231 protein-coding genes and 3 tRNA genes (2 of these 234 running past the window's edge) are annotated in these 226,540 nt (G+C 61.1%); 116 read left to right on the top strand and 118 right to left on the bottom strand.

Annotated features, from left to right (window positions below; all coding sequences use genetic code 11):
- Window positions 1–706, bottom strand: partial view of an ion transporter gene (locus tag SIC17_RS03185; RefSeq protein ID WP_291893655.1) — the 5' portion only. The gene continues 170 nt to the left of window position 1, outside the view; only the first 706 of its 876 coding nucleotides appear in the window; the start codon lies at window positions 704–706; its stop codon lies beyond the left edge, outside the window.
- A gap of 100 nt (window positions 707–806) precedes the next feature.
- On the opposite strand from SIC17_RS03185, the gene SIC17_RS03190 reads away from it, so the two are divergent.
- Window positions 807–1,187, top strand: a complete 381-nt coding sequence (locus SIC17_RS03190; protein ID WP_412546376.1) for a PAN domain-containing protein — start codon at window positions 807–809, stop codon at window positions 1,185–1,187.
- A 91-nt stretch (window positions 1,188–1,278) separates the two neighbouring features.
- Entirely contained in the window at window positions 1,279–2,361 is a 1,083-nt protein-coding gene (locus SIC17_RS03195) for a DUF2336 domain-containing protein (RefSeq protein WP_412546377.1), read from the top strand.
- 279 nt (window positions 2,362–2,640) lie between these two features.
- On the opposite strand, the gene SIC17_RS03200 is transcribed toward SIC17_RS03195, so the two are convergent.
- The 5 genes from SIC17_RS03200 to SIC17_RS03220 form a co-directional block, all read right to left on the bottom strand.
- Window positions 2,641–4,683: a S9 family peptidase gene (locus tag SIC17_RS03200; RefSeq protein WP_412546378.1), complete on the bottom strand. Its 2,043-nt coding sequence runs from the start codon at window positions 4,681–4,683 to the stop codon at window positions 2,641–2,643.
- Window positions 4,684–4,989: 306 nt separating this feature from the next.
- Window positions 4,990–6,156: a mechanosensitive ion channel family protein gene (locus SIC17_RS03205; RefSeq protein ID WP_412546379.1), complete on the bottom strand. Its 1,167-nt coding sequence runs from the start codon at window positions 6,154–6,156 to the stop codon at window positions 4,990–4,992.
- Entirely contained in the window at window positions 6,156–7,760 is a 1,605-nt protein-coding gene (locus SIC17_RS03210; RefSeq protein ID WP_291893668.1) for a peptide chain release factor 3, read from the bottom strand. The genes SIC17_RS03205 and SIC17_RS03210 overlap by 1 nt, the downstream gene beginning before the upstream one ends.
- Window positions 7,761–7,801: 41 nt before the next feature.
- Window positions 7,802–8,218 carry a hypothetical protein gene (locus SIC17_RS03215; RefSeq protein ID WP_412546380.1) on the bottom strand — a complete coding sequence of 139 codons (417 nt, stop codon included), beginning with the start codon at window positions 8,216–8,218 and terminating at the stop codon, window positions 7,802–7,804.
- 49 nt (window positions 8,219–8,267) lie between these two features.
- Window positions 8,268–8,576 carry a DUF1491 family protein gene (locus SIC17_RS03220; RefSeq protein ID WP_412546381.1) on the bottom strand — a complete coding sequence of 103 codons (309 nt, stop codon included), beginning with the start codon at window positions 8,574–8,576 and terminating at the stop codon, window positions 8,268–8,270.
- Between the two features lie 84 nt (window positions 8,577–8,660).
- On the opposite strand from SIC17_RS03220, the gene SIC17_RS03225 reads away from it, so the two are divergent.
- Together SIC17_RS03225 and SIC17_RS03230 are read left to right on the top strand one after the other, a co-directional pair.
- Window positions 8,661–10,343 carry a cellulose biosynthesis cyclic di-GMP-binding regulatory protein BcsB gene (locus SIC17_RS03225; protein WP_291893674.1) on the top strand — a complete coding sequence of 561 codons (1,683 nt, stop codon included), beginning with the start codon at window positions 8,661–8,663 and terminating at the stop codon, window positions 10,341–10,343.
- A gap of 43 nt (window positions 10,344–10,386) precedes the next feature.
- The gene (locus tag SIC17_RS03230; protein ID WP_291893677.1) at window positions 10,387–11,289 is read left to right on the top strand and encodes a hypothetical protein; all 903 of its coding nucleotides are present in this window, start codon (window positions 10,387–10,389) and stop codon (window positions 11,287–11,289) included.
- Between the two features lie 149 nt (window positions 11,290–11,438).
- On the opposite strand, the gene SIC17_RS03235 is transcribed toward SIC17_RS03230, so the two are convergent.
- The 5 genes from SIC17_RS03235 to SIC17_RS03255 form a co-directional block, all read right to left on the bottom strand.
- The gene (locus SIC17_RS03235) at window positions 11,439–11,723 is read right to left on the bottom strand and encodes a hypothetical protein (RefSeq protein ID WP_412546382.1); all 285 of its coding nucleotides are present in this window, start codon (window positions 11,721–11,723) and stop codon (window positions 11,439–11,441) included.
- Complete coding sequence (locus tag SIC17_RS03240) at window positions 11,687–12,415, bottom strand: TolB family protein (protein ID WP_412546383.1); 729 nt, start codon at window positions 12,413–12,415, stop codon at window positions 11,687–11,689. Before SIC17_RS03240 ends, SIC17_RS03235 begins: the two co-directional genes overlap by 37 nt.
- 227 nt (window positions 12,416–12,642) lie before the next feature.
- Window positions 12,643–13,332: a DUF6445 family protein gene (locus SIC17_RS03245; protein ID WP_291893683.1), complete on the bottom strand. Its 690-nt coding sequence runs from the start codon at window positions 13,330–13,332 to the stop codon at window positions 12,643–12,645.
- A gap of 215 nt (window positions 13,333–13,547) precedes the next feature.
- Window positions 13,548–13,925: an SgcJ/EcaC family oxidoreductase gene (locus SIC17_RS03250; protein WP_291893686.1), complete on the bottom strand. Its 378-nt coding sequence runs from the start codon at window positions 13,923–13,925 to the stop codon at window positions 13,548–13,550.
- A 126-nt stretch (window positions 13,926–14,051) separates the two neighbouring features.
- Window positions 14,052–15,782: a sensor histidine kinase gene (locus tag SIC17_RS03255; RefSeq protein ID WP_412546384.1), complete on the bottom strand. Its 1,731-nt coding sequence runs from the start codon at window positions 15,780–15,782 to the stop codon at window positions 14,052–14,054.
- A 197-nt stretch (window positions 15,783–15,979) separates the two neighbouring features.
- Between SIC17_RS03255 and SIC17_RS03260 the strand changes: the two genes are divergently transcribed.
- The 3 genes from SIC17_RS03260 to SIC17_RS03270 all read left to right on the top strand — a co-directional run bounded on the left by SIC17_RS03260 (window position 15,980) and on the right by SIC17_RS03270 (window position 17,940).
- Window positions 15,980–16,969, top strand: coding sequence for a hypothetical protein (locus SIC17_RS03260; protein ID WP_412546385.1), 990 nt, complete (start codon window positions 15,980–15,982; stop codon window positions 16,967–16,969).
- A gap of 235 nt (window positions 16,970–17,204) precedes the next feature.
- On the top strand, window positions 17,205–17,468 hold the full coding sequence (locus SIC17_RS03265; RefSeq protein WP_412546386.1) for a hypothetical protein: 264 nt from the start codon (window positions 17,205–17,207) through the stop codon (window positions 17,466–17,468).
- A 55-nt stretch (window positions 17,469–17,523) separates the two neighbouring features.
- Window positions 17,524–17,940, top strand: a complete 417-nt coding sequence (locus SIC17_RS03270) for a SufE family protein (RefSeq protein ID WP_291893701.1) — start codon at window positions 17,524–17,526, stop codon at window positions 17,938–17,940.
- Here the strand turns inward: SIC17_RS03270 and SIC17_RS03275 are convergent.
- The 14 genes from SIC17_RS03275 to SIC17_RS03340 form a co-directional block, all read right to left on the bottom strand.
- Window positions 17,937–18,629, bottom strand: coding sequence for a DUF6456 domain-containing protein (locus SIC17_RS03275; RefSeq protein ID WP_412546387.1), 693 nt, complete (start codon window positions 18,627–18,629; stop codon window positions 17,937–17,939). The genes SIC17_RS03270 and SIC17_RS03275 overlap by 4 nt on opposite strands.
- Entirely contained in the window at window positions 18,629–19,006 is a 378-nt protein-coding gene (locus SIC17_RS03280) for a helix-turn-helix domain-containing protein (protein ID WP_291893707.1), read from the bottom strand. Before SIC17_RS03280 ends, SIC17_RS03275 begins: the two co-directional genes overlap by 1 nt.
- A gap of 157 nt (window positions 19,007–19,163) precedes the next feature.
- Window positions 19,164–20,903: a Na(+)/H(+) antiporter subunit D gene (locus SIC17_RS03285; protein ID WP_291893709.1), complete on the bottom strand. Its 1,740-nt coding sequence runs from the start codon at window positions 20,901–20,903 to the stop codon at window positions 19,164–19,166.
- On the bottom strand, window positions 20,896–21,201 hold the full coding sequence (locus SIC17_RS03290) for a hypothetical protein (RefSeq protein ID WP_291893711.1): 306 nt from the start codon (window positions 21,199–21,201) through the stop codon (window positions 20,896–20,898). Before SIC17_RS03290 ends, SIC17_RS03285 begins: the two co-directional genes overlap by 8 nt.
- The gene (locus SIC17_RS03295) at window positions 21,201–22,676 is read right to left on the bottom strand and encodes a proton-conducting transporter membrane subunit (protein WP_412546388.1); all 1,476 of its coding nucleotides are present in this window, start codon (window positions 22,674–22,676) and stop codon (window positions 21,201–21,203) included. The genes SIC17_RS03290 and SIC17_RS03295 overlap by 1 nt, the downstream gene beginning before the upstream one ends.
- A 3-nt stretch (window positions 22,677–22,679) precedes the next feature.
- Window positions 22,680–24,203 (bottom strand): monovalent cation/H+ antiporter subunit D family protein, encoded by a 1,524-nt coding sequence (locus SIC17_RS03300; protein ID WP_412546389.1) that lies wholly within the window; start codon window positions 24,201–24,203, stop codon window positions 22,680–22,682.
- Window positions 24,203–24,775, bottom strand: coding sequence for a cation:proton antiporter subunit C (locus SIC17_RS03305; RefSeq protein ID WP_412546390.1), 573 nt, complete (start codon window positions 24,773–24,775; stop codon window positions 24,203–24,205). Before SIC17_RS03305 ends, SIC17_RS03300 begins: the two co-directional genes overlap by 1 nt.
- A 1-nt stretch (window position 24,776) precedes the next feature.
- Window positions 24,777–25,235 carry a Na(+)/H(+) antiporter subunit B gene (locus SIC17_RS03310; protein ID WP_291893721.1) on the bottom strand — a complete coding sequence of 153 codons (459 nt, stop codon included), beginning with the start codon at window positions 25,233–25,235 and terminating at the stop codon, window positions 24,777–24,779.
- Entirely contained in the window at window positions 25,232–25,798 is a 567-nt protein-coding gene (locus tag SIC17_RS03315) for a DUF4040 domain-containing protein (protein ID WP_412546391.1), read from the bottom strand. The genes SIC17_RS03310 and SIC17_RS03315 overlap by 4 nt, the downstream gene beginning before the upstream one ends.
- Window positions 25,795–26,166, bottom strand: a complete 372-nt coding sequence (gene mnhG, locus SIC17_RS03320) for a monovalent cation/H(+) antiporter subunit G (RefSeq protein ID WP_291893726.1) — start codon at window positions 26,164–26,166, stop codon at window positions 25,795–25,797. Before mnhG ends, SIC17_RS03315 begins: the two co-directional genes overlap by 4 nt.
- Complete coding sequence (locus SIC17_RS03325) at window positions 26,163–26,480, bottom strand: monovalent cation/H+ antiporter complex subunit F (RefSeq protein WP_291893730.1); 318 nt, start codon at window positions 26,478–26,480, stop codon at window positions 26,163–26,165. The genes mnhG and SIC17_RS03325 overlap by 4 nt, the downstream gene beginning before the upstream one ends.
- Window positions 26,480–26,983, bottom strand: coding sequence for a Na+/H+ antiporter subunit E (locus SIC17_RS03330; RefSeq protein ID WP_291893733.1), 504 nt, complete (start codon window positions 26,981–26,983; stop codon window positions 26,480–26,482). Before SIC17_RS03330 ends, SIC17_RS03325 begins: the two co-directional genes overlap by 1 nt.
- A gap of 181 nt (window positions 26,984–27,164) precedes the next feature.
- On the bottom strand, window positions 27,165–28,253 hold the full coding sequence (locus SIC17_RS03335) for a DUF2336 domain-containing protein (RefSeq protein WP_412546392.1): 1,089 nt from the start codon (window positions 28,251–28,253) through the stop codon (window positions 27,165–27,167).
- Window positions 28,254–28,553: 300 nt separating this feature from the next.
- Window positions 28,554–28,985 (bottom strand): DoxX family protein, encoded by a 432-nt coding sequence (locus SIC17_RS03340; RefSeq protein ID WP_291893739.1) that lies wholly within the window; start codon window positions 28,983–28,985, stop codon window positions 28,554–28,556.
- Window positions 28,986–29,114: 129 nt separating this feature from the next.
- Between SIC17_RS03340 and SIC17_RS03345 the strand changes: the two genes are divergently transcribed.
- From SIC17_RS03345 to SIC17_RS03355, 3 genes are read left to right on the top strand one after another with little or no spacing between them, the layout of a single operon-like run.
- The gene (locus tag SIC17_RS03345; protein WP_291893744.1) at window positions 29,115–30,425 is read left to right on the top strand and encodes an MFS transporter; all 1,311 of its coding nucleotides are present in this window, start codon (window positions 29,115–29,117) and stop codon (window positions 30,423–30,425) included.
- A complete protein-coding gene (gene msrB / locus SIC17_RS03350; RefSeq protein ID WP_291893747.1) occupies window positions 30,409–30,810 on the top strand; it encodes a peptide-methionine (R)-S-oxide reductase MsrB in 402 nt (133 codons plus the stop codon). Before SIC17_RS03345 ends, msrB begins: the two co-directional genes overlap by 17 nt.
- 50 nt (window positions 30,811–30,860) lie before the next feature.
- Entirely contained in the window at window positions 30,861–33,098 is a 2,238-nt protein-coding gene (locus tag SIC17_RS03355; RefSeq protein WP_412546948.1) for a S9 family peptidase, read from the top strand.
- Window positions 33,099–33,406: 308 nt separating this feature from the next.
- On the opposite strand, the gene SIC17_RS03360 is transcribed toward SIC17_RS03355, so the two are convergent.
- The 11 genes from SIC17_RS03360 to SIC17_RS03410 all read right to left on the bottom strand — a co-directional run bounded on the left by SIC17_RS03360 (window position 33,407) and on the right by SIC17_RS03410 (window position 42,939).
- Window positions 33,407–34,015, bottom strand: coding sequence for an energy transducer TonB (locus SIC17_RS03360; protein WP_291893753.1), 609 nt, complete (start codon window positions 34,013–34,015; stop codon window positions 33,407–33,409).
- Between the two features lie 186 nt (window positions 34,016–34,201).
- Window positions 34,202–34,831 carry a hypothetical protein gene (locus SIC17_RS03365; protein WP_412546393.1) on the bottom strand — a complete coding sequence of 210 codons (630 nt, stop codon included), beginning with the start codon at window positions 34,829–34,831 and terminating at the stop codon, window positions 34,202–34,204.
- A gap of 11 nt (window positions 34,832–34,842) precedes the next feature.
- Complete coding sequence (locus SIC17_RS03370) at window positions 34,843–36,282, bottom strand: hypothetical protein (RefSeq protein WP_412546394.1); 1,440 nt, start codon at window positions 36,280–36,282, stop codon at window positions 34,843–34,845.
- 194 nt (window positions 36,283–36,476) lie between these two features.
- Window positions 36,477–37,994: a tetratricopeptide repeat protein gene (locus tag SIC17_RS03375; RefSeq protein ID WP_291893762.1), complete on the bottom strand. Its 1,518-nt coding sequence runs from the start codon at window positions 37,992–37,994 to the stop codon at window positions 36,477–36,479.
- A gap of 134 nt (window positions 37,995–38,128) precedes the next feature.
- Entirely contained in the window at window positions 38,129–38,746 is a 618-nt protein-coding gene (locus tag SIC17_RS03380) for an energy transducer TonB (protein WP_291893765.1), read from the bottom strand.
- Between the two features lie 11 nt (window positions 38,747–38,757).
- The gene (locus tag SIC17_RS03385; RefSeq protein ID WP_291893768.1) at window positions 38,758–39,162 is read right to left on the bottom strand and encodes an ExbD/TolR family protein; all 405 of its coding nucleotides are present in this window, start codon (window positions 39,160–39,162) and stop codon (window positions 38,758–38,760) included.
- 16 nt (window positions 39,163–39,178) lie between these two features.
- On the bottom strand, window positions 39,179–39,592 hold the full coding sequence (locus tag SIC17_RS03390) for an ExbD/TolR family protein (protein WP_291893771.1): 414 nt from the start codon (window positions 39,590–39,592) through the stop codon (window positions 39,179–39,181).
- 2 nt (window positions 39,593–39,594) lie between these two features.
- Window positions 39,595–40,122, bottom strand: a complete 528-nt coding sequence (locus SIC17_RS03395) for a MotA/TolQ/ExbB proton channel family protein (RefSeq protein WP_291893774.1) — start codon at window positions 40,120–40,122, stop codon at window positions 39,595–39,597.
- A gap of 14 nt (window positions 40,123–40,136) precedes the next feature.
- Complete coding sequence (locus SIC17_RS03400; protein ID WP_291893777.1) at window positions 40,137–41,522, bottom strand: MotA/TolQ/ExbB proton channel family protein; 1,386 nt, start codon at window positions 41,520–41,522, stop codon at window positions 40,137–40,139.
- A gap of 24 nt (window positions 41,523–41,546) precedes the next feature.
- Window positions 41,547–42,305 carry a DUF3450 domain-containing protein gene (locus SIC17_RS03405; RefSeq protein ID WP_412546395.1) on the bottom strand — a complete coding sequence of 253 codons (759 nt, stop codon included), beginning with the start codon at window positions 42,303–42,305 and terminating at the stop codon, window positions 41,547–41,549.
- 559 nt (window positions 42,306–42,864) lie between these two features.
- Window positions 42,865–42,939, bottom strand: a tRNA-Gln gene (locus SIC17_RS03410).
- Between the two features lie 203 nt (window positions 42,940–43,142).
- Between SIC17_RS03410 and SIC17_RS03415 the strand changes: the two genes are divergently transcribed.
- Window positions 43,143–43,219 (top strand) — tRNA-Pro (locus tag SIC17_RS03415).
- A gap of 205 nt (window positions 43,220–43,424) precedes the next feature.
- Window positions 43,425–45,209 carry a signal peptide peptidase SppA gene (gene sppA, locus SIC17_RS03420; RefSeq protein ID WP_412546396.1) on the top strand — a complete coding sequence of 595 codons (1,785 nt, stop codon included), beginning with the start codon at window positions 43,425–43,427 and terminating at the stop codon, window positions 45,207–45,209.
- A gap of 82 nt (window positions 45,210–45,291) precedes the next feature.
- On the opposite strand, the gene SIC17_RS03425 is transcribed toward sppA, so the two are convergent.
- The gene (locus SIC17_RS03425) at window positions 45,292–46,536 is read right to left on the bottom strand and encodes a DUF3667 domain-containing protein (RefSeq protein ID WP_291893786.1); all 1,245 of its coding nucleotides are present in this window, start codon (window positions 46,534–46,536) and stop codon (window positions 45,292–45,294) included.
- A gap of 68 nt (window positions 46,537–46,604) precedes the next feature.
- Window positions 46,605–48,227, bottom strand: coding sequence for a peptide ABC transporter substrate-binding protein (locus SIC17_RS03430; RefSeq protein ID WP_291893789.1), 1,623 nt, complete (start codon window positions 48,225–48,227; stop codon window positions 46,605–46,607).
- A gap of 128 nt (window positions 48,228–48,355) precedes the next feature.
- On the opposite strand from SIC17_RS03430, the gene SIC17_RS03435 reads away from it, so the two are divergent.
- Complete coding sequence (locus tag SIC17_RS03435) at window positions 48,356–49,021, top strand: hypothetical protein (protein WP_291893792.1); 666 nt, start codon at window positions 48,356–48,358, stop codon at window positions 49,019–49,021.
- Window positions 49,022–49,091: 70 nt separating this feature from the next.
- Here SIC17_RS03435 and SIC17_RS03440 read toward each other — a convergent pair whose 3' ends face one another.
- On the bottom strand, window positions 49,092–50,000 hold the full coding sequence (locus SIC17_RS03440; protein WP_291893794.1) for an ABC transporter permease subunit: 909 nt from the start codon (window positions 49,998–50,000) through the stop codon (window positions 49,092–49,094).
- Window positions 49,997–50,929, bottom strand: a complete 933-nt coding sequence (locus SIC17_RS03445; protein ID WP_291893796.1) for an ABC transporter permease — start codon at window positions 50,927–50,929, stop codon at window positions 49,997–49,999. Before SIC17_RS03445 ends, SIC17_RS03440 begins: the two co-directional genes overlap by 4 nt.
- 363 nt (window positions 50,930–51,292) lie before the next feature.
- On the opposite strand from SIC17_RS03445, the gene SIC17_RS03450 reads away from it, so the two are divergent.
- Together SIC17_RS03450 and SIC17_RS03455 are read left to right on the top strand one after the other, a co-directional pair.
- Window positions 51,293–52,234: a hypothetical protein gene (locus tag SIC17_RS03450; protein ID WP_291893800.1), complete on the top strand. Its 942-nt coding sequence runs from the start codon at window positions 51,293–51,295 to the stop codon at window positions 52,232–52,234.
- Entirely contained in the window at window positions 52,235–53,143 is a 909-nt protein-coding gene (locus SIC17_RS03455; RefSeq protein WP_412546397.1) for an MBL fold metallo-hydrolase, read from the top strand. It abuts the gene before it with no gap.
- On the opposite strand, the gene SIC17_RS03460 is transcribed toward SIC17_RS03455, so the two are convergent.
- On the bottom strand, window positions 53,119–53,946 hold the full coding sequence (locus SIC17_RS03460) for a DUF1499 domain-containing protein (protein WP_412546398.1): 828 nt from the start codon (window positions 53,944–53,946) through the stop codon (window positions 53,119–53,121). The genes SIC17_RS03455 and SIC17_RS03460 overlap by 25 nt on opposite strands.
- A gap of 62 nt (window positions 53,947–54,008) precedes the next feature.
- Entirely contained in the window at window positions 54,009–54,677 is a 669-nt protein-coding gene (gene pdxH / locus SIC17_RS03465; protein WP_291893810.1) for a pyridoxamine 5'-phosphate oxidase, read from the bottom strand.
- Between the two features lie 91 nt (window positions 54,678–54,768).
- Here pdxH and SIC17_RS03470 point away from each other — a divergent pair, with 91 nt between their 5' ends.
- From SIC17_RS03470 to SIC17_RS03485, 4 genes are all read left to right on the top strand, one after another.
- Complete coding sequence (locus SIC17_RS03470; RefSeq protein ID WP_291893812.1) at window positions 54,769–55,275, top strand: J domain-containing protein; 507 nt, start codon at window positions 54,769–54,771, stop codon at window positions 55,273–55,275.
- Window positions 55,276–55,381: 106 nt separating this feature from the next.
- On the top strand, window positions 55,382–56,473 hold the full coding sequence (gene aroC / locus SIC17_RS03475) for a chorismate synthase (RefSeq protein ID WP_291893815.1): 1,092 nt from the start codon (window positions 55,382–55,384) through the stop codon (window positions 56,471–56,473).
- A gap of 100 nt (window positions 56,474–56,573) precedes the next feature.
- Window positions 56,574–58,085 (top strand): hypothetical protein, encoded by a 1,512-nt coding sequence (locus SIC17_RS03480; RefSeq protein ID WP_412546399.1) that lies wholly within the window; start codon window positions 56,574–56,576, stop codon window positions 58,083–58,085.
- Window positions 58,086–58,491: 406 nt separating this feature from the next.
- A complete protein-coding gene (locus SIC17_RS03485) occupies window positions 58,492–59,253 on the top strand; it encodes a hypothetical protein (protein ID WP_412546400.1) in 762 nt (253 codons plus the stop codon).
- 63 nt (window positions 59,254–59,316) lie between these two features.
- Here SIC17_RS03485 and SIC17_RS03490 read toward each other — a convergent pair whose 3' ends face one another.
- The 12 genes from SIC17_RS03490 to SIC17_RS03545 form a co-directional block, all read right to left on the bottom strand.
- Entirely contained in the window at window positions 59,317–59,730 is a 414-nt protein-coding gene (locus tag SIC17_RS03490; RefSeq protein ID WP_412546401.1) for a hypothetical protein, read from the bottom strand.
- A gap of 54 nt (window positions 59,731–59,784) precedes the next feature.
- Window positions 59,785–60,510 (bottom strand): TlyA family RNA methyltransferase, encoded by a 726-nt coding sequence (locus SIC17_RS03495; protein ID WP_412546402.1) that lies wholly within the window; start codon window positions 60,508–60,510, stop codon window positions 59,785–59,787.
- Window positions 60,511–60,516: 6 nt separating this feature from the next.
- On the bottom strand, window positions 60,517–62,442 hold the full coding sequence (dxs, locus tag SIC17_RS03500; protein WP_412546403.1) for a 1-deoxy-D-xylulose-5-phosphate synthase: 1,926 nt from the start codon (window positions 62,440–62,442) through the stop codon (window positions 60,517–60,519).
- Window positions 62,443–62,458: 16 nt separating this feature from the next.
- On the bottom strand, window positions 62,459–63,352 hold the full coding sequence (locus SIC17_RS03505) for a polyprenyl synthetase family protein (protein ID WP_291893833.1): 894 nt from the start codon (window positions 63,350–63,352) through the stop codon (window positions 62,459–62,461).
- A gap of 76 nt (window positions 63,353–63,428) precedes the next feature.
- A complete protein-coding gene (locus tag SIC17_RS03510; RefSeq protein ID WP_412546404.1) occupies window positions 63,429–63,680 on the bottom strand; it encodes an exodeoxyribonuclease VII small subunit in 252 nt (83 codons plus the stop codon).
- A 57-nt stretch (window positions 63,681–63,737) separates the two neighbouring features.
- The gene (locus tag SIC17_RS03515; RefSeq protein WP_412546405.1) at window positions 63,738–64,250 is read right to left on the bottom strand and encodes a histidine phosphatase family protein; all 513 of its coding nucleotides are present in this window, start codon (window positions 64,248–64,250) and stop codon (window positions 63,738–63,740) included.
- Window positions 64,251–64,389: 139 nt separating this feature from the next.
- On the bottom strand, window positions 64,390–65,325 hold the full coding sequence (locus SIC17_RS03520) for a histone deacetylase family protein (RefSeq protein ID WP_412546406.1): 936 nt from the start codon (window positions 65,323–65,325) through the stop codon (window positions 64,390–64,392).
- Between the two features lie 4 nt (window positions 65,326–65,329).
- Complete coding sequence (locus SIC17_RS03525; protein ID WP_412546407.1) at window positions 65,330–66,211, bottom strand: SDR family oxidoreductase; 882 nt, start codon at window positions 66,209–66,211, stop codon at window positions 65,330–65,332.
- Between the two features lie 44 nt (window positions 66,212–66,255).
- Window positions 66,256–67,035, bottom strand: a complete 780-nt coding sequence (lepB, locus tag SIC17_RS03530; protein ID WP_291893848.1) for a signal peptidase I — start codon at window positions 67,033–67,035, stop codon at window positions 66,256–66,258.
- A gap of 3 nt (window positions 67,036–67,038) precedes the next feature.
- Window positions 67,039–67,809, bottom strand: a complete 771-nt coding sequence (lepB, locus tag SIC17_RS03535; RefSeq protein WP_291893852.1) for a signal peptidase I — start codon at window positions 67,807–67,809, stop codon at window positions 67,039–67,041.
- Window positions 67,806–68,120, bottom strand: coding sequence for a YbjQ family protein (locus SIC17_RS03540; RefSeq protein ID WP_291893855.1), 315 nt, complete (start codon window positions 68,118–68,120; stop codon window positions 67,806–67,808). Before SIC17_RS03540 ends, lepB (SIC17_RS03535) begins: the two co-directional genes overlap by 4 nt.
- Window positions 68,117–68,347 carry a hypothetical protein gene (locus tag SIC17_RS03545; protein ID WP_291893857.1) on the bottom strand — a complete coding sequence of 77 codons (231 nt, stop codon included), beginning with the start codon at window positions 68,345–68,347 and terminating at the stop codon, window positions 68,117–68,119. Before SIC17_RS03545 ends, SIC17_RS03540 begins: the two co-directional genes overlap by 4 nt.
- Window positions 68,348–68,545: 198 nt before the next feature.
- On the opposite strand from SIC17_RS03545, the gene SIC17_RS03550 reads away from it, so the two are divergent.
- Window positions 68,546–68,929 carry a DUF4870 family protein gene (locus SIC17_RS03550; RefSeq protein WP_291893860.1) on the top strand — a complete coding sequence of 128 codons (384 nt, stop codon included), beginning with the start codon at window positions 68,546–68,548 and terminating at the stop codon, window positions 68,927–68,929.
- On the opposite strand, the gene SIC17_RS03555 is transcribed toward SIC17_RS03550, so the two are convergent.
- Entirely contained in the window at window positions 68,930–70,690 is a 1,761-nt protein-coding gene (locus tag SIC17_RS03555) for an acyl-CoA dehydrogenase (protein WP_412546408.1), read from the bottom strand. It lies immediately after the preceding gene.
- Window positions 70,691–70,817: 127 nt separating this feature from the next.
- Between SIC17_RS03555 and SIC17_RS03560 the strand changes: the two genes are divergently transcribed.
- From SIC17_RS03560 to SIC17_RS03635, 16 genes are all read left to right on the top strand, one after another.
- Complete coding sequence (locus tag SIC17_RS03560; RefSeq protein WP_291893866.1) at window positions 70,818–71,426, top strand: YceI family protein; 609 nt, start codon at window positions 70,818–70,820, stop codon at window positions 71,424–71,426.
- Window positions 71,419–71,994 carry a cytochrome b gene (locus SIC17_RS03565; protein WP_291893869.1) on the top strand — a complete coding sequence of 192 codons (576 nt, stop codon included), beginning with the start codon at window positions 71,419–71,421 and terminating at the stop codon, window positions 71,992–71,994. The genes SIC17_RS03560 and SIC17_RS03565 overlap by 8 nt, the downstream gene beginning before the upstream one ends.
- A gap of 7 nt (window positions 71,995–72,001) precedes the next feature.
- On the top strand, window positions 72,002–72,544 hold the full coding sequence (locus tag SIC17_RS03570; RefSeq protein ID WP_412546409.1) for a YceI family protein: 543 nt from the start codon (window positions 72,002–72,004) through the stop codon (window positions 72,542–72,544).
- Between the two features lie 38 nt (window positions 72,545–72,582).
- A complete protein-coding gene (locus tag SIC17_RS03575; protein WP_412546410.1) occupies window positions 72,583–73,530 on the top strand; it encodes an L-threonylcarbamoyladenylate synthase in 948 nt (315 codons plus the stop codon).
- Complete coding sequence (locus SIC17_RS03580) at window positions 73,530–74,933, top strand: FAD-binding oxidoreductase (protein ID WP_412546411.1); 1,404 nt, start codon at window positions 73,530–73,532, stop codon at window positions 74,931–74,933. The genes SIC17_RS03575 and SIC17_RS03580 overlap by 1 nt, the downstream gene beginning before the upstream one ends.
- Before the next feature lie 102 nt (window positions 74,934–75,035).
- A complete protein-coding gene (locus tag SIC17_RS03585) occupies window positions 75,036–75,524 on the top strand; it encodes a hypothetical protein (RefSeq protein ID WP_412546412.1) in 489 nt (162 codons plus the stop codon).
- 116 nt (window positions 75,525–75,640) lie between these two features.
- Window positions 75,641–76,432 carry a peroxide stress protein YaaA gene (gene yaaA / locus SIC17_RS03590; protein ID WP_412546413.1) on the top strand — a complete coding sequence of 264 codons (792 nt, stop codon included), beginning with the start codon at window positions 75,641–75,643 and terminating at the stop codon, window positions 76,430–76,432.
- Between the two features lie 202 nt (window positions 76,433–76,634).
- Window positions 76,635–76,805: a hypothetical protein gene (locus SIC17_RS03595; RefSeq protein ID WP_412546414.1), complete on the top strand. Its 171-nt coding sequence runs from the start codon at window positions 76,635–76,637 to the stop codon at window positions 76,803–76,805.
- Between the two features lie 370 nt (window positions 76,806–77,175).
- Window positions 77,176–77,976 (top strand): 3-hydroxybutyrate dehydrogenase, encoded by an 801-nt coding sequence (locus tag SIC17_RS03600; RefSeq protein WP_291893886.1) that lies wholly within the window; start codon window positions 77,176–77,178, stop codon window positions 77,974–77,976.
- A gap of 6 nt (window positions 77,977–77,982) precedes the next feature.
- The gene (locus tag SIC17_RS03605) at window positions 77,983–78,345 is read left to right on the top strand and encodes a VOC family protein (protein WP_291893889.1); all 363 of its coding nucleotides are present in this window, start codon (window positions 77,983–77,985) and stop codon (window positions 78,343–78,345) included.
- Complete coding sequence (locus SIC17_RS03610; protein ID WP_291893892.1) at window positions 78,338–78,793, top strand: NUDIX hydrolase; 456 nt, start codon at window positions 78,338–78,340, stop codon at window positions 78,791–78,793. Before SIC17_RS03605 ends, SIC17_RS03610 begins: the two co-directional genes overlap by 8 nt.
- Before the next feature lie 5 nt (window positions 78,794–78,798).
- Window positions 78,799–79,314 (top strand): TIGR02301 family protein, encoded by a 516-nt coding sequence (locus SIC17_RS03615; protein WP_291893895.1) that lies wholly within the window; start codon window positions 78,799–78,801, stop codon window positions 79,312–79,314.
- Window positions 79,315–79,406: 92 nt separating this feature from the next.
- Window positions 79,407–80,432: an efflux RND transporter periplasmic adaptor subunit gene (locus SIC17_RS03620; RefSeq protein WP_291893898.1), complete on the top strand. Its 1,026-nt coding sequence runs from the start codon at window positions 79,407–79,409 to the stop codon at window positions 80,430–80,432.
- A 50-nt stretch (window positions 80,433–80,482) separates the two neighbouring features.
- Window positions 80,483–81,169, top strand: a complete 687-nt coding sequence (locus SIC17_RS03625) for an ABC transporter ATP-binding protein (protein ID WP_291893902.1) — start codon at window positions 80,483–80,485, stop codon at window positions 81,167–81,169.
- Window positions 81,169–82,326, top strand: a complete 1,158-nt coding sequence (locus SIC17_RS03630; RefSeq protein WP_291893905.1) for an ABC transporter permease — start codon at window positions 81,169–81,171, stop codon at window positions 82,324–82,326. Before SIC17_RS03625 ends, SIC17_RS03630 begins: the two co-directional genes overlap by 1 nt.
- Before the next feature lie 10 nt (window positions 82,327–82,336).
- Complete coding sequence (locus SIC17_RS03635; RefSeq protein ID WP_291893908.1) at window positions 82,337–83,518, top strand: ABC transporter permease; 1,182 nt, start codon at window positions 82,337–82,339, stop codon at window positions 83,516–83,518.
- On the opposite strand, the gene SIC17_RS03640 is transcribed toward SIC17_RS03635, so the two are convergent.
- From SIC17_RS03640 to SIC17_RS03650, 3 genes are read right to left on the bottom strand one after another with little or no spacing between them, the layout of a single operon-like run.
- Window positions 83,515–84,291, bottom strand: coding sequence for a hypothetical protein (locus SIC17_RS03640; protein ID WP_291893911.1), 777 nt, complete (start codon window positions 84,289–84,291; stop codon window positions 83,515–83,517). The genes SIC17_RS03635 and SIC17_RS03640 overlap by 4 nt on opposite strands.
- Before the next feature lie 23 nt (window positions 84,292–84,314).
- Window positions 84,315–85,652: a dihydroorotase gene (locus SIC17_RS03645; RefSeq protein ID WP_412546415.1), complete on the bottom strand. Its 1,338-nt coding sequence runs from the start codon at window positions 85,650–85,652 to the stop codon at window positions 84,315–84,317.
- Entirely contained in the window at window positions 85,649–86,611 is a 963-nt protein-coding gene (locus SIC17_RS03650) for a glycosyltransferase family 9 protein (RefSeq protein ID WP_412546416.1), read from the bottom strand. The genes SIC17_RS03645 and SIC17_RS03650 overlap by 4 nt, the downstream gene beginning before the upstream one ends.
- 66 nt (window positions 86,612–86,677) lie before the next feature.
- On the opposite strand from SIC17_RS03650, the gene SIC17_RS03655 reads away from it, so the two are divergent.
- Genes SIC17_RS03655 through SIC17_RS03665 form a run of 3 tightly spaced genes read left to right on the top strand, consistent with a single transcriptional unit; the run spans window position 86,678 to window position 88,337 of the window.
- Window positions 86,678–87,490, top strand: coding sequence for a YgfZ/GcvT domain-containing protein (locus SIC17_RS03655; protein WP_412546417.1), 813 nt, complete (start codon window positions 86,678–86,680; stop codon window positions 87,488–87,490).
- Window positions 87,490–88,071, top strand: coding sequence for a DNA-3-methyladenine glycosylase I (locus tag SIC17_RS03660; RefSeq protein WP_412546418.1), 582 nt, complete (start codon window positions 87,490–87,492; stop codon window positions 88,069–88,071). Before SIC17_RS03655 ends, SIC17_RS03660 begins: the two co-directional genes overlap by 1 nt.
- 29 nt (window positions 88,072–88,100) lie before the next feature.
- Window positions 88,101–88,337 carry a hypothetical protein gene (locus SIC17_RS03665; protein ID WP_291893928.1) on the top strand — a complete coding sequence of 79 codons (237 nt, stop codon included), beginning with the start codon at window positions 88,101–88,103 and terminating at the stop codon, window positions 88,335–88,337.
- A 130-nt stretch (window positions 88,338–88,467) separates the two neighbouring features.
- Here SIC17_RS03665 and SIC17_RS03670 read toward each other — a convergent pair whose 3' ends face one another.
- Entirely contained in the window at window positions 88,468–88,767 is a 300-nt protein-coding gene (locus SIC17_RS03670; protein WP_291893931.1) for a hypothetical protein, read from the bottom strand.
- Between the two features lie 434 nt (window positions 88,768–89,201).
- Between SIC17_RS03670 and SIC17_RS03675 the strand changes: the two genes are divergently transcribed.
- Entirely contained in the window at window positions 89,202–90,317 is a 1,116-nt protein-coding gene (locus SIC17_RS03675; protein ID WP_412546419.1) for a beta-ketoacyl-ACP synthase III, read from the top strand.
- 276 nt (window positions 90,318–90,593) lie between these two features.
- Here SIC17_RS03675 and SIC17_RS03680 read toward each other — a convergent pair whose 3' ends face one another.
- Window positions 90,594–91,817, bottom strand: a complete 1,224-nt coding sequence (locus tag SIC17_RS03680; protein WP_412546420.1) for an ammonium transporter — start codon at window positions 91,815–91,817, stop codon at window positions 90,594–90,596.
- A gap of 229 nt (window positions 91,818–92,046) precedes the next feature.
- On the opposite strand from SIC17_RS03680, the gene SIC17_RS03685 reads away from it, so the two are divergent.
- Together SIC17_RS03685 and SIC17_RS03690 are read left to right on the top strand one after the other, a co-directional pair.
- Entirely contained in the window at window positions 92,047–93,162 is a 1,116-nt protein-coding gene (locus SIC17_RS03685) for a beta-ketoacyl-ACP synthase III (protein WP_412546421.1), read from the top strand.
- Window positions 93,162–94,148, top strand: a complete 987-nt coding sequence (locus SIC17_RS03690) for a TolB family protein (RefSeq protein WP_412546422.1) — start codon at window positions 93,162–93,164, stop codon at window positions 94,146–94,148. The genes SIC17_RS03685 and SIC17_RS03690 overlap by 1 nt, the downstream gene beginning before the upstream one ends.
- A gap of 81 nt (window positions 94,149–94,229) precedes the next feature.
- Here SIC17_RS03690 and SIC17_RS03695 read toward each other — a convergent pair whose 3' ends face one another.
- Window positions 94,230–94,604 (bottom strand): hypothetical protein, encoded by a 375-nt coding sequence (locus SIC17_RS03695; protein WP_291893945.1) that lies wholly within the window; start codon window positions 94,602–94,604, stop codon window positions 94,230–94,232.
- Window positions 94,605–94,774: 170 nt separating this feature from the next.
- On the opposite strand from SIC17_RS03695, the gene SIC17_RS03700 reads away from it, so the two are divergent.
- The 9 genes from SIC17_RS03700 to nadC all read left to right on the top strand — a co-directional run bounded on the left by SIC17_RS03700 (window position 94,775) and on the right by nadC (window position 102,349).
- Window positions 94,775–95,398: an HD domain-containing protein gene (locus tag SIC17_RS03700; protein WP_291893948.1), complete on the top strand. Its 624-nt coding sequence runs from the start codon at window positions 94,775–94,777 to the stop codon at window positions 95,396–95,398.
- A complete protein-coding gene (locus tag SIC17_RS03705; RefSeq protein WP_412546423.1) occupies window positions 95,398–96,366 on the top strand; it encodes an NUDIX hydrolase in 969 nt (322 codons plus the stop codon). The genes SIC17_RS03700 and SIC17_RS03705 overlap by 1 nt, the downstream gene beginning before the upstream one ends.
- Before the next feature lie 7 nt (window positions 96,367–96,373).
- Complete coding sequence (locus SIC17_RS03710) at window positions 96,374–96,802, top strand: ester cyclase (protein ID WP_412546424.1); 429 nt, start codon at window positions 96,374–96,376, stop codon at window positions 96,800–96,802.
- Window positions 96,803–96,879: 77 nt separating this feature from the next.
- A complete protein-coding gene (locus SIC17_RS03715) occupies window positions 96,880–97,110 on the top strand; it encodes a hypothetical protein (protein ID WP_291893957.1) in 231 nt (76 codons plus the stop codon).
- A 110-nt stretch (window positions 97,111–97,220) separates the two neighbouring features.
- Window positions 97,221–98,369, top strand: a complete 1,149-nt coding sequence (gene nadA, locus SIC17_RS03720) for a quinolinate synthase NadA (RefSeq protein ID WP_412546425.1) — start codon at window positions 97,221–97,223, stop codon at window positions 98,367–98,369.
- A 14-nt stretch (window positions 98,370–98,383) separates the two neighbouring features.
- The gene (locus SIC17_RS03725) at window positions 98,384–98,902 is read left to right on the top strand and encodes an O-acetyl-ADP-ribose deacetylase (protein ID WP_412546426.1); all 519 of its coding nucleotides are present in this window, start codon (window positions 98,384–98,386) and stop codon (window positions 98,900–98,902) included.
- Window positions 98,899–99,951, top strand: a complete 1,053-nt coding sequence (locus tag SIC17_RS03730; RefSeq protein ID WP_412546427.1) for a hypothetical protein — start codon at window positions 98,899–98,901, stop codon at window positions 99,949–99,951. The genes SIC17_RS03725 and SIC17_RS03730 overlap by 4 nt, the downstream gene beginning before the upstream one ends.
- Entirely contained in the window at window positions 99,948–101,492 is a 1,545-nt protein-coding gene (locus tag SIC17_RS03735; RefSeq protein ID WP_412546428.1) for an L-aspartate oxidase, read from the top strand. The genes SIC17_RS03730 and SIC17_RS03735 overlap by 4 nt, the downstream gene beginning before the upstream one ends.
- A gap of 8 nt (window positions 101,493–101,500) precedes the next feature.
- Window positions 101,501–102,349, top strand: a complete 849-nt coding sequence (nadC, locus tag SIC17_RS03740; protein WP_412546429.1) for a carboxylating nicotinate-nucleotide diphosphorylase — start codon at window positions 101,501–101,503, stop codon at window positions 102,347–102,349.
- A gap of 3 nt (window positions 102,350–102,352) precedes the next feature.
- On the opposite strand, the gene SIC17_RS03745 is transcribed toward nadC, so the two are convergent.
- On the bottom strand, window positions 102,353–102,652 hold the full coding sequence (locus SIC17_RS03745) for a hypothetical protein (RefSeq protein WP_291893974.1): 300 nt from the start codon (window positions 102,650–102,652) through the stop codon (window positions 102,353–102,355).
- Window positions 102,649–103,206: a phosphoribosyltransferase gene (locus SIC17_RS03750; RefSeq protein ID WP_412546430.1), complete on the bottom strand. Its 558-nt coding sequence runs from the start codon at window positions 103,204–103,206 to the stop codon at window positions 102,649–102,651. The genes SIC17_RS03745 and SIC17_RS03750 overlap by 4 nt, the downstream gene beginning before the upstream one ends.
- A 98-nt stretch (window positions 103,207–103,304) precedes the next feature.
- Between SIC17_RS03750 and SIC17_RS03755 the strand changes: the two genes are divergently transcribed.
- The 3 genes from SIC17_RS03755 (at window position 103,305) to SIC17_RS03765 (ending at window position 105,257) form a co-directional block, all read left to right on the top strand.
- Window positions 103,305–103,721 (top strand): hypothetical protein, encoded by a 417-nt coding sequence (locus SIC17_RS03755; RefSeq protein WP_412546431.1) that lies wholly within the window; start codon window positions 103,305–103,307, stop codon window positions 103,719–103,721.
- Between the two features lie 100 nt (window positions 103,722–103,821).
- Window positions 103,822–104,292 carry a hypothetical protein gene (locus SIC17_RS03760; protein WP_412546432.1) on the top strand — a complete coding sequence of 157 codons (471 nt, stop codon included), beginning with the start codon at window positions 103,822–103,824 and terminating at the stop codon, window positions 104,290–104,292.
- Window positions 104,250–105,257, top strand: coding sequence for an alpha/beta hydrolase (locus tag SIC17_RS03765; RefSeq protein WP_412546433.1), 1,008 nt, complete (start codon window positions 104,250–104,252; stop codon window positions 105,255–105,257). Before SIC17_RS03760 ends, SIC17_RS03765 begins: the two co-directional genes overlap by 43 nt.
- Here the strand turns inward: SIC17_RS03765 and SIC17_RS03770 are convergent.
- The 5 genes from SIC17_RS03770 to SIC17_RS03790 all read right to left on the bottom strand — a co-directional run bounded on the left by SIC17_RS03770 (window position 105,254) and on the right by SIC17_RS03790 (window position 110,524).
- Window positions 105,254–105,871, bottom strand: a complete 618-nt coding sequence (locus tag SIC17_RS03770; RefSeq protein ID WP_291893983.1) for a hypothetical protein — start codon at window positions 105,869–105,871, stop codon at window positions 105,254–105,256. The genes SIC17_RS03765 and SIC17_RS03770 overlap by 4 nt on opposite strands.
- A gap of 156 nt (window positions 105,872–106,027) precedes the next feature.
- On the bottom strand, window positions 106,028–106,504 hold the full coding sequence (locus SIC17_RS03775; RefSeq protein ID WP_412546434.1) for a response regulator: 477 nt from the start codon (window positions 106,502–106,504) through the stop codon (window positions 106,028–106,030).
- A gap of 55 nt (window positions 106,505–106,559) precedes the next feature.
- Window positions 106,560–107,483 carry a sensor histidine kinase gene (locus SIC17_RS03780; protein ID WP_412546435.1) on the bottom strand — a complete coding sequence of 308 codons (924 nt, stop codon included), beginning with the start codon at window positions 107,481–107,483 and terminating at the stop codon, window positions 106,560–106,562.
- Between the two features lie 31 nt (window positions 107,484–107,514).
- Window positions 107,515–109,827 (bottom strand): ATP-binding protein, encoded by a 2,313-nt coding sequence (locus SIC17_RS03785; RefSeq protein WP_291893991.1) that lies wholly within the window; start codon window positions 109,825–109,827, stop codon window positions 107,515–107,517.
- Between the two features lie 226 nt (window positions 109,828–110,053).
- Complete coding sequence (locus SIC17_RS03790) at window positions 110,054–110,524, bottom strand: NUDIX domain-containing protein (protein ID WP_291893995.1); 471 nt, start codon at window positions 110,522–110,524, stop codon at window positions 110,054–110,056.
- 183 nt (window positions 110,525–110,707) lie between these two features.
- On the opposite strand from SIC17_RS03790, the gene SIC17_RS03795 reads away from it, so the two are divergent.
- From SIC17_RS03795 to SIC17_RS03810, 4 genes are all read left to right on the top strand, one after another.
- Window positions 110,708–111,691, top strand: a complete 984-nt coding sequence (locus tag SIC17_RS03795; RefSeq protein WP_291893998.1) for a calcium/sodium antiporter — start codon at window positions 110,708–110,710, stop codon at window positions 111,689–111,691.
- A 90-nt stretch (window positions 111,692–111,781) separates the two neighbouring features.
- The gene (locus SIC17_RS03800; RefSeq protein ID WP_412546436.1) at window positions 111,782–112,966 is read left to right on the top strand and encodes a DUF418 domain-containing protein; all 1,185 of its coding nucleotides are present in this window, start codon (window positions 111,782–111,784) and stop codon (window positions 112,964–112,966) included.
- Between the two features lie 75 nt (window positions 112,967–113,041).
- Window positions 113,042–114,358, top strand: a complete 1,317-nt coding sequence (locus SIC17_RS03805) for an ATP-binding protein (protein WP_412546437.1) — start codon at window positions 113,042–113,044, stop codon at window positions 114,356–114,358.
- A gap of 532 nt (window positions 114,359–114,890) precedes the next feature.
- Entirely contained in the window at window positions 114,891–115,319 is a 429-nt protein-coding gene (locus SIC17_RS03810; RefSeq protein ID WP_291894005.1) for a hypothetical protein, read from the top strand.
- A 271-nt stretch (window positions 115,320–115,590) separates the two neighbouring features.
- Here SIC17_RS03810 and SIC17_RS03815 read toward each other — a convergent pair whose 3' ends face one another.
- Entirely contained in the window at window positions 115,591–115,992 is a 402-nt protein-coding gene (locus SIC17_RS03815) for a dihydroneopterin aldolase (protein ID WP_412546438.1), read from the bottom strand.
- The gene (locus tag SIC17_RS03820) at window positions 115,992–116,753 is read right to left on the bottom strand and encodes an SDR family oxidoreductase (RefSeq protein WP_412546439.1); all 762 of its coding nucleotides are present in this window, start codon (window positions 116,751–116,753) and stop codon (window positions 115,992–115,994) included. Before SIC17_RS03820 ends, SIC17_RS03815 begins: the two co-directional genes overlap by 1 nt.
- Here SIC17_RS03820 and uvrC point away from each other — a divergent pair.
- Together uvrC and SIC17_RS03830 are read left to right on the top strand one after the other, a co-directional pair.
- Window positions 116,752–118,644: an excinuclease ABC subunit UvrC gene (uvrC, locus tag SIC17_RS03825; protein ID WP_412546440.1), complete on the top strand. Its 1,893-nt coding sequence runs from the start codon at window positions 116,752–116,754 to the stop codon at window positions 118,642–118,644. The genes SIC17_RS03820 and uvrC overlap by 2 nt on opposite strands.
- A 3-nt stretch (window positions 118,645–118,647) precedes the next feature.
- Window positions 118,648–119,259 carry a CDP-alcohol phosphatidyltransferase family protein gene (locus SIC17_RS03830; protein WP_412546441.1) on the top strand — a complete coding sequence of 204 codons (612 nt, stop codon included), beginning with the start codon at window positions 118,648–118,650 and terminating at the stop codon, window positions 119,257–119,259.
- Window positions 119,260–119,638: 379 nt separating this feature from the next.
- Here the strand turns inward: SIC17_RS03830 and SIC17_RS03835 are convergent, their stop codons facing one another.
- The gene (locus tag SIC17_RS03835; protein ID WP_412546442.1) at window positions 119,639–120,934 is read right to left on the bottom strand and encodes a hypothetical protein; all 1,296 of its coding nucleotides are present in this window, start codon (window positions 120,932–120,934) and stop codon (window positions 119,639–119,641) included.
- A gap of 458 nt (window positions 120,935–121,392) precedes the next feature.
- Here SIC17_RS03835 and SIC17_RS03840 point away from each other — a divergent pair, with 458 nt between their 5' ends.
- Window positions 121,393–122,094: a response regulator gene (locus tag SIC17_RS03840; protein ID WP_291894021.1), complete on the top strand. Its 702-nt coding sequence runs from the start codon at window positions 121,393–121,395 to the stop codon at window positions 122,092–122,094.
- Window positions 122,095–122,103: 9 nt separating this feature from the next.
- Window positions 122,104–123,420 carry an ATP-binding protein gene (locus SIC17_RS03845; RefSeq protein WP_412546443.1) on the top strand — a complete coding sequence of 439 codons (1,317 nt, stop codon included), beginning with the start codon at window positions 122,104–122,106 and terminating at the stop codon, window positions 123,418–123,420.
- Here the strand turns inward: SIC17_RS03845 and proC are convergent.
- From proC to SIC17_RS03860, 3 genes are all read right to left on the bottom strand, one after another.
- A complete protein-coding gene (gene proC / locus SIC17_RS03850) occupies window positions 123,417–124,259 on the bottom strand; it encodes a pyrroline-5-carboxylate reductase (RefSeq protein ID WP_412546444.1) in 843 nt (280 codons plus the stop codon). The genes SIC17_RS03845 and proC overlap by 4 nt on opposite strands.
- An 8-nt stretch (window positions 124,260–124,267) precedes the next feature.
- Window positions 124,268–124,771: a YbjN domain-containing protein gene (locus SIC17_RS03855; RefSeq protein WP_412546445.1), complete on the bottom strand. Its 504-nt coding sequence runs from the start codon at window positions 124,769–124,771 to the stop codon at window positions 124,268–124,270.
- A 95-nt stretch (window positions 124,772–124,866) separates the two neighbouring features.
- Complete coding sequence (locus SIC17_RS03860; protein ID WP_412546446.1) at window positions 124,867–125,175, bottom strand: accessory factor UbiK family protein; 309 nt, start codon at window positions 125,173–125,175, stop codon at window positions 124,867–124,869.
- Window positions 125,176–125,280: 105 nt separating this feature from the next.
- On the opposite strand from SIC17_RS03860, the gene lgt reads away from it, so the two are divergent.
- The 6 genes from lgt (at window position 125,281) to ychF (ending at window position 131,288) form a co-directional block, all read left to right on the top strand.
- Window positions 125,281–126,180 (top strand): prolipoprotein diacylglyceryl transferase, encoded by a 900-nt coding sequence (gene lgt, locus SIC17_RS03865; protein ID WP_412546447.1) that lies wholly within the window; start codon window positions 125,281–125,283, stop codon window positions 126,178–126,180.
- Window positions 126,177–127,256 carry a class I SAM-dependent methyltransferase gene (locus tag SIC17_RS03870; RefSeq protein WP_412546448.1) on the top strand — a complete coding sequence of 360 codons (1,080 nt, stop codon included), beginning with the start codon at window positions 126,177–126,179 and terminating at the stop codon, window positions 127,254–127,256. Before lgt ends, SIC17_RS03870 begins: the two co-directional genes overlap by 4 nt.
- Window positions 127,257–127,326: 70 nt before the next feature.
- The gene (locus SIC17_RS03875; RefSeq protein ID WP_291894036.1) at window positions 127,327–128,259 is read left to right on the top strand and encodes a ribose-phosphate pyrophosphokinase; all 933 of its coding nucleotides are present in this window, start codon (window positions 127,327–127,329) and stop codon (window positions 128,257–128,259) included.
- A 565-nt stretch (window positions 128,260–128,824) separates the two neighbouring features.
- On the top strand, window positions 128,825–129,475 hold the full coding sequence (locus SIC17_RS03880) for a 50S ribosomal protein L25/general stress protein Ctc (RefSeq protein WP_291894040.1): 651 nt from the start codon (window positions 128,825–128,827) through the stop codon (window positions 129,473–129,475).
- Window positions 129,476–129,573: 98 nt separating this feature from the next.
- Complete coding sequence (gene pth, locus SIC17_RS03885) at window positions 129,574–130,182, top strand: aminoacyl-tRNA hydrolase (RefSeq protein ID WP_291894042.1); 609 nt, start codon at window positions 129,574–129,576, stop codon at window positions 130,180–130,182.
- A 5-nt stretch (window positions 130,183–130,187) separates the two neighbouring features.
- Window positions 130,188–131,288: a redox-regulated ATPase YchF gene (gene ychF, locus SIC17_RS03890; RefSeq protein ID WP_291894044.1), complete on the top strand. Its 1,101-nt coding sequence runs from the start codon at window positions 130,188–130,190 to the stop codon at window positions 131,286–131,288.
- Between the two features lie 53 nt (window positions 131,289–131,341).
- Here ychF and SIC17_RS03895 read toward each other — a convergent pair whose 3' ends face one another.
- From SIC17_RS03895 to SIC17_RS03905, 3 genes are all read right to left on the bottom strand, one after another.
- Entirely contained in the window at window positions 131,342–132,913 is a 1,572-nt protein-coding gene (locus SIC17_RS03895; RefSeq protein WP_412546449.1) for a polysaccharide lyase, read from the bottom strand.
- Window positions 132,914–133,614: 701 nt separating this feature from the next.
- Window positions 133,615–135,372 (bottom strand): alpha/beta hydrolase, encoded by a 1,758-nt coding sequence (locus tag SIC17_RS03900; RefSeq protein WP_412546450.1) that lies wholly within the window; start codon window positions 135,370–135,372, stop codon window positions 133,615–133,617.
- A 144-nt stretch (window positions 135,373–135,516) separates the two neighbouring features.
- Window positions 135,517–136,062 (bottom strand): TetR/AcrR family transcriptional regulator, encoded by a 546-nt coding sequence (locus SIC17_RS03905; protein ID WP_412546451.1) that lies wholly within the window; start codon window positions 136,060–136,062, stop codon window positions 135,517–135,519.
- A 141-nt stretch (window positions 136,063–136,203) separates the two neighbouring features.
- Here SIC17_RS03905 and SIC17_RS03910 point away from each other — a divergent pair, with 141 nt between their 5' ends.
- The 4 genes from SIC17_RS03910 (at window position 136,204) to SIC17_RS03925 (ending at window position 139,494) form a co-directional block, all read left to right on the top strand.
- Window positions 136,204–136,638 carry a group III truncated hemoglobin gene (locus SIC17_RS03910; protein ID WP_412546452.1) on the top strand — a complete coding sequence of 145 codons (435 nt, stop codon included), beginning with the start codon at window positions 136,204–136,206 and terminating at the stop codon, window positions 136,636–136,638.
- A gap of 81 nt (window positions 136,639–136,719) precedes the next feature.
- Window positions 136,720–137,970, top strand: a complete 1,251-nt coding sequence (locus SIC17_RS03915) for a multidrug effflux MFS transporter (protein ID WP_412546453.1) — start codon at window positions 136,720–136,722, stop codon at window positions 137,968–137,970.
- A gap of 23 nt (window positions 137,971–137,993) precedes the next feature.
- A complete protein-coding gene (locus SIC17_RS03920) occupies window positions 137,994–138,881 on the top strand; it encodes a crotonase/enoyl-CoA hydratase family protein (protein ID WP_412546454.1) in 888 nt (295 codons plus the stop codon).
- A gap of 43 nt (window positions 138,882–138,924) precedes the next feature.
- Window positions 138,925–139,494: a hypothetical protein gene (locus tag SIC17_RS03925; protein WP_412546455.1), complete on the top strand. Its 570-nt coding sequence runs from the start codon at window positions 138,925–138,927 to the stop codon at window positions 139,492–139,494.
- On the opposite strand, the gene SIC17_RS03930 is transcribed toward SIC17_RS03925, so the two are convergent.
- Together SIC17_RS03930 and SIC17_RS03935 are read right to left on the bottom strand one after the other, a co-directional pair.
- The gene (locus SIC17_RS03930; RefSeq protein ID WP_412546456.1) at window positions 139,491–140,396 is read right to left on the bottom strand and encodes a PhzF family phenazine biosynthesis protein; all 906 of its coding nucleotides are present in this window, start codon (window positions 140,394–140,396) and stop codon (window positions 139,491–139,493) included. The genes SIC17_RS03925 and SIC17_RS03930 overlap by 4 nt on opposite strands.
- A 45-nt stretch (window positions 140,397–140,441) precedes the next feature.
- Window positions 140,442–141,335 (bottom strand): 23S rRNA (adenine(2030)-N(6))-methyltransferase RlmJ, encoded by an 894-nt coding sequence (locus SIC17_RS03935; protein WP_412546457.1) that lies wholly within the window; start codon window positions 141,333–141,335, stop codon window positions 140,442–140,444.
- A gap of 118 nt (window positions 141,336–141,453) precedes the next feature.
- Between SIC17_RS03935 and SIC17_RS03940 the strand changes: the two genes are divergently transcribed.
- Window positions 141,454–142,929, top strand: a complete 1,476-nt coding sequence (locus tag SIC17_RS03940) for a S10 family peptidase (protein WP_412546458.1) — start codon at window positions 141,454–141,456, stop codon at window positions 142,927–142,929.
- Window positions 142,930–143,174: 245 nt separating this feature from the next.
- Here the strand turns inward: SIC17_RS03940 and SIC17_RS03945 are convergent, their stop codons facing one another.
- From SIC17_RS03945 to petA, 7 genes are all read right to left on the bottom strand, one after another.
- A complete protein-coding gene (locus tag SIC17_RS03945; RefSeq protein ID WP_291894066.1) occupies window positions 143,175–143,702 on the bottom strand; it encodes an adenine phosphoribosyltransferase in 528 nt (175 codons plus the stop codon).
- 8 nt (window positions 143,703–143,710) lie between these two features.
- Window positions 143,711–144,352 carry a glutathione S-transferase family protein gene (locus SIC17_RS03950; RefSeq protein ID WP_412546459.1) on the bottom strand — a complete coding sequence of 214 codons (642 nt, stop codon included), beginning with the start codon at window positions 144,350–144,352 and terminating at the stop codon, window positions 143,711–143,713.
- Window positions 144,353–144,751 carry a lysozyme inhibitor LprI family protein gene (locus SIC17_RS03955; RefSeq protein ID WP_291894070.1) on the bottom strand — a complete coding sequence of 133 codons (399 nt, stop codon included), beginning with the start codon at window positions 144,749–144,751 and terminating at the stop codon, window positions 144,353–144,355. It lies immediately after the preceding gene.
- A 72-nt stretch (window positions 144,752–144,823) separates the two neighbouring features.
- Entirely contained in the window at window positions 144,824–145,696 is an 873-nt protein-coding gene (mtnP, locus tag SIC17_RS03960; RefSeq protein WP_291894071.1) for an S-methyl-5'-thioadenosine phosphorylase, read from the bottom strand.
- A gap of 74 nt (window positions 145,697–145,770) precedes the next feature.
- Window positions 145,771–146,592 (bottom strand): cytochrome c1, encoded by an 822-nt coding sequence (locus SIC17_RS03965; protein WP_412546460.1) that lies wholly within the window; start codon window positions 146,590–146,592, stop codon window positions 145,771–145,773.
- A 13-nt stretch (window positions 146,593–146,605) separates the two neighbouring features.
- Complete coding sequence (locus SIC17_RS03970; RefSeq protein WP_291894074.1) at window positions 146,606–147,916, bottom strand: cytochrome b; 1,311 nt, start codon at window positions 147,914–147,916, stop codon at window positions 146,606–146,608.
- The gene (gene petA / locus SIC17_RS03975; RefSeq protein ID WP_291894077.1) at window positions 147,913–148,542 is read right to left on the bottom strand and encodes a ubiquinol-cytochrome c reductase iron-sulfur subunit; all 630 of its coding nucleotides are present in this window, start codon (window positions 148,540–148,542) and stop codon (window positions 147,913–147,915) included. The genes SIC17_RS03970 and petA overlap by 4 nt, the downstream gene beginning before the upstream one ends.
- Window positions 148,543–148,719: 177 nt before the next feature.
- Between petA and SIC17_RS03980 the strand changes: the two genes are divergently transcribed.
- A complete protein-coding gene (locus SIC17_RS03980; protein ID WP_291894079.1) occupies window positions 148,720–149,166 on the top strand; it encodes a TrmH family RNA methyltransferase in 447 nt (148 codons plus the stop codon).
- On the opposite strand, the gene SIC17_RS03985 is transcribed toward SIC17_RS03980, so the two are convergent.
- A complete protein-coding gene (locus tag SIC17_RS03985) occupies window positions 149,163–150,017 on the bottom strand; it encodes a hypothetical protein (protein ID WP_291894081.1) in 855 nt (284 codons plus the stop codon). The two genes, SIC17_RS03980 and SIC17_RS03985, sit on opposite strands and share 4 nt — an antisense overlap.
- Window positions 150,018–150,320: 303 nt before the next feature.
- Here SIC17_RS03985 and SIC17_RS03990 point away from each other — a divergent pair, with 303 nt between their 5' ends.
- The 5 genes from SIC17_RS03990 (at window position 150,321) to SIC17_RS04010 (ending at window position 154,945) form a co-directional block, all read left to right on the top strand.
- Window positions 150,321–151,724 carry a DEAD/DEAH box helicase gene (locus SIC17_RS03990; RefSeq protein ID WP_291894083.1) on the top strand — a complete coding sequence of 468 codons (1,404 nt, stop codon included), beginning with the start codon at window positions 150,321–150,323 and terminating at the stop codon, window positions 151,722–151,724.
- 48 nt (window positions 151,725–151,772) lie between these two features.
- A complete protein-coding gene (gene hemF, locus SIC17_RS03995; RefSeq protein WP_412546461.1) occupies window positions 151,773–152,660 on the top strand; it encodes an oxygen-dependent coproporphyrinogen oxidase in 888 nt (295 codons plus the stop codon).
- 109 nt (window positions 152,661–152,769) lie between these two features.
- Window positions 152,770–153,582: an AraC family transcriptional regulator gene (locus tag SIC17_RS04000; RefSeq protein WP_291894087.1), complete on the top strand. Its 813-nt coding sequence runs from the start codon at window positions 152,770–152,772 to the stop codon at window positions 153,580–153,582.
- A 69-nt stretch (window positions 153,583–153,651) separates the two neighbouring features.
- Window positions 153,652–154,359 (top strand): CPBP family intramembrane glutamic endopeptidase, encoded by a 708-nt coding sequence (locus SIC17_RS04005; RefSeq protein WP_291894089.1) that lies wholly within the window; start codon window positions 153,652–153,654, stop codon window positions 154,357–154,359.
- 160 nt (window positions 154,360–154,519) lie between these two features.
- Window positions 154,520–154,945 (top strand): hypothetical protein, encoded by a 426-nt coding sequence (locus SIC17_RS04010; protein ID WP_291894090.1) that lies wholly within the window; start codon window positions 154,520–154,522, stop codon window positions 154,943–154,945.
- Window positions 154,946–155,020: 75 nt separating this feature from the next.
- Here SIC17_RS04010 and SIC17_RS04015 read toward each other — a convergent pair whose 3' ends face one another.
- Genes SIC17_RS04015 through SIC17_RS04030 form a run of 4 tightly spaced genes read right to left on the bottom strand, consistent with a single transcriptional unit; the run spans window position 155,021 to window position 157,777 of the window.
- Window positions 155,021–156,220: a CCA tRNA nucleotidyltransferase gene (locus tag SIC17_RS04015; RefSeq protein WP_412546462.1), complete on the bottom strand. Its 1,200-nt coding sequence runs from the start codon at window positions 156,218–156,220 to the stop codon at window positions 155,021–155,023.
- A 35-nt stretch (window positions 156,221–156,255) separates the two neighbouring features.
- Window positions 156,256–156,594 carry a DUF6111 family protein gene (locus tag SIC17_RS04020; protein ID WP_291894095.1) on the bottom strand — a complete coding sequence of 113 codons (339 nt, stop codon included), beginning with the start codon at window positions 156,592–156,594 and terminating at the stop codon, window positions 156,256–156,258.
- Window positions 156,595–156,597: 3 nt separating this feature from the next.
- Window positions 156,598–157,218, bottom strand: coding sequence for an NUDIX hydrolase (locus SIC17_RS04025; protein WP_412546463.1), 621 nt, complete (start codon window positions 157,216–157,218; stop codon window positions 156,598–156,600).
- A complete protein-coding gene (locus SIC17_RS04030) occupies window positions 157,202–157,777 on the bottom strand; it encodes a DUF1285 domain-containing protein (protein WP_291894097.1) in 576 nt (191 codons plus the stop codon). The genes SIC17_RS04025 and SIC17_RS04030 overlap by 17 nt, the downstream gene beginning before the upstream one ends.
- 82 nt (window positions 157,778–157,859) lie before the next feature.
- On the opposite strand from SIC17_RS04030, the gene SIC17_RS04035 reads away from it, so the two are divergent.
- The 8 genes from SIC17_RS04035 to SIC17_RS04070 all read left to right on the top strand — a co-directional run bounded on the left by SIC17_RS04035 (window position 157,860) and on the right by SIC17_RS04070 (window position 167,628).
- Window positions 157,860–158,858, top strand: a complete 999-nt coding sequence (locus SIC17_RS04035; protein WP_412546464.1) for an AAA family ATPase — start codon at window positions 157,860–157,862, stop codon at window positions 158,856–158,858.
- A 3-nt stretch (window positions 158,859–158,861) separates the two neighbouring features.
- Entirely contained in the window at window positions 158,862–159,758 is an 897-nt protein-coding gene (locus SIC17_RS04040; RefSeq protein WP_412546465.1) for a DUF58 domain-containing protein, read from the top strand.
- A gap of 3 nt (window positions 159,759–159,761) precedes the next feature.
- Window positions 159,762–162,473 carry a DUF4159 domain-containing protein gene (locus SIC17_RS04045; protein ID WP_412546466.1) on the top strand — a complete coding sequence of 904 codons (2,712 nt, stop codon included), beginning with the start codon at window positions 159,762–159,764 and terminating at the stop codon, window positions 162,471–162,473.
- Window positions 162,470–164,521, top strand: coding sequence for a hypothetical protein (locus tag SIC17_RS04050; protein ID WP_412546467.1), 2,052 nt, complete (start codon window positions 162,470–162,472; stop codon window positions 164,519–164,521). The genes SIC17_RS04045 and SIC17_RS04050 overlap by 4 nt, the downstream gene beginning before the upstream one ends.
- Window positions 164,522–164,580: 59 nt before the next feature.
- Entirely contained in the window at window positions 164,581–165,939 is a 1,359-nt protein-coding gene (locus tag SIC17_RS04055) for a mechanosensitive ion channel family protein (RefSeq protein ID WP_412546468.1), read from the top strand.
- Window positions 165,940–166,037: 98 nt separating this feature from the next.
- Window positions 166,038–166,736, top strand: a complete 699-nt coding sequence (locus tag SIC17_RS04060; protein WP_412546469.1) for a pirin family protein — start codon at window positions 166,038–166,040, stop codon at window positions 166,734–166,736.
- A 68-nt stretch (window positions 166,737–166,804) separates the two neighbouring features.
- Window positions 166,805–167,005 carry a hypothetical protein gene (locus SIC17_RS04065; RefSeq protein ID WP_291894106.1) on the top strand — a complete coding sequence of 67 codons (201 nt, stop codon included), beginning with the start codon at window positions 166,805–166,807 and terminating at the stop codon, window positions 167,003–167,005.
- A gap of 116 nt (window positions 167,006–167,121) precedes the next feature.
- Window positions 167,122–167,628: a hypothetical protein gene (locus SIC17_RS04070; protein ID WP_291894108.1), complete on the top strand. Its 507-nt coding sequence runs from the start codon at window positions 167,122–167,124 to the stop codon at window positions 167,626–167,628.
- Window positions 167,629–167,704: 76 nt separating this feature from the next.
- Here the strand turns inward: SIC17_RS04070 and queE are convergent, their stop codons facing one another.
- Together queE and queC are read right to left on the bottom strand one after the other, a co-directional pair.
- The gene (gene queE, locus SIC17_RS04075; RefSeq protein ID WP_412546470.1) at window positions 167,705–168,337 is read right to left on the bottom strand and encodes a 7-carboxy-7-deazaguanine synthase; all 633 of its coding nucleotides are present in this window, start codon (window positions 168,335–168,337) and stop codon (window positions 167,705–167,707) included.
- Complete coding sequence (gene queC, locus SIC17_RS04080; RefSeq protein WP_412546471.1) at window positions 168,334–169,053, bottom strand: 7-cyano-7-deazaguanine synthase QueC; 720 nt, start codon at window positions 169,051–169,053, stop codon at window positions 168,334–168,336. Before queC ends, queE begins: the two co-directional genes overlap by 4 nt.
- 35 nt (window positions 169,054–169,088) lie before the next feature.
- Between queC and cutA the strand changes: the two genes are divergently transcribed.
- Complete coding sequence (gene cutA, locus SIC17_RS04085; RefSeq protein ID WP_291894114.1) at window positions 169,089–169,427, top strand: divalent-cation tolerance protein CutA; 339 nt, start codon at window positions 169,089–169,091, stop codon at window positions 169,425–169,427.
- 52 nt (window positions 169,428–169,479) lie between these two features.
- Entirely contained in the window at window positions 169,480–169,791 is a 312-nt protein-coding gene (locus SIC17_RS04090; protein ID WP_412546472.1) for a hypothetical protein, read from the top strand.
- A 37-nt stretch (window positions 169,792–169,828) separates the two neighbouring features.
- Here the strand turns inward: SIC17_RS04090 and SIC17_RS04095 are convergent, their stop codons facing one another.
- A complete protein-coding gene (locus SIC17_RS04095) occupies window positions 169,829–170,089 on the bottom strand; it encodes a hypothetical protein (protein ID WP_412546473.1) in 261 nt (86 codons plus the stop codon).
- Window positions 170,090–170,212: 123 nt separating this feature from the next.
- Window positions 170,213–170,446 (bottom strand): hypothetical protein, encoded by a 234-nt coding sequence (locus tag SIC17_RS04100; RefSeq protein WP_412546474.1) that lies wholly within the window; start codon window positions 170,444–170,446, stop codon window positions 170,213–170,215.
- An 87-nt stretch (window positions 170,447–170,533) separates the two neighbouring features.
- Between SIC17_RS04100 and SIC17_RS04105 the strand changes: the two genes are divergently transcribed.
- The 3 genes from SIC17_RS04105 (at window position 170,534) to SIC17_RS04115 (ending at window position 174,413) form a co-directional block, all read left to right on the top strand.
- The gene (locus tag SIC17_RS04105) at window positions 170,534–170,974 is read left to right on the top strand and encodes an RrF2 family transcriptional regulator (protein ID WP_291894120.1); all 441 of its coding nucleotides are present in this window, start codon (window positions 170,534–170,536) and stop codon (window positions 170,972–170,974) included.
- Between the two features lie 131 nt (window positions 170,975–171,105).
- Window positions 171,106–173,886, top strand: coding sequence for a phosphoenolpyruvate carboxylase (locus SIC17_RS04110; protein WP_412546475.1), 2,781 nt, complete (start codon window positions 171,106–171,108; stop codon window positions 173,884–173,886).
- 80 nt (window positions 173,887–173,966) lie between these two features.
- The gene (locus SIC17_RS04115; protein WP_291894123.1) at window positions 173,967–174,413 is read left to right on the top strand and encodes a hypothetical protein; all 447 of its coding nucleotides are present in this window, start codon (window positions 173,967–173,969) and stop codon (window positions 174,411–174,413) included.
- Window positions 174,414–174,452: 39 nt separating this feature from the next.
- Here SIC17_RS04115 and SIC17_RS04120 read toward each other — a convergent pair whose 3' ends face one another.
- Window positions 174,453–174,926, bottom strand: coding sequence for an Lrp/AsnC family transcriptional regulator (locus SIC17_RS04120; RefSeq protein ID WP_291894125.1), 474 nt, complete (start codon window positions 174,924–174,926; stop codon window positions 174,453–174,455).
- A gap of 126 nt (window positions 174,927–175,052) precedes the next feature.
- Here SIC17_RS04120 and SIC17_RS04125 point away from each other — a divergent pair, with 126 nt between their 5' ends.
- The 3 genes from SIC17_RS04125 to SIC17_RS04135 all read left to right on the top strand — a co-directional run bounded on the left by SIC17_RS04125 (window position 175,053) and on the right by SIC17_RS04135 (window position 180,145).
- On the top strand, window positions 175,053–175,676 hold the full coding sequence (locus tag SIC17_RS04125) for an OsmC family protein (protein WP_291894127.1): 624 nt from the start codon (window positions 175,053–175,055) through the stop codon (window positions 175,674–175,676).
- Window positions 175,677–175,836: 160 nt separating this feature from the next.
- Window positions 175,837–177,360, top strand: coding sequence for an ATP-binding protein (locus SIC17_RS04130; RefSeq protein WP_412546476.1), 1,524 nt, complete (start codon window positions 175,837–175,839; stop codon window positions 177,358–177,360).
- Between the two features lie 382 nt (window positions 177,361–177,742).
- Entirely contained in the window at window positions 177,743–180,145 is a 2,403-nt protein-coding gene (locus SIC17_RS04135; RefSeq protein WP_291894131.1) for a TonB-dependent receptor plug domain-containing protein, read from the top strand.
- A gap of 276 nt (window positions 180,146–180,421) precedes the next feature.
- Here the strand turns inward: SIC17_RS04135 and SIC17_RS04140 are convergent.
- The 3 genes from SIC17_RS04140 to SIC17_RS04150 form a co-directional block, all read right to left on the bottom strand.
- Window positions 180,422–180,498 (bottom strand) — tRNA-Met (locus SIC17_RS04140).
- A gap of 91 nt (window positions 180,499–180,589) precedes the next feature.
- Entirely contained in the window at window positions 180,590–182,599 is a 2,010-nt protein-coding gene (locus SIC17_RS04145) for a methyl-accepting chemotaxis protein (RefSeq protein WP_412546477.1), read from the bottom strand.
- A gap of 215 nt (window positions 182,600–182,814) precedes the next feature.
- On the bottom strand, window positions 182,815–183,153 hold the full coding sequence (locus tag SIC17_RS04150; RefSeq protein WP_291894136.1) for an energy transducer TonB: 339 nt from the start codon (window positions 183,151–183,153) through the stop codon (window positions 182,815–182,817).
- A gap of 307 nt (window positions 183,154–183,460) precedes the next feature.
- Between SIC17_RS04150 and SIC17_RS04155 the strand changes: the two genes are divergently transcribed.
- Window positions 183,461–184,537: a malate/lactate/ureidoglycolate dehydrogenase gene (locus tag SIC17_RS04155; RefSeq protein ID WP_412546478.1), complete on the top strand. Its 1,077-nt coding sequence runs from the start codon at window positions 183,461–183,463 to the stop codon at window positions 184,535–184,537.
- A gap of 61 nt (window positions 184,538–184,598) precedes the next feature.
- Here SIC17_RS04155 and SIC17_RS04160 read toward each other — a convergent pair whose 3' ends face one another.
- From SIC17_RS04160 to SIC17_RS04175, 4 genes are all read right to left on the bottom strand, one after another.
- Window positions 184,599–185,624, bottom strand: a complete 1,026-nt coding sequence (locus SIC17_RS04160; RefSeq protein WP_412546479.1) for a hypothetical protein — start codon at window positions 185,622–185,624, stop codon at window positions 184,599–184,601.
- A gap of 37 nt (window positions 185,625–185,661) precedes the next feature.
- A complete protein-coding gene (locus tag SIC17_RS04165; protein WP_412546480.1) occupies window positions 185,662–186,150 on the bottom strand; it encodes an acyl-CoA thioesterase in 489 nt (162 codons plus the stop codon).
- Window positions 186,151–186,405: 255 nt separating this feature from the next.
- Window positions 186,406–187,833: a dihydrolipoyl dehydrogenase gene (lpdA, locus tag SIC17_RS04170; RefSeq protein ID WP_291894147.1), complete on the bottom strand. Its 1,428-nt coding sequence runs from the start codon at window positions 187,831–187,833 to the stop codon at window positions 186,406–186,408.
- Window positions 187,834–187,921: 88 nt separating this feature from the next.
- Window positions 187,922–188,128 carry a hypothetical protein gene (locus SIC17_RS04175; protein ID WP_291894150.1) on the bottom strand — a complete coding sequence of 69 codons (207 nt, stop codon included), beginning with the start codon at window positions 188,126–188,128 and terminating at the stop codon, window positions 187,922–187,924.
- A 134-nt stretch (window positions 188,129–188,262) separates the two neighbouring features.
- Between SIC17_RS04175 and SIC17_RS04180 the strand changes: the two genes are divergently transcribed.
- On the top strand, window positions 188,263–189,825 hold the full coding sequence (locus tag SIC17_RS04180; RefSeq protein ID WP_412546481.1) for an aldehyde dehydrogenase (NADP(+)): 1,563 nt from the start codon (window positions 188,263–188,265) through the stop codon (window positions 189,823–189,825).
- On the opposite strand, the gene SIC17_RS04185 is transcribed toward SIC17_RS04180, so the two are convergent.
- The 3 genes from SIC17_RS04185 to SIC17_RS04195 all read right to left on the bottom strand — a co-directional run bounded on the left by SIC17_RS04185 (window position 189,822) and on the right by SIC17_RS04195 (window position 191,533).
- Window positions 189,822–190,418, bottom strand: coding sequence for a TetR/AcrR family transcriptional regulator (locus SIC17_RS04185; RefSeq protein ID WP_412546482.1), 597 nt, complete (start codon window positions 190,416–190,418; stop codon window positions 189,822–189,824). The genes SIC17_RS04180 and SIC17_RS04185 overlap by 4 nt on opposite strands.
- Before the next feature lies 1 nt (window position 190,419).
- Entirely contained in the window at window positions 190,420–190,869 is a 450-nt protein-coding gene (locus SIC17_RS04190) for a PaaI family thioesterase (RefSeq protein WP_412546483.1), read from the bottom strand.
- 73 nt (window positions 190,870–190,942) lie between these two features.
- A complete protein-coding gene (locus SIC17_RS04195; RefSeq protein ID WP_412546484.1) occupies window positions 190,943–191,533 on the bottom strand; it encodes a TetR/AcrR family transcriptional regulator in 591 nt (196 codons plus the stop codon).
- Window positions 191,534–191,613: 80 nt separating this feature from the next.
- On the opposite strand from SIC17_RS04195, the gene SIC17_RS04200 reads away from it, so the two are divergent.
- Entirely contained in the window at window positions 191,614–191,982 is a 369-nt protein-coding gene (locus SIC17_RS04200) for a hypothetical protein (RefSeq protein ID WP_291894161.1), read from the top strand.
- A gap of 69 nt (window positions 191,983–192,051) precedes the next feature.
- On the opposite strand, the gene SIC17_RS04205 is transcribed toward SIC17_RS04200, so the two are convergent.
- Genes SIC17_RS04205 through SIC17_RS04220 form a run of 4 tightly spaced genes read right to left on the bottom strand, consistent with a single transcriptional unit; the run spans window position 192,052 to window position 195,827 of the window.
- Complete coding sequence (locus tag SIC17_RS04205; RefSeq protein WP_412546485.1) at window positions 192,052–192,306, bottom strand: hypothetical protein; 255 nt, start codon at window positions 192,304–192,306, stop codon at window positions 192,052–192,054.
- Window positions 192,306–193,577 (bottom strand): dihydrolipoamide acetyltransferase family protein, encoded by a 1,272-nt coding sequence (locus tag SIC17_RS04210; protein WP_412546486.1) that lies wholly within the window; start codon window positions 193,575–193,577, stop codon window positions 192,306–192,308. The genes SIC17_RS04205 and SIC17_RS04210 overlap by 1 nt, the downstream gene beginning before the upstream one ends.
- Before the next feature lie 3 nt (window positions 193,578–193,580).
- Complete coding sequence (locus tag SIC17_RS04215) at window positions 193,581–194,594, bottom strand: alpha-ketoacid dehydrogenase subunit beta (protein WP_412546487.1); 1,014 nt, start codon at window positions 194,592–194,594, stop codon at window positions 193,581–193,583.
- Between the two features lie 3 nt (window positions 194,595–194,597).
- Entirely contained in the window at window positions 194,598–195,827 is a 1,230-nt protein-coding gene (locus SIC17_RS04220; protein WP_291894169.1) for a 3-methyl-2-oxobutanoate dehydrogenase (2-methylpropanoyl-transferring) subunit alpha, read from the bottom strand.
- A 181-nt stretch (window positions 195,828–196,008) separates the two neighbouring features.
- Between SIC17_RS04220 and SIC17_RS04225 the strand changes: the two genes are divergently transcribed.
- Window positions 196,009–196,488: an Lrp/AsnC family transcriptional regulator gene (locus tag SIC17_RS04225; RefSeq protein WP_291894171.1), complete on the top strand. Its 480-nt coding sequence runs from the start codon at window positions 196,009–196,011 to the stop codon at window positions 196,486–196,488.
- Window positions 196,489–196,556: 68 nt separating this feature from the next.
- Here the strand turns inward: SIC17_RS04225 and SIC17_RS04230 are convergent, their stop codons facing one another.
- Window positions 196,557–197,747, bottom strand: coding sequence for a thiolase family protein (locus SIC17_RS04230; protein ID WP_412546488.1), 1,191 nt, complete (start codon window positions 197,745–197,747; stop codon window positions 196,557–196,559).
- Window positions 197,748–197,923: 176 nt separating this feature from the next.
- On the opposite strand from SIC17_RS04230, the gene SIC17_RS04235 reads away from it, so the two are divergent.
- Window positions 197,924–198,307 (top strand): type II CAAX prenyl endopeptidase Rce1 family protein, encoded by a 384-nt coding sequence (locus tag SIC17_RS04235; protein ID WP_412546489.1) that lies wholly within the window; start codon window positions 197,924–197,926, stop codon window positions 198,305–198,307.
- Here SIC17_RS04235 and SIC17_RS04240 read toward each other — a convergent pair.
- From SIC17_RS04240 to flgK, 4 genes are read right to left on the bottom strand one after another with little or no spacing between them, the layout of a single operon-like run.
- Window positions 198,281–199,018 (bottom strand): hypothetical protein, encoded by a 738-nt coding sequence (locus tag SIC17_RS04240; RefSeq protein WP_412546490.1) that lies wholly within the window; start codon window positions 199,016–199,018, stop codon window positions 198,281–198,283. The genes SIC17_RS04235 and SIC17_RS04240 overlap by 27 nt on opposite strands.
- A gap of 23 nt (window positions 199,019–199,041) precedes the next feature.
- Entirely contained in the window at window positions 199,042–200,259 is a 1,218-nt protein-coding gene (mnmA, locus tag SIC17_RS04245; protein ID WP_412546491.1) for a tRNA 2-thiouridine(34) synthase MnmA, read from the bottom strand.
- A gap of 54 nt (window positions 200,260–200,313) precedes the next feature.
- A complete protein-coding gene (locus SIC17_RS04250; RefSeq protein WP_412546492.1) occupies window positions 200,314–201,228 on the bottom strand; it encodes a flagellin in 915 nt (304 codons plus the stop codon).
- Window positions 201,229–201,240: 12 nt separating this feature from the next.
- The gene (gene flgK, locus SIC17_RS04255) at window positions 201,241–203,379 is read right to left on the bottom strand and encodes a flagellar hook-associated protein FlgK (RefSeq protein ID WP_291894185.1); all 2,139 of its coding nucleotides are present in this window, start codon (window positions 203,377–203,379) and stop codon (window positions 201,241–201,243) included.
- Between the two features lie 496 nt (window positions 203,380–203,875).
- Between flgK and SIC17_RS04260 the strand changes: the two genes are divergently transcribed.
- The 13 genes from SIC17_RS04260 (at window position 203,876) to SIC17_RS04320 (ending at window position 218,466) form a co-directional block, all read left to right on the top strand.
- Entirely contained in the window at window positions 203,876–206,110 is a 2,235-nt protein-coding gene (locus SIC17_RS04260) for a flagellar hook-length control protein FliK (RefSeq protein ID WP_412546493.1), read from the top strand.
- A gap of 10 nt (window positions 206,111–206,120) precedes the next feature.
- Window positions 206,121–206,792 carry a flagellar hook assembly protein FlgD gene (locus tag SIC17_RS04265; protein ID WP_291894190.1) on the top strand — a complete coding sequence of 224 codons (672 nt, stop codon included), beginning with the start codon at window positions 206,121–206,123 and terminating at the stop codon, window positions 206,790–206,792.
- 99 nt (window positions 206,793–206,891) lie between these two features.
- The gene (locus SIC17_RS04270) at window positions 206,892–208,277 is read left to right on the top strand and encodes a flagellar hook protein FlgE (RefSeq protein WP_291894193.1); all 1,386 of its coding nucleotides are present in this window, start codon (window positions 206,892–206,894) and stop codon (window positions 208,275–208,277) included.
- Between the two features lie 215 nt (window positions 208,278–208,492).
- Window positions 208,493–208,762 carry a DUF1153 domain-containing protein gene (locus SIC17_RS04275; RefSeq protein WP_291894196.1) on the top strand — a complete coding sequence of 90 codons (270 nt, stop codon included), beginning with the start codon at window positions 208,493–208,495 and terminating at the stop codon, window positions 208,760–208,762.
- Window positions 208,763–208,981: 219 nt separating this feature from the next.
- Complete coding sequence (gene fliF / locus SIC17_RS04280; protein WP_291894199.1) at window positions 208,982–210,637, top strand: flagellar basal-body MS-ring/collar protein FliF; 1,656 nt, start codon at window positions 208,982–208,984, stop codon at window positions 210,635–210,637.
- Window positions 210,638–210,645: 8 nt separating this feature from the next.
- Window positions 210,646–211,671: a flagellar motor switch protein FliG gene (gene fliG / locus SIC17_RS04285; RefSeq protein WP_291894202.1), complete on the top strand. Its 1,026-nt coding sequence runs from the start codon at window positions 210,646–210,648 to the stop codon at window positions 211,669–211,671.
- Between the two features lie 10 nt (window positions 211,672–211,681).
- On the top strand, window positions 211,682–212,338 hold the full coding sequence (locus SIC17_RS04290) for a FliH/SctL family protein (RefSeq protein ID WP_291894205.1): 657 nt from the start codon (window positions 211,682–211,684) through the stop codon (window positions 212,336–212,338).
- A gap of 11 nt (window positions 212,339–212,349) precedes the next feature.
- Entirely contained in the window at window positions 212,350–212,715 is a 366-nt protein-coding gene (gene fliN, locus SIC17_RS04295) for a flagellar motor switch protein FliN (protein WP_291894208.1), read from the top strand.
- A 40-nt stretch (window positions 212,716–212,755) separates the two neighbouring features.
- Window positions 212,756–214,126 carry a sigma-54 interaction domain-containing protein gene (locus SIC17_RS04300; protein WP_291894211.1) on the top strand — a complete coding sequence of 457 codons (1,371 nt, stop codon included), beginning with the start codon at window positions 212,756–212,758 and terminating at the stop codon, window positions 214,124–214,126.
- Between the two features lie 12 nt (window positions 214,127–214,138).
- Window positions 214,139–216,274, top strand: a complete 2,136-nt coding sequence (gene flhA, locus SIC17_RS04305) for a flagellar biosynthesis protein FlhA (RefSeq protein ID WP_291894214.1) — start codon at window positions 214,139–214,141, stop codon at window positions 216,272–216,274.
- Window positions 216,275–216,303: 29 nt separating this feature from the next.
- Window positions 216,304–217,299 carry a flagellar biosynthesis-like protein (FlhF) gene (locus SIC17_RS04310; protein ID WP_412546494.1) on the top strand — a complete coding sequence of 332 codons (996 nt, stop codon included), beginning with the start codon at window positions 216,304–216,306 and terminating at the stop codon, window positions 217,297–217,299.
- A complete protein-coding gene (locus tag SIC17_RS04315) occupies window positions 217,299–218,099 on the top strand; it encodes an AAA family ATPase (protein ID WP_291894220.1) in 801 nt (266 codons plus the stop codon). Before SIC17_RS04310 ends, SIC17_RS04315 begins: the two co-directional genes overlap by 1 nt.
- A 43-nt stretch (window positions 218,100–218,142) precedes the next feature.
- Window positions 218,143–218,466 (top strand): hypothetical protein, encoded by a 324-nt coding sequence (locus SIC17_RS04320; RefSeq protein ID WP_291894224.1) that lies wholly within the window; start codon window positions 218,143–218,145, stop codon window positions 218,464–218,466.
- 176 nt (window positions 218,467–218,642) lie between these two features.
- Here SIC17_RS04320 and SIC17_RS04325 read toward each other — a convergent pair whose 3' ends face one another.
- A complete protein-coding gene (locus SIC17_RS04325) occupies window positions 218,643–219,620 on the bottom strand; it encodes a DUF6607 family protein (protein WP_412546495.1) in 978 nt (325 codons plus the stop codon).
- A 126-nt stretch (window positions 219,621–219,746) separates the two neighbouring features.
- Here SIC17_RS04325 and SIC17_RS04330 point away from each other — a divergent pair, with 126 nt between their 5' ends.
- Window positions 219,747–221,837: a TonB-dependent receptor domain-containing protein gene (locus SIC17_RS04330; protein ID WP_412546496.1), complete on the top strand. Its 2,091-nt coding sequence runs from the start codon at window positions 219,747–219,749 to the stop codon at window positions 221,835–221,837.
- A 164-nt stretch (window positions 221,838–222,001) separates the two neighbouring features.
- On the opposite strand, the gene fliJ is transcribed toward SIC17_RS04330, so the two are convergent.
- Complete coding sequence (fliJ, locus tag SIC17_RS04335) at window positions 222,002–222,418, bottom strand: flagellar export protein FliJ (RefSeq protein ID WP_291894237.1); 417 nt, start codon at window positions 222,416–222,418, stop codon at window positions 222,002–222,004.
- On the bottom strand, window positions 222,418–223,758 hold the full coding sequence (gene fliI / locus SIC17_RS04340) for a flagellar protein export ATPase FliI (RefSeq protein ID WP_412546949.1): 1,341 nt from the start codon (window positions 223,756–223,758) through the stop codon (window positions 222,418–222,420). The genes fliJ and fliI overlap by 1 nt, the downstream gene beginning before the upstream one ends.
- 297 nt (window positions 223,759–224,055) lie before the next feature.
- Between fliI and SIC17_RS04345 the strand changes: the two genes are divergently transcribed.
- Both SIC17_RS04345 and ctrA read left to right on the top strand, forming a co-directional pair.
- Complete coding sequence (locus tag SIC17_RS04345) at window positions 224,056–225,492, top strand: hypothetical protein (protein WP_291894243.1); 1,437 nt, start codon at window positions 224,056–224,058, stop codon at window positions 225,490–225,492.
- A gap of 359 nt (window positions 225,493–225,851) precedes the next feature.
- Window positions 225,852–226,540, top strand: the 5' portion of a protein-coding gene (gene ctrA, locus SIC17_RS04350) for a response regulator transcription factor CtrA (RefSeq protein ID WP_291894246.1). Its footprint extends 7 nt past the window's final position; the window shows 689 of its 696 coding nt (coding positions 1–689); its start codon is at window positions 225,852–225,854; its stop codon lies off the right edge, out of view.

A 226,540-nucleotide genomic window follows, 5' to 3' on the forward strand; every position in this document is an offset into this window, starting at 1 on the left:
CATCGTCGAAATGCTTGGCCTGCAGGCTGTCCACGATAATGGCGATGAACAGGTTGAGGACGGCGAAACTGGTCAGGACGATGAAAATCAGGAAAAACGACCAGGCCCAGGGATGGTGTTCACGCACCGGGTTCTGAACCTCGGTCGCCCAGCCTTCCAGCGTCATCACCTGGAACAGGGTGATCGCGCTTTCGCCCAGCGTTCCGAACAATTCCGGATTGCTTTCGGCAAAGAGCTTCGCCGCCATGACCGAGGAGACATAGAAGATCAGCGCCAGCACGGCGATGACCGAGCTCATGCCCGGGATCGCCCGCAACAGGGCTTCCACGACCTTGCGCATTTCCGGCATCACCGAGAACAGGCGGAAGGCCCGCAGGATGCGCAGCGACCGCAGGACCGCAAAACCGCCGGCATCCGGCATGATGGAAACACCGATCACGATCAGGTCGAACCAGTTCCAGCCCGACATGAAGAAGCGATGGCGATAGGCAATCAGCTTGAGAAAGATCTCGAACACAAACACCGAGACCACGATGCGATCAACGATCGGCAGAACCGTGGTGAACCAGAGCCCCTCATAGGGGTAAGTCTCCAGCCCCAGCGTGATCGCATTCAGGACGATCAGTCCGAGAATGAAATTCCTGAAGCCCGCGCTTTCGATAAACGCGATCAGCCGATTGGTAAAACTGTCCTGAGTGCGCTGCATGTCTGCCCCCCGCTTGCGCGCCATCCCCTATCGCCGGAATTGTACAAATTCAACGGTGATTTGAAGGAATTATTAGCGCACTGGGACAAGAATGCGGCAAATGAGGATTTTCCTGACGCTTTTTCTTGTTTTCACACAGATTTCCGCGCCGCTTGCAGCGCAGGATGTGATGGAGGGCTATGAGCGTACAGGATCGATCTACGAACGACTGGATATTGCCACCCAGCCCGCCGACCGCTGCGCCGCCCTGTGTGATGGCGACATGGCCTGCCAGTCCTGGGTCTGGGCCCGTCCGGGCCTGTATGGCGACAACGCCCAGTGCGCCCTTCTGTCCTCCCCTCCGACACCGCGCCTGGCGCCGGGCCGTGTCACCGGTCTCAGCCAGGTTCTGCGTGAACGTATCGAGGCGGCCTATGAACGCCCGCTAACAGAGCGCGAGATCGAGGCCCTGCGTGCGGTTGATGACGGCCCGCAGCGCTGAACAGCGATTGTGCGCAATTTGAACGATCGCCCGTACGGTTTTTTTACGGGTCTGTTGGAGAGTGCCAAGGACTGGTGTCGAGGAGTGACCAATGGCGGTCGTCAGCAAGTTGAACAATCTGGTCGATCTTGCCCGGGAGAAATCGTCCGAACGACGACGCACCCTGCTGCGCGAAGTGACTGACCTGTTCTTCGACGAACCACCCGGCCGCGACACCGAAGTTTCCAAACAGTTTGACGACGTCCTCTCCGCCCTGGCTGAACAGACGGCCCAGGAAGCGCGGGCGGAATTGTCCGAGCGTTTCTCCGATTCCCCGCTGGCGCCGAGAGGCCTGGTGTTGAAACTGGCCCAGGATGCCATCGAGGTCGCCGCCCCCATCCTGGCCAAGTCGACCGTGCTGGAGGAAAAGGACCTGCTGTCCATCGCGGAGACCGGGGAACAGACCCACCTGAAAGCCATCTCCCAGCGGGAGACGGTTTCCGAGCGGATTTCCGACACGATTGTCCGCCGCGGTGATGATCACACGGTCGCAAGCCTGGTCCGCAATGAAGGCGCCAAGATTTCGCACCAGACCTTCGAGGCCGTCTCGGAACGTGCTGAAAATTCGGCGGTTCTGCAGGAACCCCTGGTCGAGCGCTCCGATACACCAAACGATATCCTTGCCGATCTGATGCTGACGGTGGAAAATCGCCTGCGCGATCGCATTGTTGAACGCTTTGACGAGGTTGACCCGTCAGTGCTGGAACAGGCCATGGAAGCGTCTCGCCAGCGCCTCGCTGCGCGTCTTGAAGAAGATCGGGAGATCGAGGAAGCGCGCAAATACATCCGCTCGCAACAGGTCCGCCGCCAGCTGAACGGAAGCCTGCTCGCCCGGCTTTTGCGCGAGCGCGAATTCATGCGTTTCCATGTCGGGTTTTCCGAGATGACCGGCGTCGACCTGGTGGCGGCCCGCCGGGCCATAGAACAGGATTGCATCGATCCGCTGGCCCTGATCTGCAAGGCTGCCGGTTTCGACAAGGCGCTGTTTGTCACCCTGGCTGTCCTGCGAAGCGCCGCCAATGCCGAAGCCTTCAACGACGCCAAGGAACTCGGCCGCCTCTACGACAAGATCACGCTGGAAGACAGCGAACGCGCCATGCGCTTCTGGCGCATGCGCCGCGACGTGGCGGCCTAGGGCCAAGGCACTTCGACAAACAAGTTTCCCATGTCCTCGCCCTCGATGGGCGAGGTGGATCCGCCGGAGCGTTAGCGCAGGTGGAGACGGAGTGGGTGCGCGCCGCAGGCGCAAGCAAAGACTCTTCCCGGCCCTCCGGGCCGCACCCTATCCCCCTCCTTCGCTAAAGCTTCGGAGGGACCTTTCCCATCAAGGGAAAGGAGGGACAAAACGGCGCCCAGATCAATGTCATCCCGACGCAATGATGGGCCGGGATGACAAAAACTCAGAGGAAAACGACTACTCTTCCGCCTCCTCATCGCCCGGATAGCGATCGAACCATTCCTGCAGGTAAAGCTGGGTCCGCAGCATGTTGGAGGGCACGCTGGACGTGCCGTGATATTCCCGGTTCATCGAAATCAGCATGGACGGAACACCGCGGCGGACGAGGTTGGCATAGACTTCCTCGGCCTGGGCCAGCGGGGTACGCAAATCCTCGGCGCCGGTCATGTAGAGCGTCGGGGTCGTGATGCGATGCGCGTGCATGACGGGTGAGTGTTCCAGCCACTCGGTCGGATCTTCCCAATAGTTCGGGCGGAAACGATCAAAACTCCATGCCCCGATATCGGCCTGTCCGGTAAAGCTGATCCAGTTGGACACCGTGCACAGGGACGCCGCAGCCGCGAAACGGTCGGTATGGGCCACCAGCCAGGTGGTCAGGACACCGCCGCCGGAACAGCCGGTGACATAGAGGCGTTCCTCGTCGACCAGTCCGCGCTCGACCAGGTGATCAACACCACCCAGGAGGTCTTCCAGATCAGCCCTTCCGGGATAGGCATTGTCGATGGCATTGGCGAACGCCGGCGTATAGCCGGTCGACCCCCGAGGGTTGGTGAACAGGACGATATAGCCCCGCGCCGCCCACTCCTGGAAACGGAAGTTGAAATTCACCCCGTACATGGCGTGCGGTCCGCCATGGATATGCATTACCATCGGATAGGTCTGTGAAGGATCATAATCCGGCGGATAGATCACCCAGCCCTGGACCGGCGTCCCGTCGGCCGAGCTGTAATTGATCTCCTCGATCTCTCCCAGCGTGACCCCGTCGAGAATATCGCCATTGAGATCCGTCAGGATATCGATCTCGCCATTGCGGCCGACCAGGCCGACATTGCGGGTCACATCGGGGGAACTGATCGTTCCTGCAGCACGTCCATTGCGGCTCATGGATGACAGGCCGAACCGGTGCATGCCCTCGGTCAACACCCGAGTACCACCACCCGTGTCCGTAAAGTTGAGCTCAGTGGAACCACGGTAATTCATCGAGTAGTAGACGCCGCGACTATTGCCGGCCCAGATCGGTTGGCCAGCTCCGTCAGGCAGGTCCTCGCGGATCGCCGTGCCGCCGGAACCATCGATATTCATCATCATCAGATGGGTTGCGGGATAGTTCACATTGTCTTCCGGAAAGCCGGAATAGACGATACGTCGCCCGTCGGGGGAAACCGACGGATTGCCCCAGAAACCGGTGCCAGAGGTCAGCGTGGTGATCTCGCGGCTGGCCACATCAATGATGTGAACATCAGACCGGCGACTGTCACCGGTTGGCGAGGGCTCTCGATTGCCGTCAAAGACGATGCTGCGGCTGTCAGGCGTCCAGGCGAAACTGCCCGAGCCGACACCGGACATGCGCATGGTCGCATCCCATTCCCCCTCGGTCAGCTGGCGCTCGGAGCCGCCGTCAGAGGGAATGACAAAGAGATGGTCGTAACCGGTCTTCAGCCCCTGCCGGTCGATGCGGTAATTCAGGTCATCGGTGACCATCGGGTCAGCGGTCCAGTTGGCGCCGCTCGGGCGTCCCGGCAGCGAGATCGACATGGCCGGCCCCATCGGAACCTCGCCGAGGAAAGCGATACGCTGGCCGTCCGGCGACCATTCAATGGCCTTGATGCGGTACTCGGAATGACTGACCTGGCTTTCCGCGCCTTCGGCATCCATCCAGCGGGTAAAGATCTGCGGCTTGCCATCAACCCCGCGCATGAAGGCGATCCGCCGCCCGTCCGGTGACCAGGTCACACCACCGCCATTGGTCAGGAAACGATGCCGGTCGCCATCCGCCTCCATGATCCACAGCTCGCTGGTAAAACCGTCATTAACCGGATCCACCCGGCGGCGCGTATAGATGATGGTATTGCCGTCCGGAGAAATCTGCGGCGACCCGGCCTGTTCCCACTCCAGATACTGTTCGAGCTGGAGCGTTTCGACTCCGCCCTCCTCCTGCGCCGCCACAGGATGAGATGTCAGACACACAGCGGCCAGACCGGCCATCAGAAACTTACGCATATTGCCCTCCCCAAGGTGTTGCCCGCACGGTTTCACGCTATGCGGATTCAAAGGGAGACTAGTTCGCGTGTGAGGGGGTGTCCAATCGGGTGCGTGGTTGTGTTGAATGGCACCTTCGGTGCGCACCCACTCCACCATTGCTGCGCAATGGTCCCCCTCGCCCATCAAGGGCGAGGATGGCTGTGTCGCCGCCTTTGCTTCATCCTTTCCCTTGACGGGAAAGGTCCCTCCGTAGCTTTAGCGAAGGAGGGGGATAGGGTGCGACCCGAAGGGCCAGCAGAAAGTCCGTCCTCAAAGCGCGATAAACTACTCCGGCTTTGCCCCGGGCGGATTGAATACCTCTGCGCCCTGTTCCAGGTAGACACTGGTCGACGGGAAGGCGAAATCGGTGCCGGCGGCTTCGACGATTTCCTTGATCTTGAAAGCGAGATCTTCCTTGAGACGCAGCCATTCACCCCAGTTCGTCGTCTTGGTGAAGCAATACAGCATGAAGTCGATCGAGCTGTCGGAGAATTTGTCCACGCGCATGAAGGTCGAGACTTCCGGCGGGTGGGCGTATTCGGGATGGGTGAGGACATAGTCCAGCACCTGGTCGCGGATCTGCTGCAGCTGTTCGACGGTGGCATCGTAACGCACACCGATGATCCAGTAGGTCCGGCGGTGCGTCATGCGGGAGAAGTTGATGACGGCATTGTCGGCCAATTTCGCATTGGGCACATAGACCGGCCCCTTGTCGAAGCGGCGCACCAGGGTGGAGCGGAAATTAACTTCCTCCACAGTGCCCTCGACCACACCATCCACCTTGATCCAGTCCCCCGGCAGGAAACGCTTCTCGGTCAGGATCAGGAGGCCGGCGATCAGGTTCTTGAACAGGTCCTGGGCGCCCAGGCCCACGGCTACGCCGAATAGGCCGAGGCCGGCGATGATCGGGCCGACAGAGATACCCCACAGCTCCAGGATGGCGGCGACACCAACGATGATGAAGATGATCTTCAGCGCCTTGTTCAGCCAGTCCAGCATCAGCGGCGTCAGCGTATTCTGCAGGCCCTTGAACAGGTGCATGACCGGATCGACCGCATTGTGCAGCGCCCAGAAGATGGCGATCGTGATCAGCGTGCGAATGATGTTTTCGCCGTCACCGATGAAGAGGGAATTGTCAGCCGCGCCCGCCTGCAGCGTGTTGAGCGCAAAGAAGAGCGCGATGATCACCGGCACCAGTTTCAGCGGTCCGGCCAGGGCATCCACAACGGCATCATCCAGCAAGGTCTCGGTTTTCTTTGCTAGGCGGCGCAAGGAGGCAATGATCCAGCTGGCAATCGCCGAGCGCAGGCTCAGTCCCAGCAGCAGGATCAGCACAGCGGAAATGCCATGCCCGACACTCACGCCCAGGAAAGAAGTGTTCCAGACCTCAACCGTAATGACCCAGAGCTGTTCCAGATCGCTCATGACTTCCGACTGCGAGGACGTTCGCATCAGCTGCGCTCCTTGGCCCGGTGGAAGGTGAGATCGGGGAATTTCTCCTCCGAATAGGAAACTTCCCAGGCGCTCTTGGCCAGGAAGACCGGATCGCCATTGATATCCTCGGCCATCGCAGATTTATGGCGGTCCGCAAACGCCTCGATCTTGGCATCATCGCCGGTCAGCCAGCGCGCCGTCTCATAAGGTGCCGGTTCGAAGGTCACTTCCAGCCCGTATTCGGCGGCCACGCGTTCGCGCATCACATCGATCTGCAGCGCACCGACGGCGCCCACCACGAAATCGCCCCCGATGATCGGGCGGAAGAGCTGGGTCACCCCCTCCTCGGCCAGGCTTTCCAGCGCCTTTTTCAGGTGTTTCGCCTTCAACGGATCGGCTAGGCGGGCACGGCGCAGGATTTCCGGGGCGAAATTGGGAATGCCGGAAAAACGGATCTTGCCGCTCTCGGACAGGCTGTCACCGACCCGCAGGGTGCCGTGATTGGGCACGCCCATCACATCGCCGGCAAAGGCCTCGTCGGCGATTTCGCGGTCCTGGGCGAAAAATAGCGTCGGCGAGGACACCGTCAGCTGTTTGCCCGTCTCGGTCTTGAGTTTCATGCCGCGTTTGAACTTGCCCGAACACAGGCGCACAAAGGCGACGCGGTCGCGGTGGTTCGGATCCATGTTCGCCTGGACCTTGAAGACAAAGCCCGCGACTTCCTTGCCGCCCGGTTCCATCTCACCCGGCTTGCCATTGATATCGGCCGCGACGGCTGCGGGGCCTGGAATATTGTCCGCCAGCCCGTCCAGCAATTCGTGCACACCAAAGCCGCGCAAGGCCGAGCCAAAGAAGACCGGCGTCAGATGGCCTTCCAGGAAGCTCTGCATCTTGAAGGGCGGGCACAGCTCGCGTGCGACTTCGGCGCCTTCCTTGACCTCGTCCAGCTCCTCTTCGGAGAGAACTTCCGCGATCATGTTGGAATTGATGTCGACCACTTCGCTGGGCTCACCGGGAGAGCGCTCCTCGCCCGGGCGCTGATAGATGTGGAAGCCTTCAGTCTTGAGGTCCATCACGCCCTTGAAACGATTGCCCGAGCCGACCGGCCATTGCATCGGCGCCGTGTCCAGCGCCAGCTTCTCCTGGATGTCTTCCAGCAGCTCGACGGGGTCCAGCGCCTCGCGGTCCATCTTGTTGATGAAGGTGACGATCGGGATATCGCGCAGGCGGCAGACCTCGACCAGTTTCAGTGTCCGCGGCTCCACGCCCTTGGCCGCATCGAGCACCATGATGGCGCTGTCGGCAGCGGTGAGCGTGCGATAGGTGTCCTCGGAGAAATCCTCGTGACCGGGCGTATCGAGCAGGTTGAACAGCAAGGTGCGGTGTTCATAGGTCATCACAGAGGCAGAGACCGAGATCCCGCGCTCCTGCTCGATCTTCATCCAGTCGGACTGGGTCCGGCGGTTCTCGCCCCTCGCCCTCACCTGGCCGGCCAGGCGGATGGCGCCTGCGGACAACAGCAGGTTCTCGGTCAGCGTCGTCTTGCCGGCGTCCGGGTGAGAGACAATGGCGTAGGAACGGCGACGCGCCCATTCGGGCTGGTCAGGGGTCGGAGTTGTCATGGATCGGCTCACACAAGATGTCAGCCGCCCGGTTAGCCTGATCAGTGGGCGCTATGCAAGGTCCCGGTGACGTTGGCCCAGACTTCCGAATTGATCTCGTGCGCTGTGAGATGCTCCTCATTCTGGCGTCGCCACAGATAGGCGATCGTCGTCATGGGAACGTTGGCAAAGCGCAAACCGACATCTTCCGGACCATTGGCGCCCGCATGGCGTACGGCCAGCAGGGCATTCGCCCCCGGCGCCCGATAGGCGATCAGGGCGCACAAATGCTGGCACTGGTCCGGTTTGGTTTGGGCAATATTCGGATCAACAAAGACCGCCTCCCTGACCAATTGGGTCAGGTGGGCCGGTGTGAGGGTCTCGAATTGCGAGACCGTAAGAGGAATCGTGCCGTCTCTGAGAAGAGTGCTCAGATCACCCAGATCGAAGACGACATCGTTGAATAAAAACAACATCACCAAGACACCAATAGGAGCAATTTGATGAAAGCAGTCTGGCAGCGATTCGTTAAATATCTTCGACCGGCTCAGTCAGGAAGTGCCTGCCCTGGCGGTCCTCGATCTCCACGATCCATAAATCCGGGTCCGAATTGACGCGCCTCTGGCAGTATTCGTCGATCACGCGCTCTTCACAGTCGTCGCGCGAATGACGCACCCAGATTCGTTCGCCGTTTTCGTCCCGTTGCGGGACATAGAGCTGGCACACGTCCCGGGATTTCACCACCTTTACGAGCACCGCGCCAGCATCTTCGTCTCCACGGCGAATCACATAAACCGACGCGAGCGCCGATTCAGCCCTTCTAATCAAGGCATCCACCCAAAAATTTGCTCTTAGATGCATCATTTTCGTTGATGGCAGCTCAATTGCTTAATAATCTGTAAATGGGTGAGGGAGCGTTCCATGTCGGTACGAGTAGCGTGCGCCGCTATTGCTTTGATGGCAGTTATGGCTGGGGGAAGCCTGGCTGTCGAGACGGAAGCCGAAACCGAGGTTTTGGCGACTGAACTGGCTTTACAAGAGTCTGTGTATACAGAAGAGCGTAGTCTGGCTGACCTCCGGTCCGGCATGGACGCCTTCGTCCTCTCACCCTCCCAGAATCGTCAGAGCATTGCCTTCGAGCTGCCACCGAACGCCCAGGCCACCGAAGCCTGGCTGCGCCTCGCCGCTCGCCCGGCAAGCGAAACCACCACCGGTCTGATCCACGTCTCCGTCAATGGCGGCGACCCGATCACCATCCGCCCGCAAGCGCGTGCCATGGAAGCGCGTTTTGCGCTGTATTCCGGCGATGTCCGTCCGGGCGGGAATACGCTGGAAATCGAGTTCAGCACCGAAACGGCTACGGCGGGCTGGATCGTTGACGCGTCCCGGTCGCAACTGCGCCTGTCGCTGGAGCGTCAGGAGCGAATCGGCTCCCTGCACGAGCTGGAAGAGACCCTGGCGTCCGATTACGCGGCCCTGCGCCGGGTTGCCCTGATCTCCGAAGACAATAGCGAACGCGCCACGGCGGAAAGCCTCATTGCCCAAGGTATTGCCCTGCGTGCCGGCACGGTTCCGATCTTCACCAATGATATCGAGAATTCCGACCTGATCGTGCATATCGCGGAATTCTCCGAACTTCCGGACGAGGATCTTGCCGTCCTGCGTAATCCGCAAGGCGCCGCCGGCCCGGAGATCGCCTTTCGTAATGACGGCACCCCGGAACTGATCATCACCGGTCGCAACGCCGAGGAAACCACTGCAGCAGCCCGCCTGCTCGCAGCACGCTCCTTTGAAGGCTATCAGACGCACTTCCTCGCCGCTGACGCGATTTCCGCCAGCCGCCTGGGCATGCGCCAGGCTCGCGATGCCCGCAACATGGCGCGCGAGGCGGACCTGCGTACCTTTGCTACCTCCGGCCTGCCCTTCGCGGCGGATCAGGGATCACGCACCGCTGTCCAGATCGTGGGCAATGGCGCGGAAGACCGTTTTGGCGCCCTCTCCGTCCTCGCCCGCGCGGCGCTGACCAGCGGCGAAGCCTGGCTCTATGCCTGGTATGGTGACGGCCAACAGGTCGTTCCCAGCGATCACAACCTGCTCGTCATCGGACCGAACAGCACGGATTTCGCCGCTATCGACCAGAATGCTCCGGCCGAGCTGCGCGCCGCCCTTCGTGCTGCGGCACGTTCCCAGGGTGATCGCGGCATGATGCGCCTGGCGGCTGCGGCCTATGCCGACGACAATTCTGCTGCCGACAGCAATGAGAACGCGCCCAATATCGGTGTCGCCTCGCTGTTCGAGGATCGGGCCCAGGCCGGTCGCTGGATCGGCACGCTGACAGCCCCCTCCGAAGCCTCTTTCGAGGCCGCCGGTCGCAGCCTGGCCCGCTCCACCCTGTGGGCATCGCTGGAAGGCCGTGCCGCTGTCTGGAGCACCCGCGGTGTCACGCCGCTGGACTATTCCATCTCTGCACCAACGCTGCAGGAACGCGTTCAGGAGTTCGCGCTGGATCACACCCGTGACGCCGCCTTCATCCTGTTTGGCCTGGCGTTCTTCATGCTGCTGCGCGGCATGTGGCATCGTCGTCGCAGCGTAAACGCGTCGTAAAACCTCCTTTGATATAACCTCGCTTGGATGAGTGGGGTTATGTATGCGTAAATCGCTCCTGGCGATAACAGCCGGGCTGACTGTGACGACAACACAAGCAGCAGCCCAGAATGCCGAAGAGGTCTTTGCCGAGCGCGGATATGCGCTGGCGATGGACGAGCTTTGCGAACTGTTCACGCCTGACCAGCGCGACGCGCTGTCCGTCTTTTACCTGCAGGCTCGCGGCGCCCTGATCAGGGCCGGCGAAAACGCTGTCGAGCTGGATGATTACCGTGCCAGCCTGGACGATGCCGCGTCCCAGCAAGGCTGCCAGTCCGAACACGCGCAGCTGATCTATCAGCGTGTGAATGAAGGATATGCCGGCTTTGAACGCCTGATGCGGATGAGTTTCCCGGCCGACCAGTTCAGCTGGGAGGCCAATGCCCCCATCGGACTGTCCCAGACCGAATGGCTGGCGCGCCAGGACGCAGCGCCCGTCGTTGCAGGCCTCGCCCTGGTCAATGGTGAGCTGGAATTTGTCGTCGACCTGCCGGAGGTCTCCGGCGTCGCCTCTGCTGTCCTGGTCCTGCGCGACATGCGGCGCGAACCCGATCTTTACGACCCGACAGTGGGTGGGCTTTTCCCCACCCCGGCAGAAGCCCCCTGGCTACGCTGGAGCGCGCCGGACTATGCCCGCCAGCTGGTCTTTTCGCGCGGGCGGATCAATGCCGAAACCGCTGTGGAGCTCAATCCCGCCGGGGCCCGCCAGATCTTCCGCTTCTCCGTCGCCGACGCCGAACGCATCGCCGAGCGCGACCCCAGAGAAGCCGCCCGCATCGACCTGATGAACCGCCGCGGCGAACGCATCACATCCTACTATTTCGAAGTCGGAGACCTGGGCGCCGCGATCGCGTTTGTCAGATCGCGTGCACATCTCAATCAGGACGAATCCGGACGCACGGGCTAGCGGACGCTCCTCGTCCTCGCTGGGCGTGAGCGCAGGAGAAGTCGATGCAGGTGCGTGCCGAAGGCGCCTCTAAAGCTGGCCCTCCTGGGCCGCACCCTATCCCCCTCCTTCGCCAAGGCTACTGAGGGACCTTTCCCATCGAGGGAAAATCAGTGACCACCTTCGTGACCGCCGCCATAGGCGGCCATGGCACGGCGCATCAGTTCTTCTTCCCAACCGCCGGGGATGCCGAGATTGTAGACCTCGTTTTCCGCGATGTCGTAGCGCGCGATGCGGGCTCCGCCCTGGACGATTTCCTGGTAGTAAAGCGAGTTGCTGTCCGCGCTCCAGGCGGGGCGGGCATGGCATTCCGAGGAGCTCTCGATCTGGCGTGCCCCGCCCTCTTCGAGATCGAAGATCACAACCCGGTAGAAATCATAATTCTGGAAACCCACTGACGCCGCAATGTAACGGCCATCCGGGAATAGGTGACACCCATTTCCTTGTAGGTCTCGATCTCCATGAACTGGCTGTCCTCACGGCTCTCCACATCAACCAGGAAAATATCCGCCGTATCCGCATCGAAATCACCGCCGGTAAAGGCAATCGTCGCCCCATCCGCCGACCAGGACGACAGGATGGTATAGCCGAGCGCATCGGACCCGCCCGTCAGATTGGTCAAGTCGGACCCGTCCGGGCGCATCATGAAGAGATCATTGCGTGTGGCGTCCTCGGACACCTGACCGGCAAAGGTGATCCATTCACCATTCGGGGAGACATCCGGATTAATGGCCAGATTGCCCGGCGTGACGATTTCCGCGTTGTGGGACCCATCCAGCGCCACCCGGCGCAGCGACCAGACCGAACCGTCATCATTTCCGACCTGGTAGACAATCCACTGACCGTCCGGGCTGAAACGCGGGAATTTCTCGTGCTGGTCCGGCGTCTGCGTCAGCTGGGTCAGCGTGCGCGTTTCCATGTCCCACAGATAAAGGTCATCATCCGTGCGCGAGCGTTCGCTGTGAAAGACCACATAACGCCCGTCCGGCGATATATCCGGATTCCAGTCCCAGGGCTCATCCCCGATCTGGCCAAACGCCGGCGCTGCCAGCACACCCGCCAGAACGGCGGCAAAAAACATCTTCATCCTTACAACTCCCAATCGGCGCCCAGAGCATCAAGCAGCAACAGGCCTAGCCGCACCGCGGTCGGTGACGAGAATGCAAGTGATGAGTGGTGCGATAGCACGGATGAGAGGTGAGTAATCCTTCCATCATGCTGCAGTTTATCCCCATGACGCACCGCGCCCGTAAAGCGGCGGCCGTCCATACGCGTTGGGACAGGCGGGAAGCTGAGCCCTGCCCGGAGCCCGACCTAGCCCTGCAGGAAAAATGAGTTCACGGTCAACCGGCCCGCATTCACGTCTGTTGCGTAGGAGAAATCCTCGGGAATATCACCCGAATGCAGCAGCACACCACGATACATCACGACGCGATTAAAGCGCGCTTCTGTCCGGGCAATCCGCTGGAAGCGAGAATTGGTGCCATCGAAATAGGCTGGGGACGGTGCACCGTCTTTCTGTTCTTCATCCGCCAGCGTTTCGAGATATGTATCCAAACGCTCCTGGCGAATAGTCTCATAGCCGGTCGCAGCATGGCGATAGTGGCTCGTGCCGCCCTTCTCCGGGCCTGACAGATAATGGAGCATCGCGATCAGGTTGGGATCGGTGGAGTCATGGTGGGGAATTCGTTGCGCGGAGTAGAGCTGTTCTGGTGGAGTGGTGACGAGCGAAAAACTACACTCGATCAACTTGGCATCGCGGGTATAGCCAAACACATCGGCCAAAATTTCACGTAGCAATGCGGCCCGGGTCATCAGATACTCCGAGGGCGCTCTCGCCCTGACACCGGGATAACCAGGCGGCGGAGTTGTGAAGGCGCTGCGCGCCGCCTCGGCAACCAGTGCATCGGGATGCGCGAAAAAATCGTCGATCACAACTAGGGGCTCGGCTTCCTGCCCCAACAATTGAACAGTATAGCCAGCTCGATACTCTGTTTTGGACATGGAAGCCGTCGATCTCTCACTCTGAGCTCTAGCTAGTTCGAACAGAGAGCTCAGCAATAGCAAACGCATGATGTTTCGGCGCTTCTCACGCCGACCATCATCAAGGCGCATCCCACACCCATCGATGAGCGGAGTGGCACCCACGCTTGTGGCGTTCTAACGCCTGACTGTCACAGTATGGTTTCGTTGCCAGCGTCACCTGCGAGGCGACACTGTCACCCCTCCGGCATGCCGGAAGAATGGTGGGAGATGATCAGCCAGTTGGTGCCATCCCATTTGTAGACAAAGGTGTAGCGCGCTTTCACAACGGCGCCGGAAGCGCCCATGGTGAAGGTGTAGAGACCGCTGTCTACGGCGATGTCACCGCTGATCTCGATCTGGCGCATGTCGATGACGCCGGACGGCTTGTTCTGGAGGAAGTGGACAAAATAATCCTCCTTCTCCGCCGGTGTCAGGCGCGGCGTGTTGGAGACGGTCGGCAGCAGGATGGACTGTTCTGCATAATTGGCCACGACCTGTTTGGGATCACCTGTCTGAAGGCTGTTATTCCAGCGGTCAAACAACGCCGCAATGGTTTCGCTCGTCGCGTTCATCGATACTTCCCCGATATTTCCGACCGCCCGGCTTGATACCGCCCGATCCTGTTCCTGGCGGCAGAATTACAGGAGAGCAGAGCAGGTGAACACCGGCGCGACAGGACTTTTGGCAGCGTCGTGCGCTTAGCCGGCCGAGGCCAGGGTCTTGGAGGCGGCTTGGGCACGTTCGATCTGAGCACGCACACCCATATCATCGGAACCCGCGACGACCTCGCCCTTTGTTTCCACCAGGATGGGCAGCGTAACCGTGACCGTGGTGCCAACGCCCTTTCGGCTGGCAATGCTCATCGTGCCGCCATGCAGTTCGGACAGGGCACGCACCAGGGACAGGCCGAGGCCGGTGCCACGGTTTTCGATATCGCGGGCATTGGTGGCCTGGCGATAGGGTTGGCCCAGGCGTTCGGCTTCTTCCGGGTCGAGACCGACACCGCTGTCGCCAACAGCCAGAACGAGATTGCTGCCCAGGGAACGCGCCATGACGACCACGGCACCGCCCGCCGGCGTGAATTTCACGGCATTGGACAGGAGATTGAGCAGGATCTGACGCAGGGCCTTGCGATCGGCCGTCACCTCGATCGGCTCGTCCAGCGGATCCACGGACAGGGTGAGCCCAGCCTCTTCCGCCTGCAGGCGCATCATCTTGGCGGTGACCGAGAGAACCTCGGCAATGTCGAACGCTTCCGGCGCCAGTTCGTAACGGTCAGCTTCGATCTTGGACATGTCCAGCACGTCACCGATCAGCTCCATCAGGTGCTGGCCGCTTTCATGGATCAGGTCGGCATATTCCGCATAACGCGCCGGCATCGGGCCGAACAGGCGCGTTTTCATCACATCGGAGAAACCGATGATGGCGTTCAGCGGCGTGCGCAGTTCATGGCTGACAGACGCCAGGTATTGCGATTTGGACAAGGCCTCCTCGATCGCTTCGCGGCGGGCCTCCTCGGCTTCGCGCAGTGCGGTTTCCACAACGACACTGTCATCACTGGCCAGCGAGGCGACCGAACCACCGGAGATCGGCGTGGCACTCAGCTTGACGGTTTCCGGACGACCGCGATCACCGCGGATGGACAGAAGTTCCTCGACATCACGGCCAGCGCTCTTGCGCGCTGCGGTGGTGAGCAGGACACGGTCCTCTTCCTCAAAACCCAGATCGCTGACCGGCAGGTCGACGATCGAGCGCGGCAGTCCCGGAGAGAGTTCACGCAATCCCTGGGAGGCCGCCAGCACGCGGCCCTTCTGGTCACAGGCCACCAGAGGCGCCGGTGCAGCGTCAAAGGCACGTGCGCGGATGCGGCCGGCCTCGGCCTCTTCCCGGATACGATCCGCCAGCTTGATCGCGCGAATGGACGCGCAGGTGAAGCCATAGGCCAGCATGCTCAGCGCGCCGAGCACGAAGGGCATGTGAAAGTTTACCATTTGCGGGGCGGGCTGGATGAAACCGGTCATGTCCAGCGCCAGCGTGACGGCAAACGCCATCAGTGCCACGGCGCTTGCCTTGATCACCGCTTCACGATCGCCATTGGCGGCCGCCACTGCTGGTGCGAGCGGAAATAGAATGACGCCCAGACCGCTGATGCCGCCGCCAGCCGCCGTCACGGCGACCGCCAGCGAAGTCCACAACATGGCGATCAGGAAACGGTCGAAATCCTTGGTAAGACGGGCAGATAGCACAAGCCCGGCGACCGCGGGCAGAGCCAGGACACCAATGCCGGCGACCTTCATCCACACCGCAATATCCAGCATCGGCCAGATACGACTGGCCGCCCAGCCGACAGTTGCCAGCCAGATCAGGTTGACCACGGGGCCACCATGTTCTGCGATCCAGAGCGTTATGTCTCGGCGGGCTTGTTTCATGTCCTCACAGTGCGCGACTCAGTCACAAATCCACCTCGTTAATCTTCGCCGCAACGGTTAACAAAGCCTGAATCTTAAAGCTTGAGCGTTTACGCTTGTGAATAAGAAATCCTGTGCTGAACAATTCATGATTCCAGTCTTGGAGACGGGCCTGCCGCGGGGCATAGTGATTGTCCAAGGGCTATGGAGGCATCGAGATGTTGAAACTGTTTGTTGCAGGTCTTCTCGCAAGCACGTTACTACAGGATCAAACCACCCAGCCCGAAACCGCGCAAGCTGACACCGCGCCGGTCCTCCAGCTGGAAGCCCCGGCCGAAGATCCCTCGGCCCTGCGCGAGGAAGCCTCCTCCTATGCCGCCTATCACAGTGTCATCGCGGACCTGCGCGATGCCCCGATCGGTTCGGCCGAGGATCTCGACAATGCCATGGACACCCTTTCCTCCTTCTATAGCGAGGATCGTCTGGTGCGCGCCTGGATCGCCTATACGGCCATGATCGCCGCCCGGCACCCGGAATATCTCGATGATGTGCGTGAGCTGGCGGATTATTATGGTCCGGAGGCCGCCATGTCGGGGCTGATGTATGATCCGGCCTATGCCACCAGTTTTGAAAATTCCGGCGACGCCCAGCAATCCGTGGTGGATGCGCTCGAGCGTGACACGGCCCAGATCCGCGAAGTCTCCGAACGTTACCGCGCCGCCGCCTATGACCTGCAGACCGCTCGCTGGGCCAATGTCCGCGCTCGCGATCGTGAAAGCCGTCTCGCCGCAATCGAAGATGCTGCCCAGCGCAATATTGCCCTGGACAGCGATGTCCAGAACCGGATCGGTTCCGGCGCAGCGTCTGAATTGTTTGAAACCGGCGCTGCCGCCGACGATACAGCCATGGCACCGCAGCTTTCCCTCACCGTGGGCGAAACGGCCATTGATCCGGACCGCCAGCGTATTGGCCGCATACTCTCTGTGGCCGCCCTGGAAGATCTCTCCGCCGACCCGCAACGTTCCCGCGAGGTGATCGATGCGCTGTTGTCTGATCCGGTCGTGGAACGCTGCATGGCCTGGGTGCGGCTGGACCTTCAGCAATGCATCGCCGCCGGCCATTTCAAGTATGAGGACAGTTTCTGTATCGCAGAACACGCCCTGCTCGATGTCAGCCGCTGTATCGGTGCCTCCACCGCGACCAATTAGGGCCTCGCCAGGGCGTTAACGGATCCGGCGTAATTTTAACATTCCTTACCAAAAAGTGTCTCGCTCCGGGACAAGATAAAATTGCGCACAAATTTTAGACAAAACCTGTGCTCCAAATTCGCACGTTATTGTCGGTAAACCCTACAAACGCTCGCTATTTCGGGCTCTCTCACCTAGCCTCTATCCTGCAAAGAAGAAGAACAGCCGCAAAGGCTGTCGATGAGGTGGTTAGAGCATGTTCCTTATTCGTGCTGCATTTTGGCTCGCTGTAGTCAGCCTGTTTGTTCCCAAGGAATTCGCAGGCAGCGAAATTGTCCTGCCGCAGGCCGTGGCAGAAACGCGCATCGATGCAGAAGGCGCTGTTGGAGACTGGTGTACTGAACGCCAGGAGATTTGCGATGCCGGCGAGGAAGCGGCGCGTCTCGGCGCATTCCTGGCGGATATAGCCGTTGACCGGATCGAAGCAGCGATCGAAGACCAAGACGAAAGCGCCCGCTAGGTCGCGACTTCACAACACACTTGCGCCCCGCGACCTCTCGCACTAGGTCGCGGGTATGAACACATCCAGCATCCAGGACGAGGTCGAGGAACTGGTCGAGGAATTCGACCTGCTCGACGATTGGGAACAGCGCTACAAATATCTCATCGATATGGGCAAGGCGCTGCAGCCGCTCGACGCCGCCGAGAAAAACGACATCACCAAGGTGAAGGGCTGTGTCAGCCAGGTCTGGCTGGTGCACGAGATCGACGACGACACCCACATCTTCCGCGCCGAAAGCGATGCCCACATCGTCAAGGGCCTCGCCGCCCTGCTCGTCCGCCTTTATTCCGGCCGCACCGGCGAGGAGATCCTTTCCATCGATGCCCGCGAGGTCCTGCAGACTATCGGCCTGGCCGAACACCTCTCTCCCCAGCGCTCCAACGGCCTCGCCTCAATGATCAAGCGCATCCAGACGGTCGCGGCAGGCTAGGCGTTCACCAGACCTTCCAGCGCTTCCGTCACAATGCTGCGGCCCTGCCGGGGATTGCCCGCGAAACGACGTCCCAGAGCGGCCAGGCTTTCCTCGCGCACCAGTGCACCGAGCAATACCTCGCCGTCGCGTCGTCCCAGCCGGTCAAACACGGACATCACCCGCTTCGTCGCGGCGAGCCGGGACAGGGTCGCGGTCTCCTGGCCGTTACCACCACGGCCGCTCCGTGCCTGGGCGTCCAGGTTCCAGTTGCGAGTGACCGGCTGGGTCAGGGTCGAGCTGTGATAATCGCGCAGGAAGTTCTCAGCCGCATTGATCTGGGCTGCGGTGAGGAAATGCGCCCAGCGCGCCACAGGGCTTTCATTACAATTGGCAAGAACGCGGGTCACACGGCCCTTGCGGTCGAAAATTTCCCGCAGGGCAAGGACGCGGTGCTGGCTGTGAAATCCGCCACGCTCCCGCTTGACCGCCAGCCGGCCCGCTTCGGTCTGACGGTATTCATCATCGCAACATTCCAGGCGCCCCTCCGAGATGGCCTCGCGCGCCTCGGCCCTGTCCAGCCTGGCCAGGGCACGCCTGCGCCGGTCTCCGTCGGGAAACACACCAAGCCGGTCTGATCCGCCCGGCAATGGCAAGAGCCGGGCCCCTGCCCGTGCCAGACAGCGCTCCCATCGCGCTGGTCGGCCCATCAGTTCACAATGGCCGGACGCGGCGCGGTGCGCAGGCAGGCCTCCAGCTGTTCCAGGCAGGTGTCGAAATCGTGGTTATCCCGCTCGTCCTCGATGCGGTGACAGGCATGGGCTGCGGTCGAGCGATCACGGTCAAAGGCCGAGGCCACGCGCGCCAGCGGCAGGCCGAATGAGACATGCATCAGATACATGGCGATCTGGCGGGCAAAGGCGGCTTCGCGGGAACGTCGGGTTGGCGCCACGACATCCTGGGTGGCGATGCCGAAACTGTAGGCGACCGCGCTGGCGGCCAGTTGCGCACAGGCCAGGTCCTGGAGCCTGGTCCGGTTTCTCATCGGCGTCCCGGCTGGGTGGGGACGTGCTGTACTTTCAATCATCCTGCTCTCCCGTTCTGGTCGAGAAGCCGTTTTCGACTTCCCGTTCATGCTAGGAGGCTACGCCCGGGTGTGGATTATATTCCTACTGCTCACGCAAAGCCAGAGATTACACGCAGGACGTGCAACTCTGAGCTTTCCGCTGTAAGGCGAGGAAATATCAGGGCGCCAGGTAAGCGATGAGCAGGACCACCGCCAAGAGCGCACTGGTCCAGATCGCAAGGACACCACTCGGGATATCCCGGCTGAGCTGTCCGCCCGGGCTGAAGATTTCGAAGGCCTTGCCGCCCATGCGGGCCTGGGTCGCAGTGACGATATTGCCGACAGCCGCATTGAGGCGATCAATCATCTGCCAGCCCCAACGCGCCGTACCGTCCAGGAAACGACGATAGACCCAGTCAAAATCGATATTCACCGACCGCTTCTCCTCCGGATAGAGGTTGAACCTCACCAGGAGTGTGAAGGCGAACATGGCCGCCAATAACAACTGCATCTGCCCGACAATGTGATCGAAGGTGTAAGGCTCGTAGTGCAGCGCCGCTTCCGGATACGGAACCAGCTCGTAGAGCACGCCGTAATTGATACCCAGATAGACACACAGAAGCGCCGCCAGGCCCATCGCCATCAGCATGTTCACCGGCGCCTCGCGGACACGCAGTCCTCGATCATGGGCGAAGAAGGCGAAATACGGGATCTTGATACCGGAGTGTTCCAGGACACCTGCAGAGGCAAAGACCAGGACCAGCCAGACCAGGGTGTGGTGTTCCTGCGCGACCGCTGCCAGGGTCAGCGCCTTGGCGACAAAACCGGAGAACAGCGGGAATGCCGAGATCGAGGCCGCGCCGATGAGACAGAACACAGTCGTCGCCGGCATGGACTTGAACAACCCGCCCAGTTCCGAGCCCTTGACCGTGCCGACACGGTGCAGCACCGCGCCCATGCTCATGAACAGGAGCGCCTTGTAGATGATGTGCACAAAGGCGTGCGCCGCAGCACCATTGAGCGCCAGTTCGGTGCCGACACCAATACCAACGACCATGAAGCCGAGCTGGTTGTTGAGCGAATAGGACAGCACCTTGCGCAGATCATTCTCGACCACGGCAAAGAAGACCGGGAAGGCCGTCATCACGGCGCCGATATAGATCAGGATCTCGGTGCCTGCATATCCCCGCGCCAGGGCATAGACCGCCAGCTTGGTGGTGAAGGCAGAGAGCACGACAGCGCCGGTGATCGTCGCCTTGGGATAGGCGTCCTGCAGCCAGTTGTGCAGGAAGGGGAAGGCGCATTTGATGCCAAAGGCGATGAAGATCAGGAAGCCGCCAACCGTGTCGATCGACAGACTGCCATCAAAGGCCCAGCTGCCGGTCTCGCTGGCACGGATCACAGCGCCAGCCAGCAGCAGTACGCCGGACAGGATGTGGATGCCCAGATACCGCAGGCCAGCCTTGTAGGAGGCATTGTTGCGCGAACCCCAGATCAGGAAGACAGACGAGATCGCCGTCAGCTCCCAGAAGAAGAAGAGCGTCAGCAAGTCACCGGCAAACACAGCGCCCAGACCGGCACCGGAATAGATCAGCCCCATGACATCGGCCAGGCGATCCTTCTCGTGCAGGCCGTAAAGCCCGTTGATAAAGGCGGCGATGATGAAGACCAGCGACCAGATGCGCGAAAGATTGTCGTAGCGGAAGGTCTCGAGCGTGAACCCGCCGAACTCGATCAGGCCATAGGTGCCCGTCGTGACCGGATTGAACCACAGCACCAGTGCGACGATGGGGGCCAGCAGCGCCAGCGCCTTGCGCACATGATTGTTCGAGATCAGCGCGGCAACGAGGCCCGCAATGATGACCGGCCAGGCCGGAGAGACATGCGCCAGGCTTTCAATGTGGAAGGTCTCAATCATTGTCACCCTCCTCGTCCCAGTAGTTTTCCTCGCGACCAAGCACGCCGCGGATGACGATCCAGCCGATCATCACGGCCAGGACAAAGGCACCGAAACCCCACATGGCGTAAAAACCGGTGATCTCGGCGAGGTGCACATATTCATGACGCGGATGGAAAACATCCGCTGCAACAAAGGCCACAGTCAGGATTCCGAAGATCCAAAACATGGAGGACTTCAGCCATTTGGCGTCCAGCCACAGGAAGGGACGCGCCAACGGGTGTATCAGCTCGTCGTTTTTCTTGTTGTCGTCACTCATCACAGAGCTCCTGCGCTGGCCAGCGGCATGAAGACGGGTTCCAGATAATCCCGGATCGGCCCGATCAGGAAGAAGAGGACAATCACGCCCGCAGCGGTGATGACCGGCGGGATGATGACCAGGGCCGGCGGCTGTTTCTTCAGCTTGGCCTCGTCAGCCGGAGCAAAGAAGCCCCGCGCCGAGAGCGGCAGAAGATAGGCCACATTGAGAATGGAAGATGCCACCAGGGCCACGATCATGATCGCCTGCCCGGCATCCCAGGCGCCCTGCATCAGGAAAAGCTTGGGCCAGGACCCACCCAGCGGTGGCAGACCGATGATCGACAGCGCACCGACCGTATAGGCGCCAAACAGCCAGGGCATGTACTTGCCCAGACCGCGCATTTGCGAGATCTCGGTTTTCTTGGTCGCGGTATAGATCGCACCGGCGCTCATGAAGAGCGTGATCTTGCCCCAGGCGTGCATTATGATCTGCAGCGCAGCGCCCAGCATCGCCAGCGGCGAGGCCAGCATCACACCCAGCGTCACATAGGAGAGCTGGGAGACAGTGGAAAAGGCCAGGCGCGCCTTGAGATTATCCTTGGTGATGGCGACCACGGAGGCCAGCACGATTGAAATCGCGGCGATCCAGGCCAGCGGCTCCGAGCTCGGCGCGGCCGCGATCAGCGTCGGTCCGAAGATATAAGTGCCCACCTTGAGGATGGAGAAAACGCCGGCCTTCACAACCGCCACAGCGTGCAGGAGTGCGGAGACCGGGGTCGGCGCGACCATGGCATTGGGCAGCCAGGGGTGCATCGGCATCAGCGCCGCCTTGCCGATACCAAAGGCAAACATGATCAGGAGGATGCCGGCGATCATCGGCTGGACGTCATTGAGCGCCAGCAGGCCACCGGCGACGAAGTCGGTAGAGCCTGCCAGGAAATGCGTCGCGATGACGGCCGGAAGGAAAAGACCGATCGAGGTGCCCATCAGAATGGTCAGGTAGATCTTGCCGCCACGCTTGGCGTTTTCATCGCCCTTGTGCGTGACCAGCGGATAGGTCGACAGCGACAGCACCTCATAGAAGAGGAACATGGTCAAGAGGTTGCCAGACAGGGCAACCCCCATGGCCGAGGCGATGGCGATACAGAAACAGACATAGAAACGCGTCTGGTTCTTCTCGTTATTGCCGCGCATATAGCCGATGGAATAAAGCGAGTTGACGATCCACAGACCGGAGGCCACAGCCGCGAAGATCGCGCCCAGCGGTTCCAGCTTGAAGGTCAGCTGCAGGCCCGGCGCGATATTGGCCAGGACCAGGGTCGGTTCGCTCGGAGCAATCTCGACCAGGTAGGCGACATTGATCGCCAGCAGCACGGCCGAGACCAGGGTCGCACCCTCGCGCAGATTGGGTTTATTGCCCAGCAGCGCCACGAAGACACCGCCAACGGCCGGAATGGTCAGGGCCAGGGCGAGAGAGAGTTCAGCAGACCACATGGCTTAATGCCCTCCCGTCACGGCGTTCGCCGCAGCCTCGGCCAGACCGACCAGAACATCGGCGTGGAAGAAGAAATACAGATTGGCAAAGGCCAGGATGCCCATCGGCACCAGCACCATGTAAGGCGCATGACGCGCGGCGGGCTTGGCACCGTGATGTTCTGGCGGGCTTTCCATCCAGATCGCCGAGAGCATGCGAGCCACATAGGCCAGCGCCATCAGCGAGGAGATGATCAGGGCGGCCACCGCCCACCACCAGCCGCGCTCCAGCGCTGCGGTGATGAGATACCATTTCGAGGTAAAGCCGATCGTCAGCGGCACACCGACCAGCGACAGGCCGGCAATGGTGAACGCCCCTGCCGAGGCCGGCATGGTGCGGCCAAGACCGTTGAGGTCACGGATCTGACGGACGCCGAAATGCAGCGCAAACGCGCCGAGCGCCATGAACAGCGCGCCCTTCATGATGGCGTGATTGATCAGGTGCAGGATACCGGCCGACAGGCCTGCCGCCGTACCCATGCCCAGACCCAGCATCATGTAGCCCACCTGGGCAACAGAGGAATAGGCGAGCAGACGCCGCGCATCGGTCTGGAAGATCGCCTGGCTGGACGCCACCATCATGGCGATGATGCCAACGGCTGCGAAGACCCAGGTGAAGGAGAGTTCGACAAAGGCCACATCGGGATGGAAGACGGAAAAGAGGAAACGGATCAGGGCGTAGAAGGCGACCTTGGTCGCTGTCGACGCCAGGAAGGCCGTCACGAAATTCGGTGCGAACGCATAGGCATTGGGCAGCCAGACATGCAGCGGGAACATCGCGGCCTTCAGGCCCAGCCCGACCACGATGAAGGCAAAGGCCGCCTGGGTGACCCGGTTATGCCCCTGTTCCTGCAGGATCTGGCCGATATCGGCCATGTTGAGCGAACCGGTCGCCATGTAGAGGAAACCGACACCGATCACGAAGAAGGTCGCGCCGATCGTGCCGAGGATCAGATAGTTGTAGGACGCAGTCAGGGCCCGGCGATCCTTGCCGGCGCCCATGGCGATAATCGTGTAGGTCGAGATCGAGGAGATCTCGAGAAAGACGAAGACGTTGAACGCATCGCCTGTAATCGTCACACCGAGCAGACCCGCCAGCGCCACCAGGAAGGCGGAGTAGAAGAGCGCCTGCTTGCCCTCTTCGATCTCGTCACCCACGCTGGGCAGGGCAAAGATCACACAGAGCAGTCCGACAACACCGACAAGGGCAAGGACGACGGCGTTGAGCGCATCAACACGCAGCTCGATGCCATAGGGCGGCTCCCAGCCCCCCATGTGATAGCTGATCAGCCCGTCGCTCAGCACCAGGCCAAGGACGACAAGCGAGAAGAAAGCCACCAGCGAGGCTGTGACCATGGCAACGATCCAGCCGAGACGGCCGTTTGGCATCAGCGCTGCGACAGCCGCGGCGACGAGCGGGATGACAATCACCAGCGCCGGAGCGTGGTGGGCCAGTCCGGAAGGAAGAAGATTGACCAGAAAATCCATTATTCACTGCCCCCCGTCTCGCGGTTGTAGTCCGCGGCGTTGAGCCCATCATCTTCAATGGTTCCATAGGCTTCGCGGATCCGGACCACCAGGGCCAGGCCAACAGCCAGGGTCGCGACGCCGACGACGATCGCAGTCAGGATCAATACGTGCGGCAGCGGGTTGGAATAGAGCACTTCGCTGGCGTGATGCGCGGCATCAGCACCGGCGGCATAATCGGACGCGTGCTCGACAGCCTCAGCTGCGTGATCGCCGGCATGGGCGTCCGCAGCCGGTTCGGCGTGACTGTCCGCGGCAGCGTGGCCACCGCCTGCCTCGCCGTGCCCCGCAGCAGCGTAACCGGCACCGTGGGAGCCCTCTTCATCGCCGTGATGGGCTCCATCGAGAATGGGCGGCTGGCCGCCAAACACCTTGCCGATGGTTATGTAGAGCAGGAAGACCGAGGTCTGGAACAGCGACAGGCCAACCAGTCGCTTGACCAGATTGCCGGTCGCGATGACCACATACAGGCCCGTCATCATCAGGATGATGATCGGGATATAGTTGAAACGTTCGAGGATGATATCGAGCATTCTACCACTCCTCGTCCGGGATATCCGGCACACGACCGGCGAAGGCGTAGAAAATCGCCAGCATGACCGAGGCGACCGTGGTCAGAACGCCCAGCTCGATCAGCAGGATGCCGTAGTGCTGGCCGCTGTGGTGACCCTGGTCGGGATGCAGCGCGTCATAATCAAGGAAGTTCACCGCCTCGCCCGCGAACGGCAGAAAGAGCGTCGCCACGCCCACACCGGCATAGATCAGAACGCCTGTTGCCGCGCCGATGCGCGCAACATTTGGCGGAACCGCCTTCTGGGCTTCTTCAATGCCGAAGATCAGGGCGTAGAGAATGACGGAAACAGCGATGATCACACCGGCCTGGAAACCGCCACCGGGACCATAATCACCGTGGAACTGAACATAAAAGCCGAACACGACGATCATCGGGATCAGCAGTTTGGAAACAACGCGAAGGATCAGGTGCGGGTTCATGACTTGCCCTCCCCCTTCTTGCGGCCATTGCCGAAGCCCAGCAGAAGGATAACGCCCAGCGCGGCGGTGAAGATCACCACCACCTCGCCGAAGGTGTCATAACCCCGATAGCTGGCCAGGACGGCCGTGACCACGTTGGGCACCGAGATCTCGCTCGGCGTACGGGTCATGTATTCCATGCCCACGCCCGCATTGGCCGGAGAGTGCGCATCGCCATAAACCGGCATGTCCGGAATGGCGAAGAAGAGCGCCAGTCCTGCCACGGCAACAACCGCAAAGGCGGCCCAGTGGCGACCAGCGCCGGCCGGCTCGGCCTCGCGCGCGGTCAACAGCATCGCGCCCAGCATCAGAACGGTTGAGATACCTGCGCCGACGGCAGCCTCGGTAAAGGCGACATCGACCGCGTCCAGGGACACGAACCAGGCCGCGGACAGAAGTGAATACACCCCGGTCAGCATGACGACCGCGAACAGGTTGCGCAGGCGGACAATGGCAAAACCGACGGCCAGCAACATGGCAATCAGCGTGTAGTCCAGGAATTGAGTGAGATCAGCACCGGTCACGACGCGCTCTCCTCTTTCACGGCATCACGGGGATGCTCCGGCTTGAACTTGGACAGGTCCGGCTTCTGGCCGGCCCGGTGGGCGGCATTTGCAACCGCATGCGTCGCTGTCGGACTGGTCAGGAAGAGCAGCAGGCCGACAAGCGCCAGCTTGGCCATGGTCTGCCAGTCACCGGCCTGCAGGATCAGGCCGAGAATGATCAGCTCGGCGCCCAGCGTGTCGGTGACACCGGCCGCGTGCATGCGCGTGTAGAAATCCGGCAGGCGGATGACACCAATGGCGCCGGCCAGAACGAGCATAAGACCGAGGGTCATGGAACCCACAGCGATGGCGAACAGGGCGTGTTGTCCGAATTCAACCAGGGTCATTCGTCGAAATCCCCGTCCACGGCCTTGCGCAGCGACATGCGCGCCAGGGCGATCTCGAGCGAGCGATAGCGGAAGAATTTCAGGATCGCGATCGTCGCCACAAAATTGATCAACGCATAGAGCAGCGCGATATCGATGGCGTCCTGGCGTCCGGCAATCGCAGAGAAGACCAGCAGGAAAAGCACCGTCTTGGTACCAAAGGAATTGGCGGCCAGGACGCGGTCATACAATGTCGGCCCGGCAAACAGGCGAGCGAGCATGATCGCCATCGCACCGGCCATACCCAACGCGATAACAAAGTTCACAAGATCCATTATTCAGCCTCCCGGCGTCCGTCCGACGCTTCATCCGTACGGGCTGCCATTTCGGCAAAGCCTTCCGGAGCGGTGAAGGAATTGTCCAGCGCGTGCACGAGGAAGCCATCCTCCTCCACATCCACCGTCACCGTTCCCGGTGTCAGCGTGATGGAATTGGCGAACACACATCGCGCCAGGCCCGTGCGCAGATCGACCGGCACGCGAATCAGGCGCGGCTCAACTTCGATCTCGGGTTTCATGATCAGCTTCACAACAGCCAGATTGGCCGCCACGATTTCCCGGCCAAGCCAACCCCAATACCCGAATAGGGCAAAGGCGGGCTTCAGGGGCACCGTCTCGCGATCAAGAATACGCATGCGAACAGTCAGATAGACTGCACCCGCAATGCTCAATACGGACATGACCAGCAGGACCTTGTGGTCGCCGGACAGGGTGTAGGAACCGGATAAAACTAGCCAAAGCACCACCAGGACGGCGGTGAGGCCGACACCATAAGCCATGGAATCTCCCCGCGCGTTAACGCTCAGTAACGGTTATTAGCGATCAGGAATTGGCTTGGCCAGACAAACCGTCAGGATTTCGCACACCTACCCACAGTGTATCAGGCAAATGTGATCGGCAGGGTTGGCAAACTGCGCGCTTTCAGGGATTCCCAGCGCCAAAACCCCAACTTTTCGCGGGTTAATGTGCGCCGGTCTCGGTGGACAGGTTCCAGTAACGCAGCACGGTCTGGGCCTTTTCAACCGAAAGCATGGCATAGACATGGCGGGCCTGTTCGGCCTGGACGCTGTCGGTCTGGCGCCCCACGCCAACCCAGAAGGCCTCGAAAGACGGCCATTTCAGTCCCGTCGCCTTGCACAGGACGGCAAAGGGTTCCCCGGACATGTCGTCGACCAGCTTGCGCATCAGGCCGATATCAATACCCGACAGGGTCGCGACCTCGGAGATGATGTCCTGGCGAGGTCCAGCCACACGCATGGCCTCCAGAGCACCTTCCAGGCTGTCGAACGGGCTGAGCGTCACGGCCTCACGATTTCGCTGGCGCCGGTCGATATAGCGCAGGATGCGTCGCACCAGCGGGTCGGACCAGCCCTCCGCCCGGGCCATCGGGAAAATGTCTTCCGAGGCATCGATGAGAATGGTGCGATCCACGGCGAAACGCTCGAGGATTTCCAGCCGGTTTTCATGATCACAGCCCCAGAAGAGGCGAAACGCCTGGGCCGGTCGCAACTCGCCACGACGGATGATCAGCGGGGCGTAGCTCGGCTCTTCCCGCGCTGCGGCGACAACATGGTCAATTGTCGGAGCCGCCAGCAAGGCCGTCTTGTTCTTGAGCAGGCGTTTGACGACTGCAACTTCGCCATAGGCCGCCAGCGCTGCGGCAACCGTCTCCGAGAGATTTTCCCGGCGGGCAATCGCCAGGCGATGATCCACCGTGCCGCCCTGGACGATTTCCAGCATGTCGAAATCGGTCAGCGCCATGCACTCTTCGAGAATGGGCTCGGCAATCTCGAACTTGTCAACGGCCAGCATGCGCAAGAGACGGTGCGGCGCTTCGTTCAGCCCGGCCAGACGCTGGGCCACCCGCTTGCGAAGCTGCTCATCCCCCTGCCGCAAAAGATCATGCAGCAAGTCGCCGACAATCCAGCGCTCGCGCGGCGTCAGTCGCGAGGTCGGCAGCCCGACAATATCCGCCAGACGACGCGCCAGAACAGCCCGCGCACGTGAGGTGACGGGCTGATCCAGGTCAAAGGGTTCAGCGTGGGCCATCGGGCTGGATCCGTTTTGTTCGCAGCCAGACTGGCGGTGTGGTGTTAAAAAATCGTGCGCGGGAGGGGGTGGATTGTCGGGAAAGGTTAGCTGGAGCAAGCCGATACAAAGATTGACATCAAATCTGTTGTCTCAATCAACGCTGCCGTCATCCCACGGTGGCTGCGAAGCAGACATCCGGGGGACCTCGGCTATCCTGTCGAGAGGCGAGCTGAGGTCACCCGGACAAGCCGGGTGATGACGGAGGTTTGTGGAGCAGAAAAGTACATTCCCGCCCATCAAGGGTAAGGAAGATCCACCCTACCCCTTGCCGATCACCGGCAGGTGCTCGCGGTCGATGACCGTCAGTACGGCGGACAGGCCCCCGAACACGACGGCCATGCCGAACAGCATGGGGCTGAACTCATAGCCACCACCTTCGGCAAAGGCGACCGGGGCATTGATGCCGAGCCATGGCGACAGGTGAAAGCCGATCGCGCCGCCAATCACGCCCAGTGACAAAAGCGCGCCGAGGCCGCGGAACTTGCCGGCGAAGACACCGACCAGCAGCAACACTGCTGCCAGGACTTCCGCCACACCGGTGGCAGTGCGGATCACGGGCTCGAACAGCTCGATCCCGGAATTGGCGGCCAGATAGGAGAAAACCGGATTGGAGGCGCCGAACTTCTGCGCGCCCATGAAGAGCATGAACAGCGCCAGCACCACGCTGCCACCCAGACGAACCATTTTCATTACAGTCACTCCTTGGCCTGCATCAGATGAATTTGCTTAAGCCCTACATGTTGCTAGACAGGACGCAATACCAATCACATTCCATCACGAGCGCTTGGCGGTCTCGTGAGGACAAACGGGAAAACTCAATTGCCGCTGTTTCGTCCCCTCGCCGGTAATCGCAAGCTGCGCATGCCGCCCTTCGGCGCATACCTGGTGCTGGTGGCGGGCTGGTTTTTCGGCTTCGGACTGCAGACCACCCTGTTTCCCGGCGTGATCACCTTCACCCTGATGGAAAGCCCGGAGCGGCTGAGTTTCGCCCAGGCCGCCCTTACCGCGCCCATGGCGCTCTTGCTGCCTGCGGCCGGCGTGCTCGCGGAACGCAAGGACCGGCGCGGCATCATCTTCTATTTCTACCTGTTTGCCGGCCTGTGCACGATCGGCCTCGCTTCCATGATGATGAGCGATATCCTGACCTATATGAACCTGGTCATTTTCGCCGCCCTGGTCGGTGTGGCCGGGGGATTCGTCATGCCGGCCCGCGACAGCGCCATCAATCCCATCGTGCGCATTTCCGCCAAGACCCGTCATGGCGGGATCGAGCTGCAGCGTGCGGTTGTCATGGCCTCTGCCGTCCAGTTCGGCGCCCAGATCGCCGGCATGGCCGCCGGCTATTTCGCCGCGATCACGGGCCCGGGCCCGCTGTTCCTGATGATGGGCGTGGGCCTGGTCATCGGTGGCCTGTCGGCCGCTTTCCTGCCGCGCCTGGGCTCGAAACGGAACAAGTCGACCGAACACCCGCTGCGCGACCTCAAGGACGGGTTGGATGCCGTTTTGCACTCGCCCGTGCTGATGCCGATGACGGCGATCATGGTGGCGATCGGAATTTTCATTGTCGGCGGCGCCTTCCTGGTGCTGATCCCGATTCTGATCCGTGATGCTTATGGCGGTGGATATCCCGAACTCTCCAGCCTGATGGTCACCTTCTGGCTTGGTGCCTTCGTGGCCAATGTCCTGCTGGTGAAATTCGGCCAGATCGAACGCCCGGGACGGGCGCTGATCGCCGCCCAGGGTGTCACCGTGCTCGCCGTAGGCGCCTTTGCCGCCCCCATTCCCTTCTGGTCGCTCTACGGTCTCGTCTTCGCCTGGGGGCTGGGCGCGGGCATCGCCATCTCGCTCAGCCGTTCTGTGGTCCAGGAACAGGCCCCGCCGGACAAGCTGGCCCGGGTCATGTCGGTGTACCAGCTGGGACTTTTTGGCGGCATGCCAGCGGGCATTTTGCTGATGGGGCCGATCGTCGGTGCCATTGGCGCACGACCAGCCGCCCTCATCCCGATGATCGGCCTGGGCCTGGTGCTGGTTCTCATTTGCGTCGCAACACCTATCTTGTCGGTGAAGCGCGCCGAACCGGTCGCGCTCAAACACGAGCCGAAGGAGAAAGATGATGCCGAGACTGAGTGATGCCGAAATCGCCACGCTGCGCGAGAAGCTGAGCCCGGAAGAAGACGCGATCGCTTTTGCCGAGGCCACCGAGTACGCCTTCTCCCACCCGCTCTACACCGAGAAACGCCCCGGTGAGTATCACTGCACGGTGTGCGGTGAATTCCTGTTTGCCGCCAATGACAAATACGATTCCGGCTCCGGCTGGCCCTCCTTCTCCCAGGTCGCGCGCCAGGGCGCGGTGGAGACCAAGGAAGACCTCAAGCTGGCCCTGCCACGCACCGAGGTGCATTGTGCCAATTGCGGCGCACATCTGGGACATGTTTTCCCCGATGGCCCCGGTCCTGATGGCCTGCGATACTGCATCAATGGGAACGTTCTGGATTTTCGACCCGCACAGGATTGAACGCCTTCGGGTCGGGGGAGAGTAAAGTGAAACACAGATTATCGACGACCATGCTCAGGGGCGTGGTGACTGGCTTTGCGGCCGTCACGCTGGCCGCCTGCAGCCAGGAGACTTCCATGAACTCAGAGACACCTCAAACGGCGAGCTCCGCCCTCATCGAGCGCGCCCGGGGGCTGGAAGCCCCGCAGGTGGAACAGCGCCCGGTGACCATTGAACAGGTCGGCTTCACACGTGTGGACGAATACCAGTGGATCAAGGACGAGAACTGGCAGCAGGTCATGCGCGAGCCTGACACGCTGCAGGAAGACATCCGCGCCGTGCTGGATGCCGAGAACGCCTATCTCGACGCCGTCATGGAGCCGACCGAGGCCTTGCAGGAGCGGATTTTCCAGGAGATCCGCGGTCGCATCAAGGAAGACGACAGCTCTGTCCCGCAGCCGCACGGCAATTATGAATACTTCACCCGCTATCGTGAAGGCGGCCAGTATCCGGTCTTCTCGCGCCGTCCGATCGACCCGGAAACCGGTGAGCCGACGGGCGAGGAAGAGATCCTCATCGATGGTGATGCCGAGGCCGGTGATTTCGACTATCTGGACTTTGGCAATGTCGAGCACAGCCCGAACCATGAATTCGTGGCCTATGCCGTGGATACACGCGGTTCGGAATACTATGAGATCATTATCCGCGAAGTCGCCACCGGTTCGGTCATCGCCACGCTGACGGATGAAAGCACCGGCGATTTTGTCTGGGCCAATGACAGCTCCACCCTCTACTGGGTGTGGCGCGATGATAATGGCCGCTCCAAGCGCGTCTATCGCCAGAACCGCGATGGCGGCACGTCCGAGCTGATCTATGACGAGGAAGATCCGGGTTTCTTCGTCAGCGTCGGTTCGTCTGACGGCGAGAACTACATCGTCATCAATGCCGGGGGTCACACCTCCAACGAGATCCGCGTCATCGACGCTGCCGATCCGGCCGGCGAGCCGGTGCTGATCGCGGCCCGTGAAGAGGGTGTGGAATACTATCTCACCGAAGCCACGGACCGTTTCTACTTCCGCACCAATGCGGACGGCGCCGTCGACTTCAAGATCGTCACCGCTCCGCTGGACAATCCGGGCCGGGAAAACTGGGAGGACTTTGTCGCCCACCGTCCGGGTGTGCTGGTCAATGGTGTGATCGGTTTTGAAGACTGGCTGGTGCGTACCGAGCGTGAAAACGCCCTGCCGCGCATTGTCGTGCACGAATACGCCACCGGCGAGGAGCACGAGATCGCCTTCGAGGAAGAGGCCTATTCGCTGGGCATGTCGGGCGGCTACGAGTTCTCCGTCGACCGCCTGCGTTTCTCCTATGAAAGCCCGTCCACGCCGGAAGAGACCTATGACTACAACATGCGCTCGCGTGACCGTGTGCTGCGCAAGCGGCAGGAAGTCCCCTCCGGTCACAATCCAGAAGACTATGTCGTACGCCGTATCATGGCTCCGGGTCATGATGGTGTGGAAATCCCGGTCACCATCCTGCATCACCGCGACACGCCGATCGACGGTTCCGCGCCGCTGATGCTCTATGGCTACGGCTCCTATGGCATCACCATCCCGGCCAGCTTCCGCGTCACCCCGCTCTCACTGGCAGATCGCGGCATGGTCTACGCCATCGCCCATATCCGTGGCTCCATGGCGCGCGGTTACCAGTGGTATCTGGACGGCAAGCTCGAGCTGAAGATGAACACCTTCCGCGACTTCGTCTCGGCCGGTGAGGCGCTGGCCGCTGAGGGTTACACCTCGCGCGGCAATATCGTCGCCTATGGCGGCTCGGCCGGCGGCCTCCTTGTCGGTGCAGCGGTCAACCTGCAGCCGGACCTGTTTGCCGGTGCCATTGCAGCCGTGCCCTTTGTCGACGTGATCAACACCATGTCCGACGCCGAACTGCCGCTGACCCCGCCGGAATGGCCGGAATGGGGTAATCCGATCGAGAGTGCCGAGGATTACCAGACGATGATCGAGTACAGCCCGTACGACCAGATCACCGAGACGGCCTATCCGCATATCCTCGCCACCGGTGGCCTGACCGATCCGCGCGTGACCTATTGGGAACCGACCAAATACGTCGCCCGCATGCGTGATCGCCGCACCGATGACGGTCTCACCCTACTCAAGATGAATATGGGTGCCGGCCACGGCGGCGCGTCCGGTCGTTTCGACAGCCTGCGCGAGGTCGCCCTCAACTGGGCCTTCGCCCTGATGGTCACCGGCCTCGCCGATAGCGAAGTCGAGGCCATCGCCGCGGAGTAACTTCGCTCCAAGGTTTTCAGGAAAGGCGCGGGCTGAATGGTCCGCGCCTTTTTTGTTCGCTGCGCTCACGCCCCCTCCCCCTCGCTTCGCTCGACCTCTCCCCGTGGGGAGAGGGATAGAGCCACCATCGCAAATCGAAGCCCTCCGGGCTTCGCAAGCGCGACCGCGCTCCGGCCGGTCAGGCCGCCCCGTCGGAGCCGCGAGCAAAGCGAGTTGGCGTGAGATAAAAAAATGCCCGCTGCGTTGCGACGACGCAGCGGGCGACCTGGTTCTCGCAAGACCACAGATACCGAGGACCAGGCTGTTGTTTACTGTTCCAGCGCGTAGAGCAATTGGGTGCGGGCACCCTGGAAGGTGATCGGCTGGCCGTTGCGGACCTGCGGGTTGTAACGCCAGCGTTCCACGGCCCTGACCGATGTGCGTTCAAAAGCGCGATTGGTGCAGGACAGGACGCGCACATTGGTCGTCGTACCATTGGGCAGGATGTCGAAAATCATGTCGCACTGCCCCTCGATACCGCGCTCCGCCATGAGGGTCGGGTAACTCGGATTGATGCGCACGACCGGTGTCGGATTGCCGTCGCGGGAAAAATTCACCTCGGTCGAGCTGAGCGTGGGTGAATCGATCGCCGGGACTTCATAATTCGTCGTCATGGCCGTGCTGTCTGGCACGGCGCGCTCCACCTCACTCGGACGAACCGCGGGTGGCGGATCAATCGTTTCAGCGTCCGGCATGGGTCGTGGTGTGCGAACTTCTGCGTCCGGGACTTCCAGATTCATCACGATATCGAGCTCTGGCGGCGCCTCCTCGAAGACCACCGGGCCGATATCGATCAGCGCCCGCATCATCAGGAAAAGGCCGACTGTTGCGCCTGCCGCCAGCGGCAGGACTAAGGGTGTTCTAAGTGCTGTATTCACGGTTCTACCTCCCCATGGGCAGATGCCGTCATGGCCCAACCGGGCAAACGCCCCGAAGCCTCGCCAGATCCCCGGATCAAAACCCCTCTGACCCGTCTGCCGAGGGCGACACGGCACTACAACTCAGCACCGCGTCGCATCCTCATCAGACCCCGGCCTCACGGCAAAAGCGTGCCGCGATTGAGATCAATTGTGATGATTTGGGGGAGAATTTGGGCGCTGTCTCGCGGCGATCAAACCGAGCTGCTCTCGCCAGGCCAGTAGCGTTGGGTGGACCACCTCCATAAGGGAGGCGTGGCCAACGACGTCAGCGAACTGATCAGGCAGCTCTGTCTCGGCATCCGTCAAACACGCCGTCGCCCGCAAATGGATGATCGTGTCGCGCACATTGCTGGCCCGAATGTACAGCTGGGCCAGATTGAAATGAACGCTCGCCGCCTCATCCGGGAACAGCATCCTGGTCGACACGGCCCGCTCCCAATAATCCAGAGACGCGTCCTGACGATCCAGGTTGTAGTAAGCGCCGCCGAGATAGACGTAAGCCAGTGCCCTGGTCCGCGCATTCAGCTCGTATGCCCCGAAAGCGGGTTGGGCCAGCGCATGTTCCAATTCCAACACGGATTGCCGCAAGTCCTCAGGGTGAGGGCGCAGAATTACATCAAGAACTTCTCGTGCGTACGGAGTCTGCAAAGCGTCAGCGGCAATCGTTTCCGTCACCAACGGATCAGGGGCGATCCGGGGGCGACACAAGTCACCGTGTACCGGATCTCCACTGAACAGCCCAACGGCCAACGCCATTCCCAACACGCCGAACATGCCCCTCGTTCCTACAAAAACCCCTGCCAGTCCGGCAGGCGTTCGCCCAGGCGGTTGAAATAGGTCCCGCATTCACTGGGCAGTTCGAACACACGGCGGTTGTCGTCCGTGAACTCGGTTTCATCGGTGGGCACCGATCGCCGTTCCGCCTCCAGCCAGATCTCGCAGCGTTCGATCGCCGTCACGTGCACCAGCTCCTCACCCCGACGGATGATGGCGATGCGGCGTTCGATAAAGTCGATCCAGCCCTGGGCGGTCGCACGCGAATACTCCCAGCTCAAGGCGCGTTCAAACGCGTCGATGGCGCCGACAAAATCATGTTGTTCATATCGCGCATTGCCGATCAGCGTCATGGTGTCGCCGGGGCGGCGGATATTGCCCTGTTCGAGCGCCTGCTGGAACATCACCTCGGCTTCCGCATATTCCGCGCGCTGATAGAGGGCCTCGCCGAGCGCCTCGTAGTCCGGGCCGAAGCCGGTCGTGGTTGCGACACGATGCAGAACCGGCAGGGCGCGATCCCATTCGCGGGCCTGACGCCAATAGCTCGCCAGCATGCGCAGATGATCCGGAGTTTCCTCGATCCGGCCGGAATTGATCTCGCGGGACATGATGTCCGCCGCCCGGTAGGGATAACCATTGAAGGCATAATACTGGACCAGCCGGATCAGCTCATCATTCTCGCTGAGCAGGCCATTGTTATACATGATAACATTGACGTTGAAGGCTTCCTCGACCCTATCCTGGCGGCCCAGCAGGGCAGCCCAGCGGGACCAGTAGCGCTTTTCCTCCGGCCAGCGCTCGACCATGTCCACGATCAGCGCCAGCTGGTCACCCTCCATGCCGAGATTTTCGAAATAGAAGAGCAAGAGGGAATAATGGTTCTGCCGCCGGTTGTCGGCGAGATCGAAGGCCTGGCGCGCAAAGGGCAGTCCGGAGGCGTAATCCTCCATCTGGCCATAGGCCTGGGCCATGCGCATGGCGATATCGGCACTGAGCGGAGCGCCCAGGGCAAGCGCGGTCTCGATCATGTGCGTGCCACCGCCATAATCCGCCTCGCCGATCAGCAATTGCCCGGCATTGAGACGCAATGTGTTGTCTGCATCGACACCGAGCGCGCCCAGATCGATCGCGCGCTGCCAGTCCTCCACGGCACGCAAGGGCTGTTCCAGCTCGTAGAAGACACGACCACGCAATTGCAGCACGGTCGCCTCCTCGAAGGGCTGTAGCCGGCCCTCCTCCAGCAAGGCTGTGTATCCATTGGCCGCGTCCAGCCAGAGCCCTTCCTGCTCGGCTTCGATATAGCGCAGGATTTGGTCACCCACGCGCGGACGCAGGACCTGGTTTTCCTCGGCAGTCTGGAATTCAAGAGCACTGGCCGGTGCAGCGGCCAGAATGAGCGCGAACGCGCTTAAGACACCGGCCCAGCCGGCGTGACGGGTCTGTCCCATCATGTGCACCTCCCCAATTCATGACACGAACTCCCCAGCCCCGGTGCATGCTGTCATGATGTGGAAAGCCTCGCGTCATCTGATGGCGAGAATAAGGCGCGCAGAAATTGCAAAGGGTGAACAGTGTATACCGGACATAGAAAAACGCCCCGGCGACAGGGCCGGGGCGTTGATCCAAAAGCCTTGGTGACAGCGGTCTAGCCGTTATCGCTTTCCGCGGCAGCGTCATTGGACGCAACTTCGTCAATCGGCTCGCCAAAGCGGTTGAAGAAGGGCTGGCAGCGCTCGGGAACATCAATGTTCACGCGGCCTTCCTCGTCAACGTCACCGAACAGGCGCGCACCATTGACCAGGTCGGTCACGGTGAAGCCGCACTCGTCACGGGCAATCTGGCGGCGCAGGCGGGCACGATCGGCCTCACCATTGATCTCCGCACGGATGAAGGTCGCCCAGCCGTTCGCCGTCGAACGCGCATAGGGATAACGCGAACCTTCCTGGAAGGCGGCGATCGCAGACTGGCGACGGCCCAGCTCGTAACGCACCGTGCCGAGCAGGTTCCAGGTATCGCCCGGACGGTTGATACCGCCACGGTTCAGGGCTTCCTGGAAAGCGGTCTCGGCTTCGGACAGCTGGTCCTCCTGGTAGAGGGCCTCGGCCAGTTTCACCCAGTCATCACCTTCACCAGTCAGCTGTGCCAGCTGACGCAGAACCGGAATTGCCCGCTCCCACTCACGCGACTGACGCCACATATTGGCCAGCAGGTTGAGATTGGCCTGGTCACGATCCACACGGCCCGCATTCATCTCGCGCTCGAGAATGACAGCGCCCCGATAGGGATATTCGAAGAAGGAATAATACTGCGCGACCCGCTCGATCTCGGGACCTTCATTGAGCATGCCGTTGATGTACATGATCTTGTTGGCTTCGAACGCGTCCGTTTCACGACCCGTCTGAGCCAGCAGGGATGCGTAGGACGTCCAGTTGCGCTTCTCGTCAGGCCAACGGGCGACCATCGCCTCGACGATTTCCATCTGCTGCGGAACCATGTCCATCTGCTGATAGTAGAACAGCATCAGCGAATAGTCGCCGCGTGTCCGTTCCGCGACCGGGCGCAATTCCCAGAAGGTCTCGGCCCAGCGCAGGCCGTCGGCATAACGTTCAGCCTGGGCGTAGGCCTGGGAGAGCATGCGGGCCAGCGGCGCCGTGATGATCTCGTCGCCGGCATCACGAATGGCCGACTCAAGCGTGCTGATACCCTGGTCGTACTGGCCTTCGGTAATGTAGAGCTGGCCGATATTGATACGCAGGTTCGCAATCTCGGAGCGCAGCATAGCGCCGGTCGTGATCGCGGTTTCCCAGTCCGTAATCGCCCGCTGAACCTGTTCCTGCTCATAATAGGCACGACCGCGCATTTGCAGCGCGATGGAACGTTCATAGGGGTTGATACTATTGTTCCCGAGCGCGCGGTTCAGCGTCACGATGGACTCTGCAAAGAGTTCCTCGGCCTGCTGGTTCTGCGCCTCGAGCACGATTTCACCGATCGCGGCGGAGAAGACGCGTTCCGCAGCATCTTCTTCCGATTGCTCGGCATCACGGCGATTGCGGCGCTGTGCGTCAGCGTCGGAAACAGCCGTTCCGAACAGCACACCGGCAAGCACGATCATCGACGCAGAGCGCGTGAATTTCGCTAGATCGAATCCGTCAAAACGGGTCATCGATGGCTCCTTCATACCAGTCCCTCTCCCTGGACCGGTGCTTTCTGGCGCCTTGGCGTCGTCTGGAACAGACGGGCCGCGGGGCCGGAAGATGAGGTGGTCCGCCCAGTGGCGAGACCACCCCTGACTACATCTTAATCCGCAAGTTCGAAGTTGAACTGGGTTTCCACGCCGCGACGTGCGACCGGAACACCGTTTTCGACCTTGGGATTATAACGCCAGCGCTCGACAGCACGGATGGATGCACGTTCGAACATGGAACTGGAACAGTTCATGATCGTGACATTGGTCGGCGTACCGTCCGGTGTCACATCGAAACGTACAGCACAGGTTCCCTCGACACCCCGCTCCGCAGCACGCGGCGGATATTGCGGCTCGATCCGGACCAGCGGCTGGGCATCACGGTCGGAGACCGAGAAGCTTACGCTGTCAGAACCCAGCTGCGGCGTGTCGAATTCCGGGATCTGACCCACGATGGTGTCAAGACCTTCGGTCGGCTGTTCGGCGGCCTGGCGTTCGATCTGCGGCGGCGGGGGCGGCGGATCAATCTGATCCACATCGTCAATCGTGGTGTCACGACGACGCGCTTCCACCTCTGCAACCTCGTCATTGATCGAGATGCGGAGGTTTTCACCTTCCTCGCCAATATCAACTTCATCGGGAACGATGAGGTTGTACATGATCACGAAAAGACCAATCGTCACCAGGGCGGCAATCGGAACACCGATAACGAGACGAATAATACTTCCCATCATTCCTCTCCTTATTCCTGCAGGGTCGAGATCGTGACATCCACACCCATCTCCAGGAGCAGGTCCTGGACATCGAGGATGACACCGATTTCGGCCTCTTGGTCGCCCTGAATGGTAGCCCGGGCACGCGGGTTCTCTTGCAGAAGCTGCTCGATCACCGTGCGAAGCTCGGCCTGTTCATAGGCGCGGCGATTGACCCAGATCTCGCTCTCCGACGTGACGGCGACGAGCATGGACGGGTTGAGATCGTCTTGCGTCACGGCCTCGGGACGGAGCGGATCCACCCCCGGTTCCTTGATGAAGACGGATGTGACGATGAAAAAGATGAGGAGGATGAAGACGACGTCCAGCATGGGCGTCATATCCAGTTCAACATCACTATCGTCTGTTGATACTCGGCTAGTGCGACGAGCCATTAACTCACCTCCCCGGCTATTGCTGTTGACCGCTTGCGCGGCTCAGCGAGACCGGCACACCGTTGGCAGACATGTCATCCCAAATCCGAACGATGATGCCGTGGGAGGCTTCATCATTGGCTTCGATCAGAACTGCACTGCCGGCAGACTCGGCACGGAAACGGTTCACGGCTGAAATCACACGGTCGACATCGGTCCGCACGCGGTTGACGAAGATATTATTGTCCTCGTCCACCTGGACCACGATCGGTGACGGCGCATCCTCCGGCGGCGGAGCATCGCTCTCCGGCGGCGGCTGCATGTTGATGCCTTCCTCGTTGAGGAAAGTAGCCGTTACGATGAAGAAGATGAGCAGGATGAAGACGATGTCGAGCATCGGCGTCATGTTGACTTCTGCCTGTTCATCTCCCTGTTGCTTGCGACGACGCATGGCTAGGCCTCCTCAATCTCGAGATCGCCGGCAAGAACCGCTACGCGGCGCTTTGCCATTCTCTCGATGTAATTGGCGAGGATGAGCCCCGAGAGGGACGCCACCATGCCAGCCATGGTCGGGATCGTCGCACGCGATACACCGGCCGACATGGCCTGGGCATCTGACGATCCGGAAATGGACATTACGTCAAAGACTGAGACCATGCCGGTCACTGTCCCCAACAGTCCGAAGAGCGGCGCTACAGCGACGAGCGTCTTGATGAGCTCGACATTCTGATCGGCGCTTGCCTTGACCTCCGAGATGAGCTGGTCGCGGATCGCGTGTGCATACCAAGTCTTCTTGTCTGCACGTGCGGCCCACTCCCGCTTCGCTCTGTCTGCATCACCCTTCTGGGCGAGGAAGAAGTAAGCGAAGCGCTCGAGCATGAAGGCCCACATTACAAAGGTCGTAAACATGATGACGACCAGAACGGGGCCCCCGCGTTCGAGGAACTCCTGAAGGCCGGAATATACGGCCTGGAAATCCATCGTGCTTCCTCCGATCAGCCGTTGGATTCTTCAGCGTGACGAGCGACCAGACCAGCGGCCTGCTCTTCCAGGACAGCCTGGACACCACGCGCGAAGCTGGCTGCGAAGCTGTGAATGAACAGCAGCGGAATGGCAGCAATAAGGCCAAGCACCGTGGTCATCAGGGCTTCCGAGATACCACCGGCCATTACGCGCGGGTCACCCGTACCGAAGAGGGTAATCTGCGTGAAGGTCTTGATCATACCGGTAACCGTACCGAGCAGACCCAGCAGCGGAGCAATACCGGCAGCCAGCTTCAGGAAGTTCAGACCGAAGTCGAGCTTCGGCGTTTCCTGCAGGATGGCGTTGTCGAGCTTCAGCTCGATCGTCTCGGTGTCACGATCCTTGACGGATTCATAAGCGAGCATGACACGGCCCAGCGGGTTGGACTTGGATGCCTTGGACTTGCGCTTCTGACCGCTGACAGCAGCTTGCGTCGTGAACAGCATGAAGATGCGGAACAGACCGAAAGCAGCAGACAGGACCAGCAGGCCGATGATCACCAGACCAACATTACCGGACTGGTCGATACGCTCGGAAATATCCGGAACGTCCTTGTAGATGTCGAGAAGCGGTCCACGGGACGGGTCGAGCACGCCCATGACAACTTCACCGGCATCAGCGCTGTACATGGCAGATGCACCGGACACGAACTGTGCCGGGGGCTGGCGAGCCAGGTCGGACAGACGCCAGATATTGGTGCCATCTTCCTGGGACCACAGCGCGAAACGCTGATTGTTGTTGTGGTTGGACCAGGCAACAAACGGACCAACACGGGTAACCGTGGTCGGCTCACCGCCATTGACGCCGTAGACAACGCTTTGGAAGTTCACAACGCGCTGCTGCTGGATCATTTCCTCGATCACGCGGCGCGGGATGAAGTCCAGCTCGGCACGCGTCGGCAGAACATTGGAGTTCGCCAGAGAATCAAGGGCGTCAGCACGACCCGGGAATTGAGCGGAAACAATCGAGCTGTCGATCTGAGCGGCAAATTCGCCGGCGACCTGGCGAGCGGTACCGAAGACTTCACCGAACGCACCCTGGCGCTGGCGAAGGATGTCAGCCTGCTCGTCGATCGCGATCTGGTTGGCGTCGAACTGAGCGGACAGCTGATCCGCCTGACGCTCGAGCGCCGACAGTTCACCGCGAGCCTGAGACAGCAGTGCGGACTGCTGATTGCGCGAGCCGGTGAACTCGTTGAGGCGCTGCTGGTTTTCCTGGCTGGCTTCACGCGTGTCCTGACGGACGCGGTTCAGCAGCTCGTTAAGAGACGTGGCCGGCTGCGTCTGTGCGACAACGCCGGAGGACAGGGCAACGCCGAGAGACATTGCAGCTGCGAGAATTTTCATCGTCGTTTTCATCGTTCTACTCTCCGAACCTGACCGTTATTGCGCGGCCGACGGGCCCGGAAGCGGGACCAGGAAGACAGACGGGGTCGTGACTTCTTCCGCGATGCGGAAGGCACGGTTTACGTTGGACAGGGCACTGGACGGAACGTCCTGGTAGCCGGAAGCACCTGCATAGAGGATCGAGAGGCTCTGGTCCGTGCGAGACTTGCGGATCAAGGCAACGCGGCCGATGCGCAGTACGTCAACGATCACCGGAGCGCCGTCTTCGAGAACCGTTTCCTCGAACACGACAACGGAGCGGCCGTAGGACGCTTCGATTTCATAGGCGTTCAGGATCACGCGATAGCGCTCGGCCTGGGAGACCTCGGCATCGTCAACGAGCTCGTAGAGACGCTCGATGCGAGCGCGGCGACCATCTTCACCTTCAAGGTTGAAAGGCAGGTCGAGGTTCACAAACTGGTCAAGCTGCACAACCATTTCACGCATCATCGGAGCGAGGTCACGCTCGATATTGTCAACGCGTTCGATCTGCTGCTGCAGGGAGGTCAGCTCGTTCTCCTGCGAACGGATGAAAACCTGCTGCTGTTCAACGAACAGGCGCTGGGATTCGATCTGCTGCAGCAGAGCGCGATATTCCAGTTCAATGTCCGTACGCTGGTCATCGAGTCGATCGACCTGCTGCTGGGTCTCACGACCGTTATTCGTGCTCTGCTCTGCAACGTCCAGCGTCTGGTTGAGCACCGCGCTTTGCGCGCTAGCGACACCCCCAAAGGCTGCCGTCGCAACCGCCGCCATAAGCGACGCGCGAACCAAATTCTTCAAGTTCACCATTTCTCGCCTCACAATGGTCAATGCGGGTCCCCATACGAGATTCCCGCTTACTAATTTCGTGCTGAACCGGCGTCAGCCTGCCGGTTTGGCCCCCTACCCTAAATTCAAACGGCACTGCCGCCGTCGTCTATAACGCCGACATAGCGCTTATTTCTGGATGAGTGGTTACCGAGCCTGTTGAAACTGCAGTTCACTCACATCGCGATGGTTGCTCCACCGACTCATAGGCGCAGACACGCCGCTTGAAATTTGGATGAACGCTAACACCAGCAAAGTGCGGCGATCAATAGAGCAATGTGGGCGGAACCGTCCCATAACTGCGCTTTTTCGGCCCAAATTCGCCTGACAGGACGCGCAATTTTCGTGAACTCGCCTGCAGATAGCAGATTGCGAAAGCTTGAAATCTGCCTGTGGCTACAATGATAATTTATCCATCACCCGTGTCTCAAAGAGCACGAAAACGGGCACAAACATTAAATTTCAGGCCTCGCCTGAAAAACGCGTACAAATTTTCTTGAAGAGTTGGCTGGGGCACCAGGATTCGAACCTGGGAATGTCGGTACCAAAAACCGATGCCTTACCACTTGGCGATGCCCCAACCGGTTCCGCGTTTCCAGCGGAGCGGGCTAAATAACGACTCGGCTCAAATGATGCAACGGGTCTGTGCGGTAAAATGCCGTTCAATTGCAGACGCGTGCTCAAATACCAGTGCAATCGGCCACTGCTGCACTTCATGTGCGGCTGGCTGATATTAGCGCGTTGCACCTACCAACATTGTTGGCTATAAGCCGCGCCTCGGTTCGGAGTGTAGCTCAGCCTGGTAGAGCACTGTCTTCGGGAGGCAGGGGTCGTGAGTTCGAATCTCGCCACTCCGACCATTCATTTTCCCGCCCTTCATCAACATCCCCTGCGGCCTTTCGGTCACGCTGTGCGATATTGATTCGTGCGTGGACACATTCCCTCGCAATCCCCCTCGACCGTGCCGTTCAGGAGCACTAGTTTCCCTCCAAAGGCGGACCGGATCTTGCAGTTTTCTGGTGCAAGCCGGGCGGATCGCTGTGTCAGCGACATTAAGGGGTTAAAATGAAACAGTTCTGGATCACCTTCTTTGGTTCGATCTTTGGTGTGATTGTCGGGTCAGTTCTGGCCGTCATCGTATTTACGATCATGTTGTTCTCGCTCTTTGCGTCAGCCATGAGCAGCGCAGAGAAAGAAGTGGCGCTGCCGGTCGACGGCATCGTGCTGGAGCTGGATCTGCGGACCGGCCGTCTCGACAGCCCGTCGAGCTCGCCCTTCGCCTTTTCCGAGCCGCTGTCTGTCGTGGACGTCGTGCGCACGCTGGAGCGCGCCGAAGCCGATGAGCGCGTCCAGGGCCTCTTCATCCGCGCCAACGAATTCGGCATGTCCCCGGCCACCGCCGAGGAAATCCGCACCGCGATCACCAATTTCCAGGCGAGCGGTCGTTTTGTCATGACCCACGCCCAGGGTTTTGAAGGCACGTCACTGACCGGATACTATGCCGTTGCTGCGTCCGACGAGATCTGGCTGCAGGATACGGCCAGCTTCACGCCAGCGGGCCTCGCTGCCGAAATCACCTTCCTGGGCGGCCTGTTCGACCAGTTCGATGCGGTGCCCCAGTTCGAACAATTCTATGAGTACAAGAACGCTGCCAACCAATACGTCGAAACCGGCCTGACCGAAGCGCATCGTGAGGCCATGACCTCCTACATGACCTCGATCTATGACACGGCCGTTGCCTCGATCGCTGATGATCGCGATCAGTCTGTCACCGATATCACCGGCGTTTTTGAAACTGCACCGCACACGGCCGAGACCGCTCAGGAAGCGGGCATGATCGACCGCCTTGGCCACGTCGTGGAAGCCCGCGAAGCGGCCCTCGCCCGTGCGGGCGCAGGCTCCAGTGCCGTGTCCATCTATGACTACGCCCAGGCACCGGCCGACTTCAGCTCGGCTCCGGTCATCGCCCTCATCGAGGGCCAGGGCGCCATCGTCACCGGTTCCGGCGCAGCCGGTCCGTTTGGCGGCACGGACATGATCGGCGGCGACGCGATGTCCGAGAACATCCTCGCGGCAGCGGAAGACTCGAATGTCCGCGCCATCGTCATCCGCGTTGATTCCGGTGGCGGTTCCGCAATCGCCTCCGACCAGATCTGGCACGCCGTCATCCGCGCCCGCGAAGCCGGCAAGCCGGTTGTCATCTCCATGGCCAATGCGGCCGCGTCGGGTGGTTACTACCTGGCCGCGCCGGCGGACTACATCATTGCTCACGCCACCACCATCACCGGTTCCATCGGTGTTCTGGGGGGCAAGGTCGATCTTTCCGGCACCTATGCCCGCCTGGGTCTGAACACTGAGTCTGTTTCCGTCGGCGGCGAGTATGCAACCGCATTCTCGGGCCAGCAGAGCTGGACGGAAAGCCAGCGCGAGGCCTATCGCACCCAGATGGAAGACATCTACGAGGACTTCACCTCACGCGTGGCCGATGGACGTGACCTGCCGCTCGAGCGCGTGCTGGAAATTGCCCGTGGCCGTGTCTGGACCGGCGCCCAGGCGCTGGACCTGGGTCTGGTCGACGAGATCGGCGGCTTCCGTGACGCTATTGGCGCCGCCAAGGAACTGGCCGGTATCGCACCGGAAGGTGAGATCCGCCTGCGCCGCTATCCGGAACCGCTGACCGGTTTCGAGGCCTTCCAACAGCTGTTCGGCGTTTCCGCTGACAGCGCCGAGGCCATGGCACGCATGAATGCGCTGATGGACCTGCCGGAAGTCCAGGCCGCCGTGGAAGCACGCCAGCAGATGGATGCCCGCGGCGTCCAGCTCCGCTCTACGGCCCCGCAACCGCGCTAGGCCGAACGCCATATCCAAAAAGAAAGGGCCCGCTGATCGGCGGGCCCTTTTTTGTGACACGTTCTTGTGGAGGCGTGCCGCCCTAGCCGCTGAGAAAGGCAAGGAACAGCGCGATGATCGTGCCAATAGCCAGCAGGATCGAATAGGCGAAGTTGAGCACAATCACCCGCAAGGCCGATGAAAACCGGCCATGATCATAAACCCGCCGGTGTATCCGGTAGAGGTAGAAATTCGACCATATCAACAGGATGAATATCGCCCAGCCGGCACCGATGATGGCTGAAATCCCCATTGTGACCAGCATGAACAGGTACAAGAAGGCATGGAAATGCAATGAAACGACCATGTGATCGTAGAAAAAATAGCCGCGCTTGTAGAAATGCATGAAGGCCAGCAGGAAGCCGTATACCGGCACCATGATGAACATCACGCGCGGGATCCACTTTTCCAGCTCACGCCGCATCAGCTGGCCGTCGTCGTTGATCACGCTCTCGGCCTGGTCCGCCAGGAAACGGCGAATCTCCAGCGGCATGTCTGATATATCTTCGCCGACACTGACCGAGACTCCCTCTTCCAGCTCGATCACGCCGCCCGGAACCGCCTCGGCATCACCTTCATCTGAGGTTTCAGCTACCAGTTCGGGGTACAGTTCAGGGACCAGTGCGACACGCACGCCATTGATCGCGCTTTCTTTCCAGTTCTCTTCCTGCGCAGCTTGCACAACGGGGTCAGAGGCAACTTCGGCAAGCGCTTCGCGCCCCGCTTCGGCTGCTGAAAGCGCCTGGTCTATCTCCTCCCCCGACATGCCGGCAGCTTCCATCTGCTCCCGCGCCGTCACCAAGCCCTGTTCGACAGCTGCCTGCTGAGCCTCGATCTCAGCAGCAGTCGGAGCATCTCCGAAATCCATATTCGTCGCACCGAACACGACCAAGAAGAACAGAACACTCGCCGTCAGATAGAGACGGAACGGCATCACATAACGTGCGCGCACGCCGGACAGGTATTGGCGGGTGATATGGCCGGGGCGGTAAAGCAGCGGCGGGATGGTGCGCCACATGCGGCCTTCGAAACCGAAAAGACCGTCAAAGATCTCGGTCAGCAATTCCCACACCGGTCGATGGAAACTGTCCGCCGTCTGGCCACAGCTGTGACAGACCGGCCCCGACAATTGCGTGCCGCAATTCGAGCACGTGCCCTCGGCTGTGGGAGACTGGAATGCGCTGTCGCGATTCCGCTTGGTACGTTTGGACGCGTGGATCGCGTCCTCGATCTCGCCGGCTCCAGAGCCGGCGATAATCGCATCAGTTACTGTGTCTGCGCCCGACATATCCCTACCCCGACCTGCGCTATACTTGCGTACAGGCTAGGTCGGGTCGGGATTGTCTGCAAGGCGACTTATTCTGCTGCTTCGACGTCGTTGAAGCAGATGTAGCGCGAACGGTGGATGTTGACGACATTGTCGACCCAGCCTGTGACGCGCGGGCTGACCAGGTTCTTGTTGACATAAAACACGATCGGAATGATCGGCATGTCATCAATCATCATCTGTTCCGCCTGGGCCATCATCTGGCCACGGGCCGCCAGGTCCAGCTCCTGGTTCGCGGCTGTGACCAGCGCATCATATTCCGGATTGTTATAGCGCGAGTAATTCATCGGCACTGACCGGAACTCCGCCAGGAAGAGGAAGTTGTACGGGTCATTATAGTCCGCGATCCAACCGCCATCAGCGACCTGGAAGTCGGAGGCGCGCAGATTGTCGTAATGGATCTGGGTATCGTTGACGATCAGCTCGGGGATGACCCACTCGGCGATTGACGACCAGTCATTCTGCACGACCGGCGCAATACGCGGATTATCGCCCGTCGCCCGGTAGGTGTATTCGAAACGCAGCGGATTGTCCGGGCCATAACCGGCCGCCTCGAGGATCTCGCGCGCGGTTTCACGGCGCTGCTCAACCGGAATATTGGACCAGCTCGCAGCCACACCGCCCGGATAATTGGCCACGCCCGGCGGCACCATGGAATAGGCCGGCGGCTGACCGGCCTGGAGAATTTGTTCAGCGATGAAGGTCCGGTCGATGGCCATGCCCAGCGCATTGCGGACCTGGGCATCCTCGAACTGTTCCAGCTGGGTGTTCAGGGAGAAGTAGATCGTACCCATGAACGGATGAACGCGGACATATTCAGGGATTTCGCGCATCAGGAAGTCGAGCTGCTGGCCCGGGAATTCCATGTTCAGGTCCAGCTCGCCATTGCGAACGCGGCGGCTGGCCGCGCTGTTATCCACCGTCGGATAGAAGAAGACTTCATCCAGGCAGACATTCGAGTTGTCGAAGAAGTTCTCGTTGCGCACCAGGTGTACGTAGTTGTTCGTGCGCCAGTCAGAGAGGCGGAAGGCACCATTGGACTGGATGTTTTCCGGGCGCACCCATTCATCGCCATACTGTTCAACCACGTGCTGCGGCATCGGGAAGGCCGTGTAGTGCGTCAGCAGGCCCGGCAGGTAGGGCGCCGGATTTTCCAGGGAAATCTCCAGCGTCCGGTCGTCAATCGCACGAACACCGATCTGGTCCGGGGAGATCTCACCACGGCTGGCTGCGGCAATGCCCTCGATCGGGAACAGCAGCGAAACATATTGGGCGCCGGTCTGCGGATCGGAAATACGACGCAGGGAGAACACGAAATCGCTGGCCGTGACCGGCTCGCCATCCGACCAGAGAGCTTCACGCAAGGTGAAGGTCCAGGTCAGGCCGTCCTCGGCAACTTCCCAGCTCTCGGCCATGCCCGGAATGGGCGAACCGCTGGCATCCTCGGTGAACAGGCCGACGAACATGTCGCCGATGATATTGTTCTCCCAGGTGCCGCTGGCACGGTGCGGGTCAAGCGAAAGAGGCTCGGCATTGTTACCGCGGTGAAGCGTAACGGAATCACTATTGTTCGGCTGTCCGCCGCCGCAGGCCGCCAGGGCCAGCAGTGATGTGGTTACAAGAGCGGCTTTGATGATACGATTGCGCAGCACGGTTTCGGTCTCCCCTCCGACACGTGAAAAATGATTTCAGCGGTAGTTCTAGACTATCGTCGCCAAGTGGTCGACAGTCGCACACCGCTTGTGAATGGCAAATAAACGCCCGTACTGGAGTGTCAATGATGAATTCCCGCCTTTCGATCCTGCTCGCCTGCTCGACGGGCCTGACCGCACTGATTGCGGCACCCGCGCTGGCACAGGACAATACGCGCGATGCCCTGATCGCCTGCCGCGGCGAGAGCGACAGCCTTGCTCGCCTGGTTTGTTACGATCGCATCGTGGAACAGATGTCCCGTGACAGCCAATTCGGTCAACGCGAATCGCGTGTCGCTGACGCGGCCGGGGCCGCCGCAGAGGCCGCACCGGAACGCCGCCGCCTGATCCCGCGGGTTCGTCTCCCCGGTTTTGGCAATCGTGACGAGGAACGCGCCGTCGCCGAAGCCGATCGCGGAGATGACGCCGTCGCGGAGTTCGGCTCGCGCCCGGTGCGTGAACCATCCCTGGCCGAAAGCGATATCGGGGGCGAGTCCCAGGTCGTCGAGCGCAATCGCGATGGTACGCCGGATACGGTGCGCATGCCGATCGCCAGCTATCGCGTTGTGGGTCTGGGCACGCATATCTTCACGATGGAGAACGGACAGGTCTGGCGTCAGACCGACGAGCGTGGCGTTCGCATTCCGCGCGGCGACATCTATGCCGAGATCAGCGAGGCTGCGCTGGACAGCTACATGATGCGCATCAACGGCCAGGGCCGTTCCATCCGCGTCCGCCGCGTCGACAACCGCTAGCCGACACAGGCTTTCCACAAAAGAAAAGGGCCGCTCGATGCGGCCCTTTTTTTCATGTCCGGGGATGCGATCAGCGATCCTTGGGATCGATCGCGTCGCGCAGGCCATCACCGATGAAGTTCAGGCAGAACAGCGTGATCATCATCGTCACAGCCGGCACGATCAGCGTCCACGGTGCGACTTCCATGTCCTGCGCACCTGTCGAGATCAGGCGACCCAGCGAGGTCAGCGGTTCCTGGACACCCAGGCCCAGGAAGGACAGGAAGCTCTCGGCCAGGACCACAACCGGGATCATCAGCGTCACATAGACCACAACCGGGCCCAGCACGTTCGGGATGATGTGGCGCTGGATGATCTTGCCACGCGAGACACCTGCGGCCTCGGCCGCCTCGACAAATTCCATCTTGGCCAGGGCCAGGGTCTGGCCACGCACGATGCGCGCCATGGTCAGCCATTCAACCGCGCCGATGGCGACAAAGATCAGGACGATATTGCGCCCGAACACGACCATCAGGATGATGACGAAGAAGATGAAGGGCAGCGAATACAGGATGTCGACAAAACGCATCATGATCTGGTCGATACGCCCGCCGACAAATCCGGCTGTCGCCCCCCAGGTCACACCGATGACCAGCGAGACAATGGTGGCGACAACGCCCACCATCAGCGACACGCCCAGTCCGACCAGCGTGCGGGCCAGAAGGTCCCGCCCCTGGGCGTCCGTGCCCAGGATGTGCCAGTTGTCCAGGGTCGGCGCGATGGACACACGATCACGATAGATCGTGTCATAATCATGCACCCAGATGCCCAGCTGGCCGATAATCGCCAGCACGACCAGCACGCCCAGGATGAACATCGAGGCCACAGCGGCCTTGTTGCGCATCAGGCGCGTGCGGGCATCATCCCAGAGCGAACGGCCCCGGACCGCCGCCTTGGTCAGCATTTCTTGTTTTTCCTTGGGATTGACGATCGTGGTCATGAGTCGAACTTCACCCTCGGATTGAGCACGCTGTAGAGCAGGTCTGCCAGCAAATTCAGGAATATGATCAGGCTGGCGTAAACAACGACAACGCCCATCACCAGCGTATAGTCACGCTGCAGGGCGGCATCGACGAAATACGCGCCCATGCCCGGCAGCTGGAAGACACGTTCAATCACCAGCGAGCCGGAGATCACTGCGGCAGAGGCCGGACCGAGATAGCTGACCAGTGGCAGAACCGCGGAGCGCAGGGCGTGGCGGACCATGACCGCCGGGGCCGACAGGCCCTTGGCACGGGCGGTGCGGATATAGTTGGAGCGGATCACCTCGATCATGCTCGCCCGCATCAGGCGCGCAATGATGGCGATCTGTGGCAGGGCCAGCGTGATCACTGGCAGGACCAGCACACTCAGCCCATAGCGATTGAAATTGAGACCGCCCGTCGGCAACAGGTTCATGTACAGACCCAGCACAAGGGCCAGGATCGGCCCCATGACAAGGGGCGGGATACTGACCCCGATCATGGCGAAACCCATAACTGCATAGTCGCTGGACTTGTTCTGGCGCAGCGCGGCAATGGCGCCCAGCAGCGTGCCGACAAACACGGCGAGCAACATGGCCAGCGAGCCGATCATGATGGAGACAGGGAAACCCTCGCCGATCAATTCCGCGACGTCCTTGTCATGGAATTTCAGCGACGGGCCGAGATCGCCCTGGGCCAGATTAACCATATAGTCGAGATATTGCTTCCAGACCGGTTGATCCATGCCATAGCGCTCAAGCAGGCGCTCACGGATCTCGTCCGGCATCGGCCGCTCAAGGTCGAAGGGACCGCCTGGCGCGACCTTCATCATGAAGAAGGCCAGAGCCGTAATCACAATCAAAGTCGGGATGGCGACGAGTAATCTTCGCAGTACAAAGGAAAACATATATTGTGACGCAGCTCTTCAAATCAGGCGTGCAGTTTCAATTTCAGGGCGCACTTGTCAATCAACCGGATGCCGTTGCACCGCAGCATCTGTTGCGCTTATAGGTGCAATTGATACAGATCGGCTGCTTGAACGGTCGGGCTGCATCGCTACCCAGACCATGTTAAATGCGAGTATCGCAACAAAAAGCCACGCCAATCGCAGTAATCGCCTGTTGAGAAACTTCGCCACCTTCACATTCACCTTTCTGTGATCTTGCTAACCTGCTAGCAAGATCTGGGCCGGGTGTGATGCGGTGTGATTTGCAGGCACAATGCGAATTCCCATATTGGACGTGTCGCGCGGAGTAGAAGGATATCAGCCATGCACAGCGCGCTGTGGTGGAAGGATTTCGAATATTCGAACGGTATCGTCACCGTGAAGAAGACGGGTGCGCGCCTGCCGATCGAGCCCGGTCTGATCGGTGAGGTGCTCAACTGGTTCCCGTTTTACTTCGTGGTGGAGTCCTGGAGGCTGAAAACCCCGTCCCAAACCGGGCCACGTATCTGGTTCGCGCCGGACCGTCCCCGCCCCTGGTATCTGATCTGGAGTGTGCTGCACGCTGCGGGCGCCTCGATCGCCAAACAACCGTCTGAGGCCGATGTCGTTTTCTACTTTGATGACAGCACCACCTGCGACGACACTCCGGTGCCGCCGGGCGCCCATGTCATCAACCGCCACTGCGCCAGCATCGCCAAGAGCCATGTCACCAAGGTGTTCGAGGAAGTCTTCGGCTATTCGCTGAGCGTTGATCCGACCAGCTGCACAGGCGCCATGGTGATGAAGTCGGAAAAGAACGGCGCCCATGACGGCCGTATCGTCCAGGGTCCGTGCGAACCGGTCGAGGGCTATGTCTATCAACGGGTCATCGACAACCGCATTGAACGCGGCCTGGTCGAGGATCTGCGCTGTCCAACCATTGGCGGACGTATTCCGCTGGTCCTGCCCAAGCGTCGCCGGGTCGAGGATCGTTTTTCCAACTCCAATGACGAAGTCCTGATCACCGATACGGACCAGGTCCTTTCCCGCGATGAACAGGACATGCTGGCGCGCTTCACCCGCGCCATGGGCCTTGACTGGGGCGGCCTCGATGTTTTGCGCGACCGTACGGACGGCCGTCTCTACGTCGTCGATGTGAACAAGACCGACATGGGTCCACCTATCGCAATGTCACTTGATGATAAAATCCGCGTGACACGGCGTTTGGCCGACGCGTTTTTGGAGTATCTGGAAGCTTCAACTTCCAATGCTCGGGAACTCAACTAAATGACAAGTATTCCTTTTGTGCGCGATTTCGACTTCGAGTACGGCCGCTGTGACCAGCTGTCACCGCTGATCCGTCGCGTCGTTGCACAAAATCCTGGCCCCTTCACCTATACCGGCACCGGCGTCTACATCATCGGTACGGATGATGTTGCGGTCATCGATCCCGGCCCGGTGCAGGACGATCATATCGCCGCGCTCGACAAGGCGCTGGAGGGCCAGCGCGTCACCCACGTCTTCGTTACCCACCACCACCTGGACCATTCCCCGCTGGCCCATCCGCTGGCGAAGAAACATGGTGCCAAGGTCTACGGCTTCGGCCCGCAGAACATTGCGCCGACCGGTGGCGAGGTCCGTCTCGAGGCCGGGGATGATGTCGGTTTCCAGCCGGACGTCCAGATCAATGACGAGCAGGTGTTTTCCGGATCCAACTGGTCCATTCGCGCCCTGCACACGCCGGGACACACCTCCAACCATGTCTGTTACGCGCTGGAAGAGGAAAACACCCTGTTCTGTGGCGATCATGTCATGGCCTGGTCGACTAGTGTGATCTCTCCGCCTGATGGTTCGATGGGGGATTATCTGCGCGAGCTCGCCCGTATTCGCGACAATGGGTATGACCGCCTGTGGCCGACCCATGGCCCGGCTGTCGAGACCCCGTCAGAGTTCATCCAGGCCTATATCGACCACCGCCTGCAACGCGAGGAACAGATCCTGGTCCGGCTGCGTGCCGGCCAGGAGAACATCCGTGACATGGTTTCGGTGATGTATGCCGATGTGGACAAGCGCCTGCACCCGGCAGCCGCCCACTCCGTGCTGGCCCACATGATCCACCTGGTGGAAACCAACCGTGTCATCTGCGATGGCGCAGCCGACCTGCAGGCCCGCTATTCACTGCCGGTGCCCGCCTGAGCACCGGCCTCGGCCCAGGCATCGACATCCGTCGGCTCGACCTGAACCGCTTCCAGGAAGGCGGCGACACGGTGTGCATTGCGCCCGAGGTCATGCATCTCGCGACGTGACAGTGAACGCACATCGATGATCGAGCCCTCACCCTCCTCGGTCTCGCGCACCCGCACGACAATGTCGTCGGTAAAGCCGAACCAGAAACTCTCCGCAGTGGCCTCGAACATGCCTGCAGAATGGGAGGCGGCACCGACATGCCAGCCCATATCCCGCGCCGTCAGCAAGGCCCGGCGGAAAGCCGCTTCCGGATCCATGTCCAGGTAAAGGCTTGCCAGTTCAGGGTAATATTCCGCCTGGGCGTCGGCATAGGCCCGCCCCTCAGCATCGGTCTTGGTCGCGTAGTCCAGCCCCTGGTCACTGGCCAGACGGCGCCGAACATTGGACTGGGTAAACCCGGGCGGGTCCTGGGTATCGGTGGAGATATCCACGAGATAGGGCGTCTCGCCGCGCTGATCGAGGGTCAACGTCATCCAGCCAATGCCGACAACGCCCATCACGACCGCCCACACCGGGGTGGCGATCACACCAAAGGCGCGTTTCGTCAGGATGCGGTGGGCAATGATCACGCCCAGCGCCAGCACGCCCGACACGATCGAGGTCAACAGCACGCTCAGACCAAGCTGGTTGATCATCACGCCCAGGCCGAGTTCCCAGTTGATGAAATCGAATTTCACCCCGAAAGAGGCCAGGGCGAACCATGCGGGTACGAGCAGCATCAACAGGCCGCACCACCACGTAAGCACAGACACACTTGTACGAAGAACCGACGTTATCCGGTCCATCGCTACCCCCTGTCAGCCCGTTTGGAGCCTCAAGGATACAACCGGGAGGTACTCCATGGCGAGGAAAAATCGTCCCGCGCGAAGGTCAGTCTGTCATGCAGACGGAAGGGACGATCGCGCCAGAACTCCAAGCTCATGGGGCGTATGATGAATCCGGACCAGTGCTGCGGACGCGGCACTTCGCCCAGGCCAAAACGCGCCGCCTCCCTGGCCACGGATTTCTCCAGCGCAAAGCGACTTTCCAGCGGGCGGGACTGTTTCGAGGCCCAGGCCCCGATTCGGCTGTCCCGCGCCCGGGAGGCGAAATAGGCGTCCGCTTCCTCAGCCGGAACCGCCTCGACCAGCCCCCTCACCCGCACCTGGCGACGCAAGGATTTCCAATGGAAACACAGCGCCGCCTTGGCATTCTCGGCAAGTTGCTGGCCCTTGGCGCTGTCCAGATTGGTGTAGAAGATGAAACCGCGCTCATCGACGCCTTTCAAAAGCACCATGCGCACATCAGGAAGCCCGTCCTCGTCCGCCGTGGCCAGGGCCATGGCATTGGCGTCATTGGGCTCCTTTTTCTTGGCATCCTCCAGCCAGTGGGAGAACAGCTCGTACGGGTCCTCGCGATCGAAAATCTCCACCGCATTGGCGTCAGCCGTTTTCTGGTACTCCGCATCACTGGGCGATGGCGGAATAAGCGGGTCCCTGGACATGGCGAGCGCTCCTTGCTGTCTTTACCGCTAGGTAGAGATCCCACGCAGCGCGTCAACCTTTCGGGAATCTTTCGGATTTACTCTGGGACACATGACATCGCGTGTTGGAAGTATTCGTGAAGCTTATGCCGTGCTCGGACTGGATCCGGGTGCGGGTTTCAAGGCTGCGAAATCCGCCTTCCGCGACGCGGCCAAGCGCCTGCACCCCGATGTCTCAACGCCCTCTCCCGACACCCTGTCCGAGCTGGCCGATATCGTCGCGGCGATCCGCATGATCGAGGCCAATCGCCCGGCCTGCCTCGAAATCGAGGTGACAGCAGCCGATGCCCAGCGCGGCGTTTCCCGCGCCCTCAAACTCGGTGACAAGCCTGTCATCGTCCGTATTCCGGCCGGCACCGAGGATGGCGCCCAGCTGGCCGCGGTCGGCGAGGACAATGTCATGGTCACGATCTCCATTCGCGAAACTGCGGATGGCTGGGAAAAACTGACCGGCGAGAATGATGACGAGGCGCTGTCCAACTTCGTCGACGAGTTCTCCCGCCCTTCACCCATGTCCCGCTTTGCCCGCTGGATCCGCAATTCCCAGTCGGTCGCCTAGCTCCAATGGTCCGCATGTACCCGGATCGTGCATATCCGGATTTCGCAGTGTGTGGCGTGACGGCTAGACCTCGGCTCGCTAATCTCGCGCAAACGGCGGATGAATCATGTCTCACAACACATTTGGTCATATGTTCCGGGTCACCACCTGGGGGGAAAGCCACGGCCCCGCAATCGGAGCCGTCGTGGATGGCTGTCCGGCAGGTATTCCGCTGAGCGCAGCCGACCTCCAGCCCTGGCTGGATCTGCGCCGCCCGGGCACCAGCCGCCACGTCACGCCACGCCAGGAACCGGACCAGGTCCGCATCCTCTCCGGCGTGTTCGAGGATGACCGCACCAACGGGCCGGTGACCACCGGCACGCCGATCAGCCTGATGATCGAGAATGTCGATGCACGCTCAAAGGATTACGGTGACATCCGAGACAAGTGGCGCCCCGGCCACGCGGACTTTACCTACGACATGAAATACGGCGTGCGCGATTATCGCGGCGGCGGGCGCTCGTCCGCGCGTGAGACCGCCATGCGCGTCGCTGCCGGCGGCATTGCCCGCAAGGTGCTGAGCGAGGATATCCGGATCCGCGCCGCGCTGATCCAGATCGGTGAGCGCTCCATCGACCGTGCGCGCTGGAACTGGGACGAGGTGGCCAACAACCCGTTTTTCTGCCCGGATGCCGAGACGGTAAGCTTGTGGGAAGCGGACATGGACCAACTGCGCCGGGATGGCAGTTCCACGGGCGGCATCGTCGAAGTTGTCGTCTCGGGCCTGCCGGCCGGTTGGGGCGCGCCGATCTATGCCAAGCTGGATAGCGAGATCGCCGCAGCGATGATGACGATCAATGCCGTCAAGGGCGTCGAGATCGGGGCGGGTTTTGCCTCCGCCGCCATGCGGGGCGAAGCGGCCGCGGACGAGATGCGCGCGGGCGATAACGGTCCGGAATTTCTCTCCAACCATAATGGCGGCGTGCTGGGCGGGATCTCCACCGGGCAGGATCTCGTTGTTCGCATTGCCGTCAAGCCGACCTCCTCGATCCGGGTGCCGCGCGACACGCTGGACCGGTCCTTCGAGGAGACCCAGATCGTCACCCATGGCCGCCATGATCCCTGTGTCGCCATTCGTGCCGTTCCTGTCGGCGAAGCCATGGCCGCGCTTGTCCTGGCAGACCAGAAACTGCGTCACGAAGCCCAGGCAGCCTGGTAAAATCCCAACATGACACACCCGTTCATGCTGGGCTCATCGACCAGGTTTTAGCTTCCCGTTAACGCCGGACATCCCGGCCCATCGATAGGGAGCGATCGAGATGAACCAGAAGAACTTCTCCAAAGCCGCCTTAATGGCTGCCGCCCTGCTGCCCTCCGTGATGTTTATCGGTTCCGCGGAAGCCTCCGCGATTGTCGAGGAAGCCGCGTTCGAGGTTCAGCAGGAAGTCAATGAGCGGCGCATTCGTGCGGCTCAGGAACGACGCGCGGAGGGTCGTCAGGAACGACGACAGAACCGCGCTGAAAATCGCCAGGAACGCCGGTCCGAGAACCGTCAGCAACGTCGCCAGGAAAACCGCTCGGAAAACCGCCAGCAGCGCCGGGAAAACCGTTCGGAAAATCGCCAGGAGCGCCGGCAGGAGAACCGTCAACAACGACGCCAGGAAAACCGCTCGGAAAATCGCCAGCGACGCCAGGAAAATCGCTCGGAGAACCGCCAGCAGCGCCGGGAAAACCGTTCGGAAAACCGCCAGGAGCGCCGGCAGGAAAACCGTCAGCAGCGTCGCCAGGAAAACCGCGCTGATAATCGCCAGCAACGTCGCGAGAACCGCGCGGAAAACCGTCAGGAACGCCGCGTACAGGTGCAGGACCGGATCAATAATGGCCGCGCCGCGGATGCCCGCCAGGAACGCCGGCGCGAGCGCCGCGAGGACCGGACGGATCGCCGTCGGGACCGGGTTGAGGACCGCCAGGACCGGCGTCGTGAACGGTTCGAGGAGCAACGCCGCGATACGGTAGATAATCGCCGTGATCGCCGCCGGGATCGTGTCGAAAACCGCCGCGACCGCCGGGAAGATCGCCGAGACGCCCGCCGTGATCGTCGGGAGGACCGTCGTGACTATCGCCGGGACCGTCGCGAGGACCGCTGGGATCGTCGTGAAGACCGTCGGGATGCCCGCCGGGATCGGCGCGACTATCGTGAAGCCCGTCGTGACGAGCGCCGCTGGCGCCGTGCGGAACGCCGCCGCCAATTCTATCGCGATCAGCGCCGCCTGCGTCAGCAGACCCGCTGGATCCGCCACATGAACCATGGCTGGTCGAACTCGCGTTATTACGGCCACTGGGGTCCGTCCAGCCGCTGGCGCTATCATGACCGGTATTACCGTTATGGTTATGACCGCCGCCGTTTCGCCTACTACGATGGTCTGTGCCGCTATGACGGAAACAATGACGGCGCTGTCATCGGAGCCATCCTGGGCGCCATTATCGGCGGAGCTGCCGCCAATGATGACGACACAGCCGTGGGCATCCTGCTGGGTGCAGGTTTTGGCGCCGCCCTGGGCAGCAGTGTCGACCGCCTGGATAACTGCGACCGCGCCCAGTACCAGTACGCGATGAACTATGCCTTCGAGTATGGCGAGCCGTATTACTGGGCCAACCCGCACTCGGGCATTCGCGGCTCGATCACCATCCGCGAGAATTACCGTTACGGCGGCAATGAATGTCGCTGGGGAGATGCGGAGATCTACATGCCGGACGGCACCTATCGCCTCGACGAGGTCCGCATGTGCCGCGACGCTTACGGCGAATGGCAGGTCGCCCGCTACCAGTAACCCTCGCAAGACCACACGAGGCAGAACCGGCTCCGAGAGGGGCCGGTTCTTTTTTGTGAGGCAGAGCGCGCGTCTGTGGGGTGAAAAAGCCACCAAGCTTGTCATCCCGGACGAAGGCCCCGCGAAAGCGGGGCGCAGATCCGGGACCCACAGCGCTGACCGCATGGGTCCCGGATCTCCAGCCGGGTCAGGCCCGGCTATCCGTCCGGGATGACAAGTGTTGGGGATCGTGGACAGACGAGGGGCAGGGGTCACCCTTCCCGCGGCGAAACCCAAACCAGGCCCTTTTCTTGCACAATGGTAATCTGGTGAACCCGACCGTTCATGTTGGGCTCATCGACGGCGCTATAGCTTGGCTCCAGCACTTGACGAGCTGCGTGGTAATTGGCTCACGAGGAGACCGCACATGAAACTGCTGACAACCGCCCTTCTTTCCGCGAGCGCCATGGCCCTGTTTGTCAATGGGGCCCACGCACAGTCGAACTATCAAAGTTACGAGGAATGCGTTTCCGATCGCCAGGGTCGCCAGGTCGCCGGCGCGCTGATCGGTGGCATTCTGGGCGCTGTCATCGGCAGCGAGATCGCCGACGAGAATATCGATAACCGCCGCGAGCGCCGCGCCCATCGCGGCCGCCATCACCGTCGCGGTGGCTACCGCCACCACCGCCGCCGCCATCATCGTGATGCCAGCGATGACGATGCGGCCACGGTCGCCGGCGCAGGCGTCGGCGCCCTGATTGGCGCCGGTATTGCCAGCGGGGATGATTGCGAGAACCTGCGTTATCGCGATAGCCGCTATAACGACCGCTATGACCGCCGTTATGACGACCAGTATGATGATCGTTACTCCGGCAAGCCGGATGATCGTTACCAGGACAGCTATTATAATGACGGGTATTCCTCGGATGATTATGGCTATACTGACGGGTCCGACAGCTATTCAAACGGTGAACTGCTCGGCGGCGCCCAGCCCAGCCAGAACGCCCGCAGCTACAACGCCTCGTCCGGTTACAGCTCCGGCGCCAGCTATAATTCCGCCGACTGGGTCTGCGAATACCAGACCACCCGCCGCCGCGGCCCGGATGGTTATGTCGGCGAAGTCCAGGTCTATATGTGCCAGGGCAATGACGGCATCTGGCGCCCCTACGACACGATTGTCGGCAATTAGTGAGTAGAGTAGTGCGAACACGAAGCGGCGATCCGGAAACGGGTCGCCGTTTTGTTTCACACCTTACAGCTGCGATGCGTTGTGTTCGGCCTCATCGACGCATCGCAGGTCCTGCACGACGATCTCCTCGACATTCTGCAGTCCGGCATCCTCCAGCTTCTCGAAGAAGAACTCGCGGGCATCGATCATCGCCTGCTGGCAGCTCGCACGCCAGGCGAAGCTCACCTCTCCCCGGCCCGAGATCTTCGGGTTCATCCCCTGAAAACCAGACGGAAAATCCATGGCAGAGGAGGCCATCAACCCCTGCCAAATTTCGTGAGCTGACAGCGAAGACGATGAATAGCTGAACTGAACATATGACAGCGTGACTGCACCTTCTCCGCCCTCCGGCTGGCGATCTGTTTCTGCCCCTCGGGACTCGCATGCCGACACAGCCAATGCCATGGCCAAAACAATGCAGCTCTGTAGCCTGGCCATCCACTCAACTCCTGAATACCGCCACGATATCATCCAGCGTTAGCACAGCACCCACTACCCCTTGCGCGCCACCACCAGGTATTCCTGATTGCCATCACCGCCGGCGATCGGGCTGGGGATGACATTGTCGACCCTAAAGCCCGCCATGCCGTCCAGCGCGGTGCGGACGATGTCCACGGCGCGCAGGGCCTCGTCGTCGGACCGGACCAGCCCACCGCGGCCAACACCGTCGCGGCCGACCTCGAACTGGGGTTTGATCAGGCCCACAAAGACCGCCCGGTCTGCGGCCAGGGACAGCGGCACGGGAATGACTTTCAGGAGAGAGATGAAACTCGCATCACAGACGATCAGCGAGGGCGGTGCGTCGAAATCCTCGGCTGTCAGATCCCGCGCATCGGTCGCTTCCATCGAGACCACGCGATCATCCCCGCGCAGGCGCGCGTGCAATTGCTCGCGGCCGACATCCACGGCGTAGACTTTCGCTGCCCCGCGTTCCAGCAGGACCTCGGTGAAGCCGCCCGTTGACGAGCCCACATCCAGACAGGTCCGCCCCGTCGGATCCACAGAAAATGCGTCCAGCCCGCCCACCAGTTTCAGCGCCGCACGACTGACATAGGGATGCAGGGCCCGGGCCTCGATTGTCGCGCCAGCCGGAACTTTCTGCGACGCCTTGCGCAAGGCCACCCCGTCCAGCTTCACCAGCCCCGCATCGATCGCTTCCTGGGCGCGCGCGCGGGTTTCGAAATAGCCGTTTTCAACGAGGTATTTGTCTGCACGCACGCGGCTTTACTCAGCCTGCACGCCCGCAGCCATCACTTGTGCCGCTTCCTGTTCGCGGCCCAGGGCTTCCAGGGCCCTGGCGGCGATGTGGCGGGCGTTGAGGCCGGCGGTTTCATACATGTTGAACGGGGTGTCCTGGTCCTGGAACACGTCCGGCAGGGTCATGGTGCGGATCTTCAGGCCGCGGTCCAGCGCGCCACGTTCAGCCAGCATGTGCAGGACAAAGGCTCCGAAACCGCCCACAGCGCCCTCTTCCACCGTGATCAGCACTTCGTGCTCACGCGCCAGACGCAGAATGAGTTCCTCATCCAGCGGCTTGGCGAAGCGGGCATCGGCAACCGTGGTCGGGAAACCCTTGGCGGCCAGTTCGTCGGCGGCCTTGAGGGATTCTTCCAGACGCGTGCCCAGCGACAGAATGGCGATGGAACCGCCCTCGCGCACGATCCGGCCCTTGCCGATCTCCAGCACGTCCGCAACGTCCGGCAGGTCAACGCCGGTGCCATTGCCACGCGGATAGCGGAAGGCAGACGGGCGGTCATCGATCTGGTTGGCGGTCGCGATCATGTGGCAGAGCTCGGCCTCGTCTGCCGCAGCCATGATGACCATGCCCGGCAGGGCGCCGAGATATCCGACATCGAAGGAACCGGCGTGCGTGCAACCATCCGCACCGACCAGGCCCGCCCGGTCGATGGCAAAACGCACGGGCAGTTTCTGGATCGCCACATCGTGCACGACCTGGTCATAACCGCGCTGCAGGAAGGTGGAATAGAGCGCGCAATAGGGTTTCATACCGTCTGCGGCGAGACCGCCAGCAAAGGTCACGGCATGCTGTTCGGCAATGCCGACATCGAACATGCGATCGGGAAAACGCTCGGCGAACTTGTCCAGGCCGGTACCGCCGGGCATGGCCGCGGTGACGCCGACGACACGGTCATCCGCCTCGGCTTCCTTGATCAGCTGATGCGCAAACACGCCGGTATAGGACGGCGCACCGCCCTTGGATTTTTGCTGTTCGCCCGTGACGACATTGAACTTGGCGACACCGTGATACTTGTCAGCCGCCGCTTCCGCAGGGGCGTAGCCCTTGCCCTTCTGGGTGACGACATGGATCAGGACCGGGCCTTCCTCGCCATCACGCACGTTGCGCAGGACGGGGACCAGCTGGCTCACATCATGACCGTCGATCGGGCCGACATAGCGAAAGCCCATCTCCTCGAACAACGTGCCGCCCATGGCCATGCCACGCATGTATTCCTCGGCCCGGCGCGCCGCTTCCTGGACGTGCAATGCCTTGGCGACACCCTTGCCGACTTTGCGGATGTTTCGATAGCTCTGGCTGGAGACCAGGCGGGAGAAATAATGGCTCATCGCGCCAACCGGCGGCGCGATGGACATGTCATTATCGTTGAGGATGACGATCAGGCGCGAATTCAGCGCGCCGGCATTGTTCATGGCTTCATAGGCCATGCCCGCCGTCATCGAGCCGTCACCGATGACGGCGATGACATTGCGGTTTTCATCTTTCAGATCACGCGCGACAGCAAAACCCAGCCCGGCGGAAATGGACGTCGAGGCATGCGCAGCACCGAACGGGTCATACTCGCTCTCGGCACGCTTGGTGAAACCGGACAGGCCGCCCCCCTGGCGCAGGGTACGGATGCGGTCACGGCGCTCGGTCAGGATCTTGTGCGGGTAACACTGGTGGCCCACATCCCAGATCACCTTGTCGTCCGGCGTATCGAAGACATGGTGCAACGCCGTGGTCAGCTCGACGACACCCAGGGCAGAGCCGAGATGACCACCGGTGACAGAAACTGCGTCGATGGTCTCGGCGCGCAATTCGTCGGCAACCGACTTAAGCGTGTCCAGGTCGAGATTCTTGAGGTCCGAAGGATTTTGAATTCGATCAAGATTCGGCGTCTTTACAGACATTCCGGCTACCCGCCTTTCAAGAGCGGCGCTTCAGGACAAAGTCGACCGCTTCCCTCAACAAATTTGCACGCTCGCCGAACGGATCAAGGTGCTCCTTGGCCTGCGCGGCCAAGTGTCGCGACCGTTCCTCGGCACCCTCAACGCCCAGAATGGTGACAAAGGTGGCTTTTCCTTGACCGGCATCCTTGCCGACAGCCTTGCCCGCTTCGTCGACATCTCCCGTGGCATCCAGAAGGTCGTCCGTGATCTGATAAGCCAAGCCAAGATCGTGTGCAAACCCTTCTAGCGCACGGCGGATGTGATCTTCCACATCCTTCAGCGTGGTCACGGCCTCGGCGGTGAAATTGATCAGGGCGCCGGTCTTCATGCGATGCATGCGCGTAACCACTGAAATATCGAGCGTTTCGCGTTCGCCGATAATGTCGATCATCTGCCCGCCGACCATGCCGCTGGCACCGCTGGCGCGGGCCAGTTTTTCCACCAGACGCGCCCGCACGGCGCCCTGGGTATGTGTGTCCGGGTGCGCCAGGATTTCATAGGCAATGGATTGCAGCCCGTCTCCGGCCAGCACCGCCGTCGCCTCGTCATAGGCCTTGTGCACGGTCGGCCGCCCGCGGCGCAGGTCGTCATCATCCATGCAGGGCAGATCATCATGGATCAGGGAATAGGCGTGAATGCACTCCACCGCACAGGCTGCACGCAACAGACCGCGCTCGTCACCGTGCACCAGATTACCCAGCTCCATGGTCAGGAAAGGACGCAGCCGCTTGCCCGGCCCCAGGGCTGCGTAACGCATGGCGGAATTGAGCGAGGCTTCCGGGCCCTCGGCACGCGGCAGAAGCGCGTCCAGCGCGACGGTGACACGGTCAGCGGTCTCGTTCAGTTTCTGCTCGAAGCTCTCAGCGCTCATGCGGCTCTCTCAACAGGGCGACCTTCAGCGGGTCGCAGCTTGATACTTGGAAATCACACGAAACCCGGGCGGGTCCTTACTGGTGCAGCTGGGCCGGTTCAAGCGAGAGTGAACCGTCCTCACCCTTGACGATCTTGTCGACCTTCAGCTCGGCATCCTTCAGCTTGCCTTCGCAATGCGCGCGCAGGGCAGCGCCGCGCTCATAGATCGCGATTGAACGCTCCAGCTCCACCTCACCGCTTTCAAGCTGCTGGACGATTCGTTCCAGCTCGGCCAGGGCCTGCTCGAAATTCATGGTCGCGATGTCGGCATTGGGCGTTTCAGGCATTGGGTCTTCTCCAGGACACGCCGCACAATAGGCAGGCTCGGGCACGCGGGCAACGCGTCATTTGCCGCGATATTCGTATTGGCGATAGGACCAATAGCTGTCCCCGCCATCATGCACACATTTCCAGCCTGCCTGCTTGATATAGGGGCGCATCATGCGGTTGAACCAACCATGCGCGCAGACGGTGACATCACCCTCCTGCGCGGCCTCGACAAGGCGGTTCACCGCCTGCTGCGCGCGGGCTTCCGCATCAACCCGGCTTTCCCGGCCGCGGGACATGCCAAACCACCAGCTGCAGCGTGCAAACACGCCCCAGGTCTTGGCCATGTAACGCCCCGGGATCGGTGGCGGTGGCAATTCGGCCTCCACAAACACCGGATCAATCACCAGCTCGCGCCCGGGCGCCGCGCCCTGCGCGGTCTCGATTGCGCGCTGAAGCGTGGAGGCAAAGACGATATGGGACGCCGCAGCGGCGGCCTTGAGATTGTCACAGGCATCCTGCCCGGGCACCAGGCTGGCTGGCTGATAGGTATTGTCCCACCAGTCCTCATACCCGCGCCAGTCAAGCATCTGCTCGCGGTTTGCGTCAGGCTTGCCGTGCCGGGCGACGGTAAGACGTCCGGGAACTCGCGGGGCTTTGACGGGGACAGGGCTCGACATTCACGCTCATCCAGTTGGCACCAGCCATAGCCCCGCCTCACAGACGGTTCTACGGCGCGCTGGACAGACCCGAGACAAAGGCAGCAGCAGCCCGGCCAAGCGCGGGGCAGTCGTATCCCCCCTCCAGCACGGAAACAAGCCGGGAATGCGCAAATTCATCCGCGCTCGCGCGTATTTTTCCGGCCACCCAGCCGTAATCGGCATCGGTCAGGTTCAACCCACCCAGCGGATCCGCCTCGTGCGCGTCAAATCCGGCCGAGACCAGAATGACCTCCGGACGAAACCTCGCGAGTACCGGCAGGACCTCTGCCTCGAAGCGCTGACGCCAAAGAGCGGAGCTGGAATTGTCGGCGAAGGTGAGGTTGAGAACATTGCCATTGAGCCCCGTCTCCCCTTCCCGGCCTGTGCCGGGATAAAGTGGCGCCTGGTGCAGGGAACTGAAGAAGACACGCTCATCGCGCTCGGCCAGGCACTGGCTGCCATTGCCGTGATGCACATCGATATCAATGATCGCCACCCGGCCGAGCCCGTAGGCTTCCAGCGCGTGAAGGGCTGCAATGGCAACGGAATTGAACAGGCAAAAACCCATCACCCGGTCCGGTTCAGCGTGATGCCCCGGTGGGCGGGCGAGACAAAAGGCCTGTCGCGGCCCCCCGGCCATCACACGATCCACGGCCTCCAGCGCCGCGCCTGCCGCATGCAATCCGGCCGCAGCCGAGGATTGCTGCACATGGGTGTCCCAGTCCAGCCCATGCCAGCCACCTTCTTCGGCGGCAGCACAGGCCGACAGCACACGCTCCACATGCCCAGGCGTGTGAAACCGCTCCAGCTCGTCACGGGTCGCAGAACGGCTTTCGATCCACTCACCGCCAGAAAGCTGCTGAAGCGCGCGCCTGACCGCCGCATAACGTCCGGGATGTTCCGGATTGTCCGGCGGCACTGCGTGTCCGGCGCTGGCCGGACTGTCCACGATCAGGACGCTCATAGTGTCAGCCCGCCAGTCCGGACAGGTCCATGATCTTCACGCCCGGCGGGGTCGGCGCCTCGTCCTCTTCCGGCACGAAGAAGTCCGGCAGCAGATCGGTGCCCGGCTCGACGGAATACTGGTCGAAATCGGTTACGCCCTCCGAATAGAGGAAGGTGTCGTCGATGAGGAAATTGCCGGTGAATTCCTTCGCCGGCTTGTTGAGCACGGCATAGGCTGTGTCGGCGAGAATTTCCGGCTTGCGACAGGTCTTCATCGCCTCGTCATTGGCCAAGACGTTGGAAATCGCGGCCGTGGCAACCGCTGTGCGCGGCCAGATGGCATTGGCGCCGATACGCCCCTTGAATTCTGCTCCCCAGCCCAGCACGCACAGGCTCATCTGGTATTTGGCGCTGGTATAGGCCACGTGCGGACCGAACCAGAGCGGGCGCATGTCCAGGGGCGGCGAGAGTACAAGAATGTGCGGGTTTTCCGCCTTTTCCAGATGCGGCAGGCATTTCTGGGTCACCAGGAAGGTGCCACGTCCGTTGACGCCGTGCATCAGGTCATACCGCTTCATCGGAACATCGGCCGTGCCGCGCGGATAGATGGCCGAGGCATTGTTGACCACGGCATCAATGCCGCCGAAACGCTCGACCGCCTGGGCGACCGCAGTTTCGACATTGGCTTCATCGCGGATATCGCACTGCACCGCCAGGGCCTGGCCGCCGGCGGCTTCCACTGCTTCTGCCGCTGTGTGGATGGTGCCGCCCAGTCGCGCATCCTCGGTCACGGATTTGGCTGCGATAACGATATTGGCGCCGTCACGTGCACAGCGCTCGGCAATCGCAAGGCCAATGCCACGGCTGGCACCGGTGATGAAGATGGTCTTGTTTTTGAGGCTCATTCTGGTCTCCCGCCCTTTATCGAGTACAGGAAACTAGAGCGGGATCAGAGCGGACGCCAGACCCGGCCTGTCGGACAGTGTAGTTCCGGCTCGTTATCGCAGCGCTCGAAGGTGAACGGCACCGTCTCCGCCCGGCCGATGATATTGACCATCGGTACGAAGCCCGGTCCGCCCGCGGCACGACTGTCGATGGAATTGTCGCGGTTATCGCCCATCAGGAAGACATGCCCGACCGGAACCGAGATCGGGCCGAAATCATCCAGCGGATGACGGTCGGTACGCTCATAGATCCAGTGTGTAGACGCCCCGGGCAGCTCTTCCTCGAACGCCATCACATCAACGACAGCCGGAAAACCATTGTGCTGGCGATAACGGCGCGTTTCTGTTTCTGCGCGCGAGACCAGGTCACCATTGATGATCAGGCGGCCATTGCGCACCTCGATACTGTCGCCCGGAACACCGACCACGCGCTTGATCAGCACCAGGTCCTCACGCGGGGACTGCAGCACGATGACATCGCCACGCTCGGGTTCGGCCCAGCCGATCCGGCCGTCCCAGCTGTCCGGCAACCAGTGCCCCAGCCCCAGCGGCAGAGAGTGGCGCGAATAACCATAGGCCCATTTGGACACGATGATACGGTCGCCGACTTCCAGCGTCGGCTGCATGCTTTCGCTGGGGATGTAATAGGTCGCAAAGGCGATCGAGGACCAGGCAAACCAGATTGCCACGACGCCGGAGAAGAAGCGTACGGCCTCGACACCTTCTCTCAAGCCGGCCCGCACCCAGCGGGGCAATCGACGCAGCAGGCGATACGTGCGCGACATGACCTAGAGGCCTCTCCAGACACGGCCCGTCGGGCAATAAAGTTCAGCTTCACGGCGACAATTGGCCATGGTGAACATCACCGTCTCGGCGCGGCCGACAACATTGGCCAGCGGGACCAGGCCCGGCCCGCTTGGCGCGCGGCTGTCATTGGAGGCGTCACGATTATCGCCCATCACGAAAACCGTGCCGGGCAGAACGGTCACAGGACCATAATCGTCCAGTGCGAAATCATCCGTGCGCTCATAGATTTCGTGTTCGCGATCACCGGGTAGGACCTCGGTATAGAGGGTCGCAGTACGCAGGACAGGCGAACGGCCTTCGCGATAGGTGCGCACCTCTTCCAGCACGCGCGGAGCAGCCTCGCCATTCAGGTAGAGGCGGCCATCACGCATCTCGATCGTATCGCCGGCAACGCCAATAACACGCTTGATCAGATTACGCGGACGACCATCGGCCTGGCGTTCGTCGCGGAATACCACCACATCGCCGCGCTGCGGATCCGCCCAGGCAATGCGTCCATTCCAACTACTGGGCAACAGATAGCCAATGCCCAGCGGCAGGGAGTGGCGCGAATAACCATAGGCCCATTTGGAGACAAGAACGCGATCACCGACTTCCAGCGTCGGCTGCATGGAGCCGGACGGGATGTGAAATGCGGCAAAGATGAAGGTCACAAGGACCAGCCAGACGGCGATCACTCCGCCGAGAAATCTAACGATTTCGAGCACTTCGCCAGCGGCCCGGTCCATCAATCGCTGCACTAGAGGATTCATTTGAGTTTTACCGCCGTTCCGTACGCGAGAATTTCTGCTGATCCATCCATAACAGTCGCCGTCGACAGGCGGAAAGTGATAACCGCATCCGCGCCCAGCTCCTCGGCGTGGCGGACCATGCGGTCCATGGCCTGCTCACGGCTCTCGGCCAGGAGTTTGGTGTATTCCGGAACCTCGCCGCCAACCAGATTGCGCAGGCCTGCGATGAAGTCGCGACCGAAGAAACGCGCCCGCACGACATTGCCGCGCGCCAGTCCGATGACGCTGTCGATTTCGTGTCCCGGGACGTTGTCAGACATTGTGACGATCATGGCGCACTCTCCTCGTTACTCTCTTGCTCGTACAGCCGCTCGGCTGCGAGATATTGTTCTGCCAGAGAGATCGCGATCAGGGCCGGACAGATCAGAACCACCAGCGCCCAGGGCCAGCCAACTCTGATACCGAACAGAAGATGCAGCAGGATCAGGATGAGCAAGCCAGCGAGGCCCGTCACAAACTGCAGCAAATTCCGGTTCGTCTTGATCCAGTCCAGGCGCACGCGCCGATCTCCCTATGGCCCATAAGGGCTCCCCGACGACATGGGTAAATCGAAACCCGGCGACAAGAAACCCCTTCGGCATCAACACGCCCAGATTTTGCCGCAGCGTGGCGGCAGTGTCGCAGGGGACAGTCACAACCCTGTTCCCCCTGCCCTTCCACGTGGGACCGGATACATTCAGGCTAAAGGAGCCCCTCGATGAGCGACACGATATACGAAGCCCCGTCCAACAAGGCCGCAGACCGCGACGACAAGCTGTTTGCCGGGCTGGGTTATGTGCTCATGCTGCTGGGCAATATCATCGGCGTCTCATCGATCATCGCCGTCATCATCGGCTATGCCCGCAGAGACCAGGCGCCAAACTGGCTGCACTCCCACTACGAATTCCAGATCCGCACCTTCTGGGCGGCGCTGGTCGGCCTGGTCCTCTCTACCGTGATGATCTTCACCTTTATCCTGATGCCCATCGGCTTTCTGGGATATGCCGCGATCTGGCTGTGGGTGCTGATCCGCAATGTCGTCGGCTTCATCCGCCTGCTGGACGGCCGCGGCGTCGGCAATGCCTCCACGATGTGGGTCTGATCAGCCCGCCTCGAAACCCAGTTCCGAAATCATGTCATAGCCAATCGTGATATCGTCGACGCGTGACGGCGACAGCGCCAGCACGGCCTCGGCATAGAAATTGGCCAGGGCGATGCGTTCGGCAGCGAATTTCGGGTCACCGATATTCTCTTTCTGGCGACGACGTACGGCGACAGCGCCCACACACAGCATCCAGCCACCGATCACCTCACCCGCCAGGGTCAGGAACGGCGTTGCACCGGACAGGCGGTCGGCCGGATCGGACGTATTGAGCCAGGCGGCCGCTTCCTTGAGCGCGTCCAGACCATCTTCCAGACGCTCGGCCAGCGGCGGCAGATCGGGGTGGGACGAAGTGGAACAGGACTCGATGGTCTGTTCGATATCGGCGTAGAGCTCCTCAAACGCCGCGCCGCCCGCCATCGAGAGCTTGCGTCCGGCCAGGTCGAGCGCCTGGATGGCATTGGTTCCCTCATAGATCGGGGCGATGCGCGCATCGCGCAGATGCTGGGCGGCACCGGTCTCCTCGATAAAGCCCATACCACCGTGGATCTGGATACCCATGGAGGCAACCTCGACACCGATATCGGTCGACCAGGCCTTGGCGATCGGGGTCAGCAACTCCTCGCGGCGCTTGGCCGCGGCGCGCTCTTCCTCATCCTCGGCATGTTCAGCCAGGTCGGCCGCGACCGCCGTGGCGATGCAAATGGCGCGGGACGCCGCGATCTTGGCGCGCATCATGGCGAGCGTGCGCTGGATATCGGGATGTTCGATGATGGCGTGCGGCCCGGGACCATCGGCCTCGATGGCCTTGCCCTGCTTGCGATCCTTGGCATAGGCCAGCGCCTGTTGATAGGCGCGCTCGGCAATGCCCACGCCCTGGACACCGACATTGAGGCGCGCAGAATTCATCATCGTGAACATGCAGCGCATGCCGGCATTCTCGCCACCGATCAGCCAGCCCTTGGCGCCGGCATATTCCATCGTACAGGTCGGCGAGCCGTGAATGCCCAGCTTGTGCTCCAGCCCGATCGCGGTCGCGGCATTGCGCGTCCCGTCGTCCAGGAATTTCGGCACAATGAAGAGCGAGATGCCCTTGGTGCCTTCCGGCGATCCCGGCGTGCGGGCCAGCACCAGGTGAATGATATTGTCCGTGCAGTCGTGCTCACCCCAGGTGATGTAGATTTTCTGCCCGGAGATGGACCACGACCCGTCGGGATTGGGTTCGGCCTTAGTGCGCAGCGCACCGACATCCGATCCGGCCTGCGGCTCGGTCAGGTTCATCGTTGCAGTCCACTCGCCGGTCAGCAATTTGGGCAGGTACTGGTCGCGCTGCTCCTGCGTGCCGTGCGCCAGCAGCGCCTCGATCGCGCCATAAGTCAGCATCGGACCCAGGCCAAAGGCCATGTTGGCCGACTGGATCATTTCCAGCACGGCCACGCCCAGAGCGCGCGGCAGTCCCATGCCACCCACTTCAGCCGGGAATTGCAGCCCCTGCCAGCCGCCTTCGACAAACTGGGCATAAGCGTCCTTGAAACCTTCGGGGGTGGTGATCACGCCATCCTTGAGCGTACAGCCCTGCAAGTCGCCCGTGCGATTGAGCGGAGCCAGCACGCCCCCCGCCAGTTTTGCGGCTTCTTCCAGGATCGCAAAGGTGAGATCCTCGGAAAACTCGGCAAACGCGCCACCGGATTTGACTGCGCCTACCGCAGCCACTTCCTCGAGCGTGAAACGCAATTCATCGACGGGTGCCTGATATGTCATGAAGTCCTCCAACCAGCGCCCCGAACATAACGCGCAAAACGAAACTTGCGAGACTGGAAAAGGTGATTTTCTCAGCTTTCACGGCAAGAGCGGTTACATTCTGCAGGTGTGAGAATAGATTGGGGCCATGCGTATACGTCATCTGATACCTTTTGCCGCGCTGGTTCTCAGCGCCTGCATTACCCCCGTCACCGCGCCTGCGCGCCTGCCAACAGGCAGCTGGGAACTCGACCCCAGCCATACCAGTGTCGCCTGGCGGGTCCGGCATACGGGCATTTCCTGGTATGTCGGCCGCTTTGACACGATGGATGCCAGCCTGGACTTCGACCCAGCCTCGCCGGAAACAGCCCGACTGGTCGCCACGGTCGATGCTGCCAGCATTTCCACCGGCGACACCGAATTTGACCTGGACCTCGCCAATGGCTGGCTCAATGCCGGGTCCAGCCCACAGATCCGCTTTGAAAGCACACAGATCGAGGTCATCTCACAAGCGAGCGGACGCGCGACCGGCACGCTTTTTCTCAACGGGCGCGAGATCGACACCGTGATGGAGATCGACTTCCATGGCGGTGTATTAAATCCATTCGAACAGCGACGCGCCCTGGGCTTTTCCGGGCGAATGCAGATTGACCGCACGGCCTTTGGCATTGGCAATTTGCCACAATCCATTGTCGGCGCTGATGTGTTTATTGAGATCGAAGCCGAGTTTCTAAGGACAGGAGCACTCGATGACTGAGGCCCGTTATTCCACTGTTGCGATTATTCTGCACTGGCTGCTCGCCATCCTGCTGGTCGGCATGGTGTTTTTCGGCTGGTACATGGATGGCCTGCTGGAAGACGCCCAGGCCGGGGGCGGCACCACGCTCACCGAAGTCCAGGCCGCCTACAACATGCACAAGACCACCGGCATCATCGTGTTGATGCTAAGCCTGATCCGGCTGGGCTGGCGGTTCACACATCCGGTCCCGGCCCTGCCCGAGGGCATGAAACCCTGGGAGAAAACGGTCGCCCACGGCACGCACATGGCTTTCTATGCGATCATGATCGGCATGCCGGTTGGCGGCTGGATGGCCTCTTCCGCTTCGCCGTTCCCGTCCTATCTCTTCAATAATCCGGACCTGACCCTGCCGCGTCTGCCGGTCCCGCAGACCGAGGCCTTTGCCGACACGATGGGCTCGGCCCACGGTGCTGGTGGATGGGTGATCCTCATCCTGGTCGGTCTGCACGCAGCGGCGGCGCTGAAACACCAGTTCCTCGACCGGGACAATCTCCTCGCCCGCATGATCCCCTTACTCAAAGGATAGCCCCACCATGTTGCGTACCCTCCTCCCCGTCTCCATCGCTCTTCTCGCAGCACCGGCCGCAGCGCAGGAGTGGACACTCGACTCAGATGCCAGCCGCGTCGGCTTTGTCACGCAGGCCTTTGGCGGGTCTGTCGAAGGTGAATTCACCGATTATGAGGCCGCGGTCACACTGGACCCGTCCGATCTGGAGAATGCCCGCATCGAAGCCCGTGTCGGCACGGCCAGCGGCTCGACCGGCAATGGCCAGCTGGATGATTCCATGTTGAGCGAGGAAGGCCTCGCGCCTCAGAGCCATGAAGCAGCGCGTTTCGTGTCAGAGGATGTACGTGCGACCGACACCGGTTATGAAGCCCATGGCACGCTGAGTATTCGCGGCACTGACCAGGCCGTGGTCCTGCCCTTCTCTCTCACCATCGATGGCGGCCGTGCTGTCGCCGATGCCGAGCTTGAGATCGCGCGCTCCGATTACGGTGTCGGTGCCTCGGGATGGGGCGATACCGCCGCAAACGTCACAATCGTGCTGCATATCGAGGCAGATGCCGCGAACTAGGCTTGCGTTGCAGTGCAGCATGGCGCTAGCTGTGCGGCATGAGTACCGAAATTATTCCCGCCAGCCATGACGAGGCCATCGAACGCGCTGCAGACCTCCTGCGCGGCGGCGGGCTTGTGGCCATGCCAACCGAGACGGTTTACGGCCTGGCCGCCAATGCCGCCGACGCGGATGCCGTTGCTCGTCTGTACGAGGCCAAGGGACGTCCGCGCTTTAACCCGCTGATTGCCCATGTCACCGATGCGGCCATGGCGGCGCGGCTGGCGCATGTACCGGAACTGGCGCGCGGCTTGATGCAGGCCTTCTGGCCCGGCCCGCTGACTTTGGTCCTGCCGAAAAAATCCACGGCACCGATCTGCGACCTGGCCAATGCCGGTCTCGACAGTGTCGCCATCCGCGCTCCGGCCCATCCAGCGGCTCAGGCGCTGATCCGCGCGGTCGACCGGCCGCTGGTCGCACCCAGCGCCAACCCTTCCGGCTCCATCAGCCCGACAACAGCGCAGCACGTTTTTGAAGGCCTGGGGCACAAGATCGATCTTATCCTGGATGGCGGCGCCTGCCCGGTCGGTGTCGAATCCACCGTGGTCATGGTCGAGGATGAGACCGCCAGCCTGCTGCGCCCCGGTGGTCTTGATCGCGGCGCCATCGAACCGCTGACCGGCCCGCTTCAACGCGTTGAAGACAGCGCCACACCGGCCAGCCCCGGCATGCTGAAAAGCCATTACGCACCCGGCGCCAAGGTTCGACTGAACGCAAGCGAGGCGCGCGATGACGAAGTCCTGCTGGGCTTTGGCCAGGTCGCCGGCGATCTCAACCTCTCTGAAACCGGCGATCTGGCGGAAGCGGCCACCGGCCTGTTCGCCGCGCTGAGACAGCTTGATACCAGTGGCGCGGCGACGATTGCCGTCGCGCCCATTCCCGCAACCGGCCTGGGCGAGGCCATCAATGACCGGCTGCAACGCGCTGCAGCACCGAGAGACAGCTGATGACGCAATTGACCGACGAAATCCGCCTGGCGTTGAAAGACACGCTCGGGCCAAAAGGCTGGAGCGAGGACGCCAGCGAACTGGCCCCGCATGTCGAGGACTGGCGCGGCCGTTATCAGGGCTCGACCCCGATCCTGCTCAAGCCGGGTTCAACCGAAGACGTCTCGGCGGCCGTCAGGATCTGCGCCGAAGCCGGCATCGCCATCACCCCCCAGGGCGGCAATACCTCGCTGTGTGGCGCCGCAACGCCGCAAGGCGAAGTGCTGATCTCGCTGAAGCGCATGACCCGGGTCCGCGAGATGGATATCGGCAATGACTCGATGACCGTCGAGGCCGGCTGCGTGCTGGAAAACCTGCAGAATATCGCCGCCGATGCCGACCGCTTGTTCCCGCTGGCGCTGGGCTCACAGGGCTCGGCCATGATCGGCGGCCTGATCTCGACCAATGCCGGCGGGGTGCAGGTCTTGCGTTACGGCATGACGCGGGAGCTGGTGCTGGGCCTCGAGGCGGTGCTGCCCGACGGCACGATCTGGTCGGGGCTGACCGGCCTGCGCAAGGACAATACCGGTTATGATCTCAAGCAATTGCTGATCGGCGCCGAGGGCACGCTGGGCATTATCACCGCGGCCACGCTGAAACTCTTCCCACGCCCGGCCCGCACCGAGCTGGCCTTTGTCGGCATGGACAGTGTCGAGGACGCCGTAACCTTCCTGGGCCTGGCCAAACGCCTGTCCGGCAATGCCGTGACCGCCTTCGAGATCCTGCCGCGCATCGCCCTGGAGCGTGTTCTGGAACACGTGCCCGGCACCCGTGACCCGCTGGAAACCCAACAGGCCTGGTATGTGCTGTGCGAACTCAGCTTCGGCCGCGCCGACGGTGCCCGGGAAACGCTGGAGGAGACGCTGGGAGACGGCTTTGAACAGGGCCTCATCAAGGACGGTGCCATCGCCGAGAACGAGACCCAGGCCAGGGATTTCTGGCGCCTGCGCGAGAGCATCGCCGAGGCTGAACGTGCCTATGGCCGCTCGGTCAAACACGATGTCTCCATCCCGGTTTCGCGCATGGCGGAATTCATCGAGCTCGGCAGCGAACGCGTAACCCAGGCCTATCCGGAAGCGGTGGTGTTCTGTTTCGGCCATGTCGGCGACGGCAATGTCCACTTCAATTTCGCCTCCCCCAGCCCGGGCCAGGCGGAGGCATTCATGGCCAACGCCTCCGGCATTTCCGGCATCGTCTACGACACCGTCGCCGAGTTCGACGGTTCCATCTCGGCCGAGCATGGCATCGGCGTCCTCAAACGCGAGGAACTGGCCAGCCGCAAACCGGTCGATGTAAAGGTCATGAAAGCGATCAAGTCCGCCCTGGACCCGAAAGGCATCATGAATCCGCGGGTTTTGTTGTAGAGTAGTGATCGCAACCGCCCCTGTCTGCCAGATGAACACGCAGCTCAGGATTGGCTCAGCCAAGCCGACCTACAAAGAGGTTCGAAACGACGGAGCTCGCCCATGAAAATCCTGTCTGCTGCCCTTGCTGCCCTGGCTGTGACCGCTGCCGCCGATGCGCAACGCGCGCCCTATGGCCTGCCCCTGCAGCCCGGTGAGGACTGCGCTGTGCGCTGGTATGAACGCGATGGCAGCGGCGAGCTGGTCGCCAAGACCCGCACCGAACGACCGGGTTCCTACTCCATCCACATCCGCGAAGGTCGCGAGACGCTGGTTGAGGCCGAAGGCGAGTTCTCACCGCACCCCTGGGGTGAGACGCTCCTGCTGCGAACGATCCTGACCGCGCGCCATGAGGACAATTCCCGTCGCGATGGACGCTGGTCTACGGGCCCGGACGACCTCAATGTGGATCTGCGTGTCTATAACACCCGCGGCCAGCTGATCTGCCGCGACCAGTCCCTGGATGTGCGCGAATTCACTTCACTGTTCAGCTCCTACCAGCAAGCCCGCCCAAACCGCGTGGATCCCTCCATTCTGCAGCGCCGCTGGTAGGCCCTTTATCCAGACCCGAGTGAAGCGGGCGAGCCGGTGTGTAACATCACACACCAGCGCGCCCCTTCCCTAGCCGCCTGCCTGTGCTTATCTCTGGGACAAAGGAGATTCGCCCGATGCTCGTATTGTTGTCGCCCGCCAAGAACATGAATTTCGACCCGGTTGATCGCGATCTGCCGAAGACGCAGCCCTCGCTGATCGACGAGACGCGCATCCTCTCGAAAACCACGCGTGGACTGACGATCTCCAAGATCAAGACGATGATGAAGATCAATGATGATCTGGCCAAGCTGAACCGCGAGCGTTTCCAGGCGTTCGACGCCGAACAGCCGGGCGAGAAACAGGCCGCCTTTGCGTTCAACGGCGAGGTCTATCGCGGTCTGGACGCGGCCAGCCTCTCCGCCGAGGACCTCGACTGGGCCCAGGGTCATCTGCGCCTTCTCTCCGGCATGTACGGCACGCTGCGCCCGCTGGACGGCATCCACCCCTATCGCCTGGAAATGGGCCGCAAGCTGCACACCCGCCGCGGCGAAAGCCTCTACGACTTCTGGGGCCAGACGATTGCCAAGGATCTCAATGCCGCCATGGACGGAGACGCGGACCCCGTCATCCTCAATCTGGCCTCGAACGAATACTTCAAATCCGTCGACCGGAAGGCCCTGAAAGCGCGGGTCATCACCGCGAACTTCAAGGAAGAAAAGGACGGCCAGCTGCGCGCGCTTATGGTCTACGCCAAGAAAGCCCGTGGCATGATGGCTCGCTGGGTCATCGAAAACCGCGTCACCGACCCGGCCGACCTTGTGAAGTTTGATTCCGGTGGTTATCGCTTCGAACCCGAAGGTTCGAAGGATGGCGAACTCCTGTTCACGCGGCCCCAGCCGGCGGCGGCGGGCAAGAAAGCGGCGTAGGCGTAATTCAATGCGGCTCAGCCTACGCTTTGTGCCAGATATGATTTCGGCGCAGTTTTATTCTGTGCCGGTAAGTGTGTTTGAACTCGTGTCCGATGGCGTTCCCAGACACTGTTCGCTAGGCGATGGCCTAATTAGGTGCACAGGAGTAATCGTCGACATGCCAGACAGAGGACCGCTCACTCGCATAGATGGCTCGTCGGTGCGTCGTATTCTGCTCCGCAATCGGCATGCGGGTGAATTTGATCTCAAAAGCGGATGTGCATTGTACGTCGAAGATATCGTGGAAACACCGCAATTGATCAAAGCTGACCCGATTGTGATCCGCCATCAAAACATTGGTGTCGCCAGTTTGGTATCAACCACCCCTTGACCCGCCCCCAACCGGCCGCGGCTGGGAAGAAGGCGGCGGAACTTCCGCACATCCCTGCATTGTGTTATGCTCCAAGGGCCGCTTGGGACAGGTACGAACTGTCCCCTTTGGCCGCCCTTTAGGCGATAGATAGTCGGATCTCCAGCGTCCAGCCTTTGATCCGATTTCTCCTCACCCGAAGGACGAGAGTGCATTTCGGAAACCGAAACATTGCGCTCTCCTATTGACGCCGGCCTGAATGGGCCGGCGTTTTCATTAGAACACAAACTCAATTTGAAATTGCAGTTTATGGATACTCGCCCAAACTACCCCTTGACCCCCCGCGCCTGATCCCCTTTCTTGCGCACAGCACAAACTTGAAAGGTCATTCATGTCTGGAGTTCGCACTGATCTCACCGGCCAGGTGGCCATCGTCACTGGCTCGACCAGCGGGATTGGTGCGGCCATGGCCGAGGCACTCGCAGAGAACGGCGCCCACATCGTCCTCAACGGGCTGGGAGATGCCGACGAGATCGAGGCGCTGCGTTCGAAAATTTCGGCCGATCATGGAGTCGAGGTGCGTTACCACGGCGCCAACATGCTCAAGGCGGACGAGATCGCCGACATGGTTGCCTCGACCGAGAAAGAGTTCGGGCGGCTGGACATCCTGATGAACAATGCTGGCATCCAGCATGTCTCCCCGGTTGAGGATTTCCCGGCCGAGAAATGGGATGCGATCATAGCTATCAACCTGTCGTCCGTCTTCCATGGTGCCAAGGCGGCCGTGCCGATCATGAAACGCCAGGGCAAGGGTCGGATCGTCAACCTGGCCTCGGCCCACGGCCTGGTCGCCTCGCCGTTCAAATCCGCCTATGTCGCGGCCAAACACGGCGTGATGGGCTTTACCAAGACGCTGGCCCTGGAAGTGGCGGAGGACGGTATCACCTGTAACGCCATCTGCCCGGGATATGTGAAGACACCGCTGGTGGAAAACCAGATCGCCGACACGGCCAGGGCGCGCGGTATTTCCGAAGAGGAAGTCGTGCGCGATGTCATGCTGGCCGCCCAGCCAACCAAGCAGTTCGTCACTTATGAACAGCTCGCTGGCGCGTTGCTCTATCTTGTCTCCGACGCCGGGGCCAATATGAATGGTTCCTGGATCAGCGTGGATGGCGGATGGACCGCCAAATAGGCGGACATGAGCGACACTCCCGTGCTGAAAATCGACTATAACGAACTGCCCGTCACCGACATGGACGCGGCCAAGGCGTTCTACGCCAATGCCTTCGGCTGGACCTTCGAGGATTATGGCCCGGGCTATGCGGCGTTCACGAATGCGGGGCTCGACGGCGGTCTGCGACTGGAGGAGAAGCCCTTCCCCACCGGCGCGCTGATTATTCTGGCGGCCGATGACCTGGAAGCGGCCGAACGCCGTGTCGAGGCCGCGGGCTCGACCGTGTTCGACCGCCAGAATTTCCCGGGCGGGCGCCGTTTCCACTTCAAGGATCCCAGTGACAATGAACTCGCGGTCTGGTCCCCCAATGGACAATATGATGTCTGATCGCGCCCCTGTTCCCGCGGCCGGCATTGTCGTCATTCGCGGCGAGAGCGAAGTCCTGCTGATCCGCCGCGGCAAACCACCCTATCAGGGCGAATGGTCCATTCCGGGCGGCAAGATCGAGTATGGCGAAACCACCTCGGAAGCCGCCTTGCGCGAGCTGAAGGAAGAGACCGGTGTCGAGGCGGAAATTGTCGGCCTGATCGATGTCGTCGACAGCATCGGCCTGCGCGAAAAGGGACAGCCGGGCGACTGGCATTACCTGCTGGTCGACTATGCCGCTCGCTGGGTCTCGGGCGAGCCGCTGGCGCAGGATGATGTGGATGAAGCGGTCTTCTATCCGCTCGAGGAAGCCCTGGCCCTGACCCGCTGGGACAAGACCCGCGATGTCATCGGGCGTGCCCTAAAAATGGTCAGCGCCATGCAGCCGCCACAATCAGCGGTGAAATAGGCATCATGCGCGCGCTGACTGTCATTCTGTGTCTTTGCCTCCTGCCGATCACCGCTGAAGCCCAGAAGCCTCAGCGCGGCGATAACAGGGCTATTGACCTGCGCACCAACCAGACCTTCCGCGACAGTCCGAGCGATCGAACACAGCAACGGGACAACCGGTTCGACAATCGTCGTGACAACCGCAACTTCCGCGAGGAGGAACCGGCCGAGCCCAGTGTCGATGTCGAACGCATCCTGCCCTATCTCGCCTATACACTCGGTGAGCTGCACTATCTGGACTATGCCTGCTCGGGCAATGATGCCCAGGTCTGGCGCGACCAGATGATCGCCCTTCTGGCCATGGAAGCTGCCGAATCCCGCAATCGCCGTGACCGCCTGATCGAGAATTTCAACGAAGGCTATCGCGTCCAGCAACGCTTCCGCGCCGTCTGCGGCCCCCAGGTCGAAGCCGAACGCCGGGCGCTGGCCCATCGCGGCCGGGATTTGTCGGAACTGATGCGGTCGGCGTATTTCGACTAGCGGGAAACTTCCTGCAGGAATCCGCTCGAATTCGCTCGCCAGAACGACAATTATGCTGAATAAATGCGCGTGCGAGTTGAGGGGGTACCACCATGTCTGATCGCAGTTCCCAACTGCATTCCTTGAGCATTGACCGAAGCGATGATGAAGGCCCGTCCGGTGCCGGATTCGGAACAGTCGCCACCGTAGCCGTTCTCGCGGCGGCGCTGGGTGCTGCCGGCACCTGGTGGTTAATGCGGAGCGACGCGACAGAGCAGCCGCAGGAAGCCGCTGCCCAGCAGGCCACGACGACACCGCCGCCTGTCCCGCAGGAAACAACACCTGCCCCGACCCGGCCGGAGCGGTCTTCCGGTCTTGTGGCATCCGGATATGTAGTGGCGCGACGCCAGGCGACCGTATCCGCTGACCTGACTGGGCGTATCCGGGAGGTCCTGGTCGAGGAAGGCACCGTCGTCGAGGAGGGCCAGATTCTCGCCAGACTGGATGATGAACGGGCTCAGATCCAGCTCAGTGTCCTGCGCACTCAGTCAACGGCGTCACAGGCCCGGAGCCGCTCGCTTGTCGCCGATGTCGAGGAAGCACAGCGTGTCCTTGATCGGGCAACGACCTTGCTTGAGCGCGAGATCGGATCAGAAGCCAGTGTCACAGCCGCCCAGGCCCGCCTGTCGAGCCTCCAGGCCCAGCTGGCCGCATCACGCGCCGACGCGGCCAGCATTCGCGAGCAGATCCGTTCCCAGGAAGATCTCATCGATCGCCATATCGTGCGTGCGCCGTTTGCTGGCGTTGTTATCGCCAAGAACGCCCAGGTCGGTGAAATCCTGTCCCCAGCCTCAGCCGGCGGTGGCTTTACGCGAACCGGTGTTGCGACCCTTGTCGACATGCAATCGTTGGAGATCGAAGTCGACGTCAATGAAAGCCAGATCGGTCGTGTCGTGCGCAATCAGAGGGTTGAGGCTCGCCTGGACGCCTATGCGGACTGGCGCATTGCCGCCCATGTAGAAGCGATCATTCCCACCGCAGACCGCAGCCGCGCGACCATCCGCGTCCGCGTCGCCTTCGACGAACGCGACGACCGGATTCTGCCGGACATGGCTGCGCGTGTGACTTTTGTTGAATAAAAGTACTTTGTGATTTAAAGTTTCTGGATATACCCGGAAAGGACATAGAGATGACCGCCCTGTATACGCTTACTGACCTGTCCAAACGCTATACGCGGGGCAAGGAGTCGATCACGATCTTCGAGCAACTCGACATGACGATCGACCAGGGCGATTTCATCTCGATCATGGGGCCTTCAGGCTCAGGCAAGACGACCTTGCTCAACCTGCTCGGCGGCATCGACCGCCCCTCCTCCGGTGCTGTCGATTGCGAAGGCACCCGGGTCGACAAATTGTCCGAGGGCAAGCTTGCCAAATGGCGCTCCCAGCATGTCGGTTTCATCTTCCAGTTCTACAATCTCATGCCGACGCTGAGCGCGGCGCAGAATGTCGAACTTCCCCTGCTGCTGACCAATCTGTCGGGCAAGGAACGCAAGCGCCGGGTGGAAACCGCGCTCGACATTGTCGGCATTCTCGATCGCAAGGGACACCGCCCCGCGCAATTGTCCGGCGGTCAGCAACAGCGTGTGGGCATCGCCCGCGCCATCGTCGCCGACCCGAAAGTCCTGTTGTGTGACGAGCCGACCGGTGACCTGGACCGCAATACGGCCGATGAAGTTCTGGAGACGCTGCAGCTGCTCAACCGCGAGCTCAACAAGACCATCGTCATGGTCACGCACGACCCGGCCGCCGCGGGCTATGCAAGCCGCCAACTCAATCTCGACAAGGGCCGCTTCGTGGAGACGGGAGCAGCCTGATGAATGATCTGACCCTGATCCGGAAGAATCTCTTCCGCAAGAAGCTGAGGGCCATCCTCCTCACCTTCTCCATCATGATCGCCTTCCTGATCTTTGGTGCTCTTGGCGCCTTCTACAATGTCTGGACGGCCGGGGTGGACCTGGCTGCTGCCAATCGATTGATCACGGTCAATCGCATCAATTTCACCCAGGACATGCCGATCGCCTATTACTCCCGCGTGCAGTCTGTGCAAGGCGTGGAGAATGTCAGCCACGCGAACTGGTTCGGCGGCTATTACCAGGACCCGCGCAACTTCGTGCAGACCTTTGCCGTCGAGCCGGAAACCTGGCTCTCTGTCTATCCGGAAATGGTGATGCCGGATGATCAACGTGCCGCGTTCATCACGGACCGGACCTGCCTCCTGGTCGGAGCCGACCTGGCAGCACAGTTCGAATGGTCACTCGGGGACAGGATCCCGCTGAATTCGAACATCTGGCAGCAAAACGACGGCAGTTCTGACTGGGATTTCAACATCTGCGCCATCTTTGACGGTGCCGAGGAAACCGCACCGTCGAACTATGCCGTATTTCACTACGAGTATTATAATGAAAGCCTGGCCTTCAACCGGGACCGCATCGGCTGGATGGTCGTCACGACGACGGGGTCGGACATCAATGATGCGGTGATCCGCGAGGTGGACGCCCTGTTCGCAAACTCGTCCGCCGAAACCGAGACCACCACCGAAGCGGCTTTCAACAAGGCGTTCCTGGAGCAGGTTGGCAATATCGCCATGATCCTGCTGTCCGTCATCGGCGCGGCTTTCGCGACCATCCTGATGATTGTGGGCACGACGATGATCATGGCGATCAATGAGCGCACCAAGGAGATCGCGGTGATGAAGACGCTGGGCTTCCCCTCCCCGCGCATCTTCCGCATGGTGCTCGCTGAATCCGTTCTGCTCAGCTTTGTCGGCGGCTTGGTCGGATTGGGCCTGGCGACCCTGATCGTCAATGGGGCTGCGGGTGCCCTCGCCGGCTTCCTGCCCGGCTTGTCCATGCCCATGGACGTTGTGGGGATCGCGCTGGGATTGATGCTGGCCCTGGGCCTTATCACCGGGGTCGGTCCCGCCCTGGCAGCCCAGCGCCTGTCCATCATTGACGCGTTCAACAAGCACTAGGAGGCTGGCCATGTTTTCCCAAACCCTCGCGGTCACCATGATCAATCTCCGCTCCATCCCGCAAAGATGGGCGCTGTCACTGGCCACGGTTTTCTCGATCGCCCTCGTTGTTGCCGTCCTGCTCGGTTTTCTGGCCATGGCCAATGGCTTCCGCGCGACGCTCTCTTCAACGGGTTCCGATGATGTCGCGATCATGCTGCGCGGCGGCTCCCAGGCCGAACTCAATTCCGGCCTCAGCCTCGACCAGCAACGCCTGATCGAGGAAGCCCCCGGCATTGCGCGCGATGCTGAGGGCGAAGCCATTGTGTCCGGCGAACTCTATGTCATCGTCGATGGCATCAAGCGCTCCAGCCAGACCGAGGCCAATCTGCCCTTGCGCGGCGTCGGCGCAGCTGCACCGTCCCTGCGCGACAATTTTTCCATTGTCGAGGGCCGCATGTTCGAGGTCGGTTCGAACGAACTTCTGGTGGGGCAATCGGTTCAGCGTGAGTTTGAAGGCTTTGACCTTGGCCAATCCATCCGCCTCGGCACGAATGAATGGGTCGTCGTCGGCACATTCTCGACCGGCGGGTCTGTCTTCGAGAGTGAAATCTGGGCCGATCTCGGCACCATCCAGAACCTCTATCAGCGTGGTACGTCCATCCAGTCCATCCGCGCCCAGCTGTCCTCCCCGGAAGCCATCGAAGAGCTGAGAACCTATGCCGAGAACGAGCCTCGCCTCAATCTGGATATCAATAACGAGGTCGAGTATTTCGCTGAACAGGCTGGCGGCACCTCCGACCTGATCATGTTCCTGGGTTGGCCGCTGGCCATCGCCATGGCGGTGGGTGCGCTAGCGGGGGCCTGGAACACCATGTATTCATCGGTGGATACGCGGATGAAGGAGATCGCCACCCTGCGTGCCATCGGCTTCTCGGGCAGTTCCGCAGCGATCGGCACCATGGTGGAGAGCCTGCTGCTGGCCGCACTCGGCGGACTTGTTGGCGCGCTGGCGGTCTATCTGGTGTTTGACGGTATCAGCGCGTCGACGCTGGGCAGTGGTTTCACCCAGGTCGTATTCTCATTCGCCGTGACCAGCGATGCCGTGTTCGGCGGGATCATCCTGGCGTTGATCGTCGGCTTCCTGGGCGGGTTCGTGCCCGCATTGCGCGCCGCACGGGTGCCTTTGCTGGCCGTGCACCGCTCCAGCTAGCCGTAATAATCGTCCTCCGCCTCACGAAGCTTTTCTTCGTCTTTGTGGGGCGGGAGGATTTCCATCTTCACGTGGCGACGGCGATTGGTGGAGATGACGAAAAAGCGTTTCTCCGGATAGTCCAGCTTGGACTGGAGCATGGCCGAGGTGATCAGGTCGACGTTTTTCAGGTCATCATCCGACATGCCGAAGGAATGCGGCAGGCTGCGGCCGTAGCGTTCAAGGCCGATCTCCACACATTGGTGGATGGCCTCGCGCTTGAGCGCGGCCGTGGTCAGGTGGGTGCCCAACTCCTCGCGCACTTCCGGGTTGGAGACCGGATAGATCGCCAAGTAGTCGGGTTCTTCCGGCAGGTGACCGGAATCAACCAGCAGCTTGATGCCTGCCTTGATGATCTCGCGGGAGTGCTGGCGCGCGGTGATGATGGCGATCGGGCGACGCTTGAGTACGGCGTATTTGAATATCTTCCAGGACGGCCCCCGCCAGTTGGCCGTATCCAGGGCCCGGCGGACGTCGCGCAGCAGGTATTCCTCGCCATTGCGGTCCTGGCCATCAGCGAATTCGCGATAGGACCGCGCCGGCGGATCGGCCCAGTCTTCCCACAGGCCAGGCACACCGAGATAGGCTTTGATCTCTTCATACTCATGCTGGCGCATGGGCCGCTCCTCACCGGTCATGGTGTTGAGCAGGTGCACACGTGTCGGCAGGTGCAGGATATTTTCGTCGATGTCGAAAAAATAGAAACTCTGACGCTGGTCCAAGGTCTTCTCCATCAACTCTGCCTCACGCTTACAGCTTATTGCTTTGGAAGCGCTTCCAGGAACTTAACAGGCTCGCCCAGCCCGTGCCCGACCAGCTCGTCATCGCGCATCACCGTCTTGCCGCGCACGATGGTCATAATCGGCCAGCCCTTGACGGTGCGTCCGTGGAACGGCGTCCAGCCGGACTTGGAGGCGGACCATTCATCGGTGATCTCACGCGAGTGGTTCATGTCGACAATGGTGAAATCGGCATCCCAGCCCGCCGCCATACGGCCCTTGCCGGACAGACCGAAAATGCGCTGCACGCCGTGCGAGGTCAGGTCGACAAAACGCTCCAGCGTCAGCCGGCCCGCATTGACGTGATCCAGCATGACCGGAACCAGGGTCTGCACGCCCGGCATGCCGGACGGGCTTTGCGGATAGGGCTTGGCCTTTTCTTCCAGCGTGTGCGGCGCGTGATCGGAACCGATAACGTCGACAACACCGCGCTGCAGTCCGCGCCACAGGCCCGCAATATGATGCGCCTCGCGCACCGGCGGGTTCATCTGGGCGCGGCCCTTGATCTCTTCGTAGATGCCCGGCGCTTCCAGCGTCAGGTGCTGGGGCGTCGCTTCGACACTGGCGATATCGCGATGCTGGCCCAGGAATTCCATTTCCTCGGCGGTGGAGATGTGCAGCACATGGATGCGCTTGCCCGTCTTGCGCGCCAGGCGTACCAGGCGTTTCGTGCTCATCATTGCCGCTTCCGGATCGCGCACGACCGGGTGGCTGGTCCAGTCGCCCTCAACGGCGAGCCCACGGCGCTCGGCGAGGCGGTACTCGTCTTCGGAGTGGAAAGCCGCCCGGCGCTGGATGGAGTTGAGCACACGCTCCACACCTTCATCATCCTGCACCAGGAGGGAGCCGGTGGAGGCGCCCATGAAGACCTTCACACCACAACAGCCCAGCATGCGCTCCATCTCGCCCAGAACGCCCGTATTCTCGTTGGTCGCGCCGGCATAGAAGGCATGGTCGCAATGCATGCGATCCTTGGCCCGGTTGAGCTTGTCGATCAGCATGTCCGGCGACGTCGTCGTCGGCTCGGTATTGGGCATTTCGAAGACAGCCGTCACACCGCCCAGCACCGCACACAGGGATCCGGACTGGAGGTCCTCTTTCCACTCCATGCCCGGCTCGCGGAAATGCACCTGGCTGTCGATGACGCCGGGCAGCACGGTCAGGCCGGTACAGTCGATCACCTCGCCGGCCGAGGCCTGGCTGAGATCACCGATCTCCACCGTCTTGCCATCAATGATGCCGACATCCGCCCGGCCGCGACCGGAGTGATTTACTACTTCGCCGCCCTTGAGCAGCAAGTCGAATGTCTGGCTCATTGTTCTTCTGTCCTTTGCAAGAGAGATATAGCGGCTTCATACGCCGCCTCGACGTCGAGGTCGAGCATCAGGCTTTCCGGCTGGAAACGCCGCTTGTTCTTGAAACGCGCATAATGTTCCTCAAACGAGGTGGCGCCGCGCACCACCGCCGTGTTTTCACCCCAGGGCCCGTAAAGCCGGTCATCCGTTGGCCCCATCAACCCCAGCGTAGGTATCCCGGCCGCAGCAGAGATATGCATCAGCCCGCTGTCATTACCGATATAGAGGCGCGGACGGTGCAGACAGGCTGCCACATCATCCAGCGCCAGCTTACCGGTCAGGTCGAGCACCTGGTCGTTCTCCAGCGCATCGCAAATGGGCGTGGCGGCATCATGATCGCCCGGACCGCCGAATATCGCGACTTTCGCGCCGGCCATCGGGCCGTCGGCAGCGATCAGGCGTTTGAGCAGTTCACCGAAGCGCTCGCCCGGCCAGACCTTGTATGGTGCCGAGGCAGAGGGACAAACGGCCAGCCAGGGCTGTTTGTCATTGAGGGTTTCCAGCGCGCCTCTGTGGCCGTCATCGGACACGTAGAGCGTTGGATCCGGCACATGACCAAGGCGCAGGATGGAGGCCGCTTCCTCGACCTTGTTGATCGGGGTTTCCGGGCGTTTGAGGATGCGCCGCTGTTTCGTCCACAGGAAATAGCTGGTACCCGAGCCGCGGATATCCACCACCAGGTCCCAGCGCTTGCCGACCGTGCGCTGCCACAGGTCCATCCAGTGACCGCCACCCTTTTTCTTGGCCATGACGATGATCTCGTCCAGGCGTGGCAGGGCACGGAACAGCGGTTCGGCCAGCGGACCACAGGCAATCGTGAAACGCGCCTCGGGGCGGGTCTCGAGCAGATGCTGCAGGATGCCGGAATTGATCACGGCATCGCCGATCCGGGTCGAAGTGATGAAAAGCACGCGTTCCATGGGCGCCGGGGATAACCCGCACCGCCCCTCTTGGCCAGCCAGCGCTGCAATGCCATATGCTAGGGCATGACCAGTGATGCCATTTTTCAACTGCCCGAACGCGCCATCCTGCGGCTGGTGGGCCCGGACACCCGCACCCTGCTGCAACGCGTGATCACCGCCGATGTCGAGAATTTCCCGATCGGGACGATCCGCCCCGGCGCCCTGCTGACGCCCCAGGGCAAGATCATCTGTGATTTCATGATGTTCTCTCGTGAGAACGGGATCGATATCGACGTCTCCGAAAGCGCCGGAGCAGCCCTGCTCAAGCGCCTGACCATGTACCGCCTCAAGGCCGATGTGACCCTGTCGCACGAGACCGCCCTGCACGCGCTCTGGTCCACCGCCGCCTTCGAGGGTGCCAGCGAGGATCCGCGCCTGCCCGGCCAGCTCTGGCGTTCGGTGAGCGATGAGACCCATGAATCACTCGCTCTCGACACGATCGAAATCCCTGCCGGCATCCCCGCCTTTGGCCGCGATTATGGCGAGGCCGAAGTATTTCCGACCGATGTGAACCTGGACGTTTATGGCGGCGTCGGCTGGACCAAGGGCTGTTTCATTGGCCAGGAAGTTGTCTCCCGCATGAAACGTCGCGGCACCATCCGCAAACGTTCACTCGCTGTGACCTTTGACGGCGAAGCGCCGCCCGCAGGCACCCCGCTCAGGGCTGGTGACACGAGCATTGGCGAGATCACCTCAAGCCACGAGAGACAGGCAGTCGCCCTGGTGCGTCTGGACAAGCTGGAGAAGGCCGACGGCACGTTGAGCGCCGGTGACATCGCCGCCTCGACAATCGTACCCGAAGCTCTTGAACCGGAACCGGCCGCGGAACGCATCTGATGCAAAACCGCTGTGCCTGGGTGAACACGCCTGATCCGATCTATGCCGAGTATCACGACACTGAATGGGGTGTGCCGGAATATGATAGCCGGGCCTTGTGGGAGAAGCTGATCCTGGACGGTTTCCAGGCCGGCTTGGCCTGGATCACCATCCTGCGCAAGCGCGAGAATTTCCGCACCGCCTTTGACGGATTCGACCCGGAGATCATCGCCCGGTATGACGAGGCCAGGATCGAGACCCTGCTTGGAAATGCCGGTATCATACGCTCGCGGTCCAAGATCGAGGCGACGATCGGCAATGCCCGCGCCTATCTGGACATGCGGGACGAAGGCACGGATTTTTCCCGCTATCTCTGGGATTTTGTCGATGGCACACCGATCCAGAACCAGTTCCGGACGCTGGCGGACATCCCGGCCAAAACGGCGCTGAGCGAGCAGATCTCGAAGGATCTCAAGAAACGGGGATTCAAGTTTGCAGGTCCGGTGATCGTCTACGCCTTCATGCAGGCCATGGGCATGGTCAATGACCACGAAGTCACTTGCCCCCGCCACCGAGAGGTGCAAGCCTTCATCCGTGGCTGATCAGGCGTAGTGTGTAAAGGACCGCACAGATGAAAACGATGATTGCACGTCTCTCCCTTATTGGATTTTCCGCCGCGAGCATCGCTGGTTGCGCCAGCTTTGACGGCTTTGACCGAGATGACTATCCGCGGGCCGACGAGCTTGGCCCCAATGACTGCTATCAGTCCGGCCCCCACGACCCGACCGCGCCGGGCGAATGGATCTGCCCGGACGAAACCGGTCACGACCGCGTCCAGCCCCGCCACCGCGTGGAAGACCGGGATTAGGGCGCAGCTAGACACTTTTCGTCCAACCGGAAGCATACCTGAGCTAGGGCCGGGGCGCACGAGCTGCGCCGTAGGCGACAAGCAGTCTACTCGTGCGTCGTAATGACAAAACCGCGCGTGACCCGACGAGTTACAGCTGCGCAATCCCCACAAGAAACACCGTCCCGCAGATCAGGGTCACAATTGCGGAGATGCCAGCAAACAAAACTGCCGCGATTTTTTGGTCGAAGCTATTGAAGCTAATACCCTTGGTGATGAGCCCCCTCAGCAAAACCACGGTCAAGACAAACACCAGAACGCGGTCAAGCCAGAGCCATTGTGGATTACCATCGCGAAAAGCACTCATGCTGAACGCGAAATACGCCAGCGACATCAGCGCGAACACCAAAACGCAAAGCGCCGTAAGCGCCTTTCCTGCAAGCCCAGTCAACTGCCTGCTCCTCCTACCAGCATTGAGGGAACATAGCCGCACAACCTCAACAAGGTCTCGCAGCATATCACATCTTTTCGCATTCCGGGCGAACCCAATGCAGCCCCCCCCTTCTACCCCTTAAATCTTATGCCGAGATCGGGCCGTACAGGGTTTCTCAGGTCAAGGGTGAAACCGCGACGCGGCGCTTCGCGCCCTTGACCTGAGAAACCCTGTACGGCGTCCTGCCTGCATGAGATTTAAACCTTGTTCCCTCCGCTGGAGGCTAGGAATACTCGACTCATCCTCGCCCCAGATGGGCGAGGGGGACCGTTGATGACAACGTCTTTTGCCGAGGCGAAACGCTCCCATTACCCCAATCGCAGCTTTCCCCGTGACCTGTCGCAGCAATCTCACTAGGTTCCGCTGTTCCTGATTGCGTTGGAGTAAGCGCCATGAATGCCGTTATCCGTTCCACCGGCCTGTGGACACCGGACGAGAGTGTCTCGAACGAGGAGCTCGTGGAATGCTTCAACGCCTGGGTCGAGAAGCATAATGCCGAACATGCCGACGCCATCGAGCGCGGCTCGGTTGAACCGCTCAACCCCTCCTCCACCGCCTTCATCGAGAAAGCGTCCGGCATCAAGTCGCGCTACACTATCGACAAGGCCGGTGTGCTGGATGTGGATCGCATGCGCCCGCGCATTGCACCGCGCCCGGACGAGGACATCTGCCTGATGGCGGAGGCGGGTGTCGCGGCTGCAAGACAGGCGCTGGAATCGGCGGGCCGTGATGCGGCCGATGTCGATGCTGTGATCTGCTCGGCCACCTCGATGCAGCGCACCTATCCGTGCATCGCCATCGAGATCCAGCAGGCGCTGGGTATCGAGGGCTTTGGTTACGACATGTCAGTGGCGTGTTCGTCCGGCACGTTCGGCATGATCTCGGCGATCAACATGATCAAGACCGGCATGGCCAGATCGGTACTGGTCGTGACACCGGAAATCACCACACCGCAGCTCAACTTCCGCGACCGCGACAGTCATTTCATCTTTGGTGATGTCGCCGTGGCCGTGCTGATCGAGGCCGAGGATATCGCCGGAGACGGTGGCTGGGACATCATGATGACGCGCATGATGACGAAGTTTTCAAACAATATCCGCTCGAATTTCGGCTTCCTGAATGCGTCTGAAGACCCGGAACCGGGTTTCGAGGATCGCTATTTCGTGCAGGAAGGCCGCAAGGTCTTCAAGGAAGTCTGCCCGATGGTCATCGAGATGATCCTGGGCGACCTGGCCAAACAGGGCCTGACTGCGGACGACATGAAACGCCTTTGGCTGCACCAGGCCAATATCAACATGAACCAGATGATTGCGCGCAAGGTCTTTGACCGCGATTTCGAACCACATGAAGCGCCGGTTGTCCTGGACGAGTTCGCCAATATCGCCGGTGCCGGTTCGCTGGTCGCCTTCCACCGTCACAGTGACGATTTCGCGACGGGCGAAAAGGGGCTGATCTGTTCTTTCGGTGCAGGCTATTCGGCTGGTTCGATCTACGTGCAGAAGCGCTGATCACCGCGCCTCGCCGGTCATTGATACCTCCGCATCGAACAGGCGACCGTTTCTGACGCCCCTGCCTGTCAGCTTGACCCCGTCAGCAACGGAGGTCTCTGCATGCGCGCCCTGGAATTCCTGTCCAAGCTTCTCAACACCGTTATCGCAGTGGCCTTTGTCATTGCGCTGGCCGGTGTGTGGTAAAAAAGAGGCCCGGTAGCGCTTGCTACCGGGCCAGTGAAACGTCTCAAACCGGGGAGGAGTGGTTTAGACGCGAAACTTGGTCGGGGCCGGTCAGTTGACCGATTCCCCGTGCAGGGAGGTGTCGAGGCCCTTGATCTCTTCCTCTTCCTCAACCCGCAATTTCATCAGCCTGGACTGGACAAACAGGATGCCAGTGGTGACAACGGCGCAGTAGATGGCTGCCGCCAGCGCGCCCCAGGTCTGGGTCCACACCTGCATCAGATTGCCTTCGATGGCACCGCCCGTGCCGCCAATCGCCTCGACCGCGAAGACACCCGTCAAAATCGCGCCCACAAGGCCGCCTACACCGTGCAGGCCGAACGCATCCAGGCTGTCATCGATCTTGAGCAGGCGTTTGAGGCCGGTCACACCGTAATAAGCGCCCAGCGCACCGCCGATGCCGACAAAAAAGCTCGCCCAGGCCGGAACAAATCCTGCAGCTGGCGTGATGGCTACCAGGCCGGCAACCGCACCGGAGGCTGCGCCCAGCGCGCTTGCCTTGCCGCGCAGCACCCATTCCAGGACCATCCACGTCACAACAGCCGCAGCCGTCGCCAGCTGAGTCGTCACCATGGCGTGGGCTGCACTGCCATTGGCACCCAGGGCCGAACCGCCATTGAAGCCAAACCAGCCAACCCACAACAGGCCTGCACCGATCAGCGTCAACACCAGATTGTCCGGCATCATGGAGCCGCCCGGATAGCCGCGGCGCGGTCCGAGAAATTTGGCCAGCACCAGACCAGCCACACCGGCATTGATGTGCACCACAGCACCACCGGCAAAGTCCAGCACGCCGGCCTCGCCCAGGAAACCGCCGCCCCAGACCCAGTGACAGATCGGCGCATAAACCAGCACCATCCATACCGCGCCAAAGATCAGGAAGGCAGAAAAACGGATACGCTCAACAGCAGCGCCGGCGATGATTGCGACGGTGATGATCGCAAAGGTGAGCTGGAACATGAAGAACAGGTTCTCAGGCAGGTCCCCCGACACCGTGTCCGGCGTCACGCCGGCCAGAAAAACCCGATCCAGACCCCCGACAAAACTGTTGAGCGCTCCCCCGTCCGTAAAAGCGAGTGAATAGGCTGCCACCGCCCAGACCAGGGTCACCACAGCTGCAGCGCCGTAACTCTGCATCATCGTCGACAACACATTCATACGGCGAACCATGCCGGCATAGAAAAGGGCCAGGCCCGGCAGCGTCATCAGCAAGACCAGGGCTGTTGAAGTAAGGATCCAGGCGACATTGCCGCTATCTAGTGCGATCTGTTCCATTGGGGTTACCTCCCGCTTTTTTGCGTTGCACAAAAACTAGGGAGCGCCATCGGCCCGCGTCGAATCTGCGGCAGGATTTTTTCTGCTTTCTTGCGACTTCGCTGCAATCTTGGGCAGACTTGCCGCACATTCGAGCAAAACGAAATTTTTTCGGCGCGATGCTGCGATGCATTGATTAGCTATTCGCAATCGTTAGGCTGCCGACAAGTGTAACAAGCGGGGCATTCTCGTGCAGACCAGCATCATCCGCTCGACGGGTTCTTGGATTCCTGAAGACGTCATCACCAATGAAGAGCTCGTCGCCAGCTATAACAGCTATGCAGAGCGCTTTAACTCCGACAATGCGGCCGCCATCGCCGCGGGCGCGATGGATGAGGTTCCCCTCTCCTCTGCCGAATTCATCGTCAATGCGTCAGGCATTGAACGTCGGCATGTGATCGAGAAGTCGGGCATTCTCAATACCGACACCCTGGTGCCGCGCATCGAACCGCGCCCCTTCGAGGAGACCGCCTTCCAGGCCGAATGCGCCATGAAAGCCGTCACGCCGGCGCTGGAAAAGGCCGGTGTCGCGGGTTCGGATGTTGATGGCGTTATCGTCGCCTCCTCCGCCCAGCAGCGCAATTTCCCGGGCATGGCCTGCGAGATCCAGGACAAGATCGGCTCGGCGGGCTTTTCCTTTGACCTGACCATGGCCTGTGCCTCCGCGCTCTACGGCCTGCATATCGCCAATGGCATGATCAAGTCCGGCCAGGCCAAGCGTATCCTGGTGTGCTCGCCGGAAATCATGACCTGTATCAATGTGCACTCGCGCCGCGATGTGCACTTCATCTTCGGTGACGCAGCCAGTGCAATCCTGGTAGAAGCCGATGAGGGCCGCGAAGGCGGCTGGGAAGTGCTCGGCACACACTGCCAGAACAAGTATTCCATCGCCCTGCGCTCTGATTTCGGCTTCCTCAACGAGGCCGAGCGCACGGTCCAGGCCGATTACACACCGGGTCTCGACCAGGATGGTCACAAGGTCTTCAAGGACGTGGTCGGTTTCGCACCGACCGTGGCCAAGTCGTTGATGGAACAGATCGACCTCGCGCCGGAAGACGTGCGCCGCACCTGGCTGCACCAGGCCAATATCCGCATGGTCGACATGATTGCCAAACGTATCCTGGGACGCGACCGGACGCCGGAGAATGCGCCGGCCATCCTGCAGGAATACGGAAACACATCCTCCTCCTCTGTCGTGATCAATTTCGAACAACACTCCGAGGACATGGCCGCCGGCGAGAACGGTGTCATGTGTGCCTTCGGCGCCGGTTACGGCGTGGGTGCTGCAGCCGTGAGGAAACGTTGATGCGTATTACCCTTTCACTTTTGCTGGCCGCCGGCCTGGCCGCCTGTTCCGCGCCTGAAACCGAGACGCCTGAAGAGGAAACACCGGTTGAAGCGGCTGCCGCTGAAACCGAGGCTCCGGCCGAGGAAGAGGCTGCGGAGGACGTCCCCGCTCCGCCGAGCCAGGACATCTATCTCTACGCACTCAGCTGGGACGGCGACACGCCAGCCCTCGGCGATCAGATCGGTCGCATCGGTGATGAGGGTTATGACAACCAGCCCTTCTTCACGAGTGATGGCGGCGTGCTCTACACGTCTGCTGGCGAAAACGGCAATACCGATATCTGGCGCTACGACCTGGCGTCAGGCGAAAGCGCCCAGCTGACCGATACGCCGGATGCGAGCGAATACTCGCCGAAAGTCCCGCCGTCCGAAGGCGCGCTGTCCTATCTCTACCAGCCGCCGGGCGGTTATGCCGGCAATGCCTATCTGGCGGATGACGGCAATGCCAATCCGCGTGCGGCGCACGCGCTGGCGCCGGTTGGCTATTACGAATTTTCCGCCGACCTGCGTTATGTCGCGACGTTCTATCTGGGTGAGCCAGACAGCGGTAATCCCTTTACCCTGCAGCTGATCGACCGCTCGACCGCGCCGGAGACCGTGACCCAGATCGCGGAGAATCCGGGTCGCACCTTCTGGCGCAATCCGCGCGGCACGGGTGTTTATCACTCCCTCGCCGATGCAGACGGCAATCACACGGTTCACTATCTCGACTTCCGCGCCGCAGAAGACACACCGCTGTTTGCCATGCCGGAGGGTGTGGAGGACTTCGTCAGCGCGGGCCTGCCCACTGATGGCGTTGCCTTCCTGTCGACATCGAACGGCCAGCTGGTCTACTGGAATGGAGACGCCTGGACTGAAGCCGGCGACATTTCCGCCCTGGCAGGTGCCACCCGCCTGGCCATCAGCCCGGACCTGTCCGTCATCGCGATCGTCGCTGAGGAATAGGCCTCACCGCTCCTGCGACACAAACCGCCCTCAGCTCCTCGCTGAGGGCGTTTTGCTGTCGGGGCAGCGGGCGTTCCCGAGCTAGACTTTCTGTGCTTCGGTGATCTTGTAGGTCAGGTCATCGCCGTCGGCTTCGTGGATGGTGAGATACTCTCCGATCCGTAGCAGATGATCACCGAGGCTGAAGACCGGTTCGTCCGGGCCTTCGTGTTCCTCGTCATATTGGAAGAACCAGTGACTGCCGCGATGAGTCAGCCAGCCATCCGCCTTCTCCGCGTCCTCGGGCGAGAAACGATCGACCGTGCAGCGGGCGCGGTGTTCGCGCCACATCTCCACATCGAGATGCCCGTCCTTGTCCAGCGGCGCCACGACGACATAGCCGTGATTGTCATCCCCTTCGGGGTAACCAGCATCGGGATTGCGCCCCAGGCGCATGACCACACGTGTCAGAGACATGGAATTCTCCCTTATTTATTTATGGATATATCAGCCAAGGTCGGGCCACCGGTCCAGACCTGCAAGCGCGACAAGACCGCACAGTTTTCATCAGCTGCGTGCAGCACATCGGTGGAGCCGCGGCGCTGGCTCTGTTACATCCTGCCTGTCAATCAGTCATTTGAGGCCTCATGCCCCGCGCCACTGCCGCCAGTAAAACCAAACAGCCCCGTGCCTGGCAGAGAATGATCTCCGGCCGCCGGCTGGACCTGCTCGACCCCTCGCCCTTTGATGTGGAGATCGAGGATATCGCCCATGGCCTCGCACGTGTTGCGCGCTGGAATGGCCAGACCAAGGGCGATCACGCCTTCTCTGTTGCGGAACACTCTGTCGTGGTGCTTGAGATTGTCGATCATCTCTATCCCGGCCTGGCACCGAAATGGCGACTGGCCGCCCTGCTGCACGACGCACCGGAATATGTGATCGGTGACATGATCAGCCCGTTCAAGGCGGCACTCGGTGTGGATTATCGTGCTTTCGAGGACCGGCTCGAGGCTGCTGTCCACCTGCGGTTCGGCCTGCCGCCAAAGCTGAGCCAGGACGTCAAACGCAAGATCAAGCGCGCCGACATTGTCTGCGCCTATTTCGAGGCGACCCAGATCGCCGGCTTCACGCACGAGGAATCCGTTGAATTCTTCGGTCGCCCGCCGCCCGGGCTGGAAATCGCCATCCGCCCGTTGTGCGTCAAGGACGCCCAGGCCTTGTTCCTCGACCGGTTTGAGCAGACGCTTGCAGAAGTCGAGGATGCCGGCTGATGCCAACAGCGACTGAACTTGTGGTGGGACTGAATGCGGTGATCCTGACCGTAAACCAGGATCGCCCGCAGGTTCTCATCGTGCCCCAGGACAATACCGAGGTGGCCCTGCCCTTCGGTCCGTTCAACCCGGCGGAACACCGCACATTTGAGATCGGCCTGCGCCGCTGGGTGCAGGAACAGGCGCGTTTCCAGCTGGGTTATGTCGAACAGCTCTACACATTCGGTGATCGCGGCCGGGAGGCGCCCGTGGCCGCGATGACCGATATCGGCGATGGCCGCATCATCTCGGTCGGCTATCTCGCCCTGACGTCTGACACCTCCACGCCGCCCGATGGCGGTGGCCTGTGGCGCGACTGGTATGGCTTTTTCCCCTGGGAAGACTGGCGTGAGGGCAAACCCGCTGTCATCGACGCGGAAATCCTGCCGCGCCTGTCGGCCTGGGCGGACGAGGCCGCGGCGCCCGATCGCCGCGCCACCCGTCACGACCGGCTCAAACAAACCTTCGGCGAAGGCGGATCACGCTGGAATGAAGAACGGGTGCTGGATCGCTACGAGCTGCTGTACGAGGCCGGTCTGGTTGAGGAAGCTGCCCGCGACGGCCAGGCGGATCGCCCTTCTGGCTGTCCTGGCCTCGGCCTGACCATGGCCTCCGATCATCGCCGCATCCTGGCCACGGCCCTCTCCCGCCTGCGTGGCAAGGTGAAATACCGGCCAGTCGCCTTCGAATTGATGCCGGAAGCCTTCACCCTCTCCACCCTGCAGCACTCGGTGGAAGCTATTATCGGCTATCGCCTGCACAAGCAGAATTTCCGCCGCGCGCTTGATCGCGCTGGTTTTGTAGAAGGCACGGGCAAGATGGAAAGCCAGACGGGCGGACGCCCGGCCGAGCTCTATCGCTATTGCCGCGAAGCCCTGGCGGGCCTGCCTTCGCTGGGCCTGGCCACGCCAAAACTGCGCGACGCCTGAGCGACGGATGACCACGAGCCCGCAAGTCGACATCGTGTATCAGCTTCACGCCCTTTGGAATAATGGCGATCTTTCGCGCATTGCAGCGATCTATCACCCGGACTTCCTGGCCCATTGGCCGGGCAGCAGCGAAACCCCTCAGCGCTCGGGATTTGCCGGGGTTGAATACGGCGTCGAGCGGATCCGCTCCGCCTTCCCCGACTGGACGGAAACCGTGCTCGACACGATCGAACAATATGACCGGGTTGTGACCCGCTATGTTTCGACGGGCACCCATGAGGGCCCATTCTGGGGTATCGCCCCGACAGGACGAAAAATCCGCATCGAGGAAATGTCGATTTATCGTTTCCAGTCCGGCCGGATCATCGAGCAATGGTGTCTATGCGACGAGCTGGCCCGGCTACGGCAGCTCGGCGTTGCCCTGCCACACGAATAGAATTCAAAGATCCGTGAGATAGGTTGCATATTCACCCTCACCACACATAATTGCTGCCGCTTCCGGGGGAGTGTGTTGTGCGTACCAGTGTGATTACGAATGCGGGCCTTTCCGGTCTCAGCTATCTGGCCGCCCTCTTGGCCGCGTTTCATGAGATTTATCTTCTGTCACTGTTGTTTGCCATCCTGACCACCATCCCGCTGCTGGGATTTTCATGGGATTCGCGCGGCGTGAAACGCACACTTTTCGGCGTGATTACAACGGCTTCCGCCCTGTTCGCGGTCTATTCCGGCGTCGTCGTCTCCTGAGCGATCAAACTCTTGCACTATGCTCCGGCTGAGCATATACAGGGATCACCAATTAGGCTCACTTCGAGCAAAAGGCGATTGTTCTGATCGCCAATTTTCAGATCTGAGTAATGCTCACTTTGAGCAAAATGGAGGGGAAGATGGACGGACTTAGCTGGGACAAGAACCTGCAGGCCGATGAAGGCCGCACGTCCGACACCTATGACTTGCCCTATACGGACGAGGTGAAAGCCGCGACCGATCATCTCTATGCGCGCGTGAAACACGTTGTCACACCGATGGAATGGCCGCAGAAGGCCGCTCTGATCCACGCCATCAACGAGCTGAAGAAAGAGAAGAAAGCCGTCATCCTGGCGCATAACTACATGACCGCCGACATCTTCCACACGGTTGGCGATCTGATGGGCGACAGCCTGGCCCTGGCGCGCATGGCCGCCGACAGCGATGCCGAGATCATCGTCCAGGCCGGTGTGCATTTCATGGCCGAGACGGCCAAGTGCATGGCACCGAACAAGACGGTCCTCATCCCCGACACCCGCGCCGGCTGCAGCCTGGCGACCTCCATCACGGCGGAGGATGTGCGCCGCATCAAGGCGGCCTATCCGGGCATTCCGGTGGCCACCTATGTGAACACCACGGCGGATGTGAAAGCCGAGTGCGACATCACCTGCACCAGCTCCAACGCCGTCCAGGTCGTTGAGAGCCTGGGCAGCGACACCGTTATCCTGTTGCCGGACCAGTATCTGGCCAAGAATGTCGCCGCACAGACGGATGTGAAAATCCTCACCTGGGCCGGAAGCTGTGAAGTGCATGAGCAATTCACCGCCCAGGACGTCCAGGACCTGCGCGACGCTCATCCCGGCGTTGTCATCATCACCCACCCGGAAAGCCCGCTGGACGTGGTCCAGGCTGCCGATTTCGCCGGCTCCACCGCCGCCATGGCCGACTGGGCGCGCAAGAGCGGCGCCAAGACCGCCGTTCTGCTGACCGAATGCTCCATGAGCGACAATGTCACGGTTGAAGTTCCGGAAGTGAATTTCGTGCGCCCGTGCAATCTCTGCCCGCACATGAAGAAAATCACGCTGGAAAACATCTATGACTGCCTGAAATTCGGCCAGCACGAGGTCGAGGTCGACGACACCGTCATCGAAGGCGCCCGCGCCGCCGTCCAGGCCATGCTCGACCTGCCCAAGCCCGCCGTCCCGGCCAGCTTTGACCCGAGCAAGCAGGAAAAACCGGTCGAGCTGGTCAGCATCTAGTCGCGGAGGCCATCATGGCCAACGTAGAACTCACACGTCAAAGCATTGTCGAGCTTGAGGTCGATGCGATCGTCAACGCTGCCAACCGCCGCATGCTCGGTGGTGGTGGCGTTGATGGCGTGATCCACCGCGCCGCCGGCCCCGGCCTCCTGGAAGAATGTCGCCTCGCGGGTGGATGTGAGACCGGGGATGCCAAGGTCACTGGCGCCCACGACCTGCCGTGCCGCTGGATCATCCACACCGTCGGCCCGATGTGGCGCGGTGGCGATAACGGCGAAGCTGACCTGCTGCAATCCTGTTACCGCCGCTCGATCGCGGAGGCCGACGCTCTCGGCGCGAAAACCCTGGCCTTCCCCGCCATCTCCACGGGCGCCTATGGTTTCCCCGTCGAGGCGGCAGCTCGCATCGCCGTTCAAACCGTCGCACAAGCCGCCCAGGCGACCAGGCTGGAAACCATCTTCCTGGTCACTTTCGACAAACGTAATCACAGCGCCCTCAAACAGGCCCTGCGCCGGGAGGAGCTGTTAGGATGATCCGTTTACGCTTGTTCTGCACATTCTTGTTTGCGCTTCTCTTTCCGGCTACCGCAGCAGCCGTCGCGCAAGACCACATCGTCATACCGGAACCGGCAATTTGCGCCGACATGTCCGTCGAAGATCAAGGCACTTCCCCCAACGCCCCTATCACAGCGACGATGTCTCAGATACTCGCAGATCTCGACCGCCGACGACTGACGGGACAACCGTCCGAATTCCAATGTCGCTGGGTCCGGCTGAGCGGGCACCTGCGCATGAACCACTTCCGCCTGCCGTCAGGCGACCACATGTTTTACAAGGATCTTTCAGAAGTTTATGCCAGAACCTCGCCGCCGCCCGGTCTACCGAGCGGGAGCATGCCCCCGACCGCAATCATGATCGAAACCTTCGCGGATCCACATATCGATTTCGATGAAGTTGATGCCCGCGACATGGAACTCATCGCCTTTGTCTATCAGCCGCTTTGCCGGGTTGTGGAGCGTGGTCAGGGGGGAGAGACTCCTCGCGATTGTTGGCGTGACAGAGAAGGTTACACCCGTCTTCTGGATGCACGCATTCACGAAGTAAAAACCGAGCGCCCGATACGCCTTACCGGAGAGCGCAATCGTCCGCTTATCGGAAACTTGATTCATGTGGAAGATAACATCGGCATCGACCGCAACCTAAGCATCACCGCCTTCAACATGCGGCTTGATCAACTGCTGGAGGCAGATGTCACAGTTCGGCCAACGGACCGGCGGGACGCTCGCACCATCTCACACAGACCGAGCAATCCGGCGATTGTTCGCCCCGGCGAGGTCTCGCTGGTCGCGCGGATACCACCAAGCTGGGATGAGAGGCAGGTCGCGTTGTTCGTCGCGAATTATGACCCTGACCGTGGGCTTGGAACATATCCCGCCAGCTATGGCTGCGTATGCCTGAGCGGCGACTGTTCAGATCAATGGCCGTTGCACACCAATGATCTTGATCGCGTGCATGGCGACTTTCTTTGCCGGATCATCCGCCACCATGACGATTTCCTGATGGAGCTGCGTGAACCATTATGACCCGCCCCGTTCTCATCATCGGAGCCGGCATTGCAGGGCTTTGGGCGGCGTTGAAGATGGCGCCGCGCGAGGTTGTGTTGCTGACAGGTGCCCCGCTGGGCCAGGGCGCTGCGTCTGGCTGGGCGCAGGGCGGCGTGTCTGCAGCGCTGGCCGATAATGACAGCCCGGCCCTGCATGCGCGCGACACCATGATGGCGGGTGCTGGCCTGGTTAAGGCTGATGCTGCGCACGCCCTGGCCGAGGGCGCCGCGGCGGAGGTCCGGGCGCTGGCCGCGATTGGCGCGCCGTTCGAGCGCAATGGGGCTGACTGGTCCCTGTCGCGCGAAGCCGCCCACTCCGCACATCGGGTGGCCCGTGTGAAGGGAGATGGCGCCGGGGCCGCAATCATGGCGACCTTGATCGAGGCTGTTTGCGCCAGCAAACACATTCATGTCCGCGATGGCTGGCAAGCGGTTCACTTGCTTTCGGGCGAGACCGGATGTGCCGGCGCCCTCGCCGAAGGACCAGACGGTGAGGCTGAAACCATCTTCGCCGATGAGACAGTTCTGGCCATGGGCGGTGCGGGGGGCCTGTTTGCCCTGACCACGACACCGGCCGGGGCGCAGGGGCAGGCCATGGCCATGGCAGCCCGCCTGGGCGCGCAGATCCAGGATCCGGAATTCGTGCAATTCCACCCGACCGCGCTCAACGCCGATCTCGACCCGGCACCCTTGTGTACCGAAGCCCTGCGCGGCGAAGGCGCCGTCCTGATCGACAAGACAGGCGAGCGCTTCATGAAGCCGGTGCATGAACTGGCTGAGTTGGCACCCCGTGATGTTGTGGCCCGCGCCGTGCATCGCCAGAATGCCCGCGGACTGGGGGCCTTCCTGGATTGCCGCGAGGCCATTGGAGACGCATTTCCCGACCGGTTCCCGGCCGTGTTTGCGGCCTGCCAACGCGCTGGCATTGATCCGCGCGTGCAGCCGATCCCCGTCGCCCCGACCGCGCACTATCATATGGGCGGTGTGAAAATCGATATCGATGGCCGCACGACTGTCGACGGCCTGTGGGCCATAGGCGAATGTGCCTCCAGTGGTCTGCATGGCGCCAACCGACTGGCGTCCAACTCTCTGGCAGAGGGCCTGGTTGCTGCTGCGCGGTGCGCTGAGGCGATGTCGAAGGGGGGGCGTCGTGACCTTCCCCCTCCCCCTCGCAAGCTCGGGACCTCCCCCGCAAGCGGGGGAGGAAAACTCCCCCATCTCGCCTTGCAACGCTTGCGACAGGCGATGAGCCGGCATTGCGGAGTTGAGCGTTCTGCCAGCGGTCTTGGAGAGCTGATTGAGCTGATCAACGCGCTGGAAGCCAGTCATGGTCCGGCCGATGCGCTGCTGGCCGCCCGCTTCATCGTCACCGCCGCGCTGCGCCGAAACGAGAGCCGTGGCGGACATTTCCGCACGGATTATCCCGCGACAGCCGACACCGCCGCACACACGGTCTACACACTGGCTGATCTCGACCAGCCCAGCACCGAAGCCGCACGCCACAGCGTGCCGGCCGAATAGGACACTCCATGCCCGTCAATCCGATCCCGCGCTATCTCGTTTCCGAGGCTGTCACCCGTGCCCTGGCCGAAGACCAGGGGGGCCGCGGCGATGTCACGGCACTGGCCTGTATTCCGGCCAAGGCCGAGAGCAAATTCTATTTCGTTTCGCGCCAGGACGGCATGTTCTGTGGGATGCAGCCAGCGCTCGAAGCCGTCTGGCAGATGGATCCGGAAGCCCTGGTCAGCCCCCAGGTCGAGGACGGCAGCAAAGTTGCCAAGGGCGATGTCCTGGCCAGTGTCACCGGCAATGCCCGCGCACTCCTGTCAGCAGAACGTATCGCGCTGAACTTCATGGGCCGAATGAGCGGTATCGCCACCTTCACCCGCCAGTATGTAGACGCGGTCGCCGAGACCGGTACGCGTATCGCGCACACCCGCAAGACCACGCCGGGATTCCGCGCCTTCGAGCTGCAAGCGGTCCAGGCCGGTGGCGGGGCGCTGCATCGTTTCGGGCTGGATGACGCCATCCTGATCAAGGACAATCACGTGGCCGTCTGTGGCGGTGTGGCCGAAGCTGTGAAGGCGGCCCGGGACAGCGCCGGTCACATGACCCGTGTTGCGGTCGAAGTGGATCGGCTGGACCAGCTCGGTGACGCTGTTGAGGCCGGCGCGGAAAGCGTTCTGCTGGACAATTTCTCGCTGGATGACCTGCGCGGCGCAGTCGCCCAGGCCAAGGGCAAGGTGACGCTGGAAGCCTCCGGAGGCGTCAATCTGGACACGGTACGCGGCATTGCGGAAACCGGGGTCGATATTATCTCGGTGGGAGCGCTGACCCACTCGGCACCCAATTTCGATATTGGTCTGGACGAGGGCTAGGGCTCAGCCGTCCGACTGGACCAGCTTGCCGAGCGGCAAGGGTCCCATTTCCGGATCCGGCAGAACACCGTCCAGCCGGGCCTGTCCGTAACAGAACCCCTCGCTCATACTGTCATACCAGAGTACGTCGCTGCCATTGCGCGCGACCACCCAGAAGCCGAACCCGTGTTCGGCCCCGGCCTCACGAACCCAGACCTCCGGTTCGATTCGCAGGCTCTCCCACAGCGTCAGCTGGGCTGCGGACAGCTCTCCCTCGGCGACCAGGACAAGCCCGCGGATCTGGGCCTCGGTGATCAGGCTCAATCGCCACCCCCGAGATCAGTCGGCAGACCGGAGGCTGCCAGCTCGTCATCGGCCAGACCGCAGAGCTCGTGCGGGAAGACCAGCCATTCATCACACTCGTGGATGAAATAGTCCGGCAAGAGGTTGGTCTGATTACGGGTCGGTTTGTAATAGACCGTCGCGATGCGGATATCCGCTGGCAGGTTGCGCCGGCACTTGCGCCCCAGAACCTGCAGCAGTGCCTCGATCGAGCGACCACTGTCGAAGACATCATCCACGATCAGCACCCGGTCATCCGCATTCAGCGTGTCGACCAGATATCCTTCGCCATACACCCGCACTTCACGTGATTGCGTATCGATTCCAGTATAGGAGGAGGTGCGTATGGCGATGTGATCAGCCTTGTGGCCCTTGAATTCCAGATATTCCTGGACGGCGATCCCGATCGGCGCGCCGCCACGCCAGACCCCGACAATATGTGTCGGCTCGAACCCATCCGCGCGAACCTTTTCGCCCAGGCGAAAACTGTCAGCCAGCAGGTCGGAAGCGGAAATGAAAGTCTTTTCAATGCTCATGGGAAGATCTCGCGGGCGGGAAGAACGCCTGCGAGCCTAACCTGATACAATCAGGGCTGAAAGTGATTCCACCCACCTCTTACAGGGAGGCGTATCGCGTGTTGTCACATGTCCGGATTGAAGCCGATCTACGCTGGCGCATGTGCCTGGGCTTTGCCACTTTCTCTTTTGCCGGAGCCTTCGCCTGGGGCATCCCCAATGCAACGCACGCCCTTGGGATCGAGCTGACGGGGCCCATGCCGTCGGGTTATGCCCTACGTTTCGCCTCTACAGCGGCCCACGGCATTCTCGGTACACTGGCCGCCGTGGTTTATGTGATCGCCTATGTTCCTCTGCTTTGCCGGTCCGCCCTTTTCCTGCCTGTCTATGCAACTGCATCGGCAAGCCGGTTTGTTTTCTGGCTTTCGCAAATCAGCGACGTCAACTTCCCGGTCAATATCGGCTTCTTCATGATGGCGGTTGATCTGGCGGTGATTTTCACCGCTTCGAAATGGTATTTGAGAACCCTCCGTTAAGGGTAACAAAAACCTACTAAGCATTTATAAAACATTCATATTTTTGAACCGAACCCGCATGTATACAGCGCCCGCGATTTCGAGTTGTGTGGTGTTGTTGATGCGTTCCTTTTCCCCGATCCCCAAGTCCCGGCACTGGATGCTGGTCACGCTGGCGGCAGCGCTGCCACTGATCGACTCCCTGTTCTGGACGATAGTGGGCACGGTGGACCGCAACGAAAGCCTGTCTCAGAGCGCCCTGGGCAATGCTCTGCCACCCATGTTCCCGATCGACGCCTTTGTCGTGGTCACCGGAATCGCTTGCCTTCTGTCCTATGCCATCGCGCTCGGCGTGTTGCTGGCGCGGCGGCGTTTCTTCATCTTCGTCTATGGCGTCGCCAGCATTTTGCGCGTGTCCATCTGGGCCGGCCAGATTTTCAATTACGATTTCCCCGGAATCATCGGCTATTTCCTGCTGGCCGTAGACACAGCAGTCGTATTTGCCGGCCTGCACTGGTATCAGGATCGCAAATCCGGGGGAGACAGGACATGCAAAGAGGCGAATTCCCGCGTGGACGGGTTGAGCAGCTAGAGATCGACAGCCAGGCCATCGCCAACAACATGCTCGGCGATCCGACCCGGCGGCGTGTCGATGTCTATATCCCGCACGGTCATGACGGATCAGGCCTGCCGCTGCTGGTCGACCTGGTCGGTTTCACCTCCGGCGGTCCCAAGCATACAAGCTGGTACAATTTCGGAGAAAATGTCCCCGAACGCGCCGATCGCCTGGTCGCGCAAGGCGAGATGGCGCCCTGCGTCATCGCCTTCCCGGACTGTTTCACACGGCTGGGCGGCAATCAGTACGTCAATTCCGCCGCCATGGGGAACTGGGCTGAATTCATCACGCAGGAATGCGTGCCCGCCATCGAGGCGCAGTTCGGCTGCGGCGGTTCTGGCAAACGCGGTGTCTTCGGCAAGAGTTCCGGCGGTTACGCGGCCATGGTGCACGCCCTTCTCTATCCGGATTTCTGGTCCGCCGCAGCCAGCCATTCCGGCGATATGGGTTTTGAGCTCATGTTCGCCGCCGACTTCGCCCACACGCTGCGCCGGATCGACAAGCGCGGTGGCACGATCGAGGCCTTTATCGAGAATTTCGAGAAGGCCGTGAAAGTTGATGGCAGCGACCTGCATGCGCTGATGATCCTGGCCATGGCGGCGACCTATGATCCCGATCCGGATAGCTATCTGGGTATTCGCCTGCCCGTGACGATGGACACCTGCGAACGCATTCCGGAACGCTGGGCGCAATGGCTGAAATGGGACCCGCTGGAAATGCTCGACGAGCATGGCGACGGGCTGAAACAGCTCAAGGGCCTGTTCATCGATTGCGGTGATGTCGACCAGTACAATCTGCTCTACGGCGCTCGGCGCATGCACAAACAGCTTACTGCGCGCGGCATCGGGCATGTCTACGAGGAATTCCCCGACAACCACTCCTCGACCGATTATCGCATGGATATCAGCCTGCCCTATCTGGCGCGCGTCCTCTCGGACTAGCGCGCCGGCGCCATGTAATGCGCCTCGTTTCCACCCACGGCAGACGATACCGACGTCGCCAGGATAGCGATCAGCATGCGTGCCACGATTGTGAAGAAGAGCAGCAGGATCTGATCATCGGCAACCAGGAGCCGCAGGATATTATTCCACCGGAAGGGCAGTCCCGTATTCTCCAGCCGCGCCTCGACCCAGCCGGCCGCCGACAACATGTTGTCGAGGATATCCGGCGCAACAATGCCCAGCGACACCAGCATCAGGATACCCAGGACGAAGGCAAAGAAGAGCGAGGCCGTCATCGATCCGATACTGGCGAGCAGTGTACCTATCCCGTTCATACGCGAGGAAAACGGTGCCAGTCCGATGGCCAGGATGACCCGAGCAATGATGGTGAAGATGAGGATGACGATCGCTTCAGACGCCGCGAAAATACCGACCCAGACATTATATTTGCTGGGCAGGCCGGTGGATGTCACAGCGCGCTCGATCAGGTCGGCACCATTTTGCACCCAGTGCAGCCATAACGGCGCATAAACGCCCAACAGCACCAGGATTGCCAGCGCCAATACCATGGCGACCATCACGGTCAGCCCGGTCATTGCCATACGTCCGAACATCATTTCCCCCTGCGCCACATCGAGCGGCAGTCTGATATCCCGCAAACCCTAGAACCGGATTGAGGCAAGGTCGCGGCAAATCCCCTCACAGGCGAACATAACAAAACAGGCGACCACTGGCCGCCTGTTTTCTGTTTACGGACTTATCGGATGAAATCAGTCGATTTCCTCTACTTCCTCGGAATCGGGCGTGGGGACTTCCACGATCTGGACCCAGTATTCCCCGATGGAATTGACCACACGCATCAGACGGTCCAGCGAGATCGGCTTGACGATGTAGGAAGAGGCACCCAGCCCGTAGCTGGACAGAATGTCGTCCTCACTCTTGGACGTGGTCAGAACGATGATGGGGATATGCCGTAGTTCCGGATCAGCCTTGACCTCTTCCAGCGCCTCGCGGCCATCCTTCAGCGGCATGTTCAGGTCGAGCAGGATAATGCCCGGGAATGGCTCGTCCTTGAGATGGGAATATGAGCCCTGGCGTTTGAGGTAGTCGACCAGCTGCTCGCCATTCTCGAGAAATTCGAGCGGATTGCGCAGCCGAACCTCCTCGCACGCCTCCTTGAACAGCAGACGATCATCGGGATCGTCATCCACCATCAGGATCGTGAAAAGCGAGTTTTCAGTGCTCATTATGCCAGCCTCTTTGCCAGATCTGCCCCAACCCCAGGACTTAGAAACACAACTTCTACTGATACTTGGGCAAGATCAAGGAAAACTCGGCGCCCTGCCCCGGATTAGACTGCGCCGTCAGCGAACCGCCATGGCGTTCGGTTATCTTAGCGCAGGTCGCGAGTCCAATTCCACTCCCCTCGAACTCACTTCTGGAGTGAAGTCGCTCGAACATCTGGAAAATGCGTTCGGAGTATTTGGCGTCAAAACCGATTCCATTGTCGCGCACCCGGATGCCGACCATCTCCTCGTCCTCGGGCTCGAAATACTCGACTGACACTTCCGGCACCTGACCGTCAGGCTGGTATTTGAGTGCATTGTTCAAAAGGTTCGAAAAGATGATGCGCATCTGCGTCTCATCGGCCTCGACCACTGGCAGCTCCGTGACATCAATGCGTGCCTTGAGGCTCTTGATGCGCGCTGAATTGTCGGTCAGCACGGACTTCCACAGCGCTTCCAGGTCAACATCAGCGATGCTGGTATTGCTGTCATTGACCCGGGCAAAGGTCAGCAGCGCGTCGATCAACCGGCGCATCCGGCCCGAGGCATCCACCATGCGATGCAGATAGGTGCGCCCGGTCTCGTCGAGCACGTCATCATACTTGTCGTGCAGACGCTGGCCGAAACTCTCGATTTTGCGCAAGGGTTCCTGCAGATCATGCGAGGCTGCAGAGGCGAACACCTGCAGGTCCTGGTTCGACCTTTCCAGCTCGAGGGCGTACTTCTCGATCAAATCGGATTGTTCGCGGGCGGCCTTGCCGTTCTCGCCTCGGCCCAGCGCCATCAAAACGGCGATCACCCCGCCAATCCCAACCAGCGCCGCCACCAGGGCCAGCAACCAGGACGTATTCATCACCGCTATGACCAGCGCTGCAGCAAGCGCAAGTAATACAGGCGCGAGGGCCTTTAGCGTGGTTGATGTATCGGCGCGGAAATTCAATCCGGTCTCCGTTCCGGTCTGGATACGATACCTATATCACTGTTCCCTGGCGGATTGGCAGTATTAGAGTAAACACGGCGCCAGCCTCCGGCTCGCCCCAGGCGGACAATTCACCGGAATGGCGCTCGGCAATCTTGCGGCATGTCGCCAGGCCAACACCGGTGCCATCAAACTCCTCGCGACCATGCAGCCGCTCGAACATGCCGAAAATGCGTTCGGCATGACGTGGTTCGAAACCGATACCATTGTCAGTGATCGAGATACGCGCGACCGCGCCAGCCTCACCGACCTCGACATTACTCTCGATCGTGATGTTCGGGGTCACTCCCGGGCGGCAGAATTTCAGGGCATTGGCCAAAAGGTTCAGGAAAAGCTGGTGCATCTGGCCGGGATCTGCCTCGATGGCCGGCAATTCACCCACACGGATCTTGGCATCTTCTGCAGCGATCCGCGGTTCCAGATCGGACAGAACATCTGCCACAACACCCGCCAGTTCGACCGGTAGATAGGACGTCGTCTTGGAGTTCACACGCGAATAGGACAAAAGATCATCGATCAGGCGGCGCATGCGCCCCGCCGCATCGACCATGCGTTCCAGATAATGCCGACCGGTATCGTCGAGCGCGGGCGCGTACTTGTTATTCAAACGCTCGCCAAACGCCTGGATCTTGCGAAGCGGTTCTTGCAGGTCGTGCGAAGCGGCGTAGGCAAACTCCTGCAGCTCGGCGTTCGAGCGCTTGAGCTCCTGGGCATATCGGCGCAGGGCCTGTTCATCGCGTTTGCGCTTGGCGATGTCGCGGAACGTAATAACGGCGCCAAGGCTTGGATCGTCCGGATCGATGACAGATGTCGCAAACTCGATCGGGATGGGTTGGCCGTTCTTGGTCCAGAAGACTTCCTTGTCGGTCTCCTCGATCGGGACGCCATAGGTGTGAACCGGGCATTCCTCTTTCGGATAGAGCGAACCATCACGGTGGGAGTGGTGCACCATGGTGTGCATCACCTTGCCGATCAGCTCCTCCTCGGTATAGCCGAGCATCTCGCACGCCCGCGGGTTGATGAAGGTCACATGCCCCTCGCCATCAATACCGTAAATGCCCTCGGCGGCGGTCATCAGGATCTGGGAGAAACGCTGTTTGGCTTCATGGGTCGCCTGGGCGCGCTGGCGGGAAATATTACGGTGGGCGCTGAACAGGACAGCCAGCAGGATAAACGACAGCGCCATCGCCACGGCGAAGACACGCAGGACAGCGCGCGCCTGGTTCGCACCGGCGAGCGCCTCGGAGACCTCGACCTCGGTGACGAGGCCGAAATTGCGGTCCGGGAACCATTGCCAGGCACCCATGACGAGAATGCCGCGCAGATCACGGTAGCCGCGGAGATTTGTGCCGGAATTGCCTGCAACCACATCGGCGGCGGCATAGGTCAGCGGCCATTCGTCATAGGGACGCTGCGGGCGCCCGACGACTGTGAGATCAAGCCCCGGATCGCGCACTTCCAGATGCAGAAGCGAGGGGTGGCTTTCCACCAGGAGCCCCTCGGCGATCATGATGTCCTCATATCGTGAACTCGAAAGCAGCCGGCCCTGGTTGTCGACCACGAATGTATCGCCGGAAGCGCCCGTCCGCCCGACCTGGAACGTCGTCGTATACTGGCGCCGCGGATCGAGATCGAAGACCAGATAGCCCATCAGATCTTCACCATCCTGGATCAGGGAGACCGCATGCATCAGCGGACGTTCTAGCAGGCCATGCTCGTCTGCCTCGCCCAGATCATCGGAGATATAGGGCGCGCTGAGCGTCACCCCGTTGGCGATCAGGCGCGCCATATCGACATGGGTGATGGCCATGGACGCGGCGCCAAGCTCCTCGCTGGCACTGCCGGCCAGGACGACGCCATCGGGTGAAACGACGGAAAAGCCGGTATAGCCATACTCGTTCAGCCAGGGCGTGAGCATGACCGAAAGCTCGACCTGCAAAGGTGAGGCGCGCAGCACATTCGCGGCGGGCACGAAATTGAGTTCGCGCACAGCGCCCTGGACGTCGACGTCCTGGGACCAGATGCGGACATGGCTTTCCTGTTGCGCCGCCCAGTCTTCATAACGCTGGAAAGTATTGGCCAGGACGGTTTCCAGGGTGGCCTGGTTGGTGGTGCGTGCCGACGACATCAGCGCGCGCTCGCCGGCCATCACCGCGAGGGCAACAATGATGATGAAACCGACCGCCAGAATTCCGGGCAGAATCTGGCCGATCCAGCTATCCGGCTCCAGCAGGTCATCATCCTGGAGCACGGGGGGCTGTTCGCGGTCTGCTTGCGAAGCCTGATCGTCAGAAGTGTCAGCCATTTAGCGTCTTAGAATCGATCCCCTCAGTACTCTAAGCCGATCTCGCCACGAATTGGACCACTAAACCACAATCTTGTGCCGTTTCCACGGCGAAACTGGGGTCGATTGCTTCAGCCAGCGTTCAGCCAGCCTCACCTAGTTTCGACAGCGTGCGCCCCGCGGTGTGCCGGAGATCCTCATCCACAAACCCTCGCAGGATCGGGTCAACGGCACACCGCAACTTTTCCTACCAGTGCAGATTTCTGACCCACTCGCCGGTGTGTTCCCGGATACGCCTGAGCGTGGCCGGGGAGATGTCTTCCGGCAGGGCATCAAGGCCAAACCACGCCCGTTCGGCGATCTCGCCCTGCTCGACTGGCGAACAAGTTCCCGGAGCGTCGACGGAATAAAGTATAACATGGTCACCACGGAAGAATTTGTGGTTCGCGTACACGCCCGCAAGCTTCAAATGGCCGCGTGCGACCAGACCGGCTTCCTCTTCCAGCTCGCGTTCGGCGGCCTCTTCGGCAACCTCTCCGCTCTCCACGCCACCGCCAGGCAAATGCCAACCGCTGATATAAGTGTGCTTGACCAGCATGATAGCTCCGTCCTCGCGCTGTGCGAGCACGCGAACACCCAGCGTGGCACCACGTTTCATGCGCCACCAGGCCTGGAAAACCGGGCGCAAAACAGGTTCCAGCTTCCATCTCCAGCTCATACGACGTCTCCGACTGGCCAGAGGGCCACGGGCGCGCTATGTAGCCTTCGAACTAAATTGATTTGGGGTCTATCCATGTACGCTCTTGTTGCCCTCGGCCTGGTTGCCGGCCTGTTCGGACTGCTCAATCTCATCGAGTACCATCGCTTCGACTAGTCCAATATCTGAGTACTGAGTTAATTTATGTCGGCTCCGGTTTTCATAGCATTGATTCTCGGCGGGATCGTCGTCCTACTGTTCGGTGGCGACTATCTGGTCCGGGGCGGAGCCGGTCTGGCACGGCGCTGGAAACTTCCATCGCTGTTTGTCGGCCTGACCATCATCGCCTTTGGCACGTCTGCACCGGAACTGGTGGTCAGTGTGCAGTCCGCCCTGGCGGGAGCCCCGGGCCTGGCGATGGGCAATATCGTTGGCTCCAATATCGCCAACTTCCTACTTGTGCTCGGATTGCCGGCCGTCTTTGGCGCCATCGCCACGACCACGCCAGGTGTGCGCCGCAATGCCATCTTTGCGCTGGTTGCAGCGATCGCCCTCATCGGTGTCGGCTATGATCACACCATCTCGCCCACCGAAGCCTACGCACTGTTTGGCACCATCATCGCCTATGTCGCCATTCTGGGTTTCCTGGCGCGCGGCAAGACGGATGATCCAAGCCTGGCCGAGCTGACCGATATCGACGGTATGGAAGGCCTGCCGCACAAGTGGAGCAATATCCTGTTCGCGCTTGCTGTTGGCCTCGTCGCCCTGCCTGTCGGCGCCCAGATGATCGTCATCGGTGGCACCGAGGCGGCGCGCGCCCTGGATATCGACGAATCGATCATCGGCCTCACCGCCCTGGCGTTCGGCACCTCCCTGCCCGAGCTGGCGACTGTCGTCATGGCCTCGCTGCGTCGCCAGGCTGATCTGGCCATCGGCAATGTGCTCGGCTCGAACATTTTCAATGTCTTCGCCGTGGGTGGCGCGACCGGTATCGCGGCAGCTGCTGTCAGCGCAGACCTGCCGGTTCCCGATGGTTTCTTCGCCCTGGATTTCTGGGTCATGCTGGCCGCCAGCGTCGTCATCGCTGGCATCGTCCTGGCCCGCCGTCCGATTGGACGTTTCTTCGGCCTGCTGCTGTTTGCCGCCTATGTCGGCTATATCGCCGTCCTCGCCCAGAGCGTGCTCTAGCAGACTTCACAGGGGACGCGCCGGGCGCTTTTCCCCGAGACTTCTGCAACGCACCGGTCTAGCTTGCCGCGCCTGACAGGGGAGAGCGGCATGGCTGAACCACAAACCAACCGACTTGTAAGTATTGATGCGCTGCGCGGGATCGCCGTGCTGGGCATCCTGATGATGAATGTCCAGGGGTTTGCAATGACCCCGATGGCGTATGACGACCCGACAATGATGATGGACCTTACCGGGGCCAATCTGACGGTCTGGTCTGTTGCCCACACTTTCTTCGCGATGAAGTTCATCACGATTTTCTCCACCCTCTTTGGCGCCGGCATCATCCTGATGGCAGGCGACGGGGACAGCACAGGCAAACACTATCCGCGCATGCTCTGGCTGCTGCTGATCGGTGCCATCCACGCTTATATCTTCTGGTGGGGCGATATCCTGGTCCACTACGCGCTGCTGGGCATGATCGCCGTGAATGCGCGCAAGATGTCCGTGGCCAAGCTGACCATCTTCGGCATCCTGTTGGTGCTGATCGGCGGCCTGATCATGATCGGGCTGACCTATCTGGGCGCTATGTTCACGCCTGCCGAGGGTGCTGCTGATCAACAGCAAATGATGGCCGACATGCAAACCGGCATGATCGAGGCCTATCAGGCCGGTTTCGTCCAGCATATCGGTGTCAACGCGATCTGGGCCGGCATCGGACAAGTCGTGAGCCTGATCTTTATGGGCCCGCGCACGCTGGGTCTGATGTTCCTGGGCATGGCGCTCTACAAGAGTGGCTTCCTCTCCGCCGCCTGGAGTACGTCTCGTTATCTCGTCCTCAGCGTCGTGGTGATTGCCGCTGGTGTATATCTGAACTGGATGTCGACCACGACACTTATCGGCGGCGAATTCTCGGCACAGGCCAAGGCCGACGGTCTCGCCTGGTCCTTCTTCGGCAGCGTTGTCCTGTCCTTTGGTTACGCCAGCCTTGTCATGCTTCTCTCGAAGATTGGCGCCTTCAGGCTGATCATCGCCTGGTTCGCCAGTGTCGGCCGCATGGCCTTCACCAATTATCTGAGCCAGACGCTGATCATGACCTTCATCTTTGTCGGTGCGCCGGGGCTTGGACTGTTCGGCACGGTTGAACGGGTCGACCAGCTCAAACTGGTCCTGCTGGTCTGGGCCATCCAGCTGATCTGGTCGCCGCTATGGCTATCCCGCTTCAAGTTCGGTCCGCTGGAATGGCTCTGGCGTTCGCTGACCTATGGCAAGCTGCAGCCGATCGTGAAGCGCTGACCGTATCCTATATGACTGGCGGCAGGCGGGTGTTTGTGAGAAGCAGCCCTTTCTATCAATCACTTGCTCGTCGTCATGTCGCCTGTGCCCGCATCCATGACCGCTTCCGAAGCGAACGACCGTCCGCCCTCCGGGGCGATGGACCCGGTGCGGGTCTTTCGCGAGTTTGCTGTCGACGTCGCCGGCATTCGTGAAGAAGTCCAGCTCTATCGTTATGTCGCCCGCAATGTCGTGGCCCGGCTGGGTTATATCGACTGCGTGGTTTACCGCCTCGACCGGGATCGCGGCGAGCTCGTACAGATGGCTGCGATTGGCGAGAAAACGCTGGACGACGAGGACGGCGCCATCATCAACCGCCTGACCATCCCGGTCGGAGACGGCATTACCGGCACGGTGGCCACGACCGGCCAGTCGATCCGTATCGACGAGCTGGCGGATGATCCGCGCTACATCCAGGACCTCATGCAGGCCCGTTCGGAACTGTGCGTGCCCATTCTCGTCGGCGAGCGCATTGTCGGCGTCATCGACAGTGAACATCACGAGCCCGGTTTCTTCTCGCCCAAATGCCAGGAATTGTTCGAGTCCATCGCCGCCCTCACCGCCGCCCAGCTGCGTCATATCTGGGCGCTGGACGAGCTGACCCATGCCCGAAGCGAGCTTGAGGACGCGCTGGAAATTTCCCGCAATGCCGAACAGATGCAGGCGAGTTTCCTGGCCAATGCCTCCCACGAGCTGCGCACGCCGCTCAATGCGATCATCGGCTTTTCCGGCCTGTTGACCCGCGAGGGTTATATCGCCGAAGACACGGGCCGGGCTCTTGAACAGGCCGAAACGATCAAGACAGCCGGCGACCGGCTGGCCCGCATCATCAATGACATCCTGGACCTCTCCAAGATCGCCGGCGGCAAACTGCCCAGCGCGCTGGAGAGTTTCGACGCCATCTGGGAAGCGGAAAACGCCATGGCGCCCTTCCAGCACATGGCCAGCGAAAGCGGCGTCACGCTGGCGCTGGATGATGACGGCGCAGACGAATTACTGGCAGTGGGTGACATCCGCCATGTCCACCGCATTCTCGGCATGTTGCTGGAAAACGCGATCCGCTACTCCCCCGAGGGCGGCACGGTCCATGTGCGCATCAGCGCCGATGATGACGATGTCGCCATCGGCATCGAAGACAGCGGCATCGGTCTTGACGACGAGGCCCTGGACCGCATTTTCGAGCCCTTCCACCGCGAGGAAGACGCCACCGAAATCTCCACCGAGGGTACCGGCCTCGGCCTGACACTGGCCCGCGAACTCGCCGACCTGAACTTCGCCCGCATCAGCGTCCAAAGCGCCCCCGGTGTCGGCAGCCGCTTTGCCCTGCATCTGCAGAAGGCGGATGAGGGTTAGTGGGTTGCGGTGGGGTGTACCGCCGTCTCTTGGAACGCCCCCACAATATTTGTCATCCCGGACGCATGCCCGGCCCCGAGCCGGGCGGAGATCCGGGATCCGACGAGAGCGCCATAGGTCCCCGCTCTGCGCCCCGCTTTCGCGGGGCATCCGGCGGGGATGACAAGTTTGAGTATGTTCTGGATGTGGGCCGTTCCAAAAACAGGAGCACGCACGCCTTTCCAAGCCGAAACTCTCAACCCTTCCTCCCCCCCCATCTTCCCCGGACGTGCGCAGCACGATCCGGGGCCAACCAAACGACCGGCCGGCTCGTTGGTCCCGGCTCTGCGGCCGGGAAAGAGGCGTGGTATCGGACTGAGAGTGGGTGGAGCCCCCTGTTTCCCCCGGACTTGTTCCGAGGCCTCGCATGCAGTGGAATTCTTATGAGAACCTTCGTTTCAACCGTGCTTGATCTGCTTATTGTCAGCAACGCTGTACCTGTGAAATCATCGCGATTGCGCTGCCTTAAACGGTCGAAGAGGAGCGGAAGCTTATGAAAAGAGCTATTATTGCGGGCGTGTGCCTCGTCACCTTATCCGCTTGCGAATTCATTCACGGTGAGCAAGCCGATCCATCCCTGCTGCCAGCTGAAGTGTTCGATCCGGACCTCCGTCGGCGACTGCGCGACGATACGGTCGTGACCTACGGGCTCTTGGAGAGAAATACTGAGGGGTATGTTATCGTATTGCCGAACCAGGAGATGACAGGTCCGTCGACTGTGGCCCCTGTTCGTTTTGCGCTTCTTGATGTCGAACCAATCGGCAGCTGTTTATCCGGACACACCGGTTCGTTTGTCGACATTTGGATCGAATATTTTGGTCGAGAAGACAGGGAGTTTATCTCAAGGGTACTCGTGCAGGCGTTTGACGGCGAAGGCGGACTTCAAGATGTCGCGCTGTGCACCGTGGGCGATGGGCACTGAAGAAGTCTATGACCACCTCACCAGCGGGCCCGGTTCACCCTCACCGCGACCGCATCCTCGATCCCCGGGGCAAGCCCGGAATGAGGGTGACGTAAAAGCGAGCACGAGCCCCGTCGCTGGCGAGATCTCCACAAAATTCCCTATTTCACAAACAACACCCCCCCGGACGAGCACGGCGAGATCCGGGGCCAACTCGCGTACGGACCGCCTCGTTGATCCCGGCTCTGCGGCCGGGAAAGAGTGAGTGATGTGAGCTGGGGAAGCCCCCCAACTACCCCTTCCGCCGAAACCGCGTAAGCCCCACCGCTTCAGCATCCGGATAGGCGTCCAGCTTGCGCGTGGTGACCTGGGCCGCCACTACGCTCTCCGGACCAAGCGCGATGTCCAGGATCTCGCCGCACAGGGTTTCCTGGAGGTCGAACTGGCGTTCTTCCATGTCCTTGATGCCGTGCAGGATATAGTCGTAATCGACCACCGTGTTGATGTCGTCATCGCCGCTCCAGGCCTTGTCGACCAGGGTGACGACATCGACCAGGACACGCTGTTTCACGCCGCGCTCATAGTCGTGGATACCGATCTCGATATCCATTTTCACGCCTTCGAGGCGATAGACAAAGACTTCGCGCCCGGTGGCATTGGCCAGCGCGTTTTCGATCACCTGATCCAGCCGCATCAGCGATCCTCCTGAATTCCCGGCGCGTACATGACGTCGCGCGGGCGGGCGTCCAGATGCTGGCCGCCATCCACAATGATGGTCTCGCCCGTCATGGACGGTGTCGCAAGGATGAAACGCACCGTGCGGACAATATCCTCCGGCGTGGACCCGCCCTGCATCGGGTTGAGGCTGTGGGCGCGTTCGAACTCTTCCACGCTCTGCCCCCCCGAAGGAAGCGTGATGCCCGGCGCCACGGCGTTGACCCGCACGCGCGGGGCCAGGGCCATGGCCATGGTCTGGGTCGCGCCAAGCAGCGCGTATTTGGACAGGGTGTAGGAGAAGAAATCCGGGTTCAGATTGAAGAGTTTCTGGTCCAGCACATTGATCACACAGCCCGAGGCGCGGCCCTCATGCGCCTTGGCCATTTCCGAAGCCAGCAGGACGGGCGCCATCAGATTGACCCGCATCATGCGCTTCAGCATGTCCGGGCCGACATCCTCGGGACGGTCCATCTCGAACAGGGAGGCGGAATTGATCAGCGCATCGATGCGACCGGCCTTGCGCACAAAGCCTGCGACCTGCGCCGAGTTTTCCAGGTCCAGCTGACAGATCTCTGCTGACCCACCGTTGTCGGTAAGGCGCTGTTTGAGGGCTTCCGCCTCCTCGCCCGATTCATTGTAGTGAATCAGCACGTGCCAGCCGTCCTCGGCCAGGCCTTCCACGATTTTAGCACCCAGGCGCTTGCCGCCACCCGTAACCAGCGCGATCTTGTCCGCCATGTCGTCCTCGAAACCCACGTCGTCTGAGATAGATGCCGCGTCCGGCGAGCCAGCGCAATCGCTGCATGGACCCGAGCTCATCGCCGACTATGTCAAACGCCTGCCGTCAAAGCCGGGCGTTTACCGCATGTTCGACGAGGATGGGGCGGTTTTGTATGTCGGCAAGGCCCGCAATCTGAAAAACCGCGTCAGCAATTATGCCAATGGCCGCGGCCACTCCAATCGCATCGCCCTGATGATCGTCCTCACCCGCTCCATGGAGTTCGTGGTGACGCAGACCGAGACCGAGGCGCTGCTGCTGGAAGCCAATCTGATCAAGCGTCTAAAGCCGCGCTTCAATATCCTGCTGCGCGATGACAAGAGCTTCCCTTATATCCTGATCCGCCGTGATCATGCCGCGCCGCAATTGCTCAAACACCGAGGCGCACGCAAGGTGAAGGGCGATTATTTCGGTCCGTTCGCTTCGGTCGGCGCGGTCAATCACACACTCAACACGCTGCAGAAAGCCTTCATGCTGCGCACCTGTACCGACAGTGTCTATGAAGGCCGCACCCGCCCCTGCATGCTCTATCAGATCAAGCGTTGTGCCGGACCGTGCGTGGATCTTGTCACACCCCAGGCCTATGACGAGCTGGTCTCCCAGGCGACGGATTTCCTGCGTGGCAAGTCCAATGCCCTGCGCGAGGATTTGCAGGACCGCATGCAGACCGCCTCGGACGAGCTGGATTTCGAACTCGCCGCCCGCCTGCGCGATCGCATCCGCGCCATTGCCGCGGTGACGACCGACCAGGGCATCAATCCGGACGGGATCGAGGAAGCCGATGTCATCGCTGTTGCCCAGGATGGCGGCAAGTCCTGTGTCCAGGTCTTCTTTTTCCGGGCCGGTCAGAACTGGGGCAACCAGTCCTTCTTCCCGCGCCATGACAGCGAGGCAGAACCCGCTGACGTGCTGGCCGCCTTCCTGGCTCAGTTCTACGACGACCGCCCGGCGCCCGGCACGATCCTGCTTTCCCACACGGTGGAGGAAAGCGAGCTGATCTCCGAAGCGCTGTCCCTGCGCGCGGAACGCAAGGTCAACCTTTTGGTGCCCCAGCGTGGCGAGAAGAAAAAACTGGTCGACCAGACCGCCCACAATGCCCGCGAGGCCCTCGCCCGCCGCCTGGCGGAAAGCGCCACCCAGACCCAGCTGCTGCAGGGTGTGCAACGTGTCTTCAAGCTGGAGGAAGAGCCGACCCGGATCGAAGTCTATGACAACTCCCACATCCAGGGCACCAATGCGCTGGGCGCAATGATTGTCGCCGGGCCGGAAGGCTTCGAGAAAAACCATTATCGCCGTTTCAACATGAAGGGTGATGACGCCGCCACAAACGACGACTTCGCCATGATGGCCGCCATGATGCGCCGGCGTTTCTCGCGCCTGCTCAAGGAACGCGAGGAAGGCGCGCCCGTGCCCAGTCTCGTGCTGATCGATGGCGGCAAGGGACAATTATCCAGCGTGCTCAAGGTGATGGAAGAGCTGGGCGTCACCGATATCCCAATCGCCGCCATCGCCAAGGGACCGGAACGTGATGCCGGACGAGAGGCCTTCTACCTGCCCGGTGAAGCGCCGTTCAAAATGCCCATGAAGGACCCGGTCCTCTATTACCTCCAGCGCCTGCGCGATGAAGCCCACCGCTTTGCCATTGGCGGCCACCGGGCCAAACGCAAGAAAGCCATGTCGGACAATCCGCTGGACGATGTCCCCGGCATCGGCCCGTCCCGCAAAAAGGCCCTGTTGGCCCATTTCGGATCGGCCAAGGCAGTGCGAAATGCGGCCCTGGCAGACCTGGAAGCGGTTGACGGCGTGTCCAAAGCCATGGCCAAACGCATACATGACTGGTTCCAGAGCTGAGACATGATCCGACACCTGCCCAACATCCTGACCCTTCTGCGCATTCTTGTCGGCGCCGCCGGCGCAATCGCGCTCTGGCTCTCCTGGCGCTGGGAAGCCAGCGGTGAGGTCCCGGCAAGCCTGGGCGATCCGATCGCTGTCATCTCGGGCATGGCCAGTTTCGCGGTGTTTGCCTTCGTCTTTGCCGCGCTGACCGACTGGCTGGACGGATTCCTCGCCCGCAAGCTCAAGGCAGAGAGCACGCTGGGCGCCTTTCTCGACCCGATCGGCGACAAGGTGCTGGTGAACGGCTATCTGCTCGCCTATGCGGCCATCCTGTCCTTCCCTGTCGAGATCATCGTCCCCGTCATGGCCATCCTGCTCCGGGATCTCATCGTCACCTTCATGCGCACATCCGGAGACAAGCCCGCCGGCGAGACCCTGCCGGTCTCGCTCTCGGCCAAACTCAAAACCGTCCTGGCCATGCTCACCGCCGGTTTCCCGCTGTTGGCCTTCGTGATGGGATGGCAATCCACCGACTGGGCCCTGCTCGCCTGGATCGGCGCGTTATGGCTGACCGCATCCATGACCCTGCTGACCGGGCTCAACTATCTGATGGAGAAACGAGCGGGGTAGATTTGGGTCGCTCGGCGTTCTTAGCGCCCCTCCCTCCTAAAACACGGTCATCACCCGGCTTGTCCGGGTGACCTCGACCATCCTGCTGCCGGGTTAGCTGAGGTCCCCCGGATGATCGCTGCGCGACCACCGTGGGATGACGGAAATGACAGAGCTCATTTTGTTTCCTCCTTTCCCTTGATGGGCTGAGGCACCCGAGAACATGCCGGGGGCATGTTCGAAGTGCCGAAGGTGCCCGCGAAGCGGGTGGATAGGGTGCGGCCCGAAGGGCCGAAAAGAGACTCTTGTTGGCGCCTGCGGCGCGCACCCACTCCTTCTCCGCCTTCGCCGCTCAAGTCGATGCCTTCAGGATTGATGTCTGATGTCTTGAGAGACCGGATTACCCGGCGCTGCCCAAGCTTGGTAATTCTCCGTTTGGCCCCACGCGGAACAGCCAACCATACCATCCTCTTCGGTCCATTACGGGTTCACCGTTCGTGGTTGCTCCGGCGACAAGTGCGGAACCGTCCTCAAGCATGTAAACAGCTCGAGCATGATCGGAACCGGACGACCCGAACGTTTCGACCCGGATCAACTCTCCGTCTGAGCTGATCCAGACCAGCAGAGCATCGAGCTCACCACTTTGGGGGTCGCTGGTATGACCAACAGCGAAGACGCCGCCCTCCGGAGTTGCCGCCAGACCAGTCACGCGTTGCATACCGAGACCCAAGGCAACCGGGTTTGTGCCTCGACTAGGTAGCGATAGATCAAGCTCCACCTCGTGGAGGACCTCTCCATCAGCATCGACACGAATGAGCACGGTTTGCGCTAGGCCTCCAACCGCCCCAGCCATCCACGCACCACCGTCTTCAGTCGCCAATACTGCATCGAACGATGCACTATAACTGCCCGTACCAAAAAACCGCTCGAACAACGGGTTACCTTCGCGATCAAAGCGCCCGATCCATGCTCGGATCCCTGTACGCGGATTGCCTGTCGATTTCTTGCCTACGACCCAGATTTCTCCGTCAGGTGTCAATGCTGCACTTCTCGCCATATCATCTCCAGGCGAGTGTGATCGGTAGGTCCAAACTGGATTCAAGGAATCACTGAAACGGATGATTTCAACATCCTGGCCTGTCGGCTGCTCTGCCCCCCTGGCGCTGCCAACCGACTGAACGACGAACATTCCGCCGCCCTCTAGCGGCAATAGAGCCTCAGCTCCGTTGTAAGTCATACTTTCGTGGAAACCGCGGTCCGGTTCGGGTTCGGCTTCGGTGAAGCTATAGACAAATAGCCCCTGCGGTCCTCGTGGCTGCGAGTAAAAGTCACTGTAAAACCCTGCTGTCCAAACCTGCCCGTCTGCAGCAACAGATACGCGGCCCCAGCGGGCGATCACGCCTTGCCCATAACCATGATCGTCCAGAATTTCCCCAGCCTGACTCAATCGAACGATACGAGCTCCGCCGCTCGCTTCGCAACCGCGGCCGACCACCCAGATCCTTCCAGAATTGTCCACAGCGAGGCTGCTCGGTTCGTCGACAATGACTGTTTCAATCAAACGGCTCCAATACTCGCCGCCAGCATTGACCGTGGACTCCAAGTCCGGAGGAATTTGGCAGGTGGCCCCCTGCGCAGTAGCGCTCGATGCACCGAACACCATCGCCGCAATCGCAAACCCAGCGCGCATTTTCACCCCTCAACTCGCAATGTCACGTTGAGTTTGATCAAGCCGTATACGACCGAGCAGGTCAATAGAACAAGGATGCACCAACAAGAAGAAATGGTGACACGCCCAATCCACCAAAACGCTCCAACCTCCGGGCCCCGGCACGAGGCCGGGGAAAAGTTGCGGAGATTGCCGCTCCGCTCCATCGTCAGCCTGATGAAGATCAGGGCCCAGTTCAAAGGGCTCGGTGGTCGTGACCTGTTCTAAGACAATATCGCTCGATGAACTGGGTCCCAACTTTCGTTGGGATGACGGGATTGGGCACGCGCAGGTCGCCTCCATCTCTCATCCCACAGCAAAAACCGCGGCCTCACCCGATATCGGCACTGGTGCAAAACCGCCAGAGCGCATTATGCTCCAACCCGATGACCACCGACACCCAGCCAGCGTCTACCATCACCCTACGAGAGGGAGGACCCCACCCCTTGAACGACACGCCTTTTGAAGACGCGCACATTCTGGTCGTTGATGATGATGACCGCATCCGTGCCTTGCTGAAACGTTTCCTGCAGGAGCGCGGATATCGCGTATCGACGGCTGCCAATGCCGAGAAGGCGCTGTCGACCATGAAGGCGCTGGAGTTTGATCTGCTGGTGCTGGACGTGATGATGCCCGGCATGGACGGGTTCGAGCTGACCAGAACCATTCGCGAGAAACAGGAAACGCCCATCCTCCTGCTCACCGCCCGGGGCGAGGCCCAGGACCGGATCGAGGGGCTCAGCCTGGGGGCGGACGATTATCTGGCCAAACCGTTTGAGCCGGAGGAGCTGGTCCTGCGTCTCAACGCCATCCTGCGCCGCACGAAAGTCCAGTCCACGGTGATCAAGCGTGTGGAGTTCGGGGAGTGGTGTTTCGATGTCGAGCGCGAACAACTCACCCGTGCCGGCGAAACCACCCGCCTGACCGGTGGTGAAAGCGCCCTGCTCGCAGCGCTGGCAGCCAGTGCCGGCCAGACCGTATCCCGCCTGACCCTGTCGGAACGCACCGGCGCCGGCGAACGGGCTGTGGACGTCCAGGTCACCCGCCTGCGCCGCAAGATCGAGAAAGACCCCAAGGAACCGCTTCACCTACAGACCGTCAGGGGCGAGGGTTATCGCCTGGCTGCCGATCCTGTTTTCGAGAGCTGATCCGAGCCGATGAACCTCATCCGCCGCCTCACGCCCAAGGGCCTGTTTGCCCGTACACTGCTGATCATCGTATTGCCGGTGGCGCTGATGCAGGTGGCGGTGGCCTGGTCCTTTTTCGAGGAACACTGGGAGACGGTGACCAGCCGCCTGTCTGAAGGGGTGGCCGGCGATATCGCCATGATGACGGCGCTGTACGAACAGTCCGGCGGTGATCTGGAGGCCTTCGACCGGCTGTCGGACACCGCCTATGAGACGATGCGCCTGTCGGTGGATTTCAGGCCGGAGGAAACGCTGCCGACCTCGCGCCGTTCCTCCTTCTTCCGCACCCTGGACCGCACGCTCAACAGCGCGCTGTCCGACCAGATCACCAATGATTTCTGGTTCGATACCACCCGCTATCCCAGCTATGTCGATGTCCGGGTTGAGGTGGATGAAGGCGTATTGCGTTTCATCGCCCTGCGCGAACGCGTGTTCGCGACGACCGGGCATATTTTCCTGTTATGGATCATTGGCGCCTCGACCCTGCTGACAGCGGTCTCTGTCGTGTTCATCCGCAACCAGGTCAAACCCATCCGCCGCCTCGCCGATGCCGCTGAGCAATTCGGTCGCGGCCAGGATGTCGCCCATTTCCGTCCCTCCGGGGCCACCGAGGTGCGCCAGGCCGCCCACGCCTTCCTGGGCATGCGAGCGCGGATCAAACGCCATCTCGAACAGCGCACGGCCATTCTCGCCGGGGTCAGCCATGACCTGCGCACGCCCCTCACCCGGCTCAAGCTACAACTCGCCCTCATGCCGGCCAGTCCGGAACGGGATGATGCCAAGGCGGATATCGCCGCGATGGAAGAGATGCTGGACGAGTATCTCGACTTTGCCCGGGGTCAGCTGGTCGAGGCCACCGAGCGTTTCGACCTGGGCCAGCTGGCCGAACAGGTCGTCGACAATGCCCGGCGCGGGGATGTCGATATCGAATTTGTCAGCGAACCGGACCTGTTTGCAGAGGTCCGCGCCGTGACCGTCCAGCGTGCTCTGGAAAATCTCATCGGCAATGCCACCAGTTTCGGCAACAGCGTTCGTGTCACGGTCGCACGCGCGGGTTCGCGGATCGAAATGAGTGTCGAGGATAATGGTCCCGGCATTCCGGAAGACCAGTATGACGAGGCGCTGAAGCCGTTCAACCGCCTGGATGAAAGCCGCAACCAGAACCGCAAGGGTGTCGGGCTGGGCCTGGCAATCGCCCGCGATGTTGCGCGCAATCATGGCGGGGAAATGCGCCTGGGTCGCAGTGATCTGGGGGGTCTGAAAGCGACGCTGAGCCTGCCCGGCTAGCCGTTATCGGCGTCCGCGCCGATCTGGCGAGACCGGCGTTCAGCCGCGTTGACGGCCATGCGCACGAGTTCCGGCAATCCGCCACCCGCACCCATCAACACATCCAGAGCCGCCTGTGTCGTTCCGTTCGGGGATGTGACCGCGCGGCGCAGGGCCTGTGGGTCCTTCTCCGACGCGGCGAGCAAGGCGCCGGCACCGATCACGGTCTGACGCGCCAGTTTGTCGGCAAGCTCGCGCGGCAGGCCTTCGCCAAAGCCCGCGCCTGCCAGCGCCTCGGCCAGCAGGAAGACGTAAGCCGGACCGGAACCGGATACAGCAGTAACCGCGCCCAGCAGGCGCTCGTCACGGACCCATTCCACTTCTCCGGCAACGGAAAGCAGCTTGGTCGCGCTCTTCTCGATCGCTTCACCGGCGAGGTTGGAGACACAGACGGAAATGCCCGCGCCCACAGCAGCAGGCGTATTCGGCATGGCACGCACGATCGGGCGATCGCCAAAGACGGTTTCCAGTCGCTTGATCGTGGTGCCGGCCATAATCGAGATCACGGCGGTCTCCGGCGCCAGGACCGGCGCCAGTGTCGGTGCGATCTTGTCGAGCATTTGCGGCTTGATCGCAACCAGGACGGTGGCGACCTGGGTGGACATGGCCAGCGTCATCGCCGGCGCGTGTTCCAGGCCATGTTCTTCGATCAGGGCCTGGACCTCGTCACTCGGGCTGGGATCCAGCACGATGACGTTTTCAGGCTTGATGCCGGTGGATTTACGGCGAAGCCAGCCCGCAAGCAGGGCTCCACCCATATGTCCCGCGCCCAGAAGGGCGATCTTTTGCGCGTTGCTCATCGAGACTGTTATGCCTCACCCGCGGTTTCGAACATAGCGGCGGCGGCAGCTTCCTGCGGGCTTTTTCCACCCCAGACCAGGAAATGAAACGCCGGATAGAAACGCTCACCCGCCTCCCGTGCCGCGGCCAGCATGGCTGCAGCCTGTGCCGGAGAGACGCTTTCACCGCCCGGAACGGCAATGGCATGGCGGTAGAGAATGGAACCATCCTCGGCCCAGACATCGAAATGGCCCATCCACAGCTTTTCGTTCAGGCGCGCGACAAGCTCGCAGACCTCGCTGAAACGATTGGCCGGGATTTTCAGGTCAAGGCTGGCACAGATGTGCAGCGCATCCAGCTCCGGACGCCAGGCGAACCAGATCTGGTGATCACGCCAATTGCCCGGCGCGCTGAGATGCAGCTCGCCACCCTCGTCACGATCATAGGGATATTGTTCAGCGATGACGGCCTGTTCGACCGCATCAAGCGGATCAGTCACGCTGAGCGTGACATCGTCGGAAAGCAGGTCCATGGGGTCGTCTCCCTCATCCGCTGGCGATTCACACCGCCATTTGACGGTATGCCTCTGCCCGGGCGGGTGCAATAAGAAGCGCGGCTTTCGCGCTATCAGTCTGTGGATTTCGTCGCGGCAGTTTTGGCCTTGCTGGCACGCGGTTTTCGCGCCGCTGCTGGTTTCTTTGCCTTTTCAAGCTTTTCCAGCCGGGCTTCCAGGGCTGCGATCTGATCATGCGCATCGGCGAGCGAGGCTTTGACAGCGTCATATTCCTCACGGCTGACCAGGTCCATATCCGCGACCAGGCGATCGGCCTGGGCCCGGAAAACGGCCTGCGCTTCCTCGCCGACAGCCTGGGCTGCACCGAAGGCATCGGTCATCAAATCTGCGAAATCATTGAGAAGCGGGTTGCGCGTTTGCATCAAAGAAAGCCATTTATCAAAAGTTCGTTCTCCTATATGCGGCGGGACAGAGAAAAGCGCAACGCGCTGTTCCGTCACAGATGCATCTCGAAATGAGTAGCCGCCATGCAAACCTGCCCAGCCAGTTTCGACCTGATCGACCCGATCCTGTTCACGATCGGACCGGATGGCTTCACGCTGGGAACCCATGAGCCGGCCTGGTTTGCCCTGCGCTGGTATGCGCTGGCCTATATCGCGGGCCTGATGCTGGGCTGGCGCTACATGATCTCGCTCTCGCGCCGCGCCAACATGTGGCATCCGCGCGACGACAAGAAGGGCAAGGCGCCGTTCAGCGAGGCCCAGGTGGACGACCTGCTGATCTGGGCGACGCTGGGTGTCATCCTGGGTGGCCGACTGGGTTACGTGGTTTTCTACATGCCCGAAATGATCTGGGAACGGCCGCTGGACATCATTTTCGGTATCACCGATGGCGGAATGGCTTTCCATGGCGGCCTGATCGGTGTCGGACTGGCGCTGTGGTATTTCGCCCGCTCGCAGAAACTCAATCTCTGGCAGATCGCCGACGCGGCGGCCGTCGTCACGCCGATCGGCCTGTTCTTCGGTCGCATGGCCAACTTCATCAATGGCGAGCTGTGGGGCCGCCCCTGGGACGGTCCCTGGGCGATGACCTTTGCCAATGATCCCTATTGTGTGCCGCGCCATCCCAGCCAGCTCTACGAAGCCGCGCTGGAAGGCCTGGCCCTGTTTGCCATCATCAATATTGCAACGTGGAAATTCCGCTCCCTGGCCAAGCCGGGTCTCAATGCCGGTCTCTTCCTTCTGTGTTACGGCCTGTTCCGGGCGCTGATGGAAACCGTGCGCGAACCCGATGCTCACATGCCCGAAGCCCTGCAGGGCATCGTCACCATGGGCATGCTGCTCTCCCTGCCGATGATCGGACTGGGCGCGTGGCTGATCTGGCGCAACGTCAAGGATGACCTCAAGCTTCTGGCCGGCAAAGCATGATCGCAGACAGCATTCGCGACCGTATCCGGGACAGTGGTCCCATCTCCATCGCCAGCTTCATGACCGAGGCCCTGTTCGATCCCACGGAAGGTTTCTACGCCACCAAGGACCCGATCGGGGCCGGGTCAGACTTCATCACCGCGCCGGAAATCTCGCAGATGTTCGGTGAGTTGATGGGGCTGTGGATCATGCAGTCCTGGGACGATATGGGTCGCCCCGAACGTTTCAACCTGGTCGAGATGGGCCCGGGTCGCGGCACGATGATGTTCGACATCCTGCGCACCGGCCGCGCCCTGCCGGACTTTCTCAAAGCCGTACACGTCTATCTGATCGAGGCCAGTGCCGCACTCAAATCCGTCCAGGCCAAATCGCTCGGCACCAGTGGCGTCCAGGCCAGCTGGATCCAGCGCCTCGACCAGGTGCCTCAGGGCCCCTGCCTGATCATCGGCAATGAATTCCTCGACTGCCTTCCCATCCGCCAGGCCATCAAGATCGAAGGCAAATGGTATGAACGCATGGTTGGCCTGGTCGACGAGGCCCTGAGCTTCGTGCGCGGCCCCCAGCTCAACACCGATATCGAACCCATCCCGGCCAGCCTTCTGGACGCGCCGGATGGCGCGCTGGTTGAGCTTCGCCCGGGTGACGAACAGGTGCTGGACCAGCTCGTTGCACACTTTGAAACCTCACCCGGACGCGCGCTCTTCATCGACTACGGCCCGGCCGACAGTGAAACCGGCGATACGCTGCAGGCGATTCGCCAGCACGAGAAGGTGGAACCGCTTGATCAGCCCGGAACCGCGGATCTGACGGCGCGGGTGGATTTCGGCCAGCTCAGCCGGAATGCACAAACGCTGGGCTTGCGTGTGGCTGGTCCGGTCACCCAGGGCGATTTCCTGAACGGGCTGGGCATCGAGGCACGCGCTGCCGCGCTCTCCCAGCATGCCCCGGAAAAGAGGGCACAAATCGCGCGCCAGCTCTGGCGCCTGACGGACCCGGAAGAAATGGGTGAACTGTTCAAGTTGATCGTGCTTGATCACGAGAGCATGCCCGCCCCGCCGGGATTCACCGCACGCTGATTATTTTGGCTTCAATCTGGATACGCCCTCTGATAAGCAGCGCGAGATCACTGCAGCCGGGGCAAAATCCATGAAACTGATGTCAGGCACGTCCAACGAACCGTTGGCCAAGGCGATTGCCGATTATCTCGACGCACCTCTCACCGCCAGCGAGATCGAACGTTTCGCGGATGGCGAGATTTTTGTCCGGATCGACGAAAACGTGCGCGGCGAGGATGTGTTTATCATCCAGTCGACCTCCTACCCCGCAAATGACCATTTGATGGAATTGCTGATCTGTATCGACGCCCTGGTCCGCGCCAGCGCCCGTCGCATCACAGCTGTCATTCCCTATTTCGGTTACGCCCGCCAGGACCGCAAGACCGGCGGCCGCACACCGATCTCCGCCAAGCTGGTCGCCAATCTGATCGCCAAGGCCGGTGCCGACCGCGTTCTGACCATCGATCTGCACGCCGGACAGATTCAGGGCTTTTTCGATATCCCGACAGACAATCTCTTCGCCACCCGCGTGATCGAGGATGATATCCGCCGGAACTACAAGACCGACGACCTGATGATCGTTTCGCCGGATGTCGGCGGTGTGGTCCGTGCCCGCGCGCTGGCCAAACTGCTCGATGCCGAGATCGCAATCGTCGACAAGCGTCGCCCCAAAGCCGGCGTGTCCGAGGTGATGAATATTATCGGTGATGTCGAAGGCCGTCGCTGCATCCTGTTTGACGACATGTGCGATAGCGGTGGCACACTGTGCAACGCGGCTGATGCCCTGCTCAAGGAAGGCGCGGTGGAAGTCTCTGCCTATGTCACCCACGGCGTTCTGTCCAATGACGCCCAGGGCCGTGTCCACAAGTCTGCCCTGCGCGAGATCGTGGTCACCGATTCCATTACGGAAATCCCCGGCTCGACGCAGACGGATAAAGTCCGGCGCCTGCCAGTCGCCCCCCTGCTCGGTGAAGCCATTCGACGCATCGCCAATGATGAGTCGGTATCGAAACTGTTTGACTAGGGCATGAATGCCCAGGCGGGTGCGCTGCAGCTCTTTCGGGCGCTGCGCCCCGCTAGATGTTCAAAATGGCCTTGATGACGAAAAACATCGTCAGCGCGTAAGCGATCAACACGGACGTGCTGAAGACACGCTGTGCCAGGGCGCCTTCGATCTGCCGGCCGGCATAATGTCCTGCCCATCCCGAGACAAAAAAAGCGCCGATGAGGTTGGCGAAAATCAGTGCAGTAAACGCCCCCCCTCCAGGAGCGGGACGTCAAAGATGAGGCTGAATAAAACAAATGCCACCGCAATCATGGCGACAAGTCCTGCAATTCGCCTGAGGTCGAGCGCATTGAACCAGTCCCGATCATCAGGATCACGGCCGTCCCTTGGTTGCGATCTGACATTCACCTCTCCTTACACGCCTCACCTACTGTATTAGCACTGACTCTTACGCGCGCGTGTGGTTGCGCCTCGCGCGGGGTTGGGTTATAGCCCGCCGCTCGAAAGATTACGTGGCACGACGCCAAAGCAAAGACGCTGCCCCCCTCGTAGAGGCGGCGCGCATATTTAAGGAACTGGACCGATGAGCTCCAACATCGTTCTCACTGTAGACGTTCGCGAAGGCACCGGCACGGGCGCGGCTCGCGCTGCCCGCCGTGAAGACCTGGTCCCGGGCGTCCTCTATGGCGGCAAGCTGGACCCGGTTGCGATCAACCTGCGTGGCAATGAAGTCCGCAAGGCCCTGCTGACCGGCAACTTCATCTCTTCCATGATGGAGCTGGACCACGAAGGCAAGCGCCAGCAAGTCATCGCTCGCGATGTTCAATTCCACCCGGTTTCCGACCAGGTCATGCACGTTGACCTGTTCCGCGTTGACGAAGACACCAAGATCAACGTCGAAGTTGCGGTCCGTTTCGTCAACGAAAGCGACTCTCCGGGCATGAAGCGCGGCGGCGTTCTCAACGTCGTACGTCACTCCGTCGAGCTGGTCGTTCCGGCTGGCAACATTCCGGACGCAATCGAAGCTGACCTGACCGGCCTCGACATTGGCGATTCGGTGCACATCTCCGCAATCAAGCTGCCGGACGGCGCGAAGCCGGCGATCGCCGATCGCGACTTCACCGTTGCCACGCTGCAGGGCTCCCGTGCCGTTCTCACGGCTGACGAGGAAGAAGGCGCTGACGTGGCTGCTGACGCGGTCGAAGCGACCGAGCAGAAGAGCGACGAGGACTAGGTCCTCCCTGCTCCCTAGTGGGAGCCGTCGAGCTGAATTCAAAGGCCGCGATCTCGCAAGGGTTCGCGGCCTTGTGCTGAGAGGGGCACGCGAACGCCATGATGATCCTCGCCGGTCTCGGCAATCCCGAGGCGAAATATCTCCGCAACAGGCATAATGTGGGTTTCATGGCGCTGGACGTCATTGCCCAGGCCTATCATTGCGGCCCCTGGCGCAAGCGTTTCCAGGGACTGGCGACGGACCTGGTCATCGGGTCGAACAAGTTTCTCCTGCTCAAACCCCAGACCTTCTACAATAACTCCGGCCACGCGATCGGCGAGGCGGCGAATTTCTTCAAGGTCGATCCGTCCAAGGTCGTCGTCTTCCATGACGAGCTGGACCTGGCGCCGGGCAAGTTCCGTCTGAAGAAGGGCGGCGGCGCCGCCGGAAACAACGGCATCAAATCCACCACCAGCCAGCTGGGACCGGACTTCCTGCGCGGCCGTATCGGCGTCGGACATCCCGGCGACCGCAATCGCGTAACCGGCTATGTGCTCTCGGACTTCTCCAAGGCTGAGGAAAACTGGCTGATCGATTTGCTGGATGCGATCGCAGGCAGTATTGACCTGCTCGGCAAGGGCGAACTCGACGCCTTCCAGACACAAGTGACACACAAGGCACCGGCCCCCGAGCCGGTCAAGCGCGGCCCGCCCGCCAAAGAGGACTAGATCTCATGGGTTTCAAATGCGGCATTGTTGGCCTGCCCAACGTTGGCAAGTCCACGCTCTTCAACGCTCTGACGCAGACCGCTGCGGCCCAGGCGGCGAATTATCCGTTCTGTACCATCGAGCCGAATGTCGGTGATGTGGCTGTGCCGGAACCGCGCCTGGCCAAGCTGGCCGAGATCGCCCAGTCCAAGGAAGTCCTGCCGGCACGCATGAACTTCGTCGACATTGCCGGCCTGGTGGCGGGCGCGTCCAAGGGCGAAGGCCTGGGCAACCAGTTCCTCGCCAATATCCGCGAGACCGACGCCATCGCCTATGTGCTGCGCTGTTTCGATGATGATGACGTCACCCATGTCGCCAACAAGATCGACCCGCTGGCCGATCTCGAGACGGTTGAGACCGAGTTGATGCTGGCCGACCTGGAGAGCCTGGAAAAACGCCGCACCAATCTCGAAAAGAAAGCCAAATCCGGTGACAAGGACGCCAAGGCGACCATCGTCCTGGTCGACCTGGCGCTGGAACAGCTCAACAATGGCAAGCCGGCGCGTTTCGCCGAGGTCAACAAGGATGACGAGAAAGCCTGGAAGGGCCTACAGCTTCTGACCACCAAGCCGGTTCTCTTCATCGCCAATGTCGATGAAAACAGCGCTGCTGACGGCAATGACTACTCGAAAATCGTCTTCAAGCGCGCCGAGGAAGAAGGCGCCCAAGCGGTTGTCATCTCGGCCAAGATCGAGAGCGAGCTGGCCCTCCTGGAAGACGAGGAAGAGCGCGCGGAATATCTCGAGACCATCGGCCTTGAAGAGCCGGGCCTCGACCGCCTGATCCACACGGGATACGCGCTGCTGGGCCTACAGACCTATTTCACGGCCGGCCCCAAGGAAGCACGCGCCTGGACCATTCGCGAGGGCTATACCGCGCCGCAGGCTGCCGGTGTCATTCACGGTGATTTCGAGAAGGGTTTCATCCGCGCCGAGACCATCGCCTATGACGATTATGTCGCCTGTGGCGGTGAAAGCCCGGCCAAGGAAGCCGGCAAGATGCGCGCAGAAGGCAAGGATTACATCGTCCAGGACGGCGATGTGATGCATTTCCGCTTCAACGTCTGATCCTGTAGGCAGGGCCGCACACACCGGTGGCGGCCCGCAGAACCGGCAATGCCTTAATCATGGTTGATCGGGTGTGTGGAGATAACCACATCATCGATCACCACGCGGCCATCATTGACCGGCTGCAGCATCGCATCTCCACCGCCGTAATAGGACGCGAACACAAGCTTGTTGAGACGCAGGCTTTCCGTGTCGCGAAAACGAACGCCTTGCTCGATGAGCGCAAGCTCTCCGTCCAGGGTGACCTCGATGACACCATCGGACAGGCCGGGCGTGTTCAGGCGGATGTGTTGCTCGATCGTATGCCATTCACCGACGCGAAACTGCCTGGTGCCGGAATCGCCGTAGTCCCAAGGCAGGACATCTCCCGTGTCCGACAGCTGTGCCGGGTGATACAGCCGCTGCGCCACATCACCGCCGGGTCGCCAGACGACCGGTGCCGACCACCAGTCCATACCGTTGGCGAGGCTGTCGGGGTTTCCACCCGCCAGGCCGGTCAGCGTACCGCCGGCGCCAAAGTCGAAGCCCGGCTCGAACCGGATCCTGTAGGACAGATACAACTCATCCCGCGCCGGAAGGCTCGTGATCCAGTGCGCGCCGCTATAGCGCTCCCCGACCGCCAGCGCGTCCAGTGAAATCGCCAGGGCCTGCCCCTGGAAGGCCTCTGGCCAGCTGACGATTTCCGCACGCCCTGCGTTCACGCCGCTCACACGCTGAGCATTGCTGAAAAGCGGCTCCAGTTCGGCCGCGGACAGCTTGCCAGTCACGCTGCCGTTGAAATTCTGCACATTGCTGCTGCCAGGCGCCGGGATGGTTCGGGTCTCATAAAGCGGCGTTCCATCACGAAGATGGGCCTCGATGAAGTTCAGGGTGAGATCGAAGAACGTCACGCCATCAACCCCCAGCCGGGTGGTCGCGACCCCGTGCCCGCCGCCGTCCACGGTGTAGAAAGCATAGGGGACCTGATTTAGGTCGGCATCGGCTTGCAGCGCCAGCGCGCTGTCGTAATCGACCGTCGGGTCTTCGTCCCCATGCAGGATGAACAGAGGCGCATCGCCGGCCTGCATGGCGTCGGGAACGATCTGCGCTCCCCAGTAGTCAATCACTACCGACTGTCCGACCGGCGCCAGGCCGGCATCGTCGAGCGCATAGCCGAGCAAAAGGCTGATATACGCACCGGCAGACCGTCCCCAAAGGGCGAACCGGTCGGGGTCCACACAAAGCTCATCCGCATTCTCCTGCACCCATTCAACCGCGCTGCGCGCATCCCCGACCGAACTGGCAATGGTCCTGAGCAATTGCAGGTCTTCCGGCGTGAGCTCGGTGTTTTCATCGACCAGGCTGAGAAAGAGCTGGTACAGCGCATCGATTTCGGGACCGGGCTCGGGGTCATCACCAAAAAGCCGATAATCGATGGCGATACCCACGAAATCGCGTTCGGCCAAGGCTTCACCGCTTTCCGGCCAGACGGACTTCGAGCCTCCGGTAAAACCGCCACCATGGATCATGACCACAAAGGGCCGCGGGTCACCGCATGCCTCGCCGGACTGATAAACATCCAACAACAGGTCAAGCTGGGCGTTGCCGCCGTCAACAGCGGCGCTGCCATAGACAACATCCGTCATACTGAGCGGAGGAGAAGAAGGCGGCGGTGGCGGTGACGGTGGCGCTGGCGGCGAGGGAACGCCACCTCCACCGGAGCCAGACGATCCACCACCACCGCACGCGCTCAAGCTTGCCGCGGCCAAAAAACTCAAAACAACTGCCCTGATATTCAATGTCATCCCCATCCCAAAGCACCACACAAGACGATCGTCAAAGACCGCCCTCAGGACTGGAAACGGAATGAATAATCATATTCCGTCGGTAAGATCGTTTTTTTGCGACCAGACCGCAAATTTTCTCAGCACCGCGCGTTGCTATCTCGGCTTAACCCAGTGGGTCCTCGAGGATTCTCTCGAATACACCCGCATCAATCATGGTGCGAGCCATGAGCAGGCCGGGATTGCCCTTCTTGCGCGGCGTGCCCCCTCGGTTCGCCGGTAAAGTCGAATCCAGCTGCCCGCTTTCGAAATGCCGACGCACATGCGCCGCGCCGCCTCACGCGTGGACAAACCCTCCTCTGCGACCAGACGTTCAACCCGCCAGCGCAGATCCTCGCTCATCGCTCCCGGCACGCTCGCCCGGCCAAATCATCGACTATGACAGGATCAGACTCTCGAAATAAACGAGGAACTGGAGGGGCCCAGGTCATACCTTAAGTGCCGACCCGGCTTAATCAGACTTGAGACCCGTCCGCCCTCGCCTCCACCCACACAATAGCTGGTCAAGGCCAGATGCCTCGAGCCTCGCTTCTGGCCTCCTCGACTGGCTGGGTAGACATAATCAGATCATCGAACAAAATTTCGCTATCATTTATCGGCTGAGCATGCGCCTCGCCGCCGCCAAAATATGCAGAAAAGACGAGTTTATTTATGTAGAGATTGTCGGATTCACGTAGATTTATCCCGTCGATCTGGATGATATTTTCGCCATTTACCGAAACTTCAACCAAACCATCGGCCTCCCCTGGAGTGTTCATTCGAATGAACTGAAGAACGGAATACCACTCCCCAGTGTCAAAATTCCATGGACCTGAGACGGGTACGTTCGGGAGAAAGATGTCACCTGTCGGGTTTGTTTGTTCGAAGTAAGTTAGTCGCTGGGCAATGGTCCCGCTAGGCCGCCAGACAATAGGTGCCGACCACGAATTTACGGTATTCAGGTTACCGCCTGCGAGGCCAGGGAGAGTACCACCAGCATCAAAATCAAATCCGTCTGCAAACTGTACGCGATAAGAAAGATAAAATTCATTGCGCCTGGAAATCGGTGTGATCCAAGAGGCGCCACTGTTATCGGCCCCGACGTTTAGAGCATCAACGCGTATCTCCAATACCTGCTCCGATGCTAAATTTTCCAATTCTGTTACAAATACACGACCCTCCGAGACGCCGTTAATATCGCGTGAATCAGGAAAAAGACTATCTAGGGCCTCGGGGGACACGACCCCCGGTTGAGCACTTTCAAAGTCTTGCACAAAGTTGCGCCCAAGCGACGGCACGGTTCTTTGCTCATAATGAGGGCTACCTCCGGTGAGATGATCTTCAACAAAATCCAGAGTAATTTCCAAGAAGCTCTTGCCATCAACTCCGTTTGTGAAAACCCCTACCTCATCTTTACCGTGTCCGGCCCTGTCTACTGTGTAGAAGCTATATGGCAATTGGGCGAGCTCGAGCTCGTCCTGTATCGATAATGCCTCGGAATATTCAACGGTGAGGTCAGCATTGCCGTGTAGAATGAGCAACGGAGAATCATCAGACCGAATTGTGTCCGGGACGATTAGTGAGCCATAGTAGTCGATAACGGCTAATTGATTTGTGGCCTCGAGTTCTGCGTCGTCCATCACGTAACCAAGTGTCATAGCGATGGTGGCGCCGGCCGACGCGCCCCAAATGGCTATGCGATCTGCGTCCGCGCAAATCTCGTCAGAGTGATCAACGACCCAATCCAACGCCTTTCTCGCGTCTTCGACAGAACTTACAACTGTATCCACATATTGAAGCTGTTCTGTGGTAGGATCGGAGACGTCACTGTTTTCCAGGATCAAATCCCTAAGTGTGCCGTAGGGTGAGCTGATTTCCGGATCATCGCTGAAAATCCGATAGTCTATTGAGATTCCAACAAAGCCGCGGTCTGCAACGGCGGCACCTATCTCCCTCCACAACTCAGCGGATTTGGACCCGCCCGTAAAGCCGCCGCCATGGACAAGTAAAACAACAGGGCGAGGCACCCCACAGGTTTGTCCTGACTGGTAAACATCAAGAAGCAGTTCGACCTCCGCATTACCACCGTCTACTGAGCCCATCGCATATACAACATCCGTCATACTGAGCGGAGGAGAAGAAGGCGGCGGTGGCGGTGGCGGTGGCGCTGGCGGCGAGGGAACAGAGCCTCCACCGGAGCCAGACGATCCACCACCACCGCACGCACTCAAGCTTGCCGCGACCAAAAAACTCAAAACAACTGCCTTGATATTCAATGTCATGCCCTTCCCAAAGCACCACACAAGACGACCGACAAAGACCGCCCTCAGGACTGGAAACGGAATGAATAATCATATTCCGTCGGTAAGATCGGCTTTTCACGAATCTGGCAGAGAGTTTACCCGGCGCAGCGAGCGATATCCGGCTTAACCCAGCGGGTCTTCCAGGATCGTCTCGAATACACCCACATCAATCATGGTGCGGGCCATGATCATGGCGCCCTGGAGCTTGGCGATGAGGGTCAGGGCGGCGCGTTCGCGCGCGTCATCATCGGCAAAGCGCGTATCATCCGCCAGTACCGCCATCAGCCAGTCCCGGTTCCTCTCGAAGAAGACCCGGGCTTCCTCGGCAACATTGCCGGGCAGGCTGGTTACCTCGGCGCCAAACAGACCGCACAGACACATCAGCCGATCCTCGATCATCGAGGTGCGGAAAGCATTGATATAACGCGCGATCTTCTCGTCGACCGTACCCTCGCCTCGAGGATCCCCCAGACCGTGGATGAAACGCTCGTTGTAGCGCTGGGTCATCGCGATCCCGAGATCTTCTTTGGTCGGGAAATGATAGTGCACGCTGGCCGACTTGATCCCGACGCCCCGGGCAAGATCACGGAAACTGAACCCGCCATACCCGCCGGAACGCGCCAGTTTTTCAGCGGCATCGAGTATCTCTTCGGCCTTTTGCGCCCGCATGGCACGCTCCTCTTCTATCAGCTGATAGATAGGAGGGCTCGCCTGTTGCAGCAAGCCTGCGACAGTTTGCAGCGTGCCTCAGGCTTGCGTTATGTGCCCGGTCAATTACATGCATCTTGAATACCAGTTATGGATACCCAGATGAGCACGCCCTACCCGCCCCGCGTCACCGAAGCTCGCGAGAAAGCCCATGCGGACGCAGATCGAGCCGGTATTGACCGACAACTGATCTCTGACCTCGTGGATACATTTTACGAAAATGTGCGCGCTCACCCGGCGCTAGGGCCGATCTTTGACAGGCAGATCCAGGACAATTGGGAACCGCACCTGGAGACGATGAAACAATTCTGGGGCTCACTGGTCTTCCATGACGGCCAGTATTCCGGCCGCCCCATGCCGGCGCACATGAAACTGAAGCACCGTGTCCACCGCGGCCATTTCCAGACCTGGCTGGCACTGTTCGACCAGTCGCTGCAGGAAATCGGTGCCACCGAGGAGGCGCGGAACTGGTTCCTGGAGCGCGCCAATCGCATCGCCAATTCCTTCCAGTTGCAGATGTATTACACGCCACGCTGAACTGAAGTTTTTCCGCCTGGCCGCTTGCTGTAACGCATTTTGAGGCGCAGTCTGCCCCTCCAACCCCGACGGATTGCCCCGATGACGACGTCAAACACCAAAACAGCCGAAGAGCTGCCGCTCCCGGTGTGGGAACTGGTTGCGCTGTTTGTAGCCATGACCGCACTGGTCGCCCTGGCCATCGACATGATGCTGCCGGCCCTGGACGATATCGCCCGGGAACTCAGCGTCGAGCGTGCCAATGACCAGCAATACGTCATCACGACCTATCTGGCCGGGTTCTCGATCACCCAGATCTTCTACGGCCCGCTGGCCGACCGGTTTGGACGCAAGGCGGTGATGCTGACCGCGATCGGGTTGTTTTTGCTCGTGACCGTAATCTGTGCCTTCACCCCGAGCTTCTCCCTCCTGCTGCTCGCCCGTTTCCTTCAGGGTGGTGCAGCCGCCGCCAGCCGCGTCATCACCGTCGCCATCGCCCGCGACCTGACCTCGGGCCGACGCATGGCCGAGATCATGTCCATGGTGATGACCGCTTTCATGGCTGTGCCCGTCCTGGCCCCCAGTATCGGTCAGATCGTGTTGACGATCTTTGGCGACTGGCGAGCGATTTTCGGCTTCCTGATCATTTTCGGTATTGCGCTTGCCGCATGGATCCAGATCCGCCTGCCGGAAACCCTGCATCCGGAATACCGCACCCGGCTGAGCGTTAAGGTGGTGGCCTCTGCCTTTGGCGAGGCGATGAGCAACCGATTGATGCTCGGATACACCCTGGCCAGCATGTCCTTTTTCGGCGGCCTCTACGCCTTCCTGGGTAGCTCGCAACAGATTTTCGTCGAACATTTTGGACTGAGCGATAACCAGTTTCCGATCACCTTCGCGATCCTCGCGACGGGCATGAGTTTCACCAGCTATGCCAATTCCCGCCTGGTCAACCGGCTCGGCCAGAGACGGCTGGCGCATGGTGCGCTGATCGGTTTCACCGGCATCAGTGCGCTGCACGCGCTCATTTTGCTCAGCGGGATTGATAACCTCATCCTGTTCGTGGTGCTGCTGTCCATCGCCCTGGCCTTCCTGGGACTGATAGCCGCCAATTTCAGCTCTATTGCCATGGAGCCGATGGGTCATATCGCCGGCACCGCCTCGGCTTCTTACGGCTTTGTCAGCGGTATTGGGGCGACCATGATCGGCATGTTGATCGGCCAGCTCTACGACGGCACCGCCGTCCCGCTGATTGCAGGCCAGGCGGTTGTCGGCGCGCTCAGCCTGTGCGCGGTGCTGGTGACCGAACGCGGCCGCCTGTTCGGAGTAGGCGAGGATGGCGAGGCAGGCTAGGCTCGCGCCAAAGGGGAGACTTCATGAGTTTTGACACCGTACGCCTCGAGATCGACGAGCAGATTGCCACCATCACGCTGAGCCGGCCGCACCGTCTCAATGCCTTCACCTACGAGATGGGTGATGAACTGATCGGGATATTCGACCAGCTGGATGCGGATGATGACGTCCGCGCCATCATCATCACCGGCGACGGCAAGGCGTTCTGCGCGGGTGCCGACCTGTCCACCGGAGCCGAAACCTTCGACATGGTGGCGCAGACGCAGCACGACGGCACGTTCGATGCGACCGACGAGAAATGGCGTGATCGCGGCGGCGTGCTCAACCTTCGCATCTGGAATTCGAAAAAGCCGATCATTGCGGCGGTCAATGGCGCGTCCGTCGGCATCGGTGCGACCATGATCCTGCCCATGGATATCCGCCTGGCCGGGATGAGTGCGAAATTCGCCTTCCCCTTCGCCAAGCGCGGTATTGTCTGGGATGGCTGCGCCAGCTGGTTCCTGCCGCGTGTGGTCGGTATTTCCACGGCGATGGATTGGGGGCTGACCGGACGGACCTTCAGCTCCGCCGAGGCCTTCGAGAACGGCCTCGTCTCACGCGTCGTCCCGGACGAGGACCTGATGGCAGAGGCCCGTGAACGCGCGCGCCTGATGGCGGAGAACTGCGCGCCGGTTTCGCTCGCCTTGATGCGTCAGATGGCCTGGCGAATGCAGGGAGCTGACCACCCCATGATCGCCCACCGGATCGAAACCCGGGGCATTCTGAAGGCCGGCATGGGCAAGGATGCCGAGGAAGGCGTGATGTCCTTCTTGGAGAAACGGCAACCAAACTTCCCAATGAAGGTTTCCGAAGACTTGCCGGACTGGTACCCTTGGTGGGCTGAGGCGGAAGACGATTATTCTGCGGGCTGAGTTTGCAAACGCTGGGGGCGTTTGACGCGAGGGACGAGGTTTGATGTCTGAACAATCACGCGTGCGCATTGGCGCCGATTTCTACCTGTTGACCCTGTTGATGGTGCCCGTGACCTATCTCCTGCATGAGCTGGGTCATTGGGGGGCCGGTGAAATGCTGGGGGTCGATATGTGGATGACCCTCAACAAGGCCGGGCCAGTTGATCGCTCCTATCCCAGCGAGGAGATCTCTATCCTTGTCTCTCTCGCCGGCCCTGCCGTGACGGTCGCCATCGGCATTTTCGCCTATTTCTACGCCATCATGTTCCGCTCGGCGGTGGCCTACGGCATCTTGTACATCCAGTTCCTGTTGCGCGGGGTCGCGGGAGGCATATCGCTGATCGGCAATCATCCCAATGATGAAGCGGCTGCAGGCCTTGCGCTGGGCATTGGAATCTACCCGATCACGCTGGGCGTAGTGGGCTTCCTGTTCATCCTGCTCTGGGATGCGGCCCGGCGACTCCGTCCGGGCTTTGCGCATAATCTGGGCGCCTATGTGCTGATCAATGCAGCAATCACCGCCATCGTTTTTTCCGACGGGGCCCTGCGCGCGGTAGACTTTCGCCTGCTCTAGAGCAATTCCCCGCGGGAAATCATCACAGCATCTCCGCCGATCATGGCGTCGGTGAGCTGTCCGTTTTCCAGTTTCAACACCAGGCGCAACAGGCTGGGGCGGCCCATCTCGATGCCCTGGTAGACAGAGAGCGCGGTTTCACCATCCGCGAAACCGCCTTGCTCGGCCAGAAGGCCCATGAAGGCCGCTGCGGCACCACCCGTCGCGGGGTCTTCCATAATCCCCAGATGCGGTGCGAACATCCGCACACGCCAGTCATTCGTGTGTTCGGTCGAGGAGGCCTTGGCCACGAGATAGGTCTGAATGGGATTATCGCCGCCGAACATCGCTTCGAAGGCGGAGAGGTTCAGCTGAATGCGGGCCAGGTCATCGGCATAACGCACCGGAATAATGCCGATCGGAACGCCCGCCGACCAGACACCCATGTCCAGCGGAGTATTGAGGAAACAGTCCGGCTCGATGCCAAACGCCTCGGATAACCGGTCCGGGCTCGGGATATCCGCGACGCGTTCGGGCAGGCGCGGCAGGAAAAAACGGGCAGAGCCATGAGTGGCTGAATTGATGCGCGCATCCGCAGTGATATCCCCCACGGTCTCTTCCAGCACATAACGCTTGCGCGTGCCCGGCTCACCACCGGCCTTCAGGGCCAGGGCGATCGCCGACCCCACGGTCGGGTGGCCGGCAAAGGGCAGTTCTTCCTTGGGGGTGAAGATGCGCACGCCCCAGTCAGCGTCACGGCCGCGAGGCTCGGTAATGAACACGGTTTCAGACAGGTTGAACTCGGCAGCAATCGCCTGCATCGCCGCATCGTCCAGATCATCCGCCTCATAAACGACAGCCAGGGGATTACCCGCCATCGGCGTATCGGTAAAAACGTCGAAAGTTTCAAAACGATGGGGCATGCGGTCCTCGCGGTTCGAGCAGAAGTCTCAGGCGACCATTTCGGATCAGTCGGCCAGGTCTTCAAGGTCCTCGTCTGTCAACGCGCCATCGACGCGCCAGCCATACCCATCGCCCTGTGCCAACGTATCGGCGATCCAGGGCAGGCCTGCAGTCAGCTTTTCTTCCAGTGTCCAGGGTGGATTGATGACAACCACGCCAGCGCCGGCCAGCTTGCCCTCGCTCGCCAGGTCCCGGATCCACAGATCCGCGCGCAGGATCTTCTCTGGCGCCAGCTGTTTTTCCGAGATCAGCCATTCCGCCAGGCCGTTGTCGAAGCGGTCGGCGGCCCAGAGATTTTTCAGCGAACGCCAGAACACGAATGTGCCTGTCGGCCACTTGTCCAGCGCCGCCATGACGGCCTCAGCCATGTGCGCCAGCTCATCCTTGTCCTCGAACGGCGGGTCGATCAGCACAAGACCGCGTTTTTCCGGCGGCGGCACCAGCGATTTGAGCGCCTTGTAGCCATCGCGCTGCTCGACCTTCACCCGCTTATCGCGCTTGTAGCGCGCATCCAGCGTTTCGCTGTCCTGGGGATGGAGTTCACACAAATGCAGCCGGTCGCCCTCGCGCATCAGGCGCGTCGCGATCTCCGGCGAACCGGGATAATGGCGCAGGGTGTCGCCTTCATTCATATCGCGAATAATGCCGAGATACGGGGCCAGCAGACTTTCAACCGCGTCAGGCAGCTCCGCGTTGATCAGGCGTCCGATGCCATCCTTCCATTCCGGGCTCCGCGCGGCTTCGTCACCGGCGAGGTCATAGCCACCGATACCGGAATGCGTGTCGATATAGCGGTAGGGTTTGGGCTTGGCGTTGAGATGCTCAACACACTTGGCCAGGACAAGATGTTTGAGAATGTCGGCAAAATTGCCGGCGTGAAAAGCGTGGCGGTAATTCATGGGCGGGCTATAGCGCGCGCCTGCATGTCCTGCAATCGAAGAGCGGACTCACAACGAGTTCACTTTGCGCCGCGGGTTCACCGCTCTAGTTTGGGTCCCAGATCTCGGGGAGAGAAACATGATCCGTTCACTTTGCGCCGCGCTCGCTGCGCTTTGCCTGTCCGTGTCCAGCCTGGCCCAGGACGGCAACACACCGGAACCACGCGTTTACGAGAGCCGCGGCCAGGTCAGCATTGACGGCCAGCGTATCCGCTACAGCGTCACCGCGGGCGAGACCTATCTGGAAGACAATGAAGGCAATCCGGTCGCCTCCATTTTCTCCACCGCCTATATCGCGGACGGCATGACAGACCCGCGCACACGCCCCGTCGCCTTTGTCTTCAATGGCGGACCGGGCTCTGCTAGCCTGTGGCTGCACATGGGCGTATTCGGCCCGCAGCGCCTCGCCCTGCCCGACGCGATGGATGACGGCGCCGCGCCCTTTGACGTCGTCGAGAATGTGTATTCCATCCTCGATGTGGCGGATCTGGTTTTTGTCGACCCGGTTGGCACGGGCTGGAGCCGCACGCTGGGTGAAGGCGAAACGAGCGATTACTGGGGCGTCACCGAGGATGCCGAGAGCCTCGCGACCTTCATTCGCCAGTGGCTGGCCGACAATCAGCGCTGGAATTCGCCCAAATACCTGCTGGGTGAAAGTTACGGCACGCTGCGCATCGGCGCCCTGCTGAACGAGCTGGAAGGGGGGTATACCGACGTGGCCATTAATGGTGTCGCCCTGATCTCCACTGTCGTGGACTTCCGCTATGACGATACCTCGCCGGGCAATGATATCGGCTATGTCGGCCTGATGCCGGGCTTTGCCGCGACCGCCTGGTATCACGGCAAGGTCGACCAGGCCCGCTGGAATGGTGATCTGGAAGCCTTCCTGGCCGATGCGCGCACCTTTGCCATCGAGGAATACATGCCGGCCCTGCTGTATGGCGTGATGCTGGACGAGGGTCGTCGCGCCCGCATCGTCGCCGAGCTGTCCGACTATATCGGCCTGTCCGAGCAATTCATCGACCGCGCCAATCTGCGCATCTCGCTGCAGCGTTTCCAGCGCGAGCTGCGTCGCGATGAGGGCCTGTCCGTAGGCCGTCTCGACAGCCGTTTCACCGGTCTCGAGGTCGACGGTGTCGGCGAAGGTCCGGAAACCGATCCGAGCTTTTACGGCATTGATGCCAGCTTCACGGCCTCCATGCTGGATTATTTCACACGCACGCTGGGCGTTGATATCTCGGACTATTATTCCACCATTGGCGGCGTGCGCGGCTGGAACTGGAATGCCGGAAGGTCAGGCAATAACAACTACATCAATGTCGGTCCGTGGATCGCCCGCGCCATGCGCCAGAACTCAGATCTCGAAGTGCTGGTCGCCCAGGGCTATTACGACCTGGCCACCCCCTTCTTCGCCGCCGAACTGATGTTCAACCAGCCCGGCTTCGTCCAGGACCGTGTAACCTTCACCTATTATGAAGCCGGCCACATGATGTACATCCACGAACCCTCCCTGGAGACGTTCGCACAGGATGTGCGCGAGATGATCGCGGAGTAGTTTCCACACTCACCGTCACCCTGACGAAGGTCCGGGCCCAGTTCGAAGGGCGATGGCGTTTCAGGAACAAGCGCTTTCTGGAGCGGGACCCAGCCTAATGAACTGGGTCCCTGCCTTCGCAGGGATGACGGGGGTAGAAGGCGCAGTTGTCTTCATCCTTTCCCTTAATGGGAAAGGTGTCCGCGAAGCGGGCGGATAGGGTGCGGCCCGAAAGGGCCGACTTGAAACCGCGCCTTCGGCACGCCCTACTCGCCCTCATACTCCACGAGCGAAGACACAGGCACGCCCATCGCTTCGATACGCTTGGCACCGCCCAGGTCCGGCAGATCGATAACAAAGGCTGCGCCGACCACTGTTGCACCGGCACGCTGAAGCAGCTTGATCGACGCCTCAGCCGTCCCACCCGTCGCGATCAGATCGTCGACCAGGAGCACGCGGTCGCCTTCCTTGATGGCGTCGACATGGATCTCGATCGTGTCGGTGCCATATTCCAGCTCATAATCCTCGGCGATGGTGCGATAGGGCAGCTTGCCCTTCTTGCGCACCGGCGTGAAACCGACGGAGAGCTGATGCGCCACAGCGCCGCCCAGGATGAAGCCCCGCGCTTCGGTGCCCGCGACCATGTCGATCTTGGCGCCGGCCCAGGGCTGGACCATCTGGTCGACTGCCACGCGGAACGCGCGCGCATCACCAATCAGGGTTGTTACATCACGGAACATGATCCCCGGCTTGGGATAGTCGGGAATGGTGCGAATAACCGATTTCAGGTCCATGAGAGCCTCTAGAGAGGGTTTTCGTAGGGATTCGTATAGTCTTCTAGCTGGGCTTTGGAATGCCAGTCCAGATAATCTTTCTCCGACAGCAGGGTGTCGCAATAGGACTGGGCTTCGGAATGCAGCTCGACGGCGTAACTTCTGAAACGGCTGGCCACGGGCGTGAAGAAAGCATCCGCGATCGACCACTCGCCGAACATGAATTCGCCGGCGGGCGTCATGACATCATGCCAGAGTGCCTGCATGACAGCGATATCCATCTGGGTGACGTCGTCGAGATCCTTGTAGACACCCTCCCGGCACAGATCCATCGGACAGTGTTCGCGCAGCGACAGGAAACCGGCGTGCATGGATGAGACAGCCGCCCGGGCACGGGCTCGCAACATGTCCTGGGCTGGCCAGAGGTCTGGCTTGCGTTCGGCCGCCCATTCACAGATCGCCAGCGAGTCCCAGATCACGCCATCGGCAGTATGCAGCGCGGGTACGGTGCCACCGGGAGAAATCTCGGAAATGGCCGAGCGGGTTTCCCCCTCATTGAGCGGGACCAGGCGTGTTTCGAACTCGATGCCGGATTTCTGCAGCACAAGCCAGGCGCGCAGCGACCAGCTCGAAAAACGGCGATTACCGATATAAAGGACGGGCAGGCTCAACTAGTTGCTCTCCAGCTCCGATTGGCGGGCGCGTGTCATCGCGACCTGGCAGTCCAGCGTGATATCCGTGCGAGAGGCCTCGCTGACAAACATCAGGGCGCCCCGGCGACCACATTCCGCATCGCGATAGGTCTGCCAGTGCTGATGCGCCGTTTCCAGCATCTCCGCCGCGCGGAACATGCCCCCACTGTCCAGATCGGCCTCCCCGGCCTCCTGGCGGGCATTGTCCAGCGCCGTGTCGAGCTGCCGTTCCGCATCCCGCAACAGATCACGCAGGCAATTATGCCTGGCGCGGTCATTGGTCAGGTGCTGGGAACATTCAACGAGCGGACGGCGCGGCGCGAGGGCCAGGTCCTGGGTGGCAGAGGCCGCCGCCAGGGCAAAAACGAACTCGATCATCGTCTACTCCGATAATGGGTCCGACTTTATGGACGAGCTGGAGGGATTTCAAAAGCCCCCAAATCGGGAATATCAAAACACGCGCGGTACGATAGCCTTGAGACGGTCGACAATTTCCGGATCGCGACTGGCCGGCGGCGTTACCACAGCGGCGTCCAGCACGGTTTCGATGTCATCCGGGCTCGGAGTGCGCTCGACGGCGCTCAGCTGCTCTGTGAGGCCTGTCAGCAGGCGTTTGGCCTTCTCGGTATTGCCACGCATCACGGCGAGCACAGCGGCTACGTCGACACTGTCCTCCTCCTCGTGCCAGCAATCATAATCCGTCACCATCGCCACGGCGGCATAGGGCAGTTCCGCCTCGCGGGCGAACCTTGCTTCGGGCATGTTGGTCATGCCGATCACATCCAGCCCCCAGGACCGATAGAGTTCACTTTCCGCACGGGTGGAGAATTGCGGGCCTTCCATGACCAGATAGGTGCCACCCTTGGTGATCCCGATCCCGGCCGCCTCGCCGGCTTCATAGACCAGCCGGCTCATGCGGGAACACACCGGGTCAGCCATCGGCACATGCGCGACACAGCCTTCACCAAAGAAGCTTCGCGGACGGCCCTGGCTGCGATCAACATACTGGTCCACGACAACGAAATGGCCTGGCGCATATTCCTCGCGCAGGGATCCGCAGGCGGAAATGGCGATGATATCGCTACAGCCTGCCATTTTCAGAGCCGCGATATTGGCGTCATAGGGAACCTTTGAGGGCGGGATGGCGTGGGCAGTACCGTGGCGCGGCAGAAAGACCAGTTCGATCCCGTTCAGCGTGCCCATCGTGAGATCCGCAGAGGGCATGCCCCAGGGCGTCTCCACGCTTTGCGTACGCACATTCTCAAGCCCATCCAGGCTGTACAGGCCTGAGCCGCCGATAATTCCGAGTTTCCAGTTGTTCATGGGATCATCCCCCAAAAGAAAAAGGCTGCGGGCATATGCCCACAGCCTTCAGATCTTGCAAGTGCTGGTAACGCCTAGTGCTCGACGTTCGCCCAGACCTGGCGATAGGCCAGATAGACCAGGATGGCGAACACGAAGAGATACAGCAGAACCATCAGGCCCATGGACTTGCGTGCCTCCATGTGCGGGTCGGAGGCCCAGGCCAGGAAGACGGTGACGTCTTCGGCCATCTGCTCGACCGTAGCTTCGGTACCGTCAGCGTATTCGACCTGGCCGTCGAAAGAGATCGGGGCAGCCATGGCGATCGCACCACCGGTGAAGTACTCATTGTAGTACTGGCCAGGGCTGAGATCGGTGCCTTCCGGAGCCTCTCCATAACCTGTAAGCAGGGCGTAGATGTAATCTGCACCATGCGAACGGGCCTTGACGATCAGGGACAGATCCGGCGGCAGCGCACCGGCATTGGCGGCACGCGCCATCTGTTCATTCTCGAACGGAGCCGGGAAATAATCCGCCGGGATACCCGGACGCTGGAACATGTCGCCATCGTCATTCGGGCCGTCCCAGATCTGGTAGTTCGCCGCGATCTGCATGACGACCGTATTGTCGTTCGGATTCTCGAAGCGCTCATCCCAGAATGGACCAGCAGCCTGCCCCAGATTGCGGAAGCTGATCAGGTCAAGCGAGTGACAGGACGCACAGACTTCCTGATAAACCTGCAAACCACGCTGGAGCTGATACCGCTCGCCATGGTCGCCGTCAGCATACGTGCCGAACGGTCCAGAGAAGATCCATTCGCGTTTTTCCGGCGCGTGTGCATCGCCCTCAAGGGCAGAAGCCGTAGCAGTGAGGCCCAGAGCGGCCAGGCCAGCGGCGATGATGTGAGCCATTTTCATGATCGTCGCTCCCTTAGGACTTATCTGTGCCCAGGACCGCCGCCTCGATGGAGGCCGGACGTTCCTTCGGCTTTTCGATGATGCCCATGATCGGCAGGATCACCAGGAAATAGGCGAAGTAGTAGAGGGTCAGAAGCTGACCGAACCACAGGAATTTGAAGCCTACTTCATGGCCTTCCGCGTCGTGCCCCATGACGAACACCAGATCATCCGGGTTCTTCGCGCCACACCAGCCCAGACCCAGGCAGGCGAGTACGAAGAAGATGAAGAACCAGCGTGTCAGCGGACGGTAACGCATGGAGCGTACGCGGGACGTATCCAGCCAGGGCAGGACAAACAGGATCGCGATGGCGCCGAACATGGCCAGGACACCGCCCAGCTTGGCGTCGATCGGACCGATGTCGAAGGTGACCGCACGCAGGATCGCGTAGAAGGGCAGGAAATACCATTCCGGTACGATGTGCGCCGGCGTCGACAGCGGGTTGGCTTCGATGAAGTTGTCCGCGTGACCCAGAACATTCGGCATGAAGAAGACGAAGGTTGCGAAGACCATCAGGTAGACGATGATCGCGAAGCCGTCCTTGACCGTGTAGTACGGGTGGAAGGGCAGCGTGTCCTTCTTGCCGGAATCGCCCTTGCGGACGTCCAGTCCGACCGGGTTGCCATTGCCCGGCACGTGCAGGGCCCAGATGTGCAGGCCAACCACGCCGGCGATAACAAAGGGCAGCAGGTAGTGCAGGGAGAAGAAGCGGTTCAGCGTGGCCTGACCAACGGAGAAACCGCCCCACAGCCATTCGCGGATCGCGTCACCGACAAACGGCAGCGCACCGATCAGGTTGGTGATCACCATAGCGCCCCAGTAGGACATCTGGCCCCACGGCAGGACATAACCCATGAAGGCCGTGGCCATCATCAGAAGGTAGATCACGACACCCAGGATCCACAGGATCTCGCGCGGCGCCTTGTAGGAACCGTAATAGAGACCGCGGAACATGTGCAGATAGACCGCAACGAAGAAGAAGGCCGCGCCATTGGCGTGCATGGACTGGATCATCCAGCCGAAATTCACGTCGCGACGAATGCGCTCGACACTGTCGAAAGCCATGCTTTCGTGCGGCACATAGTGCATGGCGAGGATGATACCGGAGATGATCTGGATCATCAGGAAGACGGCGAGAATGCCACCGAATGTCCACCAGTAGTTCAGGTTACGCGGCGTCGGGAAGTCAACAAAGCTGTCCCAGCCCAGGCGGATGATCGGCAGGCGATCATCTAGCCAACGCGTGAAGCCGGATTTCGGCTCGTAGGTCGAAGGTCCGCTCATGCTACTGCCCACCCCGAGTTTGCTGCTTCTTCGCCAGACAGGCCGAGCTTAACGACCGTCTCGCTTTCGAAGAAATAATCCGGAACCGGAAGGTTTTCCGGAGCCGGTCCGCGACGGATGCGTGCGGACTTGTCGTAGTGCGAGCCGTGGCACGGACAGTACCAGGCTTCGTACTCGCCACCCTGAGAGGTTTCCTGGCTCGTCGGAACGCAGCCGAGGTGAGTACAATTGCCTTTGACAATCAGGAATTCCGGGCGAAGGACGCGGTTCGCGTCATAGGCCGGAGCACCTTCCATGCCCGCATTCTCGTTACGTGCGTCTTCATCCGGCAAGGCCGACAGGTCAACGTCACGGGCGTCGGCGATCTCCTCTTCCGTACGGTGACGGATGAAGACCGGCGCCCCGCGCCACATCACTGTGATTTCCGATCCCGCAGAAACCTGCGAGACATCGACACGGATGGAACCCAGTGCAAGCGTATCCGCTGCCGGGTTCATCTGGTCGACGAACGGCCAAGCTACAAGACCGCCACCGACAGCGGCCGCGCCGCCTGCAGCGATATAGATGAAGTCGCGACGGGACGGTTCTTGACCGTGTCCGTCGGGCGCGCCGTTGTGTTCCGTCACGAGCCGACCTCTTCTCTTCGTGTTTACGGGTCCACGCAAGTGCGTGTCCCTGCCCCAGAAAATCGCCAAATCTGCGTTCACAGGTTTGACGACCATAACCTATCGCCGTAAGGCGGATCGCGTACGCGGCGCGTTGCCGCACACACTTCCGGACTCTTGGCTTGAGCGCGGCTTAAAATGCGGATCGTTTTTTTTCAACCAGATATTCCGCAAAACCTCGGGGCAGCGATGCGCGTCGCAGCCTGTTTCGGGGCGGATCTCGACGTCATCGAACCCTGCGCCTTTCCCCTTACTGCAAAGGGTATACGCAAGGCAGCCATGGACTATGAGGCGACCATTTCCCCTGTCAGACATAGCTCCTGGAGCCAGTATCTGACGGTCCAGCCCGCGTCAAAAGGTCGCCTCGTCCTGTTTACAACGCGTGGCGCCGACAACCTATGGGACTTCAAATTCCGTCCGGATGACCGACTGCTATTTGGTCGGGAAAGTGCAGGCGTTCCGGACGAGGTTCATGATCAGGCCGATGCACGCGTCATCATCCCGATTCGTCCGGAAACCCGGTCACTCAACGTCGTTGTTTCCGCCGGCATCGCCCTCGCCGAGGCCCAGAGGCAGTTGCGCTAGCCGCCTGACATCAGTCCCGCCCGGACCATGTCGGCGGCATATTCGTGATTGAGCTGGAATTCCAGCAGATCCGCCATCGCATCACAGGCCGCGGCGAACTCGGCATCATTCTGCGGCTCATAGCCCGAGAAATACCGCAGACGGTTCTCGTCATAATTGTTGAAAACAAATCCCTGCATCTCCCCCGTCCCGAGGGTCGCGCGGTCGAGATCGTACGGAATCGCCTCGGGGCCGGCCGCCAGCACAAGCGCTACCATGGCGTCCTGCATCGGTGCGTAGGCCGCATGCCGCCCCGCTTCCATCGCCTGCCGCGAGGAGATGTTCTGCGGCGCGATACCGGAATAGAGCAGCGTGTAACAATATTGTGGTTCGCTCATCAGATTTCGCGCCACACTCAGCAAGGTGCGCTGAAGGCCTAGCAGAGCTTCATCTGTCGCCCGCGGCCCATAGATCACGACAGCCGTCTGGCCAAGCACGAAGGCCTCTTCATACATCACCTGTTCGGCCTGCTCGGAACCTCCGCTGCGATAAGCTTCGATCGCCCGCTCCCGCATGCGTTGCTGGGCGTCGGGATCAACGGTCGCGAGTGCCTGCAGCATCTGGTTCTCGGCAAACATCGCATCTACTTCGGCGCCCATATCGCGTCCGCCATGGGCTTCTCGCTCACCGGAAAGCAGCGGGCCGGCAGCCAGCGGCACAATCAGGGCGCCGGCCACGGTCAGGGCAATCGCGATGATTTGCGGCAGGCCAAAACCGTCTCCGCGGCGCGGCATGCGCGCGCCGAGAAGAATCCCCAGGCCCGCGCCCAGAGCGCCGCCAATTCCGGCCAGGATAATGTTTGTGATGTCCATCTCGTGCCCCTGTTTTCGGGCGCAGACTAGGGCGGGCAGGCGGGCGAGAACAAGACTGGGCGCTCAGTTGGCCCGGCGCGCCGTAACGGAAATCACTTGTGGATTGCTGCAAAAACGAGCATACCGCGCGCAACGCCACGGCGTGGACCTTTGATCTCAAAGTTCGTGGCTCATTTTTGCGCAATCTCGCGCCTTCTCGAATTCGCCGGGCGAATTCACCTCCGCCGGACGGCTGACCCACGCTCAACACGTTCACCCACCCCAACCAGCCTGCGCTGCAGTCTGGTGTGAACAGGTATTGTTTTGACGCATTTTCACGATCTTGGCCTCGCCAAACCGCTTATCAAGGCCATCGACGCTTCCGGGTATACGACCCCGACCCCGATCCAGGCGCGCGCCATCCCCAAACTTCTCACGGGCTCCGACCTTGTCGGCATCGCCCAGACCGGCACCGGCAAGACGGCCGCCTTCACCCTGCCCCTGCTGCACCAGCTGCTGGATTATGACGAACCCGTCGGCGCACGTCGCTGTCGCGCACTCGTATTGGCTCCCACGCGTGAGCTGGCAGCGCAGATCGAGGAAAACGCCGCGCGTTACGCCCAGAACACCAAGCTGCGTCTGACCACGGTGTTTGGCGGAGTGAAACCGCGCCCGCAGATCAAGGCGCTGGAACCGGGCGTCGACATGCTGATTGCGACGCCGGGCCGCCTGATGGACCATATCTCCACCGGCGCCCTGCGCATTGACCGGGTCGACATGGTCGTGCTGGACGAGGCTGACCAGATGCTGGATCTCGGCTTCATGCCGACCATCCGCCAGCTGATGGCCAAGCTGACGCGCAAGCGCCAGACCGTCCTTTTTTCCGCCACCATGCCCAAACAGATCCGCAAGCTGGCCGAGGATTTCCTGACCAGGCCGGTCGAAGTCTCGGTGGCACCGCAATCCACACCGATCGAACGCATCGAACAGGACGTCCAGCTGCTGGAGCGAAGCGAGAAGCGCGCCGCCCTGCGCGACCTCCTGGCGCCACGCGAAATGGAACGCGCCATCGTCTTCACACGCACCAAACACGGGGCCAACCGGGTTGTCAGCAATCTGGAAAAGGACGGGCTGAAGGCGGTCGCCATCCACGGCAACAAGTCCCAGAACCAGCGCGAGAAAGCCCTGGCAGCCTTCCGTGAAGGCTCTGTGCGCATCCTCGTCGCGACGGATATCGCTGCGCGCGGCATCGATATTCCCGGCGTCAGCCATGTCATCAATTTCGACCTGCCCAATGTGCCCGAAGCCTATGTGCACCGGATCGGCCGTACGGCACGGGCCGGAACGGACGGGGTCGCCATCTCGCTGGTCGAGCCGGGCGATCGCATCCTGCTGCGCGATATTGAAAAGCTGATTGGTCGTCACCTCTCCGCTTTTGGTGCCGAACTGGAAATCCCCAAGGACGCCAAACGCCCCGGCAGTGGTGGCGGAGGCGGCGGCAAGCGCGGCGGTGGCGGTGGAGGCGGTGGCAATCGTCGTCGGCGCCCTGCTGGCAACCAGGCGAAGTCCGGTGGTGACAAGCCACGGCAGGGCAATGGCAAGCCGGGTGGAAAGCCCAAGGCGAAACCGGCCAGCGGCGAGAGTGGCCAGTCCAAACCAGCCGGAGCCGGACAGGGGCGACGCCGGGTGCGCCGCCGCAAGTCCAATGCGACCCGCGTCGGTTCGTAACACCTCTTGCCTATTGCCAGACGCGCCCCAGCGCGTATGCATGTCGCCATGACGGAACAAGCACTCAATATCGATCTCGCCCGCGCCTCTGCCCGGGCCTGGTTTGAAGACCTGCGCGACCAGATCTGCGCCGAATTTGAACGCCTGGAAGACGAGGCCCCGGCTGAGCTTTATCCTGGCGATGCCGGACGTTTTGAATACGAGGACTGGACACGCGGCGATGGCAGCGACGACCAGGGCGGTGGCCAGATGGGCATCATGCGCGGCCGGCTGTTTGAAAAGGTCGGCGTGCATGTCTCCACGGTGCATGGCGAGTTTTCCGAACAATTCCGCAAACAGATCCCCGGCGCCGAGGAAGATCCGCGCTTCTGGGCGTCGGGCATTTCCCTGATTGCGCACATGTGGAACCCGAATGTTCCCGCTGTGCACATGAATACGCGTTTCATCACCACGACGAAGTGGTGGTTTGGCGGCGGTATGGACCTGACCCCCGTGCTCGACAGCGCCCGCACCCAGGCTCACCCTGATGCCCGGGATTTCCACGCTGCCTGCAAGACGGCCTGTGACAAACACGGCGAGGATTACCACCAGCGTTTCAAGAAATGGTGCGACGAGTATTTCTACCTGCCACACCGGGACGAACCGCGCGGCATTGGCGGGATTTTCTACGACCGCCACAATACCGGCGACTGGGACGAGGATTTTGCCTTTACCCGGGATGTCGGTCTGGCTTTCCTCGACATCTACCCAACGCTTGTCCGCCGCCGCATGAACGAGACATGGACCGCCGACCAGCGCGAGGAACAACTTGTTCGTCGTGGTCGTTATGCCGAGTTCAACCTGCTCTATGATCGTGGCACCAAGTTCGGCCTGGAAACCGGTGGCAATGTAAAGTCGATCCTGTCCTCCATGCCGCCCGAGGCGAAGTGGCCGTAGCCGCACAAACGGGACACCCAGCGGCGTGTTCCCGCTTGGCTGTTCAACAGATGCATCCGATATCGCCCCGGGAAACATCTCATCACTGATGAGACAAGGGCGAGTACAGATGCGAAACGGACGAGTCACCACAGCCGCCGGGCCGCACAAGCGGTTTGAAGCAGTGTTCAGCGGTCGTGCCTTCGCGCCGCACCGGCATGATACATATACCTTCGCCCTGACCCTGAAGGGTGTGCAGAGTTTCGAGTATCGCGGCGCCTGCCGGCACTCCTTGCCGGGCGAGCTGGTCATCCTGCACCCCGATGAACTGCATGACGGTATGGCCGGAACCGACGAGGCGTTCGGCTATCGCGGTATCAATATCCGTCCCGAGGAATTCGAACACGCCCTGGCCGGTCGCGCCCTGCCCTTCATCGAAGGCGGTCGCAGTACGGACCGACAACTGATCTCACTGGTTCACGGCCTCGTCCGGGATCTCGCCACGCCGGTGGACGCGCTGGACTGGAGCGCGGTGATGACCGAGCTGGTCGACCGTCTGTGTGCCGTGGAAACCGGACAGGACATTGATCGCCCGATCGATCACCAGGCCGTTTATCGCGCCCGCGACTATATCCTGGCCCACCTGGATGAGCCGATCACCATGGAGGCGCTGGAAAACGTGACGGGCCGGTCCCGCTGGAACCTGGCCCGTGATTTCCGCGCCCTGATGGGGACCAGCCCCTATCGTTACGTCACCCTGCGCCGCCTCGATGCCGCCCGCGTGCTGATCGCCAATGGTACGTCCCTGGCGAGCGCAGCCTGTGCGACCGGTTTTTCCGATCAGGCCCATCTGACCCGCCAGTTCAAGGGCAATTTCGGCGTCACCCCGAAGGTCTGGCTGAAACTGCTCGACACCGGCACCAACGGCACGATCATTCAATAAATCAGGTCCGCCGCGCTCTATCTCGATGGAAAGTTTTGTTGGGCCCTGCCCGTTCCGAAGAGAAAAAGCATGACCAATACTTCCCCCTCCCGTTCCCGGGCCGCGCTGGAACTGCTCGCTGCCTTGACCATCGCCTTTGGTTCGAAAGTTGTACTGGACCAGTTCATCTGGAAATTCGCTGGACCAGCTTCCCTGCTCATCGTCCTGAGTGTCGCCACCGTCTATCTGCACCATCGCGGTGAAACCTGGACGGGCCTGGGCCTCGCCCGGCCGCGCGGCTGGAAATCCGGCCTCCTGATCCTGCCCCAGACCTTACTGGCGATCGTGGCTATCCTGGGCAGCGGCGTGGCCATGGCCTATCTGGGTGACGCGGCCGGTCTCTGGAGCTCGGACGCCCTGCCGGAGGGTGTGGAAGCCCGTTGGGGCGATATCGAAGGCAATCTGCCGGTCTATTTGATGTGGCTTGCCATTGTCTGGACCAGTGCGGCCTTCGGCGAGGAAATGTTCTTCCGCGCAGTGCTGGTCAGCCGGGTCGAGCGCATCTTCGCGGGTATCCCGATGCGCGCCCTGCTGAAAGTCTTCATCCCCGCCCTGATTTTCGGTTTTGCCCACATGTATTACCAGGGTGTGCGCGGTCTCGTGGTAACCGGAACCATCGCCTTTGCCCTGGGTACGCTCTACCTGCTCTACAAGCGCAATCTCTGGCCGCTCATCCTGGCACACGGCTTAGTGGACACCCTGGCGATGACCGCCTTCTATCTGGACGCCGACTGGTAGATCCATCACGGGCAAAATCTTCCGGCACCCGGAAAGGTTTACCCGGCAGATCCCGCCATCGCCGCCTCGACTGCGTGGATTTGCCAGCCAGGGCTGGGCCGTTCAGACGGCCCGCCCCTTGCAGCTTCCTATCGGACAACCATCACGAGTGAGACCGAAGATGAGTATTTCCGCACTTGGCATCGGCCCGGCACCCCTGCCCCATGTGACCGGCGCCGAGAGACCGGGCGAGACCGCTGCCAACAAGACGCTACCAGCTCCCGCCTCGCCCGCCTCCCAGGACATGATCGACAAGGCGCCGCAAGCGATGGTGTCGAAAAAGTCAGCCGTGGAGGAATTCCTGCGCTGGGCGGAGATGTCGCCTGCCGAACGCATCCGCGCCCAGTTCCTGGAAAGCCGGGGGCTCAGCGAGGACAGCCTCAAGGCCATGCCGGAAAACGAGCGCGAGGCGATCGAGGCCGAAATCGAGCAACGCATTCGCGACCTGCTTGGGGGTGAGGAGAAACAACCGGCTCGCACCAGCACCGCGGACACCGCGCTCCAGGCCGGCATCGCCTATACGCAGACAAACGCATTACTTCGCTAGGCCCATCACCCGGACAGCGGATACAAGAAAGCCCCGGCGATGACCGGGGCTTTTCTCGTTGGCGTGTAGAGCGATCTACTGTTTCAGACGCGCCAGAAGCTCGTCCTTGCTCGGCTCGAAACGTTCGGCAATCCAGTGGGCCTTCAGCTCATCAAGCGCATCACCCAGCATAGGACCCGGCTCGTAACCCATCAGGATGAGATCACCGCCATTGACCGGGAAATCCGGCTGTTTCCACTCGGCCGCAAACTTGGCCAGCAGGCGCCAATCACGCGGCGGCGGAGCGGTTTCGCCGGCTGCCGCCAGACGGGCCTGGTCCTCAAAAGCCTGTGCACCCAGCGCCATGATGGCACGTTCGGCAGCGGCAAGATCACCAAAGGCGCCATGCACATCCTCGCGGGCAGACGGATCTACCGCGCCCTGCAGGCGTTGTACTTCAGCATTGGACATTTTCAGGTTTGCAGCCATCGTCCTCATCCTTTCCGGTCCGCCATCGGCGAGCGCCACGAATCGCAACAAGGCGTCAGGCGCTAATCCATAATCATTGTCTTGATCAATGATTGCGCTCAGGACTCTTAAGGATCCGTTCACTCCGATCAATTGATTCAATATTCCTCCGGCTTGCATCAGCTCAATCGCCCGCCCCGGATCCGGAGCGGCGAGAAGCTTCTTCAATTCAGACCAGACGCGCTCGACTGACAATGTCGACAGACCGTCACGCAGCTCATAAGCCGCTGAAATGGCGACCTCATCAGGATCACCCTGGCCATACCAGGCCTGAAACCTGAACAGCCGGAGCGTGCGCAGATAGTCTTCCCGAATGCGCTTGCGGGCATCACCGACAAAAACAAAGCGGCGCTCTTCCAGATCCTCCAGACCACCGGTCGGGTCGTGAATTTTTCCGTGGAAATCTGCGTAGAGCGCGTTCAGGCGGAAGTCGCGTCGCTGTGCGTCCTCCTCCCACCTTTCGGAAAACTCGACAACAGCGCGGCGACCATCGGTGGCGACATCCTTGCGCAGCGTGGTGATTTCATAGGGAACACCGCCAAACACAACAGTGATGGTCCCGTGTTCGAGGCCGGTAGGAATGGCTTTTAGGCCCGCCGAACGGGCAATATCCAGCACACGTTGCGGCAGGATCTGCGTGGAAATATCAACATCCGCAACCGGCGTATCCAGCAAGGCATTGCGTACACAGCCACCAACAAAGCGCGAACCGCCGGGACGCTCCTTCTCAAGCATGTCGATAACAGCGCGCGTCTCAGGCGCGCTCATCCAGCTGTGTTCAGCCGGGTTCAGCGAGACCGGAGTCATTCCTGATCATCGCTCGGCGGGTCTTCCGCTTCCTCACCCGCATCTTCATTTGTGTCGTCCGCAGCCTCATCGGAGCGGATGAAGTAACCCGGCTGGATTTCACCATCCACGAGGCGCGGTGGGACGTATTGGTCCCCTTCATGGCCACCGCGGGCACTGTCCAGGAGAACCAGACCGATCATGACCACAACCGCGGTCGCAGCACCGGCAGCAGCCAGTTTCAGAACCGGGGCCGGCTTGGCTGCGGCTTCCGATGTGCTGACCGTTCGCCACAGGAAAAACAGGCCGAAGGGCAACAGGAAGGACAGGATTTCAATAATTGTGATGCGGACCATGATCTACCCGTAAAGCCTGTCGTAAAGCGACTTCAGCATGCCTGCTGTCGCTCCCCATATATAGTGCCCATTCCACGGCATCGCATAAAAATGCCGCTCCCGCCCCTGCCAGGTGCGGCTATGACGTTCGTGATTGACCGGATTCATCAGGAAATCCACCGGCGCCTCGAAGGTCAGGGCAACCTCGTTCGGGTCAATCGACAAGCGGTATCCGGGACGCACAATTCCCACAAAGGGTTGGACCTCATATCCCGTGACCGTCTCATAACTGTCGAACCGGCCGATCATGTCGACATAAACCGGATCAATCCCGACCTCTTCATGCAGCTCGCGCACCGCGGCATCGGCGGGTGTCAGATCAGTCGGATCAACACGACCACCGGGAAAACTGACCTGGCCCGCATGCTGGCTGAGGTGGGCAGCGCGCTCGGTGAAGAGGAAACGCGGCGGACCGTCATGCAATAACAACGGCGCGATCACGGCTGCAGACCGAAGTTCCCGCCCCGTCGGTGAAGGCGCGCCATTGAGGTCACCATCCCCGCGCACAGGCAGGGCGCCCTGGCTGTCGACCGGGTCCAGCCGGTCCTGCAGGCGCTGGAGAAAGGCTTCAGGCGTCTGCACCATCAACCTCCAGCGGATAAAACTCCCCCTGGCTCCACACACCGGTGACGCCGTCATGTTCCACGGCGATGTCAGCCAGCTCATAAAAGACCGGTCGGGACATCAGCGCATCGAGCTGTCCGCGAATCCTCACCAGGGGCACCGGCTCCTCGCGATCGCCATCCCAGCTGATTTCAATGGGATGATCCGGACCTGCAGCGGCCACATCACCGAAATTTGTTGTGAAAAGCAGTTGCTGGTCCCGGCCCTCGCCGACCCGGTCGACTCGCACCGCCAGGAAAGGCGCGACCTCGACCCGGATACCGATTTTCTCGACCGGCGTGACGAGATAATGAACGCCGTCGTCATCTTTACGCAAGATTGTCGAAAACAAGCGTGTCAGACGTTCCCGGGTTATACGCGTGCCGTCATGCCACCAGGAGCCATCCCGTTTGATGACCATGTCCATCTCGCCGCAATACTCCGGATTCCAGCGATCGACGGGAGGCAATCCCTCGCCGGCGCTTTCTGCTGCCTTGAGCAGCGACTGTAATCCGTTGGCCATTTCGGTATCGGTAGGCATGGACACCTCGTTCCTGCAACGCCATGCTCGACGCACGTTGAAAGACATATAAGTCATCTGTTTCGGAGAGGAATTTAGGACGATGACCGACACGATTGAACCCGGTGCAGACCTGATCGCCGAAGCGGATGCAGCGACCCAGCGCCTGGCGGCCGTAAAAGACAGTATCGGACGCGTCATTTTCGGCCTGGAAAATGAGGTCGAGCTTTGCCTGACCGCACTCCTGTCCGGTGGCCACACCCTGCTGGTCGGCGCGCCCGGCCTGGCCAAGACACGCCTGGTGGAAACCATCGCCGTTGCAACCGGCCTCGACACCAAGCGTATCCAGTTCACACCGGACCTTATGCCGGCTGATATTCTCGGCTCGGAGATCCTGGAAGAAAGTGATGACGGCAAGCGTCATTTCCGCTTCCTGCCCGGCCCGATCTTCTGTCGCCTGCTGATGGCTGACGAGATCAACCGCGCCAGCCCGCGCACCCAGGCCGCGCTGTTGCAGGCCATGCAGGAAGGTCACGTGACCGTCGCCGGTGAGCGCCATGACCTGCCGCACCCCTTCCACGTGCTGGCGACCCAGAACCCGATCGAGCAGGAAGGCACCTATCCACTGCCGGAAGCCCAGCTCGACCGTTTCCTGCTGCGTGTCGACGTGCCCTATCCGGATCGTGATGCGGAACGCCAGGTCCTGCTCGCCACGACCGGCGCGACCTCTGCGGAAGCTATCGAAGTCCTCAACGCGGAAGAGATCATCAAGCTGCAAAGCCTCGTTCGCCGTCTTCCGGTAGGCGAAAAAGTCCTTGAAGCCATTCTTGACCTGCTGCGTCTGGCCCGTCCGGATGAAAGCGAGATCGAGGCGGTTCGTGAAGGTGTGTCCTGGGGGCCAGGACCGCGTGCCGGCCAGGCGATGATGCTGGCCTGTCGTGCCCGTGCACTGCTGCAGGGCCGCCTGGCTCCGTCCACCGAGGATGTTGCGGCGCTGGCCGAACCCATTCTGAAGCACCGCATGGCCCTGTCCTTCGCGGCCCGTGCGGATGGCCACACGCTGGAAGGTCTGATCCAGACCCTTGCGGACCAGGCCGCCTAGGTCATGAGCCAGGGCGTCGATCGCCATAAGGAAGCCCGCATCGTCTCTTTGCGCCATGAAGGCGAAGAGGCGGCGGCCAGCCTGCCCTCCCTGCTGGCGGAGGCGGAGCGCATTGCTGCGACCGTCGCCCAGGGTGTGCATGGCCGTCGGCGGTCCGGCATTGGCGAGACCTTCTGGCAATACCGCCATCACCGTCCAGAAGACGGTCGTGCCGCCATCGACTGGCGCCAGTCCGCGCGGTCCGATCAGCTGTTTGTGCGTCAGAACGAGTGGGAAGCCGCCAATACGATCTGGCTGTGGCGCGATGGCTCCACGTCGATGCAATACACGTCGGGCAAACACACGCCCAGCAAGCTGGACCGCGCAGCGGTGTGTCAGATCGCCGTCGCAGCCCTTCTGACCCAGGGCGGTGAACGCGTCTCCGTGCTGGGTGAAAGCGCGATTCCACGCACCGGCGCGCTTGGCCTTGAACGCGTCTCCCGTCGCCTTGTGCTGGGACCGGGTGCTGAAAACGCCGTGGAAGCGCCGGAGATCAGCCGTTTTGGCCGGGTTGTCCTGGCCAGTGATTTCCTCGATCCGATCGAGACCTGGGCCGCCCGGCTGTCGCGTTTTGCCGTGCTGGAAGCCCAAGGTGTGATGTTGCGCATCGTCGATCCGGCGGAAGAGGATTTCCCCTATTCCGGCCGCACCCGTTTCGAGCGCCCGCATTCCAATGACAGCCTGTTGTTCGGTCGTGCCGAGGAAGCCCGCAAGACCTATCGCCAGCGCTGGCGGGAACATGGTGATGCACTCGCCGACCTCGCCCGCCAGTATGGCTGGACGATTGTCACCCACCGCACCGACAAGACCGCAACGAGTGCCGTGCTGGCGCTTTATCGTGCACTGGCAAGGGATGTCTGATTGATGTTTGGACTGGGGCCCCTTTCCTTTGGCGCACCGCTGGCCCTGGCTGGCCTGCTGGCGCTACCAGCGCTATGGCTGCTGCTGCGGGCGACACCGCCAGCGCCGAAACGCGCGATTTTTCCGCCGCTTCGCCTGCTGCTGGGTGCACCGGACGACACCGAGACCCCACATCACGCGCCCTGGTGGCTGATCCTGTTCCGCCTGCTGATTGCCGCGCTGATCATTATTGGCCTGTCGCGCCCGATCTGGACACCGCCCGCGGTTGAAGACGAGGAGCGCCCGGCGCTGATCGTCGTCGACAATGGCTGGGCGGCGGCCAATTCCTGGCCGGAAACCGAACGTCGTGCCGAGCTGCTGATCAGCGATGCGGAGCGGGATAATCGCCTCGTCGCGCTGTTGTTCACCGCGCCGGGTGAAACCGCGCCTGCGCCAATCCGCCTGGATAGCGCCGACACCGCCCGCCGCCTGCTCGACAGCGCCCGCCCGCAAGCCTGGTCGGTGGATCGAAGCTCTGCCGCCGAGCGCCTGGAAGATGCCATCTCCCAGGACGCCCTGGCCGATGACCTGGCCATCACCTGGCTCAGCGATGGCACGGACAGTACCGGCGCCCGCGCACTGGCAGACACGCTCAACGATATCGGCACGGTCCGCCTGATCGAACCGGATGCGGGACGCAGTGCCTATGCCCTCGCCCCGCCGGAAGTCACCACAGACGGTCTGGCTGTTGATGTCCTGCGCTCCATGCGGGAGCTGCCAGCGACCGTCGGCATTGTGGCCCTAGGTTCAGATGGCCGCGCCATCGCCCGCGCCGATGCCGGGTTTGCCGGTGATGAGGGCCGCACACGTGTCGAGATGAGTCTGCCGTTGGATCTTCGCAATCGCATTGCCAGCATCCGCATCGAGGGGCGTTCAAGCGCGGCCTCTGTGCGCCTGATGGGCGATCGCTGGCGTCGTCCGCGTGTCGGCCTGATCGAGGCGACATCCGAAGACGGCCAGCCGCTGCTCTCTGACCTGCATTATGTTGAAAGCGCGATCAATCCGATCTCCACGCCCAGCCGCGGCACACTCGAGGAATTGCTTGAGGAAGAACCCGCCGCCCTGGTCATGGTCGATGATGCACGCACGGATGACGAGCGCATCGGTGAGTTTGTCGCCAATGGCGGCCTGCTCCTGCGTTTCGCCGGACCACGCCTCGCAGCGCGCGGTGACGAGCTGTTGCCGGTAGACCTGCGCGAAGGTGGCCGCCTCTTTGGTGGCGCTCTGAACTGGGAAGAACCCCAGCGTATTGCTGGTTTCTCGCTCGACAGCCCGTTTGCCGGCCTGCCGACCGATCCAACCGCCACGGTGGACCGCCAGGTTCTCGCCCAGCCGGGCACAGCGACGCCTGACCGTGTCTGGGCACGTCTCGAGGACGGCACCCCGCTGGTCACCGCCCAGCGTCGGGGTCGTGGCTGGATCGTGCTCTTCCACGTGACCGCCGGCCCGACCTGGTCCGACCTGCCGCTCTCCGGCCTGTTCCCGCGCATGCTGGAACGTGTCATGGGCCTGGCCCAGAACGGCGAAGCCACCGGACCTGCCACGGGGGCCTGGGTCGTTGACCAAGCGCTCGACTGGCAGGGTCAGCTGACCAGCCCGCCCTCGACTGCCCGCCCCGTCCCGGCCGAGATTTTCGAAACCGCAGTTGTGTCGCCGAGTGTGCCGGCCGGTCTTTATCGCCTGGGCACGGGAAGCGCCGCGCTGAACGTCATCGCTGCGGACACCACGGTCGAAGCCCTGCCGCGCGACCTGCCCTCGGTGATCTATCAGGGCTTTGACGGCATCCGTCCGATCCTGTTCCAGACACCCCTCCTGGTGATTGCCCTTGTCATGATGATCCTCGACGTTCTCATCGCACTCGGCCTGGCCGGACGCCTGCCCCTGCCGGGCCGCGCCGCTGCTGCGGTCGTGCTGGCCTTCGCCCTTGTGCCGCTGGCCGGACGGCTGGAGGCGCAGGAGGTTGACCCGTTTGTGCTGGAAGCCTCGCTGGACCTGCATTTCGGTTATGTCGAGACCGGCGACACCAATCTGGACAACCGCTCCCGCCAGGGCCTGATCGGCCTCGCCAACGAGCTGACCCGTCGTACGGCCATTGAACCGGCCAACCCGATGGCGGTGGATCCGGAACAGCACGAGCTGATCTTCTTCCCGATGATCTACTGGCCGATCACCGACGATGCCCAGCCGCTCTCCGCAGAGGCTTCCGCGCGCGTATCGACCTATCTGCAAAGCGGCGGCCTCATCATTTTCGACACCCAGGATGCAGACGTCTCCATGCTCCGCGCCGGCGAACCGCATCGCGGCCTGGTGACGGTGCTGGAAAGCATTGATGTCCCGCCGCTGGCACGTATCCCGGGCGATCATGTGCTGACACGCTCCTTCTATTTGCTGCAGGAATTCCCGGGCCGTTTCGGCGGCGATCCGGTCTGGGTCGAAGCCAATCCGGACGGTGCATCGCGTGACGGAACCTCCGGCGTCGTTATCGGCGCCCATGACTGGGCTGCCGCCTGGGCGGTCGATGAAAACGGACGTCCGGTGGCCACTGTTGATGGTGGCGAGCGCCAGCGCGAGCTGAGCCTGCGCTTCGGCATCAATATCGCCATGTATGCCCTGACCGGTAATTACAAGGCCGACCAGGTCCACATCCCTGATATCCTGGAGCGTCTCGGACAATGACGGCCGCCTCGATCGACTTTTCGCCGCTCATTCCCTGGAGCCCGCTGATTGCGCTCCTGGCGATTGGCTATGCCGTGCTCATCTTTGGCGCGGTCCAGAAGCTGTCCGGCTGGCTGTGGCGCGGGCTGGGGCTGGCAGCCCTGGGCGTGACCCTGGCCAACCCCTCGCTGGTTGAGGAGGAGCGTGATCCGCTCGCCGATGTCGCCATCCTGGTCACTGACACCAGCTCTTCAATGGATATTGGCGGTCGCTCCGAAGCGGCCGACGCCATGGCCGAGGCCCTGCGCCGCCAGGCCGAGAATGACCCGTTGCTTGATCTTGTCGAGGTGGAAGCTGGTGAAGGCGCGGATGGCACGGAGGTCTTTTCCGCTGTCAGCTCAGCGCTTGCCAGCGTGCCCCAGGATCGCCTGGCCGGTATTGTCGTCACCACCGACGGCCAGATCCATGACGCGCCCGCCTCTATTGATGCGCTGAATATCGATGCGCCACTGCACCAGATCATGCCCGGCGATACATCCGCCGGTGATCGTCGCCTGATCATCGAAGAAAGCCCGCGTTACGGCATTGTGGGACAGGGTGCGAGCTTCACCATTCGTGTCGAGGACACGGCCGTGACCGGCAATGCCCAGGTCGCCTTCCGCTTCGAAGGTGGTGAACCGCAAGTGCACCGCATACCGATCGGTCGCTCCATCCGCATTGACGTGCCCGTTGAACAGCGTGGCCAGAACGTCGTCGAGATCGAAGTCGAGGCCGGTCCACAGGAGCTTTCCCTGATCAATAACCGGGCCGCTGTCTCCGTGAACGGTGTGCGGGATCGCCTGCGTGTGCTGCTGGTCACCGGTGAACCGCACAATGGCGCGCGCGCCTGGCGTGACCTGCTGAAGTCCGACCCGTCCGTCGACCTGGTCCACTTCACCATCCTGCGTCCGCCAGACCGTCGCGATTCCACGCCGACCGACGAGCTGGCGCTGATTGCCTTCCCGGTCCAGGAACTCTTCTACGAGCGCCTCGAGGAATTCGATCTCGTGATCTTCGACCGTTATCGCCGCCGCAATATCATGCAGGGCTATTTCGGTAATGTGGCGCGCTATGTTGAAAATGGCGGCGCACTACTGGTCACCACGGGGCCGCCCTTCGCCGGCCCGCCAAGCCTGTTCCGCTCACAACTGTCCAGCGTTCTGCCGGTACGTCCGTCCGGTACGTTGTCGGAAGAAGCCTTCACACCGCAAATGTCCGATCTCGGCCTGCGCCACCCGGTCACCGCCGGGCTGGAAGGCGGCGGCGAGGATCCGGAATGGGGTCGCTGGATGCGCAATATCGAGGGCATCACCCTGGGTGGCCAGGTTCTGCTGGAAAGCGAGGACGGTGATCCGCTTCTGGTATTGCAGCACTCCCAGCAAGGCCGTACGGCGATGGTGATGAGTGACCAGACCTGGTTGTGGTCGCGAGGTTTCGAGGGCGGTGGCCCCTATGGCGAGATGTTCCGCCGTGTGGCGCACTGGCTGATGAAGGAGCCGGAGCTCGACGAGGAACGTCTGACGGCCGTGGCCATGGACGGTGAATTACTGGTGGATCGCGTTACGCTGGCCGATACCGCGCCGCCGCTACAGGTCACCTGGCCCGATGGCCGCCAGGAAGTCGCCAGCATGAGCACGGATGAATCCGGGCGTTTCTCCGCACGCCTGCCGGCTGAAGGCACTGGCCTTGTCCGCCTTCGCTCCGGAGCGCTGACGACCGTTGCGGCCCTGGGGCCGCTCAACCCGCTGGAATATGCCGACCTGCGCCCGACGGACGCGATCCTCGATCCTTTCGTCAATGCCAGTGGTGGCGGTATCTATGCCATTGGTGAAGGTGAGAATGCCCGCCTGCCCGGCATCCGCCGGACCCGCGCCAATGCAGATCATTCCGGCCGCTCTTGGATGGGCCTGAGATCAAACGAGCGTTATGTCGTCCGTGCGACGACCCGCACGCCTTTGCTGCCGGGCCTGCTGATCGTCCTGATCCTGACCGGCCTTCTGGGGCTGGGCTGGTGGCGCGAGGGGCGCTAAGCCTCTTCCCCCACATCCGCCGATTGCGATAGGCTCGTTTTCTTCTAACAGGAGATTCGATGTCCCAGACCCAGCCCGCCGCCGGTTTCGAGCTTGATCTTGCTGCCATCCAGTCGCGGATCGAGGCGGCAATCGACTGGGCCCGCGCCGAGGCGCTGAGCGTCGATTTCGGGCTCCAGCTTGTGCTGGTCGGGGCCGCGATGCTGCTGGCCTTTGCAACCAAGCGTCAGACTATGGCGGTTTTTGCGCGTATCTTCCACATTGACGCTCTGCAGCGTTTCAAGCGCCAGGCCGTGCGTTTCATCCAGCCCATCGCCGGGCCGGCCATGGCGTGGATCCTGTTGTCAGCCGCGCTTGCCGTGCTCGATAGCACGACCGGCTTCGACGTCTATCTCCTGCGATCCGCAAGCAATCTCATGGGCGCCTGGGCGGCGATCCGCCTGCTCTCCAGCTTCATCTCAGAGCCTTTCTGGTCACGCACGGTCGCGCTGATCGCCTGGACACTCGCGGCGCTGAACATTCTGGGCTGGCTGGACCCGACAGCTTTGTTCCTGGACGGGCTGGGCTTCTCCCTTGGGGCGGACACAGAGGGCAATGACCGGCGCATTTCTGCCCTCACCGTCATCCGGGCCGCGATCGTGCTGGCGGTGTTCTACTGGGTGGCGAGCTTTCTCTCCCGCCTGCTGTCAACGCGTGTCGAGCACCTGCCCAGCCTCAACCCATCGGCGCGCATCCTGATCACCAAGGCGGCCCAGATCGTCCTGATGGCCACAGCAGGCCTGATGGCCCTGTCTGCGCTGGGTATCAATCTCTCTGCCCTGGCGATCTTTGGTGGCGCCATTGGTCTGGGCATCGGTTTTGGCCTGCAGAAGATTTTTTCCAACCTCGTTTCCGGCGTGATCCTTCTGCTCGACCGCTCGATCAAGCCGGGCGATGTGGTCACGGTGGATGAGACCTATGGCAAGGTCTCGACCCTGGGCATGCGCTTTGCCTCGGTAAAGACACGCGACGGGCACGAACACCTGATCCCGAACGAGGAATTTATCACCTCGAAAGTCATCAACTGGTCCTATTCCGACCCGTCTGTCCGCATCAAGCGAACCATTGGTATCAGTTACAACAGCGATGTGCGCCTCGCCCGGGAGCTTGTGGTCAAGGCTGCAGAAAGCGTCGCACGTGTCGCGGCGTCGCCCGCCACTCGCTGCCACCTGATCGGTTTCGGTGACAACAGCGTAGACCTGCAGATCCGCTTCTGGATCCTCGATCCGGAGAACGGCGTCTATAACGTCACATCCGAAGTCCTGCTGGCGATCTGGGATACCTTCCAGGAACACGGTATCGAATTCCCCTTCCCACAGCGCGATGTTCATCTGGTTGGCAGCGATACGATCAAGGTGGAAATGGCCAATCCCGATTAATGCCCAAATGGAATTAATAACAATCCAGCAGGCCGATTAATCCCGCGCCTGCCACTCCCTACATTGCCCTCAACACAGCAATACAAGGGAGCTTGCAAATGATTGAGAAACGCTCTTTCGACAGCCTCGGCCATTTCCAGAATGGCTGGCTGAATGCCAAACACCACTTCTCCTTCGGGGGGTATTTCGACAAGTCCCGCCTCGGCTGGGGCGCGCTGCGCGTATGGAATGATGACGAGATCCAGCCGGGTGAAGGCTTCGCGCCCCACCCGCACCGCGACATGGAAATCATCACCTATGTGCGCAATGGCGCCATCACCCACCGCGATAATCTGGGTAATGAAGGCCGCACGGAAGCGGGCGATGTCCAGGTCATGTCGGCCGGGTCCGGCATCACGCACTCCGAGTTCAATCGCGAGGACGAGCTGACGCGGATCTTCCAGATCTGGATCGTGCCGGAAACCGAGGGCGGCGAGCCGCGCTGGGATGCGATGGAGTTCCCCAAGGCCGACCGCGCCGGTGACTTCATCGTCCTTGCGTCGGGCAATCCCGAGCGCGATGGGGGGCTGATGATCCGCCAGGACGCCAGGGTCCTGGGCGCCACCCTGACAAGGGGTCAAAGCGTTCGCCACCCCCTGCCCCAGAACCGCCAGGCCTATCTGGTTCTGGCCGAGGGCAAGGCCAAAGTCGGTAATGTCGAGCTGGATGCGCGCGACGGCGCCGCCATCCGTGATATCGGCGAGATCACCATCACCGCCCTGGAAGATACGGAAATCGTCCTGGTTGAGACAAACTAGTCAGCCGGTTTCACACTTCTGAAACGCCTATCGGCGAAGTCTGCGCAATAGAACTCCTGGAGATCATCATGCGCCGGCTTCGCCTCTTTCTTCTGACCCTGTTGATTGCACCCTCGCTGAGCGGTTGCCTGGCTATCGGCGCTGCAGCCCTGGTCACCGATGTCGCGGTTGGAACCGCCGGCACAGTTGTCGGTACGGCTGGAAAGGTCGGCGGTGCGGCGGTCGGCGCTGTCCTTCCGGGCGGCAATGATGACGAGGATGAGGACTAGACCCTCGCTCGCTCGAAATCCTTGCGAAAAGCCCGAGTGTAACGTGACAGGCCGGCGTAACCTCTGTTAGCCTTCCCCACGAGGGACGCGGGCTATCAGCGTAAGGAGATACCCCCATGATGCGCACTATGACTGCCGTACTGGCAGGATCACTGATGATTTCGGGCGCGGCACTGGCCGACGAACCGGTCACCATCGCTCCGATTTCCTTTGGCGAGGAATTGATGGAGAAGGCGGACGAGTATGGCGAACGCGAGTTCGGCCGTCTGGCTCGCTATTTGGAGCGTCAGCTTGAGAACCGCCTGGAAGGCCTGGAAATGGCTGATGGGACAGTTCTGCAAGTGACGATCGTGGATGCCGATCCGAACCGCCCGACGATGGAACAGATGCGGGACACGCCTGGCCTGTCGATGGCCAGCATCAGCTTGGGTGGGGCCGAGCTTGAAGCAGTCCTCGTCAGCGCCGATGGAGACGTGCTCGAACGGTTCGAGTATTCGCGCCGCTCGCACAATATCCGTGACGTGATCGGGGCGTCGACATGGAGCGATGCACGCCGCACCATGCAGGGCTTTGCCCGACAGATCGGTGAGACGGTCGCAGAACGCTCAGGCGCAGACAGCTAGATCGTCGAAAGCTTGCAATCACGGAAGGGCCGGTTTTCCGGCCCTTCTTTTTTGCGCGCTTGTAAGGTCGTCGGGCTCAGGGCGCGCCGATCCATTTATGGGTTTGCAGGCTGAGTGACCATTTGGGGTGTTCCAGACAGTATTCGAACGCTGCCTGGGCATTGCCCATCATGTCATCACCATCCATGGGCTGAAGCAGGAAACGCTCGAACTGCCAGTCCTCGAACTGAGACGGATCCAGCTCCGGTTGCGGGAAGACAAGTTTGAGCTCGCTGCCGCTGCGCTGGACGACGGTGGAATTACCCTTTGGCGAAATTGTCAGCCAGTCGATTCCGGCGGGCGCTGTGATCGTGCCATTGCTCTCTACGGCGATCTCGAAACCGGCCGCATGGATTGCATCGATCAATGGCGGATCGAGCTGCAACAGCGGCTCACCACCTGTAAACACAACCAGCGGCTTGCCACCGCCAGGCCAGTGTCCTCGTGCCGCTTCGGCCAAGGCTTTCGGCGTCGTGAACTTGCCGCCGCCGGGACCATCTGTGCCGATAAAGTCAGTGTCGCAGAAATTGCAAACCGCCTCAGCGCGGTCTCGTTCCAGACCGTTCCACAGATTACAGCCGGCGAAGCGGATAAACACCGCTGGGCGTCCGGTTTGGCCGCCTTCGCCCTGCACGGTCAGGAACATTTCCTTGACGGAATAGGTCGTCATGCCGCCCCCTTTTCGCGCCAGGCCTGCCAGCCCTTTTCGCGCAGTTCACACGCCGGGCAGGCACCGCAGCCATATCCCCAGTCATGCAATCGAGACCGGTCGCCCGTGTAACAGGTGTGAGTGCGCGAGCGGATCAGTTCGACCAGGGCATCGCCGCCCAGTTCATACGCCAGCGCCCAGGTTTCCCCCTTGTCCAGGAACATCAGCGGCGTTGCGATCTCGATCGTCTCGTCCAGCCCCAGCGAAATGGCGTTCTGCAGGGCGCTCAGCGTGTCCTGGCGGCAATCCGGATAACCGGAATAATCCGTCTCGCACATGCCGCCGACCATGGTGCCGTGACCACGGCGATATGCGAGCGCCGACGCAATGGTCAGGAAAACAAGATTGCGGCCCGGTACAAAGGTCGAGGGCAGACCGTTTTCCTGCATCTCGATTGCACGGTCAGCCGTCAACGCGCTCTCGGCCAGGGCGCCATAACCGGCTATATCCACCGTATGGTCCTCGCCCAATCTCGCTTTCCACGCCGCAGACTGCTGCGCCATTGCCGCGCGGACATCCAGACGCGCCTGCATCTCCACATCATGGCGCTGGCCATAGTAGAAGCCGAGCGTCTCAACATGATCAAAACGTTCCAGGGCCCAGGCCAGGCAGGTCGCTGAATCCTGCCCGCCGGAGAACAGGACCAGTGCCGATTTGTCTTGCGTCTTTTCAGTCATCAGCCGGTATATAAAGGCCCGCAGCGGAGATAGCCATGAGCGTTGAACATCACTGGATCTATACCACCTGGCCGGATCTGGAAGCAGCCCGTTCCGCCGCGCGGCATCTGGTCGATGAACGCCTGTGCGGCTGTGCCAATATCCTGCCAGGCGTGGAATCCTTCTATCACTGGGAGGGCACTGTCCAGAACGATACCGAGATCGTGGTCATCCTGAAAGCACCGGCGGGCAATGCCACGGCGCTGAACCAACGCATCGCCGAACTCCACCCCTACACGACGCCGTGCATCATTGCCCTGCCCGTGATCAGCGATGCCAGTGCCCCCGGATTCCTGGCCTGGCTGACGGAACAGGCCTCACCACGCGACGGATAATCCCACGCCATGCGTTGAAGGCAAGCGTGGGACCCTTGATGGAGACGCTGCCATGATTGGACGCATTATTGCTGCAAGTATTCTCGTTGCCGGCATCAGCACCCCGGCCTTTGCCCATCCGCATGCCTCGGCCCGCCTAGTCAGGGATTGTGCGGAGGATGTGAGGGATCGGCGCGAGGACAGGCTCGACCGGCTGGAAGATATCGCCGACCGCCGGGAGGATCGCCGCGATGCACGGCGCTTCACGGGGCTTGGGGATTTGCTGGAGGATGTCGCGGATCGCGCTGAAGATCGCCGCGATCGCCGCGAGGACCGGCGTGACCGCCGCGAAGACCGCCGCGACGCGCGGTTCGGCTGTTACTAGATGAGTGTCCGGATTAGGCGCACCGCAACGGGTGCGCCTAGTCCTCTCGCCCGTCGACTTTCTTGAAAACCTCGTGAGCGGCCTCGTCATAACCGTCGCGCCGGGAAATGATCAGGATCGCCGCCAGGCCTCCACCGACAACAACCGACAGGAATGTACCCAGGCCGAGCGCGATCCAGCCATGCCGGCTCATGGTCATTTCCGGCAAAAGACCTGCGCCAGCCACTAGATAGGCAACTCCCATCAGGATGGCGATGACCAGGGCAATCAGTGAGAGAATGCTTGCCTTGCTTTTCATGAATATCTCCGCGCCTAGAGGGTGACTGCCATGACCGCCCATATATACAGCGGGGCCGGAACCGCAATGGCGACAAAGAGCCACGGGGCCAGCGGTAAATAGCGTTCGAATTCGTTTTTCATCTCAGATCCCGTTGAAGACAGCCAACGCCAGAAGCGCCAGGAAAAGCGTACCCAACCCGATCGGAAAGGCCGCGCGGGCAGCCCGAATGATTTCGGTTTCCATACGGTCAGCCGGCGTGTGCCCGGCCCGGGCCGCGAAACGGAAATTCTCCCGTAACAGGCTCGCATAGGCGAAAAACCAGAACAGCGTGAACCCGCCCGCGAACAGCATGACTATCGTCATCAGGATTTGCATATCCACCCCATAACTAATATTCTAATTACCGGTTTCAAATGTCGCGTGCAATACTAATATTTCATATGCATCTTTAATGAGCTGACCATGCGACTGACCCTGCACACCGACTATGCCCTGCGATTACTGATGATGCTGGCAGCCCGCCCTGGCGCGCGCGTCACGGTTCCCGACATGGCCGAACGAAACCGGATTTCCCGCAATCACCTGATGAAGGTCGCCCAGGCGCTGGTGAAGGCTGGCTATGTCAGGTCTATCCGGGGCAAGGGCGGTGGCCTGGAACTCGCCAGAGAGCCCAGCGAGATTTCCCTGGGCGAAGTCGTGCGCGAGATCGAGCCCGATTTCTCGTTTGCCGAATGCCATCCACCACGCACAAGCAATTGCTGCCTGCTCCCGGTTTGCGGCCTCAACGGAATACTCAGCGAAGCCGGTCGGGCCTTCCAGGCAGTCCTGGACCAGTACACGCTGGTCGATCTCTTGCTGGATCCGGCTCGGGCGCGAGATATCATCGCCCTGCCCGCGGAATAGAATTCAGGGCTTCCTTCCCTGAAAGCACAGGCGGCCGCACCAAAATGCTGCAGCGCACAAGTTAACGCTAGCACTCGCCAACCATCTTTGGCACGCTATGCTCCAGCACAAGGCCGGGAGGGCACGGATCGATGGGAAACTCGCTGGACAACAAGCAGAACCTCTACAGCACGCTGCGTGCCCATGCCGACCTCATCGCGACCAACCCCCAGACCAATTCGGTTTTTCGTTTGGCTCAGGACCTGTTCTTCGGGCTCGGCAAGGATGAAACCGCGCCTGCCAGGCTGGTTGAACTGGCGCAAGAGATCGGCAGCGACCTTACGCGTTCGCGCGCTCAGCGGCTGCGCGAACAACACAGGCTGGATAGAGACGACCCTTGGCATGCACTCGAAGGCAAGCTGGATACGCTTGCCCGGGATTTTGAACTCCTGCGGGCCACGGTCGAGAAACCGCTCGGAGGTCTGGTCTTCACAGCCCATCCGACCTTTGCCTATGACCCGGCGACCTATGACCAGTTGGCCGCGTTATCTGTTGGCGAGCTAGGCGCCGACTCAGCGCTTAAACCCTCCCGGCCGCGCACCTCGGTCACTCTGGATGACGAACACTCTGCGACCCAGGCCGGCATCGCCAACGCCCAGGCCTCCGCCCGCAACTACCTCTCCCGCGTGCTCACCAAGGCCAGGGATGCCTACCCTGATGACTGGCACACACTGCGCCCCAATGCACCGAGCATCGCGTCGTGGGTGGGATATGATCTGGACGGCCGCTCCGATATCAGCTGGTCAAAATCCTTCGCCAATCGCTTGAGAGAAAAAGCCGAGCAGCTCGATCGATATTGCACCGCGCTGGACAGTCTAGCGCATTCCGCACGCTCGGAACTGGGCACACTTCGCGACGATCTCAGCCGGGCACTCGCGCTTTCGCGCCGTGAAGCTGCAGCGTTCGATGCCGCCGGGGACGACCTCGCTGGCCAGGTCGAGGCAGCCAACCTCCTCACCACGGCCCACCCGGATCGCATTACCGATCTGGAGCGGGCCCGTGAGATATTGAGGACCGCAGCTGCCGACGCAACACTCGACGACCAGGCCCGTCTGGACTGTGCTATTCTGGCGGCGGAAATGCAGAGTTATGGCCTGGGCACCGCGCGCATCCATCTGCGGCTCAACGCCATCCAGATCGGCTCTGTCATCCGCCGCGACCTCGGCATCCAGCCCAATGATGCGCAGCTGGGCCGGGTCGCTCTGGAAACGCTCAATGAACGCGCCGAGAATATTGAGCCGGTCGCGATCAATTTTGGTGATCTCGTCACCGAACAATCCACCGCTCGGCGCCAGATGATGTTGTGCGCGCAGATCCTCAAACATGTCGACGCGCACACCCCGATCCGCTTCCTGATTGCAGAGAGCGAAAATCCGGCAACCGTCATGGGCGCGCTTTACCTGGCCAAACAGTATGGGGTTGCCGACCATCTCGACATTTCACCCCTGTTCGAGACGCCGGCCGCCCTTAAAAACGGTGGTCGCTTCATCACCCGCCTTATCCGCTCAAGTGCCTTTGCCGATCATGTAAAGACACGCGGCCAGCTGAGTGTGCAGTTCGGCTTCTCCGATGCTGGACGTTTTATTGGCCAGATTGCCGCCGGAATGGCGATCGAGCGAATCCAGAACCTGATCGCGCAGTCGCTCGCCCGGGAACTGCCGGGCATCGCGCTTTTGGTCTTCAACACACACGGGGAATCCATCGGCCGCGGCGCCTATCCCGGCAGTCTGAAAGACCGGCTGGATTATGTCCTGTCCCCCTGGACACAAGCCCGCTGCGCCGCCAAGACAATCGCCCTGCGCAATGAAGTGTCCTTCCAGGGCGGGGACGGCCTGTTGCATTTCGCACGGCCACAGCTCTCTGACAGCACCGTTGCGACGCTTGCCGTTCACGCACTGACGACACCACCCCTGCCCGATGACCCCTTTTATAGCGACACCAACCTGGTCTGGGACGTCTATCGCGAGATCCGGGACTGGCACGAAGACCTGTTCGAAAATGAAAACTATGCCGGCCTGATCAGTGATCTGGGCCCGGGGTTTCTCTGGCAGGCCGGCTCGCGCCCGACCCGTCGCGCCAAAGCGGGCGGTCCGCGCACCCTGCGCGCGATTTCCCACAATGCCATCCTGCAACAGGTTGGCGTGCCGGTGAATTCTGCCTGTGGCTTCGGATCAGCCATGCCATCGGAGCGCGACGAGCTGGTCAGTCTCATCAACCGTTCCGACCGCATGCGCCAGCTGGTCGACCTGGCCATCTCTGCACGAATGAACACCAGCGTACCGGCCCTTCGGGGTTATGCCGAGGTGTATGCGCCCAGCCTCTGGATTGCGCTGTCCAAACAACAATCCGATGAAGTGCGGCACGCGCGCATCCGGGTTGCCGACGAGGTTCGCCGAGGAGGCACAAGTCATCATGTCCAGAATTGCGCAGACCGTTTCTCTGTGGACCTCGGCGAGTTCGACGAGCTGATAAGCCGGCTGGATGAACCACGGCCAATTGATGCCCGGCATGAGGCGAGGATTCCGATCCATGCCCTGCACGCCCTTCGCCAGGGCGCCATGTTACGGGTTCTGGAAATCGCCGGGGCCCTGCCCGCCATATCCGCGCGTCATGGTTATGCCGTGGGCGATATTGTCGCCCTTCTGCTGGACATGCGTCTTCGTGAGGCCATTGCAATGCTGTGCGAGGCTTTCCCGTTGTTTGCCGGCGAGACCGAATTGCTGGACCAGCTGACCGAGACACGCAGCCAGGCAGGCTGGCAAGGTGATTACAGCGACATCCGGTGCAGCGTGATCGAGCCGCTAGAAGCCCTCGCGGAGCTGATCGAGACCGTCTCGGTAGAGCTGCCCCAGGCCTATGCCGCTTACGGATAGAGGCAGACAACCTCTTCTTCATCTTGCCCTGCTAGACAATCGCGCTACCCGCCGTCGGATGGTCAACTACCAAGGTATCGATGTTCACTCGCCTGGCTTCCAACAACACGATCTTCCTGACCGGGGTCTTTCTGCTGGTCCTGCAGACGCTCTACGGCCTCTACTGGGCCTGGCATGACATCTCCGCACGGCTTGGCCTGTGGCAGGACGAAGCGGTCGCCCAGGAATTCCTGGCATCCCTGACCTTCACTCAGGAGTTCTTCTTCTTCAGCCATGTCACGCTGAACATCATCGCCCTCCTCCTGCTTCTGCGTCGCAGCCGGTTCGTACTACCGGTGTTTGTTGTCTCATTCCTTTTTGACCGGATCGACTGGGTAATGATGACCAACCACACCCTGTTCAATAACCTGTTCGATGGCAGTGGCCTTACCATGGCCTCCTTCACGGTCCAGGCCTTGATCATCACGGTGTTGACCATTCTGACCTTCGACATCGGAACCGACCCGTCCGACGATCGCCGCGCCTAGCGCTGAAGGCTTTTCCGCCTACCCAAAAACCGCCCGGATCTAAAAGCGATCCGTCGACAATGGCAGGGCTGTTTCATGCTTGACCGTGTCGAGCACGAACACCGTCTGGAAATCTCGCACGCTTTCATAGGTCGCCAAGCGTTTGAGGACAAAATTGGCCAGCGCCTGGTTATCCGGTGCGACGACCTTGAGCAGGTGATCATAAGTCCCGGCCACGGAGTAACATTCCAGCACCCAAGGTTCGCGGTCGATGGCTTTCTTGAACACATCGCTGGCGGCCTCGATGCGCTGATCCAGGCTGACCTGGATGAAGGCCGTGACGTCAAACCCGGTGGCGTGGCGCGCGATCTCGGCGCGATAGCCGGAGATAATGCCGGCCGCTTCCAGTGACCTGACCCGGCGGAGACAGGTTGTCTCGGACATGTTGGCGCGGCGGGCCAGTTCCACCATAGCAATGCGTCCTTCGTTTTGAAGCACGGACAGAAGCCGACGATCGTCTGCATTCAAACTCATGGTGATTTCCTCCGAGATATTGTCAGTTTTTGCTTATATTCTTCCATTTTGGAAATTGAAAACACAAAAAAGACGGAATACAGCGAAACGCTGATGGTATTTCTCCACAATAAAATGGAGAAAAACATGTCAGCAACCGAAGACTTCAAAGTAGGCGAGCGTGGCGAAGGTCTGCCGGAGATCACCCAGTTCGAACCCAGCCCGTTCAAAAAGGGCCGCCCGCCGGAGCCGCTGCATTTCGAGGTCAATATCGTCGCCGAGGCCCATGAACGCCAGAGGAAGAGCGGCGTCGTACAAGTCAACATCCCCGGTTTCAGCCCCGCCAAGCTGTACTGCGATGAACAAAAGCCGGTCGGTGACGACACCGCCCCGCCTCCACTGGCGTATTTCTCGGCCGGCATCGCCTTTTGCCTGCTGACCCATCTCAGCGACATCCTGACGGCGCGCAAGATCGATATTACCTCGATGAAGATCGAACAACGTATCCGCTTCAAGACCAATCTCTCGACCATGCGCGAGCTGGGTTATCCCACTGAGGGCGCCTGTGACGGCATTGAGAGCCATGTCCTGATCGACAGTCCGGAAGACGCCGCCACAGTACAGAAACTGCTGGAAGAGGCCGAAGGTGCCTGCATGGCCCACTTCGCTCTACGCAATCCGCTTCCATGGATGACGCGCCTCGTTCACAATGGTGTCGAACTGGAAAAGCGCGAAGGCGTCGGACCGGAAGAGACCATCGCGGCGGAATAGTCCTGAAGTTGGTTTGGGGTGGGCGTCCGGCGTCCGCCCCGAACCGGTCGCCTCCACCTGAAGGCACATAGGCCCAGATTTACAATTAGCCCGCCATTAATTGCTTTATACTACTGTTCGCAAACTGATTCATTTCAGCCTGTGAGTGGGAGCCGCCAAAATGACGCACGACAATTTACACGATCCGGAGGCGTCACGTCTGCGTGCCATCGTCAGCTCCATCACGGAATGCATCAAGAGTGTCGATCGCGATTGCCGACTGCTCGACATGAACCCTGCCGGCCTGAAAATGATCGCCGCCGACTGCCTCGGTCAGGTCGAGGGACAGTCGGTTCTGAACCTATTGCTGCCCGCGTATCACGACCAGTTCCGTGACGGTGTCCGGCGGGTGTTCGAAGGCGAAACTGTCGACCAGGAATTCGAAATCCAGGGCCTGGACGGGACACGTCGCTGGATGCACCAGATGGCGGTTCCCTATTGCGACCCCAGAGGCAATGGTAAAGTAACCGAAATGATCGCGGTGACCCGCGATGTCACCAGCCGCGTCGCCGCGGAACGTGCCAAGTCCGTCTTCCTCGCCAATATGAGCCACGAAATCCGAACGCCCATGAATGGCGTACTGGGTTTTCTGGAATTGGCCAAACACCGTGAAGACGGCACTTTGTTTCCGGATGAGATCTCGTCCATGCACGCTTCGGCTTCGGCGCTTGTGGTCTTGCTCAACGACATCCTGGACATTTCCAAGCTGGACGCGAACGCCGTGCGCATCACGCCGCGCCCCTGTGATGTGGCCAAGCTGACGGATCAGGTCACCCACCTCTTCTCGGCCCAACTGAAATTCTCCGATGTGGAACTCGGCGTGGACATCGACCCGGCGGTCACTGGACAGTTCAATGTTGATCCGATCCGGCTGCGCCAGATCCTGTCCAACCTGGTCGGCAATGCCATCAAGTTCACCGAACAGGGCCGCATTGATGTTCGCCTGCGCCCGGAGGGTGTCGACAAGCTGCGGTTCGAGGTCGAGGACACTGGCATTGGCATCAGCGAGGAAGACCAGGACCACGTATTCAAGCGCTTCGCCCAGGCCGACGAGACGACGACCCGGCAATATGGTGGTGCTGGGCTGGGGCTGTCGATATGCAACAAGCTCTGTGCGCTCATGGGCGGCAGTATGGGAGTGACCAGCACATCGGGCAGCGGTTCGACCTTCCAATTCACTATCGCCGCTGTAAGGGTTGCTGAAACCGAGACAACAGAACCTGTCTCCAACGCGTGCGCGGGCGAAACCCTCGAGGTCCTGGTCGTGGACGACCAGCGTATCAATCTCACCGTAGCCAGCGCTCTGCTCAACCAGCTCGGCCACGCCACAACAACCGCGGACGATCCGGAAGTCGCCCTGCGGCTGACCGACGAGAAGGCTTTCGACCTCATCCTGATGGACATCCAGATGCCGCTCTGCGACGGAATTGAGCTGACCAAAAGGATTCGCGCGAGCGAAGGCCCGAACACGACAACACCGGTCATCGCCTTTACGGCCAGCACCATGCAGGAAGAACGTGACCGATATGCCCGGGAAGGCCTCAATGGATGCCTGGCCAAACCAATTGAGATGCGCAGCCTCACCGCCATGCTGGAAGAATTGCCTGCCAAGGCTGCCACCGGCCGGAAACGCTTCATCGCTTGACGGCGCGGCCCCCTGCAACAGTCCGCAATCACTTCGGCACGCTCTAGGCGTCGCCTAAGCGCGCCGAGCATGGTGACACTGTCTGCGTGAGAGTCCGGCTCAGGCAACGTCAGTTCAAGGGACCAATCAGGCGGGTGGCTCAGGCTGAGTTGATCGTACTTTCTGTGCGGATCTCCGGCTCGACTTCAGCGCCCTCGCCGCGCCCCGCTCTCCCAGGCGGCTAGACAGGTGTGAGCGTCAAGCCACACAGGAGAAGATTTCCCGCCCTCCTTGCCAAAGATGTTTTGACTCAACTCTGAGTGAAGGACATGATCCGAAACTTTGAAGTTAATACTATATTATGCGAGCAGCCGACGCTCGCCATTTTCTCAAGGGGGAAACAATGAAAATCCAGAACTTCAAATCGGCTCTGATGGTTATGGCGTCCGTTTCGACGCTCGCCTTGGTCTCAACAGCAGCTCACGCGCAGGAGGATGGCGCGTCCGAGGAACGCGAACAGCTCACCGTCCTCGGCTCACGCAACACACAGGCACGCTCGGCCACGGATTCGCCGGTTCCGATCGATGTCATCTCGCGCGAGGACTTCAACTCTCTCGGCAATTCCGCGGACCTGACCGACAATCTCCGCAATCTGGTGCCGTCCTACACGGCGACGCCCGCGACAGGTGACGGCAGTGCCTTCATTCGTCCGACATCGCTGCGTGGCATGGCGCCCGACCAGACGCTCGTCTTGGTCAATGGCAAACGCCGCCACCGCTCTGCGCTGGTCCAGTTCTTCGCGCCTGCAGCTGGTAATGGTGCCCACGGCCCCGATGTCGGCATGATCCCGGGCCTTGCGCTCCAGCGGGTGGAAGTCCTGCGCGATGGTGCGGCCGCTCAGTACGGTTCCGACGCCATCGCAGGCGTCATCAACTTCGCCGCTCGCGAAGACCGTGAAGGCGCAGAGATCGTCGCCCAGTATGGTCAGTTCTACGACGGCGAAGTCAGCTACCGCGTCGCCGGTAATGCCGGTTTCCCGCTCGGCGAAGAAGGCTTCCTGAACATCACCGCTGAATACACCGACAACGAGGCACTCTCGCGCGGTATCCAGCGTCCGGATGCCCAGGCCCTCATCGATGGTGGCACGCCGGGCGTCGGCGCAGACAGCCCGTTTGGCGATGCGCCGCTTGTCCAGACCTGGGGCCGCCCGGAAACCAGCGGCCTGCGCACGTTCTTCAACGCCGGCATTGATATGGGCGGCGGCACCGAGCTCTATGGCTTCGGTAATTATGCCGAGACCGAGGGTCGCTACCGCTTCTTCTACCGCAACCCGAACCACTCCTCGCTGGTACCGCTGCGTAATGCCGGTTTCACGGGACTTCAGGCGGGTTACACCCCGTTCCTGGACGGTGATCAGACCGATTACAGCCTTGTCGGCGGTCTGCGCGGTGAGAAAGACGGTCTTGGCTTCGACTTCAGTGTCGGTTTTGGCCGCAACGAGCTCGACTACTTCCTCAACAACACAATCAACCCGTCGCTCGGTCTCTCCGGTGGCCAGCCGGCCCAGCGCGACTTCGACGTGGGTGGCTATGAGCAGGAAGAGCACAATTTCAACGCCGATTTCTCGCGCGCCCTTGGCGACAACATGAATCTCGGTTTTGGTTTTGAATGGCGCAAGGAAACCTACATCGTCGTGGCAGGCGAGCCGAATTCCTACCAGGGTTCCGGTTCCAACGGCTTTGGCGGTATCCGTCCGGAAGATGCCGGCGATTTCGAGCGTGAGAACACCGCGCTCTATGTCGATCTCGAGCACGATGTCAGCGACAATTTCCTGATGCAGTATGCTCTGCGTTACGAGGACTTCTCTGACTTCGGCGAGACGCTGAACGGCAAGATCGCGGCTCGCTACAATGTCTCTGACACCCTCACCCTGCGCGGTGCGGTGTCCACGGGCTTCCACGCCCCGACACCGGGTCAGGCCAATGTTCGTACGACGATCACAACGTTTGACGGAACGACCGGCCTGCAGGTCGAGGAAGGCCTTGTGCCGGCAACCAACCCGCTGGCGGTCCTCGCCGGTGGCGCGCCGCTTACCGAGGAAAGCTCGGTGAACTACAGCTTCGGTTTCTCCAACCAGTTCGGACAGGCGACGTCGTTGACGGTCGACTTCTACCGCATCGAGGTTGATGACCGGATCTATCGTACCGGCGACATCCAGCCGCAAGGCCCGACCGGTCCGACCATTTCCTTCTACACCAACGCTCTGGACATCGAATCCCAGGGTGTGGATGTGGTACTGACCTCCGGTTTCGACTGGTCCGGCGACATGAATACCGACGTGACCCTGGCCCTGAACTACAACAAGCTTGAAGTTGTCGGCCAGAGCCCGGTCGGCGGCGTCAACCCGGTCAGCGATGCAACGATCGAGGATATCGAGAACAACTATCCGGAGCTTCGTTTCGTTGCCACGGCGAACACCTATTTCGCCGAGAACTGGAACCTGCTGGTGCGTGCCAATTATTATGGCGAGCACTATGACGAGCGTGGCACGATCAACGGTACGGCGGGCAACCGCTCGGCCCTGATCGACCAGACGATCTATTTCGATGCCGAGCTCGGCTATGACGTCTCCGACAGCATGCGCCTCGTCTTCGGTGCAACGAATATCTTCGACAGCTATGTCGATGAAATTCAGAATGACGGCACGTTTGCCAACCGCATCAGCGTTGGCCTGCCCTACCCGCGCCGTAGTGCCGCGAACTATGAAGGTGGTTCCTGGTATCTGCGTGCGACCAAGCGTTTCTAAGAACCGCTTCGCATAAACTGAGGAAAAGCCGGCCAGTCTTGGCCGGCTTTTTCTTTTCCCGATCGCGAAAGCCGGCATTCAGGTCACGTTCAACAGCACGCCGCTTAAATCCCCTCATTACACAGGGGTCGCACCATGTTGAAATTCATCCTCATCACCGCCAGCTTCGCGATGCTGGTCACGGGCATCGTCATCAGCTGAAACCATAGCAATTCGCGACGGAACACCGCCGGCAAGCATGGCTGCCGGTATCGGACCCATTATTCGAGAAAGAAGTGGTGGCGAGGGAGAGACTTGAACTCTCGACCTCACGATTATGAGTCGTGCGCTCTAACCAGCTGAGCTACCTCGCCACGAGGTTTCCCGACAACGGGAGGGTGGCATATACGCAAACCGCCCGCGGCTGGCAAGACGCGGGCGGTGCTAGATTTCAGTTGGTTGCAGTTAGGCGGTGCGAACCTCGGTCAGGAACTGCTCGACAGACCCCTTCAGATCCTCGGACTGACGCGATACCGCGAGCGATGCCTCGAGCACCTGGCCGGCGCTCTGACCCGTCTCCGAGGTCGCCTGATCGACTTCCTGGATATTGGCGAAGACGTCACGCGTACCGTCTGCTGCTTCCTGGGCAGAGCGGGTGATCTCTCCAGCGGCAGCACGCTGCTCTTCCATCGCGGCAGCAATGGCGGTGGCGATCTCGCTCATCTCGTGGATCGTGGAACCGATGGAGCCCATGGCTTCCACGGCCGTCTGGGTCGCAGACTGGATGCCGGAGATGTGCTCGGAGATATTCTGCGTCGCATTACCGGTCTGTTCGGCCAGGGTCTTGACCTCGGAAGCAACGACCGCGAAGCCCTTGCCGGCCTCGCCAGCCCGTGCGGCCTCGATGGTCGCGTTCAGGGCCAGCAGATTGGTCTGCTCGGCGATATCATTGATGAGGCTGACAATGTCGTCGATCGACTTGGCCGCATCATTGAGACGCTGAACGTCAACATTGGTCTTCTCAACCTGGTCAACAGCGCTGCCGGCGATCTCGGTGGAGCGGGAAATCTGCTGGGAGATCTCGCCGATCGAGGAGACCATTTCCTCGGCCGCAGCAGCAACCGTCTGAACGTTCTGGGATGCGCCCTCGGACGCCTGCGCCACGGCGGCGGACTTGCCAGTGGTGGCAGCAGCAGTGGAGCTCATGGCGCGGGCTGCGGTTTCCATCTGACCGGCTGCGTCAGAAACCTGACCCAGAGCATTGGCAGAGGCTTCATCGAAGGCCTGGATGAGGCTTTCAACAGCAGCAGAGCGTTTCTCTTTCATGCGGCGCTCTTCCTCGGTCTCGGCTTCCAGGCGAGCACGCTCGATGGCGTTCTGACGGAAGACGTCGACGGAGCGGGCCATGTCACCGATTTCGTCATTGCCGGGCTCAAAACCCAGATTGACGTCGGAATTGCCCTCGGCCAGCGCTGACATGGTCGAGGCCATGGAGCTGATCCGCTTGAGCAGGATGGAGGATACATAGAACCAGGCAATCGCGACGGCGATACCCAGGCCGATGGCCGCGATAGCAAGCAGCAGGATCCGGCCGGTGGTCACGGCACCATTGGCCGCGGAGGTCGCATCAGAGACGCGCTCGCCGACCTGTTCCTTGAATGCGTTTACATTGGCAACAAGGGCCTCGGCAGAGATGCGCGCCTCTTCCGCGACAGTCTCTGCAGTTGCTTCAGCTGTCAGCTCGGATTTGCGCAGTTCGAAAATACCGCCCGAACCTTCACCAAAACCGATCAGTTGACCGGACAGGTCTCGCATTTCCTGTGTCGCGATCGGTCCGAGAATGGCCAGATTGACATCCAGTTCACCGACGGCTTCATCGAAATTGTCAAAGATTGCATCAACTTCCGCATTGGACGCTGCGGTCGCGACCTCGTTGAAGCTGATCAGGATCTGGTTGGCGGAAACCATGGCGCGCAACAAGCTTTCAATGTCAGCCTCGTCACTGGAATCCAGGGCACCTTCAATGGAAGACGCAAAACCGGCGCGGGTCGTTGTCGCGCGGCTCGTTTCGTAATTGCGGCGGTCACGGATCTGAAGGCGCTGTTCAACAACCTCGTTCATACCGTCTGCCACAGTCACCAGCTCGTCAACGGAAGTTGCCAGGGTTGCCGTTTCCTGTGCACCGGAGAGCGATTGCAGAACGGCTAGTTCCGACTGCAACGTATCGCGCAAGTCTGCGACGTGTGCGTAATTCTCCAGACGCGATTCCACCGTGGGAGAAAGCGCGAACGCCGGAAGTGTCTCGGCGAGGCGCTGGCTGGCTTCCGACAGTGAGCTGATCGCCTGTGTCTCCGGAATGGCCCGGTCCGCGATCTGTTCGACGGCAGAATTCGTAGAGTTGAAGCCGAAGACGCCAACCCCCGCGGCAATCAAAGTCATCGCCGCTGACAGACCAAAGGCTGCAAGCAGTCTCACACGGACACTGGAAGTCTTTTCCAAGAAGTTGGCAATAAAAGCATTCATAGTCTCGGCCCCTAACGGCAATCGAATCCGGACAGCAAAAAACAAGGCGACGCTAACGCGCCGCCGTAAATGAAGTGTTATTATTAATTTTGCTGATCGGTTCTTTTGCCGACAGGCCTAGTCTCGTTAAGACTTAACCATTGCTAGCAAGGCATTTACGCCTTCACTTAACCGCCAAGGTTAAAATCGAAGCGCTGCTGCATGCCGTCCGTAGCAGTTGCAGCCGGGGCGTAGGCCCAACCTTCGATTGCCCGGATAACTGCACGATCAAAGACACCTTCCGGATTGGCTTCGACAACCGTCGCGTTAGCGACCTCGCCGGTTTCCGTCACAGTGTATTCAACAACCGCGTATCCTTCGATACCGCGACGCTCGGCACCTCGGGGATAGCTCGGCGCTTCCACATTGGTGCGCTCGCGATCCTGTGCCATTGCCGGGGCAGCCGCAAAGCTCATTGCCGTCATCGCCGCCGCCATAAACATGATACCCGTCGTTTTCATCGACATTCCCTCATCCATTTACTGCTGGCACCGTGCGAGCTTATTCCCCGTCTTGCGTTGCCGTATACTTTTTCTCAAGGGCCGTTGCGACCCGACGTGATGGAGAATGACAAAAACCGGTTGCGAATTGCTTAAATCGATTCGCGAAATTCGAACGAAAGTGATTTTATGTTTCATAATTAAATCAATAACTTAAAACGTTCAAATTTTATCTATCGGCGTTCTGTGTCAGAACGATACAAAATCCGCTCATGATTACTGGTTAAGATTAACTTACCAGGAAATCACGATTTTTACGGACCGCCCCAAAAGCATGATTCCCGACCCTGCTCGCTTCGATTTCGACCCGCTCCTGGACTTCACAACCGACGTGCTGACAGCCGGCGGCTGCCGTGAGACCGATGCGCGCATCGTCGCCCGGCATCTAGTCGACGCCAACATGGTCGGTCATGACAGCCACGGCGTCGGCATGCTGCCCGCCTATCTCGCCCATATCAAAAAGGGCCTGGTTGAACTCGACGCGGAGCTGGAATGGCTCAACCGCATGCCCGCCCTCTTGCAGGCCGACGCGAAGGGCGGCTGGGGCGCTCCCGCGGCCTACAGCGCACTGGATCAAGCGGCAGCCAAGGCGAACGAGCTGGGCCTGTCCTGCTGCACCCTGGCCAATGCACATCACCTGGGACGGATCGGAGCCTACGCCGAACACCTTTCGGCAAAAGGCCTGGCCTCCCTGCACTTCGTGAATGTCTATGATCATGCGCCGCTGGTCGCCCCCTTCCGGGGCTCTGACGCGCGCTTCGGCACCAACCCGATCTGCATCGGCTTTCCGGAAACCGCAAACAACCCGACCTTCCTGCTCGACATGGCGACCAGCATCATCGCCCTCGGCAAGGTACGCGTCGCGGCCAACAAGGGCGTCACGGTTCCACCGGGCACATTGCTCAATGACCAGGGCATGCCCACCACAGACCCGTCCGGCATGGCCGGCTTCGAGATCAAGGGCGCCCTCACCCCGTTTGCCCGCCACAAGGGGTATGGCCTGGCCTATGCCTGCGAGATCCTGGCTGGCGTGCTGTCGCGCTCGGGCACGATCCAGCCAGAGCATGAACGTCGCGGCGGCATCCAGAACTCGATGTTCTCGATCATCCTCTCGCCCCAGGCCTTTGGTGATGAAAACTGGATGGATGAGGAAATGGCCGCGCTCGGCGAATACGTCACCCAGTCCCCGCCGATGGACTGGGACAGCCCCGTCCTCATCCCCGGCGCCCCCGAACGCGCCTGGCGCGGCAAGCGCGAGCGGGAAGGCATTCCCCTGGACGAAAAGACCGTGGACCAGCTGAACACGCTTGCTGAGGGGCTGGGGATCCCAGACCGCCTCAAGGGCGAGTGATCGACGCAGGTGTGGCCATCACAGCCGTCGGCGGGCACCAGGGCAAGCCGGAGCGAATTGATTAGTCTTGAACGGGCATAAGAGCGATGAATTCGGCGACGGAGATCGTGTCGGGAGTGGTGCCATCAGGCATTTCGATCACGCGAGGCCTCCTAAGCCCAACCCGGCCCTCGCTTACATGGAACTCCGAGAACGCATTCGTTGCAAACATACCGGATGCCTCCATACTGACGTAAAAGGGTGAGTCGAAGAATCCGAAAGGCCCTTCCATCAAGGGCATTGCGCGCAGTGGCGGGCACCAAGAAGTCTGCCGCATCAGAACCGGCCTGGCCGGTATTTCCTCGATCACGATGAACCGCTCGATAACGTCATTCTGAATCCCCCATCCACTGCACCGTGGGTCCAGCAAAGCGCGATAAAACTCCTCCGGATAAATCGTTGTCGCATTCAGATAGGAGCCGAGCTCGCCGACGAGGACCTCCTCGTCCAGCAAGACCTGTTCACCATCCATCCGGGCCCGCACCCGAATGACAGCCGCGCTTCGCTCAAGAAGATCGCGCAGCCGCAATGGCGGAAGCTCCTGCACCTCGCCGGCGAGAACATCTTTTACATATTCGAGCCAGGCATCATCATCGGCCACAGCGATATTCTCATATCCCACTTCGTACTGCAGAGGTCCAAACACCAGGTAGGACGCCCCCTCTGCAAACTCGACGCGGATTCGACAATCCGCACCCAGCCCGCCTCGCCCGCGACCATCCCAGAACGCCGCCGTCGTGTGCGCGTAGTAATTTCCCACCAGCGCTTCATCCGAGTGCCCGTTGGACGAAGCTGAATCAAATCGCGGATATGAGACCGATAGCGATTGAGGGCCATCTCCCTTGAGGTATTCGCGAAACTCCAACTCAAGCCCGGAACCGTCGGATGATCGTACGGCCACGGCCAGACCAATCCAGTCCGCATGGTGGATGGCATCATAAGGACCGAGCAGGCTGTGATAGTCCGCCGGCACGTCGCAGGCCTCTGCCGGTGCCCCCATCGCGCCAGCAATCAGAGCACCACAAACCAGTCGGGAAAAACGCATCATCCACCCTCCGCACGGCAGAGTGGTATCAAGCGTGCGTTTAAAGCAAGCCCTTCACGCCGAACACGTCGAGCGTTTCGTCGTCAATGCGCAGCGGGCGGCGGGTGACGGAGGACAGGCGGCACCATTCTGTTGTGGCGCGGGCGGAGAAGCGCTTGGCGCCGGGTTTGCGGATATCGACATTGCGTTCAAAACGCGGGCCCTTGTAGGGGCCGAGCCAGGTGCGGATCTCGGCCGTTTCGCCCGGCTCGATCGGATCGCGGTATTCAATCGTGTGTTTCAAGGCAACCCAGACCTCCCCCGCCACACGCTCGGCGGGGCTGATCAGATGCCAGTGCGTCACCGCCATCTCCTGCACCCAGCGCAGATAGACGACATTGTTGACGTGACCCAGCTCGTCGAAATCCTCGGCCCGCGGCGTAATGGTCCGCATCAGCGCAGTATCATAGGAGATACAGCCCACTCCCTCGCCGGGGGCGAGTGGTTTGTGGTCGATAATGCCGGTTACACCGATCTGGCCGTCGTCCATGTCATCTCCTCACGTCTGGCACAGAGTCTTCTCACGCGCGCGCACGCGAGGGAAGTGAATGGATGGTATTCAATGCCGCGCGATAGCACGCGCCAGCCCCGGGATCTTCCCCTCCGGGGAAGTGCCGCAACGAAGTGAAGGCGAAGGGGGCGAGCGCAGCGAGCGATCCTCCGGGCTTTGCCCTCCGGCCCCTCCGTCTCCGCCTTCGCTAAAGCTACGGCGGATCCACCTCCCCGATGGGGAGGATCAAACGACCTATTTTTTCGGCGCAGAGATATGGATCGGGTGGCCGAGCGCGGTCAGGGCGGATTCCAGGAAACCCTCGGTCAGGGTCGGGTGAACGTGGATCGTGCCGGCGATGTCTTCCAGGCGCGCGCCCATCTCGATGGCAAGGGCGAACTCGCCGGAGAGTTCCGAGACATGCGTGCCCACGGCGTGGATACCGAGAATGACATGATCACTCTCACGCGCGGTGACGCGGACAAAACCGCCATCCGTGCCCGCTTCCATGGACAGGTAACGTCCGGACGCCGCCAGCGGGAACTTGCCGGTGATGACCACCTCGCCCTTGGCCTTTGCCTCGTCCGGGGTCAGGCCGACGCCGACGACTTCCGGCTCGGTGAAACAGACCGCCGCGATGGAGACCGGATCAAAGACCCGCTTGTGGCCCGCGATCAGCTCGGCGACCATTTCGCCCTGGGCCGTGGCCTTGTGTGCCAGCAGCGGCTCGCCGACAACATCACCGATCGCCCAGACATTGCGCATGCCGGTGCGGCACTGGTCATCAACCTTGATGAAACGGCCATCGACCAGATCCAGCCCCATATTCTCGACACCCCAACCGTCCAGGCAAGCCTTGCGGCCCACGGCGACCAGGATCTTGTCGGCTTCAATGCTCTGGGTCTCGCCCTTGGCGTCTTCGTATTCCAGAACGGCCATGCCGTCCTTCTGCGTCATGCCCTTGGCCTTGCAGGAGAGGTTCACAGCGACCTTGTGCTTCTTCAGCCACATGGTGATCGGACGCGTGATTTCCTTGTCATAGAGCGGGAGAATGCCGTCAGAGGCCTCGATGAAGGTCACTTCGCTGCCCAGTTTGCGGAAGGCGATACCCAGCTCGAGACCGATATAGCCCGCACCAACGACAACAAGCTTCTCCGGCTTTTCGGAGAGGTCAAGCGCGTCGGTGGAGCCGATCACCTTGTCGCCAAACGGCAGGAAGGGCAGCTCAACCTCGACGGAACCGGTCGCCAGCACGACATGCTCGGCCGTGATCTCGACCTCGCCTTCGTCGGTGTCGACAACACAGGTCTTGGCGTCCCTGAACTTGGCCCAGCCGGAAATGTGTTCAACGCCCGCAGCCTTGATCAACTGGCCCACACCACCGGTCAGCTTGGAGACGATACCGTCCTTCCAGCCCACCAGCTTGCCCATGTCCAGCTTCGGCGCTTCGGCCAGCGAAATACCCAGCTCGTCCTTCTCGGCGTGTTTGGACATTTCCTCATACTTGGTCGCGGCATGGATCATCGCCTTGGAGGGGATACAGCCGCGATTGAGACAGGTTCCGCCCAAACCGTGCTTGTCGACGATGATCGTGTCCAGACCCAGCTGGCCCGCACGAATAGCCGCCGGATATCCACCCGGACCACCACCAATGATGAGAACCTGGCACGAACGTGTCTGCATGGGGATGCTCCTTGGAATAAATGGCTGCGAAACCAATGAGGATTTGCGAGGCATTTAGCGTCTTGCGACGCAAAGGGAAAGAGCCGCGTCAGGATGCGCGGTTTTTCGACATAAATTGCCGCGCGAGCGAAACGAGGACAGAACCAACGACAAACACGGGCAGGCTGGTGAAAATGAGCATCGGCAAATGCTCAGGCGCAAGCCCGATATCATCGTGGAAGAACATCAGCGCAAACACGCTGACGGCCCACACGGCCAGGACGCTGACCAGCTGATCCCAAATCTGTTTGAACATGCCTCACTCCCTGCTGCGGACAGGACACGCCAGCGTCCTCCAGGTCAAGCATCCAGATAGCCGCACTGCAGAATTGGATATTGTATCCAATATTTCTATCTGGCATGTATGTCACGACCAACAGGAGCAGGGCCATGATCAACGGAAAACACCTCATCGCCGGACGCTGGACCGAAAGCGACCGCGTCTTCCTTTCCAGACCCGCAACAGGCGAGGCTCACGAATTCTCCGTCGGCACGCCGGAACTTGTCGATGAAGCCTGCAAAGCGGCCGAACAGGCCTTCATGACCTATGGCTACAGCCCGGTGGCCACACGCGCTGCCCTGCTCAACGCCATCGCCGACGAGATCGAAACACGCGGTGATGACATCACCCGGATCGGTCACGAGGAAACCGGCCTGCCCGAAGCCCGTCTGATCGGGGAACGCGGCCGTACTGTCGGTCAGCTGCGCCTGTTCGCGAGAACCATCCAGGACGGTAACTATCTGGACCGTCGTCATGACGAGGCCCTTCCGGAGCGTCAGCCCGTGCCCCGCCCCGATCTGAAACTCATCCAGCGCCCGATCGGCCCTGTTGCCGTTTTCGGCGCTTCCAACTTCCCGCTCGCCTTCTCCACTGCAGGAGGCGACACGGCCGCGGCCCTGGCGGCCGGCTGCCCGGTCGTGGTCAAGGGCCACAGCGCGCATCCGGGCACGGCGGACATCATCGCCCAGGCCATACAGGCAGCCATCGAGACTGTCGGCGTCCATCCCGGTGTGTTCAGCCAGATCCAGGGCGGTGATCGCTCGGTCGGCACGGCGCTGGTCCGCAATGAATACATTCGCGCGGTTGGCTTCACCGGCTCGCTGGCGGGCGGCCGCGCCCTGTTTGACCTCTGCGCAGCGCGCGAGGACCCCATCCCCTTCTTTGGCGAGCTGGGTTCGGTCAATCCGATGTTCCTTCTGCCCGAGGCCCTGGGCGCGCGCGGTGGGGCGATCGCGTCAGGCTGGGTCGCCTCGCTGACGATGGGTGCGGGCCAGTTCTGCACCAATCCGGGCATCGCCGTCGTCGTTGAGGACGATGATGCCGAGGCCTTCATCCACGCTTCCCTGGCCGAGCTGATGAAAGTCCAGGGCCAGACCATGCTGACTGACGGCATCGCCAGCGCCTATCGCAAGGGCCGCGATGGCGTGCGCCGGGCCCGCGGGGTGAAGGAGATCCTGTCCACTGACTGCGAGGCACGCGAAGCCACCCCCAACCTGTTTGTCGTTTCCGGCCAGGACTGGCTTGCCGACGAGACGCTGAGCGAGGAGGTCTTCGGGCCACTCGGCCTGGTGATCACGGTCCGGGACACTGATGAAATGCTGGTCATTGCGCGCGCGCTGAAGGGCCAGCTGACCTGCACGCTGCACATGGACACCGCCGATACCGACCTGGCCCGTCTGCTGATGCCCGTCCTGGAACGCAAGGCCGGACGCATCCTGACAAATGGCTTCCCGACCGGGGTGGAAGTCAGCGAGACGATGGTGCATGGCGGCCCTTATCCGGCCTCCACCAATTTTGGAGCGACCAGTGTGGGTACAATGTCCATCCGCCGTTTCCTGCGTCCGGTCTGCTATCAGAACATGCCCAGGGCGCTGTTGCCGGTGGAGTGGGAGAATGAAGCCGAAAGCGCGGTCAAGAGCGTGCGTGAATTGCTGCCTGCGGAAACGGACTAGGCCGGGCCGCGCAAGCGCAGCAGCTGGCCTTCAATCACCGCTGCCACCTGTTCGGTCAGGAAAGCCTCCAGCTCCGCTGGAGAACGCGGTGCCAGCGTCATCGAGCTGGCCAGGGAAACGAGGCCGTAACTCGCCCCCAGCGCCGAGAAGACAAGGTCGCGGCATATGCGAGCCTCGACCTCATCTCCCAACGCAAGTCGCGCCGAGGCCATGAGATGCTCCAGCATCGCACGGACCGCGGCTTCCAGCGCCGCCCCGTCGAACATCAATTCGCGCGGCCGCGACAGCATCAGCGCGTAGAGATGCGGCCGGGCCAGGGCAAAGCGGATGGAGGCGGTGAAGTCACGCTGCAGCCCCGCCTCCCCCTCTGCCCGCACAAGCTCGCAGAGGAGATCGCGAAAACCGTCCGCGGCGACTTCAGCCAACAGACGGTCGCGATCGGTGAAATGCCGATAGATCGCACGATGGTCCACGCCCACCCTGTTGGCCACAGCCCGCATGGTCACCGCATCCGGGCCGTCAGCCTCGGTGATCGCCAGCGCGGCCGCAACAGCCCCACTGCCCACCTCGCCGTGATGGTAGCGCTTGGCCACCCTAGCCGGTCTTCTTTATGTGCCAGGCTACCGTCATTTCCGCGCAGGTATTCTCGTCGGCATCCCGGATATCGACATTGACGTCGAACACGACCTTGCCATCAGCGTGGAAGGCTTTCAGCGCTTCCTCTGCCGGAATGCTCGCCGTCGCGATTGCCGTGATATCGGTCTTGGCCGTCTTCACATACTTGATGGAGGCATTGGCCGCGACGGGACGCGCAGCCAGCAGCTGGTCCGCCATCACACCGCCCATCGCCGCACCGGACGCCGCCTCGCCCAGCGTGAACATCGCCCCGGCATGCATGGTCTGGATATGGTTTTCCACCTCGCCGCGCTTGGCCAGCGTGGCCACACCCCGCTCGGCCGAAACCTCTTCCAGCTTCACCCCGGTATAGTTCGCAAACGGCACGCTGGCAGCCATGTGCTGCTTGATCATTTCAAAGATTTCCATCGATCCAACCTTGTTATGTCACCATTGGTGACATTGGGTATAGAGGAAGGCATCGGCGATGGGAAGTCGGAGCTCAATCCGTCTGTGGCCTAAAACCGGAGAGGACCTGGCGGATCATGCGCTCCTGACGGGCGGGATCAGCCTCGTCACGGTGGTGAACCGCCGCCAGCGCCAGCTCGGCCAATACAGCGTTGAGAATGCGGGCCGCAAGATCAATGGAACCCACTTCGAGCTCACCCGCCTCGCTCGCCAGCTGGATCGCGCGCTTCATACCGCCAAGACTGAATTCCCCTTCCAGGTCGCGGGCGCGTTTCCAGCCGAGCACCTGTGGCCCCTGGTCGAGCAGTATGGCGGCGGTCACCGGCTCACGCGCTGCCGCCAGCCAGGCCAGACAGGCGGATAATAAGTTTTCCAAAGGTGAGCCGGTATGGCTTGCTGCCGCCGCAGCTCCCGCAATCGTAGCTTTTGACTCCGCAATGAAGACTGCTTCGAACAAGGCCTGCTTGCTTGCAAAGTGATGATACATCGCGCCACGCGACACCCTGGCAACCGCCAGGATCTCATTGGTATGCGTCGCGTCATAACCCGCACGGGCAAAGCTGGCCCGCCCGGCTTTCACCAGGGCCTCGCGCGTTGCTTTCCGTCTTTCTGCCTGAGTCGCCATGATTTCACTTTACAGACTTCGTGTCGGTTTTACAGTGGCCACATACCGACACCGTGTCGGTTAATATAAGGAGCCCCGTCATGAGCGACCCTATCGCCTCTCTCGAAAGCATGCTCGCCGCGTGGAACGAGCCCGACCCGGCCAAGGTCCGCCGCCATCTCGATCAGGCGCTCGCCACAGATGTGCGATTTGTCGACCCCTCCATTGATGTGACAGGGATCGACGGGTTTGAGGCAAATGTGCACGAGGTCAAGAAGACCCTGCCGGGCGCGGTCTATGCGCGTGCCAGCGCTGTCGACAGCCAACACAATTTCCACCGCTATCACTGGACAATCCATCAGGACGGAAAGCTATTGCTGGAAGGATTTGATGTGGCGCCGACCGATGAGGCTGGCCGTGTCGTCTGCATGATCGGTTTTTTTGGCGCCCTGGCGCAGGATGCGGCCTGAAACGCTGACTTCGACCGCGCCAGAAACAATAAAGCGGGACACCTCATCGAGACATCCCGCTTCTGCAAATTATCGCGCCCAGATCCGAACAATGGCCAACGCACCGGACAGCAACATCAGGCTTCCGAGGCCTCCCCAAACGACGAGACGTCCGTATTCCCCAGAAACTTGGTCATAGTCAATTTCGGCGCCGAGCGTCTCCATGAACAGAATCCCTCCAGTCAGAAACAGACCGCCCCAGATCCCGAGTGTGACACCAATCGCACCGATCGCAGCGATTATCACCGCCGCGATCGTGATTGCGATCCGCCCCGTCTTCGACATCACATAAACAGCGTCGCCGGGTTCTCCAGATAGCCCTTCACACGCTGGATCAGCATGGCGGCGTCATAACCGTCGACAATGCGGTGATCGAAACAGCTGGACAGGTTCAGCACCTTGCGCGGCACGACCTGACCGTCCGCATTGTAGCGCGGCAGGGTCTGCATCTTGTTGACGCCGATGATGGACACTTCCGGCGCGTTCAGGATCGGCGTTGTGACCAGGCCACCAATTGCCCCCAGCGAGGTGATGGTGATGGTCGAGCCGGACAGCTCGTCCTTCGTCGCCTTGCCGTCCTTGGCGGCGGAGCCCAGGCGTTTCAGCTCACCGGCGATCTCGAACACGTCGAGGCTCTCGGCATGCTTGATGACCGGGACCATCAGGCCGTTCGGCGTCGCTGCGGCGACACCGCAATGCACGGCGTCATACTTGGTCAGCAGCATGTTCTCGCCGTCAAAATGCGCATTGGCCTGCGGGGTTTCCGGCAGGGCCTTGGCCAGCGCCATGACAAGGAAGGGAATGAAGGTCAGCTTGGCCTGGTCATCCCGCTTGGACTTGTTGAGATGCGCGCGCAGCTCTTCCAGCGCCGTGACGTCGATTTCCTCGACATAGGCGATGTCCGGAATGGTGCGCTGGGCGTGGGACATGTTCTCGGAGATCCGGCGACGCAGGCCGATGATTTTCTCCTCGGTCACGCCAGTGCGCGGTGCGCGCACTGCGGAGCCACCGCCCGCACGCGCGGACAGGCGTCCGCCGGAAGCGATGAAATCATCCATGTCCTGGTGAGTGATACGACCCGCCGGGCCGGTCCCCGGGACCGTGCCCAGATCGATATCAGCCTCCAGCGCGCGCTTGCGAACGGCCGGGCTGGCCAGGGCACGTTCGCCGGCCGGGCGTGCAGCCACAGCCGGAGCAGCAGCCACCGGAGCGGGCTTTGCCGACGCCGCTGGTTTCGGCTCTTCCTTGGCCGGTGCAGCCTCGTCAGCCTTGGTTTCTTCCTTGGCGGGAGCTTCGTCTTCAGCCGGAACAGCACCATCAACGGCGATGAACATGATCTCGGTGCCAACAGCGATGATCTCGCCCGGCTCGCCGACCAGCTTGGTCACCGTACCATTCACGGCACAGGGAATTTCCACCGTCGCCTTGTCGGTCATCACGTCGAGGACGTGCTGGTCCTCGGTGACCGTGTCGCCTTCCTTGACGTGCCACTCAACGATTTCCGCTTCGACGATACCTTCGCCGACATCGGGCATTTTATAGCGGTATTCGCTCATTGCTTATGCCTCCAGGACTTCGCGCATGGCGGTGATGAAACGGGTCAGGCCCGGGAAATAGGCCCATTCGTGGGCGTGCGGGTACGGCGTGTCCCAGCCGGCGATCCGGTAGATCGGCGTTTCCAGCGCGTAGAAACACTCTTCCTGGATTTGCGCAGCCAGCTCGGCACCGAAACCGGAGGTACGCGGCGCTTCCTGGGCGACGATGCAGCGGCCGGTCTTGTTGACGGATTTGGCAATCGTCTCGATGTCGTAGGGCACCAGCGTCTTCAGATCGATGATCTCGGCATCAATACCCTCACGCTCGGCCGCCGCCAGGGCGACATGCACCAGCGTGCCATAGGTGATGATGGAGACATCATTGCCTTCGCGCACGACCTCGGCCTTGCCGATCGGCAGGCTGTAATGCTCTTCCGGCACCTCGCCCTTGGGGTGTTTGCCCCAGGTTTCCAGTGCCTTGCCCGGGTCACCGTCGAACGGACCGTTATAAAGGCGCTTGGGCTCGAAGAAGATGACCGGATCATCGCTCTCGATCGCGGAGATCAGGAGGCCCTTGGCGTCATACGGGTTGGACGGCATGACGACCTGGACACCCGGGATCTGGGTGAAGAAGGCTTCCGGGCTCATGGAGTGGGTCTGGCCACCGCGGATACCACCGCCACAGGGCGTGCGGATGGTTACCGGCGTGGTGAACTGGCCTGCCGTACGATAACGGATGCGCGACAGTTCGGAGACGATCTGGTCGAGCCCCGGGAAGATGTAGTCGGCGAACTGGATCTCGGCGACCGGGCGCATGCCCTTCACGCCCATGCCGATCGCCATGGCGACAATTGCCGCCTCGTTGATCGGTGCATCGAAGGAGCGGTCCAGGCCGTATTTTTCCTGCAGGCCGGCAGTAACGCGGAAAACGCCACCGAAATAACCGGCATCCTCACCGAAGGAGACCACGTTCGGGTCTTTTTCCATCATTTTGTCGAGCGCTGAATTGAGCGCCTGGATCATGTTCATCTTGGCCATGATTTAGACTCCCAGATCCTGGCGCTGGCGACGCAGGCGCCAGTCCGGTTCGACATAGACATCTTCGAAAATCGTGTGCGTCGGCGAAAGCGGGCCGTCGTGCAGCGTGCCGTGGCTTTCCGCTTCCTTGTAGGAGGCGATGACCAGCTCGTTGAGCTCTTTCTCGAGCGCCTCGTGACGCTCCTCATCCCATTCGCCCAGACCGATCAGGTGCTGTTTCAGGCGCTCGACCGGATCGCCCAGCGGCCATTTCTCTTCCTCGGCCTTGGGGCGATAGCCCGACGGGTCATCCGAGGTGGAGTGCGCATCGGCGCGATAGGTGAAGCTCTCGATGATGGTGGCACCATGGCCCGCACGGGCGCGTTCAGCCGCCCATTGCGTCGCTGCGTAGACCGCCAGGAAGTCATTGCCATCAATGCGCAGGGACGCCAGGCCGTACCCCAGGCCCTTTTCAGCAAAGGTATTGCCCTGGCCGCGCGCGACACCCTGGAAGGTCGAGATCGCCCACTGATTGTTGACGACGTTGAGAATGACCGGCGCCTTGTAGGTCGAGGCCAGCACCAGCGCGCCGTGGAAATCGCCTTCCGCAGACGAGCCCTCACCGATCCAGGAGGCCGCGATCTGCTTCTCGCCCTTGAACTGGCACGCCATCGCATAGCCGACGGCCTGCGGGAATTGCGTGGTCAGATTGCCGGAGATCGAGAAAAAATTGCCTTCCGCCCAGGTGTAGTGAACCGGAAGCTGGCGACCCTTGAGATTGTCACGGCTGTTGGAGATGCAGTGACACATCATGTCGACGATATCGCGACCGCGCGCAAACAGGATGCCCTGCTGGCGATAGGACGGGAAGATCATGTCCTTGTTGTCGAGCGCCATGGCGGCGGCGACGGCGACAGCCTCCTCACCCGTGGACTTCATGTAGAAGCTCATCTTGCCCTGACGCTGCAGCTTGAGCATGCGGTCGTCATAAACGCGGGTCAGCACCATGTGCTTGAGGCCTTCGCGCAGGACATCCGCGTCCAGCTTGGGATCCCATTCACCCACCGCCTGGTGGTTATGGTCCAGGACGCGGACCAGTCCGAGCGCGAGATCACGGGTCTCGCTGCCATCGATGTCCACGGCCGGTTTGCGGGCCTCGCCTGCCGGCGGGATTTCGATATGGGAAAAATCAGGCGTGTCGCCAGGCCGGGCGTGCGGCGCGGGGACGTGGAAGCGGGGATCAGATTGCGTCATGGGCTCTCGCTATGACTGGGCGGAAACCGCCAGGAACTGAAGCCACACAGAGTGTGTGATGCGAGGGGCGTCTAACGCGGATGGACGGTGCTTGTCTACTCTTGGGTCAATGTGCCTTTTCCGGGTTCGCATCCGAAGCAGCTTGGACTATTTTCCCAGCAAACCGGCTTTTGAGGAAAAAATGATCGCAGCCCTTGATAATATTGACGTCCGCATTCTTGAGGCCCTGCAAGAAGATGCGGGCCAATCGGTCGCCGAAGTGGCTGAAAAGGTCGGCCTGACGCCCTCTCCCTGCTGGCGCCGCATTCGTCGCCTGGAGACCGAGGGAATCATCAAACGCCGCTCGATCCAGCTCGACCGCCGCGCCATCGGCCTGATGTTCACCGCCTATATCGAGGTGAAGATCGCCCCGGCCCGCCGCGCCAATTACGAGAAGTTCGAGGAAGCCATCCAGAGCTTCGAGGAAGTCACCGAGGCCGTCACCATGACCGGCCCCTACGACTATCTGGTGAAAGTCGTGATGCCGGACATCGACAGCTATAATGATTTTGTGTCCGACAAGCTGATCCCGCTCGATGTGATCGGCGATTTCCGCACCTCCGTGCAGATCCGCAACGTCAAGGACGGCCGCGGCCTGCCGCTGAGCCATATCGAGGGTTAGCCCTCGCATAACAAAAAAGGGCGGCGCCATCGGCACCGCCCTCTTTTTTTCCGTTATCGCCGGAACGCTTACTGCATGCGCTCGACAGCGACTGCGGTCGCTTCGCCGCCACCGATGCAGAGCGAGGCAACACCCTTGGTCTTGCCCTGTTTTTCCATGGCCGCCAGTAGCGTCACCATGATGCGTGCGCCAGACGCGCCGATCGGGTGACCCAGGGCGCAGGCGCCGCCATTGACGTTGACCTTGTCATGGCTGAGGCCGAGTTCCTTCATGGCGATCATCGGAACGACCGCAAAAGCCTCGTTGATTTCCCACAACTCGACATCATCAACCGTCCAACCCGCGCGCTCGACAGCCTTGCGCATGGCCGGGACCGGCGCGGTGGTGAAATAGGCCGGCTCGTGCGCGTGCGCTGCGGTGGCAACGATCTTGGCGATCGGCTTGAGACCACGACGCTCGGCTTCGGACTGGCGCATCAGGACGAGTGCGGCTGCACCGTCAGAGATGGCAGAGGCATTGGCCGCGGTGACCGTGCCGTCCTTGGAAAAGGCCGGACGCAGGTTCGGGATCTTCTCCGGCATGGCCTTGCGCGGCAGCTCATCGGTTTCAACAGCGATCTCGCCCTTGCGGGTCCTGATCGTGACCGGTGCGATCTCGCGCTTGAAGTCTCCTTCCTCGGTCGCGCGCTGGGCGCGAGCCAGGGTTTCCAGAGCGTAGGCGTCCTGCTGCTCACGCGTGAACTGGTACTCATTGGCGATCATGTCGGCGAAATTGCCCATCGGCGCCTTTTCATAGGCGTCCTCGAGACCATCCTGGGCCATGTGGTCCTTGACGGTGTCATGGCCATATTTAAAGCCGCCACGGTGCGACGGAAGCATATGCGGGGCCTGGGTCATGCTCTCCATGCCACCGGCGATGATGATGTCGGCATCACCCGCCATGATCGCTGCACGGCCCATGATGGCGGCCTGCATGCCGGAGCCACACATCTTGTTCAGCGTGGTGGCTTCAACGGAGTTCGGCATGCCCGCCTTGAGTGCAGCCTGGCGGCCCGGGGCCTGGCCCTGGCCAGCCATCAGGACATTGCCCATCAGGATCTGGTCGACATCGTCACCGGCAACGCCAGCTTCTTCCATGGCTGCCTTGACGGCTACTGCGCCCAGCTCGTTGGCACTCTCGCTGCCGAGCTCGCCCAGCAGACCACCCATAGGGGTGCGGGCCATGCCCACGATGACGACGGGATCGTCAATTGCGCTCATTTCAAGTCTCCTCCGGTTCGCCATTCGGCGTTAAGCTGGCGCGCATGATCAAATTATGCGGCACCGCGTCAAGCCTTTTCGCAGCTGCAGCACAAACGCTGCGGGCGCGACCGAACCGTGTTCAATGGGGTCAAACACTTCTTATTTCAGCGCTATTTACGCCTACGGCAGGCTATTTGGGGTTATCTGAAAACCTGTTCAAGTTTGCCCTGACAGATGAATTGCAGGCATTCGCCATTGTTGCAGTCGCCGCATTTTTCATCCCCGCCCTCGCCGAAGAGATGGTTTTCCGGGTCTGGCTGGGCGGCAGAACCGGCTGGATTCGTGGTGGTCTGGCGGTCACCGCCTTTGTGCTGTGGCACCCGGCACAGGTCTGGCTGGGCCTGCCGATGGCGCAGGACCTTTTTCTCGAACCGGCCTTTCTGGCCATCACCGCCCTGCTGGGGCTCGCCTGCACCCTGGCCTACCGGCTGAGCGCTTCAATCTGGCCGCCCGTCCTCATTCACTGGATCACGGTGGTTTTGTGGAAGGGCCTAACCGCGCCGGTTACAGGCCTCTGAATCGCCCAGACCACAAGCGCGCTCGTAAAGCTCCACGGCCCGGCGTTCGCGGCGATCCGTCGGCTGATAACCATCCCGGCCACGGACATACATATCCGCCAGGGTCCGGCAGGACACCGCATCTGACATCGTGCACGCAGCCTCGCAATAAGCCTGCTTGCGCATATAACCGGGCCGGTTGCCGTGACAGGCCGCGATATAGGAGGCCTGCGGGTCCACTCCCGTTGTGGCCTCAACATCGGCACGCCGCGCACAGCCATCGCTGAAACCGGCGCGACAGGAGCGGTCCGCATAATCCCAGGCGCGATCCATGTCGCCGAGCTCGTAATACTCACTCGCCGCCTGCCAGCAGGCCATGGTGGAGCGGTTTTCGCAGCCGGAAACAACCATTGGCAGGAAGCGCTCCCGATCGGCCCGCACAGGCGCATAGGGGTTGGGCTCCAGGCGGCGTTCAAACTTCCAGCACGATCCGTCCAGCCCCAGCGAGCAGGCCCGCATGTGCATGTTCACATTTCGCTCGAGCAACCAGGACATGGCATCCTGGCGCTGCCACAGCGCGATGGCATACCCACAGCCCCATTTATCGCCAGCCTCGCAAGCGGCGAGATGTTCGGCCAGGCGCTCCTCGACATCATAGATCTGGCCCTGCGCAGGCACAGCCAGAACCAGAAACGCGAACAGCGCCAGAAGACTGCGGATCATTCCCCTCATGCCGGGCAGGATAGCGCAGGCCGTCACCCGATCAAGGTGATTGCAGATCCGGAACGTGCCTTGCCCGCGGTCGAGGCGATCCAGCCGCCACCGAGCACACGATCTTCATCGTCCGGGGAGTAGAAGACACAGGCCTGACCCGGTGCGACGCCTTCCTCGCCCTCTGCGAGAACGACACCCACACGCTCGCCATCCACCGACAGCGCGGCCGGAACCGGCGGGCGGGTCGAGCGGACTTTCACCCGTACGGGTGCGCCATCGGCAATGGCGTCCGCGCCCAGCCAGTTGACGTCGTTGAGCTTGATGCGATTGACCGCCAGCGCCTCACGCGGGCCGACCACGACCTGGGCCTGTTCGGCATCGAGCCGGACGACATAGAGCGGATCACCGGCGGCAATGCCCAGACCGCGGCGCTGGCCGACCGTATAGCGGATCACGCCCTCATGGCGGCCCAGCACGCGGCCATCGACATGCACGATCTCGCCGGGACGCGAAGCGCCCGGGCGGATTTTCTCGACGATGTCGACATACCGCCCCTCCGGCACAAAACAGATGTCCTGGCTGTCCGGCTTGTCGGCCACGATCAGCCCAAAGGCCTCGGCCAGCTGGCGGGTCTGGTCCTTGTTGAGATGGCCCAGCGGGAAGCGCAGGAAGTCCAGCTGTTCATGCGTGGTCGCGAACAGGAAATAGGACTGGTCCTTGCCCTTGTCCGCGGCCCGACGAAGCTGCGCCCCGTCATTGCCCATGGCGCGCTGGATATAATGCCCCGTCGCCATACAGGCCGCACCCAGTTCGCGCGCGGTCTTCAACAAGTCGGCGAATTTCACCGTCTGGTTACAGCGCACACAGGGAATGGGCGTGAACCCGGCAAGATAGGTATCGGCAAATTCCTCGATCACCGCTTCGCGGAAGCGGCTTTCATAGTCCAGCACATAGTGCGGGAAGCCGCATTCCTCGGCGACGCGCTTGGCGTCATAGATGTCCTGTCCGGCGCAGCACGCGCCCTTTTTCTGGATGGCCGCGCCGTGGTCATAAAGCTGCAGCGTCACACCGACGACGTCATATCCCAGATGATGCAACAGGGCCGCCGTCACCGAGCTGTCGACGCCACCGGACATGGCCACAACAACACGATGGTCAGCCGGATCGCCGCCCAGTCCCAGCGGATCGCCGGAGAGATCGAGTTCGCGAAGCAGTTCATCAACGGCCGCACGCGCGCCGTCGGTCGTATTCACAGTCATATCGCCTCCAACGGGGTCAAGGCCCGCAGCAAACGGTTATCAGGAGGCGGGTACTTACCTCAGGAAGGGCAGCAAGGAAACCTGGCTGAGGGATGAGAAGGTCTTCGCAGATACATCCAGCGCAGTCTGGGCCTGCTGGAAACGGGTGGCGGCGTCGGCCATGTCGACATCCTCCATCTCGCCGATGAAACGATCGAGGAAGGTCTGGCGATCTTCGTGACTGGCAATCAGCGTGTCGACATGGGCAGCCGTGGCGCCGGCCTCACCGACCTTGGTGAAGACGTTGTCCATCGCCGTGATGATCTGGCTCACCTCGTTGAGGATAAATGTTTCCTGAGCCGAGGTCATCGGCTGCACAAACGGGCCATTCACGCCATTCTCGAAATCAACGATGCGCTTGAAACTGTCCATCAGCTCGCCACCGACCTCATTGGCCAGCAGGCCGACCTCGACGGTGATGTGCGTGTCCATCTGGACGGTCGGGCGGCGGTCATTGTGCTGGAAGGCATCGCTTGCAGCGCCCATCGGCAGGAGGTCATCCAGCTTCTCGGCATTGACCGGCAGGACGTCGGACCGTGTTCCGCCAAAGATGTAGGAACCGGCATGTCTGGTGTTGAGCGCGTTGGCCACCTTGTAGAAGGCCTCGCGCACCTCGTGCATGACGTAGTTGCCGTCCTTGGTCGTTACCGCCGTGCGCAGGTCATTGGCCGCATCGGTCAGGTTGTTCAGCGCAGTATCCTGGGCTTCCAGCCGGGCCGCGGCGCGAATGCCAGCCTGCTCATAGGCCATGGAACGGGCCTGGGCGGCACGGGTCGCCTGCAGGGTCTCGGCCTCGTGGCCCACACCCTTGAGATCCGTCGCGCGTTTGCCGGTGATCAGCTGTTTCTGACTCTCGAACACGCTGCGCTGGGCCTTCATCAGGTCAGCCAGTGCGGACTGGTTAGCGGCGAAAGTGGAAATTCGGGTCATCGCTCAGGCCTCCTAAACGACCCGCATCAGCGCATCAGCCATTTCCTTGGCCGCTTGCAACATGCGCGCTGAAGCGTTGTAGGACTGCTGATACATCGTCATCGCAGCCAGTTCCTCGTCCAGATTGACCCCCTCGACATCCGCCCGTTTCTGGGCGGCTGTATCCATCAGAACGACATTGGATTCGGCCATGCTCTCGGCCCGCGCAGCGCGGGAACCAACCACACCGGCGATCCGCGCAGAATAATCCTGCAGCGTCGCGGTGGATGAGGCGAGGGAACCTGCCTGGTTGAAGGATCGCGGGCTGTCCATGGCAGCCTGCAACAGGCGGCCGCCGCGATTATCCCCGGTCGACAGCACGATATCGCCAACCACCGACGCGCCATCAATATCCAGCTGCGCCAGAGAGAGCTGCGAGCTGTCAGCACGGATGGCCGCCTTGACCGAGAACTCCTCGGAGCGGTTGGCCTTGTCATACAGCGTCATGCCGAACAGTTCCGACATGGACTTGCCAGACCCTGCACGCTGGGTGTCATCACTGATCATTGTCACGCCGAACTGCTCGAACCCCGCAACCGGCGTTTCCACCAGGCGACCATCAGCATCCAGCGAGAAAGTGACATAACGACCGACGCCATTGGTCGGGTCGTTGAGATCATTGATCAGGTCCGTGAAAGTATCACCGGCCACCGTTGCCACGGTAACCGAAGTCACGGGCTGGCCCTGCGGTCCGACGATATCGAACACCATGTTCTGACCAGCCGCGAAATCTGTGGCATCCGCACCGGTCATTCCGGTCTCGTGGAAACCGATACGGTCTGACACCACCAGGTCGTTGAGGCCGAAGAAGTGCGAAAAACCCCGGCCACCGCGATCACTCGGCGTTGTCGCATCCTGCAGGAACGCAACGCCATTCGTGCCAGCGGATGCGGATACAGACATCACACCATTGGTAAAGCTCGCAGAACCATTGGCGCCCAGCGCGGTATTGATCGCTGCGGTCAGCGAATTCACCGTCGCACCGATGGCAGCCGCCGCGCCACCGTCGACAGAGAGCGTGCCTGCATCGAAATCGATATCGATACGGCTCACCAGCGTGCCTGTATTGCTGGTCACGGCCAAGGTGGTCGCCCCGGTGAAATTATGCTGGTCAGTGCCATTGAGTCCGGTATTGCGTCCGGTCAATGTCTGCGGTGCGGGATAGGATGAGGAATCATTGTGCGCCTGGTTCAGCGCATCTGCGAAGGCCGCGGAGATCTCGCCAAGCTCCTCCGCCATTTCCGGCAGGATTTCGTCACGCAGCTCGATCAAGCCGCGCAACTCGCCCTTCATGATATGGCTTTCCAGCTCGGTCGCTGTGCCGTTCGGATTGGCTGCGGTGATACGGCCATAATCCGACTTGTAAGAACCGGTACCGGTCGGTGTGTATTGCAGCGTGGCGACAAAATTGTCGAGCAGCAGCACGCCGTCTTCCGTTCGCAGGACCACCCGACCGTCCGACTGGGGCACTGCGCGGATGTCGAGCAGGTTGGAGAGCTCGTCCAGCAATTCGGACTGGCGGTTGGCGGCGCCCGAGGTATCACCCCCACCTGCTGACATGTTCTGAACGCTGGTATTGAGCTCGAACAATTCATTCATCAGTTGGTTGGCGCGCTCGACGCCGGCGCTGATGCGGGCATCCGCTTCCTGACGCTGGGTCTTGATTTCCATCGACAGCCGCTTGGTCTCGTCAAAGAAGCTGTCGATATCAGCCCCTACCGCGAGGCGCGACACCGCGAGGGACGGGTCCACGCTGGCCTGGGCCACGCTCTCGAACACCTTGTTCATGCGCGAGAACATTGAGCCCGGATCATCCAGACCGCCAAACTGCGACTGGACCCGGTCCAGGGCCGTGGCAATGGCACTGGTCTGGCCAGCGGCCGAAATCGCGTTCAGCGAGGCGACCTGGAGAAACTGGTCGGTGATCCGCGTAATGCCCGTGACTTCCACGCCCATGGCGGTGCCACCGACATTGCGGGCAACCATGTTGGGGCTGGTTCGTGCATATCCAGGCGTGTTGACATTGGCGACGTTGTTGGACGACGACCGCATGCCAGCCTGGCTGGCGGTGAGACCTGAAAGTGCGTTTCCGAGAATGCCACTCAGCGACATGGTGCACTCCGCTTATATTGCACGAGACGGACACCGGAACGGAGTTTTCTGCCGCTGCCTCGGCAAGCCTTGCCGGGCGCACGCAGTTGGGAAATGCCGATCCAGGGGATCTGAACCTCACCGTAACCGTATGTTTTAAAAACGTCTTTCATGCGTTCATCATAATTCTGCCTGCGCACCCGCTTGGCGCGCCTACCATGGTTAATCGCAAGGAGCGGGCCAGTTTGGATCTTGCGTGCCAGAATCCGTAAAACCGCTCTCCCGGACCCGAAACGAGCGGCCGGAACGCTGGGTGGGCAGCTTCCGCCGGGTAAGCGGCAGAAATCGCCGGGCCTAACGCGAATTTACAGGTATTAACCACAAATTAATACGCATTTTCAGCATGTTACGCTAACTTCTTTGTGGCACGGCGCTTGCGGAGAGTTGAGCGGATCAGCGCCACCTTTGTGTGGTGCAGCAAGAAAACAGGTTTTGAAACGCCATGCAGGCTTTCTTTATGAACGCGACTTTCCTGAGCTCCGGCACCGCCTCTGCGGCGGGCGCTGTCGCCACGCCCGGCAATAACCAGGCAGGCGGTCAGGATAATGGTGTCTTTCAGGCCCTGCTCGCCGGACAGGCGGAACCACCGGGTGCGGGAGGTTTCGGCACACCGGTCGCGACCAATAATATCGGACGCATTGACCTGCCAGTCGACACGGCCGGAGGCACACTCCTGAAACCTGCTGTCGCGGATACGCTGTCGGACCTGCCGCCGCAGACACGCAGCATCGCGCAGGACCTTGGAACGGTGTTCGCCCAGCTGCGCACCCAGATATCCGAAATCCGCAACGCGCTGGCTTCTGCATCTGACACTGCCGGACAGCCATCTGTCGCGGCGCAGGCTTCGGGCACCGGCATTGCCACCACCACAATTTCCGATGACGTCGCGCCCCTGAACATCCAGCCCGCCGCCTCACAGGCGGACACGGTGCTGAACGACCAGCCGATCCACAATGATCCGCTGATCGCGATGCTCGAGCCCATGCGTGACCAGCTCGCGGCCCTTGGCATTGATATAGACACATTGGGCAGTACCGGCCCCGCCGCTGCAACACCCGCAATCGGCAAGCCGCTTGCTCCGGTTCAAGAGCCGATCGCCACGTCAGCAGCGCTCAAATCAACAGTCCAGGTCCAGGACACGCCAATCCCGGCGACTTCAACCGCTGCGACTGAAACGGGCCTGGCCAAGACACTGCGGCCAGAGCCGGCACGTCCGGAGGCTACCCAGCCCCAGCGCGCTTCGCTGATCGACCGCATGAGCGAACGCCTGGAGGACCTTAAACACAAGCTTGGCGGCCTCCAGCTCCCCACCGCCGTCATGCACGGCCTCGAGAACACAATTTCCCAGCTGAACACGCTGTCACAGCTGAACAGCATGATTACCGCCCCTGTGGCTGAACCGATGATCGCATCGCTGGCCGCACATGGGGCGCCGCTGCCGACCACTCCGGCGAGCAGCACGTCCCCCGCAGGCGCCATGGCAACAGCAACGCCGACCGGACTGACTTCACAACCGTCGCCGCCGGGGGCCCTCGCCCCCCTGTCCACCGCGACAACAGAGGAAGCAACCCCGGCTGCTGCCGGGCAAGCTGGCGCTGCCAAACAGGCTTCCGCCAACCAATCAATTCAGGACCCGGCAGCGCAATCCAAGATCGCCCCGGCGATGGCGTCACCGTCCAAGGCAGCGGCCACGCCTGCATCTGAGGCAAACCTGCCAGCGTTCGCCGCGCCGCCGACACGGTCATCGGCCGCGCAGCAAGCCACTGCTGCAGGCCCCCAAGCAACCGCAACCGCACCGGCCACACCCGTGGCGACGACAGCCGCGCCGACGACATCCGCGGAGCCAGCACCTGAACTCGTGGCCGCTGCCCAGCAGGCGCGCCCGACATCCACGCCCGGCTCACAGCTGGCAGAGCGCAACAACAAGGTCGCTTCGTCCAATGCGCTGGCAGGAAGCTCCGGAGCGAAAGCCGGTACCACTTCTGGTTCCGCGCCCAACACCGGCCAGCCACAGCCGCCAACAAGTCCGAACGCAAGTCCAAACATGACGACACCGGCCGAGGCCATCCTGCAGGAACCCCGTGCGGCAACGCCCATGCCCGGGCAGGCCGGATTTGACCCGCAGCTGGCGCAGTCCCAGCCGGTGAGCGAACAAAATCTTGGTCTGCGGACGGACCAGGACCTGAGCTTGCAGCGCGCCGACGGCCGGTCGGCGGCCGAGCGTCCCACGCATGAGGGCCAGCGCTTCACGCCGCAGTCCGCCCAGCAATTGGCGGCCCAGATCACGCGCCGCTTTGCCAATGGCAATCGTGTCTTTGACATTCGTCTCGACCCGGCCGAACTGGGCCGCGTGGATGTGCGCCTCGAACTGACCGGAGACCAGCGTGTCCAGGCTATCCTCTCGGTCGAGCGCCCGGAAACCCTGGCTGAACTCCAGCGCAGCGCCCGTGATCTCGAGCGCGCCCTCAACGAGGCCGGTCTGGAGCTGGAAAATGACGGTCTGGAATTCCAGCTGAATGAAAATGCGGATGATCAGGGCTTTGATGCCGATGAGGATCCGGGCGTGCTGCCTGTTTTCGTCGAGAGCGACGAGCTGGAAATGGCAGCCCTTGCCAATGAACCCGCGATCGAACGCGATGCCTATGGCTTCCGCCTGGCAGCCTCGCGCGATCGCCTGGATATGCGGATCTAGGAACAGGTAGATGACAGATATCTCAGCCCTCACCGCGGCCACCGGCTCGAACAGCGCACTGTCCCAACAGTCCGCGAGCCTGGGCGATAACTTCGAGATGTTCCTCACCCTGCTCACCGAGCAGATGAAGAACCAGGATCCGCTGGACCCTCTGGATTCGACACAATTCGTTAGCCAGCTGGTCGATTTCTCAAGCGTCGAGCAGCAGATCCAGCAGAACCAGAACCTGGAAAACCTGCTCCTGCTCCAGTCGGCAGCAGCCCAGGCCTCTTCCGTCAGCTATATCGGTCGCGTCGGCCTTGCCCAGACCCCGCAGGTGGAGATGACCAACAGTCAGGCGACCTGGGAATACACCATGCCCGAAAACGCCCGCTCCACGACGCTTATCGTCAAGGATGCGGACGGCCGCGAGCTCGGCCGTTTCGATGGCAACAACAATACGGGCACTCACAGCTTTACCTGGGACGGTCTGGATACAGCCGGATCGCAGATGCCGGACGGCGTCTATTCCCTGGAAGTCCTGTCTGTCGATGACGACGGGAACAATATCACTCCCACCATCCGGGCCGAGGGCCTGGTTACGGGAGTGGATCTCTCTGGCAATGAAGTCATTGTCGAGATGGGCGGAATTCGCGTGCCGCTCTCCTCGGTACTCTCTTTGAGGGAGGACGGCACAGTTTGATCCTTCAGGCCGCCGGCCTGAAAAACCGGACCCCAGAATGGGACTTCGGATCCACCTAGCAGAAGGCTCCCTTTGTTTTGAAAACGTAAGGAGCATGCAATGAGCATCAATTCCGCGTTGTTGGCCGGCGCTTCCGGCCTGATCGCAAATTCCAGCGCCCTGGCCGCTGTTTCGGACAATATCGCCAACGTGAACACGGTTGGTTACAAGCGTGCCGAAGCTGTCTTCACCCCGATGTATGACAGCCGCGGCGAAGGTACGCGCTACACCGCTGCCGGTGTCGGCTCGCGCACCCAGTTGAATATCAGCCAGTCAGGCCTGTTGACCGGCTCCACCTCTGCGACCGACCTGGCGATTGCCGGTAACGGCCTGTTCGTCGTACGTGACGACGCCAACGCCAACTCGTCAGACCCGGTCTCCTTTACCCGTGCAGGCCGCTTTGTGGCGGACAGCTCAGGCTATCTCCGCAATGATGCAGGCAAATACCTGGCCGGCTGGCCGGTTGCCGCAGACGGTTCGGTTCCCACCAACCCGTCCGACCTCAACACGCTGGAGACCATCAACCTCTCCTCCATCGGTGGTGCGGCCGAGCCGACCTCCATCATGGGCATCAATGCCAACCTGCTGGCCAGCCAGACCGTCTCCGCAGCCGAGGCGACCTACAATGCCGGCGTTGCAGCCAACAACATGGCATCGGGCGCGGTGACTCCGGACTTCCAGCGCACCATTCCCTTCTATGACAGCCAGGGTGGCGTTCGCTCGATCACCATTTCCATGCTGAAGAGCTCCACGCCGAACCAGTGGCACGCCGAGATTCACATGGTTCCGGCCTCTGAAGTGACCACAGGTGCAGGCCTCAACAACGGCCAGATCCTGACCGGTACCGTCGCGTTTGACACGCAGGGTCGCCTTGACTCCGCCAACACGACCCTGCCGACCACGGTAAACTTCCTCGCGTCGGACAATGTTGCCGCCCTGGGCGCGAATGACTTCCAGTGGTCCGCCGCGACCGGGATTGCCGCCCAGACGCTCACGCTGGACTTCGGTGATCCGAGCTCTCCGGGTGGTTTCACACAGTATGACAGCCCGTCTGCCCTGCTCTCCACCAATGTGAACGGCTCGGCCTTCGGTAACTTTGCCGGTGTGGAAGTTGACGATGAAGGCTTTGTCTTCGCCAAGTTCAACAACGGGATCATCCGCAAGGTCTATCAGATCCCGGTAGCGACCTTTGTGAACCCGGACGGTCTGCAGGCCCAGTCCGGCGGCACCTACACGGTTACCCCGGAGTCCGGTACCTACACGCTGAACCAGCCGGGTCTGGGTTCTGCCGGTACGATCGCGTCCTCCACGCTGGAAAACTCCAATGTCGACCTGGCGACCGAGTTTACCACACTGATCACCACACAGCGGGCGTATTCCGCTTCCTCGAAAATCATCACCACGGCTGATGAGATGCTCGATGAAGCCATCCGGATGAAGCGTTAATCCATCACCTGACGCTTTTAACTAAGGGCTCCGCTTCGGCGGGGCCCTTTTTTATTGCGCCTTGCATGTGGGTAAACGCGATCGCTCAAATCTTATGCGAGTTTTATTCGGATTTTCGCGGAGGCGTTAAACGCAAATTTACCCAGAGGTTTAGGCGGATGTTAAAGGCCTTGGGCTAGGGTCACACCATAAACAAAAACAAACGGGGACCGGACATGCAGCCGCGCCTTAAAAAAGAAAACTACGTCATTGGACCGGATGGTAGCCCTCTTACGCTTGGAGACCTTCCCAAGCCCGAGACACAGCGCTGGGTGGTACGCCGCAAGGCAGAAGTCGTCGCCGCAGTTCGCGGTGGCTTGCTTTCACTGGAAGAAGCTTGCTCACGATATTCGCTGACCGTGGAGGAATTCCTCGGTTGGCAGCGCTCCATCGATAAACATGGACTTGCAGGTCTGCGCACAACGCGTCTGCAGACCTACCGATAGCACCGGATTTTCCGGTTGCTGAGTGAGCGGTGGCCCTCTCCCCCCTTGGGTCACCGTTCATCACATATAATTTCAGTACGTTAGATAATCCTGATGAGAAAAATTCATCAGGATTAATGACGTATGCGCGTATCTTAATACCTCGTTTACGAGACTGGTAGGAAAATTCTGCCCAGTGCTTCGCTACGGAGCACACGAATTATTTGGGCAGGATGACCAGTGAACGCGCTTTTTGAACAGATCAGAGTTTTTGGTGTTGGACGGCTGACCGCGATTTTCGGCCTGGCTGCCGGTGTCGCTGCTGCGCTCGTCTATTTTTCCAGCGCTATTGGCGGTGGTTCGCAGGCCTTGTTGTCTGCAGGTCTGGACCCGGCGGAAGCTGTTGCTGCCGGTCAATTGCTCGATCAGGCAAATATCCCCTACGAAATCACTGAGGGCGGCACGGCCATCTATGTTGCCCGCGACCAGATCGATGCTGCCCGTGTTCGCATTGCTGCTGACGGGCCGATCGGCGGATCTGCAGGATACGAACTGTTTGATCGCCAGGACAGCTTTGGCCAGACCAGCTTTGTACAAAATCTCAACGCCAAACGCGCCCTGGAAGGCGAGCTGGCCCGCACGATCCAGTCCCTGAACTATGTCCGCTCGGCCCGTGTTCACCTGAACCTGCCGGAACGTAGAATGTTTGCGCGCGACCAGCAGGCCCCTACCGCAGCCATCACCATCAATGCCAGCGGTTCCCTCAACAGCGAGCAGATCCGCGTGATCCGAAATATCGTTGCCGGCGGCGCGGGCCTGGAAGCCACAAATATCTCCATCGCCGATGATCGCGGCCGCCTGCTGGCTGCAGCCACGGAAGATGGCAGCACGACGGGCATGATGATGGATGAACGCCAGAGCGCTCTTGAAGCGACCCTGCGTCAGAACATTCTCAATATCGTCGAAGGCGTGGTCGGCCCGGGCGCTGCCCGCGTCCAGGTTACGGCGGAACTGAACCGTCAGAGTGTCACCGAAACTTCCCAGAATTTCGATCCTAACGGCCAGGTTCTGCAGTCACGCGAACGCAACACCGAAACCTCGCGCGACAATGAAGGCGGCAATTCCAACGCCGTGTCTGCCTCTGAAAACCTGCCCGATGGTGGCAATGAAGGCGCCGGTGGACCACAGAGCGCTTCAGAACGTGAAGTATCAAACGAGATCGTCAACTACGAAATCTCCACCACGACACGGACCGAGATCATCGAGGCCGGCTCCATCAACCGCCTCGCCGTCGCTGTCGCTGTCGATGGCATCCTGACCACGAACGAGGATGGCAGCTCTACATGGACGGCGCGCCCTGCCGAGGAAATCGAGCAGATCGAAGCACTTGTCCGCTCGGCCATGGGTTTTGTGAACAACGGCACGCGCACCGACGACCTGACTGTCACCCAGATCGAGTTCGCTCGCGCCAACCCGCTGCTTGGCACGGAAGCGGCCGGCGGTTTCAGCTTCAACAAGAATGACCTGCTGCGTGGTGCCGAAGTCCTGGTGATGTTCATCACAGCTCTATTGGTGATCTTCCTGGTCGCTCGCCCACTGGTCAAAGGCGCCGGAGCCACTGCAGCCGCGCCTGCCGGACTGGCGCTGGCCACGGCCGGTGGCGCCCCGGCGCACACGCTGGATACGGCCAACGCACCAACTGCCCTGCCAACTGCTGAAGTCCCGGCGGCCCTGCCGGCCGGCTCGGCACCACCCACAATCGACAATGCTTTGATCGATATCGAGAAAATCGATGGCCAGGTGAAAGCCTCCTCGATCAAGAAAGTTGCATCCCTAGTCGAACAGCACCCGGAAGAGAGCATCTCCATCCTGCGTAGCTGGCTGCACGACGCCTGAGGCTTCAAATGTCCGAGAAACGACGCTCAATCGAAGATCCCAATCGCCTCGCAGGTCCTGAGAAGGCTGCGGTAATCCTGCTCGCCCTGGGCGAAGAGGACCATGGCCTGTGGAACCATCTCGATGAGGAAGAAATCCGTGAAGTTTCGCAGGCCATGTCCAATCTGGGCACGATCTCTGCGTCTGCCGTCGAGAAACTGATTGTCGATTTTGTCGGCCAGATGTCCTCGACCGGCTCCCTCATGGGCTCGTTCGAGGCGACCCAGCGTCTTCTGACGTCCTTCCTGCCGGGCGAGAAGGTCGAGACCATCATGGAAGAGCTGCGTGGTCCCGCCGGCCGGACCATGTGGGACAAGCTGGGCAATGTGAACGAGGTGGTTCTCGCCAACTATCTCAAGAATGAATATCCCCAGACTGTTGCCGTGGTTCTCTCCAAGGTGAAGTCGGAACATGCCTCGCGTGTTCTCGGCGCCCTGCCGGAAGATTTCGCGATGGAAGTCGTGACCCGCATGCTGCGCATGGAGCCGGTCCAGCGCGAGATTCTCGACCGTATCGAGGAAACGCTGCGCACCGAATTCATGTCCAATCTGGCCCGCACGTCCAAACATGACAGCCACGAGATGATGGCGTCGATCTTCAACAATTTCGATCGCCAGACCGAAAACCGTTTCCTGGCTGCGCTGGAAGAACGCAATCGCGACAGCGCTGAGAAGATCCGCTCCTTGATGTTCGTCTTCGAGGACCTATCCAAGCTCGACCCGGGCGGTATCCAGACACTGATGCGCTCGATCGACAAGGACCAGATGGGGCTGGCGATGAAGGGCGCGTCGGACAGCCTGCGCGACCTGTTCTTCTCGAACATGTCCGAGCGCGCAGCCAAGATCATGAAAGAGGACATGAACGCGTTGGGCCCGGTCCGTCTGAAGGATGTCGACCAGGCCCAACAGAGCATTGTTGCCATGGCCAAGGACCTCGCCGCGAAAGGCGAGATCATGCTGGCCGATGGCGGTGCCGACGACGAACTGATCTACTAGGAGCCCGCCCGTGCAACAACAGCCGACGAAATTCCATTTCGACACTGAGTTCGACCACAACGGCGAAGTGCTCCGTGAAGGTGAAAGCTACAAGCGTTTCTTCACCCAGGACGATGTCGACGCCGCGCGTATGTGGGGTGTCGAGGAAGGTCGCGAGATGGAGGAAGGTCGCTGCGCCCAGTCGCTGCAAGCGATCGCCGCCCAGATGCAGCTCATCCTGGCGCGCCTGACCACGGAATCCGAACAGCTGCGCAATGAAGCCGTCATGCTGGGCATCACCGCGGCCCGCAAGCTCGCCGGCGAAGCGCTGAACCAGTTTCCGGCCGATGCCATTGAGGACGTGGTCCGCGAGGCGGTGATGGATCTGCGTGGCGAGCCACGTTTTTCCGTCCGATGCGCGCCTGACCTGGTGGAAATGCTCGCCGAGCAGCTCGAAAAGACCGCGCGTGACTGTGGCTTTGACGGTGCCGTTGTCGTGCGCGGCGAGGAAGGCATGACCGCAGGCGATATTCGCCTGGAATGGGGCAAGGGCGCGATCCAGCGCAGCCAGGCCGATGTCGAAACGCGTCTCGACGAGATCACCGAACGCTGGCTGGCCGCCCCGACTGAAGACGCAGACCCGATTGATCCCGCAGCCGGCGTACAGCCCGGCTCATCAGCGGCGTAAGGAGGCCAGATATGGCTGACGAAAATAACCTCGACCTGCCCGATCTGGGCAATGAAATGCCGGACATGCCCGCGGAACAGGCGCCTGCTGTGCCTGCCGAGGCCATGATGGAAGAAGAAGAAAAGGCGGCCGCCGACCTGGCGCCGGTCTTCGACGTCCCGGTCAATATCTCTGCCGTTCTCGGCAAGGCGCATATCGATGTAAACTCGCTGCTCAAGCTGACCTCGGGCTCCGTCGTCGAGCTGGATCGCAAGATCGGTGAAGCCATCGATATCTACGTGAATAACCGTCTCGTCGCCCGCGGCGAGGTCGTTGTCGTGGAGGATCGCCTCGGCGTGACCATGACTGAAATCATCAAGGACGGGGACGCAGCATGATGCAGCGCCTTGGTAACAAGAAAAAAATGGAGCGGACGCAATGCGAGTCCTGATCGTTGGAAGCCTTGGCGGGCAGCTTTACACCGCCACAAAAATCGCCACCGACCGCGGAGCCAGCGTCTCCCAGGTCGATACGATCGAACAGGCAACCGCGCACCTGCGGGCCGGCCGGGGGGCCGACCTGCTCATGGTCGACCTGTCGCTGGATGTTCAGTCCCTGATCGACGCCAATGAGCGTGAGCGCATCACGGTCCCGGTTGTCGCCTGTGGCGTCAATGTCCGCCCGGAGATGGCGGCGGCTGCCATCCGCGCAGGTGCCAAGGAATTCATCCCGCTGCCGCCGGATGCCGAGCTGATCGCCGCTGTTCTCGAGGCTGTTGCCGACGACGAACGCGCCATGATCGCCCGCGACTCGTCCATGACGGCGGTCATCGAACTGGCCGATCGCATTTCAGCCTCTGAAGCCTCTGTCCTGATCACCGGTGAAAGCGGTGCGGGTAAAGAGGTCATGGCCCGCTACGTTCACTCCAAGTCCAAGCGGGCTTCCAAGCCGTTTGTGTCCGTGAACTGTGCGGCCATCCCGGAAAACCTGCTGGAATCCGAACTCTTCGGTCACGAGAAAGGCGCGTTTACCGGCGCCATCGCCCGCCGCGTGGGTAAGTTCGAGGAGGCCGATGGTGGTACGCTTCTCCTCGACGAGATCTCGGAAATGGATGTGCGACTGCAAGCCAAGCTGCTGCGTGCGATCCAGGAACGCGAGATTGACCGTGTCGGTGGTACGAAACCGGTCAAGGTGGACATCCGCATCCTGGCGACGTCCAACCGCGATCTGCGCAAGGCCGTTGCCGATGGCTCCTTCCGCGAAGACCTGCTCTTCCGCCTGAATGTGGTCAATCTGGCCCTGCCGCCGCTGCGCGAGCGCCCGACCGACATCATCGCCCTGGCCGATCATTTCGTGAAGAAATACTCCGCTGCCAACCAGGTGGACGAAAAGCCGATTTCCGACGCGGCCCGCACCCAGCTGCTGGCCCGCGAGTGGACCGGTAACGTCCGCGAACTGGAAAACGCTATGCACCGTGCGGTTCTGCTGGCCTCCGGCCGCGAGATCGGTCCGGACGCGATCCGCATGCCGGATGGTTCTGCCTTCACCGGCTCCGGTTCCAGCGTCACCCGCCACGCCGCCGATGCTGCTGACGCGGTTCAGCGAGTGGTCGTCGGCAAGACGGTTGCCGAAGTCGAACAGGATCTCATCCTCGACACGCTGGACCACTGCCTGGGCAACCGGACACATGCCGCCAACATTCTCGGCATCTCGATCCGCACCCTGCGCAACAAGCTGAAGCTCTATGCCGACCAGGGTGTCGACATTCCACAGCCGAACCAGACTACCGCGGGCATTTCCGCAGCCTGACAGGACTAAGACGTGGCAGATACAGCAGGTAGTAACCAGACCCCGGCCACCGGTGCCGGCGGGTTCGACTTTCAGGCTTTCCTGAACCGCACGCTGCGGGGCGATGTCGCCCTGGCCGTGGGTATTCTCGGCATTCTGGTGATGCTGTTGCTACCGATGCCGAGCCTGTTGCTCGACCTGTCGCTGGCGACCTCCATCTCGATTGCCGTCCTGGTCCTGATGACAGCGCTCTTCATCAAGAAGCCGCTGGAATTCTCGGCCTTCCCGGCTGTACTGCTGATCACCACGCTCCTGCGCCTCGGCCTCAACATCGCCTCGACCCGTCTGATCCTGTCCCGCGGTCACGAGGGCACGGACGCTGCCGGCGAGGTCATCGAGGCCTTTGGTGCCTTTGTCATGCAGGGCAATGTCGTGATCGGCGTCATTGTCTTTGCCATCCTGGTGATCGTGAACTTCGTCGTCATCACCAAGGGTTCCGGCCGTATCGCCGAAGTTGCTGCGCGCTTCACCCTGGATTCCATGCCCGGCAAGCAGATGGCCATTGATGCGGACCTCTCCGCCGGCCTGATCACCGAGAACGAGGCCCGCGAACGCCGCAAGGAACTTGAGGGCGAAAGCAATTTCTACGGTGCCATGGATGGTGCCTCGAAATTCGTGCGTGGTGATGCCATGGCCGGCCTGATGATTACGGCCATCAACCTGATCGGCGGTATCATTATCGGTGTGGTCCAGTCCGGCATGCCGTTCGCCGATGCTGCTGCAGCCTATTCCACCCTGACCATCGGTGACGGCCTCGTCTCCCAGATCCCGGCCCTGATCATCTCGGTTGCCGCGGGTCTCCTGGTCTCCAAGGCCGGTGTTGATGGCGAAGCCGACAAAGCCGTGTTCGGCCAGCTGACGGCCAATCCTCAAGGCCTTGGTCTGGTGTCCGGTGTCGCCCTGATCGTCGGCGTCCTGCCGGGCATGCCGTTCATTCCGTTTGCGATGATGTCTGCCGGCGCCGGCGCGCTGGCCTGGATGAACCGGGATATCCAGGAAAGAAAGGCCGCCGAGAAGGAAGCCGCCCGCATCGCTGCCGAACAGCCCGAGGAAGAGGAAGTTGCTCCGGAGGACGCCCCGATCGAGGATAGCCTCACCATTGACGAGCTGAAGATCGAGCTGGGTTACGGCCTGCTGCCGCTGATCAATGACGTGGATGGCCGCAAACTCACCGACCAGATCAAGGCGCTGCGCCGCTCGCTGGCCGAGGAGATGGGCTTTGTCACACCGGCTGTCCGCATTATCGACAACATGCAGCTGGGCAATCAGGAATACTCCATCCGCGTCAAGGAACTGGAGGCCGGCAAGGGCGATCTGGAACTGAACAAGCTGCTGGTCATGGATCCGGCGGGTCTGCCGATCGACATGGCCGGCGATCACGTCAAGGAACCGGCCTTTGGCCTGCCAGCGACCTGGATCGAGGAAAGCCTGCGCGAGGAAGCCTCTTTCCGTGGTTACACCATCGTCGAGCCGGCCGCTGTCATGGTTACGCACCTGACCGAGATTCTCCGCGAGAACATGGCGGACCTCCTGTCCTACGCAGAAGTCGAGAAGCTGATCGACAAGCTGTCCAAGGAGCACAAGAAGCTGGTCGAAGATATTGCGCCGGCCCAGATCAGCCGCGCAGGCATCCAGCGTGTACTGCAGACGCTGATCAAGGAACGCATTTCCATCCGCGACCTGCCGACCATTCTGGAAGGCATCGCCGAAGCCAGCGCCACGACTCAGAATCTCGACGCGATTGTCGAACATGTGCGCACGCGCCTGTCCCGACAAATTTGTTATTCAAACCGTGCGCCGGACGGAAATCTGCCGGTCATGGCCCTCTCCCCGCACTGGGAACAGGCCTTCATGGAAGCCCTGGTTGGCGATGGCGAGCGCAAACAGCTCGCCCTGGCCCCGTCCAAACTTCATGACTTTGTCGCTGCAGTTAGAAACTCTTTCGAAACCGCTTCAGCTCAGGGTCAGGTACCAGTACTGCTGACGAGCCCGCTGATTCGTCCGTATGTGCGTTCTCTGGTTGAGCGATTCAGGCCTCAGACGGTCGTGATGTCGCAAAATGAAATTCACCCGAGCGCGCGCCTGCAGACCCTCGGTCACGTCGGTTAACGACAACAATTTAACTGGTCCGACCTCGTATGCGCCTCAAGACCTTTGCAGCCCAGACTCTGACTCAAGCCATGTCAGACGTCCGCCATGAAATGGGCCCCGATGCCGTCATCATCGCCACATCCGATGGTCCCGACGGCGGGGTTCAGGTCCGCGCGGCCACCGAAGCGCCTATGCGCAGCGAGCCGGTCGAGCCGGTCCGCGAAATCTCTGAACGTCTTATCGAACATGCCGATATCGAACGCGGCGCCTTCGAGGACGCCCAGCTGGACCGTGTCATCCACGCGCTGGGTTATCACCGTGCACCGGGTATCGCAGCCCAGGCGCTGATGCGTTCGGCACAGGACCTGGCCGATGGCCATTCCGTTGCCCGCCTCGCCCATGCCATGGAAAGCCGCTACACCTTCCAGCCTCTGCCCGCGGTTCCGGAACACCCGGTCCTGTTCGCCGGCACGCCGGGTGTCGGCAAGACCTCTACCCTGGCCAAGACCGCCGCGCGCTGTGTCGCCGCAGGGGCGTCACCAACCCTGATTTCCTGTGATGGCGAGCGCGCCGGGGCCGATGCCCGTCTGCGTGCACTGGCCGAAAAGATGCAGGCCGGTTTCCGCGCTGTAGATGATCCGCGCGAGATGGCTGATGTCATGGCCGAGATCGAGGGCCCGGTCCTGATCGACAGCCCGGCGGTCAATCCGTTCGAGCTGGACGATCTGGACATGACGCTCGCCTTTGCCGACAGCGCCGAGGCCGAGATCGTTTATATCTTTGATGCAGGCCTTTCCGCAGAAGATGCTGAGGACGCCGCCTCTCTGTTTGCCTCCATCGGCGCCAGCCGCGCCATTCCGGTCAAGCTGGACTGCGCGCGCCGCATGGGCGCCATTCTCGGTGTCGGAGAAACAGGTCTGGCCTTCGCACAGATTTCCTCCACCCCCTTCATCGGTGGTGGCCTGGCGCCGGCAACGCCGCTGCGTCTCGCTCGTGCGCTGATCGAAGACCGGCTCAACCCCTTTGACGACGAGGACATGTGATGAAGATTGCATCGGCACCCCAGTCACGCGCCGCTGGCCGCATCCTCGCTATCGCTTCCGGCAAGGGCGGTGTTGGCAAGACCACGCTCGCCATTGGCATGGCCCGCGCCCTCTCCCAGATGGATGAACGTGTCCTGTTGATGGATGGCGATCTGGGCATGGCCAATATCGACGTCCAGCTGGGCCTGCAGCCCTCGGCTGACATCACCAGCGTCATCAATGGCCGGGTTAACCTGGCCGATGCGACCGCGCCTGCCCTGGGCGGTTCGGAGGAACGCGGTGGTTTTGATGTGATTTCCGGTCGTTCAGGTTCGGGTGCGCTGGCCAATATCTCCGGTCCGAGCCTGACCAAGCTGGCCAGTGGTGTCGCCGCGCTGGCAATGTCCTATGACCGCGCCATTCTCGACCTGGCTGCCGGTGCCGACAAATCCACCGTGCGCCTGGCCCTGACGGCCGACGACGTCATCATCGTCATCAATGACGAACCGACCTCGCTGACCGATGCCTATGCCTTTGTGAAAACCCTGCGCCTGCATGATGATGGCGCCTCGCCCCTGGTCGTGGTCAACAACGCCCCGACAAGACAGGCGGCCCACGAGGCCTTCGGCGCATTCAAGAAAACCTGTGAGGCCTTTTTGAGCTTCACACCCACCCTGGCCGGGGTGATCCGCCGCGACGAGGCGGTCCCGGCCGCGATCCGGGCCCAGGCCTGCCTGTCCGTTCGCTCTCCGGCGAGCGAGGCGGCAAAAGATCTCCAGTCCTTGGCGGGAACACTCGCAAGAGGCAAGGAAGCCGCGTAGACTGGCCCCGGGGACAAGTTCAGCGCTTGGGGGCGCACCGCGTATGTATGACTCGTTTTATGATCGCCTGTCGCAGGGTTTCACACCGTTTGACTGGTGGCTGATTATCGTTCTGTCACTGGTCGCCGCGCTGATCATGCGCAAATGGCCACAATGGCCGGCCGCCGCCGCAATCGCCTTCATGGCCGATGCCGTCGCACCCTTCTTCTACCGCTGGGCGACCGGGGTTCCGGCAGATTTCGCCTTCGACTTCGCCTTCTCCCGCCTGGATGAACGCGGCGGCGTCGTGGTGCTGCTGAGGCTGGCAATCTACATGGTCACGATCGGCCTGATCTACTGGACCAAACGGCGGTATTCGAAGCTTTAGGCAGCTCGAACCACCCTGAACACACACCACTTGTCATCCCGGACAGAGGCCCGGCCTTGAGCCGGGCGGAGATCCGGGACCCACCGATTGTGCCATGGGTCCCCGCTCTGCGCCACGCTTTCGCGGGGCATCCGGCGGGGATGACAAGTGGAGAGGCGTGGAGGACGTGTTCGTCACTACTCCACCTCAGAAACCTGGCTGTTCAGGACAACCTGCGCTTCCTCCCAGGCCGTCTCGGTATCGGCTATGCCAAACAGGATACGCTGACCGGCATCCAGGACCGGGCCGTAGAGCAAGGTGCCCTCGGCATCATCATCGATGTGGAAACGATATCCCGCGTCTTCAGCCTCGAGCGCGTCGAAATACCCACGCACCAGCGCCCAATAGTCCGCCGTAGCGTCCCAGTAATCATACGCCGCCTGGGCCGAAAACAGTTCGGTGCGGGTATAGGTGTTCACACCCTGCTCGCGCACAATCTCACGCTCGGTACCATCACGCAGGGCGATCTTCGAATTGTCCTGTTCATGGATCCAGCCCCAACCGGTCACGGTGTGGCGGTTGACGGCGGCGATGGTGTCATAATCATCCCGGGTGGTGTCATCACGGCGCGGCAACGGACGCCAGGACACGGGCGGTTCCCAGGTCGACGCCTCCGGCGCGTGATCCCAGGCCGCGACCGCTGCGTAACGCGGGCTGTCATCAACCTGATAGACCGTCTGCGACCAGGCCCCTGCCCCGTCAACATGGCTCACCGCCTCCACTGTCCATTCGTCATGGCCCTGGAAGGCCAGCACGGTGTCCGGCTCATAGCGCCAGTCCTGGCGCCAGTGTTTGACGATGAAGGGATTGTCTTCACTGCCAACCACCAGCAGGTGCTGGAGCATGATGAACTCGCCCGTGTCCTCGACGACGACAACCACTTCGCGGGCCGGCGTGTGTTTCGGTTCGACAAGTTCATACCCCGGCGCAATGGCCACGGTTTCAATGAACTCGAAGGTCACGGCATACTCGCCCTGCATGGCCAGGATCGCCTCGCGATCGCGCTGGAAATCGGCCTCGGAGCGATCAGCGATTGCAGGCACTGACACATCGCTGGTCGTTGCGCAGGCGGTCAGCATCATCGAGGCGGCCAGCCCCGGGATCAGAAACTTCATTTGGATATCCCCAATTTTTCTACATGTAAGATGCGAATAATTCCTACTTGCGTTCGCAGAAACTTCTGCCATGAGTATCGCCACTGATAATCATTCGCAACTTTGAACTTCATAAAGGGACGAAAAATGAAACTCGTGTGGTTGAGTTCCGCGGCACTCGCCGTGGCCCTGGCGCCAGGCGCGCTGACACCGGCAGCTCTGGCACAGGATGATGCAGGAGACCGTGAGGTCATCACCGTTGAGGCGACCAAGACCGAGCTGGACAGCTTCATCTATCCCGGCCTCACCTCCTCGCTCGATGCGGAGGATCTCGACCTCGCCCAGCCGGTGGATCTGGATGACCTGCTGCGCGCGGTGCCCGGCGTCGATGTGCCGGGTGGCCCGCGTCGAACCGGACAGACGATCTCATTGCGAGGCCAGGGCCGAGACAACACCACCCTGCTGATGGATGGCGCCCGCCAGAACTTCACCTCTGGCCATGATGGCGCGATCTTCGTGGATCCCAGCTTGTTGGTCGGGGTTGAGACGGTTCGCGGGCCGGCCTCCGCACTCTACGGATCAGGCGCATCCGGCGGTGTGGTCGCCTTCCGCACGGCCGGTGCGCACGACCTGCTCGATGCCGGAGAGAGCTGGGGTTTCGAACTTGGCGCTGGCTATCGATCAGTGGACGAGGAGCAACGCGGAACAGCGACCGTTTACGGCGTCAACGGTGGTTTCGACTTCCTCGCCTCCATTTCCTCTCGCACCAGCGGTGACATTTCCCTGGGATCCGGCGCAGACCTGCCGGCAGACGACCGCTCGCTGTCCGGCCTTGTCAAACTGGGAGCAGACATTTCCGACGGCATCCGCGCAGAGCTGAGCTGGCAGTCTTTCGATGGCGACACGACCGAGCCGAACAATGGCCAGGGTGTTGCGGGCGTTGGTGCGTTCAATGCGCTCGTCGACAAGGATATCCAGAGCGACAACATCAATCTGGAACTCGACATTGCACCATCCCGCATCAGCTGGCTGGACATGAATGTCTCGATCTATCGCAACGAAACAGGCGTCACAGAGGCCGAAACCGCTAGCACACGCGTGCTGCGCCGTGACCTTGAAACAACCGGCATCAGTGCTGATCAGCGCTTCGCCTTTGACCTGGGTCGCTATGAAAGCGCGCTTACGATCGGTGGCGAATACTATGAAGACATCCAGGATGGCGGCGACAGTGCGGACGCCAACGGCATTCGCGGTGGCGCGCCGGACGCTGAAGCCAGCTTCACGGCTTTCTATGCCCAGCTGGAAATGCAGGGCCCTGCCCCGTTCGGCCTGCCTGGCGAAATCGTCGTTCTGCCGGGCATCCGCAATGACAGTTTCGAGACGGCTTCGGCCACCTCACTGGCGGCAGAAAACGATGCGACATCCGCGCGTTTCGGTGTCACCTATGCGCCGATCAGCGCGTTCAACATGTTCGTGAACTGGGGCGAAGCCTTTCGCGCGCCATCGATCAACGAGCTCTATATCGATGGCACGCACTTCTCGCTGCCACACATCATCCTCGGCCCGCCGACCTTCATCTCCAACGAGTTCATCGCCAATCCGGATCTGATGCCGGAAGAGACAGAAACCCTGGAAATCGGCTTCAGCCTGGACCTCGCCGATCGGATCGGTGTCGACCAGCTGACCCTGCGCACCTCCTGGTTCGAAACCGACGCGGAAAACCTGATCGACCTGTTTGTCGACTTCCAGTTCGACCCGACCTGTTTCGCGCCGCCCTTCTTTGCGCCCTGTTCTGCCGGAACCACCCAGAGCCGCAATGTCGGCAGTGCCGAACTGTCCGGTTATGAAGGCCAGATCAATTTCGCCAACGGTCCGCTGAGCATTGATGCAAGCTGGTCTGCTGTCGATGGCGAGGATGCTGCAACCGGCGAGGCGCTGGGAAGTCTGACGCCGAACCGCATTTTCGTGGATGCACGTTATGACTTCGGCGATCACATGCTGCTGGGCACGCGTCTCCAGATGGCTGGCGACTATGACAAACCTGCCAATACCGCTGACCACCGCGAAGCCTATACCGTTATCGACCTTTATGGCCGCTTCCGTCCCTTCGACAATGGCCTGACCTTGAATGCAGGCATCGAGAATGTCTTTGACGAGGACTATGAGCGCGTTTTTGCAGGCGTCTCCGAACCGGGTCGGTCGCTGCGTTTTGATGTGAGCTGGCGGCAGAATTTCTAGCCGAGAATTCTGACCACACTCACACCAAGGGCGGGCCGGTTCCCCAGTACCGGCTCGCCCGTTTTTTTTTCGTACGCTGCGGGACGCCGATGCGTTGAATTCCAGACATGAAACGAGCCGAGCCTTGCCAGACCCGGCTCGTTTTTCAGATCTCTGGCGCCAGGCTAGTGCGCGCGGCGGTGACGGATCGAGGCCATCTCGTCCAGCTCGGCCTGTTCGGCTTCCCGCAGGGCTGCCTCGGCCCGTGCGACACGGCGCTCTTCGAGCAACTCGTATTTCTTGAGTTCCTGGAACGCCTCGGACAGCCGATTGCGCAAAGCATCGGACTGTGCTTCCACCTCGGACAGCGACGCGCGGATGTTGTCCTTGCGCTTGATGACCGCCTGGGCATAGGAGCCATAGGCGAGATAACCGTCCTTGGACTGGGTCGCGACGGCCTGTTCTTCCGGAACCGAAGCCTCCAGCCGTTCAATCTGACTGATCAGGGCCGCCTTCGAGCGATCGAGCTCGGCCATTTGTTTTTGTAATTCTTCCACCTTGAACCGGGCCAGCCGGATCAGAGGTTCGTGCGAGCGTGCCATTACGCTACTCCTTCACCACCACCTAGTATCCCCGCCAGTGCTGCGAAGGTCGACGGAATGTCCGTCGCCTCGTCTTTTGACTGACCGAGGAACGCTTCCAACGGATCGTTGAGAGCGATTGCCCGGTCCACCACCGGGTTTGATCCCTGGGTGTAAGCCCCCAGACGGATCAATTCCTCCATGTCGGCATAAGCCGACAAAACCTTGCGCGCCTCGGCGACCAGCGGCCGCTCTTCAAGCGCGTAAACCTCCGGCGCCGTCCGGCTGACAGACTTCAATACGTCGATTGCCGGGTAACGTCCGCGTTCCGCGATCGCCCGGCTCATCACCACGTGCCCGTCCAAAATACCTCTCACCGCATCCGCCACAGGTTCGTTATGATCATCACCATCCACCAAAACAGTGAAAAGTCCGGTAATGGATCCCTGTTTTCCACCATCATTGCGTTCCGGCCCCGGTCCGGCCCGCTCAAGTAGCCGTGGCAATTCAGCAAATACGGATGGCGTATAACCGCGCGTGGTCGGCGGCTCACCTGCCGCCAGACCGATTTCACGCTGTGCGAGGGCAAAACGGGTCACGCTGTCCATCAGGCAGAGCACATCCTTGCCCTGGTCCCGGAAAAACTCAGCCGTTGTCAGGGTCAGATGCGCGGCCTGGCGACGCGCCAGCGCCGGGGCGTCAGAGGTCTCGGTGATGACCACAGAGCGCGCCCGGCCTTCCGGTCCCAGCACATCCTCGACAAATTCACGCGCTTCCCTGCCCCGCTCGCCGATCAGGCCGATGACGATGACATCGGCATCACAGCCCTGCGCCAGCATGGACATCAAAACGGATTTACCGACACCCGAGCCGGCGAAGATACCCAGACGCTGGCCCCGGCGCATGGGAACGAATGTATTGAGCACCCGCACACCCAGATCCATGCGCTCGCCCAGACGTGCACGTCCGTGCGCACTCGGCGGATTGCCCTTCAGCGGATAGGGATTGGCGCCTTCCATCAGCGGTGCGCCATTGTCCAGCGGACGACCGAAACCGTCGAGCACCCGCCCCAGCCAGCTGGGCGACGGTCGCACACGCGCGGGTTCCGGCGATAACAGTGTCTTTGCTCCGGGGCGGACACCTTCCAGCGGACCGAAGGGCATCATCAAGGCCGTCTCGCCGCGAAAACCGACGACCTCGCACTCTGCAAGTCCCATCGGGGTCTCGATTGTCGCGTGAGCGCCCAGGCTGAGCCCCGCCTGGGGCCCCTCCGCCTCGATCAGCAGACCATTGAGAGCCGTGACGCGTCCTTCCAGGACACGTGCATCGAGGCGCTCAATGCGATCGATAAGGGTCTGCATCATGGGCGTTTTTGGCTCCGGTCTTCACGGACTTCTGTCCGATTCACCAAGAATATAACCCAAGCCGGTTGCGCACGCGTAAACGGGCGGCAGAAATTGCCGTGTTATTTTTTAAGCTGCAGCGGTTCACTTCTGCGGCCATCACGTTATGTTCCCGGCCTCATGCGGAGCTGTGGCGCCGAAGATGTGAACGCCCACCTGCTCGAGGCCGGAAGAGTCTCGCACAGCTTCGATCACGTAGTCATTGCACAGCCGGTTTGGCTTGGTTGTGCCTTAATAGCTGACGGGAGACACCATATGCCGCCCGCCAATACGAATATTATCGCCGGTTCGCGCCCCAAGAAAAAAGCGCAGAGCCGCCGTCACCGGTCCAATCTTTACGGTCAGATCCAGGACACCAAGTTCAACCGCTACATCCAGCACGACCTGGCGCAATACCGTCGTTATGTCGAAGAAGGTGGTGCGGCTGTCTATTCCATGTCCGAGCTGGACGCGCTGGCCAAGTCCGGCGTCTCCGATCGCCTGCCGCCGCGCGCCACGGGATACTATCTCGACCTGGCCAAGCGCAGCGAAGCGATTCGCAACCTGATCAAGGCCCGTCCGGAAGAAACCGAGGATCTGTCCGGTGAAGCCGACCCGTCCAACCAGCTGAGCTACAGCCCGATCCCGGGCCTGTTGCACAAGTATGAGCTGGTCCTGCTGTATGTCGTACGCACCTGCTCGTCCTGGTGCCGCTATTGCTATCGCTCGGATTTCCTGACCGGCAAGACCGGCAAGGACACAGCCTCCATCCACGAGATCGTGGAGTATATTGAGGACCACAACGCCAAGGCGGCACGTGGCGAGACCTCTCGCCCGCGCATCCGCGAAGCCCTGCTGTCCGGTGGTGACCCGATGGTCCTGTCGAACACCAACCTGTTCGACTATCTCAACGGGCTGGCTGAAGCCGGCCTCGACATCATCCGCATCGGCACCAAGGAAATGGCCTTTTTCCCGGAGCGGTTCGACGACAACTTCTTTGACATGCTGGACCTGTTCCACGAGCTGCATCCGGATGTGCTGGTCAGTTTCATGGTGCATTTCACCCATCCTGACGAGTTCCTCGCGCTGGATGCGCATGGCGGCTACACCTATGACCATCACGGTCGCCCGGCCCGCAATCCCGCCGTGGAAGGTGTCATCCGTCGTATGCGCAGCCGCTCCTTTGTGACGCTGGAAAACCAGACACCGATCATCGACAGCGTCAATGATGACGAGAACACGCTGCGTATCCTGCAGCGCGAAATGAAGCGCCTGGGCGTGAACAATCACTATTTCTTCCAGTGCCGCGAGATCGAGGGGCATCGTGCCTTTGCCGTACCGGTCGAGCGCTCCTACCAGCTGCACCGGGACAGCCAGCACGGCCTGTCAGGCATTGAACGTTCGCGTTTCTCCCTGTCGACCGAGGCCGGCAAGATGGAAGTCGTGGGCATGATCGATCCGATGCCGGAAATGGCAGGCGTTGACAGCCACCTCGCCGAGGCGATGGCGGACGGGCTGATCATCTTCCGCCTGCACCGCACGCCCAAGGAACACCTGCAGGGTGACATCGTGATCGCCCGCCGCAATCCGGACGCCCTGTGGCTGACTGGATATGAGGACCGCATTCTCTTTGACGGCCGCAAGGATGATTTCGACGCCCGCGCGGCCACGCTCCTGGCACTGGCGAATTCGCGTCTACAGGCTGCGGAATAGCCATCGAATCTGTGGAAAATAACTTTTCCCCACCCAAATGCAGAAACAATTTGAGCCCGAAACACACGTTTCGGGCTCTTTTTTCGACTGGATCAAGCATACTTTATGCAGGTGATATTTGATACGAGGCCCGTCTGAAAGCCCTTACCTATCAGGGACCTCTCCCATAAACACCTAATGGTTAACGCGGAATCCGAATCGGTCAGAGTCAATGAAATCCCGCTCAGCTGCGATTCCGAAACATGGTCAAGGCGCAGTTAACTTTCGTTAAGGGTTTCCGCATAGCGTCCGAATAAGGTTAATTCAGAGCTGAGACCGGACGACGCTGATTCGTCCGCCATTAAAACCGGAGGCGAGCCATGCGGGTTCTTCTTATTGAAGATGATCGGGCAACAGCCCAGTCCATCGAGTTGATGCTTAAATCCGAGGGCTTCAACATCTACACCACCGACCTGGGTGAAGAAGGTGTCGATCTCGGAAAGCTGTACGATTACGACATTATCCTTCTCGACCTGAACCTGCCTGACATGCCGGGCTTTGATGTTCTCAAGACGCTCCGTGTCTCCAAGGTCGATACGCCGATCCTGATCCTGACCGGCAATGCGGACATCGACAACAAGGTTCGCGGCCTTGGCTGTGGCGCTGATGACTACATGACCAAGCCGTTCCACAAGGACGAGATGATCGCTCGCATCCATGCTATCGTACGCCGCTCCAAGGGCCACGCCCAGAGCGTCATCCGCACAGGTTCTGTTGCAGTCAATCTCGACGCCAAGACGGTTGAGGTCGATGGCCAGCGCGTCCACCTGACGGGCAAGGAATACCAAATGCTGGAGCTGCTTTCCCTGCGCAAGGGCACGACCCTGACCAAGGAAATGTTCCTGAACCATCTCTATGGCGGCATGGACGAGCCGGAACTGAAGATCATCGACGTCTTCATCTGCAAGCTCCGCAAGAAACTTGCTGCCGCCACCGATGGCGAACACCATATCGAGACAGTCTGGGGCCGTGGCTATGTCCTGCGTGACCCGGTCGAGGAAAAGGCAGC

The organism is Maricaulis sp. MIT060901, assembly GCF_047123815.1.
Lineage (GTDB): Bacteria > Pseudomonadota > Alphaproteobacteria > Caulobacterales > Maricaulaceae > Maricaulis.

Coding starts and splice junctions, on each gene's coding strand:
- lgt (WP_412546447.1), top strand. CDS start 125,281: ATGCAAACCTGCCCAGCCAGTTTCGACCTGATCGACCCGATCCTGTTC.
- SIC17_RS03425 (WP_291893786.1), bottom strand. CDS start 46,536: ATGTCGGGCGCAGACACAGTAACTGATGCGATTATCGCCGGCTCTGGA.
- mnmA (WP_412546491.1), bottom strand. CDS start 200,259: ATGACTGTGAATACGACCGACGGCGCGCGTGCGGCCGTTGATGAACTG.
- SIC17_RS03250 (WP_291893686.1), bottom strand. CDS start 13,925: ATGAACGCGACGAGCGAAACCATTGCGGCGTTGTTTGACCGCTGGAAT.
- SIC17_RS03860 (WP_412546446.1), bottom strand. CDS start 125,175: ATGCAAACGCGCAACCCGCTTCTCAATGATTTCGCAGATTTGATGACC.
- SIC17_RS04015 (WP_412546462.1), bottom strand. CDS start 156,220: ATGAGCGCGCCTGAGACGCGCGCTGTTATCGACATGCTTGAGAAGGAG.
- SIC17_RS03390 (WP_291893771.1), bottom strand. CDS start 39,592: ATGCGTCGTCGCAAGCAACAGGGAGATGAACAGGCAGAAGTCAACATG.
- SIC17_RS03935 (WP_412546457.1), bottom strand. CDS start 141,335: ATGAATTACCGCCACGCTTTTCACGCCGGCAATTTTGCCGACATTCTC.
- SIC17_RS03470 (WP_291893812.1), top strand. CDS start 54,769: ATGACATCGCGTGTTGGAAGTATTCGTGAAGCTTATGCCGTGCTCGGA.
- SIC17_RS04110 (WP_412546475.1), top strand. CDS start 171,106: ATGGGAAACTCGCTGGACAACAAGCAGAACCTCTACAGCACGCTGCGT.
- SIC17_RS03520 (WP_412546406.1), bottom strand. CDS start 65,325: ATGAGCGTCCTGATCGTGGACAGTCCGGCCAGCGCCGGACACGCAGTG.
- SIC17_RS03325 (WP_291893730.1), bottom strand. CDS start 26,480: ATGGATCTTGTGAACTTTGTTATCGCGTTGGGTATGGCCGGTGCGATG.
- SIC17_RS04055 (WP_412546468.1), top strand. CDS start 164,581: ATGTCCCAGACCCAGCCCGCCGCCGGTTTCGAGCTTGATCTTGCTGCC.
- SIC17_RS03725 (WP_412546426.1), top strand. CDS start 98,384: ATGGCCAACGTAGAACTCACACGTCAAAGCATTGTCGAGCTTGAGGTC.
- SIC17_RS04210 (WP_412546486.1), bottom strand. CDS start 193,577: ATGAGCGAATACCGCTATAAAATGCCCGATGTCGGCGAAGGTATCGTC.
- SIC17_RS03625 (WP_291893902.1), top strand. CDS start 80,483: ATGACCGCCCTGTATACGCTTACTGACCTGTCCAAACGCTATACGCGG.
- SIC17_RS03310 (WP_291893721.1), bottom strand. CDS start 25,235: ATGAACCCGCACCTGATCCTTCGCGTTGTTTCCAAACTGCTGATCCCG.
- SIC17_RS03195 (WP_412546377.1), top strand. CDS start 1,279: ATGGCGGTCGTCAGCAAGTTGAACAATCTGGTCGATCTTGCCCGGGAG.
- SIC17_RS03490 (WP_412546401.1), bottom strand. CDS start 59,730: ATGGCCAGGCTACAGAGCTGCATTGTTTTGGCCATGGCATTGGCTGTG.
- cutA (WP_291894114.1), top strand. CDS start 169,089: ATGAGCGTTGAACATCACTGGATCTATACCACCTGGCCGGATCTGGAA.
- SIC17_RS04195 (WP_412546484.1), bottom strand. CDS start 191,533: ATGGCGACTCAGGCAGAAAGACGGAAAGCAACGCGCGAGGCCCTGGTG.
- SIC17_RS03775 (WP_412546434.1), bottom strand. CDS start 106,504: ATGAGCACTGAAAACTCGCTTTTCACGATCCTGATGGTGGATGACGAT.
- SIC17_RS03700 (WP_291893948.1), top strand. CDS start 94,775: ATGCCCCGCGCCACTGCCGCCAGTAAAACCAAACAGCCCCGTGCCTGG.
- SIC17_RS04260 (WP_412546493.1), top strand. CDS start 203,876: ATGAACGCGACTTTCCTGAGCTCCGGCACCGCCTCTGCGGCGGGCGCT.
- SIC17_RS03225 (WP_291893674.1), top strand. CDS start 8,661: ATGTCGGTACGAGTAGCGTGCGCCGCTATTGCTTTGATGGCAGTTATG.
- fliI (WP_412546949.1), bottom strand. CDS start 223,758: ATGCAGACCCTTATCGATCGCATTGAGCGCCTCGATGCACGTGTCCTG.
- SIC17_RS03910 (WP_412546452.1), top strand. CDS start 136,204: ATGAGCACGCCCTACCCGCCCCGCGTCACCGAAGCTCGCGAGAAAGCC.
- SIC17_RS04175 (WP_291894150.1), bottom strand. CDS start 188,128: ATGTTCAAACAGATTTGGGATCAGCTGGTCAGCGTCCTGGCCGTGTGG.
- SIC17_RS04005 (WP_291894089.1), top strand. CDS start 153,652: ATGACCAATACTTCCCCCTCCCGTTCCCGGGCCGCGCTGGAACTGCTC.
- SIC17_RS03830 (WP_412546441.1), top strand. CDS start 118,648: ATGATCCGACACCTGCCCAACATCCTGACCCTTCTGCGCATTCTTGTC.
- SIC17_RS03815 (WP_412546438.1), bottom strand. CDS start 115,992: ATGCGGCTGGATCAGGTGATCGAAAACGCGCTGGCCAATGCCACCGGG.
- pth (WP_291894042.1), top strand. CDS start 129,574: ATGATGATCCTCGCCGGTCTCGGCAATCCCGAGGCGAAATATCTCCGC.
- SIC17_RS03515 (WP_412546405.1), bottom strand. CDS start 64,250: ATGCTTGACTGGCGCGGGTATGAGGACTGGTGGGACAATACCTATCAG.
- flgK (WP_291894185.1), bottom strand. CDS start 203,379: ATGTCGCTGAGTGGCATTCTCGGAAACGCACTTTCAGGTCTCACCGCC.
- SIC17_RS03295 (WP_412546388.1), bottom strand. CDS start 22,676: ATGTGGTCTGCTGAACTCTCTCTCGCCCTGGCCCTGACCATTCCGGCC.
- SIC17_RS04045 (WP_412546466.1), top strand. CDS start 159,762: ATGTTTGGACTGGGGCCCCTTTCCTTTGGCGCACCGCTGGCCCTGGCT.
- SIC17_RS03630 (WP_291893905.1), top strand. CDS start 81,169: ATGAATGATCTGACCCTGATCCGGAAGAATCTCTTCCGCAAGAAGCTG.
- SIC17_RS04150 (WP_291894136.1), bottom strand. CDS start 183,153: ATGTCGATGAAAACGACGGGTATCATGTTTATGGCGGCGGCGATGACG.
- SIC17_RS03770 (WP_291893983.1), bottom strand. CDS start 105,871: ATGTTCGGACGTATGGCAATGACCGGGCTGACCGTGATGGTCGCCATG.
- SIC17_RS03640 (WP_291893911.1), bottom strand. CDS start 84,291: ATGGAGAAGACCTTGGACCAGCGTCAGAGTTTCTATTTTTTCGACATC.
- SIC17_RS03620 (WP_291893898.1), top strand. CDS start 79,407: ATGTCTGATCGCAGTTCCCAACTGCATTCCTTGAGCATTGACCGAAGC.
- SIC17_RS04330 (WP_412546496.1), top strand. CDS start 219,747: ATGAAACTCGTGTGGTTGAGTTCCGCGGCACTCGCCGTGGCCCTGGCG.
- yaaA (WP_412546413.1), top strand. CDS start 75,641: ATGCTCGTATTGTTGTCGCCCGCCAAGAACATGAATTTCGACCCGGTT.
- SIC17_RS04070 (WP_291894108.1), top strand. CDS start 167,122: ATGATGCGCACTATGACTGCCGTACTGGCAGGATCACTGATGATTTCG.
- SIC17_RS03905 (WP_412546451.1), bottom strand. CDS start 136,062: ATGCGGGCGCAAAAGGCCGAAGAGATACTCGATGCCGCTGAAAAACTG.
- SIC17_RS03585 (WP_412546412.1), top strand. CDS start 75,036: ATGAAAATCCTGTCTGCTGCCCTTGCTGCCCTGGCTGTGACCGCTGCC.
- SIC17_RS03785 (WP_291893991.1), bottom strand. CDS start 109,827: ATGGCTGACACTTCTGACGATCAGGCTTCGCAAGCAGACCGCGAACAG.
- SIC17_RS03655 (WP_412546417.1), top strand. CDS start 86,678: ATGACCAGTGATGCCATTTTTCAACTGCCCGAACGCGCCATCCTGCGG.
- SIC17_RS03555 (WP_412546408.1), bottom strand. CDS start 70,690: ATGACATATCAGGCACCCGTCGATGAATTGCGTTTCACGCTCGAGGAA.
- lepB (WP_291893852.1), bottom strand. CDS start 67,809: ATGAATCCTCTAGTGCAGCGATTGATGGACCGGGCCGCTGGCGAAGTG.
- SIC17_RS03765 (WP_412546433.1), top strand. CDS start 104,250: ATGCAAAGAGGCGAATTCCCGCGTGGACGGGTTGAGCAGCTAGAGATC.
- SIC17_RS03610 (WP_291893892.1), top strand. CDS start 78,338: ATGTCTGATCGCGCCCCTGTTCCCGCGGCCGGCATTGTCGTCATTCGC.
- SIC17_RS03650 (WP_412546416.1), bottom strand. CDS start 86,611: ATGGAACGCGTGCTTTTCATCACTTCGACCCGGATCGGCGATGCCGTG.
- SIC17_RS03245 (WP_291893683.1), bottom strand. CDS start 13,332: ATGTCCAAAACAGAGTATCGAGCTGGCTATACTGTTCAATTGTTGGGG.
- SIC17_RS04120 (WP_291894125.1), bottom strand. CDS start 174,926: ATGAGTTTGAATGCAGACGATCGTCGGCTTCTGTCCGTGCTTCAAAAC.
- SIC17_RS03550 (WP_291893860.1), top strand. CDS start 68,546: ATGAGCGACACGATATACGAAGCCCCGTCCAACAAGGCCGCAGACCGC.
- SIC17_RS03695 (WP_291893945.1), bottom strand. CDS start 94,604: ATGTCTCTGACACGTGTGGTCATGCGCCTGGGGCGCAATCCCGATGCT.
- SIC17_RS03305 (WP_412546390.1), bottom strand. CDS start 24,775: ATGCTCGATATCATCCTCGAACGTTTCAACTATATCCCGATCATCATC.
- SIC17_RS03965 (WP_412546460.1), bottom strand. CDS start 146,592: ATGAAAATGGCTCACATCATCGCCGCTGGCCTGGCCGCTCTGGGCCTC.
- mtnP (WP_291894071.1), bottom strand. CDS start 145,696: ATGAACAACTGGAAACTCGGAATTATCGGCGGCTCAGGCCTGTACAGC.
- SIC17_RS03855 (WP_412546445.1), bottom strand. CDS start 124,771: ATGGACCTGCTTTCCGACGATGTCACGCTCAGCGTGACTGATCCGCTT.
- SIC17_RS03945 (WP_291894066.1), bottom strand. CDS start 143,702: ATGGACCTGAAATCGGTTATTCGCACCATTCCCGACTATCCCAAGCCG.
- SIC17_RS03485 (WP_412546400.1), top strand. CDS start 58,492: ATGAAACTGCTGACAACCGCCCTTCTTTCCGCGAGCGCCATGGCCCTG.
- SIC17_RS04310 (WP_412546494.1), top strand. CDS start 216,304: ATGCGCCTCAAGACCTTTGCAGCCCAGACTCTGACTCAAGCCATGTCA.
- SIC17_RS03200 (WP_412546378.1), bottom strand. CDS start 4,683: ATGCGTAAGTTTCTGATGGCCGGTCTGGCCGCTGTGTGTCTGACATCT.
- SIC17_RS03445 (WP_291893796.1), bottom strand. CDS start 50,929: ATGTTTTCCTTTGTACTGCGAAGATTACTCGTCGCCATCCCGACTTTG.
- SIC17_RS04215 (WP_412546487.1), bottom strand. CDS start 194,594: ATGGCCAAGATGAACATGATCCAGGCGCTCAATTCAGCGCTCGACAAA.
- SIC17_RS04125 (WP_291894127.1), top strand. CDS start 175,053: ATGTCAGCAACCGAAGACTTCAAAGTAGGCGAGCGTGGCGAAGGTCTG.
- SIC17_RS03635 (WP_291893908.1), top strand. CDS start 82,337: ATGTTTTCCCAAACCCTCGCGGTCACCATGATCAATCTCCGCTCCATC.
- SIC17_RS03335 (WP_412546392.1), bottom strand. CDS start 28,253: ATGGCCCACGCTGAACCCTTTGACCTGGATCAGCCCGTCACCTCACGT.
- SIC17_RS03300 (WP_412546389.1), bottom strand. CDS start 24,203: ATGGATTTTCTGGTCAATCTTCTTCCTTCCGGACTGGCCCACCACGCT.
- SIC17_RS04230 (WP_412546488.1), bottom strand. CDS start 197,747: ATGAGCGCAATTGACGATCCCGTCGTCATCGTGGGCATGGCCCGCACC.
- SIC17_RS03380 (WP_291893765.1), bottom strand. CDS start 38,746: ATGGGAAGTATTATTCGTCTCGTTATCGGTGTTCCGATTGCCGCCCTG.
- SIC17_RS03395 (WP_291893774.1), bottom strand. CDS start 40,122: ATGGATTTCCAGGCCGTATATTCCGGCCTTCAGGAGTTCCTCGAACGC.
- nadC (WP_412546429.1), top strand. CDS start 101,501: ATGCCCGTCAATCCGATCCCGCGCTATCTCGTTTCCGAGGCTGTCACC.
- SIC17_RS03690 (WP_412546422.1), top strand. CDS start 93,162: ATGCGTATTACCCTTTCACTTTTGCTGGCCGCCGGCCTGGCCGCCTGT.
- lpdA (WP_291894147.1), bottom strand. CDS start 187,833: ATGCAGACACGTTCGTGCCAGGTTCTCATCATTGGTGGTGGTCCGGGT.
- SIC17_RS03265 (WP_412546386.1), top strand. CDS start 17,205: ATGTTCCTTATTCGTGCTGCATTTTGGCTCGCTGTAGTCAGCCTGTTT.
- SIC17_RS03955 (WP_291894070.1), bottom strand. CDS start 144,751: ATGATCGAGTTCGTTTTTGCCCTGGCGGCGGCCTCTGCCACCCAGGAC.
- SIC17_RS03735 (WP_412546428.1), top strand. CDS start 99,948: ATGACCCGCCCCGTTCTCATCATCGGAGCCGGCATTGCAGGGCTTTGG.
- SIC17_RS04010 (WP_291894090.1), top strand. CDS start 154,520: ATGAGTATTTCCGCACTTGGCATCGGCCCGGCACCCCTGCCCCATGTG.
- SIC17_RS03980 (WP_291894079.1), top strand. CDS start 148,720: ATGCGGATCGTTTTTTTTCAACCAGATATTCCGCAAAACCTCGGGGCA.
- fliN (WP_291894208.1), top strand. CDS start 212,350: ATGGCTGACGAAAATAACCTCGACCTGCCCGATCTGGGCAATGAAATG.
- SIC17_RS03575 (WP_412546410.1), top strand. CDS start 72,583: ATGAGTACCGAAATTATTCCCGCCAGCCATGACGAGGCCATCGAACGC.
- SIC17_RS03605 (WP_291893889.1), top strand. CDS start 77,983: ATGAGCGACACTCCCGTGCTGAAAATCGACTATAACGAACTGCCCGTC.
- SIC17_RS04095 (WP_412546473.1), bottom strand. CDS start 170,089: ATGAAAAGCAAGGCAAGCATTCTCTCACTGATTGCCCTGGTCATCGCC.
- SIC17_RS03365 (WP_412546393.1), bottom strand. CDS start 34,831: ATGTTCGGCGTGTTGGGAATGGCGTTGGCCGTTGGGCTGTTCAGTGGA.
- SIC17_RS03985 (WP_291894081.1), bottom strand. CDS start 150,017: ATGGACATCACAAACATTATCCTGGCCGGAATTGGCGGCGCTCTGGGC.
- SIC17_RS03290 (WP_291893711.1), bottom strand. CDS start 21,201: ATGAGTGACGACAACAAGAAAAACGACGAGCTGATACACCCGTTGGCG.
- SIC17_RS03355 (WP_412546948.1), top strand. CDS start 30,861: ATGCTCAGGGGCGTGGTGACTGGCTTTGCGGCCGTCACGCTGGCCGCC.
- msrB (WP_291893747.1), top strand. CDS start 30,409: ATGCCGAGACTGAGTGATGCCGAAATCGCCACGCTGCGCGAGAAGCTG.
- SIC17_RS03710 (WP_412546424.1), top strand. CDS start 96,374: ATGACCACGAGCCCGCAAGTCGACATCGTGTATCAGCTTCACGCCCTT.
- SIC17_RS03760 (WP_412546432.1), top strand. CDS start 103,822: ATGCGTTCCTTTTCCCCGATCCCCAAGTCCCGGCACTGGATGCTGGTC.
- SIC17_RS04300 (WP_291894211.1), top strand. CDS start 212,756: ATGCGAGTCCTGATCGTTGGAAGCCTTGGCGGGCAGCTTTACACCGCC.
- SIC17_RS03255 (WP_412546384.1), bottom strand. CDS start 15,782: ATGAAACAAGCCCGCCGAGACATAACGCTCTGGATCGCAGAACATGGT.
- SIC17_RS03505 (WP_291893833.1), bottom strand. CDS start 63,352: ATGAGCGCTGAGAGCTTCGAGCAGAAACTGAACGAGACCGCTGACCGT.
- SIC17_RS04225 (WP_291894171.1), top strand. CDS start 196,009: ATGATCGCAGCCCTTGATAATATTGACGTCCGCATTCTTGAGGCCCTG.
- SIC17_RS04025 (WP_412546463.1), bottom strand. CDS start 157,218: ATGGTGCAGACGCCTGAAGCCTTTCTCCAGCGCCTGCAGGACCGGCTG.
- SIC17_RS04090 (WP_412546472.1), top strand. CDS start 169,480: ATGATTGGACGCATTATTGCTGCAAGTATTCTCGTTGCCGGCATCAGC.
- SIC17_RS03400 (WP_291893777.1), bottom strand. CDS start 41,522: ATGAAAACGACGATGAAAATTCTCGCAGCTGCAATGTCTCTCGGCGTT.
- SIC17_RS03210 (WP_291893668.1), bottom strand. CDS start 7,760: ATGACAACTCCGACCCCTGACCAGCCCGAATGGGCGCGTCGCCGTTCC.
- SIC17_RS04205 (WP_412546485.1), bottom strand. CDS start 192,306: ATGTCGAAGACGGGGCGGATCGCAATCACGATCGCGGCGGTGATAATC.
- aroC (WP_291893815.1), top strand. CDS start 55,382: ATGTCTCACAACACATTTGGTCATATGTTCCGGGTCACCACCTGGGGG.
- SIC17_RS03435 (WP_291893792.1), top strand. CDS start 48,356: ATGAATTCCCGCCTTTCGATCCTGCTCGCCTGCTCGACGGGCCTGACC.
- SIC17_RS04105 (WP_291894120.1), top strand. CDS start 170,534: ATGCGACTGACCCTGCACACCGACTATGCCCTGCGATTACTGATGATG.
- SIC17_RS03450 (WP_291893800.1), top strand. CDS start 51,293: ATGCACAGCGCGCTGTGGTGGAAGGATTTCGAATATTCGAACGGTATC.
- SIC17_RS03820 (WP_412546439.1), bottom strand. CDS start 116,753: ATGGCGGACAAGATCGCGCTGGTTACGGGTGGCGGCAAGCGCCTGGGT.
- SIC17_RS04265 (WP_291894190.1), top strand. CDS start 206,121: ATGACAGATATCTCAGCCCTCACCGCGGCCACCGGCTCGAACAGCGCA.
- SIC17_RS04200 (WP_291894161.1), top strand. CDS start 191,614: ATGAGCGACCCTATCGCCTCTCTCGAAAGCATGCTCGCCGCGTGGAAC.
- SIC17_RS03665 (WP_291893928.1), top strand. CDS start 88,101: ATGAAAACGATGATTGCACGTCTCTCCCTTATTGGATTTTCCGCCGCG.
- SIC17_RS03580 (WP_412546411.1), top strand. CDS start 73,530: ATGACGCAATTGACCGACGAAATCCGCCTGGCGTTGAAAGACACGCTC.
- SIC17_RS03810 (WP_291894005.1), top strand. CDS start 114,891: ATGAAAAGAGCTATTATTGCGGGCGTGTGCCTCGTCACCTTATCCGCT.
- SIC17_RS04270 (WP_291894193.1), top strand. CDS start 206,892: ATGAGCATCAATTCCGCGTTGTTGGCCGGCGCTTCCGGCCTGATCGCA.
- SIC17_RS03880 (WP_291894040.1), top strand. CDS start 128,825: ATGAGCTCCAACATCGTTCTCACTGTAGACGTTCGCGAAGGCACCGGC.
- SIC17_RS03510 (WP_412546404.1), bottom strand. CDS start 63,680: ATGCCTGAAACGCCCAATGCCGACATCGCGACCATGAATTTCGAGCAG.
- SIC17_RS04325 (WP_412546495.1), bottom strand. CDS start 219,620: ATGAAGTTTCTGATCCCGGGGCTGGCCGCCTCGATGATGCTGACCGCC.
- SIC17_RS04050 (WP_412546467.1), top strand. CDS start 162,470: ATGACGGCCGCCTCGATCGACTTTTCGCCGCTCATTCCCTGGAGCCCG.
- SIC17_RS03525 (WP_412546407.1), bottom strand. CDS start 66,211: ATGAGCCTCAAAAACAAGACCATCTTCATCACCGGTGCCAGCCGTGGC.
- ychF (WP_291894044.1), top strand. CDS start 130,188: ATGGGTTTCAAATGCGGCATTGTTGGCCTGCCCAACGTTGGCAAGTCC.
- SIC17_RS03480 (WP_412546399.1), top strand. CDS start 56,574: ATGAACCAGAAGAACTTCTCCAAAGCCGCCTTAATGGCTGCCGCCCTG.
- lepB (WP_291893848.1), bottom strand. CDS start 67,035: ATGTCGCGCACGTATCGCCTGCTGCGTCGATTGCCCCGCTGGGTGCGG.
- SIC17_RS04155 (WP_412546478.1), top strand. CDS start 183,461: ATGATTCCCGACCCTGCTCGCTTCGATTTCGACCCGCTCCTGGACTTC.
- SIC17_RS03870 (WP_412546448.1), top strand. CDS start 126,177: ATGATCGCAGACAGCATTCGCGACCGTATCCGGGACAGTGGTCCCATC.
- SIC17_RS03800 (WP_412546436.1), top strand. CDS start 111,782: ATGGCTGAACCACAAACCAACCGACTTGTAAGTATTGATGCGCTGCGC.
- SIC17_RS04345 (WP_291894243.1), top strand. CDS start 224,056: ATGCCGCCCGCCAATACGAATATTATCGCCGGTTCGCGCCCCAAGAAA.
- SIC17_RS03560 (WP_291893866.1), top strand. CDS start 70,818: ATGCGTATACGTCATCTGATACCTTTTGCCGCGCTGGTTCTCAGCGCC.
- SIC17_RS03230 (WP_291893677.1), top strand. CDS start 10,387: ATGCGTAAATCGCTCCTGGCGATAACAGCCGGGCTGACTGTGACGACA.
- fliJ (WP_291894237.1), bottom strand. CDS start 222,418: ATGGCACGCTCGCACGAACCTCTGATCCGGCTGGCCCGGTTCAAGGTG.
- proC (WP_412546444.1), bottom strand. CDS start 124,259: ATGAGCAACGCGCAAAAGATCGCCCTTCTGGGCGCGGGACATATGGGT.
- SIC17_RS03680 (WP_412546420.1), bottom strand. CDS start 91,817: ATGGAACAGATCGCACTAGATAGCGGCAATGTCGCCTGGATCCTTACT.
- SIC17_RS03270 (WP_291893701.1), top strand. CDS start 17,524: ATGAACACATCCAGCATCCAGGACGAGGTCGAGGAACTGGTCGAGGAA.
- hemF (WP_412546461.1), top strand. CDS start 151,773: ATGACGGAACAAGCACTCAATATCGATCTCGCCCGCGCCTCTGCCCGG.
- queE (WP_412546470.1), bottom strand. CDS start 168,337: ATGACGACCTATTCCGTCAAGGAAATGTTCCTGACCGTGCAGGGCGAA.
- nadA (WP_412546425.1), top strand. CDS start 97,221: ATGCTCACTTTGAGCAAAATGGAGGGGAAGATGGACGGACTTAGCTGG.
- SIC17_RS03540 (WP_291893855.1), bottom strand. CDS start 68,120: ATGATCGTCACAATGTCTGACAACGTCCCGGGACACGAAATCGACAGC.
- SIC17_RS03970 (WP_291894074.1), bottom strand. CDS start 147,916: ATGAGCGGACCTTCGACCTACGAGCCGAAATCCGGCTTCACGCGTTGG.
- SIC17_RS03875 (WP_291894036.1), top strand. CDS start 127,327: ATGAAACTGATGTCAGGCACGTCCAACGAACCGTTGGCCAAGGCGATT.
- sppA (WP_412546396.1), top strand. CDS start 43,425: ATGAAACAGTTCTGGATCACCTTCTTTGGTTCGATCTTTGGTGTGATT.
- SIC17_RS03440 (WP_291893794.1), bottom strand. CDS start 50,000: ATGACCACGATCGTCAATCCCAAGGAAAAACAAGAAATGCTGACCAAG.
- SIC17_RS03330 (WP_291893733.1), bottom strand. CDS start 26,983: ATGGCTTATGGTGTCGGCCTCACCGCCGTCCTGGTGGTGCTTTGGCTA.
- SIC17_RS03930 (WP_412546456.1), bottom strand. CDS start 140,396: ATGCCCCATCGTTTTGAAACTTTCGACGTTTTTACCGATACGCCGATG.
- SIC17_RS03730 (WP_412546427.1), top strand. CDS start 98,899: ATGATCCGTTTACGCTTGTTCTGCACATTCTTGTTTGCGCTTCTCTTT.
- SIC17_RS03385 (WP_291893768.1), bottom strand. CDS start 39,162: ATGGCTCGTCGCACTAGCCGAGTATCAACAGACGATAGTGATGTTGAA.
- uvrC (WP_412546440.1), top strand. CDS start 116,752: ATGTCGTCCTCGAAACCCACGTCGTCTGAGATAGATGCCGCGTCCGGC.
- SIC17_RS03645 (WP_412546415.1), bottom strand. CDS start 85,652: ATGAGCCAGACATTCGACTTGCTGCTCAAGGGCGGCGAAGTAGTAAAT.
- SIC17_RS04035 (WP_412546464.1), top strand. CDS start 157,860: ATGACCGACACGATTGAACCCGGTGCAGACCTGATCGCCGAAGCGGAT.
- SIC17_RS03280 (WP_291893707.1), bottom strand. CDS start 19,006: ATGATTGAAAGTACAGCACGTCCCCACCCAGCCGGGACGCCGATGAGA.
- SIC17_RS04320 (WP_291894224.1), top strand. CDS start 218,143: ATGTATGACTCGTTTTATGATCGCCTGTCGCAGGGTTTCACACCGTTT.
- SIC17_RS03275 (WP_412546387.1), bottom strand. CDS start 18,629: ATGGGCCGACCAGCGCGATGGGAGCGCTGTCTGGCACGGGCAGGGGCC.
- SIC17_RS03895 (WP_412546449.1), bottom strand. CDS start 132,913: ATGACGGATGTTGTCTATGGCAGCGCCGCTGTTGACGGCGGCAACGCC.
- SIC17_RS03790 (WP_291893995.1), bottom strand. CDS start 110,524: ATGAGCTGGAGATGGAAGCTGGAACCTGTTTTGCGCCCGGTTTTCCAG.
- SIC17_RS03285 (WP_291893709.1), bottom strand. CDS start 20,903: ATGATTGAGACCTTCCACATTGAAAGCCTGGCGCATGTCTCTCCGGCC.
- SIC17_RS03705 (WP_412546423.1), top strand. CDS start 95,398: ATGCCAACAGCGACTGAACTTGTGGTGGGACTGAATGCGGTGATCCTG.
- SIC17_RS04065 (WP_291894106.1), top strand. CDS start 166,805: ATGCGCCGGCTTCGCCTCTTTCTTCTGACCCTGTTGATTGCACCCTCG.
- mnhG (WP_291893726.1), bottom strand. CDS start 26,166: ATGACCCTGGTTGAATTCGGACAACACGCCCTGTTCGCCATCGCTGTG.
- SIC17_RS03455 (WP_412546397.1), top strand. CDS start 52,235: ATGACAAGTATTCCTTTTGTGCGCGATTTCGACTTCGAGTACGGCCGC.
- SIC17_RS03805 (WP_412546437.1), top strand. CDS start 113,042: ATGTCGCCTGTGCCCGCATCCATGACCGCTTCCGAAGCGAACGACCGT.
- SIC17_RS04100 (WP_412546474.1), bottom strand. CDS start 170,446: ATGCAAATCCTGATGACGATAGTCATGCTGTTCGCGGGCGGGTTCACG.
- SIC17_RS03190 (WP_412546376.1), top strand. CDS start 807: ATGAGGATTTTCCTGACGCTTTTTCTTGTTTTCACACAGATTTCCGCG.
- SIC17_RS03240 (WP_412546383.1), bottom strand. CDS start 12,415: ATGAAGATGTTTTTTGCCGCCGTTCTGGCGGGTGTGCTGGCAGCGCCG.
- SIC17_RS03940 (WP_412546458.1), top strand. CDS start 141,454: ATGATCCGTTCACTTTGCGCCGCGCTCGCTGCGCTTTGCCTGTCCGTG.
- SIC17_RS03750 (WP_412546430.1), bottom strand. CDS start 103,206: ATGAGCATTGAAAAGACTTTCATTTCCGCTTCCGACCTGCTGGCTGAC.
- SIC17_RS04190 (WP_412546483.1), bottom strand. CDS start 190,869: ATGGAAATCTTTGAAATGATCAAGCAGCACATGGCTGCCAGCGTGCCG.
- SIC17_RS03370 (WP_412546394.1), bottom strand. CDS start 36,282: ATGATGGGACAGACCCGTCACGCCGGCTGGGCCGGTGTCTTAAGCGCG.
- SIC17_RS03205 (WP_412546379.1), bottom strand. CDS start 6,156: ATGCGAACGTCCTCGCAGTCGGAAGTCATGAGCGATCTGGAACAGCTC.
- SIC17_RS04030 (WP_291894097.1), bottom strand. CDS start 157,777: ATGCCTACCGATACCGAAATGGCCAACGGATTACAGTCGCTGCTCAAG.
- SIC17_RS04165 (WP_412546480.1), bottom strand. CDS start 186,150: ATGGACGACGGCCAGATCGGTGTAACCGGCATTATCGACCACAAACCA.
- SIC17_RS04240 (WP_412546490.1), bottom strand. CDS start 199,018: ATGAGGGGAATGATCCGCAGTCTTCTGGCGCTGTTCGCGTTTCTGGTT.
- SIC17_RS03660 (WP_412546418.1), top strand. CDS start 87,490: ATGCAAAACCGCTGTGCCTGGGTGAACACGCCTGATCCGATCTATGCC.
- SIC17_RS03915 (WP_412546453.1), top strand. CDS start 136,720: ATGACGACGTCAAACACCAAAACAGCCGAAGAGCTGCCGCTCCCGGTG.
- SIC17_RS03570 (WP_412546409.1), top strand. CDS start 72,002: ATGTTGCGTACCCTCCTCCCCGTCTCCATCGCTCTTCTCGCAGCACCG.
- SIC17_RS04135 (WP_291894131.1), top strand. CDS start 177,743: ATGAAAATCCAGAACTTCAAATCGGCTCTGATGGTTATGGCGTCCGTT.
- SIC17_RS03845 (WP_412546443.1), top strand. CDS start 122,104: ATGAACCTCATCCGCCGCCTCACGCCCAAGGGCCTGTTTGCCCGTACA.
- SIC17_RS04060 (WP_412546469.1), top strand. CDS start 166,038: ATGATTGAGAAACGCTCTTTCGACAGCCTCGGCCATTTCCAGAATGGC.
- SIC17_RS04220 (WP_291894169.1), bottom strand. CDS start 195,827: ATGACGCAATCTGATCCCCGCTTCCACGTCCCCGCGCCGCACGCCCGG.
- SIC17_RS04315 (WP_291894220.1), top strand. CDS start 217,299: ATGAAGATTGCATCGGCACCCCAGTCACGCGCCGCTGGCCGCATCCTC.
- SIC17_RS04020 (WP_291894095.1), bottom strand. CDS start 156,594: ATGGTCCGCATCACAATTATTGAAATCCTGTCCTTCCTGTTGCCCTTC.
- SIC17_RS04180 (WP_412546481.1), top strand. CDS start 188,263: ATGATCAACGGAAAACACCTCATCGCCGGACGCTGGACCGAAAGCGAC.
- SIC17_RS03565 (WP_291893869.1), top strand. CDS start 71,419: ATGACTGAGGCCCGTTATTCCACTGTTGCGATTATTCTGCACTGGCTG.
- SIC17_RS04275 (WP_291894196.1), top strand. CDS start 208,493: ATGCAGCCGCGCCTTAAAAAAGAAAACTACGTCATTGGACCGGATGGT.
- SIC17_RS03925 (WP_412546455.1), top strand. CDS start 138,925: ATGTCTGAACAATCACGCGTGCGCATTGGCGCCGATTTCTACCTGTTG.
- SIC17_RS03920 (WP_412546454.1), top strand. CDS start 137,994: ATGAGTTTTGACACCGTACGCCTCGAGATCGACGAGCAGATTGCCACC.
- SIC17_RS04250 (WP_412546492.1), bottom strand. CDS start 201,228: ATGACCCGAATTTCCACTTTCGCCGCTAACCAGTCCGCACTGGCTGAC.
- SIC17_RS03675 (WP_412546419.1), top strand. CDS start 89,202: ATGAATGCCGTTATCCGTTCCACCGGCCTGTGGACACCGGACGAGAGT.
- SIC17_RS04000 (WP_291894087.1), top strand. CDS start 152,770: ATGCGAAACGGACGAGTCACCACAGCCGCCGGGCCGCACAAGCGGTTT.
- fliG (WP_291894202.1), top strand. CDS start 210,646: ATGTCCGAGAAACGACGCTCAATCGAAGATCCCAATCGCCTCGCAGGT.
- SIC17_RS03600 (WP_291893886.1), top strand. CDS start 77,176: ATGTCTGGAGTTCGCACTGATCTCACCGGCCAGGTGGCCATCGTCACT.
- SIC17_RS04130 (WP_412546476.1), top strand. CDS start 175,837: ATGACGCACGACAATTTACACGATCCGGAGGCGTCACGTCTGCGTGCC.
- SIC17_RS04115 (WP_291894123.1), top strand. CDS start 173,967: ATGTTCACTCGCCTGGCTTCCAACAACACGATCTTCCTGACCGGGGTC.
- SIC17_RS03795 (WP_291893998.1), top strand. CDS start 110,708: ATGTCGGCTCCGGTTTTCATAGCATTGATTCTCGGCGGGATCGTCGTC.
- queC (WP_412546471.1), bottom strand. CDS start 169,053: ATGACTGAAAAGACGCAAGACAAATCGGCACTGGTCCTGTTCTCCGGC.
- SIC17_RS03405 (WP_412546395.1), bottom strand. CDS start 42,305: ATGGCGGCGGTTGCGACGGCAGCCTTTGGGGGTGTCGCTAGCGCGCAA.
- pdxH (WP_291893810.1), bottom strand. CDS start 54,677: ATGTCCAGGGACCCGCTTATTCCGCCATCGCCCAGTGATGCGGAGTAC.
- dxs (WP_412546403.1), bottom strand. CDS start 62,442: ATGTCTGTAAAGACGCCGAATCTTGATCGAATTCAAAATCCTTCGGAC.
- SIC17_RS03615 (WP_291893895.1), top strand. CDS start 78,799: ATGCGCGCGCTGACTGTCATTCTGTGTCTTTGCCTCCTGCCGATCACC.
- SIC17_RS03340 (WP_291893739.1), bottom strand. CDS start 28,985: ATGAAAATGGTTCGTCTGGGTGGCAGCGTGGTGCTGGCGCTGTTCATG.
- SIC17_RS03375 (WP_291893762.1), bottom strand. CDS start 37,994: ATGACCCGTTTTGACGGATTCGATCTAGCGAAATTCACGCGCTCTGCG.
- SIC17_RS03900 (WP_412546450.1), bottom strand. CDS start 135,372: ATGACATTGAATATCAAGGCAGTTGTTTTGAGTTTTTTGGTCGCGGCA.
- SIC17_RS04040 (WP_412546465.1), top strand. CDS start 158,862: ATGAGCCAGGGCGTCGATCGCCATAAGGAAGCCCGCATCGTCTCTTTG.
- SIC17_RS04160 (WP_412546479.1), bottom strand. CDS start 185,624: ATGATGCGTTTTTCCCGACTGGTTTGTGGTGCTCTGATTGCTGGCGCG.
- SIC17_RS03260 (WP_412546385.1), top strand. CDS start 15,980: ATGTTGAAACTGTTTGTTGCAGGTCTTCTCGCAAGCACGTTACTACAG.